214 protein-coding genes, 2 pseudogenes and 2 riboswitches (1 of these 218 only partly in view) are annotated in these 203477 nt (G+C 54.8%); of the genes and pseudogenes, 54 read left to right on the top strand and 162 right to left on the bottom strand.

All coding sequences use genetic code 11. From position 1 onward, the window contains the following. Positions 1-494 precede the first annotated feature (494 nt). Complete coding sequence (locus tag MJA45_RS03445) at positions 495-1157, bottom strand: bifunctional 2-keto-4-hydroxyglutarate aldolase/2-keto-3-deoxy-6-phosphogluconate aldolase (protein WP_315605905.1); 663 nt, start codon at positions 1155-1157, stop codon at positions 495-497. A gap of 33 nt (positions 1158-1190) precedes the next feature. Next, positions 1191-2171: a sugar kinase gene (locus tag MJA45_RS03440; RefSeq protein ID WP_407083102.1), complete on the bottom strand. Its 981-nt coding sequence runs from the start codon at positions 2169-2171 to the stop codon at positions 1191-1193. Between the two features lie 198 nt (positions 2172-2369). Between MJA45_RS03440 and MJA45_RS03435 the strand changes: the two genes are divergently transcribed. Both MJA45_RS03435 and cdaS read left to right on the top strand, forming a co-directional pair. Further along, positions 2370-4757: a type IA DNA topoisomerase gene (locus MJA45_RS03435; protein ID WP_315605904.1), complete on the top strand. Its 2388-nt coding sequence runs from the start codon at positions 2370-2372 to the stop codon at positions 4755-4757. Positions 4758-4968: 211 nt separating this feature from the next. Next, entirely contained in the window at positions 4969-5604 is a 636-nt protein-coding gene (gene cdaS / locus MJA45_RS03430) for a sporulation-specific diadenylate cyclase CdaS (protein WP_315605903.1), read from the top strand. A 127-nt stretch (positions 5605-5731) separates the two neighbouring features. Here cdaS and MJA45_RS03425 read toward each other — a convergent pair whose 3' ends face one another. Both MJA45_RS03425 and MJA45_RS03420 read right to left on the bottom strand, forming a co-directional pair. Then, positions 5732-6178: a chemotaxis protein CheX gene (locus MJA45_RS03425; RefSeq protein WP_315605902.1), complete on the bottom strand. Its 447-nt coding sequence runs from the start codon at positions 6176-6178 to the stop codon at positions 5732-5734. A 75-nt stretch (positions 6179-6253) separates the two neighbouring features. Next, positions 6254-6341: riboswitch (cyclic di-GMP riboswitch) on the bottom strand. A gap of 102 nt (positions 6342-6443) precedes the next feature. Beyond that, positions 6444-7310 carry an inositol monophosphatase family protein gene (locus MJA45_RS03420; RefSeq protein WP_407083136.1) on the bottom strand — a complete coding sequence of 289 codons (867 nt, stop codon included), beginning with the start codon at positions 7308-7310 and terminating at the stop codon, positions 6444-6446. A gap of 285 nt (positions 7311-7595) precedes the next feature. Here MJA45_RS03420 and MJA45_RS03415 point away from each other — a divergent pair, with 285 nt between their 5' ends. Continuing rightward, the gene (locus tag MJA45_RS03415; RefSeq protein WP_315605900.1) at positions 7596-8906 is read left to right on the top strand and encodes a PASTA domain-containing protein; all 1311 of its coding nucleotides are present in this window, start codon (positions 7596-7598) and stop codon (positions 8904-8906) included. A 199-nt stretch (positions 8907-9105) separates the two neighbouring features. Here MJA45_RS03415 and MJA45_RS03410 read toward each other — a convergent pair whose 3' ends face one another. From MJA45_RS03410 to MJA45_RS03385, 6 genes are all read right to left on the bottom strand, one after another. Beyond that, positions 9106-9393, bottom strand: a complete 288-nt coding sequence (locus MJA45_RS03410) for a hypothetical protein (RefSeq protein ID WP_315605899.1) — start codon at positions 9391-9393, stop codon at positions 9106-9108. Positions 9394-9615: 222 nt separating this feature from the next. Further along, the gene (fabI, locus tag MJA45_RS03405) at positions 9616-10386 is read right to left on the bottom strand and encodes an enoyl-ACP reductase FabI (RefSeq protein WP_315605898.1); all 771 of its coding nucleotides are present in this window, start codon (positions 10384-10386) and stop codon (positions 9616-9618) included. 45 nt (positions 10387-10431) lie between these two features. Then, positions 10432-11424, bottom strand: coding sequence for a UV DNA damage repair endonuclease UvsE (gene uvsE / locus MJA45_RS03400; RefSeq protein ID WP_315605897.1), 993 nt, complete (start codon positions 11422-11424; stop codon positions 10432-10434). Between the two features lie 80 nt (positions 11425-11504). After that, a complete protein-coding gene (locus MJA45_RS03395) occupies positions 11505-11825 on the bottom strand; it encodes a hypothetical protein (RefSeq protein WP_315605896.1) in 321 nt (106 codons plus the stop codon). Between the two features lie 56 nt (positions 11826-11881). After that, positions 11882-12985 carry a D-alanine--D-alanine ligase gene (locus MJA45_RS03390; RefSeq protein WP_315605895.1) on the bottom strand — a complete coding sequence of 368 codons (1104 nt, stop codon included), beginning with the start codon at positions 12983-12985 and terminating at the stop codon, positions 11882-11884. A 116-nt stretch (positions 12986-13101) separates the two neighbouring features. Next, the gene (locus tag MJA45_RS03385) at positions 13102-14433 is read right to left on the bottom strand and encodes an amidase domain-containing protein (RefSeq protein WP_315605894.1); all 1332 of its coding nucleotides are present in this window, start codon (positions 14431-14433) and stop codon (positions 13102-13104) included. Between the two features lie 284 nt (positions 14434-14717). Between MJA45_RS03385 and acnA the strand changes: the two genes are divergently transcribed. Beyond that, positions 14718-17432, top strand: coding sequence for an aconitate hydratase AcnA (gene acnA / locus MJA45_RS03380; RefSeq protein ID WP_315605893.1), 2715 nt, complete (start codon positions 14718-14720; stop codon positions 17430-17432). 117 nt (positions 17433-17549) lie between these two features. On the opposite strand, the gene MJA45_RS03375 is transcribed toward acnA, so the two are convergent. Then, entirely contained in the window at positions 17550-18296 is a 747-nt protein-coding gene (locus MJA45_RS03375) for an IclR family transcriptional regulator (RefSeq protein WP_315605892.1), read from the bottom strand. A 277-nt stretch (positions 18297-18573) separates the two neighbouring features. On the opposite strand from MJA45_RS03375, the gene MJA45_RS03370 reads away from it, so the two are divergent. Continuing rightward, positions 18574-19791, top strand: coding sequence for a Fe-Mn family superoxide dismutase (locus tag MJA45_RS03370; protein WP_315607926.1), 1218 nt, complete (start codon positions 18574-18576; stop codon positions 19789-19791). Positions 19792-19815: 24 nt separating this feature from the next. Here MJA45_RS03370 and MJA45_RS03365 read toward each other — a convergent pair whose 3' ends face one another. The 12 genes from MJA45_RS03365 to MJA45_RS03310 all read right to left on the bottom strand — a co-directional run bounded on the left by MJA45_RS03365 (position 19816) and on the right by MJA45_RS03310 (position 27701). Beyond that, positions 19816-20586 carry an alpha/beta fold hydrolase gene (locus MJA45_RS03365; protein WP_315605891.1) on the bottom strand — a complete coding sequence of 257 codons (771 nt, stop codon included), beginning with the start codon at positions 20584-20586 and terminating at the stop codon, positions 19816-19818. Between the two features lie 33 nt (positions 20587-20619). Continuing rightward, a complete protein-coding gene (locus tag MJA45_RS03360) occupies positions 20620-21369 on the bottom strand; it encodes an alpha/beta fold hydrolase (protein WP_315605890.1) in 750 nt (249 codons plus the stop codon). Further along, on the bottom strand, positions 21347-21814 hold the full coding sequence (locus tag MJA45_RS03355; protein WP_315605889.1) for a pyridoxamine 5'-phosphate oxidase family protein: 468 nt from the start codon (positions 21812-21814) through the stop codon (positions 21347-21349). The genes MJA45_RS03360 and MJA45_RS03355 overlap by 23 nt, the downstream gene beginning before the upstream one ends. Further along, the gene (locus MJA45_RS03350; protein WP_315605888.1) at positions 21815-22255 is read right to left on the bottom strand and encodes a MarR family transcriptional regulator; all 441 of its coding nucleotides are present in this window, start codon (positions 22253-22255) and stop codon (positions 21815-21817) included. It abuts the gene before it with no gap. Positions 22256-22423: 168 nt separating this feature from the next. Further along, the gene (folE, locus tag MJA45_RS03345; RefSeq protein ID WP_315605887.1) at positions 22424-23014 is read right to left on the bottom strand and encodes a GTP cyclohydrolase I FolE; all 591 of its coding nucleotides are present in this window, start codon (positions 23012-23014) and stop codon (positions 22424-22426) included. 30 nt (positions 23015-23044) lie between these two features. Next, on the bottom strand, positions 23045-23251 hold the full coding sequence (locus tag MJA45_RS03340) for a YneF family protein (RefSeq protein WP_315605886.1): 207 nt from the start codon (positions 23249-23251) through the stop codon (positions 23045-23047). Positions 23252-23336: 85 nt separating this feature from the next. Continuing rightward, positions 23337-24371, bottom strand: a complete 1035-nt coding sequence (locus tag MJA45_RS03335; RefSeq protein ID WP_315605885.1) for an HD-GYP domain-containing protein — start codon at positions 24369-24371, stop codon at positions 23337-23339. Beyond that, positions 24368-24880 carry a methylated-DNA--[protein]-cysteine S-methyltransferase gene (locus tag MJA45_RS03330; protein WP_315607925.1) on the bottom strand — a complete coding sequence of 171 codons (513 nt, stop codon included), beginning with the start codon at positions 24878-24880 and terminating at the stop codon, positions 24368-24370. Before MJA45_RS03330 ends, MJA45_RS03335 begins: the two co-directional genes overlap by 4 nt. Positions 24881-24885: 5 nt before the next feature. After that, on the bottom strand, positions 24886-26118 hold the full coding sequence (queG, locus tag MJA45_RS03325; RefSeq protein WP_315605884.1) for a tRNA epoxyqueuosine(34) reductase QueG: 1233 nt from the start codon (positions 26116-26118) through the stop codon (positions 24886-24888). A 10-nt stretch (positions 26119-26128) separates the two neighbouring features. Next, the gene (gene rnhA / locus MJA45_RS03320; protein ID WP_315605883.1) at positions 26129-26566 is read right to left on the bottom strand and encodes a ribonuclease HI; all 438 of its coding nucleotides are present in this window, start codon (positions 26564-26566) and stop codon (positions 26129-26131) included. Between the two features lie 25 nt (positions 26567-26591). Beyond that, positions 26592-27140 carry a DUF402 domain-containing protein gene (locus MJA45_RS03315; protein WP_315605882.1) on the bottom strand — a complete coding sequence of 183 codons (549 nt, stop codon included), beginning with the start codon at positions 27138-27140 and terminating at the stop codon, positions 26592-26594. Between the two features lie 138 nt (positions 27141-27278). After that, complete coding sequence (locus MJA45_RS03310; protein WP_315605881.1) at positions 27279-27701, bottom strand: GNAT family N-acetyltransferase; 423 nt, start codon at positions 27699-27701, stop codon at positions 27279-27281. Between the two features lie 334 nt (positions 27702-28035). Here MJA45_RS03310 and MJA45_RS03305 point away from each other — a divergent pair, with 334 nt between their 5' ends. The 5 genes from MJA45_RS03305 to MJA45_RS03285 all read left to right on the top strand — a co-directional run bounded on the left by MJA45_RS03305 (position 28036) and on the right by MJA45_RS03285 (position 32093). Then, positions 28036-28215, top strand: a complete 180-nt coding sequence (locus MJA45_RS03305; RefSeq protein WP_315605880.1) for a hypothetical protein — start codon at positions 28036-28038, stop codon at positions 28213-28215. An 86-nt stretch (positions 28216-28301) separates the two neighbouring features. After that, positions 28302-28916 (top strand): superoxide dismutase, encoded by a 615-nt coding sequence (locus tag MJA45_RS03300; RefSeq protein WP_315605879.1) that lies wholly within the window; start codon positions 28302-28304, stop codon positions 28914-28916. A gap of 174 nt (positions 28917-29090) precedes the next feature. After that, entirely contained in the window at positions 29091-29759 is a 669-nt protein-coding gene (locus MJA45_RS03295; RefSeq protein ID WP_315605878.1) for a response regulator transcription factor, read from the top strand. Next, positions 29756-31168 carry a sensor histidine kinase gene (locus MJA45_RS03290; protein ID WP_315605877.1) on the top strand — a complete coding sequence of 471 codons (1413 nt, stop codon included), beginning with the start codon at positions 29756-29758 and terminating at the stop codon, positions 31166-31168. Before MJA45_RS03295 ends, MJA45_RS03290 begins: the two co-directional genes overlap by 4 nt. A gap of 121 nt (positions 31169-31289) precedes the next feature. Further along, entirely contained in the window at positions 31290-32093 is an 804-nt protein-coding gene (locus tag MJA45_RS03285; protein ID WP_315605876.1) for a hypothetical protein, read from the top strand. Between the two features lie 357 nt (positions 32094-32450). On the opposite strand, the gene MJA45_RS03280 is transcribed toward MJA45_RS03285, so the two are convergent. Both MJA45_RS03280 and mutY read right to left on the bottom strand, forming a co-directional pair. Then, entirely contained in the window at positions 32451-33161 is a 711-nt protein-coding gene (locus MJA45_RS03280) for a hypothetical protein (RefSeq protein ID WP_315605875.1), read from the bottom strand. An 840-nt stretch (positions 33162-34001) separates the two neighbouring features. Beyond that, complete coding sequence (mutY, locus tag MJA45_RS03275) at positions 34002-35129, bottom strand: A/G-specific adenine glycosylase (RefSeq protein ID WP_315605874.1); 1128 nt, start codon at positions 35127-35129, stop codon at positions 34002-34004. Between the two features lie 131 nt (positions 35130-35260). Here mutY and MJA45_RS03270 point away from each other — a divergent pair, with 131 nt between their 5' ends. Next, complete coding sequence (locus MJA45_RS03270) at positions 35261-36133, top strand: AraC family transcriptional regulator (RefSeq protein ID WP_315605873.1); 873 nt, start codon at positions 35261-35263, stop codon at positions 36131-36133. Between the two features lie 142 nt (positions 36134-36275). Then, entirely contained in the window at positions 36276-36812 is a 537-nt protein-coding gene (locus tag MJA45_RS03265) for a hypothetical protein (protein ID WP_315605872.1), read from the top strand. A gap of 244 nt (positions 36813-37056) precedes the next feature. Here MJA45_RS03265 and MJA45_RS03260 read toward each other — a convergent pair whose 3' ends face one another. The 4 genes from MJA45_RS03260 to MJA45_RS03245 are packed head-to-tail and all read right to left on the bottom strand — an operon-like array spanning position 37057 to position 41230. Next, the gene (locus MJA45_RS03260; protein ID WP_407083101.1) at positions 37057-38169 is read right to left on the bottom strand and encodes a GerAB/ArcD/ProY family transporter; all 1113 of its coding nucleotides are present in this window, start codon (positions 38167-38169) and stop codon (positions 37057-37059) included. Between the two features lie 5 nt (positions 38170-38174). Beyond that, positions 38175-38411 carry a hypothetical protein gene (locus MJA45_RS03255; RefSeq protein ID WP_315605870.1) on the bottom strand — a complete coding sequence of 79 codons (237 nt, stop codon included), beginning with the start codon at positions 38409-38411 and terminating at the stop codon, positions 38175-38177. A gap of 3 nt (positions 38412-38414) precedes the next feature. After that, positions 38415-39599, bottom strand: coding sequence for a Ger(x)C family spore germination protein (locus MJA45_RS03250; protein WP_315605869.1), 1185 nt, complete (start codon positions 39597-39599; stop codon positions 38415-38417). Beyond that, a complete protein-coding gene (locus MJA45_RS03245) occupies positions 39599-41230 on the bottom strand; it encodes a spore germination protein (protein ID WP_315605868.1) in 1632 nt (543 codons plus the stop codon). Before MJA45_RS03245 ends, MJA45_RS03250 begins: the two co-directional genes overlap by 1 nt. A 200-nt stretch (positions 41231-41430) precedes the next feature. Between MJA45_RS03245 and MJA45_RS03240 the strand changes: the two genes are divergently transcribed. Together MJA45_RS03240 and MJA45_RS03235 are read left to right on the top strand one after the other, a co-directional pair. Further along, positions 41431-42108, top strand: a complete 678-nt coding sequence (locus MJA45_RS03240) for a DUF421 domain-containing protein (protein WP_315605867.1) — start codon at positions 41431-41433, stop codon at positions 42106-42108. 107 nt (positions 42109-42215) lie between these two features. Further along, the gene (locus tag MJA45_RS03235) at positions 42216-42599 is read left to right on the top strand and encodes a c-type cytochrome (RefSeq protein WP_315605866.1); all 384 of its coding nucleotides are present in this window, start codon (positions 42216-42218) and stop codon (positions 42597-42599) included. A gap of 22 nt (positions 42600-42621) precedes the next feature. Here MJA45_RS03235 and MJA45_RS03230 read toward each other — a convergent pair whose 3' ends face one another. From MJA45_RS03230 to nadE, 4 genes are all read right to left on the bottom strand, one after another. Continuing rightward, on the bottom strand, positions 42622-43785 hold the full coding sequence (locus tag MJA45_RS03230) for a sensor histidine kinase (protein ID WP_315605865.1): 1164 nt from the start codon (positions 43783-43785) through the stop codon (positions 42622-42624). 284 nt (positions 43786-44069) lie between these two features. Next, positions 44070-44477 carry a holo-ACP synthase gene (acpS, locus tag MJA45_RS03225; protein WP_315605864.1) on the bottom strand — a complete coding sequence of 136 codons (408 nt, stop codon included), beginning with the start codon at positions 44475-44477 and terminating at the stop codon, positions 44070-44072. A gap of 28 nt (positions 44478-44505) precedes the next feature. After that, positions 44506-44757, bottom strand: a complete 252-nt coding sequence (locus tag MJA45_RS03220) for a hypothetical protein (RefSeq protein WP_315605863.1) — start codon at positions 44755-44757, stop codon at positions 44506-44508. Positions 44758-44772: 15 nt separating this feature from the next. Beyond that, positions 44773-45582, bottom strand: coding sequence for an ammonia-dependent NAD(+) synthetase (nadE, locus tag MJA45_RS03215; protein WP_315607924.1), 810 nt, complete (start codon positions 45580-45582; stop codon positions 44773-44775). Positions 45583-45786: 204 nt separating this feature from the next. Here nadE and MJA45_RS03210 point away from each other — a divergent pair, with 204 nt between their 5' ends. Then, a complete protein-coding gene (locus MJA45_RS03210; RefSeq protein WP_315605862.1) occupies positions 45787-46533 on the top strand; it encodes a tyrosine-protein phosphatase in 747 nt (248 codons plus the stop codon). A gap of 61 nt (positions 46534-46594) precedes the next feature. Here MJA45_RS03210 and MJA45_RS03205 read toward each other — a convergent pair whose 3' ends face one another. Beyond that, the gene (locus MJA45_RS03205; protein ID WP_315605861.1) at positions 46595-47338 is read right to left on the bottom strand and encodes a MerR family transcriptional regulator; all 744 of its coding nucleotides are present in this window, start codon (positions 47336-47338) and stop codon (positions 46595-46597) included. A 118-nt stretch (positions 47339-47456) separates the two neighbouring features. Here MJA45_RS03205 and MJA45_RS03200 point away from each other — a divergent pair, with 118 nt between their 5' ends. Continuing rightward, positions 47457-48314 (top strand): Hsp33 family molecular chaperone HslO, encoded by an 858-nt coding sequence (locus MJA45_RS03200; protein ID WP_315605860.1) that lies wholly within the window; start codon positions 47457-47459, stop codon positions 48312-48314. 101 nt (positions 48315-48415) lie between these two features. Here the strand turns inward: MJA45_RS03200 and MJA45_RS03195 are convergent, their stop codons facing one another. The 3 genes from MJA45_RS03195 to MJA45_RS03185 all read right to left on the bottom strand — a co-directional run bounded on the left by MJA45_RS03195 (position 48416) and on the right by MJA45_RS03185 (position 49511). Next, positions 48416-48853 (bottom strand): BrxA/BrxB family bacilliredoxin, encoded by a 438-nt coding sequence (locus MJA45_RS03195; protein WP_315605859.1) that lies wholly within the window; start codon positions 48851-48853, stop codon positions 48416-48418. A gap of 81 nt (positions 48854-48934) precedes the next feature. Beyond that, entirely contained in the window at positions 48935-49378 is a 444-nt protein-coding gene (locus MJA45_RS03190; RefSeq protein ID WP_315605858.1) for a DUF3905 domain-containing protein, read from the bottom strand. 10 nt (positions 49379-49388) lie between these two features. Beyond that, entirely contained in the window at positions 49389-49511 is a 123-nt protein-coding gene (locus tag MJA45_RS03185) for a hypothetical protein (protein WP_315605857.1), read from the bottom strand. A 280-nt stretch (positions 49512-49791) separates the two neighbouring features. On the opposite strand from MJA45_RS03185, the gene MJA45_RS03180 reads away from it, so the two are divergent. The 4 genes and pseudogenes from MJA45_RS03180 to MJA45_RS03165 all read left to right on the top strand — a co-directional run bounded on the left by MJA45_RS03180 (position 49792) and on the right by MJA45_RS03165 (position 54406). Beyond that, positions 49792-50511 (top strand): ABC transporter ATP-binding protein, encoded by a 720-nt coding sequence (locus MJA45_RS03180; protein WP_315605856.1) that lies wholly within the window; start codon positions 49792-49794, stop codon positions 50509-50511. After that, positions 50508-52169 (top strand): putative ABC transporter permease subunit, encoded by a 1662-nt coding sequence (locus MJA45_RS03175; RefSeq protein ID WP_315605855.1) that lies wholly within the window; start codon positions 50508-50510, stop codon positions 52167-52169. The genes MJA45_RS03180 and MJA45_RS03175 overlap by 4 nt, the downstream gene beginning before the upstream one ends. A gap of 307 nt (positions 52170-52476) precedes the next feature. Continuing rightward, positions 52477-53043, top strand: a pseudogene (locus tag MJA45_RS03170) (aminoacetone oxidase family FAD-binding enzyme); the annotation flags it as partial. 97 nt (positions 53044-53140) lie between these two features. Continuing rightward, on the top strand, positions 53141-54406 hold the full coding sequence (locus MJA45_RS03165) for a BaiN/RdsA family NAD(P)/FAD-dependent oxidoreductase (RefSeq protein WP_315605854.1): 1266 nt from the start codon (positions 53141-53143) through the stop codon (positions 54404-54406). 79 nt (positions 54407-54485) lie between these two features. On the opposite strand, the gene MJA45_RS03160 is transcribed toward MJA45_RS03165, so the two are convergent. After that, complete coding sequence (locus MJA45_RS03160; protein WP_315605853.1) at positions 54486-55217, bottom strand: hypothetical protein; 732 nt, start codon at positions 55215-55217, stop codon at positions 54486-54488. 143 nt (positions 55218-55360) lie between these two features. On the opposite strand from MJA45_RS03160, the gene MJA45_RS03155 reads away from it, so the two are divergent. Beyond that, positions 55361-55618, top strand: a complete 258-nt coding sequence (locus MJA45_RS03155; RefSeq protein WP_315605852.1) for a helix-turn-helix domain-containing protein — start codon at positions 55361-55363, stop codon at positions 55616-55618. Positions 55619-55790: 172 nt separating this feature from the next. Here MJA45_RS03155 and MJA45_RS03150 read toward each other — a convergent pair whose 3' ends face one another. Together MJA45_RS03150 and MJA45_RS03145 are read right to left on the bottom strand one after the other, a co-directional pair. Then, positions 55791-56486: a hypothetical protein gene (locus MJA45_RS03150; RefSeq protein WP_315605851.1), complete on the bottom strand. Its 696-nt coding sequence runs from the start codon at positions 56484-56486 to the stop codon at positions 55791-55793. A 74-nt stretch (positions 56487-56560) separates the two neighbouring features. Then, positions 56561-56752, bottom strand: coding sequence for a hypothetical protein (locus tag MJA45_RS03145; protein WP_315605850.1), 192 nt, complete (start codon positions 56750-56752; stop codon positions 56561-56563). Positions 56753-56985: 233 nt separating this feature from the next. Between MJA45_RS03145 and MJA45_RS03140 the strand changes: the two genes are divergently transcribed. Both MJA45_RS03140 and MJA45_RS03135 read left to right on the top strand, forming a co-directional pair. Next, positions 56986-57372, top strand: coding sequence for a hypothetical protein (locus MJA45_RS03140; RefSeq protein WP_315605849.1), 387 nt, complete (start codon positions 56986-56988; stop codon positions 57370-57372). A gap of 942 nt (positions 57373-58314) precedes the next feature. Next, the gene (locus tag MJA45_RS03135; RefSeq protein ID WP_315605848.1) at positions 58315-58950 is read left to right on the top strand and encodes a HEPN domain-containing protein; all 636 of its coding nucleotides are present in this window, start codon (positions 58315-58317) and stop codon (positions 58948-58950) included. Positions 58951-59133: 183 nt separating this feature from the next. Here MJA45_RS03135 and MJA45_RS03130 read toward each other — a convergent pair whose 3' ends face one another. From MJA45_RS03130 to MJA45_RS03110, 5 genes are all read right to left on the bottom strand, one after another. Then, positions 59134-59688, bottom strand: a complete 555-nt coding sequence (locus MJA45_RS03130; protein WP_315605847.1) for a recombinase family protein — start codon at positions 59686-59688, stop codon at positions 59134-59136. A 268-nt stretch (positions 59689-59956) separates the two neighbouring features. Then, positions 59957-60397, bottom strand: coding sequence for a hypothetical protein (locus MJA45_RS03125; protein WP_315605846.1), 441 nt, complete (start codon positions 60395-60397; stop codon positions 59957-59959). Continuing rightward, positions 60390-60788 carry a hypothetical protein gene (locus tag MJA45_RS03120; RefSeq protein WP_315605845.1) on the bottom strand — a complete coding sequence of 133 codons (399 nt, stop codon included), beginning with the start codon at positions 60786-60788 and terminating at the stop codon, positions 60390-60392. The genes MJA45_RS03125 and MJA45_RS03120 overlap by 8 nt, the downstream gene beginning before the upstream one ends. A gap of 1 nt (position 60789) precedes the next feature. After that, positions 60790-61434: a nucleotidyltransferase domain-containing protein gene (locus tag MJA45_RS03115; RefSeq protein WP_315605844.1), complete on the bottom strand. Its 645-nt coding sequence runs from the start codon at positions 61432-61434 to the stop codon at positions 60790-60792. A 430-nt stretch (positions 61435-61864) separates the two neighbouring features. Further along, positions 61865-63031, bottom strand: coding sequence for a Shedu immune nuclease family protein (locus MJA45_RS03110; protein WP_315605843.1), 1167 nt, complete (start codon positions 63029-63031; stop codon positions 61865-61867). A gap of 491 nt (positions 63032-63522) precedes the next feature. Here MJA45_RS03110 and MJA45_RS03105 point away from each other — a divergent pair, with 491 nt between their 5' ends. Beyond that, complete coding sequence (locus MJA45_RS03105; RefSeq protein WP_315605842.1) at positions 63523-64380, top strand: DUF4145 domain-containing protein; 858 nt, start codon at positions 63523-63525, stop codon at positions 64378-64380. A gap of 29 nt (positions 64381-64409) precedes the next feature. On the opposite strand, the gene MJA45_RS03100 is transcribed toward MJA45_RS03105, so the two are convergent. From MJA45_RS03100 to MJA45_RS03090, 3 genes are read right to left on the bottom strand one after another with little or no spacing between them, the layout of a single operon-like run. Then, positions 64410-65978, bottom strand: coding sequence for an EVE domain-containing protein (locus tag MJA45_RS03100; RefSeq protein WP_315605841.1), 1569 nt, complete (start codon positions 65976-65978; stop codon positions 64410-64412). A 31-nt stretch (positions 65979-66009) separates the two neighbouring features. Next, the gene (locus MJA45_RS03095; RefSeq protein WP_315605840.1) at positions 66010-66678 is read right to left on the bottom strand and encodes a hypothetical protein; all 669 of its coding nucleotides are present in this window, start codon (positions 66676-66678) and stop codon (positions 66010-66012) included. 31 nt (positions 66679-66709) lie between these two features. Next, positions 66710-67795 (bottom strand): hypothetical protein, encoded by a 1086-nt coding sequence (locus MJA45_RS03090; RefSeq protein WP_315605839.1) that lies wholly within the window; start codon positions 67793-67795, stop codon positions 66710-66712. Between the two features lie 740 nt (positions 67796-68535). Between MJA45_RS03090 and MJA45_RS03085 the strand changes: the two genes are divergently transcribed. Continuing rightward, entirely contained in the window at positions 68536-69303 is a 768-nt protein-coding gene (locus MJA45_RS03085) for a stalk domain-containing protein (RefSeq protein WP_315605838.1), read from the top strand. Positions 69304-69594: 291 nt separating this feature from the next. On the opposite strand, the gene MJA45_RS03080 is transcribed toward MJA45_RS03085, so the two are convergent. From MJA45_RS03080 to MJA45_RS03070, 3 genes are all read right to left on the bottom strand, one after another. Then, positions 69595-71658: a hypothetical protein gene (locus tag MJA45_RS03080; RefSeq protein ID WP_315605837.1), complete on the bottom strand. Its 2064-nt coding sequence runs from the start codon at positions 71656-71658 to the stop codon at positions 69595-69597. 722 nt (positions 71659-72380) lie between these two features. Then, the gene (locus tag MJA45_RS03075; protein ID WP_315605836.1) at positions 72381-72596 is read right to left on the bottom strand and encodes an XRE family transcriptional regulator; all 216 of its coding nucleotides are present in this window, start codon (positions 72594-72596) and stop codon (positions 72381-72383) included. A 225-nt stretch (positions 72597-72821) separates the two neighbouring features. Then, positions 72822-74408 (bottom strand): recombinase family protein, encoded by a 1587-nt coding sequence (locus MJA45_RS03070; protein WP_315605835.1) that lies wholly within the window; start codon positions 74406-74408, stop codon positions 72822-72824. Positions 74409-74494: 86 nt separating this feature from the next. On the opposite strand from MJA45_RS03070, the pseudogene MJA45_RS03065 reads away from it, so the two are divergent. Next, positions 74495-75211: pseudogene (locus MJA45_RS03065) on the top strand (aminoacetone oxidase family FAD-binding enzyme); the annotation flags it as partial. Between the two features lie 156 nt (positions 75212-75367). Here the strand turns inward: MJA45_RS03065 and MJA45_RS03060 are convergent. Beyond that, the gene (locus tag MJA45_RS03060; protein ID WP_315605834.1) at positions 75368-76165 is read right to left on the bottom strand and encodes a hypothetical protein; all 798 of its coding nucleotides are present in this window, start codon (positions 76163-76165) and stop codon (positions 75368-75370) included. 426 nt (positions 76166-76591) lie between these two features. Between MJA45_RS03060 and MJA45_RS03055 the strand changes: the two genes are divergently transcribed. Continuing rightward, the gene (locus MJA45_RS03055) at positions 76592-78049 is read left to right on the top strand and encodes a DHA2 family efflux MFS transporter permease subunit (protein ID WP_315605833.1); all 1458 of its coding nucleotides are present in this window, start codon (positions 76592-76594) and stop codon (positions 78047-78049) included. A gap of 161 nt (positions 78050-78210) precedes the next feature. Here MJA45_RS03055 and MJA45_RS03050 read toward each other — a convergent pair whose 3' ends face one another. The 5 genes from MJA45_RS03050 to MJA45_RS03030 all read right to left on the bottom strand — a co-directional run bounded on the left by MJA45_RS03050 (position 78211) and on the right by MJA45_RS03030 (position 85280). Continuing rightward, entirely contained in the window at positions 78211-79263 is a 1053-nt protein-coding gene (locus MJA45_RS03050) for a sialidase family protein (RefSeq protein WP_315605832.1), read from the bottom strand. Between the two features lie 11 nt (positions 79264-79274). Continuing rightward, a complete protein-coding gene (locus MJA45_RS03045) occupies positions 79275-80165 on the bottom strand; it encodes a carbohydrate ABC transporter permease (protein WP_315605831.1) in 891 nt (296 codons plus the stop codon). A 12-nt stretch (positions 80166-80177) separates the two neighbouring features. Continuing rightward, positions 80178-81095 (bottom strand): ABC transporter permease, encoded by a 918-nt coding sequence (locus MJA45_RS03040; RefSeq protein ID WP_315605830.1) that lies wholly within the window; start codon positions 81093-81095, stop codon positions 80178-80180. A gap of 91 nt (positions 81096-81186) precedes the next feature. Next, complete coding sequence (locus tag MJA45_RS03035) at positions 81187-82731, bottom strand: extracellular solute-binding protein (protein WP_315605829.1); 1545 nt, start codon at positions 82729-82731, stop codon at positions 81187-81189. A gap of 182 nt (positions 82732-82913) precedes the next feature. Then, positions 82914-85280, bottom strand: a complete 2367-nt coding sequence (locus tag MJA45_RS03030) for a helix-turn-helix domain-containing protein (protein ID WP_315605828.1) — start codon at positions 85278-85280, stop codon at positions 82914-82916. Positions 85281-85424: 144 nt separating this feature from the next. On the opposite strand from MJA45_RS03030, the gene MJA45_RS03025 reads away from it, so the two are divergent. Beyond that, positions 85425-86087: a FadR/GntR family transcriptional regulator gene (locus MJA45_RS03025; RefSeq protein WP_315605827.1), complete on the top strand. Its 663-nt coding sequence runs from the start codon at positions 85425-85427 to the stop codon at positions 86085-86087. 26 nt (positions 86088-86113) lie between these two features. Here the strand turns inward: MJA45_RS03025 and MJA45_RS03020 are convergent, their stop codons facing one another. Next, positions 86114-86794, bottom strand: coding sequence for a FadR/GntR family transcriptional regulator (locus MJA45_RS03020; protein ID WP_315605826.1), 681 nt, complete (start codon positions 86792-86794; stop codon positions 86114-86116). A gap of 282 nt (positions 86795-87076) precedes the next feature. Between MJA45_RS03020 and MJA45_RS03015 the strand changes: the two genes are divergently transcribed. The 3 genes from MJA45_RS03015 (at position 87077) to MJA45_RS03005 (ending at position 88060) form a co-directional block, all read left to right on the top strand. Beyond that, a complete protein-coding gene (locus tag MJA45_RS03015) occupies positions 87077-87457 on the top strand; it encodes a MarR family transcriptional regulator (protein WP_315605825.1) in 381 nt (126 codons plus the stop codon). Between the two features lie 32 nt (positions 87458-87489). Further along, positions 87490-87624 carry a hypothetical protein gene (locus tag MJA45_RS03010; RefSeq protein WP_315605824.1) on the top strand — a complete coding sequence of 45 codons (135 nt, stop codon included), beginning with the start codon at positions 87490-87492 and terminating at the stop codon, positions 87622-87624. An 88-nt stretch (positions 87625-87712) separates the two neighbouring features. Then, positions 87713-88060 carry a hypothetical protein gene (locus MJA45_RS03005; protein ID WP_315605823.1) on the top strand — a complete coding sequence of 116 codons (348 nt, stop codon included), beginning with the start codon at positions 87713-87715 and terminating at the stop codon, positions 88058-88060. Between the two features lie 133 nt (positions 88061-88193). Here MJA45_RS03005 and MJA45_RS03000 read toward each other — a convergent pair whose 3' ends face one another. Further along, positions 88194-88421, bottom strand: coding sequence for a hypothetical protein (locus tag MJA45_RS03000; RefSeq protein ID WP_315605822.1), 228 nt, complete (start codon positions 88419-88421; stop codon positions 88194-88196). A 146-nt stretch (positions 88422-88567) separates the two neighbouring features. Here MJA45_RS03000 and MJA45_RS02995 point away from each other — a divergent pair, with 146 nt between their 5' ends. Both MJA45_RS02995 and MJA45_RS02990 read left to right on the top strand, forming a co-directional pair. Beyond that, positions 88568-88936, top strand: coding sequence for a hypothetical protein (locus MJA45_RS02995; protein WP_315605821.1), 369 nt, complete (start codon positions 88568-88570; stop codon positions 88934-88936). A gap of 27 nt (positions 88937-88963) precedes the next feature. Further along, positions 88964-89104 carry a hypothetical protein gene (locus tag MJA45_RS02990; protein ID WP_315605820.1) on the top strand — a complete coding sequence of 47 codons (141 nt, stop codon included), beginning with the start codon at positions 88964-88966 and terminating at the stop codon, positions 89102-89104. Between the two features lie 174 nt (positions 89105-89278). Here MJA45_RS02990 and MJA45_RS02985 read toward each other — a convergent pair whose 3' ends face one another. The 6 genes from MJA45_RS02985 to MJA45_RS02960 form a co-directional block, all read right to left on the bottom strand. Next, the gene (locus tag MJA45_RS02985) at positions 89279-89458 is read right to left on the bottom strand and encodes a hypothetical protein (protein WP_315605819.1); all 180 of its coding nucleotides are present in this window, start codon (positions 89456-89458) and stop codon (positions 89279-89281) included. Between the two features lie 138 nt (positions 89459-89596). Beyond that, positions 89597-89769, bottom strand: a riboswitch (cyclic di-AMP (ydaO/yuaA leader). A 260-nt stretch (positions 89770-90029) separates the two neighbouring features. Further along, entirely contained in the window at positions 90030-91223 is a 1194-nt protein-coding gene (locus MJA45_RS02980) for an MFS transporter (protein ID WP_315605818.1), read from the bottom strand. Positions 91224-91334: 111 nt separating this feature from the next. Next, positions 91335-91790, bottom strand: coding sequence for a hypothetical protein (locus tag MJA45_RS02975; protein WP_315605817.1), 456 nt, complete (start codon positions 91788-91790; stop codon positions 91335-91337). Between the two features lie 127 nt (positions 91791-91917). Further along, positions 91918-92337: an HIT family protein gene (locus MJA45_RS02970; protein WP_315605816.1), complete on the bottom strand. Its 420-nt coding sequence runs from the start codon at positions 92335-92337 to the stop codon at positions 91918-91920. A gap of 193 nt (positions 92338-92530) precedes the next feature. Then, positions 92531-93769, bottom strand: coding sequence for an ABC transporter permease (locus MJA45_RS02965; RefSeq protein ID WP_315605815.1), 1239 nt, complete (start codon positions 93767-93769; stop codon positions 92531-92533). A 10-nt stretch (positions 93770-93779) separates the two neighbouring features. Then, on the bottom strand, positions 93780-94475 hold the full coding sequence (locus MJA45_RS02960; RefSeq protein WP_315605814.1) for an ABC transporter ATP-binding protein: 696 nt from the start codon (positions 94473-94475) through the stop codon (positions 93780-93782). Between the two features lie 240 nt (positions 94476-94715). On the opposite strand from MJA45_RS02960, the gene MJA45_RS02955 reads away from it, so the two are divergent. Beyond that, the gene (locus tag MJA45_RS02955) at positions 94716-95045 is read left to right on the top strand and encodes a DUF4870 domain-containing protein (RefSeq protein ID WP_315605813.1); all 330 of its coding nucleotides are present in this window, start codon (positions 94716-94718) and stop codon (positions 95043-95045) included. 296 nt (positions 95046-95341) lie between these two features. On the opposite strand, the gene MJA45_RS02950 is transcribed toward MJA45_RS02955, so the two are convergent. The 12 genes from MJA45_RS02950 to MJA45_RS02895 form a co-directional block, all read right to left on the bottom strand. Next, positions 95342-95737 (bottom strand): ArsR/SmtB family transcription factor, encoded by a 396-nt coding sequence (locus MJA45_RS02950; protein ID WP_315605812.1) that lies wholly within the window; start codon positions 95735-95737, stop codon positions 95342-95344. Position 95738: 1 nt separating this feature from the next. Further along, complete coding sequence (locus MJA45_RS02945; RefSeq protein WP_315605811.1) at positions 95739-96158, bottom strand: SRPBCC family protein; 420 nt, start codon at positions 96156-96158, stop codon at positions 95739-95741. A 78-nt stretch (positions 96159-96236) separates the two neighbouring features. Then, entirely contained in the window at positions 96237-96617 is a 381-nt protein-coding gene (locus tag MJA45_RS02940) for a hypothetical protein (protein WP_315605810.1), read from the bottom strand. A gap of 144 nt (positions 96618-96761) precedes the next feature. Next, positions 96762-97580: an inositol monophosphatase family protein gene (locus MJA45_RS02935; RefSeq protein ID WP_315605809.1), complete on the bottom strand. Its 819-nt coding sequence runs from the start codon at positions 97578-97580 to the stop codon at positions 96762-96764. Positions 97581-97823: 243 nt separating this feature from the next. Next, positions 97824-98831, bottom strand: coding sequence for a CehA/McbA family metallohydrolase (locus tag MJA45_RS02930; RefSeq protein WP_315605808.1), 1008 nt, complete (start codon positions 98829-98831; stop codon positions 97824-97826). After that, complete coding sequence (locus MJA45_RS02925; RefSeq protein WP_315605807.1) at positions 98828-99295, bottom strand: hypothetical protein; 468 nt, start codon at positions 99293-99295, stop codon at positions 98828-98830. The genes MJA45_RS02930 and MJA45_RS02925 overlap by 4 nt, the downstream gene beginning before the upstream one ends. Further along, positions 99292-100608, bottom strand: coding sequence for a hypothetical protein (locus tag MJA45_RS02920; RefSeq protein ID WP_315605806.1), 1317 nt, complete (start codon positions 100606-100608; stop codon positions 99292-99294). The genes MJA45_RS02925 and MJA45_RS02920 overlap by 4 nt, the downstream gene beginning before the upstream one ends. Before the next feature lie 97 nt (positions 100609-100705). Continuing rightward, positions 100706-101551, bottom strand: coding sequence for an ABC transporter permease (locus tag MJA45_RS02915; RefSeq protein WP_315605805.1), 846 nt, complete (start codon positions 101549-101551; stop codon positions 100706-100708). Continuing rightward, a complete protein-coding gene (locus MJA45_RS02910) occupies positions 101548-102699 on the bottom strand; it encodes an extracellular solute-binding protein (RefSeq protein ID WP_315605804.1) in 1152 nt (383 codons plus the stop codon). Before MJA45_RS02910 ends, MJA45_RS02915 begins: the two co-directional genes overlap by 4 nt. 26 nt (positions 102700-102725) lie before the next feature. Further along, complete coding sequence (locus MJA45_RS02905) at positions 102726-103748, bottom strand: ABC transporter ATP-binding protein (RefSeq protein WP_315605803.1); 1023 nt, start codon at positions 103746-103748, stop codon at positions 102726-102728. Between the two features lie 28 nt (positions 103749-103776). Then, positions 103777-104601 carry an ABC transporter permease gene (locus MJA45_RS02900; protein ID WP_315605802.1) on the bottom strand — a complete coding sequence of 275 codons (825 nt, stop codon included), beginning with the start codon at positions 104599-104601 and terminating at the stop codon, positions 103777-103779. Positions 104602-104629: 28 nt separating this feature from the next. Further along, a complete protein-coding gene (locus MJA45_RS02895) occupies positions 104630-105643 on the bottom strand; it encodes a LacI family DNA-binding transcriptional regulator (RefSeq protein WP_315605801.1) in 1014 nt (337 codons plus the stop codon). A gap of 240 nt (positions 105644-105883) precedes the next feature. On the opposite strand from MJA45_RS02895, the gene MJA45_RS02890 reads away from it, so the two are divergent. Together MJA45_RS02890 and MJA45_RS02885 are read left to right on the top strand one after the other, a co-directional pair. After that, entirely contained in the window at positions 105884-106201 is a 318-nt protein-coding gene (locus tag MJA45_RS02890; protein ID WP_315607923.1) for an ArsR/SmtB family transcription factor, read from the top strand. Continuing rightward, positions 106201-106686, top strand: a complete 486-nt coding sequence (locus MJA45_RS02885; RefSeq protein WP_315605800.1) for an SRPBCC family protein — start codon at positions 106201-106203, stop codon at positions 106684-106686. The genes MJA45_RS02890 and MJA45_RS02885 overlap by 1 nt, the downstream gene beginning before the upstream one ends. 589 nt (positions 106687-107275) lie before the next feature. Here the strand turns inward: MJA45_RS02885 and MJA45_RS02880 are convergent. From MJA45_RS02880 to MJA45_RS02860, 5 genes are all read right to left on the bottom strand, one after another. Continuing rightward, a complete protein-coding gene (locus tag MJA45_RS02880) occupies positions 107276-107935 on the bottom strand; it encodes an HD-GYP domain-containing protein (protein WP_315605799.1) in 660 nt (219 codons plus the stop codon). Positions 107936-108270: 335 nt separating this feature from the next. Next, a complete protein-coding gene (locus MJA45_RS02875) occupies positions 108271-110418 on the bottom strand; it encodes a LuxR C-terminal-related transcriptional regulator (RefSeq protein ID WP_315605798.1) in 2148 nt (715 codons plus the stop codon). Further along, positions 110403-110654, bottom strand: coding sequence for a hypothetical protein (locus MJA45_RS02870; protein WP_315605797.1), 252 nt, complete (start codon positions 110652-110654; stop codon positions 110403-110405). Before MJA45_RS02870 ends, MJA45_RS02875 begins: the two co-directional genes overlap by 16 nt. An 8-nt stretch (positions 110655-110662) precedes the next feature. Further along, the gene (locus MJA45_RS02865) at positions 110663-112084 is read right to left on the bottom strand and encodes a DUF7125 family protein (RefSeq protein WP_407083100.1); all 1422 of its coding nucleotides are present in this window, start codon (positions 112082-112084) and stop codon (positions 110663-110665) included. Between the two features lie 206 nt (positions 112085-112290). After that, a complete protein-coding gene (locus MJA45_RS02860) occupies positions 112291-113289 on the bottom strand; it encodes an inorganic phosphate transporter (RefSeq protein WP_315605795.1) in 999 nt (332 codons plus the stop codon). Between the two features lie 220 nt (positions 113290-113509). Here MJA45_RS02860 and MJA45_RS02855 point away from each other — a divergent pair, with 220 nt between their 5' ends. Then, positions 113510-114589, top strand: coding sequence for an NAD(P)H-dependent flavin oxidoreductase (locus tag MJA45_RS02855; protein WP_315605794.1), 1080 nt, complete (start codon positions 113510-113512; stop codon positions 114587-114589). Between the two features lie 73 nt (positions 114590-114662). Then, the gene (locus MJA45_RS02850; RefSeq protein ID WP_315605793.1) at positions 114663-114917 is read left to right on the top strand and encodes a hypothetical protein; all 255 of its coding nucleotides are present in this window, start codon (positions 114663-114665) and stop codon (positions 114915-114917) included. Between the two features lie 177 nt (positions 114918-115094). On the opposite strand, the gene MJA45_RS02845 is transcribed toward MJA45_RS02850, so the two are convergent. After that, positions 115095-116018 carry a LysR family transcriptional regulator gene (locus MJA45_RS02845; RefSeq protein WP_315605792.1) on the bottom strand — a complete coding sequence of 308 codons (924 nt, stop codon included), beginning with the start codon at positions 116016-116018 and terminating at the stop codon, positions 115095-115097. A gap of 117 nt (positions 116019-116135) precedes the next feature. Between MJA45_RS02845 and MJA45_RS02840 the strand changes: the two genes are divergently transcribed. Then, the gene (locus MJA45_RS02840; protein ID WP_315605791.1) at positions 116136-116804 is read left to right on the top strand and encodes an HAD family hydrolase; all 669 of its coding nucleotides are present in this window, start codon (positions 116136-116138) and stop codon (positions 116802-116804) included. Between the two features lie 34 nt (positions 116805-116838). On the opposite strand, the gene MJA45_RS02835 is transcribed toward MJA45_RS02840, so the two are convergent. The 10 genes from MJA45_RS02835 to MJA45_RS02790 form a co-directional block, all read right to left on the bottom strand. Continuing rightward, positions 116839-117699, bottom strand: coding sequence for a sugar phosphate isomerase/epimerase family protein (locus MJA45_RS02835; protein ID WP_315605790.1), 861 nt, complete (start codon positions 117697-117699; stop codon positions 116839-116841). After that, on the bottom strand, positions 117692-118636 hold the full coding sequence (locus tag MJA45_RS02830; RefSeq protein ID WP_315605789.1) for a DUF6528 family protein: 945 nt from the start codon (positions 118634-118636) through the stop codon (positions 117692-117694). Before MJA45_RS02830 ends, MJA45_RS02835 begins: the two co-directional genes overlap by 8 nt. Before the next feature lie 27 nt (positions 118637-118663). Then, entirely contained in the window at positions 118664-119680 is a 1017-nt protein-coding gene (locus MJA45_RS02825) for a DUF6528 family protein (RefSeq protein WP_315605788.1), read from the bottom strand. A 57-nt stretch (positions 119681-119737) separates the two neighbouring features. Further along, the gene (locus tag MJA45_RS02820; protein ID WP_315605787.1) at positions 119738-121384 is read right to left on the bottom strand and encodes a type 2 periplasmic-binding domain-containing protein; all 1647 of its coding nucleotides are present in this window, start codon (positions 121382-121384) and stop codon (positions 119738-119740) included. A gap of 64 nt (positions 121385-121448) precedes the next feature. Then, the gene (locus MJA45_RS02815) at positions 121449-122330 is read right to left on the bottom strand and encodes a carbohydrate ABC transporter permease (RefSeq protein ID WP_315605786.1); all 882 of its coding nucleotides are present in this window, start codon (positions 122328-122330) and stop codon (positions 121449-121451) included. After that, the gene (locus tag MJA45_RS02810; protein WP_315605785.1) at positions 122330-123253 is read right to left on the bottom strand and encodes an ABC transporter permease; all 924 of its coding nucleotides are present in this window, start codon (positions 123251-123253) and stop codon (positions 122330-122332) included. The genes MJA45_RS02815 and MJA45_RS02810 overlap by 1 nt, the downstream gene beginning before the upstream one ends. Positions 123254-123418: 165 nt before the next feature. Further along, positions 123419-124885: a response regulator transcription factor gene (locus MJA45_RS02805; RefSeq protein ID WP_315605784.1), complete on the bottom strand. Its 1467-nt coding sequence runs from the start codon at positions 124883-124885 to the stop codon at positions 123419-123421. Then, a complete protein-coding gene (locus MJA45_RS02800) occupies positions 124863-126668 on the bottom strand; it encodes a cache domain-containing sensor histidine kinase (RefSeq protein ID WP_315605783.1) in 1806 nt (601 codons plus the stop codon). The genes MJA45_RS02805 and MJA45_RS02800 overlap by 23 nt, the downstream gene beginning before the upstream one ends. 222 nt (positions 126669-126890) lie before the next feature. Beyond that, the gene (locus MJA45_RS02795; protein ID WP_315607922.1) at positions 126891-127208 is read right to left on the bottom strand and encodes an ArsR/SmtB family transcription factor; all 318 of its coding nucleotides are present in this window, start codon (positions 127206-127208) and stop codon (positions 126891-126893) included. 225 nt (positions 127209-127433) lie between these two features. Next, positions 127434-129626, bottom strand: a complete 2193-nt coding sequence (locus MJA45_RS02790) for an alkaline phosphatase PhoX (protein WP_315605782.1) — start codon at positions 129624-129626, stop codon at positions 127434-127436. Between the two features lie 243 nt (positions 129627-129869). On the opposite strand from MJA45_RS02790, the gene MJA45_RS02785 reads away from it, so the two are divergent. The 4 genes from MJA45_RS02785 to MJA45_RS02770 all read left to right on the top strand — a co-directional run bounded on the left by MJA45_RS02785 (position 129870) and on the right by MJA45_RS02770 (position 132955). Then, complete coding sequence (locus MJA45_RS02785; protein ID WP_315605781.1) at positions 129870-130307, top strand: MarR family winged helix-turn-helix transcriptional regulator; 438 nt, start codon at positions 129870-129872, stop codon at positions 130305-130307. 134 nt (positions 130308-130441) lie between these two features. Beyond that, positions 130442-130927: an anthrone oxygenase family protein gene (locus tag MJA45_RS02780; RefSeq protein WP_315605780.1), complete on the top strand. Its 486-nt coding sequence runs from the start codon at positions 130442-130444 to the stop codon at positions 130925-130927. A 169-nt stretch (positions 130928-131096) separates the two neighbouring features. Further along, positions 131097-132074, top strand: a complete 978-nt coding sequence (locus MJA45_RS02775; RefSeq protein WP_315605779.1) for an aldo/keto reductase — start codon at positions 131097-131099, stop codon at positions 132072-132074. 473 nt (positions 132075-132547) lie between these two features. Further along, entirely contained in the window at positions 132548-132955 is a 408-nt protein-coding gene (locus MJA45_RS02770; RefSeq protein ID WP_315605778.1) for a VOC family protein, read from the top strand. 186 nt (positions 132956-133141) lie between these two features. Here MJA45_RS02770 and MJA45_RS02765 read toward each other — a convergent pair whose 3' ends face one another. From MJA45_RS02765 to MJA45_RS02745, 5 genes are all read right to left on the bottom strand, one after another. Next, positions 133142-133945, bottom strand: a complete 804-nt coding sequence (locus MJA45_RS02765; RefSeq protein ID WP_315605777.1) for a metallophosphoesterase — start codon at positions 133943-133945, stop codon at positions 133142-133144. A gap of 98 nt (positions 133946-134043) precedes the next feature. Further along, positions 134044-135231, bottom strand: coding sequence for an anhydro-N-acetylmuramic acid kinase (locus MJA45_RS02760; protein ID WP_315605776.1), 1188 nt, complete (start codon positions 135229-135231; stop codon positions 134044-134046). Further along, positions 135224-136846: a beta-N-acetylhexosaminidase gene (nagZ, locus tag MJA45_RS02755; protein WP_315605775.1), complete on the bottom strand. Its 1623-nt coding sequence runs from the start codon at positions 136844-136846 to the stop codon at positions 135224-135226. Before nagZ ends, MJA45_RS02760 begins: the two co-directional genes overlap by 8 nt. 25 nt (positions 136847-136871) lie before the next feature. Then, the gene (locus MJA45_RS02750; RefSeq protein ID WP_315605774.1) at positions 136872-138044 is read right to left on the bottom strand and encodes an exo-beta-N-acetylmuramidase NamZ family protein; all 1173 of its coding nucleotides are present in this window, start codon (positions 138042-138044) and stop codon (positions 136872-136874) included. Positions 138045-138076: 32 nt separating this feature from the next. Further along, positions 138077-138931: a MurR/RpiR family transcriptional regulator gene (locus tag MJA45_RS02745; protein ID WP_315605773.1), complete on the bottom strand. Its 855-nt coding sequence runs from the start codon at positions 138929-138931 to the stop codon at positions 138077-138079. Between the two features lie 206 nt (positions 138932-139137). Between MJA45_RS02745 and MJA45_RS02740 the strand changes: the two genes are divergently transcribed. Further along, a complete protein-coding gene (locus MJA45_RS02740) occupies positions 139138-140082 on the top strand; it encodes an N-acetylglucosamine kinase (RefSeq protein ID WP_315605772.1) in 945 nt (314 codons plus the stop codon). Between the two features lie 67 nt (positions 140083-140149). Here MJA45_RS02740 and MJA45_RS02735 read toward each other — a convergent pair whose 3' ends face one another. The 13 genes from MJA45_RS02735 to MJA45_RS02675 form a co-directional block, all read right to left on the bottom strand. Further along, on the bottom strand, positions 140150-140857 hold the full coding sequence (locus tag MJA45_RS02735; protein WP_315605771.1) for a PIG-L deacetylase family protein: 708 nt from the start codon (positions 140855-140857) through the stop codon (positions 140150-140152). 23 nt (positions 140858-140880) lie between these two features. Next, positions 140881-141834 (bottom strand): GNAT family N-acetyltransferase, encoded by a 954-nt coding sequence (locus MJA45_RS02730; protein WP_315605770.1) that lies wholly within the window; start codon positions 141832-141834, stop codon positions 140881-140883. A 5-nt stretch (positions 141835-141839) separates the two neighbouring features. Next, the gene (locus tag MJA45_RS02725; protein ID WP_315605769.1) at positions 141840-142328 is read right to left on the bottom strand and encodes a GNAT family N-acetyltransferase; all 489 of its coding nucleotides are present in this window, start codon (positions 142326-142328) and stop codon (positions 141840-141842) included. Between the two features lie 45 nt (positions 142329-142373). Beyond that, on the bottom strand, positions 142374-143234 hold the full coding sequence (locus tag MJA45_RS02720) for a carbohydrate ABC transporter permease (protein WP_315605768.1): 861 nt from the start codon (positions 143232-143234) through the stop codon (positions 142374-142376). A 17-nt stretch (positions 143235-143251) separates the two neighbouring features. Then, on the bottom strand, positions 143252-144154 hold the full coding sequence (locus MJA45_RS02715; protein WP_315605767.1) for a carbohydrate ABC transporter permease: 903 nt from the start codon (positions 144152-144154) through the stop codon (positions 143252-143254). Positions 144155-144270: 116 nt separating this feature from the next. Continuing rightward, positions 144271-145716: an ABC transporter substrate-binding protein gene (locus tag MJA45_RS02710; protein WP_315605766.1), complete on the bottom strand. Its 1446-nt coding sequence runs from the start codon at positions 145714-145716 to the stop codon at positions 144271-144273. Positions 145717-145757: 41 nt separating this feature from the next. Beyond that, on the bottom strand, positions 145758-146672 hold the full coding sequence (gene murQ / locus MJA45_RS02705; protein WP_315605765.1) for an N-acetylmuramic acid 6-phosphate etherase: 915 nt from the start codon (positions 146670-146672) through the stop codon (positions 145758-145760). 231 nt (positions 146673-146903) lie between these two features. Beyond that, the gene (locus tag MJA45_RS02700) at positions 146904-147356 is read right to left on the bottom strand and encodes a hypothetical protein (protein WP_315605764.1); all 453 of its coding nucleotides are present in this window, start codon (positions 147354-147356) and stop codon (positions 146904-146906) included. Positions 147357-147375: 19 nt separating this feature from the next. Beyond that, on the bottom strand, positions 147376-148002 hold the full coding sequence (locus tag MJA45_RS02695) for an iron-containing redox enzyme family protein (protein WP_315605763.1): 627 nt from the start codon (positions 148000-148002) through the stop codon (positions 147376-147378). Between the two features lie 233 nt (positions 148003-148235). Beyond that, complete coding sequence (locus tag MJA45_RS02690) at positions 148236-150623, bottom strand: endonuclease/exonuclease/phosphatase family protein (protein ID WP_315605762.1); 2388 nt, start codon at positions 150621-150623, stop codon at positions 148236-148238. 200 nt (positions 150624-150823) lie between these two features. Beyond that, on the bottom strand, positions 150824-152455 hold the full coding sequence (locus MJA45_RS02685) for an extracellular solute-binding protein (RefSeq protein WP_315605761.1): 1632 nt from the start codon (positions 152453-152455) through the stop codon (positions 150824-150826). 100 nt (positions 152456-152555) lie between these two features. Then, positions 152556-153440 carry a carbohydrate ABC transporter permease gene (locus MJA45_RS02680; protein WP_315605760.1) on the bottom strand — a complete coding sequence of 295 codons (885 nt, stop codon included), beginning with the start codon at positions 153438-153440 and terminating at the stop codon, positions 152556-152558. Positions 153441-153450: 10 nt separating this feature from the next. Beyond that, positions 153451-154389 carry an ABC transporter permease gene (locus tag MJA45_RS02675; protein WP_407083135.1) on the bottom strand — a complete coding sequence of 313 codons (939 nt, stop codon included), beginning with the start codon at positions 154387-154389 and terminating at the stop codon, positions 153451-153453. 526 nt (positions 154390-154915) lie between these two features. Here MJA45_RS02675 and MJA45_RS02670 point away from each other — a divergent pair. Beyond that, positions 154916-157198, top strand: a complete 2283-nt coding sequence (locus MJA45_RS02670; protein ID WP_315605759.1) for a helix-turn-helix domain-containing protein — start codon at positions 154916-154918, stop codon at positions 157196-157198. 132 nt (positions 157199-157330) lie between these two features. Here MJA45_RS02670 and MJA45_RS02665 read toward each other — a convergent pair whose 3' ends face one another. The 32 genes from MJA45_RS02665 to MJA45_RS02510 all read right to left on the bottom strand — a co-directional run bounded on the left by MJA45_RS02665 (position 157331) and on the right by MJA45_RS02510 (position 182109). After that, entirely contained in the window at positions 157331-157936 is a 606-nt protein-coding gene (locus MJA45_RS02665) for a histidine phosphatase family protein (RefSeq protein ID WP_315605758.1), read from the bottom strand. 21 nt (positions 157937-157957) lie between these two features. Beyond that, positions 157958-158383: an NUDIX hydrolase gene (locus MJA45_RS02660; RefSeq protein ID WP_315605757.1), complete on the bottom strand. Its 426-nt coding sequence runs from the start codon at positions 158381-158383 to the stop codon at positions 157958-157960. 367 nt (positions 158384-158750) lie between these two features. Further along, on the bottom strand, positions 158751-159488 hold the full coding sequence (locus tag MJA45_RS02655) for a nucleoside phosphorylase (protein ID WP_315605756.1): 738 nt from the start codon (positions 159486-159488) through the stop codon (positions 158751-158753). A 1-nt stretch (position 159489) separates the two neighbouring features. After that, positions 159490-160161 (bottom strand): sulfite oxidase-like oxidoreductase, encoded by a 672-nt coding sequence (locus MJA45_RS02650; RefSeq protein WP_315605755.1) that lies wholly within the window; start codon positions 160159-160161, stop codon positions 159490-159492. A 24-nt stretch (positions 160162-160185) separates the two neighbouring features. Then, entirely contained in the window at positions 160186-161103 is a 918-nt protein-coding gene (locus MJA45_RS02645) for an ABC transporter permease (RefSeq protein WP_315605754.1), read from the bottom strand. Continuing rightward, positions 161087-162160, bottom strand: a complete 1074-nt coding sequence (locus MJA45_RS02640; RefSeq protein WP_315605753.1) for an ABC transporter permease — start codon at positions 162158-162160, stop codon at positions 161087-161089. Before MJA45_RS02640 ends, MJA45_RS02645 begins: the two co-directional genes overlap by 17 nt. Next, the gene (locus MJA45_RS02635; protein ID WP_315605752.1) at positions 162147-163655 is read right to left on the bottom strand and encodes an ABC transporter ATP-binding protein; all 1509 of its coding nucleotides are present in this window, start codon (positions 163653-163655) and stop codon (positions 162147-162149) included. Before MJA45_RS02635 ends, MJA45_RS02640 begins: the two co-directional genes overlap by 14 nt. Before the next feature lie 113 nt (positions 163656-163768). After that, positions 163769-164797 carry a BMP family lipoprotein gene (locus tag MJA45_RS02630; protein WP_315605751.1) on the bottom strand — a complete coding sequence of 343 codons (1029 nt, stop codon included), beginning with the start codon at positions 164795-164797 and terminating at the stop codon, positions 163769-163771. 236 nt (positions 164798-165033) lie between these two features. After that, complete coding sequence (locus MJA45_RS02625) at positions 165034-165324, bottom strand: hypothetical protein (protein WP_315605750.1); 291 nt, start codon at positions 165322-165324, stop codon at positions 165034-165036. Beyond that, a complete protein-coding gene (locus tag MJA45_RS02620; RefSeq protein WP_315605749.1) occupies positions 165321-165917 on the bottom strand; it encodes a nucleoside/nucleotide kinase family protein in 597 nt (198 codons plus the stop codon). The genes MJA45_RS02625 and MJA45_RS02620 overlap by 4 nt, the downstream gene beginning before the upstream one ends. 12 nt (positions 165918-165929) lie before the next feature. Beyond that, positions 165930-166460, bottom strand: a complete 531-nt coding sequence (locus tag MJA45_RS02615; protein ID WP_315605748.1) for a GrpB family protein — start codon at positions 166458-166460, stop codon at positions 165930-165932. Positions 166461-166509: 49 nt separating this feature from the next. Continuing rightward, complete coding sequence (locus MJA45_RS02610; protein ID WP_315605747.1) at positions 166510-167394, bottom strand: serine/threonine-protein kinase; 885 nt, start codon at positions 167392-167394, stop codon at positions 166510-166512. An 11-nt stretch (positions 167395-167405) separates the two neighbouring features. Continuing rightward, positions 167406-168137 (bottom strand): class I SAM-dependent methyltransferase, encoded by a 732-nt coding sequence (locus MJA45_RS02605; protein WP_315605746.1) that lies wholly within the window; start codon positions 168135-168137, stop codon positions 167406-167408. A gap of 34 nt (positions 168138-168171) precedes the next feature. Then, positions 168172-168744 carry a hypothetical protein gene (locus tag MJA45_RS02600; RefSeq protein WP_315605745.1) on the bottom strand — a complete coding sequence of 191 codons (573 nt, stop codon included), beginning with the start codon at positions 168742-168744 and terminating at the stop codon, positions 168172-168174. 29 nt (positions 168745-168773) lie between these two features. After that, positions 168774-169292: a GNAT family N-acetyltransferase gene (locus tag MJA45_RS02595; protein ID WP_315605744.1), complete on the bottom strand. Its 519-nt coding sequence runs from the start codon at positions 169290-169292 to the stop codon at positions 168774-168776. Between the two features lie 238 nt (positions 169293-169530). Then, positions 169531-170640 carry an NADH:flavin oxidoreductase gene (locus MJA45_RS02590; protein WP_315605743.1) on the bottom strand — a complete coding sequence of 370 codons (1110 nt, stop codon included), beginning with the start codon at positions 170638-170640 and terminating at the stop codon, positions 169531-169533. A gap of 205 nt (positions 170641-170845) precedes the next feature. Next, positions 170846-171658 (bottom strand): hypothetical protein, encoded by an 813-nt coding sequence (locus MJA45_RS02585; RefSeq protein ID WP_315605742.1) that lies wholly within the window; start codon positions 171656-171658, stop codon positions 170846-170848. Between the two features lies 1 nt (position 171659). Further along, a complete protein-coding gene (locus tag MJA45_RS02580) occupies positions 171660-172826 on the bottom strand; it encodes a hypothetical protein (RefSeq protein WP_315605741.1) in 1167 nt (388 codons plus the stop codon). Between the two features lie 3 nt (positions 172827-172829). After that, a complete protein-coding gene (locus MJA45_RS02575; protein WP_315605740.1) occupies positions 172830-173708 on the bottom strand; it encodes an ABC transporter ATP-binding protein in 879 nt (292 codons plus the stop codon). Continuing rightward, positions 173692-174522, bottom strand: coding sequence for a hypothetical protein (locus MJA45_RS02570; RefSeq protein WP_315605739.1), 831 nt, complete (start codon positions 174520-174522; stop codon positions 173692-173694). Before MJA45_RS02570 ends, MJA45_RS02575 begins: the two co-directional genes overlap by 17 nt. After that, the gene (locus tag MJA45_RS02565) at positions 174497-175075 is read right to left on the bottom strand and encodes an RNA polymerase sigma factor (RefSeq protein WP_315605738.1); all 579 of its coding nucleotides are present in this window, start codon (positions 175073-175075) and stop codon (positions 174497-174499) included. Before MJA45_RS02565 ends, MJA45_RS02570 begins: the two co-directional genes overlap by 26 nt. A gap of 102 nt (positions 175076-175177) precedes the next feature. Beyond that, positions 175178-175750, bottom strand: a complete 573-nt coding sequence (locus tag MJA45_RS02560; RefSeq protein WP_315605737.1) for a class I SAM-dependent methyltransferase — start codon at positions 175748-175750, stop codon at positions 175178-175180. A 41-nt stretch (positions 175751-175791) separates the two neighbouring features. Beyond that, the gene (yedF, locus tag MJA45_RS02555) at positions 175792-176019 is read right to left on the bottom strand and encodes a sulfurtransferase-like selenium metabolism protein YedF (RefSeq protein WP_315605736.1); all 228 of its coding nucleotides are present in this window, start codon (positions 176017-176019) and stop codon (positions 175792-175794) included. Continuing rightward, positions 176009-177238: a selenium metabolism membrane protein YedE/FdhT gene (yedE, locus tag MJA45_RS02550; RefSeq protein WP_315605735.1), complete on the bottom strand. Its 1230-nt coding sequence runs from the start codon at positions 177236-177238 to the stop codon at positions 176009-176011. The genes yedF and yedE overlap by 11 nt, the downstream gene beginning before the upstream one ends. Before the next feature lie 138 nt (positions 177239-177376). Next, a complete protein-coding gene (locus tag MJA45_RS02545; RefSeq protein ID WP_315605734.1) occupies positions 177377-177922 on the bottom strand; it encodes a histidine phosphatase family protein in 546 nt (181 codons plus the stop codon). A gap of 45 nt (positions 177923-177967) precedes the next feature. After that, complete coding sequence (locus tag MJA45_RS02540; protein WP_315605733.1) at positions 177968-178516, bottom strand: GrpB family protein; 549 nt, start codon at positions 178514-178516, stop codon at positions 177968-177970. A 21-nt stretch (positions 178517-178537) separates the two neighbouring features. Next, positions 178538-179233 (bottom strand): HAD family hydrolase, encoded by a 696-nt coding sequence (locus MJA45_RS02535; protein ID WP_315605732.1) that lies wholly within the window; start codon positions 179231-179233, stop codon positions 178538-178540. Between the two features lie 189 nt (positions 179234-179422). After that, positions 179423-180049 carry a stalk domain-containing protein gene (locus MJA45_RS02530; RefSeq protein ID WP_315605731.1) on the bottom strand — a complete coding sequence of 209 codons (627 nt, stop codon included), beginning with the start codon at positions 180047-180049 and terminating at the stop codon, positions 179423-179425. Between the two features lie 54 nt (positions 180050-180103). Next, positions 180104-180445 carry a hypothetical protein gene (locus tag MJA45_RS02525; protein ID WP_315605730.1) on the bottom strand — a complete coding sequence of 114 codons (342 nt, stop codon included), beginning with the start codon at positions 180443-180445 and terminating at the stop codon, positions 180104-180106. Between the two features lie 26 nt (positions 180446-180471). Then, positions 180472-180990, bottom strand: a complete 519-nt coding sequence (locus MJA45_RS02520) for a DUF6886 family protein (protein ID WP_315605729.1) — start codon at positions 180988-180990, stop codon at positions 180472-180474. 6 nt (positions 180991-180996) lie between these two features. Then, entirely contained in the window at positions 180997-181173 is a 177-nt protein-coding gene (locus MJA45_RS02515) for a hypothetical protein (protein ID WP_315605728.1), read from the bottom strand. A 441-nt stretch (positions 181174-181614) separates the two neighbouring features. Beyond that, positions 181615-182109 carry a GNAT family N-acetyltransferase gene (locus tag MJA45_RS02510; protein ID WP_315605727.1) on the bottom strand — a complete coding sequence of 165 codons (495 nt, stop codon included), beginning with the start codon at positions 182107-182109 and terminating at the stop codon, positions 181615-181617. Positions 182110-182265: 156 nt separating this feature from the next. On the opposite strand from MJA45_RS02510, the gene MJA45_RS02505 reads away from it, so the two are divergent. Continuing rightward, complete coding sequence (locus MJA45_RS02505; RefSeq protein ID WP_315605726.1) at positions 182266-182892, top strand: hypothetical protein; 627 nt, start codon at positions 182266-182268, stop codon at positions 182890-182892. A gap of 65 nt (positions 182893-182957) precedes the next feature. After that, entirely contained in the window at positions 182958-183311 is a 354-nt protein-coding gene (locus MJA45_RS02500) for a hypothetical protein (protein WP_315605725.1), read from the top strand. A gap of 105 nt (positions 183312-183416) precedes the next feature. Here the strand turns inward: MJA45_RS02500 and MJA45_RS02495 are convergent, their stop codons facing one another. From MJA45_RS02495 to MJA45_RS02480, 4 genes are read right to left on the bottom strand one after another with little or no spacing between them, the layout of a single operon-like run. Further along, positions 183417-183935, bottom strand: coding sequence for a YfiT family bacillithiol transferase (locus MJA45_RS02495; protein WP_315605724.1), 519 nt, complete (start codon positions 183933-183935; stop codon positions 183417-183419). A gap of 14 nt (positions 183936-183949) precedes the next feature. Further along, complete coding sequence (locus MJA45_RS02490; protein ID WP_315605723.1) at positions 183950-184288, bottom strand: hypothetical protein; 339 nt, start codon at positions 184286-184288, stop codon at positions 183950-183952. Between the two features lie 16 nt (positions 184289-184304). After that, entirely contained in the window at positions 184305-184814 is a 510-nt protein-coding gene (locus tag MJA45_RS02485) for a GNAT family N-acetyltransferase (RefSeq protein WP_315605722.1), read from the bottom strand. Between the two features lie 32 nt (positions 184815-184846). Next, positions 184847-185212 (bottom strand): DUF4180 domain-containing protein, encoded by a 366-nt coding sequence (locus MJA45_RS02480; RefSeq protein ID WP_315605721.1) that lies wholly within the window; start codon positions 185210-185212, stop codon positions 184847-184849. A gap of 143 nt (positions 185213-185355) precedes the next feature. Here MJA45_RS02480 and MJA45_RS02475 point away from each other — a divergent pair, with 143 nt between their 5' ends. Then, positions 185356-185592: a hypothetical protein gene (locus MJA45_RS02475; RefSeq protein WP_315605720.1), complete on the top strand. Its 237-nt coding sequence runs from the start codon at positions 185356-185358 to the stop codon at positions 185590-185592. Continuing rightward, entirely contained in the window at positions 185576-185842 is a 267-nt protein-coding gene (locus MJA45_RS02470; RefSeq protein WP_315605719.1) for a type II toxin-antitoxin system RelE family toxin, read from the top strand. Before MJA45_RS02475 ends, MJA45_RS02470 begins: the two co-directional genes overlap by 17 nt. Before the next feature lie 77 nt (positions 185843-185919). On the opposite strand, the gene MJA45_RS02465 is transcribed toward MJA45_RS02470, so the two are convergent. Further along, positions 185920-186186, bottom strand: a complete 267-nt coding sequence (locus MJA45_RS02465) for a hypothetical protein (protein ID WP_315605718.1) — start codon at positions 186184-186186, stop codon at positions 185920-185922. Between the two features lie 207 nt (positions 186187-186393). Here MJA45_RS02465 and MJA45_RS02460 point away from each other — a divergent pair, with 207 nt between their 5' ends. Together MJA45_RS02460 and MJA45_RS02455 are read left to right on the top strand one after the other, a co-directional pair. Then, complete coding sequence (locus tag MJA45_RS02460; RefSeq protein WP_315605717.1) at positions 186394-187191, top strand: hypothetical protein; 798 nt, start codon at positions 186394-186396, stop codon at positions 187189-187191. Positions 187192-187227: 36 nt separating this feature from the next. Continuing rightward, the gene (locus tag MJA45_RS02455) at positions 187228-188049 is read left to right on the top strand and encodes an alpha/beta fold hydrolase (protein WP_315605716.1); all 822 of its coding nucleotides are present in this window, start codon (positions 187228-187230) and stop codon (positions 188047-188049) included. A gap of 102 nt (positions 188050-188151) precedes the next feature. Here MJA45_RS02455 and MJA45_RS02450 read toward each other — a convergent pair whose 3' ends face one another. The 3 genes from MJA45_RS02450 to MJA45_RS02440 all read right to left on the bottom strand — a co-directional run bounded on the left by MJA45_RS02450 (position 188152) and on the right by MJA45_RS02440 (position 190590). Then, entirely contained in the window at positions 188152-188589 is a 438-nt protein-coding gene (locus MJA45_RS02450; RefSeq protein WP_315605715.1) for a GNAT family N-acetyltransferase, read from the bottom strand. 286 nt (positions 188590-188875) lie between these two features. Continuing rightward, entirely contained in the window at positions 188876-190150 is a 1275-nt protein-coding gene (locus MJA45_RS02445) for a S1 family peptidase (RefSeq protein ID WP_315605714.1), read from the bottom strand. Positions 190151-190296: 146 nt separating this feature from the next. Continuing rightward, a complete protein-coding gene (locus MJA45_RS02440; protein WP_315605713.1) occupies positions 190297-190590 on the bottom strand; it encodes a hypothetical protein in 294 nt (97 codons plus the stop codon). 409 nt (positions 190591-190999) lie between these two features. Between MJA45_RS02440 and MJA45_RS02435 the strand changes: the two genes are divergently transcribed. Then, a complete protein-coding gene (locus MJA45_RS02435) occupies positions 191000-191755 on the top strand; it encodes a class I SAM-dependent methyltransferase (protein ID WP_315605712.1) in 756 nt (251 codons plus the stop codon). A gap of 26 nt (positions 191756-191781) precedes the next feature. On the opposite strand, the gene MJA45_RS02430 is transcribed toward MJA45_RS02435, so the two are convergent. The 3 genes from MJA45_RS02430 to MJA45_RS02420 all read right to left on the bottom strand — a co-directional run bounded on the left by MJA45_RS02430 (position 191782) and on the right by MJA45_RS02420 (position 194962). Further along, positions 191782-192252 carry a DUF3574 domain-containing protein gene (locus MJA45_RS02430; protein WP_315605711.1) on the bottom strand — a complete coding sequence of 157 codons (471 nt, stop codon included), beginning with the start codon at positions 192250-192252 and terminating at the stop codon, positions 191782-191784. Between the two features lie 213 nt (positions 192253-192465). Further along, entirely contained in the window at positions 192466-193080 is a 615-nt protein-coding gene (locus MJA45_RS02425; protein WP_315605710.1) for a YdcF family protein, read from the bottom strand. 58 nt (positions 193081-193138) lie between these two features. Further along, positions 193139-194962 carry an adenine deaminase gene (locus tag MJA45_RS02420; RefSeq protein WP_315605709.1) on the bottom strand — a complete coding sequence of 608 codons (1824 nt, stop codon included), beginning with the start codon at positions 194960-194962 and terminating at the stop codon, positions 193139-193141. 369 nt (positions 194963-195331) lie between these two features. Here MJA45_RS02420 and MJA45_RS02415 point away from each other — a divergent pair, with 369 nt between their 5' ends. Beyond that, on the top strand, positions 195332-196339 hold the full coding sequence (locus MJA45_RS02415) for an SDR family oxidoreductase (RefSeq protein WP_315605708.1): 1008 nt from the start codon (positions 195332-195334) through the stop codon (positions 196337-196339). Positions 196340-196595: 256 nt separating this feature from the next. Here MJA45_RS02415 and MJA45_RS02410 read toward each other — a convergent pair whose 3' ends face one another. The 4 genes from MJA45_RS02410 to MJA45_RS02395 form a co-directional block, all read right to left on the bottom strand. After that, complete coding sequence (locus MJA45_RS02410) at positions 196596-197513, bottom strand: aldo/keto reductase (RefSeq protein WP_315605707.1); 918 nt, start codon at positions 197511-197513, stop codon at positions 196596-196598. 79 nt (positions 197514-197592) lie between these two features. Then, positions 197593-198093: a rhodanese-like domain-containing protein gene (locus tag MJA45_RS02405; RefSeq protein ID WP_315605706.1), complete on the bottom strand. Its 501-nt coding sequence runs from the start codon at positions 198091-198093 to the stop codon at positions 197593-197595. Between the two features lie 23 nt (positions 198094-198116). Further along, positions 198117-198284 carry a hypothetical protein gene (locus MJA45_RS02400; protein ID WP_315605705.1) on the bottom strand — a complete coding sequence of 56 codons (168 nt, stop codon included), beginning with the start codon at positions 198282-198284 and terminating at the stop codon, positions 198117-198119. Between the two features lie 87 nt (positions 198285-198371). After that, positions 198372-198965 (bottom strand): TetR/AcrR family transcriptional regulator, encoded by a 594-nt coding sequence (locus tag MJA45_RS02395; RefSeq protein WP_315605704.1) that lies wholly within the window; start codon positions 198963-198965, stop codon positions 198372-198374. 136 nt (positions 198966-199101) lie between these two features. On the opposite strand from MJA45_RS02395, the gene MJA45_RS02390 reads away from it, so the two are divergent. Beyond that, positions 199102-199944 (top strand): alpha/beta fold hydrolase, encoded by an 843-nt coding sequence (locus tag MJA45_RS02390; RefSeq protein WP_315605703.1) that lies wholly within the window; start codon positions 199102-199104, stop codon positions 199942-199944. A gap of 46 nt (positions 199945-199990) precedes the next feature. Here the strand turns inward: MJA45_RS02390 and MJA45_RS02385 are convergent, their stop codons facing one another. From MJA45_RS02385 to MJA45_RS02370, 4 genes are all read right to left on the bottom strand, one after another. After that, complete coding sequence (locus MJA45_RS02385; protein WP_315605702.1) at positions 199991-200740, bottom strand: alpha/beta fold hydrolase; 750 nt, start codon at positions 200738-200740, stop codon at positions 199991-199993. A gap of 145 nt (positions 200741-200885) precedes the next feature. Beyond that, entirely contained in the window at positions 200886-201308 is a 423-nt protein-coding gene (locus tag MJA45_RS02380) for a GNAT family N-acetyltransferase (RefSeq protein WP_315605701.1), read from the bottom strand. Between the two features lie 158 nt (positions 201309-201466). Beyond that, a complete protein-coding gene (locus tag MJA45_RS02375) occupies positions 201467-202708 on the bottom strand; it encodes a DNA polymerase IV (protein ID WP_315605700.1) in 1242 nt (413 codons plus the stop codon). 149 nt (positions 202709-202857) lie between these two features. After that, on the bottom strand, positions 202858-203477 hold the 3' end of the coding sequence (locus MJA45_RS02370) for a phosphodiester glycosidase family protein (RefSeq protein WP_315605699.1). 5734 nt of this gene lie beyond the right edge of the window; the window shows 620 of its 6354 coding nt (coding positions 5735-6354); the start codon falls outside the window, past its right edge; the stop codon is at positions 202858-202860.

The following is a 203477-nucleotide window of genomic DNA, read 5'->3' as shown; positions in this document are numbered from 1 at the left end:
TGACTTGCTCATTGTGCTGACTAATTCGTGACGGGCACGAATTAGCAGCGAACAACTAACGTTTGCGGATAAATCCGCTATTGCTTAACTCACTCGTTGTTCAGTTTTCAAAGGGCAATTCCTTGCTTGGTCACTTTCGCGACCAGAGTTAGAATATATCATATTCTGTTTCATGATTGCAACTACTTCTTTTTACCAATCATCAATCGGCTAATCATCCGCAATCGCCATCTTTTCCGATCGGAATTATCAAGTAATTTCGCCGGACTTAGAATATATCATGTTTCCTATGCGCTTGGCAACTGGTTTTAACTGTCAGCCGCCCGCATCCTAACTCTTTGGCCGTTCAGCGGCTTACCTGCTTTCGGGCCGAGAAGTAATGTACCATATTCCCTTCACCTATTGCAACAACAAAATATGGAATTCACCTAGCTACAAAAAAAACCGGCGGATCGCCGGTTTCCTTCTCCGCTAAGCCTTAGACAGCGGGCCGTTTAAGCTTTGGCCGCTTTGTAGGCTTCGATGTATTGGGAAGCTTTGCGGGCGACCAGGCTGTAATCGCCGCTCTTGACGGCGTCGGCTGTCAGGTCGGAGCCGATGCCGACGGCGATGGCGCCCGCTTTTATCCATTCGCCTAAATTGGATAGAGAGACTCCCCCTGTAGGCATAATATTAGCCTGGGGCAGCGGACCTTTAATGGCCTTAATCATGGAAGGGGAGAACAGATTCCCTGGGAACAGCTTCACAATGTCCACGCCAAGCTCGAGAGCCGTCTGGATTTCTTGGATGGTCATGCAGCCCGGCATAATGGGAATCCGGTACCGGTTGCACAGGGTGACGGTAGCCGGGTTCAACGAAGGCCCGACCACAAATTCCGCTCCGCTCAGAATGGCCGCTCTCGCCGTTTCCGGATCCAGGGCCGTGCCTACGCCGATAATGGCGAATTGGGAAGGATCGGACGAGGTGCTCGAGTACCGCTTCGCCAAATCCTCAATAGCCCGCAGGGCAAAAGGAACCGTCATGGTTACTTCTATTACTTTAATCCCGCCTTCAATGGCCTGTTCGGCCATCTCCACCACTTCTTCCGGGGTTTCCCCGCGGAGAACGGCTACGACCCCCTGCTCGGTGATTTGCTGAAGGAGCTTAATTTTTTTCATTGTAAACTACCTGCCTTCCTGAGGAGTAATGGATTAGCGTTCGATATGGGCTTTGTTGCCGAGGGCAGCCTCCACCTGCTCCGCTGTGGGAAGCCCCTCCCAATCCCCTTCGAATTGAATGACGAGCGATCCCAGCAGATTGCCGAGCCGGACGGCTTCTTCCACCGGCAGCTCCCGAAGAACTCCGGACAGGAAGCCCGCACAGAAAGCATCGCCCGCCCCCACCGTATCCACCACGTTATCCACTTGGAAGAAAGGCACCGAAATGGTCCTGTCCTTCCCAACGATGTGGGTTTCTCGGTCTCCCTTGACGATACACGTTCCCGTAAGCTTGCGGAGCCGGCTCTCTATTTCGCTAAAATCCTGCGTTCCGTAAAGCAGCTTAAGCTCATCAAGCCCGGGCAGAAAATAATCCGCTTGTTCCGCCAGAGGAAGTAGCGCTTCTTTTGCTTGGTCGGCGCTCCATAGTTTAAGCCGCAGATTCGGGTCGAAGCATACCTTCGTCCCGTGCTTACGGGCAAGGCGGATGGCCTCCAGCAGGGTCTCCCGGCAGGACTCGCTTAGAGCCGGCGTAATTCCGGTCACATGAAGAATGCGGGCCTGGGCTATGTAGGACTCATCCAAATGCTCCGGCTTCATTCCGCTCGCGGCGGAGTTTCGCCGGTAATAATAGACGGAGCTCTTACCGGATACCGTTTCGCGGAGCATCAGTCCCGTAGCAGCATCATTGGTCAGAACCGAGCGGGACACGTCCACGCCCTCCCCGCGGATTCTTTTATAAATCATGCGGCCGAGCGGATCGCTCCCGAGCCTTCCGAACCAGCCGACTTTATGGCCGAGACGCGCCAGTCCGATTGCGACATTGCTCTCCGCCCCTCCGAAAAGCTTGTCCAGCAAAGGAGAATATTCGATCCCCTTCGGTCCGGTCGGCATAAACAAAGCCATCGTCTCTCCGAACGTCACCACCTCCGGCCCTTCCCGGTTCAGGCCCGATTCCGTCGCTTCCTTGTTCACGTGTGCACCTACCTATTCTATTAACTAGTTATGACGTGAAACCTTTTTCCTTCTCCATTATAGTGTAAGGGGCCGGAAGTGAAAAGAACCGGGCTGCCCCATTCCCTTTCCCCGCTGGGAGGAAGGAGTCCTTCTTCTTGCTTCTTCCCCTATCATCTACTACTCTAGTAGTACCAATAATGGAAAAGAGGGTTGCCTGTGAAAACGCTGGTGATTGCCGAGAAGCCCGACATGGGCCGGAACATCGCGGCAGCGATCGAACCGAAGGCGGCCAACAAGCGAACGCATCTCGAAGGCGAAACGTATATCATCACCTGGGCCATCGGCCATCTGATCGGACTTGCCGAACCGGACCACTATGATGACAAATATAAAAAATGGAACTTAGGGGACCTGCCGATCATCCCCGACCACTTCAAGCTGATCCCGAACCCCCGAACGAAGGATCAACTGAAGGTCATCGCCGACCTGGCCAAGCAGTGCGACCGGCTGATTAACGCCTGCGATGCCGGACGGGAGGGGCAGCATATCTTCTCCCTCATTCAGCGGCATCTGCGCTTGAAGCAGCCTGTCCAGCGGCTCTGGATTTCGGACCTTACTCCGGAGACGATCCGCCGGGGCTTCGCCGAGCTTAGGGACGGCTCCGAATTCGAGAACCTGACGCTGGCCGCCCGGGCCCGGAGCGAAGCGGACTGGCTGGTCGGGATGAACGGATCGAGGGCTTTTACCACCCGGCACAATGTCCTGCTGTCCGTCGGCCGGGTCCAAACCCCGGTGCTGGCTCTCCTGTACGACCGTCAAATCCAGATTGAGGCGTTCTCCTCTCAGAAGTTCTATGAGGTGGAGGCTTTTTTTGCCCAGGAAGGGTCGACGTACCGGGGTCTATGGCAGGGAGACCGGCTGACGGATCCCAAAAAAGCCGAGGAGCTTGCCGCAAAGGTTCAAGGGAAGCCCGGTACCATTGCGAGCTACGACGTTAAGGAGACTAAAGAGTATCCATTCAAGCTTTACGACCTAACGCTGCTGCAGCGCGAGGCCAATGCCAAGCTCGGGTTCTCCGCCAAAAAAACGCTCGATCTCGCCCAGGCGCTGTATGAAAAGCACAAGGTCATCTCCTACCCGCGGACGAACTCCAACTATGTCACCGAGCAGAACATTCCCGAGATGCACCGGGCGCTCGACATGCTGAAGGGAACGTCGTACGAAACGTTCGCTCAAGGGGCGAACAAAAGCTTCGTCCACCGCAACAACAAGAGTGTTTGCAACCCGGCCCGGGTGGAGGATCACCATGCCATTCTGCCTACCCACAAGAAGGCATCCGGGCTTAGTCCCGATGAGCAGAAGATATATGATCTCGTCGTACGGCGTTTTCTCTCCCACTTCTACCCCGCCGCCCAGTACAAGGTCCATACCGTAATGACCGAGGTGGAAAAGGAATCGTTCAAAACGTCGATCAAACAGCTGCTGGACCTGGGCTGGAAGATCATCTATGCCGATCAGGGGAAGGATAAGGCCAAATCCAAAAGCAAAGACAAAGAAAAAGAGGAAGATGACGGCGAGGAGGAAACCACCGGCCCTTTCTCCCTTAATGCCGCGGAGCCGGTAACCTGCACGGAAGCCAACGCCAAGGAAAAGGAAACACAGCCTCCTAAAGCCTATACGGAGGGAACGCTGCTTAAAGCGATGGAAAGCGCCGGCAAGCAGGTGGAGGACGAGGAGCTGCGCGACGCGATGAAAGAATCGGGGCTCGGCACGCCGGCCACGCGGGCGGCGACGATCGAGAGGCTCAAGCAGGTCGGATATATCGAGATGCAGGGCAAGAAGATCACCGTGACGCAAAAAGGCCGCACCGCCATTGAGCTCATCCGCGGGGCGGGCGTCGAGCTGCTTACCTCGCCGGAAATGACCGGCCACTGGGAGCGCCGCCTGAACGAGATCTCCAAAGGCCTGGCGTCGGACGAGGCCTTCATGGAGAAGGTGAAGCAGTTCGCCACGCTCATCGTGGAGAAGGTGCGCGGCCAGGCCCGGGCGGAGAAGTCTGCGTTCGGCGACCCGGACGCGCCGAAGAGCGGCGGCCGGCGCGGCTCGCGGGCTCGCGGAGCAGGGGCCGCTAAGGCGGGCGCCGACGGCGCAACCGGCGCGCGGCAGCGGCGAACGCGGAGCGCGGCCGGGGCCGCGGAGCCGGCCGTGGCGGCCGCTGCACGCCCCGGCCCCGCCGGCGAAGGCGCAGCCGAGGCCGGCGGGGCGGGCAGCCGCACGCGGGCGGCCTCCAGCGGCGGGGCCGCGGGTGCCGAAGCCGGAGGCACGATCGCCGCGTGCCCAAGGCCGGGCTGCGGCGGCCGGATCTTCATGGGCCGCAAAGGCTACGGCTGCAGCCACTACAAAGCGGGCTGCAAGTTCGTCATCTGGAAGAGCTCCTTCGGCAAGACCCTCACGGACAGCATGGTCCGGACCCTTATCGAGAAAGGAAAAACTTCCGTGCTCAAGCTCCGCAACAAGGAAGGAACCCCGTACGAAGCCCGGATCGTTCTAAAAGATCCCGAAACGGGAGGGCTTGGTCTGGAATTTAGCAACAGCCGCGGATGACCCGGCTAGGTAGGCTGTAATGCAGGATTAGGATAAAGGTATCTCTATAAGCCGCGTTCCCCCAGGTCGTTTCCGAGAGGAAGCGGCCTTTTTAATGATAAGGCAGGGGAGCCTGTCCCGGGGTAGGAAGTTACAGGGGAAGAGGACCTTGGCGGTTATTTTGAAACGAAGCAGGCCACTCTATAAAGAAACGACCGGACGGAGGTGCCCCATGACGGAAACGTCACCTTGCGATTTTTCCCCCTTGAAGGAAGCTTTGCGTTCGAGCCTTCAGGAAATTCTTCAGGACCTGAAAACACATGCCGCTTCCCTGGATAACGAACACTGCTGCATGCTGAGCGAGCTGGCCGATATCCGCGAAAGGTTTATCCGGCTGCAATCCCAGGCCTCTTCCTTCTATCTCAACTGTTACCTGGCTCCTTATACGGAAAAATACGAAGAGCTATCCTTCTGCATCCGCCATCTCATGGAACGCCGGCACGGCGCCCTGATCATTATCGAACGCAAAGATTCCGTCAATTCCTTGATCCATCAGGGGGTTCCTCTCGGTGCCCGGTTTACCTTCTCGCTTCTCGAATCCATTTTCTATGTCGGCAACCCGCTGCACGACGGGGCCGTGCTGGTCAGGGGCAGCGAAATTGTCTCGGCGGCCAACATTCTTCCCCTGTCCAACTACGAAGCCGGTCCTAAAAAGCTGGGTACCCGCCACCGGGCGGCTATCGGCTTAACGGAGCTATGCGATGCTCTGGTCATCGTCGTATCCGAAGAGACCGGATCCTCCTCTTTCGCTATGGGCGGCCGGCTCTATCCGTTCATGCCCTTATCGGAGAACGAGCCTGTTCATTAGCTGTTCTTTCTTACCACCGATGTCCTCCCTTCCCCTGCTTTTGACTCCCAAACAACAAAAGAGACCGGGGACTCCTCGTCCCGGTCTCTTCTTCTATGTTTCAGTACCGCCCCTTGCCGGGCCTCTTCTAAGCAATCACGTAAATATCGAATTCTCCGATGTTCTCCAGCCGAAGCGGTACGCTGAAGGCTTTCTTCTGGTCCGCGCTGCTCTTCTCGAGGAAAGAGGGCGGGGTGATATCAATGGAAATGCCTTGGTTGGACAGCTGGGTGCTGGCGTTGCCGCTGATCATGTTGCCGAGCTCGGAAATAGCGCTCCGGCTCATTTCATCGAATTCCGTCAGGACGTACCCGCCCATCATGCCGGAAGCAATCCGCAGCGCCACCTTCTCGGGAAACCCGAAGACGATATCGCCTTTCATCTCACCGACAATGCCGATCCGGAGCCAGACATAATCATCCCAGAAGTCGATATACTTGATGTTCAATTCCCCCAGGGAAGGGCGGATCTGAATCAACGATTCGATCACATGGACCGAAGAGGACAGAAACGGATTAATGTAAGCAGCTTTCAAAGGAAATCGCCTCTCTAACTTGTTGGGATTTGGCATCCACCCGAAAAGTGGGCAGTCCCAGGAGGTCCTTCCCAATTCGGCAGCCCAGCTGCCATGGGGATAAACTCCCTTTAGGCCTGAAGCTTTGCGTCGCCGCCTTTCGACGGGTTTGCCGTTATCGATGTTCGTAAGCCATGGCACGGGAAATCCGCTGCCATTGATCCCATTATACAAGTCCTAGGCATTAAGAATCAATACCAAGATCGGAAAGCGGTTAAATATAGGACTAACTTCCTATTGTCGCTGCCGCTTTCAGTTCTTGCAGCAGGTCCTGCTGGATGGTTCCGTTGGAGGCTGCGATGTCTCTTATGGAAAGCGAATAGGGATTCCCTTCCATATCCGTCACCTGACCGCCCGATTCTTGGACCAGTAGCGCACCGGCCGCCGTATCCCAGCTGTTCAGGCCGATCTCCCAAAATCCGCTCAGGCGTCCGGCTGCCACATAAGCCAGATGAAGCGCCGCCGACCCGGCAATCCGGACATTGCGGACTTTCGGAGCGAGATGCTGGAGCCCCGCCATGTTCAAAGGCAGCGCCCCCTCCCGGTCGGCCGGGAACCCGGTGGCGAGAAGGCTGTCGGTCAGCTTGGCTTCTCCCGAGACCTTCATGGGCTTGCCCCGCAAATAAGCTCCCTTGCCTTTCTCGGCCACGAACAATTCGTCGCGGGACGGGTCGTACACCACCCCCACAATCACTTCGCCCTTATAGGCAAGGGCAATGGAGACCGTGTAGAATGGAAAGCCGTGGACAAAATTGGTGGTTCCGTCGATCGGATCGACGATCCAGAGGTATTCGGCGCCGCTCATTTCCGTGAGGGCTTTTGCGGAAGCTTCCGGTCCGGGCTCCACCCCTTCTTCGCCAAGAATCGAATGCGTCGGAAAATGGGTAAGAATGAGCTTGCGGATCATCGTTTCGGACCCCTTGTCCACTTCGGTGACAAGGTCCTGAGGAGAATATTTCAACGATAAGGTCGTATGGCTGCCTAGCTTGCTTTTGATCCATTCCCCCGCCTTCGCGGCGGTATTGATGGCGACGGCTGTGAAGCTTTTCCCGCTTGGGGTAAAAGGTATGTTTTCCTGGTGGGCCAAAGCTATCAACTCTCTTCTATTAATCGGTTTCTTGCAGTTAGTATAGTAAACATACGAGGGAATTACTACGTAGTTTCACCCAAAATTCATCGTCACTTCTGACAATGGGGCTAAATCCTTGCCGGGCCGGGGATCCCGCCGTTCCCTGATAAGGCTTGACAGCGCTTCCCTCCCTCAAAATGTCTCAGAAAGAGCCTTTCGGGAAGAAATGGGATTGGAAATCGCCCCCCCTTTTCGAATAATATAGAGAGGGGATACAGGCCATACCGAAATAGAAAAGGGGGATCTTACATGAACCAAGCGATGGGAAAGCGCTATGTGGCTCATTCTCAAATACTCCCTTTATCCAAAGGACATTTGTATTACGGAGAAGACCTCTCCCTGCAGCGGGACGTTATTCTCTATGCTTCCGAGTACCGGGAAGGCAGCGCCTCCCACGACTATATGACCCGGCTGGGCAAAGCCTCTGCCCTTACCCACGAAAGCTTCCAGCATATTCTCGATACCTCCCTCGAGGGAGAGACTCTGCTGGTGGTGCTGAACCGCGGGAACGGTTCCCCGCTCTTCGAGAAGGTGGGGGAAACCGGCTGGACGTTCCATAAGATTATCACCCTCGTGTCGGAGCTCGGCAAAGGAATGCTGGACGCGATGGAAGCCGGATTGACCGGGTACTCCGTTGCCTGCGAGAACCTGTGGCTGAAGGATGACGGCCGCGCCGCGGTCATCAATTATTGGGAGACCGGGGTGACCGAAACCCAGGGGGCCTCCGGCTTGTGTGTGCTTCTTGGGCAGCTCGCGGCCGGTTCCGCTTATGCCCTTGACCCGATTCGGGCGCTGGAAAAGCACCTGGGAGGGCCCCGCATGCAGGCGTCGCCCGAGCAGAAGGCGGCTTTAATGAAGCTTGTGCGGAATGTATGGCTGGACCAGGCCTCGCTGTCCTCCCTAGTATTTGGGCTTCAGGGACTGCTTACCTCCGGCTCACCGGCCAAGGAAAGCCCATCCGCAGCTGCTCGGACCGGAAGGGAAGAACCGCCGGTCCGCAAGCCGCAGGTTCCGGCCGATACGGCTCCATGGGCGCCGGCCAAGGAACGGCCTCCCGCTCGGGCGGCCGCTCCCGCTGCGGCTTCCAATGATGCCGGTCAGGAGGAGGCCGCGGGACTTCCCGCCCCAAAAAAGTGGCTCGTCGGCCTCTCGGCCTTGATTGTAGCCGGCTTTCTTATCTGGCTGCTGCTTCCTTCAGACAAGCCGGACAAACGGACGGCGGAGCCTCCGGAAGCGAGCTCCAGCCCCGGCCCAACCGCTTCCGGAGGAAATGCCGGAGGGTCCAAAGGGGGACCATCGACAAAGCCGTCGCCCTCCCTTTCTCCCACTCCTTCTCCATCTGCTGAGGGCGCCAAAGCCGAGACAGGGATTGTCCCCGCTCTGGTCGGGCTAACCAAGGAGGATGCAGAGAAGCAGGCGGTCGCCGCCGGTCTTCATTATAATTTCTTCTTGGAAAACGATTCGCTGCCCGCCGGCGCCGTCTTCAAGCAGGATCCCCCGGCAGGAACCCCTGCCGCCAAAGGCGACAACGTGACTTTTTGGGTCAGCAAAGGACCTTGACCGCTAGAGGGATTTAAGCTAGAGCCTTATCCGGTAACTTTGTTGGCGAGAAAACCTCCGTATGCGCACGAAAATCAATAAGAAATCAGAATGGAGCATCCCGGCCGCGAGGGGAAGACCCGCTTCAAAGGGCTCCCTTCGGATCCACAACCCAAAGCCCCGCTGTCCTTAGACGGCGGGGCTTTGCTTTGTTCATGGATCATTGTCCGTCTTCTTCGTCGTCCGCCTGGACCGTCTGGGCTTCCTCCTGGTCCATCTGATCCGGGTACAGGGAGTGGATATAGTCCACCGTGCCCGACTGCCGCTGCATCCACTGCTGAAGCGGCCCCAGGGCGGGTTCGTCCCCTTCCAGAGCCTCGTCGGCCACTACGTTCTGCCCATAGGGATCCTCGTCGCCCACTTGCTCTATCTCGTCCGGGACAGAGTTCCTGTGACTCTCTTCTCCATAGGGCTGCCCGGCTTGTCCGGGCTTTGGTTCTTCTCTCACGGTTTTTCGTCTCCTTTCGCTGCCGGCGTTCCTTCGCACTGCTGCTTAGTATGGACGAAGGAAAAGAAAGTTATGAAGCCTCCTGGTAAGGCTCCAGCAAGCAGGCGGTAGGCGGTGGCGGTAGGCGAGGTGTTCCCGGCACGGCCCACAAAAAAAACCGGGAGCCGCGGATGTCTTATCCGCCGGCTTCCGGTCTTTGTTCAATTGGTCCGTATGGGGTGTTTAGACGCCAACGATGTGGTAACCGTTATCCACGTAAATGACTTCTCCGGTAATGCCGCGGGACCAGGGGCTCATGAGGAACATGGCGGTGTCTCCCACTTCCGAGGTTTCCGTCGTCCGGCGAAGCGGGGCTTTCTCTTCCACGGTTCTCAGGATGGAGTTGAAGTCCTTAATGCCCTTCGCGGCCAGCGTCCGGATCGGACCGGCCGAAATGGCGTTGACCCGAATGTTCGACGGGCCCAGGTCATTCGCCAGATAGCGCACACTTGCTTCCAGGGCGGCCTTGGCCACTCCCATAACGTTGTAATTCTTCATGGCGCGCTCCGCCCCCAGGTAGGTCATCGTCATGATGCTGCCACCTTCGGTCATCAACGGATGCAGTCTTTGGGCAACGGCCACAAGGGAATAGGCGCTGATGTCATGAGCCAGGGCGAAGCCGGCACGGGACGTATCCACGTACAGCCCTTCCAGCTCCTCCGTCTTGGCAAAAGCAATGCTGTGCACGAGACCGTGCAGCACGCCGAACTCCTCCTTCAAGGCGCCCGCCAGCGTCTCGATTTCTTCATCGACGGTCACGTTGCAGGGAAGCACCACGGAGTTCGGAATCGTGTCCGCGAGCTTGCGGACGCGCTCTTCCACCCTCTCGCTTTCGTAGGTAAACGCGAGCCTTGCCCCTTGAGCCGCCAGAGACTGGGCAATCGCCCAGGCGATGCTCCGGTCGTTCGCAACCCCCATGACAACAATATTTTTACCGGCCAATACTTCACTCATCTTCTTTTCCCCTCTCCCCTAATCGTATCCTGCCTTCTCCTCTGTCTACCCTTCGAGTTCAATGGTCGCCTGATCGACCCGCCGGATGCCCGGCTCCCCCGGGAGCTCTTCCATCAGCCGGAACAGCGACGCATCCTTCTGCTTGGCCTCCAGCATGACGTCCAGCCGCGGGGTATCCTTCGCGATTTCACGCAGAAAGCCGAGCAGAGCCCCCGCCTCCACGAAATCGGCATGTGCCCGGATGTCTTTGTCGCTCTTCGGGCTGGAGGCATGGATTTTCGGCGGGATGGGGGACTTGTCCCCGCTTATGGACTCCTGCGCCCTCTCCCAGGTCCGGCGGATGCGGGGCCAAAGCCCGGAGGCCGGCTCCCCGCCGTTGTTAACCTGGTGATGATGAATATCGAGCACCATCGGGATGCCGAGCTCCTCGCAGACTGCCAGGGTTTCGGCCGCCGTGAAGGTTTTGTCGTCGTTCTCCAGGGTCAGCCGGCTGCGGATCTTCTCGTCGAGCTGCGGAAAACGCTGCACGAAACGGGCGGAGGCCGCCTCCTTGTTCCCGTAGGTGCCGCCCATGTGGATGTTGCACTTCGCCCGCTCATCCAGGCCCATCGCCTCCAGCATGGCGGAATGCCGCCCCAGGTCCGCGATGGAGCTCTTCAGCACTTCCTCCCGGGGGGTCGTGAGCACCGTAAAATGATCCGGGTGAAAGCTTGTCCGCATCCCATGGGTCCGGACATACTCCCCCAGCTCCGCAAACTCTCCGGCCAAGGCGTCAAGAGGGTTCCAGCCTTCCAGAAGCTCATGGCCCCACAGGGGGACCAGCTTGGAAGAAAAGCGGAACACATGGATGTCATAGGCCCGGTTATGCCGGAGCAGACGAAGCGTGTTGTGAAGGTTCTCCGCCGCAATCCGTTCAAGCTTGCGAACCGCCGCCTCCCGGTCCGCCAGCTTGGCGAAATGAGTGGCGGTCATCGTTTTGGACGGGGAAGCGTTGGAAACGGAAACCGACATGGCGACATAGCCGAAACGAACGATCACAGGGAATCCTCCAGTCAGGAACGTTTTTCCTTAGGTTCCCCCCCGGACTCCCGGTTTATGTTTCGGTTCGACGCTCCGGCTTACTTCTCCTGCTCCCCGAAGAACATCTCATGGGCAAGAGCGGTCTGAATGCGCGATTCTTCTTCCGTCAGCTCCCGCACGAGCTCCATCTCCACCTGGGTCACTTCCTGCCCCTGAAAATTGATTTCGGCGATGGAAGCCGATATGCGGACAATCGCAGCGGCCCGGTTATCCGGCGTATAGGCGATGACCTTCTGGCCGGTCGGGAAGACCCGGAAGCCCGATTTGACCATTTTGCCCTTGCCGTATTCGAGGAGATCGTTAAACTCCCTTGCCGTCTTGAACTTGCACACCGAATTAAATTCGGTCGGAAATCCCATTCCCGGCACCTCCTTTCGTGGTTGGCTCCTTATGTTCCCTAAGGGTCCTGCCCTTACTAGGCCTCAAAGCTGTACTGCAGCTTCTGTTTATCGGCATGGCGGTCGAACGCCAGCTCGATCAGCTCATCGAGCAGCTGCGCGTAGGGCTTGCCCGATTCCTTCCAAAGCAGCGGGTACATACTGAACGGGGTAAAGCCCGGCATGGTGTTGATCTCGTTCAGGTAGATGCTGCCGTCCTGGCGGTCCAGGAAGAAATCCACCCGCGACAAACCGGTTCCGTCAATGGCCTGAAAAGCCTGAACAGCCAGCTCGCGGATGCGCTCCGCCGTCTCCTCGGGAAGTTCCGCCGGAATGACCATAACGGACTTTCCGTCGATGTACTTGGCCTTGTAATCGTAGAACGATCCCGACGAGACGATCTCACCCGGCACGGAAGCTTGGGGCTCGTCGTTGCCGAGCACGCTGACTTCGATCTCCCTCGCATCTACGCTTTCTTCCACAATGACCTTGCGGTCGTATTGGAAAGCGATCCGGACCGCCTCTAGAAGCTCATCCCGGTTGGAGGCCTTCGAGATTCCTACACTCGACCCGAGATTCGCCGGCTTGACGAAGCACGGATAGCCGAGTGCGATTTCGATTTCCATAAGAAAGAAAGCTTGGTCCTTCTCCCATTGGGACCGGGTAAAATGGCGGAACAGGCATTGCGGAAGCCCTTCCTGCGCAAAAAGCTTCTTCATCATGACTTTGTCCATGCCTACGGCGGAAGCCAGAACCCCGGCGCCCACATAAGGAATGTTGGCCATCTCCAGCAGGCCCTGAACGGTTCCATCCTCTCCGAAGGTCCCGTGCAGCAGCGGGAAAATCACATCCAGCGCTTCTCCTTCGCCCGTTTCGGATGCTGCGAAGATAGGGGCGAGCGGAGAAGAACCCGGCTCCTCCCCGGCAGGCAGGGCCGTAAACGTCAGCTCCTTGCTGTCTGCGACCGGCCCGTTCAGAGCAGGACCCGAAAGCCATTCCCCTTGTTTGGTTATGTAAAACGGTTTGATCTCGTATTTGCTGTGGTCGAATGCCTTGATAACGGCCAGTGCCGTCTGCAGGGAAACATCATGCTCTCCCGACTTTCCCCCGTAGATCAGGCCAACCCGAACTTTTCTGCTCATTGTAACCTCCTGAGACGGTGACTTGGTGATAACCTTATGAAAGTATAGAGAACGGAAGGAATGCCGGTAGATGCCAGTGTCTTATCCGGTACCTTTGTTGGCGGGAAAACCTGGCACTAGAAAGAATCGGCAATATGAAAAAAACGGTACTCTGTGCGCTCCGTCCAAGCGTAAGAATCCCGGTAATCCCAGTAGCGGTGCTTGCTGTTCACGGTATGGGCATTGACGAGCGGCATGCCGTTCGCATCGAGCCCCGCCACAATCGTGCTGTGGCCGAAACGCCCGTCCCCGTTCCATGAATAGCTGATCACATCCCCCACCTTAAGCCGGCGGGGATCGGTGACGGTCTCGGCGCGAAGCCCGGTGCGGCTTCCCCCAAGATACAGCCGGAGGCTGTTGGCCACGGCCCAGCTGAAGCTCCACAGCTCCTGCTTGCCGCTGCGGCCCTGGAACCACCAGCCGGCTTCCCTTTTCCCAGTATAGTTCATTGGCGCACCCCCTGCAAAGAGGCACTGGGACACATAGTTGGAGCAGTCCACTTCAAAATGCAGGAAGCGGGGATTGTAGGAGTTCCACCACGTATCGGCATAGCGGCCGGCCGCCTCCCGGTCGTAGACGGCGACCCTTTCGGAAGCCTCCGGTTCCTCCGGCAGATCGGGATAGCCGGGAGAAGGACGCCGGCCGGAGCCGGGCCCGTCAGACAGGAGGACCGGTCCATTAAGGCCGGCGGATTGGCCCGGGTAGTAAGGACGGCTGATAGCGGGGACGGGGCTCGGAAGCCCATTGCCGGGCAAGCCGGCATCCGTTCTGCTGGAGAGAGGAGATGAGGATGGCAGATGAAGCGGCCCGCCTGGAACGGCCGGACGCCAGGGCGATGGCGGGAATCCGTCCCCCCGGCCGGCGGACAGGCCCACAGGCTGTTCAGGATAAGCCGGCATTCCGGGGGGATCCGGGAGCCAGCCGGGAACCGGGGGCGGATACGCGGGAGAAGGAGATTCCTCCCGTGCCCCCGGGAAAACCGGCACGAAGGAATCCGGAGCCGCGACGAGGAGCTGGGCCCTTGCCGGCTGAAGCTCCGGTATGTCCGGCTGAATGCGCGCGATTGTCCAGCCCGCCGGGGAGCGCTCCAAGCAGACGGTCTCCCTTTCCACGCGGCATTCTGTCCGGATCGTCCCGTTCTGCTCGTAGTCCAGCCGCTGCGTAAGCAGGATCACGGCCTGAACCTCTCCGTTCTCCTCGGTCACGTTTACAATCCGAAGACGGGTCTCCTTCTTCTTCGGGAGGATTCCCCGCTCCCGGTGGGAGGCGGCAAGGCGCCGCAGCCTTCCCTCCAGAAGCTGCAAATAAGCCGCGTCTCGGGTGCAGGCCGCCACTTGCGCCGTTTCGTATTCCGTATCGAGGCGGTTGCGGTTCTGAACGTAGTCATAGAGAACGGATTTCCATGTCATTTCCATCCCTCCTGCCTTCGTTCCAAGAATATGATAGGACCTCCCGAAAGATGAATATTTTCACAGTCCGGGGCAGACCGTATTAGAGGCTGAAGAGAAGGGAAAAGTCCGGCCGGTCCTCCTTTGAAATTTTCACAAAAAAGATCGGAATGGGGCGAAAAAACAGTTTACGCAGACCACTAAAAAAAGTATACTGAAAGAAGAGCATTTTTTGAAATCGGGTTTCATGCAGTGAAACTTTTCGGCGATTTCAATTTCACATTTCACCTAAGGAGGCCAGGCTAATGGCTAGAAAAGACCATTTTTCCGTTAAGAGCACGCTCTCGGTCAACAACCAAGAGTATGTTTATTACAACCTGAAGGGCCTGGAGGAAAAAGGCTTCGGACAAATTTCCAAGCTGCCTTTCTCCATTAAGGTCCTGCTTGAGGCTGCCGTCCGCCAATTTGACGGAAGAGCCATCACGAACGATCACGTGAAGCAGATTGCGGGCTGGGCGGATAACCGCGATGCCAACAAAGAAATTCCTTTCATCCCGGCACGGATCGTGCTTCAGGACTTCACCGGGGTTCCCGTTGTGGTTGACTTGGCCGCTATGCGTGCCACCATGAAGCGTATGGGCGGGGATCCTAAGCGGATCAATCCACTCGTACCGGTTGACCTCGTAATTGACCACTCCGTTATGGTCGATGCCTTCGGTACTCCCGAAGCCCTCGCCTACAACGAAGCCCTTGAATTCGAAAGAAACGAAGAGCGTTACCGCTTCCTGCGCTGGGCGCAAACGGCCTTCGATAACTTCCGTGCCGTTCCGCCGGATACGGGGATCGTTCACCAGGTTAACCTGGAGTACCTCGCGTCCGTTGCCGCCACGAAGAACCTGGACGGTGAAGTGGAAGTTTACCCGGATTCCCTCGTAGGAACCGACTCCCATACCACCATGATCAACGGTCTCGGGATCGTTGGCTGGGGCGTCGGCGGGATCGAGGCGGAAGCCGGTATGCTCGGCCAGCCGCTGTATTTCGTAACGCCTGATGTTGTCGGCTTCAAGCTGACCGGCAGCCTGGCCGAAGGCGCTACGGCAACCGACCTGGCGCTCACCATCACCCAAATTCTGCGTAAGCGCGGCGTAGTCGGCAAGTTCGTCGAGTACTTCGGACCGGGCCTTGACAACATCAGCGTTTCCGACCGGACGACGGTTGCGAACATGGCACCGGAATACGGCGCCACGATCGGATTCTTCCCGGTTGACGACGACACGCTGAAATACCTCCGCACCACCGGCCGCAGCGAAGAGCAGATCGCTCTCGTCGAAGCCTACTATAAAGCACAAGGCATGTTCCGTACGTCGGATACGCCCGAACCGGCATTCTCCGAAGTTATCGAGCTTGACTTGTCCACCGTCGTTCCGAGCCTTGCAGGACCTAAGCGTCCTCAAGACCGCGTTGAGCTTACCGCCATGAAAGAAGCCTTCAATTCCATCATCCGCACGCCGATCGACAAAGGCGGATACGGTCTGACGGAAGAGAAGATTCAGGAAACGGTGGATGTCACCCATCCGAACGGCCAAGTGAGCCAAATGAAAGCCGGCGCCGTCGTCATCGCCGCCATCACTTCCTGTACGAATACCTCCAACCCTAGTGTTATGCTGGGTGCCGGTCTCGTTGCGAAGAAAGCGGTCGAGCGCGGTCTCGTTAAGCCGGGCTATGTGAAGTCCTCCCTGACCCCGGGTTCTCTCGTCGTAACGGAGTACCTGACCAAGGCAGGCCTCCTCGAGCCTCTCGAGAAGCTCGGCTTCCATGTCGCCGGCTACGGCTGCGCGACCTGTATCGGTAACAGCGGTCCGCTGCCGGATGAAGTCACGAACGCCATTGTCGACAACGACATGACCGTCGCGGCCGTCCTGAGCGGTAACCGTAACTTCGAGGGCCGGATTCACGCTAACGTGAAAGCCAACTACCTGGCCTCGCCTCCTCTTGTTGTGGCCTACGCTCTGGCCGGAACGGTAGATATCGACCTGCACAACGATCCGATCGGCTACGACCAGAACGAACAGCCGGTCTACCTGAAGGACATTTGGCCTTCCAACCAGGAGATCCAGGAAGCCATCCGCACGGCGGTAAGCCCGGCGATGTTCCACGAGAAGTACAAGAACGTGTTCACCGCCAACAAGCGCTGGAACGAGCTTCAGGTTCCGACGGGCGACCTGTACGAGTGGGACGACAACTCCACTTACATCCAGGAGCCTCCATTCTTCAAAGAGCTCGGCATGGAGCTTGACGACATCAAAGGCTTCCACGGCGCCAAAGTGATGGCCCAGCTCGGAGATTCGGTTACGACCGACCACATCTCTCCTGCGGGCAACATCTCGCCTAAGAGCCCGGCAGGTCTGTACCTGACCGAGCACGGTGTAGAAAGAAAAGACTTCAACTCCTACGGCTCCCGCCGCGGTAACCACGAGGTCATGATGCGCGGAACGTTCGCGAATATCCGGATTCGTAACCAAGTGGCGCCAGGGACCGAAGGCGGCGTGACGACTTACCTGCCGACAGGCGAAGTCATGTCGATCTACGACGCTTCGATGAAATACCAGGATCAAGGCACTCCGCTTGTCGTTCTGGCCGGTAAAGAATACGGAACCGGAAGCTCCCGTGACTGGGCGGCCAAAGGAACCTTCCTGCTCGGCGTCAAGGCCGTTATCGCCGAAAGCTACGAGCGCATTCACCGCAGCAACCTGGTGGGCATGGGCGTTCTTCCGCTCCAGTTCCCGGAAGGCTTCGGCTGGAAGACCCTTGGCATTACCGGAACGGAAACGTTCGAGATCTCCGGTCTCGACAACTCGGTTCAGCCGGGCCAGAAGGTCCGCGTTACGGCTACCCGCGATGACGGAACGAACTTCGAATTCGACGCCCTCGTTCGCCTGGACAGCATGGTGGACGTGGATTACTACCGGAACGGCGGAATCCTTCAAACCGTTCTGCGCCAAATGATTCAGCAAGGCTAATCGCCTCACCTGACCAACGAACCCTTGAAGACCGCTCGTGCGGATTCAAGGGTTCTTTTTTGCGGCAGGGGGTGCATGCCCGACCGCTTGTACCAAAAAAGGCCGAGGAACGCCTCCTCAGCCTCTGAACATCTTGCCCATTCGTTCCGCCGCCTGCATGATAAGCGCCGCGTCTTCCTTCATCTTCTCCATCGTCAGCCGGTTCGACGGGCCCGAAACGGCAAGGGCAGCCACAAGCTGCTGGTCCCGGTCAAAGATCGGAGCCGAAACGGCCGCCGCGCCCGCTTCCCGCTCCTCCATGCTCGTGGCATAGCCGAGCTCGCGGACGGCCTCCAGCTGAGCGGCATAGGCCTCCCTCTGCAACGCTGCGGTCCAGCCCGCTCCGGCCATCACCTGCTCGCCTACTTCGGGGCCCGCAAAGGCCACCAGCACCTTCCCGGAGGCTCCGACGTACAGGGGCAGCCTCACGCCAACCGGAGCTACCCGGCGGACAGCCTGGTTGCTCTGCACCGCCTGAATGCGGATGCGTTCCACCCCGTCACGCACGTACAGGCTCACCGTTTCGTCCAGCTGATCGCGAAGCCATTCCATTTCGGGGAGCAGGACCACAGCCGGATCATCGCTCTGCGACAGGTTCGCCGACAGCTCCCAGATCCGGTAGCCGAGCCGGTAGCGCTCGCTGACCGGATTGCGCAGCACGAAGCCTTTCCCCTCCAAAGAAGCCAGCAGCCGGTGGACCGTGCTCTTGTGAAGCCCCACCCGGGCTGCGATCTCCGTTAAGCTCAAATCGGTAGCCCCCGTAAAGCAAAGCATAATGTCAAGGGCACGCTCCACGGCGCGTACCGTCAGTTTGGAATCCTCCAAGATGATCACCGCTTCCTGTTTCATCGTATGAAACCCAGTTACACCTAGTATACCCGATTGCCTTATTAAGCGTAAAGACCTCGAGCCCGACCTTTATAAGGAAGGTCGGCTTTTGGCTGGCCATTTGTCCCCTTTCGGGTACGAATCAAGGAAAACCACCGTTCCCCTGGCTGGATTCGCATAGCAGGAATAGAGAAGGAATAGGATGAGAGTGGAACAGGCGGCCGATTTCTGGAGAAAGAAGCCGCTGAATCGGAATGGGAATGGAGGGAACGCCTTGCTGTCCATATATGGAGGGCTGATGCCCCTGAGGGTACTCGAGGAAATCCGTTTCTGGAAAAATCAGGAGAAGGAACACACCCAGGTTATCCGGGCTTTGGTCCCTAATCTGGAGCCCGAGTACGTCCGGCTGCTGCAGGAGTGGGAGCCGGTGTTTGCCGCGACGGAATTTGCCGCCCAGCAGTGGATCGAGGCGGTGCTCCGGTCGCCTTATGGAATCTCTCCCTATGTCCAGGCGCAGGTGGACGGTCTTCTTCAAGTTTCCCTGCTGCAGTCGCGCCGGTTCGTTGCCCAATTGGAGTTTATGCTGAGCCACAGTGCCGCTATTCGGGCCAACCCGACGGCTCAGGTGGTTGTGCAGCACATTATCCGGGAATCGGAGTATTTTCTGGGCGTGCTTCACGCTTATGCGTACCGTCACTCCCCGGATCCCCCCGCTCCCTCTGCTCCGGTGGCTTTTGACCGGTCAACAAACGACAGCCCTTATTCATTGAGTCCAGCGTACACCGTAAACCGGGACGAACCGATAGACGCCGAACTCGGGGCGACCGGGGAAGGCTCCTGGTCCCGGCCTCCCGGGCCTCCGGCTCCCGTCCCGATCGGAGAGCATGTCCTTCCTCCCCTTCCCTATGCCTATAACGCCTTGGAGCCGCATATCGATGCCGAGACGATGAAGCTGCATCATGACATCCATCACCAATCCTATGTCGACGGCCTTAACAAGGCGGAGAAAGAGCTGCAGAAGGCCAGGCAAACCGGGAACTATGACCTCATCAAGCATTGGGAGCGGGAGGCGGCCTTTCATGGAGCGGGCCATTACCTGCACACCCTCTTCTGGAGCGTCATGACGCCGCGCGGCGGCGGGCGGGCGACGGGTCCCCTTGCCCAGCAGCTCGAGCGTGACTACGGCAGCTTCGATGCTTTCCGCAAGCACTTCTCGGCCGCCGCGGAGAAGGTGGAAGGCAGCGGCTGGGCTATTCTCGTCTGGAGTCCGCGAAGCCAGCGTACCCAGATTCTGCAGGCGGAGAAGCACCAGAACCTGTCCCAATGGGATGTCGTCCCGCTGCTGCCCCTCGATGTCTGGGAGCACGCTTATTACTTGAAGTACCGGACCAAACGGGCGGCCTATGTTGAGGCCTGGTGGAACACCGTGAACTGGGCTTATGTCAACGACCGCTTCACCGCCGCCCGCATGCTCAAATGGCCTCCCTCTTAACCGGGAGGCTTTTTTATGTACGCATTACTTATTAACTTCTTTAGGAGCCTCTTGTTTTTCTAAAAAATCCATAATGGTATCGTTCACCAACAGGGGACTTTCCCTTGTCATATGGGGTCTGTGGCTTCCGCCGGGAACAACTAGATAGCTCGATCCTTTTACAAGAGCGCTCAATTGCTTGATCCTTTGATCTCCCACAAACGGGTCATGCTCGCCTGTGATGAACAAAGCGGGACAAGCAATCCGGCTTAGTTGCTCTTTAGTTAGTTGAGGGTACTTACGCCAATCTTCAGCAGACTGCCGCATATATTCCTGCCAATTCCCTTTATGGGCTTCCTCATGGCGTTCCATCATTTGATTAATCATTTCCTGCTTGCCCTGCTGGATAAGCCAATCCGGCTCAAACTCCTCCACCCCGGTTTGATCACAAAATCCGCTGGTCCCGATTGTCGTAAGGGTAGAAACTCGCTCAGGATGATGGAAGGCCATATACAATCCAACATTCGCCCCTAGGCTGTAACCAATTAAATGAACCTTCTCTAAATGCATGCGATTCATCCATTCAACCATATCATCGGCAAGCTGGGGTGTGTTCCATTCCAGGCTGTTGCATCTTGTCCGGCCGTGCCCCCGAAAGTCAGGGGAATAGCAAGTGTATCTTCTTTGAAAATCAAGCATCTGGCTGGCAAATGCTAATATTCCCCGAGAATACCCGCTATGTAAGAAGAGGATAGGCTCCCCGAAACCCATTTGCTCATAAAACATCTCCATATCCTTCACCCGAACATAGGGCATGCTATAGCCTCCCTTAAGGTATTAAGCTTTAGACTAAGGATTGGTCTTCAGAAAGTTAAGAATGGTATCGTTAACAAAAACCGGGTTATCTCTTATCATGTGAGGCCTATGGCCGCACCCTTGGACAAGGACATAACCGGAATTCGGAATAAGAGCTGTCGCCCGTTTAAGATCTTCCTCTGGGGTTAGATCATCATGCTCACCGGCAATGAAGAGAGCAGGGCAGGTGATCCCTCTCAATTGGTCGTCACTTAGCCGCGGATAGGAGCGCCAGTCCTTAATTTTCTGCTTCAGAAACTCTTGCCAATTTCCTTGATGGGCTTCCGCGTGCCGTTCCATCATGGATTGAATAAAATCGGTACGACCGTTTTGCTCGAGCCATTCCGGTTCATATTCCTCCGATCCTTTGGAAGAGACAAAGCCGCATTGACCAATAGAAGTAAGCGATGCTACTCTTTCAGGATGATGAACCGCTAAATGAAGGGCCACTCCCCCTCCCATCCCGTATCCAATCAAATGAACTCGGGAAAGCCCGAGATGATCCATAAAGGAAAGGACATCCTCCGCATGTTGAGGAGTGCTCCATTCCAAGCTGTTGCTTCTTGTCCTGCCATGTCCCCTGAAGTCAGGGAAGTAACACATATACTCCCTCTGAAAATCAAGCATTTGGCTGGCAAAGGCTAAAATTCCCCGGGAATACCCGCTATGTAAAAAAATAACCGGATCACCGGATCCCATCTGCTCATAGTACATATCCAAGTCACCGAAGGATTGATAAGGCATACGGCTTCCACTCCTTTATATCAAAAATATATTTTTGCAGGCTGCCATAATAGTTTGCTGTCTTCGCAACAAATTCCAATACACAATAGTCCGGATCCTCTACTCCAAGCGGATAATACTTCTCGGAACCCTCGACCCATAACCATTCTTTACTATCCCGGTCTTGACGTACCTTCATGTCCCCAACAAGCATCAGGCCATTTGATTTCCCAACAAAATACAGACTTGCGTGTGGATTTCTCTGAAATTGCTTTACTCGCATGGATGATGTATTGGTGGAGAACCAAAAAGTCTCCAGCCCGTCATGTTTCATTTTGAACATTTGCTTGGTGTTGGGGTACCCGTGCTCGTCAACGGAACTAACCATTATGGTCGTTGCTTCGTTTACCAAAGCGGAGATTCCATTCCCGACCTCTTCCTTCCAAAGCATCTCCATCGCCGCCATTCACTCCTCGTATGCCTTTAAATTTTTTAAAATGCGTTCAAGCATATGATCAAACTGAATGATCTCCTGATCGGTAAATCCTGCATAAAAGAGCTCGTTCATTTGTTCGGAAACGGACTGGTAGATCTTATCCAGGGCCTTTGCTTTTTCGGTAAGGGTGATTCTGATTTGTCTTCTGTCATTTAAATCGAAATTGCGCTGGATATTCCCCTTCTCCTCCATGCGGTCAAGCATGCTGGTTAGGGTCGTTTTGGCTAGGGAGGTCCTCTCTCCAAGCTGGCTTATTGTTAAATTATCCTCCTGCCAAAGGACGAACAAAATTCTTCCATGAGCTCCATTAAACTCTTCAATCCCATTTTCCTTAAGCAGCCTTTCAAAGAGCCTGCCTTGGATATGCTTAATGCGGGAGATATAAAATCCCCCTCTTGTCTTTCCAATCATTACTAACACCTCATCATATAGTATAGTCCTATATAGGACTATTTATCAAGATTTATTTAACGGTTCATCCTCATATAAAAACATCCCGAAATAAAAAACGACCCCGTATCCTATCCTACGAGATCGTTTATTAAAAAATAAATCGGCTAATCCTGCTGAAACCGGGATTTAGCGGTTGATAAGCGACAGGAACTCCGAGCGCAGAGCCGCGTCCTTCCGGAAGCTCCCCCGTACTCCGGAGGTAATGGTCTTGCTGCCGTACTTCTTCACGCCGCGGGCGCACATGCACAGGTGCTCCCCTTCCACGACCACCATGACGCCGTGAGGCTGGAGCACTTCCTCCATAATATTGGCAATCTCCGAGGTGATCCGCTCCTGCACCTGAAGGCGGCGGGTGACGACGTCTACCAGCCGGGCGAACTTGCTCAGGCCGGCGATTTTGCCGCTCGGGATATACCCGATGTGAATTTTGCCGAAGAATGGGGCCATGTGATGCTCACATTGGCTGTAATAAACAATATCTTTAACAATGACAAGCTCCTCATGCTGCTCGTCAAACGTAACCCCGAGAATCTCCGCGTAGTCCTTGTCGTACCCGCCGAAGATCTCCTCGTACATCCGCGTCACCCGGGCCGGCGTATCCCTCAGGCCTTCTCTTGCGGGATCCTCTCCGATTAGCCGGAGAATCTCCCGGACATGGCCTTCAATCTCCTCCCGGTTCTCCGCTACCCGGTCGTTCCTCACTTCCCTGGACAGCATGTATGACACCCCCTATTGGCATCCGGCCCGCTATTTGAATTTCCGGTTCTTCATCATCTGTTGGGCTTTGGCCATCTGCTGCTTGTTCATGTTATAGCCCATCTGCTTCGCCATCTTCGCCAGCATTTCGGGATCACTCTGCATTTTCTCCATCTGTCTCTTCAAATAAAACACGCCACCGGCAAAGCCGCCTACGGCTCCCACCAGCAGAGTAATAATTGGAATCGCGATATCCATCGTTCGTTCACCTCAGCAAAAATGTAAATTCAACCCTTATCATAGCATGTCCCCAAGGCAGGCACAAATGTTCCGTAAATCCCCATCACCGCTGGACCGATTCAATAAAAACGGTCGTGTGGCGCGCCAGGTCGATCTCTTTCACTTCCAGATCGTTCTTCTCGTGACCGGAACGGACCACCCGGACGACCGGCCTTCCCGGAAGCCCCCGGTGCTGGCCGACCACCACCCCGGTTTCCTTCGTCGACAAGCGAACCGAGCTGCCCGTCGGGTAAATCGAAACCGTCCTCAGAAAATGAATCAGCACCTCGCGGTCCAGCTTCGTCCCGGCCAGCGCCATCATGTATTCGCAGGCTTCATGGGGCATCATGCCCTGGCCGGTCGCGGCGTTATTAAGAAGGTTGTCATACGTATTGGCGACGGCCGTGATGAGGGCATAGAGATGGATGCCTTCCCGGTCCAGTCCCCGCGGGAGACCGGAGCCGTCCGGCGCTTCGTGATGCTGCAGGGCGACGTGGGCGATCAGCAGGGAGAACTCTCTCTTGTTCTTGAGAAGCTCGAAGCCCCGCCACGTATGGTGCCTCTTCCGGTCCTCCGACGTATCGTCCGTAATGCTTTCGGTCTTCCCGATATCGTGAAGAAGGGCTCCGATCACCAGCTCCTTCAGCTGAAGCTGATTCAGCCCCGCGTTGATCCCGATCAGGGCGGCCATCGTGCTAACATTCAGCGCATGCAGGTACATCGCATTGTCCTTCGTGCGGATATCGGATAGCTGGAAGAGAACCTCCCGGTTCTGCACCACATCCTCCAGCAGCCGGTCTACGGCCACGCTGATCGAGCGGGTGTTGAAATCTTTTCCGGAGCGGACCGCCTCCATCATGTCGCCCATCCGGGTAATGAGCGCCCGCTTGCTCTCTTCGGAAACGACCTCTTCGATCTCCACATCGGAAAAAGCCGGGTCCTGGATGTACAGCATCGTGACTCCGATTCTTCTCAGCGTGCTGATCATGTAAACCGTGAGCTGAACGCCTTCGGCCAGGAGAACCGCCCCATTGCCGGAGAACACCGTCCGGCCGAGAAATTGCCCCGGCTCCACCGCATCCATCGAGACGACCCTCATGCCGTCACCTGAGCATATCCTTCAAGACCGAGCAGCTGCTCTTTGATAGCCAAGCCGCCTCCATACCCTACCATCGCTCCGTTGGAGCCGATCACCCGGTGACAAGGAACGACGATGGGAAGCGGATTGCGGTTGTTCGCCCCGCCCACGGCCCGGACCGCTTTGGGGGCGCCGATGACCTCGCCGATTTCTTTGTAGGACCGGGTCTCCCCGTAAGGAATGCCCGTCAGGGCCCTCCATACTTTGACTTGGAAGTCGCTTCCATACAGCTGGATAGGCAGGTCGAACGCCGTCCTCTCTCCGGCAAAATACTGCTGCAGCTGGTCCACCGCAGGCTGCAGAAACCGGTCGTCCCGGACAAGCCGGTCCGCCCCGGTGTATTTGCGGCTCCACGCTTCCAGGAACGGTTCTCCTCTGCGGAAGGAGCCGAATTCGATGCGGCACAGCCCCTCTTCACCTGCGCAAAGGACCAGCGGGCCAATGGGCGTTTCGATCTCGTCATAATACATGGTTGTCACGGTTTCACGCTCCCCTGTTCATCGTGCTGCTTCTCCTCGCCTGGCGAAAGGCTCTGGGGTGGTCTCCCGGCTGCCTCAACGGCTTGTATGGCCTTGGCCAGCTCTCCCCGGACCGAGTCTTCGCGTTCGTGCTCCCCTGCTTCCCGCAGGGCTTCGGCCGCCTCGGGTCCTCCGATCCGGCCGAGCGCCCAAGCCGCCGTTGCCCGGATCTCCGGACGGGGGTCCCGCCGGAGCAGATCCGCCAGCACGGGAACCGAGGACTTGTCCCGGAAATTGCCGAGCGCGATAATCGCGTTGCGCTGGATCGGCTTCTTCCCTCTCCAGGAAGCCGCACTGGTCCCGTAGCGCTCCTTGAACTCCTTGTTGCCCATCGTCAGAAGCGGAACGAGCAGCGGCTTCACCTGCTCGGGATCCGGCTGCAGCTCCGGCTGGTGGGTCCAGTTCATCCCCTTGTTCTTCGGGCAGACGACCTGGCACGTGTCGCAGCCGTACAGCCGGTTGCCGATCTTCCTCTTCATCTCGTCGTCGACTAGGCCCTTCGTCTGCGTGACGAACGACACGCAGCGGCTTGCGTTCAGCTGCCCCGGGCCGACGAGGGCTCCGGTCGGGCAGGCGTCGATACAGAGCGTGCATTCGCCGCAGTCCTCCGTCACGGGCGTGTCCGGGGGAAAGGGGAGATTCGTAATCATCTCCCCGAGGTATACCCAGGACCCCCATTCCGGCGTAATGACGGCGCAGTTCTTCCCGCTCCAGCCGAGGCCCGCCCGCTCCGCGACGGCCCGGTCGACGAGCGCGCCGGTGTCGACCATGCTCTCCATCCGTGCGTCGGGGACCCGCTCGCGGATGAACGCCTCAAGCCGCTCGAGGCGGCTCCGGAGCACGCGGTGGTAGTCCTCGCCCCAGGCGGAGCGCGAGATCATCCCGCGGTAGGCTCCCGGCTCGGAGCGCGGCGGGTTCGGCGGAAGCTTCGACGGATACGCCACCGCGATCGCAAGGATCGACCGGGGCTCCTCGAAGCTGCGCTCCGGGTGCACGCGCTTCTCGAGATCCGGCTCCTCGAAGCCGGACTCGTAGCCCTTCTCCCGGTGCCGGACGAGAATCTCCTTCAGCTCCGTGAACGGGTCCGCGGAGGCGAAGCCGATTTTATCAATACCTAGCCCCGGGGCCGCCTCCCGGATTTCCTGCTTGAGCCGGAGCCAAAAAGCGGGTCCTCGTTCTGCTGTCTTCATGATGTTCACCTCAAGATAACCGCTTGATCGCTCCTCTCGCGAGCTCGTCGCAGCGGTTGTTCCACTCGTTGTCGCTGTGGCCTTTGACCTTAACATACTCCACTTGGTGCTTCTGCATTTCGGCAATGAGCTGCTTCCACAGATCCTGGTTCTCCACCGGCTGCTTCTTGCTGTTGACCCAGCCGTTCTTCTGCCAGCCGCGGATCCAGTTCTGCTGGAAGCAGTTCACCACGTAAGCCGAATCGCTGTAGACGCTCACCCGGCACGGCTCCTTCAGAACCCGGAGCGCTTCGATGACCGCGAGAATTTCCATGCGGTTGTTGGTCGTGTGCTTCTCTCCTCCGGACATCTCCTTATGGTGCTCTCCGTAGAACAGCACCGCTCCCCAGCCTCCCGGTCCGGGATTGCCGGAGCACGCGCCGTCGGTATAGATGGTTACATCCTTCATCATTAACCTCCATAATAAGTATCCGTTAAACGTCCGTCTGGTTCTTCCACCATTCGTAATACCGGTGAACCTCGCGGTCCTGAAAAGGGGTTCCCTGGCGGTCCATCCGCTCCGTCAGGGCCATCAGCCCCTCCTTCACCTTCTCCTCGACGGCCGTGGAATAATGATAATTGATCCGGTGACGCTCGTATTCTTCCTGATCCACCAGATACTTCTCTCCCGAAGGGGTCCGGATAAGATCAAGGTCGTAATCGATATAGGTCAGCACATGGCCGTACACATAAGGCGGGGAAGCGATATTGCAGTAATACCGGATTCCCGCCGATTCAATAAGCGCAACGATATTATACCATTGACCGGGGATAAAAAAAGAAACGCCCGGGTTCTTGCTGTACCATTCGCTCCCGTCCGCTTCCACAATCCGGCTGTGGCAGTTAACCGTTACAATCATCTTCTCATCCGCCAGCCCAGGTCCGAGCAGCTCGTCGGGCACGCGCAGGTTGTTCAGCCACATGCGGTGAAGGCGGCCGTTATGCTTGAAGCTCTTGATTATATAATTAGGGGGAGTCGTCATAGTCGTTCCGGCCTTTCCAATGGTCTTCTGCCCGATCTTGGGTTAAGGATATATTAAAAGAAAAGCATATCCGGCCGGGAATTGCAACGGCGCGGATATGCTTCTATAGGAGGTATGTACGTTTTTATCCGTCAGGAATCAAGCCATGATGCTTAGGCGGCGTTCCGCCATCCGGGCGAAATCCCGCTCGAACCAGCCGGCCGATTCATAAACCGGAAGGATCGGTTCGTTGTGCTCGTCCACCGTGATGAGGATGCGGCTGACCTTGCGCTGTTCGAAGCGCTGTTTAAGCGAATGAATCAACGCTTTGCCGATTCCTTTGCGACGGTGTTCGGCATGGACGGCGATCCGGTAATAGTAGCCTTTGTTGTTGTCGATGGTACCGATAATCACCCCGACCACCTGTTCTTCTTCCACGGCGATGAGAACCAGGTCACTGTCCCAGGACAGCTGTTTGGCAAGAGCATCCTTCGTTTCCTGGTAGCAGACTTCCGACAAAACCTGCTCCAGCAATCCGTTTACCGCAACGTAATCCGACAAGCGAAAAGATCGAACGTTCATGAAGGGCCTCTCCTATGTCATTCTTATTTGGGGAAATTCCTGTTGCCTACCCGCTTGGAAACACGTCTGAAGCCTTGTTCCGGAAGCATGGCTCGTCCCGGAAAAGACGGTCTGTATAGTAATTACGACAAAAAGCGATGATTTCCTGCAAGAATTAACGAAAAAATCATGAAAAGGCAGAAAAAATCTAAAATTCGCTTGAAAACGCTTTAATTTAAGCGTTTTCAATTTCTTTTGGAAGTCCCTTCCCTCCCCGTCTGGCGGATTGGTATAAATCGGTCTTTTTTAAACCATCCTTAGGAAGGTACATTCCCGCAGGAAAGGAGGGATAGCTATGGCGGATTTCCGCCGGCTTGTGGACCTTAGCGAGCTAAAACCCGACGACTGGACGAGCGAGGAGCTCGCTTTCTATCATGAGGTGCTGAGCGACGTGTCTCCCTGGCTCAATGAGCAGGGCAACCATATTCATCACCAAATTGTCGATGAGCTGGTCAGCCGCAAGCAAGGGACTTAGTCAACATACATGTTGATTTATTATAGAAATTAGAGGATAATAGGGGCGTGTCCAAAACCTTACATATTACAGGAGGGATTTACGAAATGGCTCATCAACTACCGGCTCTACCTTACCCTAACAATGCCCTGGAACCGCACATCGACGCTCAAACGATGGAAATCCACCATGACCGTCATCATAACACTTACGTAACGAACCTGAACGCCGCTTTGGAAAGCGCTCCTGAGCTGCAAGACAAAAGCATCGAAGACCTGATCAGCGACCTGAACAGCGTACCGGAAAGCATTCGCACGGCCGTCCGCAACAACGGCGGCGGACATGCGAACCACTCCCTGTTCTGGGAAGTTATCGGACCTAACGGCGGCGGACAGCCTACGGGCGCTATCGCTCAAGCGATCGACAGCGAGCTGGGCGGCTTTGATGCCTTCAAGGAAGCTTTCGCTAAAGCAGCAACCACGCGCTTCGGAAGCGGCTGGGCTTGGCTCACCGTCGACAAGAGCGGCAAGCTGGGCGTATCCAGCACGCCTAACCAGGACAGCCCGCTGATGGAAGGCTTGACTCCTATCCTCGGTCTGGACGTATGGGAGCATGCTTACTACCTGAAATACCAGAACAAGCGCCCGGATTACATCGGTGCTTTCTGGAACGTGGTTAACTGGGATGCCGTTAACCAGCGTTATGAAGCTGCGAAGAAGTAATACGGGGTCATACCCGGTATGACTTGAGAAGACCCGCCTCTTGGAGGCGGGTCTTTTTTCATGGCCAGGTGTTCTTTACGACTTGTTGACAACTTTCGCCCGTCCTTTTTTATATAATGAAGATGTTCGCTTAGAGAGATAAGTACCATTACAAGGAAGAGGAGATTCCAGCCTATGGAAAGGGTAAAGATTCTGATTGTGGAGGACGATCCGGCCATATCGGATCTGATCGCCCTGAATCTTGAGGTGGCGGGATATGACCGGGCTCAGGCTTTCGACAGCCGTACGGCCCTTCTCGCTCTGGAGGAGACGCGGTTCGATCTGGTCCTACTCGATATTCGGATTCCGGGGATAGACGGCCTGGAGCTGGTCCGCCTCATCCGTCCTTCGGGCATTCCCGTCATCTTCCTGACGGCCCGAAACGGACTGATGGACCGCGTGAACGGACTGAAGGCCGGAGCCGACGATTACATCGTCAAGCCGTTCGAAGCCGTGGAACTGCTGGCCCGGATCGAAGCGGTGCTCCGGCGCTCGTCCGGCGGCCGGGAGGAAGCGTACCGGCTGGATGACGTTGAAATCCAGTTGACGGAACGGGTGGTGCTTAAGGCAAACAAGCCCGTGGAGCTGACACCAAAGGAATACGAGCTGCTTCTGCTGCTGATCCGGAACAAGAACCGGGCCCTTACCCGGGAGAAGATCCTGGAGGTAGTCTGGAACTTCGATTACATGGGGGAATCCCGCACCGTGGACATGCACATCCAGAAGCTTCGCAAGAAGCTCGAGTGGACGGATAAAATCAAAACGGTCTACAAATACGGCTACCGGCTGGAGGAGGACGGATGAAGCTCTGGCACAAAATTTTTCTCTGCACCTTCCTGCTATTCGAACTCGCCTTCAATGCCAGCATGGTCTTCCTGATCCAGCGCAGCTTTCGGACAACTCTCGAGAAAGAAGTGGAGCGCGGGTTGAACGAGCAGCTCGTTGTCCAGTCGGTGCTTGCGGCCAACAGCAGCTACACCATGGACAAGTTCGGCTACTCGGAGCAGCAGGCGCGGGAATTTCTTCAATTTCTTTTTCGGGATTATACCCGTTATTTCGATCAGAAAGGGGTCTACCTGGAGCTGCTCGACAACCAGAACAAGACCGTCTACAGCACTTTCCCCTTTTCTTACGATGGCCCCCGGGAGGAGCTTGCCAATCCGCTGCCCGATAAACGGCAGTACATTATCCGGGATATTGGAAATAGCAGTTATCTGTTCGTCACGAGCCTGATCACCGACCGGAAATGGAAACTAACCTATATCCGGGACATCTCCAACGTCTATGCAGACCGGACCTCGCTGTACGGCTTCTATATCCGGCTCAACTTATTCCTGGCCATTCTCCTCGCCGCCGCCCTCTTCGTCTTGACCTGGTTCCTGACCCGTCCAATCCGCGACTTGACCCAATCGGTTCAGGCCATTGCGAAGGGCGGCTATTCGAGCCGTGTCGAGGCCGGCTCCCGGGATGAAATCGGGGTGCTGGCCCAATCCGTGAACACCATGGCCGCCGCGGTGGAGACGACCTTTGAGGAGCTCAATCGGAGCGCCCGGGCCAAGCAGCATTTTATCGAATGCCTGACACACGAGCTGAAGACTCCCCTAACCTCGATCATCGGGTATGCCGAGTTCCTCCGCACGACGAAGCACAGCCCCGATCATTCCCGGCGGGCGGTCGACTATATTTACAAGGAAGGGAAGCGTCTGGAGTCGCTCTCCTTCCGGCTGATGGACCTGATCCTGCTAGACAACCGGAGCCTGCCGCTCGACCGGCATGACCTCTCTCTTCTGTGTCGGGAAGCGGAGGAAACGTTCCGTCCCCTGCTCCTCGGGAACAACCTGGAGCTCGAGGTAACGGCGGAACCGGCGGTGGCGGCCATCGATCAAGATTTGATGAAGGTCGTGCTCACCAATCTGCTCGATAACGCTGTAAAGGCCTCCGAGCCCGGCGGCCGGATTTACCTGAGCTGCGGGCCCGCGGAATCGGGCGGCTGTGAGGTGGAAGTCCGGGATGAAGGCCAAGGCATTGCGGCGAAGGACCTCCCCCGGGTATTCGAGCCGTTCTATACCGCCGAGGAGACCCGGACCTCTCCGCAGTCCGGAGCAGGGCTCGGGCTGTCGATCTGCGCCCGGATCGTTAAGCTGCATCACGGAGCTATCCATATCCAAAGCGAGGAAGGGCACGGGACGGCCGTCCGCGTGGTGCTGCCTTGATGCTTTTTACAACCTGTTGACAAGTTGGCGGTCATTCCTCCATATCCGCCCTTTAGGATGGAAGAACAGGAAGGAGATGCGCACTCTTTTCTGAATCCCGCCAAGACAAAGGAGCCATCCCATGAAATCCATTCTCGCTTCCAAAAAGAAAGCCGCCTTGACGGCCGCCGCCTCCCTGCTCGTTCTTACCGGTCTCAGTGTATCCGCCTATGCTGCAAGCGGCATGAAAGCCATCCCGAAGAACCAGCTGATGACCGAAACCGGTTCGGCCTACTCCGCTGCTGTTACCTCCCCTGCCGGCCTTTCAGCCGGAGCGAGCTCTGACCCCGCTTCCCTGGATGGAGCCGTGACGGAAGCAAGGGCGGTCGAGATTGCCTCGAACGCGTTGTCTGCCATGATCGGCGTCGACCTGTCGGGGACCCGTCTCAAGCATGAGGCGGTTTACGTGGATCCCGCCGAGGCCCGGGAGACTAACTACTACAAGAGCCCCGTATGGCAGATCAACTGGATGTCAGCGGATCCCGCCGTCGAAAAAAGCAGCAGCGCCTTCGAATCGCACTCCGTGACCGTGAATGCCGAAACGGGAGAAATCATAGCCATCCGAAGCGATGGGACGAAAGCTCCCTCCACCTCCATCCGGACCATTACGGAGGAACAAGGAATAGCCAGGGTCCGGGAGTTTATCGAGAAGAACGGCCTCGCGAAAGGAACGTCGATTGAGGAGATCCGTCTGTCCGGCTTCTTCGGCAAAGCCCTTCTGGCGAAGGTTCAGCTGGAGAACGGAAAGCAGGCTTCCGTCGTGATCAGCAGGCTCACGGAAGACATCATCGGCTACGAAGGCGACGTGAAGAAGTCCGTTTACGAGGAGCAGACGCTCCCCGATGACCCGAACGGCGCTCCGTCCGCTCAAATCAAACAACCTTAACGGCAAAGAGGGAATGCGCTTTAAGCAGATTGGGGTTAGGTTGAGCCTACCTTTTAGGCCCGGAAAGTGCTTCGAGAAAGAGGGCCGCCCCCGGCAGGACCGACAGGCGGTCGAACCAAATTTGTCGAGCCCACCCCCGGTCTGGTCAGGGCTTCCTCGGGAAAAAGGGGACGTTTTCTCAAGCCGATTGGGGATTGGTTGACCCTCCCTCCGGCTTAGGTAGAGGCTTCCTCGAGAAAAAGGACCTCATCTACCACGTTTATCGTGGCGATGAGGTCCTTTCGTGCTTGCAACGGGGATATTCTTTTTTCAGGTGAATCGTTGCGAAACTCGGGTAGGGCAGCGGACGAGGATGAGTTACTTGGCTTTCTTCTCTTCCCGGATGTGCGGCTTACGCTCCACGAGTTTTTTTAAAGCCGGAGTCAGCTCTTCCTTCAGCTTCCCGATCAGCTGCTCCTCGGACATGCCTTTGGCTTTGGCGATGTCGGCAAGGGATTTGCCGGCCTTCAGGTCCTTGGTCAAGTCCGCCTTCGAAATCCCGAGTGCTTTAGCCAGCTGCTCGTGACTCAAGAACGTCCCCCGTTTGCCATGATGCTTCCGCGGAGGCTCGGGAAGGCCTTTATGCTCGACGGCCTGCCGGATGCGTTCCCCTCTCTTCTGCTTCAGCTCAGCCGCCTTCTCGGCCGTCAGCCTTCCGGCTTGAACGGCTTCATCAATGCGGGCATCGGCTTTGGCGATGAAATGGGCGATCAGCGTCTCTTTGCTGATGCCCTTGGCCTCAGCCAAATCGACTAGGCTCTTGCCGCTCGCGAGTCCCGCCTTGACCTCCTCCGGCTTCATGCCGAGAATCTCCCCGGCGTTCTGGAAGAGGTAATGGCCGGGCACCTTTTTCTCGCCGCGGTTAGCCTTGTCCGGCTCTGCCGCCTTGCTCATCGGTTCAGCCGGGTTGGCCGATACGGAGGACGGCTCGGTTTTCTCAGCGGCCACTGCGGACAGGACTCCCCCGCCGAGCAGGAGGGACAGGGCGATGCTTCCGGCCACCAGGTTATGCTTGGTCCATTGCTTCATGGGTAATCATCTCCTTTCTATACAGTTTGGCCCTTCTTCTCCCCCTTCATGCCCGTTTGTGGAATCGGACAAGGGCTTTGCCGGGAGCACGGGTTAGGAAAAGGTTGCCCTCCAAGCTTAAAGCAAGCTTAAGAAATCCTTAGGATAGGATAAAAATAACAGCGGGAAGCGGGGCAACGGGCCAGAGTAACTGAGGGACTGAGAAACAAAAGGACAAGCGACCGGGACATAGAAGCAAAAGACAAAGTGACAGAGATACAGTGAGGCAACAAGGCAATCCAATGCTATTCTGGCAGCAAAGGCAATGCTTTATCGACGCGCATGGATCCATGGCGGACGACGGAGAGCCAATAAAGGAACTCTGGTTCGCTATCGGTCCCTTTTGGAAAGCCGTCTGGATCTTTGCGGAACTCTGTTCCGCTATTACGCATGAGAAGGGGGCCCAAAGCCCTCTTCTAGGCCAAATAGCGAATCCGAGTTCCTCTATGGATCGCCCCTGCGCCAAAAAATAGCTGATAAGGTGCGTAGAGTTCCTCTATCGGAGCCTCACGACGCTTGATCTGCGCCCCCAGGCGTGGTGCAGGCCGGCCATGTAGAGACGAGGCGGCCGCTCAACGGGCGGGTCGATCCCAAGGCCGAGCGAGCGGGCCTAAGCGAGCGCCGCCAGGCGTCGTGCAGGCCAGCCATGTAGAGACGAGGCGGCCGCTCAACGGGCGGGTCGATCCCAAGGCCGAGCGAGCGGGCCTAAGCGAGCGCCGCCAGGCGTCGTGCAGGCCAGCCATGTAGAGATGAGGCGGCCAGCCCAACGGGTGGGTCGACCCCAAGGCCGAGTGGGCGGGCCTAAGCCCGCGCCTCCCGGCCGGCGGCCGCCTCGGCCTCCCCTTGGATGATGCGCAGGAAGAGATTGGGGAACGCGTAGCTCCCCATCTCGTCCCGCCCCATCCAGCGGTAGGCCGGCGGCAGCGCCTCCGGCTCGCCGGGCTCGTGCGCCAGGCGGCCGCGGTACACCCGCATGTCCCAGCGCAGGTGGCTGAACGTATGCTCCGCATCCGTCAGCCACTCGCCAGGGACCACGCGGAGGCCGTCCTCCGCCGCCAGGCGCTCCCGCAGGGCGCGCTTGTCCGCCTCGCGGGACGCTTCCTCCCGTCCTCCCTCGGAGAGGGGGACGTGAGGAAGCTCCCAGAGGCGGGCGAGCAGCCCGTCCTGCGGGCGCTGGCGCACGAGGAGCCGGCCGGCGGCATCGGTGATGAAGGCCGCCGCCCGCGACTCGGGACGCGGAGGCTTGGCCTTCGTCTTCACCGGCAGCTCGTCCGTGCGGCCCTCGAGCCGGGCCCCGCAGCGCTCCATGACGGGGCATACCAGGCAGTGCGGGGAGCGGGGCGTGCAGACGGTCGCCCCGAGCTCCATGAGCGCCTGGTTGAAGTCCCCCGCGGAACCGGCCGGAATGAGGGCCCGGGCCAGCTTCTCGATTTTCCCCCTCGTGGAGGGCTTCGCGATGTCATCCTCGAGCAGGAAGAAGCGGGACAGCACCCTCATGACGTTGCCGTCCACCGCCGGCTCCGGCTTGTTGTAGGCAATGCTCAGGATGGCCCCCGCTGTATAGGGACCCACTCCCTTCAGGGAAGAGATGGCCTCGGGCGTATCCGGCACCTTTCCTTCGTAGGACTCTTTTACCTCTTGGGCGGCTGCCTGAAGGTTACGGGCCCTCGAGTAATACCCGAGTCCCTCCCACGCCTTCAGCACGTCCTCCTCCGGAGCATCGGCCAAAGCGTCGATCGTCGGGAATTTCTCCATGAACCGGTTGAAATACGGGATAACCGTCTCCACCCGCGTTTGCTGCAGCATGATTTCGGAAACCCAGATATGATAGGGGTTGCGGCTTCTTCTCCAGGGCAGGTCGCGGTTTCCTCTCTGGTACCAGGCCGTGAGCTCCCGTGTATAGTAAGCCTTGTTCTCGTTGTCGTTCATGCGGTCTCCTTCTCTATCCCGATAAGAATCGTTATAATAAGGGTAACGGACCCGCGGGACGGGAAGACCCCGGCAGGTCCGGATTAGGAATGCCATAAGATGCCAACACTAAACGGCAGGAGGCTCTTCGTATGCTGACTCCCGGGGAACTGGCCGCCCGCTTGAACCGGCTTGTCCTGTCCATCCTGCTGACCGGGCACCGCAAATGCGGACCGGATTGGCAGCAGCCCCCCCACACCATCCGCCATCATTCCTTCTGGCTGATCGTTAAAGGCAAAGGGGATTTCCGGATCAACGGGACGCACTATCCGGCGGAGCCGGGCAAGATCTTTTTCTTCGCTCCCGGCATGACGGTCGAACGGGCATCCGATCCGGAGCATCCCCTTGAGTATTATTTCCTCCGGTTTTATTATACGGAAATGTATGAAGAGAAGGAACAATGGATTTCCCGCAGCGCCGCCGAATCGCCGTTCCCGCTTCAGGGGATGTATACGCTGCACAATCCTCCCCCGCTCATTAATTTAATGGAGCAGATGACCGTGCTGTGGAAACGGCGGGGGCACCTGACGGCCATGCGCCGCCGGATGATCCTGCAGGAGATCTGGTACGACCTCATCCAGGATTTCCGAGCCCAGAAAATCGCCGGAGATACCACGGCGGCCATCGAGTTTACCCAGGATTACATGAGCACCCATTACCGGGAGCCGCTCACGCTCGAAGGGCTTGCCCAAATGGCCGGCCTCAGCGTCAGCCACTATTCCCGCCTGTTCCGCAAGTACATAGGCTACAGCCCGATTGATTACCTGACCCACCTTCGGGTGGACCGCGCCAAGGAGATGCTGGTCCTCTCCGATTACCGGCTGAAGGCAATTGCCGGCAGCGTCGGGTATTCCGATGAATTCTATTTCAGCCGGATTTTCAAGAAGATTGAGGGGATGTCGCCCCGCGACTATGCCAAACGGCACCGGACCACGCCGACCGGCTACGGCAAGGATCCGGACTAAAGCTTGCTTGTGCCTTATCCATTCCGCTTCCCTGTTGATTGGCGTGTCCCTACGAAGGCTCTCTTGCCAACGGAGTGCCGGATAAGGCTCTAAACCAAACGAGGTGATTCTGTTGTCCCTGCCCTCCTCCCCAACTGCAGCCGTGCGGGAACAGCTACAATCCGCTTCGGACTATCTTCTCTTGTTCTACCTGTGGGGGGCCGAATGGATGCTGTCCGCCCTGCTGGAGCTCTCTCCCTACTGGAGCGCTCCGGCCTGGCTTCGGTTCGTTCCTCCAACGGCCGCCCTTGCGGCCAGTTTATTCGTCATTTGGCGGGGTGCCGGACGAAAGCGGCCGAAACCGGCCCCATTCTCCGAGCCTCTTCCGGCCCATCGGGGCTGGTGGATCCTCCCCCTTCTCCTGCTCTTCGGAGGGATGCTTCTGATGCTGCGGGTCCGGACCGGGGATGTATACAGCGCCGAGCTGCTGCGGAGCTTGGCCTTGGCCGTCCTATACAGCCTTCTTGGCGGATGGACCGGCTGGCCGCTCACGGCGCTCGGGATTTGGCTCTTCGCCCTCTGCCTCGTGATCGGGCTCGGCTATCTCGGCTTCGCCCCTATCGTCCTCGGGTTGTTGGGGGGGCTTAGCCTGCTGGCCTCCGGCTGGATGCTGCGGAGATGGTCCCGTCCCTCCCGCTGACCATCCACCGGAACGTCCACTAGGGGAAGAAAGACAAAGAGTGCTACTTCCCTTTCACCCCGTCTCCCCCTGTAACCGTCCGTCCGCCGGGAGGCGGGTCTATCATACGAGAAGGTTCTTCCGCGTTTCCTAAGCTCCCTGTTTGCGCATGGTTCCGTTAATCCTAGACTCCCTATAGGCATACGTTGCTTTACTCGCCAACCATATGGCCAAGAAAGCGCGCCAAAAAGCCTCCGCCTGCCTCTTACTCTGAGGACAGGCCGGAGGCTTTCTTCGCGTTCCCCTTTCTACGCCGGACCAGCCATACGGCCAGGTACAGGAGGGGGAGGCTCCCCATCAGGAGAGAGAACGTGGAAAAGGCGTGCTCCATGTAATTCTCCACCTCAGTGAAATTGCGTCCGAGGTGAAACGACAAGACGACGGCGAACGCCGTAAGCGAGAAAGAGAGAGGCCGGTGATCCTTCAGCTTGACCAGCTGGGAAAAGATCAGGGTGGCAGCGTACACAAGAAGGGACAGCTTGATGAACAAGCTGAAGATCCAGATGGAGGTAAGCAGCGGGTCCAGATTTTCGAGGAAATCGGCTACCCGGATGAAACGTACCGCCTCCAGGACGGGATAAGTCATGTTGCCGGCAAGCTTCGTATCGAACAGCATGAGTGTTGGAATCAGGTTCGACAGCACCGCCACCAGGCTGCTAAGCGTCGCCCAGAACATCGTTCTTCCCGTCCGCCGGCCGTTCGCAAGCTGGGGATAAAGGAGCAGGATGAGGAATAGCTCCGCATAGTTACCTGCCGACAAATAAGCCCCTCCCCACAACTGAGCCGGATCAAAGTGGTTAAGCAGCGCATGGGCGCGGAACGTCGGAATGCCTTTGCCGAGGAGACTCGTTCCCACCAATCCCGAGAGCAGCACAAACCAGAAGAACAGCTGGCTGAACCGGAAAATGGACTCAAGCCCGGTTCTCACCCCGATGGCGACGCATACCCCGAAGACAGCGGTTAACGCCCAATCCGGCGTTTCCGGCAGATAGGTTTGGATGAGGAAGTCGGTAAACAGGCGGAAAATTTGGCCCGCCGTGTTAAGCAGAAAGAAGATCATAACCGCGCATAAAGGGTAATGCAGCCATTTCCCCACAATCTCTCCGCCAAACCGCACAAACGATTCCTCCGGCCTCGTCCGCGCCAGGAGCAGGGCTCCTCCCCCCAGAAACAGGCCCATAAAAGCCCCAAGGACAAGGGCAAGCGCCGATTCATAGCCCGCCTTGCGAATCAGCGGACTGATCAGAAATCCCGCCATGGTGGTATACAGAAACAGCGTAAACATCATAAAAAGCTGGAGCTGGGTTATCCTCTGCACCGCCCTCACCTCTCCACAACGGTTTTCGGAACCAGGACATTCTGCAAAGGCCCGAACAGCCGAAGCAGCAGCGTTCCGGCACCTGGCGACTCCCGGGTGTAGTACACGAGCAGGGAATAGAGGAAAGCGGACGTGAGACAGCCGAAGACGAGATAATAGGTTCTTCTTTTGCGGGCATGGCGCTTCAAGTACCTCCATTCGTACAGGTACAAAAGCGCGAATGCTATCATTCCTTTTAGCATAGATTACCCCACATCCTTAGGTTCCGATTTCAGGGAGCGTTTCGTTTCCCCCGGTCTCTTGATCCGGCTTTCCACTTGAATGTCCAGGCGGACCTTGGTCCGGTAGGTTTCATGCCAGTTCCCTTTTACGGCGTTCCACGTCTTCGGCTCGTACACCTTCATGTATTCGGCAAACCGGAAAATATCCGAGTTAAGCCGCCGGGATTTCTCAAACGCCCGCATAATGCGCGTCTTGACTTCTTCGGACATCCGGGTCTGCAAACGCTCAATGTTGGCGGGCTCCATGACGGGGATGTCCGAATCCGAAGACATCAATTCATCTTGAACATAAATATGCACCTGGAAGACAATCCCGTCTTTCTCGATACGTGGACGCACCCGGGTCTTGCTGTTAAGCACGACTACGCTGATTGGCTTCTCGTCCGTCGGGGAGGGGAAGGTAATAACGGCGTTGTTGACCTTGTCGGCCATCCACTGCACCCCTCTTGCTTCCTTCGTGGATAAGGTCCCGATCATACGGTTGTTATGAAAAACCGCCGCCCCATCGGTGCCTGCCCATAAGCCCGGTTTGTTCTTCTCGCTGACCAACCTCTTCATTTCCGTTTTGAGAATGCCGACCACCATATCGCCTCCATTGTAATAGCCGATGGAGAAGTCCCGGAAGGTGGTATCCATCGTGATGCGGCGGTTCCCGAACTCCCTCATCACTTCGGACGGAAAGCGTTCGAAAACAGGGGGCATCTTCGCCAGCTGTTTCGTATCGCCTTCCACCATGAACATGTAGGTTTTGAACTGAAACCCGGGGAGCCGGCTGAGAAATTCAAGCAGGGGGACGATTCCCTCCTTCGCATAGGCATCGGACATGACCACCACCCGGGTCAAGCCCCAGACCAGATCTCTTGACAGGTCGGCTTGAATAAGGCGCACCGCTTCCGCCAGGTTGGGGGCTTCCTTGCTTACAGTCGCATACGGATTGCCGCCCTGGCTGGACCCGACCTGACCCGGCACAAGACGGGACGGCAGGGGCATGCCCAGCGTGAGCCGGACCTTGCCCCCTTGTCCCTTGTCCACAAAAATAGAGGAAACGAAAGCCCGGTCGTTGATTTCCACCCGGGACCAGCAGCCGGTCAGAAGCACCAACGGAACCAGAATGGCCAGAATGGCGGCGCAAAGGCGTGCGGGCTTCATCAATCTCCCTCCTCCTCCGGGATAACCGGCCGCTTGTGGTAAACCATCCGGTTGGACGGATTGTTCTTGTAGAAGTCGGGACGTTTCTTCATGAACCATACGGGAGCCCGCAGTACAAAGTCCTTTAACCATCCGTCCCCAATGGGGGCCAAGGGATACATGTAAGGCGTTCCCAGGCTTCTCAAGGAAACCAGGTGAAGCACGATCAGAATTACGCTGACCGAAATCCCGAACAGCCCGAAGCTGCCTGCGGCAAACATAACCGGGAACCGGAGAAACCGGAAGGCCAGACCCAGATCCACATGCGGAATCACGAAGGAGGCGATCCCCGACATGGAGACGATGATGACCATGGGGGCCGACACGATTCCCGCCTGAACGGCCGCCTGCCCGATGACGATAGCACCGAGAATGGAGACCGTCTGCCCGATGGGCTTCGGGGTCCGGATCCCCGCTTCCCTCAGCACTTCAAAGGTAATTTCCATAATCAACGCCTCGATGAGGGCGGGGAAAGGCACCGTCTCCCGGGCCCCCGCTACCGTCATCAGCAGGTTGGAGGGCAGCAGCTCCGGATGAAAGGTCGTCACCGCAATGTAAATGGAAGGCAAGAGCAGGGAAATGACGACGAAGAAATATCGGATCCATCGGATCCAGGTGCCCGTTAGCCAGCGCTGGTAATAATCTTCGCTGAACAGAAGCAGCATCGGCAGGGTAACCGGCGCCATCAGCTGGATGGGCGAGCCGTCGCACATGATGAGAACCCGGCCTTCCAGCAGGCCGGCCGCCGCGGTATCCGGCCGTTCCGTATACTGAATTTGGGGAAACGGTGAGAAAGGATTGTCCTCCAGGTATTCCTCCAGGTAGCTGCCCTCCAGCACACCGTCCATCTCGATCCGGGAGAGCCTTAGCTTGACCTCGTCCAAAAGAGCCGGCTTGCAGAGCCCTTCAATATAAGCGATGACCACCTTGGTTTGGGTATAGGTGCCGATCAGCTGCTCCTCTGTTTTGAAATCCGGACTCTTCACCTTCCGGCGGATCAGCGTAAGATTCGTGGCGATGTCCTCGACGAAGGCTTCCCTCGGACCACGGATGACGACCTCGTTGGAGGGCTCGCTGATGGACCTTTTGTTGAAGTTGGTCAGCGGCAGGCAGGCCCAGCCCTTCTCCCCATTGGCGGCAAGCAGGATTTGGCCGTCGAGCAGCTTGTTCAGCCCCTCTTCCCCGTCAACATGTTGGGCTCCCGTAACGGGAACCCGGCTACGGCGGAACAGACGGTCCATCACCGGCAGCCCGGAATCCACCTCGTCCGCGGCCATCAAGGGCTGCACCACCTGCTGCAGGAACAAGGTCTGGTCCGACATGTTCATGATGTAGACGGCCATGCAGCGCCTTCCGTCGGCCGTGAGGAACGGATAATATTGAACATCGGAGCATTTGTCCAGCCGCTTGCGAAGCCAGGCCACTTTCTCCTCCAGGCGGTCGTCCTTCGGCTCCTGGAGAATTCGTTCCGGATTCTGGTCGGAAGGGGGGATCCGGGAATCGGCCCCCTTTCCGCCCGGCCGTGTATTATTCCCCGGATGGCCGGAAGGCTGGCGAAGAATGCCGAACAGAAGCCTTTTCCAACGTATCATGCGATCCCCTCCCTTGCCGTAAACTTCCTAGACATCGTTACTTTGTGCAGGCCCTTTGATTTTTAACCAAGGCGGGTTCCCTATTCGGGAAGAAAGGGGATATTTTTACAGATTCAGCGTCCTCGGAGGGGGGGTAAAGAGGAAGAAAGGGCTTCCTGCTGCCCAATGGCTGACTCCAGAAGAGAGGAGCGGATTATCCCATGGATTACGGACTGATCGCGGTTAAGCTGGTAACCGGATTCGCCGGCTTGTGGCTTATAACGAGAATCTTAGGAAAGAAAGAGATCTCCCAGCTGACGCCCTTTGATTTTGTTTCTTCGCTGATGCTGAGTGAATTGGTGGGCAACACGGTTTATGATAAGGATGCCAATTACCGGAAGCTGCTTTTTGCCCTGGCGTTATGGATGGTTCTGTCCTATCTGTTCGAGGTGCTCACGCAAAAATTCCGGGGCTTGCGGCGTCCTCTGGACGGCTCGCCTTCCCTGGTCATTCATAATGGAGAGGTCAATCTTAAGGAAATGAAGAAAAACAAGCTGGACTTCGACCAGCTGAGGATGATGTTAAGGCAGAAGGATATTTTCGCCATAGAGGAAGTGGCGTTCGCCATGCTGGAAACGAACGGGCAGCTCAGTGTGCTGAAGAAGCCGGACTTTGAGGCGGTTACGGTACAGGACCTTAAGCTGGAGCCGGAAGAGAAGGCCCATCTTCCGCGGGGGCTGGTGGAGTTCGGAGAAATTCAGTTGGAGGAACTGAGGAAAATCGGACGTGACGAAGGCTGGCTCCGGCAGAAGCTGCGGGAATGCGGCTTCGGTGATGTCCGGCAGGTGGCCTATGCCGAATGGCGGCCGGGACAGGGGCTGCATGTGCTGAGGAAGTAGCTTTGGGGAATGCCGTATATGGTGAGGGGGAAGTCATTGGTGCGCCTCTTGCCGAACCGCGTGAAACCTGTCATCCTGTAGAAAAGTGACGAAAGAAGGACCGCTTCATGCACATAACGCGAATTCTTGGGACGGCTGTGCTTGGCATAGCCGTCCTTGTGCCGGTTCTTACCGGCTGCCAGGCATCCGGCCGTTCGGGTCAGGTCTCTCCCCACCCGTCCGCTGCCGCCTCCGATCCTCTGGAGTCGGGGAACGCCCGCCACCCGGAGGCGGTCGCCTTGTTCAAGGCCAACTGCACGGGCTGCCACGGAGCCGACCTTCAGGGCCGAATGGGGCCCTCCTCCAGCCTGGTGAAGGCAGGCGCCCGCCGAAGCGCGGAGCAGATTGCGAAGCAGATCGCTAACGGAGGGGGCGGCATGCTCCCGTTCCAGGACAAGCTTACGGAGGCCGAGATCCGCTCCCTGGCGGAATGGCTTTCGGAGCTTCGGTGAACGAAAAGGGCGTCGATTTGGTTCATTCCCCGGGTACGGCAGGCTGCCCGTATGAGCCGCAAGGCAGAGGAAGCTCCCGAAAGATGAGATGAAAGACCGTCTCCTCCGCATCGGAGCTGTAGCTGATCTCCCCGTTGTTCTTCTTCATCATCTGCCGGCTTACGGCCAGACCGAAGCCCGTCTCCCTGTCCTTTACCGTCTCGAACGGCTCGAAAAGTCCCTCCCGCAGCTCAGAGGAGATCTCGGGTCCGTTGTTCGCAATCGAAATCCGGTAACGGCCGCCCTCCTGCCTGGCGGATACGGCAATCCGCTTGCCGCCTTCCTTGCGGGCAAGGGCATCCATGCTGTTGGTGAAGATGTGGGAGATCACCAGCCGGATCGCCGTCTTCTGAATAAACAAGAACCGGTCCTCCATGGCCGTTACGGTAAGCTGGATATGCTCGTCCGCCATCCGGGAGGCGGTGTAAGCGAGAACCGATTCCAGCAGGGCTTTCGAAGAAATACGGGTGAAGGCTTCTTCTATGATTTCCTTCTCGGAGAAGCTCAGAAAGCCCGTCACCTGCATATGAATCTGGGAAAGCTCCTCTTCCATAATGTCGAGATAGCCGGGCAGGCGGCCGTAAGACTCCGCCGCCAGCTGCTCCCTCATCATTTTGGTAAAGCCGAACAGTGCCGTAAGCGGATTACGGATTTCGTGAGCCATCCCGGCGGCCAGCTTGCCCACCGCATTCCTCCTCGCCTCATGAAGCTCGGTGATCGCCCGGTCCTTGTCGTCCAGCAGATCCTGCGTCATCCGGGTGTAATACCGGAAAATATGGGATTCGAACGTGTCCACCCGGTTGATGATCTGCCTAAGCAGACCAAGCGGAAACGTCTGCCCTTCGGGCTCCTCTTCGAGCAGCTTCAGAAGGGAATCTCTCCACAGCTGGTTGCTGTAAAGTATGTGCTCGCTTGGAATGCTCCTCGCATATAACGATTCACATAACGAAGGAACCAGGCGAAAGTGCTCATGCCGCTCGAGCGGAATGGCCAGATCGAGCATAAAATCAAAAAACACCTCGGCCCCTTGGTTACCGGTTATTCGGTCATAGCTTTCCGGATATAATTCGGTCAGTTTCTTCAGCCATCGGGTGATGACGACCCCTTTGCGGCCTCGAAGCCAGTTCAAATACTCCCTTTCGCTCATTTTCCTCAACCTTTGCCCATGAATTGGATGGGAAACGGGACTGGCTCTACCCGCCTATCCTATTTTCTTTTATTCTACTGGAAGGGATAAGCTGTTTCCTATACCTTAGGACCTAATCCCCCCTTTCTTTTTATTAAATTTGTGTCGAAAGTCCTTGGCATAAGGGTTTTCAGAATGGAAAGGGGGCCATAAGAGATCCAAATAGAAACCACAAAAGGATAAAATAACCATAAATAGAACAAAGTTCCGGAGACGGCAAGGCCCCTCCGGAACTTTGTTCTTCCTTATTCTATGCCGCTCTCCCCCGCGGACTGCTCCGCCACGGCAAAGGCCGCCGCCGTCGTCCCGGTGTGCGTGATGCTCAGGTGCAGCCGTAGGCCGGGCCCCAGGCCAAGCCGCTCCCGGGCGGCCGGCGACAGGGTGCACTGCGGCCGGCCCGAAGCGTCGGGCAGCACCTCGACGTCGCGCCACGCCACTTGCCGGCCGATGCCGCAGCCGAGCGCCTTGACGACGGCCTCCTTCGCGGCAAACCGGCCCGCGGCAAATTCAGCCAGCCGCCCGCGGCGCTCCTCCGCCAGCGCCAGTTCGGCGTCCGTGAGCACGCGCTCGAGGAAGCGGCGGCCCGACGGCTGGCCGAGGAGCCCGGCAATCCGGGCGATGTCCGTCAAATCCGTGCCGACTCCAACAATCATGCGGTTCCTACCTTTTCCTTTCCCCCGTTTACTTCCGGTACAGGTCCAGGAAGCAGGATAGCCCACCGGTCGTCTCATCCACCCCGATGCTCCGCACCGAAGTAAGCGGGATGAAATGAAGGGTACCGGAAGAGGAATCCCGGTAGGTCAGTACCTTCGGCTCAGGATCGAAGGCGAGGATCGTCCCGTTCAGCTCGCTTTCCCCCGCGCCGATCGTGACGTTAACCTGATTCGTAATTAACGACTCCAACAGCTCGGAGAACGTAATGGTTTGCTCCATATAAGGTTATCCTCCTTAAATACCGGGAATGTCGTTGCGTTTATGCGAGGTCCGCTTGTAGATGCTTTCGAGCTTCTCCTTGACGGCCGGATCGATCTCCTTGCCCTCCAGGTAGCTGCTGTTGTCCTCATAGGTAATGCCAAGCTCGCCCTCATCCGTCTGGTCCGCCCAAAGGCCCGCCGACGGAGCCTTGTCCAGAATGCTCTTCGGAACCCCCAGCTTCGCCGCCAGCTGGCGCACTTGACGTTTGTTCAAGGTGCTAAGCGGGGTCAGGTCGACCGCGCCGTCTCCCCATTTCGTGAAGAAGCCCGTGACCGCCTCCGAGGCATGGTCCGTTCCCACGACGAGCAGGTTCAGCTCAAAGGCCAGCGCATACTGCATCACCATCCGCGTACGCGCCATGACGTTGCCCTTGCCGCCCTTGCTGAGGTGCTGGGACCGCCCGATGCTCTTCAAACCGTGCTCGGCTTCCAGGGCGATTTCGTTCACCGCCTCTTCAATGTTCGTCTCGATTTTGTATTTCAGCTGGAAGGCTTCCGCCGTCGCGTAGCTGTCCGAAATGTCCTTCTGCTTCCCGTACGGCTGGAAGACCCCGAGCGTTATGTACTCCTTGCCCTTCTCCTCGGTCAGCTCGTCCGTCGCTTGCTTGCACAGGCCGGCCGCTACCGCACTGTCGATCCCGCCGCTGATCGCAATCAGGAGGCCGTTCACCCCTGCGTTGACCATATACGATTTCAGAAAGTCGACCCGCTTGCGGATCTCCTCCTCCACGTCAATCTGAGGCTTGACGCCAAGCGTCGCAATAATTTCCTCCTGCAGGCTCATTCCACTCATCCTCTCTTTGGATTGGTTTCCCTTCCCTTTATTATACCAAAAATCTTAAAGTGAAGCGCCTGTACGCTCCCCTCCCCGCCTGCGGGACCCGGATAGAAAGGTCGGAAGCGCTCTTCCCCGTTCGCTAGATTTTCAAGTTCGTGTTTGGTAAGCTATATAAAAATTCAGACTATTCGAACAAAGGGGAATCCGTCCATGATCGATATCCACTGCCACATTCTTCCCGGCCTTGACGACGGGGCCGCCGACATGCAGGAGGCCGTCGCCATGGCCCGTCTTGCTTACGAGGACGGAATCCGGCACATTGTCGCGACGCCCCATTTCACGAGCGCCTATCCGAATGGGCGTGCGGTCGTGGAGTCCGGAGTTCGAGCCCTTCAGGCGGAGCTCGACCGGGAGGGTCTTGCCGTGACGATTCATCCGGGCAATGAAGTCCGGCTCGAGGACGCCGCCCGCTTCCGCCGCGAGGCCGAAAGCGGCGCCTTCTGCTTTCTCGACCGGCAGGAGTCGTTCGTCCTGCTGGAGCAGCCCTGGAGCGGGTACAACCCGGAGACCGCCGGTGTGGTCGCCTGGCTGCGGGAGCGGGGGGTGACGCCGGTGATTCCTCACCCGGAGAGACACTACTTCTTCCGCGACAACCTCCCGCTGCTGGAATCACTTATAGCGACCGGCGCGTGGACGCAGGTGTCCGTCGACAGCCTGCTCGGCCGCAACAACGCGGAGGCCCGGCAGACCGCGGAGACGCTCATCCGCCGGGATCTGGCCCATACGCTCGCCACCGACGCCCATAACGTCAACCGGAAGCCGAACCTGTCCCACGGCTTCCGGATTGCGGCGGAGCTCTCGGGAGCCGAGCGGGCGGAACAGATTCACCGGCGGATGGAGCAGATCATCCCGGCGGACCGGGATGGCAGCCGGCCGGCCGGAACGGAAGCGGGCTAGGCGGGCCCGAAAGCCCGACTCCCAGCAGGCGAATAAGCAGCGCTTCGCACAGAAGCGCTGCTTATTCGTTGAGGCAGGCCACCGCTTCCCGGATATAGGCATAGAGCTCCTTATCCATTCCGAAGACCAGAGCGGCATCGGGCGCTTCGCGGTAGTAGGACTCGACCGACCGGAGAAACTTCTTATCTCCCAGTCCGTGGGAATCGATTACGGCTTTCCATTCCTTCGCCGCGGCGGCAACCTCCGGGTCATGGGGCGTCCTTCCGGATTCTCGGTACCGGCGGAAAAGGCCGACAAGATCCTGCTCCTCCTCCCTCCCGGGTTCCTGCCGGACAGGCCCCGCGGTCTTTAGCCGGGTCTTCATCTCCTCTGCCTGCTCCGGAAGAAAATGGGGGCTTCTCATCATTCTGGACAGCTGAATGGCCATCATCACGGCATCGCTTGAAACAGGCCGTTTGATGCCTTGGGCTTCAACGGTTTCTGCGATATCCCGCAGCCTGTCCCGTACCTCGGTCATGCCGGCAATCCGCTCTTCCAGACGTTGAATCTGCAGCTTGACTATCTCGGTCCATGGGAGCTCGGTTTGGCTCGTCATGTCCTTTATCTCCTCCAGGCTGAATCCCAGCTCCTTCAAGGAAAGGGCCTGATGGAGCCGGATAAGATCCTCCCCGGTATAGAGACGATGCCCGGAGTCCGTATGAGCGGCAGGGGAGAGCAAGCCGATTCGGTCATAATGATGCAGGGTCCGGATCGTCAAGCCTGTTCGTTTGGCCACTTCTCCGACTTTCCACGTCCGGTTCTCCATCTTTTCTTGTTCCTCCTTCCGGCTTATAGCTCTTGAACCTGACGTTACGTCAGGACTTATCCTTTTCCTAATGCCCGCCGCGAATTATACCGGTCAAGGCATGAAAGGAAGGGTACCTATGGAAGCATTACTTATCAAAACACTGGTCGGCGACAAACAAGCTCGTGTGCTGTATATGGACGGAACCCGGCTGCTTCAGGCACTCGGCCGGCTGCAGCCGGCCGAGCGCCTCCTTCGAAGCGCCGCCGCCGAAGCCGCGTCCCTCGCCGGACTTCTGACCGGCACCCTCAAAGAAGGGCAGCGTGTCACGATGAAGATCCGGATGAGCGATTCCCGGCGGCGGATTCAAGCGGATGCCGATGCAGAAGGAACGGTCCGGTGTTTCCTCAGCGGGGAATGGGCGCAGACGGGCCCGAAGGACACCCCCTCTACAATGAAGGAGATGATCGGCCCTAGAGGCCGTATTCAAGTGATCCGCGATCTTGGCCTGTCCTCCGTCTGCACCGGAATAACCGACATGCCCCACGGCCATCTCGCGGACGACTTGGCCCATTATTTTCGCCAGAGCGAGCAAATCCCAACGTGGTTCATGGTCCATACCCTCTTCGGAGAGGATAACGATATCCGGTGCGGTTTCGCCGTAATGGCCCAGCTGCTTCCCGGGGCTCCGGACGGTCTTCTATCCGAAATCGCCGGCCGCATCACCGGTTACCAGGACGCATGGAAAGGGCCGATGACGGTGGATGCCCTTGCCGGGCTGCCCCGGCTGCTGTTCCCGGATACCGTGCCTCTCGGCCGTCAATCCGTCAGGCTGTTCTGCGGATGCTCCAAGGAAGCCCTCTTCCCCATGCTTTATAGCTTAGACAAGAAAGAGGTCGTCGCGGCCTGCGCGGCAAACCAAGCCATGGAGGCGGTTTGCCACCGGTGCGGGGCCCGCTATTGCTACGAGCCCGACGAGCTTGCGCGCCTTAGGTAAAAGGCGGTTCCTCTAGACGAAGAAGATAGAAAAACAGCCGGGCAAGTCTCCTGCCCGGCTGTTACTATGTGAGGAAACGCGGATTCGTTTCCGAAGGAATTTTACTTCGCGCAAAATTCCTGGAATGCGCCTTTCAGGTCGTTCGCGATCATTTCAGCCGAACGGTCCTCGATCTGATGCCGCTGGATGAAGTGAACGAGCTCCCCATCCTTGAACAGAGCGATCGAAGGGGAGGAAGGCGGATAACCGCTAATGTATTCCCGTGCCTTGGCGGTCGCTTCCTTGTCCTGGCCGGCGAACACGGTGAACAGATGATCCGGCTTGATCTCTCCTTCGAGTGCGCGGGCTACACCCGGGCGGCATTGGCCGGCGGCACAGCCGCAGACGGAATTGACAACGAGCAGCGCCGTTCCCTTGGCGTTCTCGAGGTTCTCGACTACTTCCTCGGGAGTGCGGAGTTCCTTCACCCCGATGCGGGTCAGGTCGTCGCGCATGGGCTGGACCATATCCTTCATATAAGATTCAAACGACATTGACATGTCAATTCACTCCTTCTTAACCGGCCGAAAAGGTCGGCTTCTCCCCTATATTATACATCGGGGAGAAAGGTTTGCAAAGGATTAAGGGCGTTCGCGCCCGCGGTCCCCCGCCCCGGCATCGGCTCCCGCTTCCCTTTCCCCGGACGCATTCGGGCTCCCGTCCATCCCGGTGCTTCGCTCCTCGTGGCCTTCGTCACCAGCCTGGCCGAGAGCGTAGTCGTACGCGGTGTCGATGGTCGGATGCATGGTGATGCCCCCTCTCGGCGGGATGCCGCGTTCGAAGTAATCCCGGTTCTCGGCGGTATGAAAGCCGATATCCTTGAAGGGATGAACCCACTCGTCTCCCGCCATGACCGACGGATCCGTTCCCGCGGTCCAGTTCTCGAGGGGGGAGTTCTCCGAACGGTAGTCGTGATCCCCGATGGTCACCCCGTATTCATTAACGAAAGGCTCCTCCGGGCCCCGGCCCTTGCGGAATTCGGGCAGGAATTCGATCTCGAACGGATCCAGGTCCTTGTCGCTCATGGCCGGGTCCTCACTCGGAAGGACGGTTCGGGCCGTCCAGACGCTTGTCCACTTTTTCACCCGGGGCGCTCTGTTTAGCGTTCTGGTGCTCCTGCTTCTGCTGCTCCTTGGAATCATTGGAACGGTTCGCCATCTTGCTTCCTCCTTAGATAGATTCTGCCTTAGTATGGCTGGGAAGGGCATTTTTAACCAAAATTTAAACGGGAGGATTCCCGCCTTTTAACCGGGGCCCCTTAAGCTGGAGGAGGGTAGGAATCCTGCGGCATTGCCAGGTTCCCGAAATACCCTCTATAATGGGTGATGCCTTGTGAAACCTAATCTCTTTGCTTTCGTTTATATCTATAGGAAGGCTTGTTGACCAGCAGTGGTAATCAGCAAGCCCGGATATCCATTTTTGTACGCCGGAGGTAACTATGATTGAACTGAATCACGTCACGAAGAGCTACAACGGAACCGTTAAAGCGGTGGACGACCTGCAGCTGACCGTCCGCCAAGGGGAAATCTTCGGATTCCTCGGCCCGAACGGCGCCGGCAAAACCACCACGATCAAAATGATCACCGGCATCATCCGCCCCGACGGCGGGACGATCACCATTAACGGCCGGAACATTTCCACCGACACCCTGGAGGCCAAGAAGCAGTTCGGGTATGTGCCGGACAGCCCGGATCTTTTTCTCCGCCTGAAAGGCCTGGAATACCTTACTTTCATGGCGGACATGTACGATGTGCCGAAGGAAGTCCGCAAGGAACGGATCGAATCGCTTGCGGAACGGTTCGACATGACTACCGCGCTCGGAGACTCCATCCAGAGCTATTCCCACGGGATGCGGCAGAAGATCGTGCTCATGGGCGTGCTCGTTCACCGGCCGGAGGTCTGGATCCTTGACGAGCCCTTGACCGGACTGGATCCGAAATCCTCCTTCACCTTGAAAGAGATGATGCGCGAGCATACGGACAGCGGCAAGACCGTCTTCTTCTCCACGCACGTGCTGGAGGTGGCTGAGAGGCTGTGCGACCGGGTGGCCATCATCGTCAAGGGCAGGATCCGGTTCTGCGGCACGTTCAAGGAGCTTCAGGAGCACTTCCAGGCCAATGAATCGCTCGAGAAAATATTCCTGGAGATGACGCTATGAGCCGCTCCCTGGTGCTGGCCCGGATTCTGCTCAAGAACGGCAGCGGGATGGCCGCGTTTAAGAAGAAGTCCGCGGTGAAGACCTGGCTGCTCGCCATTCTTCTGCTCGTGGCCTGTCTTCCCATCGGATTCGCGGTCATTCTCTTTCTCTCGCAAATCTATGATGCGTTCGCGCCTCTCGGCCAGGAGGGGATCCTGCTTGGCATGGGGCTTGCCGCGAGCTGCGCGGTCATTTTCGTCTTCGGCATTTTCTATGTGATCAACGTTTACTACTTCTCACAGGACGTGGAGCATTTGCTGCCCCTCCCCTTAAAGCCGTATCAGATTCTGGCGGCCAAGTTCGGGGTTACCCTGGCGTATGAGTACCTGACTGTCTTCGTCGTGCTGGCGCCTGTGCTCGGTACGTATGGGGTCAAAAGCGGGGCGGGCCCCCTCTATTATCTCTACGGGGTGCTTGTCTTCCTGGCGCTTCCCGTCATCCCGCTCATCATCGCCTCCTTCTTCTCCATGGTGATCATGCGGTTCACGAACATCGGGAAGCGGAAGGACCTGTTCCGGATGATAGGAGGAGTGGCGGCTGTCTTCTCCGGCATTGCTTTTAATGTCATTTTCCAGTCCTTCTCCCGCCAGATGAACGACCAGGCGAAGCTGGAATCCCTGCTTCAGCAAGGGAACAACTCGCTCTTGAACACCTTCACCGGCATCTTTCCGAGCTCCCGGTTTGCGGCAGGGGCCCTCGTCGACCCCGCGTCTCTCAGCGGGCTGGCCAATCTCGGACTTTTCCTCGGGGCCACGGCTCTCTTGTTCCTGCTGTTCCTGCTGCTCGGAGAATGGCTGTACTTCCGCGGCGTCATGGGTCTCTCGGAGTCCTCCTCGACCCGCAAGCAGGTTACCGGGGAGCGGTTGGACCGGATGACGGCAAGCTCCTCCGCGCTGAAGGCTCTGACCTTCAAGGAGCTCCGGGTGCTGTTCCGCACGCCGGCCTTCTTCATTAACTGCGTGCTGATGAATTTCCTGTTTCCGATCATCTTTCTGATCCCGCTTCTGACCCAGCCCGATCTGATAGGCAAGGTCCGAAACTCCGGGCGCTATCTGGAGAACGGCAGCACGGCCGCCCTTGTTCTGGCCGTCGGCTTCACCTTCCTTCTCTTTACCGCGGCGAGCAGCGCGTCGTCGACAACGTCGTTCTCCCGGGAGGGGCAGGGCTTCTACATTCTGAAGCACCTCCCGGTCTCCTACGGCAAAATGATTGCCGCCAAGGTCATTACCTCCCTGCTTCTGTCGGCGGTCGGTCTTGTGCTCCTGCTCGGGACGCTGTTCGTCCTCGTCAAGCCTCCGGTCGGGTTCGCCCTTGCCCTTACGGCTGCCGCCGCGGCCGGGATGCTTCTCGTCACCTTAACGGGCATGCTGTTCGATCTGAGGTCTCCCAAGCTCAACTGGGACAACGAGCAGAAAGCGGTCAAGCAGAACGTCCATATTTTCTTCAACGTCCTGGTTGCCGTCGCCACGGGCGGCGTGTGTATCGTCTCGGCCGCTTTCCTCCGGCCGCCCCTTGCCGTCTACGCCTTGGCGCTGATCGTGCTGCTGCTTGGCGCCAACTTCCTGCTCTACCAGGCGATTAAGAAGGCGGGACCGGCCTGGCTGGAGCGGGTCGAGTAGCGGCGGCCGGTTCGCTGGCAGCGGCTGGCGGAGAGTTAAAAACCGCCAGCCGGTGGAACGCCCCGGCTGGACAAGGTCGCTGACATAAGAAGAACCATGGTCCCCAGCCTGCCGGGGACCATGGTTTTTTTAATAGCGCGGGAACGGCCGGTGTCGGGGGGTCCACGAAAGATAACGGCCGTTTGGTGGAAGCGGGTCTGTCGACTATAATAAAAAGAAACGGCCTTCCTTATCCCGGTTTGGCATAAGGAAGACCTTCTCTGGTGCCTTATCTGGATAAGGCACGGATAGTCAAGGAGCTGCAGTCATGACCTACGATGTAATTGTTATCGGCGGAGGGCCTTCGGGGCTGATGGCGGCCATTGCCGCCAGCTCGCAGGGAGCCCGGGTGCTTCTGGTCGATAAAGGCGATAAGCTCGGACGCAAGCTCGGCATCTCGGGCGGCGGCCGCTGCAATGTCACGAATGCGAAGGAGATCGACGAGATCATCCGCCATATTCCGGGCAACGGGCGGTTTCTGTTCAGCGCCTTTACCCGCTTCAGCAATAAGGATATCATCGCGTTCTTCGAAGGGCTCGGCATCCCGCTGAAGGAGGAGGACCGGGGAAGGATGTTCCCGGTCTCGGACAAGGCGAAGACGGTCGTCGACGCCCTCATCGGGCAGGTCCGCTCGCAGGGCGTGGCCATCCGGGTGAACACCCCGGTCCGCCGCGTCCTGTACGAAAACGGACGTGCCGCCGGCATCCTTCTCGCGAACGGCGAGAAGGTGCCGGCCCGCGCGGTGATTCTGGCCGTCGGCGGCAAGTCGGTGCCGCGCACGGGCTCGACTGGCGACGGCTACGCCTGGGCCGAGGAGGCCGGCCACACGATCACGACTGTATAACTAATTTAACAGACCGTCAATACATATTTTTATAAATAACTTGCTTAATGGTATTATGTAATAAAATTTGGACTTAGGAGCACTTTTAATGGCTTATGATGTAATTGTAATTGGTGGTGGTTCTGCAGGACTAATGGCAAGCATCGCCGCTAGTGAAAGCGGTGCAAAAGTTCTTCTTATTGATAAAGGAGATAAACTTGGAAGAAAACTTGGCATATCTGGTGGTGGAAGATGTAACGTCACGAATGCCAAGGAAATTGACGAACTAATAAAGAATATACCCGGCAACGGTCGTTTCTTACATAGCGCATTAGCAACCTTCAGCAATAAAGATATAATGTCTTTCTTTGAAGGTCTTGGCATTCGCCTTAAAGAAGAAGATCGTGGTCGCATGTTCCCTATTTCCGATAAAGCCAAAACTGTAGTAGATGCCCTTGTCAATAAAGTTAGAAATCAGGGTGTTATTATAAAAACAAATAGTCCTGTCAGCAAAGTTCTCTACAAAGAAGGGAAAACAATTGGTGTTAAACTACAAAACGGGGAAATAATCAACGGTTTAACTGTCATAATCGCTAGTGGTGGTAAGTCTGTACCCCACACAGGTTCAACAGGGGACGGCTATGCATGGGCAGAGATGGCTGGGCATTCAATAACTGAACTTTTCCCTACTGAAGTCCCTCTTACTTCAAGAGAAGCTTTTATCCAAAGCAGGGAGCTTCAAGGTCTTTCTCTTAGAGATATTTCTCTATCTGTGTGGAATCCGAAGGGTAAAAAGATAATCGAACATGACGGTGATATGATCTTTACTCATTTCGGAATCTCAGGACCAACTGTTTTACGTTGTAGTCAGTTTGTAGTGAAGATAATGAAACAATTCAGCGTAAAAACGGTGGACCTTTCTATCGATTTGTTTCCGGAAAGAAGCGTAGACAACATCTACACAGATACATATGAACTCGCTAAGAACGATAAAAAAAAGATCGTTAGAAATGTGCTGAAAGGATATTTACCTGAAAAATTGATTCCTTTGCTCCTTCAAAAAGCAAGTTTAAGCGGTGAAATAACTTTTGACAATATCCCGAAGCAAGCATGGTTAGAATTATCAAAGTTAGTTAAATCATTTCCTATCGCCGTTAATGGCACTTTGTCCATTGAAGAAGCGTTTGTAACAGGTGGAGGGATTAATTTAAAAGAAGTTGATCCTAAAACGATGCAATCAAAGCTTACGAATGGTTTATTCTTTTGCGGTGAAATATTGGACATTCATGGCTATACTGGCGGATATAATATCACTGCCGCCTTCTCTACTGGATATACTGCTGGAAAAAACGCCGCTAAATATTCAAAAAGCTAAAGGCTGTCCATTTGGACAGCCTTTATCACACCTAATGATGAAAAACAGGCAATTTTCACATACTTCAATATAGCTAATATCATCCAGCCCTCTTTATTATTACACTAATCAGACTGTACCAATGATTTGCGTCGTTTATTGCCTTCATAGCTTTTTTGTCCTTCTTAAGTATTTCCTTTTTCTCGTTCAGAAAATTAATAGTTACAAATGGTCTTTGCATGTCATTAACAATCATTTTAATGTAGATTCTTCTTACCTTGTCGTTTGAAGTTGACTTTGAACCTGTCACTCCCCCAATAACTGCACCGATTCCACCTGCTAAAACGCCACCGACAATCGCTCCGCCAAGTTGACTCCCCCTTGACGTTTTTGTTATTTGTATTTCATCCTCTACTATCTCTACTTCCAAAATATCACTGAATGAGAACTCTCTTATTTCATAATCTACAAGGCACAGTCGATTTTCATGTCCATCCAATACAATTGCAAAGTCAAACTTCTCGGTAATGTATTTTTGAGAGCAGTTTATTCCTCTTAAAGTTAGAAGTTCGTTTAATTTTTCGTATTTTTTATTATTTGCAATCTCTTTGGCTCTTTTTGCTGGTTCGTCACCGATTCCCATAATAACGATTGACCCGAAAAAGGCTAATACTCCCCACCAAATTTGCCAGTTGTACCAAAGAACAAATGTGGACAGAAATACTACCCACCAGGTATTACGCGCGATTTTCTGAATGATTGAAGCCTTTTTTACCTCTACTTTCTCTATTGATCTTTCATCCACGTTAAGTAAACCCATTTTATCTAACATCTATTCGAGCCCCTTTTTACCATCTTATTGTCACATTAGAATCTATCACATTTTTATGTAAATTTAAACCAATTTGAATTATTTATTATGCATACTGATTTGAAAGTGTAGAATGATAATGGTTTCTAAAAGGAGTTATTCCTTTGCATTTAGAAGCCATTTTCGGGAAAATACTTAAGTCCCTTAGGATAAAGCAAGAATTAACACAAGATAAACTTGCTGAAATATCAACACTTGAACGAACCTTTATTTCAATGATGGAACGTGGAAAGAGCCAACCTTCATTAACAACAATCTTTGAACTTGCAAAGGCACTTAAAATTAAGCCCTCAGAACTCGTTAGGCTTATAGAGCTAGAATTTGAAAACCAAACGACTACAAGATACAAGAAAAAGCCGTAGTTTAAATTCTACGGCTTTTTCTTGTATGACATTTGTATGAAAGTATGTACGACATTTGTCATACATACTTTCAATATAATATCGTTGAATGAATCCTATGGCTTTTTTTGTATGACATTTGTATGACAGTATGTACAACAGTAGGTATGTCATACAAATGTCATACAAACTGTCAATTTTTTGTTTTTCGCTTTTTTGGAAAAAATAGAACCATCAATTCATCTTGTTTGTCCTTTAATTGTGTGCAATCCAATATTGCTCGAACATCCCTTAATATATAAGATATTTGGCCATCTAAGCATAAGACTTCAATTTCTTCGTCAGTCAAAAGGGGATCTTTCCGCAATAACTCAATTATCTTTCTAGCTAATCTAATCTTCCTATCTTCCTGATATTCAATAATGGGATAGTATTTCTCCAAAATCTCCTGACAAGACACTTCCCAGCTTATCTTACTTCTTTCTATGAATTGCTTACAAACAGCTTCATAGTGTTCATGGAATATTTCAGGTGTTGTATTATTCACTTTACAAAAATGTTCAACACCAATTTTTTCAAAACCAATAATATTCCCCATGCTTCTTCCAAAATGCTTAACAGCATGGCAGTTTTTACAGATGCATTGTAGTTTCACTAGTTTCTGAACTTTGCTATCAATATTAAATTCCCAAACTTCATGACAGTCATACCCCGTATTCTTTTCATTAGTAGAACATATTTCGCAAGTATTATTTGATTCTTCTCTAATATATTTAGATAATTTGTTCCACTGATACCCAGTTATTAAACCATCTCCATGATGACCATGTAAGTTGTACCCATGTGTAAATTCTGGAATCAATTCAACCATTAATTTCAGTTGCTCCAAACTTTCCCTCTCCTATTGATGCTAATCATTTCTTCCCGCTTCCCAAAAATAGACGTTCAATAAATCCTCCACGTTTAACAATTTTTCACTTTGAAGTAGCAATTCCCCCTCAGATAAAGTCCGTCTTTCATTTTTACTGTATTTTCTGTATATCCTATCACTTCCCCAACCCCATCTAATTCTCCAGCAATCCACACCTCAACTTCCTGTTTAAAATCAATAAAGTTTTGCAAATCAGCATCAGTGCAGTTATGATTCTTCTTCATGATTTCACTCCTTAACAAAGAAGCACTACTAAGGTAGAGTCAACTTTCTTACCTTTGCAGTGCTTCTGACATATTAAGATTTCAATAACGTTTCTAAGTTTTAATTTATATATCGCTTGTGGTGGACCTCAAAATAATATAAGAATAGTACCATAAATAACAAGAATTGACAATAATCAATTGTCTGCTAGATTTGATTTAAGAAAGACACTAGGCAAGAGAGGATGTTATTTATGGGAGATGATAACGAAAGCAAGCCATCATTTATTTTAGGGGAAGATTTGTTAAAGTTGATTACCGACATTACCACCAAAAACGACACAAAAGAAAGCAGGTCAAAACGTCAGAAAGCTAAACAATTATTAATGGAATCCTTATCAAGAGAGAAAGCTTTATTAAAAAATAGGGATTATACTCTTACCTCTGATATTATTCATGCCACTCATTGGAGGGCAGGTCAAGAGGCTATGTTCAATGGAATAGAACCTGGAATTACTGGAGGAAAAGTATATAGGCTATACATCGATAAGTATGAAAAGAAGGAAATTATTTTTGATGACAACGGGAATCTGTCGATGATCTATGCGGAATATTCCGGTGATTTTTTAATTATTGAATGATGGTCTTGAAATTCCTTGGGAATATCTTAGGTGGTGATCATTAATGTATGATTTTATTCTTCCGATAAAAAATACCCATCCAGGCCATTCATGGTTTTTCCTTCTTGGTTGTGGTGTTGGGCTCTTAATCTATATTAAATATTTTTACAAAAAATGAGTTAATAGATAATTTGGAGAATAAGAAGTTTACCCAATACTATGTAAATTCGTTTTTTTTGAAAAAGGATGCAGATATATCTTATATACAGCCGATTGGAAAGAAATAAGAATTATTTCAAGAAAGGATAAGCTACCTACCAATAACGTTTTAGTTTTGATGTTTCTTACTCCGTAGCTTGGTTTTCAAAAGGACACTCTTGGTTAACTTTTGACATTTATACGCTTTCGGTAATCTCAAAAGAATAAGATGTTAGATAAGTGATACATAATATATACGTCAAGAGTATATAGGATGATCGAATCAAGCTTTATATTAACTTTTTGTTCTGTGACATTAAGTGAAGTATATTATTCCCATTCACTTTTGTTAAAGATGTTATTTTCAAGATATTTAGTGAGTAAGCTTACTCAGTCTTCTATCTCCCAACAACTATTCTAAGTATGAATGGAGAGTTATCTTTGGAATTATTCACGTACGAAACTACTGTTAAAGCTGAAATAACCTTTCCGCAATCTTTGGAAAGCTGGAATTTAGGATCAATAATTCTTACAGTACCATTAGACCAACGAAGTGATATAGCTTATTTTTAAAAAAACCATGAAGGTGACGAATCAATCAAAGTTGAGCTGAGTTCGAAAAATGACAATAAAGCCGATTTTATTTTATTACAAGTAACGACCACTATAAAAGCAAACAGCCTTGAGACTGCTTACTATAGTGCTCGAGAAAAGGTCAATCGATATTTAGATATTTTATCAGCGGTTTCACAGTCAAGGATCACTATGGCAGAACATGGAACTTGCACTGACCGGTATGGAACTAAGGCACGCAGTGGGCAAATAAACGTTATCAAAATAAATAATACTGATGATAATTTGAGAAACCAGACACATCAATACCTCGAATCAATGACATGGATTGATGATGTCACTAGAAATTGTATCCTAAAGTGCCTTAGGTATTACAGAAAAGCTATATTACAGAAAGGAAATGAAATTGATTCAGCTTATTTATTTTTATGGATTGCATTAGAAAGCATTGGCGGAAGCATACTTGGGGAAAAGTCTTATCCGAAGTGTAGAAAATGTAAAAAAACTATAGAAGGATGTATTCATTGCGGAGAAGATACTTCATATAATCCCTCGGAAAAATCATTAATAAAAGAGCTTTTAACAGAAAAACTAAAAATTACAACCAAAACAAAATTTGATAAGTGGTACGGTTCCCGTTCCGCGTTAGTTCACAGTGGAAAAGCGATTGAAGTTGTTGATTATAATAGAATAGTTATACATTATAATGAAATTGAAAAAATAATACCGATAGTTATTAATAAGATTCTAAATAAGAAACGATTACCTAGTCAAATTACTAATGAAGAAACGCTTAGCTATTGGGGATTTACAAGACCAAAAGAGTAATATTGCAGTAAACTATATACCTATGACACAACATTATCTTAGTCGAACGACTGTACTGCTCCCCATTATATAACTACTTCTCAAAGGGGTTAAAAGTTAAAACCAGCCCCCCTCCCGACTCAAACATTAAAGGGTCTTTCAAATTGAAAGACCTATTTAGCATTTGATATAACAAGCCTACGCCTACTTCCTCTTAGCAACTTCACGATACAAAGTAGCTTTTGAAACACCTGTTAACTCGGTTATTTCCTTAATGACATGTTTTTTACTTTCGTAAAGTTTAATAGCTTGCTCTAGTTTCTTTGCAGAAGTCGAAGGTCTTCCACCTTTACGTCCTCTTGCTCTAGCCGCTACAAGTCCAGCCGTTGTGCGCTCACGTATAATATCACGTTCCAATTCAGCAATGACAGCAAGCATCCTAAACATTGCTTTACCAACCGCTGTCGTGGTGTCGACGTTATCACGAATGCTGATTAACTCAATCTTTTTCTGTTCTAAAACTTCGCTCAATTCAATCAACTTCTTTGTCGACCTTGCCAACCTGTCCAGTTTATAAACTACAAGTGCGTCCCCCTCGCGCAAATACTCTAATGCCTTCTCTAGTTCTTTACGATCATCCTTCTTACCAGAGGCCTTCTCTTGAAATACTTTGATGCAATCTGCGGCTTTTAAAGCGTCTAATTGTAAATCTAATGATTGGTCAGTTGTACTTACTCTTGCATAACCGATCTTTGCCATTCGAGTTGCTCCTTCAGTAAATGTATGTATATACCAATTTTATGTCTTAAAAACGGTAAAGTAAAGTATTATTGAAACTTTGTTTATGGAACGATTTTTGATACTATAAATTATATAACTAAGATATGATTAACTCGGCATTATGAGCAGTCTCAAAAACATTCGTTTTTGATACCAATTGAATGGAACATATGTTCGTTCACTCGCAATAAATAAAAAAACGCCACCCCTTTAATAAAGAGAGGTCACGTTATAGCCAATCTAAGTGTTATCTTATTTCCATTAGTATAAATGTCGAAATTACTAATAACAAATAAGGTAACCAAAATTGCCATCTTTTCAGTCTTAATAACTTAAAGTAGTCCCTAAGTGATGGAGTAGATATGTTAGTTGATATACCATCACTAGGTAATTGGATAACATCACCCACCAGATAATCATTAATTGTTTTCTCTAACTCTATTGATTTCTGGATATATGTTTGTTGGAGTTGACGCATTCCTGCTTCTAAAATAAAAAACATTAGCAAAGTTAAAAAAGATATATAATACACGGTAAAATCATTATTTTTGTACCAATATGCAATGATAGCTCCCCAAAAACCAATCCCTGCAGTCCTAACTTTCCAGGCATTTTCCCCAAAACCTTTAGATAAGTTTTGATAGGTTTCCCATGCCTTAATTATTAATGGTATTCTATCCTCATTCATGAGGCCACAACTCCCTTATTTTTTTTGCATTAACGTCATCCTTAAATAAGGTATGTTCTGTTAGAGCTTTAGAAAATGCCTTTAGCTCATTTTTTAAAAACTCTTCATAATCTGTGTCATGGTCTGAATAACTCTTTGAAAAAACGGAGCCATACACTCGTAAAATGGCATTTAGTGAACGTAATACATTTTTATCTTCTTTTTCGTTAAAAGATTCTAAATTAGAATTAATAGTCGCTCTGATATTGGCATGCCCATTTGGTTTTGTTTTAAAATAATGTGCATGAATTTGCTCAATAATTGAATCAACAATAATTTTCATTGTTTTTCTTGAAACTGGAGTTTTCCCTCTAACTTTACCCATAAATATTTCATGAAGTTGTAACAGCATCTCAGTATGTAACATTTGAAAGCTCCTCCATTTTTGATTGATAATATTCAATTATTTCTTCTGCTTTTTTTCTTCTGTCGTAGTTCCAGTGATTGCTTATTATCCCTCTCTCAAACTGGTTATATGAGTCAAACAGAAGGTCTAGATAATAATCACCAAAGACATATTTAATTGCTTGTTTTTTATTAAAAACAAAGCGACCATTACTTGCTAAATAGAATATCGAAAAATTCTTTATATTAATAAATAAATTTGAAAATAATGACATATAGTGATTACCAAAAATGTCCACTTTGTTGAATATGCACATTATCTCTTTTATTTTGTTAATCTCTTCAGAGAAATCACATTTAAGCACAAATTGAGATTTAAAGTAATTCCATCGTTTAATATCTCCTTCAAGTAAAACACCTTCAAACAGTAAATGATAGATAAATAAACTGCCAGCGTTAAATAAATGTTTGAAAACATCTAATTCATAATCAATGTAACTAATTGGCCCATTTGGCCATTCAGAACGTCTATCCACTTCTGAATAACAATTAATTCTACAAACATCAATATCACTTTCTTTAAAAAAATCACTTCTTGCCACTGAACCAACTAGGACAATAAACTCATCCAAACTTATCTTCCCTTCAATCATCTATTAATTTTTCTAAACAAATTCATCCCCTAAATGAAACCACAATTTCATTTAACCCATGCTCAAGGATCAGAATCCTTCCACGATAACAGATAACGCAAAGTACCAACCTTTTACTGGTATAACTCTTGCTGAATCTAGTTTTGGGGTCGTGATAAATAATAGAATCCCATCAGGAGTAGACATACTGCATCAAACAAAATAAACAAGCTTCCACTGTCGGTAGCTTGTTTATTTTGTACAATAATTAAATTAGATTATTATAAAATATCGAATCCATGTCAGTCTTAAGAAATGAATTATTAAAGATTTCAATAGCAATCTGTTCACTAGACATTGTGGGAAATTTTTCTAAAAACATATAAATTGCTAGATTTTCTGCTTTTGTCCATCTCTGAGCACCAGCCATGTAATCATCCCTCCGTGGCAATTACGTCTCACTTTGTAAAAATTCCAGTATAGCTTCTATTTTTCCAAATAATTCATCAAACGTAATGATCTCTACATTTTTCATTTCTCTTCTAAAAAGTTCGAAAGAGTGTAATTTTTCTCCACTTAGGTTTTCAAGACAACCGGCAACTACAATACACTTAGGATTTAATACTTTAAATGTATCTTCAGTTTGTAACCGAAGTGAATTATAATCTCGTTGAATTTGTTCTTTGTAAGCAAGTACTTGTGTAATAGCCCCTGTAAGATCGCTATGTATTGAATAAACCTTATTCCTGTATTCACTTGCCATTATTTTTGTTTCTGGAGTTTTAATTTCAATCATAGCAACACTTTCGGTTAACTCATTTTTATACAAGAAATCAACAACTTTACCTCCTGAATTATCCAGTCCCTTACCTCCGAGGTAAACTTTGTCTTTAAAAAGCACAAGTGGTTGGGCAAATACTTGACTTAAAATCCAACTATGATTTGTTAATAATTGTTGCCAGTATTCCTCATCCGCGTTTGTTTTATTTTTTCTCCATACATCAAGGATTTTTACGAAATTTGCTATTCCAACGACAGAGTTAATTTTTGATAAGTCATCAATATTAATTTGTCTTAACTTTCCAATGATTTGACCACTATCTTTATGATCGGAAATCCATTTAACACTTTCAATAAATAGTTCTGTTTTACCCTGTTCAACGAGTTGATCCAACAAAGAACTGTCTTGCATAAACTGTTGAATTACACTAGTAACGTTTTTATCAGTTACAGTAAATTCATTTGTTCCTGTAGGGACTCCATATTGCAAATGTAGTTCATAAAGTTGCTTTACACTTGTAACCAGGGAATGTAATTCTCCAGTATCAAGCTTTAGAGATACTCCTTCTCCTGCTTTCAGGCTCGTTAAAGGAATATCTTTGGTGTCCTCCCAAATGTTCTTCATAGATTTTTTTTGAAAAATAAAAGTACCTTTTACCGATTTACTTTGATCATGCTGATTATCAACGATAGTGGCTCTAAATACTAAACGAGTGGTTGTAGTTTCCCTCAATATAATATCTTCAACTTCGGCAGAACGCAGAGATGTACTAGTAACTCTAAAATTATTTATCATCTTATCATCCCTCGCACGGACATTATTAGATAATTTTACCATACCTTTGTAATTTTTAGAAATTGGTAAACCAAGTATTTCATATTTTATTAAAAAAACTACACCTACGCTTCGCTACGGTGTGGCTCCCGCACCCTTTGCTTCGCAAAGCGTTTGGGGAAAACTCAAATCAATCTTCGCTTCGCTCGTGTTTCTTATTCCCATTTAATCGTCGCCGGCGGCTTAGACGTAATGTCGTACACCTGACATTGTTCACTTCGTTTACGATCCGCACCGAGATTTCTCCAGCACGTCCCACGGAATGCGGGCCAGTCGGCGATTGACGCACATTTTAGGAAACCGTCACTCTAAGATGAGCGGGAAAACCTTGTTATATCAACGATTAATCAGTCTGCCCAAGACCAACAGACTGTGTTTCAACTGACAAACTCTAGTAATATAAGTACCGTAATAGGTAAAAAAATTATTTTGAAAAATGCTACTATTACTGTAAACTTATGTACTAGACAGAAAGAGTAGGGAGTGATTTTTGAATGAAAAACTACTGTGTTAAATGTCATAGTGAAACTAACCATGACATATTAGAGAAGCACGAAATAAACTTTAGAGATGAGTACTTATGTGATGAGTATTACTACATTGTCAAATGTAAGGGTTGTGAAAATATAACCTTTAGATATGAGTTTCACGATATAGATGGTGGTCATCCCCTTGTTGATGATGAATGGTATATTCCAATAACTGTATCAACTTATCCTAATGTAATAAGAAATCATAGACCGATACAAGAAATGTACTATGTACCCGAAACAATAAAAGAGTTGTATCAACAGTCGATTTCCGCTTATAAAGAAGGTGCAAAAATTCTAGCTGGACTTGGATTTAGAGGTATAATTGAAGCCATCTGCAATGATCAAGCAATAAGCGGAGATAACTTACAAGAGCGTATTGGAAAATTAGCCGATAATGGGATTATTTCAAAAATGAATGCCGACTTACTACATGCTATTAGATTCTTAGGGAACGATGCCGCACATGAAATTAAAAACCCCTCAGATCAACAGCTAAGTGTTGCACTTAGAATTATTGAACATATGATAAATAGTCTGTACATACTGGAAAGAGAAGCCGCGGGTGTTTTTGAAACTGTAGTGGCGAATTACTGTGAACTTGAGCCAATCCTCAAAACATGTATAAAATCCAAGAGTTCTGGAGATGAGTTGACTCTTAAGGAAATCCTCGGAAGGCAGTTTAGAAGGTTATTTCAGCATTTAGGAACTATTGAGTCTGAACTTATCGATGCAATAACGTCGGGAAAGCAACCCTTATTGACACTTGGAAAAACAGTTACAGGCCCCAAGAAGACTCAACAGTATTATGTTGTCGTTTAAGATGAAAATGAGCCACAAGGAAACTAACCTTATGGCTCATTTTCTCTTTTTATTAACCTTCCTAAATCTTCAATATTTATTATAGGCTTTTTGTGGACCATTCTGTGACAGTTACTACACAGCATTGCAATGTCTTCAACCTTCGTCTTTTCTCCTTCTTTCATTTCCGACACCAGTTTATTGTGATGCCCTTCAATAAAATCATTTCCTCTATCGCCATATACTTGTTGAAAATCAAATTTACAGGCTTCACAATATAATCGTCCATGTTTACTGATAAACAATTTTTTGGCTTCCTTAATTAGCTTAGGATTTCGCTCGCGTTTCTTATGAAGTACGAATGCAATTTTCCCCTCGGGATACTCTTTCCCCTCGTCACTATGAACATCACCAATAGAATCATCATCTTGACGCTCATTAATTTTGATTCCACTCAATGATGAAATAATTGGCGCATATAAATTACGATCAGCTGGATGGTCATAACATTCCTGTTTTATCAAATCAATAGCCTCAACTACTGAAAGTCCCTTAAACAGACCCTTAAAAGCATTTTTCAAGCCTAAATGATGAAGGATACCCATGGCTTGATAACCCCGACTCCATACTGGATCAAGTTCTAAGGTATGCTCATCAATCCATCGGTGAGTATTACTATTGAAAAGGTACTCATATACCACTTCATTTCTCTTATCTTCACTGTACGACGAATACTCTCTGTTACGGGACACTGGGTTAGGGAGTGGGATTTCTCTAAAGACATTGAAACTTTTAGACACATTATTGTTCCATTGCTTTAATAGTTCCTCTGCTTGTATGGCTGAAAGCAAGTAGTTAGTATTATTGCTCATTTTGAGGATTAACAGATTAGATAATACGGGATTACTCTTCAAAAATTCCCTACTAAGATGGTCACCTTCAAGTGCCAATTCCTGTACGTGCATTGGGACTCTTGGTAGAACTTCATTGGCATCACTTGGAGTTACCCAATATTCAGATGTTACATCTTTTCTGGATACCGGCAAGCCTGTAACTGTCGCTCTAGCAACGATACCACCGTTGCCTTTTTTGCCAGCTTCAGAACGCCATATATAAACCGTATCTCCGACTTGTACATCTTTCACGTAATGCTCCTGCCTGATCGACCAAACAATATCTTGATTTTCTCGTAAGTAATCATCTACTTTGAAACGACTAGGGTTACCCTGAAAAATCCATGTATTTATGCGGGTTCGTTCCTGTTTTTCTAATTGACCTTGTATTGCTAAAAATTTTTCTAAGTTCTTATGTAACTCTATATTTGTATCCTTTACCCAAGGGTCTCCACTTTTTCTATCATCTTTATAATGAACCATTGTAACAACGTTTCTCTTAAATATCGAAGGGTCATAGCAAAGAAGCCACTCAAACGCACCATATTTCGCTTTTGTTAGACCCTCGTAACTTCCCTCGAAGATAACTTTATTTTTTCTTAGCAATGTGAGTTTATAGTTATCAACCCCGTACTTTGCAGTAATAATATAGTATTCAGTCTCTTCCCCCCTCCCCTTCACATACCCCTTGCTTGCAAGACTTTCTTTATAATTACGTTCATCCATGATTCTCCCCCTCTTTTTGTGCTTTTCCAGGTCACTTTCTATTTACTCCCTCATCGTTCAGCAATGTATCTGAGTAGATTTCACTTGCTACCCCGATTAAGAGATATTCTAGAAAGGTCAATGAGGTTTTCCCATAATCCTTCCATATTCCCGTCCAATCCTTAGACCAAGGTGAAATCCAGAAATAAGTCTGTTGTCTGAGAACAGGACTATCAGTTTGTATAGTTTCGAATAACTTTTCTGCCCACTTTTTATATTTCCTTGTTCTCTTTTCTGGTAAATGATCTGGGCAAACAACTGCACTTAAATCACCGATATGGTATGCATAGTTGTATCCCCAGCGACAAAACTTCCCGCTATCTCCCTTCATGTTCTCAGATAGGTTTCCACCTTTTTTTCCATACTTCTCAGCTTTACCTATGTATAAGGGGATTATCTCTCCTTCCAACTTCCATAACATCATATATATCAAGCCATCATATTGATCTGTTCTATTGTGATAATCGTCAATCACAGTTGTGGACTGTTGTCTGACCAAGGATTCCATTACATCACTACGCTTTAGCAATAAACGCCTATTTGCACCATAAGGAAAAACATCAACATTGTTAGTAAATGATGTTTGAAACAATGGCACAGACCGTTCAAATACTTGATGTTCATAACAAAAGCTTCTCCATAACAAACGTTTGTTTTCCAAGAATGTCTTCCTTTCTCCTTTTCACAATTATTTACTTGGTAGGCTTATATAGGGTTACATACGGCTTTTTCCATGACTCCCCATACACCTTTGTTACAAGTTCGATATGTTCTTGGGAAGCACTTTGTTCAATTCCATCTAAAAATTGCATAAATTCTTCCCTTCTCGCCTGAGAGAATATTTTTGTAGAAAAACCAATGTTATCAACTAAAGGCTTTTCGTTTAAGTAACTTGCACACTCGTTATCAATGAACATTGCGTCACAATAAGGAAGGAATGTTGAAATCATTTCAATATCATTCATCGTCCCCCTATTAGGCGGTTTCTTTCTACCTGCCGCGGCTTTACGTGCAATCGATGCAAACAATGAAGCTGACAAATGTAAAAAAGGCAAGTTATCAAAATTGGCTGTTTTGAAATACTCTTCAATTTTTAACAATTTCATTAGATCATCTTCCACGCCATGTTTACCCAATACCTTCAACATCATGTTGACATGCCTAACGGATGAAGAAGAAAGCAGTGCTTCAAAGTCCTCAAACTCTGGATTATTCCATAGTTCGTACAATTTTTGCTGATGCCTAAAATACATATTCAGCGTACCTTTACCAAACGATTCAACTTCATTCTTGTACCAATGATTGAAGTCTGTATTCTTCGACTCACTCCATACCCGAAATATGCCTTCAATTTCAGAATAGGACTGATTTCTAAGATCTAGCAAGGCTTCAATCGCTTCCAGATTTATCTCACGATTAACTGAAACAATAAACCTACCTGTCCAGGAATTTATGTTCCCGCGGCGTACAATCGAATCTATATCAAGTTCAAGACCAACAGAGTTTTTACCGACCAGCCAGTTGGTAAAGTGTTCGAATAATTGAAAATTCTTAATTGTTTCTTTATCGTAAAATGTTTTTCCATGGCTTAATAACTCATACATTCTCTTGAGTTCCGAATAGAAAGCCGTTACTTGAGATTCATTATCGTGGTATTCAGAATCAGGACAGACTATCAACTGTAGCTTGCATAATCTATCTAGTCTTTCAAATAGGCGTAGCCAATATTCATCTATTCCTTTCTTATTTGCCTTGGTTTTTGGATTCAAGACTTTCATCATGTTACTTATTGCGAATTGGTCTAAATAAATGACCTTTTTGTTAATTCTCGGAATCACAAATGACTCATGGGGTTCATCCCCTTTTGGGTACAGACAATTCTTACATCTTCTACTGTAGGAGTTGTTATAGACTAACAATATGCCATATGATTCTTTTCCACACTTTGGACAAATTATATACGGACCTTTAATCACATCTCGCGGGTCAAAATGAAAGTTCAAAGTATTCCTCCATCCCATCAAGAGATATTCCCTTACCATGATAGCAATAGTTTAGCATTGCAGATTGGTAATTCGCCATAATTTGTATTTTTCGTCATTAGACAAACAAAGCATCCTTATCTAATGGATGCTTTTCATTCTCATATTCACTAACCCTTCGATAATAAATATAAGGCTTCATTCCAACCTTTTGCACTGCTTAAACCGCTGTAAAATCCCCATTCTTCCATTAAAGAGCACTGCTACAGACTCTTTGGTGATCCTCTTAGGTAGATCGAATTTAACACCTTTCTTCTGCACGATTTCAATCCCTCTGATTGACGTACTTTGTCTTTTTACTTTCTTACTCTCTATATAAGAAAGCATACTAAGGAATTGGCCTTCAGAAAGCTTCCATGATGTTTGAAAGCAAAGTATTGAGAAAACAAATAATTAAAAACATATCGTTGTAAGCTGAAACAATGCACATGTATAATATTGGAATAATCCACCACATCTAAAAAGGGGTCATATCATTGAAAAAAGAATTAAAGGGATTTGTAACCGGAGTAATATCCACTTCTTTGCTTCTAGGAGGAACAGTCTTTGCAGATGGCGTAAAACAAACAATTGAGGTTGTTTTCAACGGTGTCAATTTAAAAGTAAATGGGCAAACAGTTCAGGCCGATAACATCCTTTACGATGGAACAACCTATGTACCCTTGAGAAGAGTAGCTGAAATGTTTTCTAAGGAGGTAAGTTGGGAAGGTTCTACTAACACTGCAAGCATTAATGATAAAGGTTTCCTTAATAAGGGTAGTCAAAAGTCATATAAAATTATGAACGGTTATAAAGCAGTCGTGAAAATTAATGGGGATATTTTTGACGTTTCTACCCCACAGTGGATTCGTATAGATAATGAGAATAATCCTTACTCATTATTTGGTTCAGAACCAGTTAGCTTACTCTGCATTGCTTTTAAAGATTATTCAGTTAGTCAATCCATGAATCCGTTTATTAAAGGTGTCCTTGTGTCTGATTCTAACGTAGCATCTAATTATATGACTTTTGAACATAAGGTTAGTGGAGCAAATGAGCAGTATACATTAATGAAATACTTTAATAAAGACAGATCAAAATCATATGATATAAGTACGAAGCTAAATGAAACTAAGGGTATAGTAATGGATAAACAAGATCAATCATCTTTAATACCACTTAAAGATTTATTCAGTACGCTAGGGATAAAGTTATCAACTGAATTGGACGATACAAACAAGCTAGTTATTTTTAGTTTTGAATAATACGTATAAAGCATGAGTGCCTTTTGGCACTCTTCTTTAGATCTTAAGGTTTTGACCTTACAACTCACATCAATTGATTAATATTAACTCGATGTCGCAAGCCGCTGGCTTGGACGTTGCCCACTCGCTTGCAAGCAAGCACGTGGGGAAAACTCAAATCAATCTTCGCTTCGCTCGATTTCTTTGAGATTTTCTCACCCTAACACCCAATTTTCTTCTTATACATGAGAAAAAATAGTTGTCAGGTCACTACAGAATATTTATTAATAGGAACCTGACAACTATTTCAACTTATGAAATAGCCTGTTTTCTGACATATATCTTCTGTCGTTTATCTATCGGATTATTTTGAATTTCAAACCCACTTTCAGAAATTAAAGCTTGAATTGTTGGAGCCTTTAGTTTTTTGGAGAGCACAACTTTAGACAATCCAGTTGCGAGCATTATATCAGCCATATAAATAACATTACTTTCAACTGATTTCCAATAATCGTATAATCGCGGCTCGTTGATAACCTGTGAATGCTTCCTCTTCTGTTTCATCTTAATTTCATAGATTTTCATAGGGTTCCACTTTTTAACTTTACTAGCTGGATATTTAGTTGGTAATAAGGAGAGTAATAAGTAATTATCAGTGAATACATACACTTTTCCAACCTTTTTTTCCGAATTATTACGCTGGCTACTACGTGCAATTTCCTGTGAGCAGTCAACAAGCATGTCTAATACTTTTATTTTTTCTATTTCTTTATTATTAAAGCATCGTCTACCACCCTGCATTTCACAGTATATGTTTGATTCCACCTTGCCATTTTTAGCGTTGTGAAGCCCAATGTAATAATTCTCTGTTTTATGAACTATCCCACCTAACAACACAATATCACAATCCATAAATTCGTTTGAGCCTTTGGTAGAACCGAAATGTGCTACTTTAATTCTACCACGTTCAATGTAATCACTTAAAAGATCCCTCACTGTATCCTTATACACTTGGTAAACTGGTAGATAAATTTTACTGTTTGGGTTTTCATCAGCTATTTTTATTGCTTCCAAACATAGTGCTTCTAACATTTCATCATCAGATAGTGCCTTTTTTGATGATTTCACACTATCGCACAAATAAAAGGTTAAATTTTCATAAGTACGGATAGTTTCAAAATCAAACATCCGGTACTTATCATGTCTGTAGCTAAAATCAATATCAGCTGTTCCATCAAAAATCACAGTGTGTAGTTCTGAAGGGTATTCAGTTTTTTTATTATAAGTGGTATGAACTATGATTTGTTTGACACAATTATCTTTATTTCCCTTAACCCTTTTAGGCTTAATAACCTCACTATGTCCACCATTATTAATTATCGACTGGATCACATTTGGAATTTTAAAACATTCTTGGGAATAATCGTATACTGTTCGGAAAGTATCCCAAAAATTATTAGAAAATATAAACTCCTTATTAATTGCTTGAATTGGAGTACGTTTCCCAACGTTGTCATTGGGCGTGACAAATAGATTTTCGAGCATTTCGATAGCTTTCTTAAACTCTTTAGATACTTCAGTTTCATTCCATTCACCCAAATCATCTACAATACCAAGACCCTCCTGAATTACTTTAAACTGTCTGTTCACCTGATCAGTGGTCAAAGTTAAGCTGTCTATAAGCGTAGGCTTTTCATCTATAAATAAGTCCTTTCGTTGATGTAATTTTCCGTTCTTATCAACGAAGGAATTATACTTTTCGTATAACTTTTCTTTTTCATTATCATTGCTCAACCTTGCATGAGTAATCGCTAAAATAGGATAGTTCATTGATTCCTTTGATTGGTTAAAATACCTACATTGATCTTTGTAATGACAATCGGTATAGATACATATACTTACATTCGCCTTGCATTCAAAAAAATCAAAGCCATGCATTGTATAGACTACTTGGTCATTGAATTTCTGATTAATGCTATTCGCAAAATCCATAAGACTTTCATTACGTTCTTTAGTTACAATGGCACCATAATTTGAGAACTCCTTCAACATGTAGATAAGAAATTCTTCGATAATTGTTGATTTCCCGCCACCAGTTACAAGTGGTATAAGGTCAGGTTTGCTAGATGCTTGTCCTTTGAGCAATATTATTACGATTTCAGTAATGTATTTCTTATGTTTCTCATTTACATTCTGATTGTTATTAACAAACCTGTTAACGATGGCAGATGCTATCTTTTCGCTCAATTCTTTTTCCTTCGAATCAAGATTGAACTCTTGGCAGTCGTAGATGTTTACCTTACACTTCTTTATTTTGTTAATAGTGCAGAACAAATCCTCCTTAATACTTAAAACTTGTTGTTTATCATGGTCCATATTCTTATCTCCTTTATAATCCTTGTTAATTTATTTGTTTATCGATCCACTTATTTACTCTGAATAAACCCCAACTCAATACCAATCCGTTTATACTCTTTCAATGCATCCCATAGTTCCTCTGAGTGTTCAAACTGCCAAAATTTCTTTTTTGTGTTGCTGTGTATGCCACGACAAATATATGGAATCTTCTTTTCAATCTTTAAAAACTCAAATAACTTAGGACTATAACAATAGAAGTATTCTTGATTTTTATACATAAATATCTTTTCCCCTCTAATTAAAACAAGCTACTGCGTAAATAGTCTGTTGTTGAAATTTAATAGTAATCGTTTTCAAAAATCTAGATGTCAAAAAAGCTTTAACTAAGCTTAGTTACTAATCCCGCTACATTGCTTCGCAAAATTCCCTCTCTTGGCTCAAGAAACAAGGTTCCGCGATCTTGTATCGCAACAAAATTTATCCACCTAATTGCCACTTACGTTCTTCTGAACCTGAAGCCATCTGTAGCGTTCAAAATGGTGCTTAGAGCGTTATCTGACTTCATAATGGCCAGACCCTGGCAGGGTCAATCACAACGCCATTATAGGCCGTAGAGAGGTCACAAGACCATTCTTAAATGACGGGTCTTGCTGGCTAGCTGGAAGCCCTCCTGTGATGGTTACGCCATTAGCACCCTCCCCAAAATTTTGCTATTATCTGTTGTAGGTTCTTAATTTTTCTTATTGGCAACACAGGGTTTCGACCTTCATTACTTCGTTATAATTGTCAATAAACAGCATGTAGCGGTTTACCTTTTCTTTAGACATATATCCCCTATCGTTCTCCCAGTTGCTGATGAGCCCCTTTGTACAGCCTAAGAACTCAGATATTTCTCTAATCCTTATCCGTTTTTTAAGCCTTCTGGCTCTGTACTCTTCTTTGATGTTAAAATCCATTAAATATTCCCCCCTTTAAATTTAGCAAGCACAAAAAAGAGAAGGTCCAATTGACTCTTCTCTCAAATGTGTGGTTGGCAGTTTACTATTTTAGTATACCATAATAATATGCTAATGTCAAAAATTGGTTATTCCTAATATTTTATTGACTTTTCCCTTCACAGTTATTATTTATGAACCTGAGTAAAAATAAATATTAGAACCGGTAGGCTAAGGGCTAACTAATTATTGGGGAAGTTTAGTAAAGTCCCAAGAGCAACGAATCTGAGGCCTTTGTAGATTTTTTCTATTCCTAGATACAGTTAGAGACGAAATTGCACCAACTACTTCTTCCCTAGTATATTTCCCTTTTATGCTTACGTTGTTGATTTCTTTTATTTTTTTCTGATTCTCTCTGATTTCATTCCTTAATTGCTCATTTGTTTTCGAGTTTTCGGCTATTCGTTCTTTCAATTTATTAATATTTCCTGTTATTTCAGCGTCATGTTCTTTAATAAAATCATCATCAAAAGTCCCCAGGATAATAAGTTTACCAAAATTAGCTTTTCGTCCTTCCCATTCAGTTAATTCTTCTTTCAATGATGCTACATAAGAATCTTTATCCGAATCAATTTGATCTTGAATAGCAATTATTTCATTTGCAAGTTGAATCACTTCTTGACTTTGAATCCCTACTAAAATGTTATTAAGTTCATTGCTCATTAGCTCTTGAATGTAGTTCTCTAAATACGATTTCCTAAGACTTATACTATTACAAGCCTTAACCCCTTTTGTACGTTTTCTTGAACAAGCATAATATTGGTTTTTATCTACGCACATCACATAATAACTGCCACAGATAGAACAGACAATCCTACTAGAAAATTCAGTTTTTCCGTAATTACGCCCTCTTTGTGATACATGATGTATTTTGCCAGCACGTAACTCCTGAGCCTTATCAAATTCTTCCTTGGTTATAATTGCGGGTATACGATCAGGTGTAATAATCCATTCACTTTCAGGTCTTATTTTATGAGTTTTGTATTTATTGAATACACCACCCTGATCTATTCGATTCCTAATAAGAGTTCCATAATACTTCTCATTAGTAAGCATTTTGCGGATCGTTACCCTCTTGAATGGCTGACCTTTACGGGTCAAAATATTTTTTTCTTCTAAGTAATTTGCAATCCTTTGTTCTCCTATTCCTTCGAGATAAAGTTCAAAAATCAATCTTACATTACTAGCTTCTTTATCATTTATGGAAAGGGTTTTTGTTAATGGGGTGTAATCATAACCATAAAGACCTGAAACGCCAAATAAATTACCACGCTCAGCACTACGCTTGTGACCCTTTTTTACATTTTTACTTTTAATTACTGAATCGTTCTGATTTAGGGTTATGTCTAATATATTTCTAAAATCATTTGGGTCATCCCTAGTGTTAAAGACCCCATCAACTGCAACAATGTACACCCCTTTATTCCATAAAACACGAATCAACTTTATTATTCCCAAGTCCCTCGTGAATCTCGCTGAATTGGTAATATGAATCTCCTCAAATAGAGGACTTCTTTCAGTTTCAAAGAATACAATATCGCCATGAATAGTAGTATAGTCAACTCCAGCATCCGCTATCATACGAAGGAAACCATCTCTTCGTATAACGTCAGTGGCAGTCTCACCCCTGTCAGAATACATTTCAACTAATTCATAAGTCTCATCACTTGCGTACTTCGTCTTAAAATAATGCTGTTGGTTATCAAAACTATTCTTTTGTTCAGTAGAACCTGTACTTACACGACTATAAACTGCAACCTTAATCTTGCTCATACTCTATAAACTCCTTCTGTGGGATATAGCAATACGTAGTATAACTATTATAGCAAACTTAGTAATATTTGGTCTGTTAAATTAGTTATACTACTACCGAGCTCTACCCGACGGAGGTTCCCCTGACGTCGGACGAGCCCTTCATCCGCAGCCGGGAGCTGCAGGGGCTGGCGCTGCGCGGCATTACCCTTTCGGTGTGGAACCCGAAAGGCAAGAAGGTCATCGAGCACGAAGGGGACATGCTGTTCACCCACTTCGGGCTCTCGGGACCGGCCGTGCTGCGCTGCAGCCAATTCGTCGTCAAGCTGCGGAAGCAGTTCAAGGTGCGGACCGTCACCGTTACGGTCGACTTCTTCCCGGGGCGTTCCACGGACGAAGTCCAGGCGATGATAGGGAAGCTAGCGGAGGAGGAGCCCCGCAAGGCGATCAAGAACGTGCTGCGTACCGCCGTTCCCGAGCGGATCCTTCCCCTCCTGCTCAGCCGGGCCGGGCTGAAGGAGGAGACGACGTTCGCCAATATTCCGAAGCAGCCCTGGGCCGAGCTTGCCAAGCTGCTGAAGGCTTTCCCGATCGAGGTGAACGGAACGCTCTCCCTGGAGGAAGCGTTCGTCACGGGTGGAGGCGTTCACTTGAAGGAAGTCGACCCGAAGACGATGCAGTCGAAGCGGATGCCCGGGCTCTTCTTCTGCGGAGAAATCCTCGACATCCACGGATACACCGGCGGGTATAACATCACCGCCGCCTTCGTGACCGGCCATACCGCCGGCGCTAGTGCCGCCCAAGAGGCGGCTGGCTCGGAATGAGCTTCGCCGTGCCGGGGCTCGGGACACTCCCGGCTAAACAGACAAGGGTGGCGTCAGGGAGATAATCCCGGCGCCACCCTTTTTTGGCTGGAGGTGCGTATGTCCGCCTTCCTGAGCCAAGGAGGGGCAAGCGACGGCCCTCCGGCTTTCTCCGCTTCAACGGGACATTAGGGATGAGTCTTCGTACTGGACGATTCCCGCATCCTCCAGCTCCCAGTAGAGATTGGGCACCTGAATGTCGAGCCGGCCTCCCTGGTCGAGCAGCTCCCGGATGCGGGGATTCTTTCCGAGCTCCTCCTTCAAACGGGCGGAAGAAAGGTCCGCCGAGAACACATGGGTATCCCGGCTGAGCCGGAGCCAGTCATCCTTGTCCGCACTTCCGATTAGGGAAATCACTCCCACGTAATGGGGAGCTTCCTCCAATTCCCGAAGCTCGTCCGATACCAGGACCCCGTTACGCGGAGAAGCCATGTAGGTCAGCCGTTCATAGGACCCCTCCTTCGTCTTCTCAAACCGGCGCAGCTGAAAGCTTTCCACCTGAAGCCCATACCCGGATAGGAACGCCTCCAGCTCGGATAAGGAGAGGGCTTTCTTGAGCGTGAGGGTCCCCGAAAGCGACTTGGTCTGAGGGAGCTGCTCCAGCATGCGGTTCATGCCGCCGGGCATGGCGAGCAGTTGCTCCCGGGTCCACCGGTCCTTTTTCGTCTGGGGGGATACTTTAATGACCTTCTCCGAAGCCGCCAAAGCCACATACTCTTCCCCCAGCACGGTAAGAGTGGCCAATACCTCGGCCGGCTGTTCCTCCCGGGCCGCTCTCTTGTCCGTCAGCCCTCCGTCCGCTCCTAACGCCTGTGCCTGCAAGCCCGGCCCCGGCGGCAGCTTGTTCCCGGCCATCGGGCTTCCGCAGCCGGCCAGCACCGCCAAGAGACACACGCTCCAAACCACCCTCCTCATCCGTTATCGCCTCCTCTATCGTCTTATTTGGTTACTCCCTATTTCCAGGGCACCTTGCCCAATTAGTTCGTTCTATAGGAAATCATGTTAGGTCCGTAACAGGTTTCCTCCTTTATAAGGAATGAAAATAGACGGGTCTGAGCCCGGCTCTCAACAGATTCGTTCCCTCCTCTCTAGTTCGTCAGGATGATAGCGCTTTCTTCTGGGAGAGGGAAGGAGGTTCCCGGTAAAGAAGGAACTCTTTACCATTAACCGTTCCGAAAGACCGTTAAACATTCCGCCGGTCCTCGGCCATGGCCCGCCCTTGTTCTTCTCATGAAATTATTGACAGCCTTTATAAACGGTAGTAAGATGGGGTCTATCCATTTTATTGATAAACCATTTATTAATGAATGATTAACCCCATTTACTATTAGGAGGCGCCACTTGAAACACGACGAAGTACCCCATCTGCGTTACTGGCCGGTGATGATCGCCATCTTCTTCGGCTCGTTCCTCACCATCCTCAGCATGAGCACCATCAACATCGCCATTCCCGTGTTGATGCAGGAGTTCCACACCGATCTGACCACCATCCAATGGACCATTACCGGCTTCATGCTCGCCATGGGGACCATTGCTCCCGTGACAGGCTTTCTCGGCGACCGGTTCAGCTACAAGCGTCTTTATCTCGCTTCCCTGATCGGATTTACCGTCTGTTCCATGCTCTGCGCACTGGCCTGGGACACGTCGTCCCTGATCGTATTCCGCGTTCTGCAAGGTGTCTTCAGCGGATTGGTCATGCCCGCCACGATGACGATCATCTACCAGATCATCCCGCGTGAGAAGCAGCCGGTCTCGATCGCCCTCTGGTCGCTCTCCGCTATGCTCGGTCCGGCTATCGGGCCCACGTTGAGCGGATGGTTAATCGAGAGCTTGAGCTGGAAATGGCTGTTCTACATGAATGTGCCGATCGGGCTCGTGTCCATCGCCCTGGTTGCCCGGCTCATTCCCTATTACCGGCTCAATGTGCCGAAATCGTTCGACCTGCTCGGCTTTCTCGGCGCCGTACTCGGAAGCCTGTCCCTGCTCATCGCCTTCAGCGAAGGCCATTCGTGGGGCTGGGGCTCCGGTCGGATCGTGTCGCTGATCGTCTTCGGCGTGGTCGTGCTCGGGCTGTTCTTCTGGCGCGAGCTGAAGGCCGAGGTCCCGCTTCTGAATGTGCGGGTACTTGCGAACGCCCGCTACACCATTACGCTCGCCATCTCGAGCATTGTCACCGTCAGCCTGTACTCGGGCACGTTCCTGACACCGCTGTTCCTCCAGAACATCCAGCGCGTCACCCCGCTCGAAACGGGACTGATTCTGCTGCCCGCCTCTCTCGCCATGGCGATCTGCATGCCGATCGTCGGCAAACTGTACAGCCGGGTCGGGCCGCTTATCCTCATGGTCATCGGCATCGCCCTGATGTCCATCGGGACGCTCGCCCTCGGCTGGCTGAACGTCAATATCTCTCACGGCTATATCGTGTGGTGGATGCTCGTGCGCAACGTGGGCATTGCCTTCACGACGATGCCGGCGAGCAACGCGGGAATGGAGCAGATTCCCGTTCAGCAATCCGGGCACGCTTCGTCGATCAGCAACTGGGTGCGGAACGTCATGGGTTCCTTCTCCATCGCCATCTTCACCTCGATGCTGGCTTCCCGGACCTCCGTCCATTCAACGGAGCTCGCTCAGCAGGCCGGCGGCATGAACCCGGTCGTGACCATGCAGGCCTTCACCATGAGCGTCAACGACGTGTACCTGCTGGCGACCGGTCTCGTTCTGCTCGCCCTGCCGATCTCCCTGTTCGTCCGCAAAAGAAAAGAAGACCCTGCCTCTATCGGCCAAGAACAGGCGGCCTGATCGGGTAAGCCGTCCCTTCTTCGGGTTGGTTGGCTTACCGCAAATGGCCTGTAAAAAACCCCCAACGAGCATCCTCGTTGGGGGCTTTTTTGCTGTGCAGCTGCCGTCTGGTATCTTTGATCGATGCCTTTACAGCGCCGAAAGCGGAATCTTGCGAATCTTCAACCGCGCCAGGCAGATCCCATCCTCCGGTTCGCCAGCGCAATAAGCAAGCAGAACGGCTTCCCGGGTAAAATGAATCGCCGTATAACAATACCCCCGCGGTCCTCCACCCGCTCCACGGCAAAAGGGGTTCCCCAGCTTCTGCCTTCATCCCGGCTTATGGCTGCAACAAGGGGAGTCCGGCCCCAGGAATGCTTCTCCAGCTCCCTCGTTTCGTAATTCGGAATGGGATTCCAGACCGCCAACAGCTGCCCGCCGTTCGGATCCCTCTTCATGGACAGAGGAGAATTCGGGGAGGTAAAACGTGACGGGGTTGGCTGGCTCCATGTCTCCCCTTCATCTATGGAGAACATCTCGTACTGGTACCCCATGTCCGTCCGGGCCCAAGCCCAGAGCACCCCACTCTCCAACTCCACGACCCCCGGCTCCTGCAGTCCGCTTTTGGAGTGAGGGACCGTCATGGCGCAGAAGGTCTTGGCCTCCCTCCACGTCCGGCCGTCATCGTCGGAGAGGAAGAAACAAGCGAACGCTCTGCCGTCGAACGAAGCCCAGTCCGTCGTGCTGTTCGTCTTCATCTTGTGAAACCCGGCGGGGATGACCAGCCTTCCCGTAGAGAGCCTCATCACCCGGTCATTGTTCGTCACGTAATAACCGGGTCCGGGAATGCAGCATACCGGCTCGCTCCAGCTTCTCCCCTCATCCGAAGAACGCCGCAGGTGCAGCCGCGTATCGTTCCAGCCGAACCGCAGCAAATAAAAGAGGCCCATCTCCCCGTTCTGCATCCGGAGCAGGGAAACGCTCATCAAATTGTGAGCGCCATGATCCTCGGGCGTCGCGATTATTTCATCCCCGTTCCATGTTTCCCCGCCGTCCTCCGACCGTCTTGCGGCCACGCAGGCCTTTCCCGTGTCATCCGGCGAATCCCCGTTAAAGCGGCTGTATACAAACAGCAGCCCTCCGTCGTTCCCTTCCAGAAAGGCCCCTTCGCTGTTGCGCGGATTGCCGGGCCCCGGCCGCAGATCCAGAACGATCTTCCCTTTTTGCTCCAACATCTTCCTCTCTCCTATCCTTTAAGGGAACCGGTCAAGGCCCCTTTGATAAAATGCTTTTGCAGAAACGGATACACGAACAGAATTGGGACGGTCGTCAGAACTATCATCGCCCCCCGTAAGCTTTGCGGGGTCGGTTTGTTGGTGAGGGCCCCCATAATATCCGCATTCAAATCCTGGCTGGACATGGTCAGGACGACCCGTCTAAGCAGAACCTGCACCGGCAGAAGCTCCGGATTGTTGATATAAATCGTGGCATCGAACCAGGCGTTCCAATGGCCCACCGCATAGAAAAGACCGATGGTGGCAAAGGTCGGCAAGCTGAGAGGGAACACAATGCGCGCCAGAATGGTAAAGGGCGTCGCTCCGTCGATGGTGGCCGATTCGATCAGGCTCTCCGGAATCTGCGAGAAGAAATTCCGCATGATCAGCAGATTCCAGGCGCTAATCAGGCCAGGCACGATCATCACCCAGAAGGTGTCGGTCAAATGCAGGTACTTCAGCAGCAAATAAGTGGGAATCAGGCCGCCTCCGAACAGCATGGTAAGGAAAATAAGGGTGATCATCCATTCGCGCCCCGGCATCCCCTTGCGGGACAGCCCGTAAGCGAGCATGGAGGTAAACAGCAGGTTAAGCGCCGTTCCCACGACCACCCTTGCTACGGTGATCCCGTAAGCGCGGTACAACGAGGAGCCGTCCGCCAGAAGGACCCGGTAAGCGGAGAAGTCCAGCTTGTCGGGAACCAGAATGAAGCTCCCCCTTCGCATGAGCTCGGTCTCCCCGACGAGCGAGGTGGAGACGATGGCCAGCAGCGGAACAAGAAACAGGAGCGACAGCAGGGCCAGCAGCGAATAGTTAGCTGCCTGAAAGGCGAGTTCTCCTTTATTCCAATGTCTTCTTCGCATGACTTCTCCCTTCTACCAGATTCCTTCCTGATCCAGCCTCTTGGCTATATAATTGGCACCCAGAATGAGGATGACCCCGGCAACGGACTTGAACAGGCTGACGGCCGCAGCATAAGAATAATTCACTTCGACCAGCCCCTTGCGGTAAACAAAGGTATCGATAATGTCCGACACCTGATAGACCGGGGGCGAATACAGCAAATAGATCTGCTCAAAGCCGGCATCGAGAATATGCCCGACCGACAAGATAAATAGGATGACCATAATATGCCGGATGCCCGGAAGCGTAATGTGCCAGATTTGCCGGAAACGGCCGGCCCCGTCAACGGTTGCCGCTTCGTAAAGCTGCTGGTCGATCCCTGCAATGGCAGCCAAATAAAGAATGGTTCCCCAGCCGGCTTCCTTCCAAATCCCGGAACCGATCAGGACAGACCTGAAATATTGGTTATCCGTCAGAAAAGGAATGGGCTCGAAGCCGAGCCACCCCATAAACCCGTTCACGAAGCCTCCGTCCAGGCTGAGCATGGCGGTGACCAGTCCGGCCAGCAGAACCATGGACAGAAAATGCGGCAGGTAAGCGATGGTCTGCACGACCCTTTTGAATCCGCTGTGCCGGACCTCATTCATCAGGAGAGCCAGCACAATCGGCGCTGGGAATCCGAAGACGATCCGATAAAAGCTGATGATCAGGGTATTGCCGAGAATATCCCAGAAATAGTACGAGTTCATAAAGTCCCGAAAATGCTTAAGTCCCACCCACTCGGAGGAGAAGATTCCGCTTAGGCCTTCGAAAGGGGCAATGTCCTTAAAGGCGATAATAATGCCGTATATGGGAACATAGTGGAAGATAAGAAAATACAGCATTCCCGGCACAACCAGGGCATATTCCAGCTTATACTTCCGCATGGAGGTCCATAGGCTCGCATTCATTCCATCATCTCCGTTCCCTTGGGAGGTAAGAACGGCCTGCGCCGGGAATTTTCCTCCTGCCGGACCGACAGGCCGTTTTACGTAAGAAGGCTTACTTGCCCTTCACGCGGTTGTATTCGGCGGTGTAGGTCTCGATCCACTTGTCGAGTCCCGCCTTGTTAAGCTCCTCCACAAACTTGTCATAGTCGCTGAGCGGTCTGGCCCCGGTAATGAATTTAATGATCTCCTGGTCCATCATCCGGCTGATGTCCCCTGACGTGGGAATGTTCTGCTGAAGGGTCTTGGCGTCGAAGCGGTAATCCACCTCTGCCGTGCCTGCCGGCTTGACCCGCTTCAAGTTCGTAATGTAGTTCTGAATATAGTCGAACTGCGGCCCGAAAGAGGGATCGTTCTTCTGGAATTGCACGGTGTAGGCGAAGCTCAGCCCCGGGACCAGCTCTCCCATATAATCCGTATTGATGGCTTCTATAATATGTTTCTCTTTGTTCACATACTTCCAATGCTTTCCTTGTATGCCGAAGAACACGGTGAGGTAATTTTCCAGATCGGATTGCACCCAGTTGATGTATTTCATCGCGGCTTCGGCATTTTGGGCGTTTTTGTTGATCATGATGCCGCCCGTTCCGACTCCCCCGATGGTCGTCACATGGCCAAGCGGCCCCTGCAGGTCGGCGGCGACCGTATACTTGGCTTCGGGAATGTTTTGCCTGAGCAGGTATTCATTTGCGGTTATCGTCGTATTCCAAAGGGCTCCTACCGCCACGCGATTCTGCTTAACCAGCTCGATCTGACGGGTCCGGTCCGTCGAGAAAGCCTCCTTGTAGAGGTATCCTTTCTTGTACCAATCCGCCATCTTCGCGAGGAAATCCTTAAACCCCGGATTCAGCTGCGGCGGCTTAACCTTCCCGTCCTTATCCACCCAGTTGCCGTAGCCCACGTTCATGTAGCCCGCGGCCAAGGAGCCGTACAAGCCCGGAAGGTCCGTCAGCAGCGGAATGGTTTGTCCGTTGCCCGCCGGATCCTTGTCTTTAAGCTCCTTAAGTACGTTCTCCATCTCGTCGATCGTTTTCGGCATGGGGAGATTAAGCTTCTTCAGCCAATCCTCCCGGACCAATACCGTATTGCCCGCCACGGGAGGGACGGCCGGAATCGCCCAGATCTTGCCGTCCTGGGTAGTCAGGGCGTCCCAGGAGGCTTTCCAGTCCATCGGCCAAAGCTTCTTGACATTCGCCCCGTACTTATCCAGCAGGTCGTTAAGGGGCCGGGCCGCCCCCTTGAGCTGATGCGTCGCCATCGTTCCGCTGAAAATATCCAGCGGTTCATTGGAGCCGAGCAGGATGTTCAGCTTGTCGGCCTCCGACCCTTTGGGCGGTATGATGGGGATGACTTCGATGCCGGTTTTCTCCTTGATATAAGCCTGCACTTCCTGCAGCGCTTCGGGCTTCGTCGTCACGCTCGTATTGCCCAAATTTCCAAAGTTGGCGTAAACGTAAACCTTCTCCGCCTTCTTTCCCGCCTGCGGACCGGCAGACTCGCCACCGGTAGCGCTTTCATTCTCTTTGGCGGGGGTGCAGCCCACAATCGTTGAGAAGGCTAACCCCAGAACGAGAGTGGACCGAACAATCTTGTGGGACATCCTTTTCCCTCCCTTAATGATCAACATGAATAAGTAAATCGGCCGGCCGGGCCACCAAGTGCACTTGTGGGTTATTATACAAGCCGGCTCCCGTCCGGAGAACACCGGATCTTTTACTTCATCCCCCCAGTCATGACATGAGATTGCCCGGGAGAAGGAAAGGTCATGATTGGGGTATGTTGTCAGGATTGGGGCAGGCTGCGGTTCTGCCGGTATTCACCCGGCGTCATTCCGGTGAACTCTTTAAACAAACGAATAAAGTAGTCGGTTTTCTGGTAGCCGACCTGTTCCCCGATCTCCTTGATTTTGAGGTCCGTTTCGAGCAGCAGCTGCTTGCCTTTATCCATTCGAATCCGGGTGATGAAGTCGGAGAACGATTCTCCCTTCTGTTCTTTAAAAATGCGGCTAAGGTAGGATGGGTTCAGCTTCAACCGTTCCGCAACGGCAGCCAGGGTAACCGGCCGGGCCAACTCCTCCGTGACCATCCGGACCGCCTGGTCGACATGACGGTTGTTTTTATTCCGAAAAGCATTGCCGATCTCGGCACACAACCGGACGATGATCCCATCCAGCCAGGCGACCGTCGCCTGCCTGTCGTTTTGGTCAAGCAGAACGCTGTACAGGTTGTTCTTCTCCCCGGTGACCTGATTCAAGTCCAGCTTCATATGATGGGCCGCCGCTACGAGACTTCCCAGCACCTGGGTGTATGCCTGTTGAATCTGATGGTAATGAAGCTTGCTCCCCTGTGCTCCGATTTCTTGCGTCATGGCCGCAAACACCCGTCTCGCCTGTTCCGTTTCCCCATTAATTATATAGCTGGTTAACGATTCCTCCTTCTCCTTCGGATAAGCAAGCAAAGGAGTGCCCTCGAGACTGACATCCTCGATGTAGATCACTTCCCGGCCGCCGGCAAGCCTCCGGTAACGCAGAGCTTCCGCTGCTTCGTCATAAGCACGATGAATATGTTCGATAGCGGGACAGGGCCTTCCGATGCCGATGGAAGCCTTCCGGCTCAGGCCCGTTTGCAGCTGGCGGATGACCTTCTCCGCGGAAGCAAACCAGGCGGCAGTATCGGACGCTCCTCCGTTCGCAATGGCCACATATAACCCTTCCGCCACTTCCGACACGATGTGCGGCCGATCCGCCGGCAGGGACTGGCCAATCCAATCGCCGATTCGCAGCTTGTTTATGCTTTCCTCGATCATGTCCTGTCCTTTGCCGGCCTCTTCCACCGAAACAGCCATAAGCAGGAGAGAGCCGGACGGAAGTCCGATTCCCAAATACTCTATCCTTTCCCGTATATAATCGGGAGTATAGGCGTTCTTACGGAGCAAAGACCGGACGAAGGCTTCTTTATAGGCCGGGAGGCTTTCCTTCAAGCGTGCGGCCAGGCTTTCCCTGTCCTCGTACGCCTGCTCCAGGCTGTTTCGGATGAGCTGCCACTCTCCGGAGGCCCCCCCGTTCCTGTCCATGGGACGGTACCCATTGTCCTTATGCTTGATAAACTGCAGCAGCCGGAAAAGAGGTGCGTAAAGGTTGCGCGCGGTAAAAAAAGCCAAGAGGCCGGTGGCCACGGCAAGCAAGAAGGAGATGAGGATGATCAGCCCCTTTAGGTTCGCCACGCTCTTGTACAATTGATCAACCGGGGCGGCCATCCCGAAGGTCCAGCCCAAGAGGTCCGACTTCAGATACGTAACAAGTAGGCGTTTGCCTTCCAGCTCCTCTTCGATATAAGCTTCCTCTCCGGCTCCAAGCGGCTTATGAGAAGCCTGATTTGAGCTGATCCCTTCCATTCCATCGTTCGTCTGATCGTGCAGCATGAGGCGCCCGTTCGAAGAGAGCACGAAAAAAGGGTTATCCGTCTTTCCTTTTTTGCTTAGAAAGCTTCTGTACAGGGCATCGGCATCCAAATTAATAGAGAGGAAGTTTCCGTCTATGGAAGTTTTATAAATGAGGGGAATAACTTTTTTGATCCGGCCGTTCGGCTGACTGGAGTTTCGGATATCGAGAATAACGGGGAAGGATACATCTTTTCTCGGGTAGCGGTCCCATTCCTGGTCATAAAATTGGTCGGGGGTATACTGCAGCATATCGGACGTGAGGATGATGCCCTTGGCGTTGTCATAGTAGTAGACGGAGTGAATGAACTCGCCCGACAGCTTTAAGGTCCTCAAGTTCTGAAAGACTTGCTTCTTCTCTCGCAGGTAGCTTTGCAAGCTGGGCAAATCCTCGTCTTTAAGCTCACCTGAAAGAGCTTCGTAATACAAGCCGCGCGGGAACTGCTCGAACTGCTGCATAGTAGTGCCTTCCATGGTGAGCTGGCTAAAGCTGTGGCTGATCTGATTGATCACCGTTTCCACCGCGTTGGCGGATTGCTTCAAATATTGGGCATTCGCCTTCAGCAGCTCCTGCTGCATGGCCGTTTTGGCATTATGGTAGAAGACGATGCTGACCGTAACGAGGGGCAGGAAGGACAGCAGCAGAACAAAAGTAACCAGCTTGTAATAAACCTGTTGATTCCGGCCGCCGGACAAAGGGTTGACTCGCATTCGGGACCTCCCCAATCCGCCACAAGGCGTTTAAGTTTCGCTGCAGACTTCCCCGACCTATCATTTGACAAAGGAAAAAGAATGCATTACACTACCAGTGGTCTGACCACTACATTATAGGATCCTTAGGAGCTGTCCGCCGTCATGAAGCCTTTAGATAAAACCGAACGCTACACCTTAAGCCAGATCGTTGGGCAGAACCTCAAGCAGATGATCCTCCAGAACGGGATGGCCCCCGGAGAGAAGCTGCCTGCCGAGCGCGACCTGTCCCTTTCCCTCGGCGTCAGCCGGGCTATTCTCCGGGAAGCCCTGCGCTCTCTCGAGAGCTTCGGCATTGTGGAGATCAAGCACGGGGAAGGGACCTTTGTCGCCGCGAATTTCCTCAATCCGCTTCTGGAACAGCTGCCCTTCGTTATGCGGATGAAGGACCGGTCCGCTATGGAAATGCATGAGCTTCGGTACGTGCTGGAAGCCGGAGCCCTCTCCCTGAATCTGCAGCCAAGCCCGGATACGTGGGCCAAGCTGGAGGCCATGGCCGAGCGGCTGTCCGACCCGGCGCTTGAGCCCGAGAAACGGGCGGCTCTTGATGCGGAATTTCATAGGACCTTGATCGGTTCCTTGGGGAACCGGACCTTGCTCTACTTGGCTGAGCCCTTCCTCAAGCTGCAAGAGGAGGCCCTCCTGTCCGAAGAGGAGGTTCGGCGAAGCTCCGAGGAGCATAGGCAGTACCTGGATGCAATCCGCGAAGGGGAAACGGACAGGGCCGCTGCGATTCTCCGCCGCCATTTGCAGGCCGGGCGCCCTTGATCGGTTGCGGCTGACTTACAGCGGGATCACTTGCTTATATACCGTCGCAGCGGAAGCAGATGGCGCTCCATCTCCTTTTTGGCGTGGACCGGGTCTTTCTCCCGGATGAAATGAACAATGCGGCGGTGCTCCTCCAAGGAGAGCTTCGTATCTTCGACGTTGCCGAAATGCCGCTGCCGGATGCTGCTGAAGAAGTCCGTCAGGATCTCGGAGAATTCGAGATAGGTGTTGTTGCCAGTCGCCTTGAACAGCGTCCGGTGGAATTGGAGGTCCTCCTCGTACGGCATCTGCCGAAGCTCGATTTTACGGGCGAACGCCTCATTCCATTGATCCATTTCTTCGATTCGCTCCACGTCGTACCGTTCAATGGCCATTTCCACGGCACCGAGCTCCAGAATGCGCCGCGTCTCCCAGAGCTCCTTCATCCTTGTCTCGCTCTGCCGCCAATGAAAGGACATCTGGTCGATGACCGGCTTCATGGACAAGGCATCCACATAGATGCCGTCCCCGGTCTTGATCCGGAGGATTCCGAGCAGCTCCAACGATTTAAGGGCTTCCCGCACAACCGTACGGCTTACCCCAAGCGATTCCACCAGCTGCTTCTCGGAGGGCAGCTTATCCCCCTCCTTCAGCTCCCTTTCCAGTATATAGGCTTTGATACGCTCGGATACGATATGGGAAAGGTTTACTTTTTCCGCTTTTTCCACCGGATATCCCTTCTTTCTCTAAAGGTCTGACCATTATATAGTTGGATTTCTTTTACTATAGAAAATGTGGTTCTCCTTGTCAATCTGCCCTGCCGCCCCCCTCTCCCACAGGGATGGGCTGATTTTGCATCTTATTTTGGCGAAAACGGGACAGGAGGTTTTACCTGCATGCCGGAATATGATAGCATTTCACTATAGAACGGGGATGCAGAAGGGGGGATGACCGTGCCGCGTTCAGAAATTCTGGAATTGGAAAAGGTTTTCCGGCAAGTCATCAAAAAAATGCAAAGCGAATGGCAAAGGGGACTGGCCGACATAAACCGCTCCCAGGCCGTGATCCTGGAGAAGCTGGAAGCCGAAGGGCCGCAGAAGGCGTCTTCCTTGGCGGAAGCGCTGTACATGACGTCCGGGGCGATAACCGGACTTTCGGATAAACTCATTGAAGACGGTTTCGCCGAGCGGTACCGCGATGAGAAGGACCGGCGGGTGGTGTACCTCGCCATTACGGAGAAGGGGCGCAGCAAGCTCGAATCCATCCGGGATTACCGGCATAAGCTTTACCATTCGTTGTTCTCCGGCCTGTCCACGGAGGAGATCCAGGGCATGACGAATAGCTTCCAACGGATTCTGAGCAACATAGAGGAGAACCGGAGGGAAGAATAGCCGGTACCCTGATTCACCCGGGAGGACCTCACATGGGCAAAAGCAAATCCGTCAAACAGAAAAACCAAAGCATGGCCGCTCACAGCAGCAATGCCACGGACAGCAAAGCCAACCAGAAGTCGCCGAGCGAGGCGGGGTTCCACGAGCCGAGCCGTCCTTCTAATTAGGTTTCCTTGCAGAAGAAGCGGCGGGCTCCCCGCGGCTTCTTTTGGCATTCTGGAAATAATCGAACGGATATGGGAAGGAGGAATGGACATGGCGTTTGGGGTAACCCGGGATGAGCTCGCCCGCTGGAAGGCGGATGTCCTGGAGGGCAGGCTCGCCTTCCTGACCCACTATTGGTACGACGAGCGGTTCCCGGGCATCCGAACCGTCACCAAGGTCGGATGTGCGGACAAGGGGCGTCTTGCGGAATGGTGCCGGGCAAACGAGCTTAATCCGATCTACATCCACCAGCGTCCTCCCTTCCCTCATTATGACCTTATGGGGCCCCGCCAGAAGGAGATTCTTCTCCGTGAAGGGTTGCTGGACCACCTGGAACGCTTCGGGATGGAAGCAGAAAACAAGGCGGGTTCGGCCGTAAGGCGTCCGCCCGCCCGCTAAGCATCCAAAAAGAGCACCCCGAAAGAAAGACGAGCCGGTAAGGCCGGGCGTCTTCCTTCGGTGGTGCTCTTGCCGTTTACAGCGGTTACCCGCCGCTTGGTTCGCTCTACCTGCTCTCAATCGGCGTACCCGCTCAGGTAACCGTCTTCCCCGGAGGAGTCGTCGGGCTGACCTCCGGCGGGCTGACCGGCTTGATCTCCGGCGGCTGTGCCGGCTTCACATCCGGCGGAGCGGGCGGCTGAATCTCCGGCTTCGGCACCGGGTTCGGGCTCGTTTCCGGCGGAGTCTGCGGCTTTATTTCAGGTGTCACCTTAGGCGTTACCTCAGGTGGGATGGAAGGATTCATGGGTTGATCTTGCATGGGAAACACCTCCTGTCCTAATCCTTACCCAATTCCGCGAAGAATAATCGGCTGGGGAATCGGTTCTTGAAGGATCCTCCCGGACCTGCTACCCTAGTAAGTAGCGGAAACTACCCGCTATCCAAATTGAACCCTATGGTGATGGAATGCCCAACCTTAAGCTGCGGAAACACCCTATCCTTCAATGGCTGGTTATCCTATGTGTGTTAGCCTCCGCTTTCTTCTGTGCGTTCTCCATGACGGATCCCTTGCTTAAGGAGCCGAAGGAGATACGGCACGATCCCGCCAAACGGCTGGACGGTGTTACCCGGCAGTCTTCTTCCCCTCTGCTTCTCCTGAAGAAAGAACCGGCTGCTTTGTTCTTTCCGGTGGTGATGCTCCTTCTTCGCCAGATTCTGACGAAGACCCGGTACCTCTTCTTGTCCACCATTCCCATCCGGTTAAAGAAGCTGTTCCTCGATATCAACAAGTACCGGTGTCATTACATCCGGCCCTTCCGCTTAGCGTGTTCCTAACGTTAAGTAGAAGGAGGCGAAAGTTAAGTGGAGAATCCTAATCATCAACCGGAACCGAACCGGAACCCGGAGAAGCCCGATGTCGTCCTGAAGGAAATGAAGAAGACGCTTCTCTTCCTGGCGTTCACCGGCGTGGTGCTGGCCGTCGTTTACTGGCTGATTAAATAGACGATAATCAAGAGGAGTCCCTGGCCGCAGGGGCTCCCTGTTCTTTTTTGCTTTGCGGCCACGCCAAAAAAGCCGTCCCCGCCTGGGCCGGCTTACTTTAAAGCTTAGGTTATAACAAGGGACGAGGCGTGACAAACTAGGAAAAGAGACTGCCGCCTTGCGGCCAGCAAGCCCCTACAGCGGATGAACCAGCGCAAGCAGCAGACTGAGCACGGCCGCCTGGGCGAACGCCACCAGAACCCGGTTGCGTAGACGGTTCGGATTGAACGGGCCGCTCCCTCCCGTAAACCCGATGAGGGTAAGGCCGAGCCACCCCACCAGAAACAGGCCGGCAAAGAGAACGAGATAAATCATGATGCACCTTCCTTTAAAATGGTTAGGCAGTCCGCTCCCGGCCCATGGTAGCAAAAAGAAGCCTGCACAAAGAGGAACTCTTCCCGCGGCTTCTGGTCAGGCCATGCTCTAAATGGCCTTTCTGCGCACGACAATGGTTGCCTCTCCCGGTAACGCCTGCGAGGTTAGCTGACGGATTCGGACGTGAGAGTCGCCCTACCTTCCGGAAGCATCCGGAACGATTCACCCCATGAAGAAGCGGCGCGAGGCCGCCTGCCTTCGATTGGTTCCCCCGTTTCCAAGCCTGGCTTGGAATTCAGCGATCTAGACGATTTATTTCAAGACCAACAATTCGTTTGACGATTAACCGGACCGGATAATTCCGGCCACGAAACGTATCATACGCCACCCCTTTGCCCTCTGTAAAGAGGCGTTTCGGGACACGGGGAAGCCTATGGACCGATATAAGGCCATTACAAGCGCTTTCCGGAAGCGAAATCATGAATTTCCTGGCCCTTGCTCTCTTCTGCTGCTCTTTTGTCGGAAGTGCATAAAGAAAAACCGGCTGGCGAGGCCGGTTATTCAGACCGCGTCAGCCGGTTCTTTCGGTTCTTACGGTTCTTCCGGCTCTTTCCATAACAAGCGCCGCCCCCACCATAAGAATCAGCAGGAGCGATACGGCCGCCAGCAGCGACTGCGTGCCGAACACTTTCCAATGATCCATGCTCCAGCCCGTCAGCAGCGGAAGCACCGCTCCTCCCAGTCCGCCGGCTCCGATCAGCAGGCTCGTGGTCCGCTCCTCCCGGCCGGGGAGGAGATGGCTCGCATAAACGAGCGCGATAGAGAACAGTCCCGCCATGGCAAGACCCGCCAGCATAAGAAACCCGAAGGTCAGCCCGTAGTAAGGCGCGAGACGCAGCCCCGCCAGGCACAGCAGCGTGCCCGCGCAGCCCCAGACGAGGTATTTGCCGTATCCTACCCGCATCGACAGCGTCCCGGCAAAAATACGGCCGACCGCCATGGCGAGCCAGAACAGCGTGACGCTGACGGAGGCACCGGCGCTTTCCATACTGAATTTTTCCAAGAGAATAGAAGGAAAGAAATTCACCAGACTCATTTCAAGCCCCACGTATAGGAAGAAGAAGGCGACGAACAGGGAAAAATAAACCAGCGCCTTTCCCCGGTAGCCGGTTTCCTGCCCGGGCTCGGGCACGGTTTTCGGCTTGCGGGCAAGCGCGGCGTCGAGTTCGCCGAACGACAGGCGGGCCCACAGGATGGCCAGCAGGAGAGATAACCCGCCAACCGTGAGGAAAGAGGTATTCCAGAAGCCCAGCCATATGCAGATTCCCGCCAGAATCGGGATGACGAGCGCCCCGATCCCGAAGAATACCTCCAGCCGGCTCATATAGACGGCCCGCTTCTCCCCCGTGGAACTGATCACGAGCGCTCCGATGACCGCCTCGATGGTCCCGAAGCCGACACCGGCAACCGGGGCGGCGGCCAGCATCACTCCCCAGGGAGGCAGCACCGTATAGGTGATCTCCGCCGCGGTCAGCAGCCCGGCCGCCAGCACCAGCGTTTTTCTCGGGCCGGCTACGGTTAAGACAGCGGGCGTCACCAGGACCCCGAGCAGAAAACCGGCAAATTGGCTAAAGATAAGGGCGCCGCCCGCCTCATACGGCAGGCCGTAGTGCCGCAGCAGCTCCGGCATCACCGAGCCGGCCACCACGTGGGCGAGCCCGATCAGCAGATAGGACAGGCTGCCCATGGTCAAAAACTTTTTCATCTTCCTTCCCCTTTCCTTCCATCCCCATCCCGCGCAGAGCAAAGCCGCAGGAATGAACTCCTGCGGCGCGCTTCCAAACGGCTTATTCCCTTGTTCCACCGAAGGACCGGCTTAGACGTGAATGCCCGGAGGGAACCGGTCGTAATCGTCACCGGACGGATCGAAGCCGGCCCCCTCGGTCTCTTCATAGCTCCCCTCCGAACGGGGGGACGCGTGCATATAGGCCTCGGGGAGATCCTCCGCCACCACGTGAGCCGGAATACGGATCCCTTCCTCCGTCCCATAGGCGGAAAGCCGGAGCCCGTCCCCCGCCTCGCGTGCGGTTACGCGGAAGCCATCGCCGAGCCCATAGGCGGACGCGAACGCCTCCGTCTCGCCGACCGCTTCCCGCGGATCAAACGGGGACCCTCCGTAGGCCTGGGCAATTTCCAGCGCCGAGGTCAGGTCCCCTCTGGCCAGGTCCAGCCGGAGAACCGGACGGGCCTTGTAGCCCAGCTCGAGCAGCATGTCCATCGCCTGAGAGGCGGAAGGGGCGTCCGGAAAAGTAAAATAAATCGGTGCAGGCATTTTGAAGTCTCCTTTTGCGTTAATGCCGGCCAGCACCCCGGCGGGACATTCCCCGAGAGGCACTGGATCAGGTTACTTCTTAGCCTTTCCCCTGCAGCCGGTTCCCATTCCGGTTCCCCTATTCGGATCACGCCAAGTATTTGATTAATTTCTCGATCATGCCCTGGTACTGCTCGTCGGTAAAATAGACGCGGTTCGGATTGATCTCGAACGGCTGGCCCCACATCTCCATGTCTTTGTATTTCGGAACGATATGAAAATGCACGTGCGGCATCGTATCGCCGTAAGAGCCGTAATTGATTTTGTCCGGCAGAAAGGCTTTCTCGATCGCCCCGGCCACCTTGGCCATATCCGCCATCAGCAGGCTGCGGGTCGCCTCGGATAGATGAAAGATTTCCCTTTGGTGCTCGTTCAAGGCGATGAGGCAGCGACCGAAATAAGTCTGCTCCTTGAACAAATAAAGCGTAGATACGCTCAGCTCCATGATCTCGATCATGAGCTTCTCGAGCCGCTCATCCCGGCTGCAGTATATGCATTCCTGATGCATCGAAGAAAGCCTCCTTGACCTGCCAGCGGCCTTATCCGCAAAAGGGAGACCTTGTCATCCTTGTAATTCCCATGAGGAAAGGGAATAAGAACGGCGGATTACAAAGCCGTGCCCTAAGAGCTGCCGGATAAGCCGCTAGTTGCCTGTTCCCTTAAAACACTCTTTTAATACTAGCGAATTTTGTCGTTGCTGTCTATGCGCCCGGGGGCCGCCCGGCTCCCGTCAGAAGAAGGCTCACGGTCAGGTAAGCCGCTCCCGCGGAGCCCGCCAGCAGGCCGAGGGCCCCCCACCAGGGCAGGGTGGTGAACCCGATGACCGCCGAAACGGCCAGAAAGCCCGGCAGCATGATGCCGAGAGTCGTCCGGTGCATGGCCGTAAAGCGGACCCCTTCCTTCCAGCGGAAAAGGCCGATGAACGGGTGCTCGTTCACCCCGTTGACGTACAGCTTCGCGTAATAGGTGAAAAGCAGAGCCGCCGCCGGCCAAATGGCCCAATTCACCGGATGCGGCACGAAGCGGGCTCCCGCGAGGCAGACGCCCGTCAGCTGCAGATAGGTCACCAGCGCGCTGCGGCTGCGGAAGAAGGCTTTGATCTGGGCCTCCGCCAACCCGTTCTCGGCTGTCCGCTTGCGGAACAGCCGGTTCGAGGACCGGAAAAGAAGCGGTCTTCTCCGTCGGATAAGAGGTTTGCGCGCCGCCATCTCCCCAAGCAGCAGCTTGGTCAGGGCAAGCTTGGCCTCCAGCTCCCGGTCGGCATCGTGCAGGAAGGTTCCCTTCTGCTCCAGCCGCTTCCCTGCGGCATAAGGCAGGGACGCCAGAAGGAGCGCCGCCGCGAGCCAGAAGGGAACCCCGCCGGCGGAAGCGGCTTGAACGGCGGCTGAGAAGACAACGCCTCCGGCCATTAGCAGAAGAAGGCCCAGGCCCCATTTTTTGAGCCCCGCCCAGCGGAAATCCCCCCACTGCCCGGCCAGGGCGAGCAGGAAAGTGACGGGAACCAGCACCGTAAGCAGCCGGGGCAGGACCAGGGCGTCCAACCCGTAGCCCTTTATAAGCAAAGGTGCAAGCAGCGCCAACGCCGCCCCATTCCGGAGCACGAATGCGCCAAGCGAATAGAGCATGCCCCGGGCCATCAGCTTCCGGACCCAGTTGGTTCCCTGCCGCAGGAACAATTGGTCCCCGGCCTCTACGTAATAACGAACCTTGCCGGTCAGGACCAATAGAAACAGCCCCGCGTACCACAGCGGAAGCGGCACCCAGGCAAGCCAGCCGGGAGCCTCCATCCACCAGCGGCTGTATTGGTAACCGGCGAAGAGAAGCGCCGGCACCACGATATACAGCGCGACGGTCCAATCCATGACGGTAGCCAGCGCCTTGGCCTGGTATACCCAATAGCTGCGCACCCGGCGGGCAAACAAGCGGTTGATGGTTACCATGGGAGCCCTCCTACAGCAGAGAATGGAAGCAGTCGAACAGGCTGCCGCCCGGCAGGCCGCACCTTTGCCGGACCGCTTCCAAGTCCCCGCGGGCCACAAGACGCCCTTCCGACAGGAGCACGAACGAATCGCAGATCCGCTCCGCCGTATCGAGCACGTGGGTCGACATGAGCACGCCGGCTCCCCGCCCTCTCTCTTCCTTCAAGCCCTCCAGAAAGTCCTTGGTCGCCTTTGGATCGAGCCCGATGAACGGCTCGTCCACGATGTACACCTCCGGCTTCTGCAGAAAGCCCAGAATGAGCATGATCTTCTGCTGCATCCCCTTCGAGAAGCTCGCGGGCAGATGATGGCGCACCTCCGTCAGCCGGAACCGCGCGAGAAGCTCCTCCGCCCGGGCTTGGAAATCCGGGAGCGGATGCTCCATGGACGCCGCGGCGAGCTCCAGGTGCTCCCACAGGGTCAGCTCATCGAAGAGGATGGGATGCTCCGGAATATACCCATAGGTCCCCTTTCCGGCCATCACCACGTTCCCCTTCATCTCGCCGAGCAGACCGAGCAGGGCTTTGATCGTCGTGCTTTTGCCGGCTCCGTTCGGCCCGATCAGCCCCACCAGCTCTCCGGCCCGAACGGAGAACTTGATCTCTTGGATGACGTCCGGCCGGTCCTTATAGCCCGCCTTCTCAATCTCTACTTCCAGCACGTTCATTCGCTTTCCCTGCTTTCCTTGATGAATCTTCCCCCCGGGCGTTATCCTTCGGATTCCCCTCTGCTTTCCTTGTGATTTTCGTGCGCATACGGAGGTTTTCTCGCCAACCGAGTTACCGGATAAGGCACTCTAGGTATGTACGAAACTCGCGGCAAAATGTTTCCCCCTCCGGCATAGGCCGTGTCCCCCCCTCATAGGATAAGGAAAAACCTATCCATCGACCAAAGGAGGTGCATCTTCATGCCGCAAGACCCTTCGCCGCAGAGGCAGTCCCCCGACGTGGAGGAGAACAAAGTGTATGCCATTCTGGCCTACATCCTTTTCTTTATCCCTTTAATCGCCGCCAAGGATTCCCGCTTCGCCGCCTACCACGCCAACCAGGGGCTGACTCTCTTCCTGACCGCCGTGATCGCCAATGTGGTGCTCACCATCATCCCCATTGTAGGGTGGATTCTGCTGCCCTTGGCCAACCTGTTCTGCGTCGTGCTGGCGGTTCTCGGCATCGTGAATGCCGCGAACGGAGTCGAGAAGCCCCTGCCGGTTATCGGAGGCTATACCCTGCTCAAGTAGGCCCCAGCACCATAAGGCCCCTGCCCAAAAAGGGACAGGCCGCCTTACGGCAGCAACCGCCTTCCCAAAGCCGGACCGTTTCCCCCAAGTCCAAAAAGGCGCAGCTCCCTCCACCGCATAACGCGGAGGAAGGAGCTGCGCCTAGGAGGGAAGGAACCGGAGTCAGCCTGCGGAAGGATAGGGACCGCGGCCGGTGTTGGCCGAACGGGAGGGCTTTGCAGGCTTCCGCCGGCTCTCCTCCGGGGGAGGCACCGCTGTTGGTCCGGTGGAGCCCGACGGGACGGCAGGGCCCGGGTCTATCGGTTCGGAGGTTCCTTCTCTTGTCCTCCCGCAAGGGGGGTTAGGGAAGGCGGCGAGCCGGATTCTTCCTCCCCGTCCTCCTCCACATAGCGCTTAAGCGCCGACAGCCGGTTTTCCCAGAACCGTTCGTAGTAAGCGAGCCACCTCTTCAGCTCCAGCAGGGGCTCAGGATCGAACCGGTACCTCGTCTCCCGGCCGACCTTCCTCTCCTTGACCAGTCCGGCGTCCGCGAGAATGCGAAGATGCTTGGAGACGGCTGTACGGGACATCGGGTAATGTCCCGAGATGGCGTTAACGGGCAGCTCCCTTTCGTCCAGCAGCTTCAGCAGGCTTCGGCGCGTCGGGTCCGCAATGGCCTGGAACACATCGGGCTTGGACGAGGCCCTGGCCATTCTAGGCCTCGACGTAAGCGGAAAGCTTCTTGACGAGCCCCGCCCAGCCTTGAGCCATCGTCTCCCGGACTTCCCGGTGGGATTGGCCGAATTCGGTTACGCCCTCCGCGTTCCAGCCCGAGTGGGTCAGGGTGAATTCAGTCGCGTCTCCCGCTTCCTTCAGCTCGAAGGTCAAGGTCCAGTCCTTTCCCCACGAGAAGGACAAGCGGTTGGGAGGATCCAGCTCGGTTACCTTGCACGGCGACTTGCCGAAAGGACCGGCCTCCAGATGGAATTCATAGCCTTCCTCCGCCTTGAAATTATTGGGCATGAACCAGGCGGCGATGCCTTCGGAGGTGGCGACCGCCTCCCATACCTTGCGGATGGGGGCATTCAGGGTCAGGGTCTGGCGGATGGGGGGCAGCGTATTGGTTGAGCTCATGATTCGATAAACCTCCTGTTAATGGGTTGATGGTGAAGTCGGGAGAAGCCGCCTTCCAGCGGAACGGACAGGCAGCGGTTACTTCTTAGGCTTGACTTTGTCCACGTGACGGAACCGGAGGGCCGACCAAGTGTCGTCGACCGCAACATTGCTGACGGGCCGGTAGGGAGCCTTTCCCTCTACAAGTGACCAGAGCCGGTCCCGGTTGACATCCGTCTTGATCTTAGAGCTCTGCTTCGGATAGGTAATCCAGAAAACGGCATCCTCGGCCAGAAAGGGAACCGTTTCGGGAACCCATTTCTCCACCTCGGAGGAATCGTTAACGAACAGCTGAACGAAGGGGTAGGTTCCTTCCGGAGAACCTTCTTCCTCCACCCCAAGGCGGTACCCTTCCGGTGCGTTCAAGACAAGGGCCCTTCCTTCCTTGTATTTCAGCTTCTTCAAAAGCTCTTCCTGCATCTTCGCTCGTCCTTCCCCGACAAAATCAAACGGCAGCGGCCGCCTGTCATTTGGAAACCTTTCGGTTTCCTTTCACACCTCTGATTATAGGAAACCTTTTGGTTTCCTGTCAACCCTTTTTGTCCAAGTCTGCCCCGTTCCCCATTAGTCTTCCCCTAAACAATCCTGAACCATCTTAAGGAGGGAAGGATGCAGCCTTGGATGGGCCGCCACCAGATAAGGCTCCCGCTCCAGCTGCTCCAGCGTCTCCACCGGGTTGCCCCTGTAATCCGTGATGACGGCTCCCGCTTCCCGGGCCAGCACCATCCCCGCGTACAGGTCCTCCCCTTCGGACTGGTAGAGAACGATCCCCTGCAGGTCTCCGCGGGCAAGCATCGCCCAGGTAAGGGAGGGCGCCCATACGCGCAGCACCCTTTTGACCCGGTCTTCCAATCCATGGCGGAGCCTTTTGCAGGCATTGTCCGCTTTGGCCACCTTATGTCCCTGTATCCAGGACAAGGTAGCCCGGGTCATTTCCCCCGGCGGTTTCATGTGAATAGGCCTACCTTCCATCCGGGCCCCTTCCCCGTCCGCTGCCGAATAAAGCATCTCCAGATGGGAATCATACACCACTCCTACCACCGGCCGGTTCCGGAAGGTGAGGGAAACGGACACGCCGTACAAGGGCAGCCCCATCGCATAATTGTTGGTCCCGTCCAACGGATCGACGTGCCATACGTACACGTGCTCTTCTCCGTCCGTTCCTCCTTCCTCGCTGATGATCCGGTGATCCGGATAGCGCTCCCTCAGGATGGCGACTGCCCTCTGATCCGCCAGCCGGTCCACCTCCGTCACCAAATCTCCGTGCTCGTCCTTTTCCTCGGTATGAAACTCCCCGCTGAACCGTTCCTTGGCCAGTCTGCCGGCTTCCTGCGCCGCTTTCTCCGCTGCTTCCCGCGCCTCTTCCCACCGCTTCTCTCTCATGGACACATCCCTCTCCTCTTATCTTCCAGGAAAAGTATATCACCATAGAGCTTCCCCTGCGGCTAAAAAACCGGTTTCCGTTCCAAGGATGGAAACGGCCCGCTCCGCTGCAGGGACATACGAAAGGCCCGGGCTTGATTCAGCCCGGGCCGGCAGCCACTTTTGCTAAGGCTCTTGCGGAAGCTAGTGCCTTATTCCGTAACTTTATTGGCGAGTTAACCTCCGTATGTGGCGGATAAGGCACTAGTCAACATAAACAGGGTTCGTAAACCCGATCATCGTATGCGCCCCGCAAAAGACGCCCGTCAGCTCGCCCCGCAGCCAAGCGACTCCGCTCATATCGAGCGTCAGCTCCGCTTGGGGCCGCACCCGGGTAAGTGCGACGGAGGCCAGCTCGCCCCGGTTGCTCATCAGCCTCATCTGCAGTGTCCCACCAGGGAGCTCCCAATGGCCCGCCCGCGCCGTGAAATCAACGCCGGCCGTCACCGTGGCCTCCGGCCTCCCGCCGGCGGGCAGGGACACCTCATCCCCGAGACCGCAGCGGTGCCCCTCCGCTGTCGTGAGGAAGAGCTCCGGCCGCGGTCCCATGGACACGGCGACTCTTCCCCGGCGAAGCGCTTCGAGTGCCGCACCGGCCAAGCCGGCCGAAGCCTGCGTCTCGGCCGAGAGGCCCAGGTACGTCGCCGAGACCGGCTCCGGCACCGGGTCGGACACGTGCCAATCCCGCCCCGAGGTGGCGGCGATGCGGTGTCCCCGGTTGAGCAGGTCCGTCCACAGGGCGAAGGCCCGGGCGTTATTGCGGCGGATGGACGGGAACAGGCCCGACCAGACCTCGACGTAATCGACCTCGTTCCAGTCGGACACCTCGAATTCCCAGAAGCAGCCCGTACACATCGGGCTTCCGACGCGGAAGGGATGGGCCACGCCCACGAGGCCGCCCTGGCGGTGCACGCCTTCGATGCCGCGATGGATGTGGAACGGACTGAGGTTGCGCCAGTCGACGTATTCCGTGATGCCCAATGTCAGCATATGGCCGAAGAAAGTCGTCCACTCCAGACCCGGGATGACTTCCACCCCGGTGGCGGCCGTCACCTCCTCCCGGCCGGTGAGACCCGTCATCGTATTGTGATCGGTCAGGGCCACCGCCTCCAGCCCAAGCGACCGGGCCGCCTCGGCCAGCTCCAGAAGCGACTGCTTGCCGTCGCTGTGGAACGTATGGCAGTGCAGCTCCGCCGGCAGCCACCGGATCATAAGCCATCCCCTCCTTCCCAGACGTGCAGGCGGTACCGGCATTCCTCCGTGACGACGCAGTGCAGATTGATCATGACCGTAACCTGCCCCCTCGGGAACACGCCGGGCACGAGACCGGGCGAAGCTTCCGTCCCGGTGATGATCAGGTGCTGGTCGGGGTCATGCCGGTGTCCGGCGCCCCGGAACCCGTCTTCGTCGTCGAACGACAAGGTCAGCAGGTTGTTAAGGGGGCTGTACTCCTTCCACCCGTCGCCGATGGCTCCCTGTCGTTCGGCAGGAAGGTACCGGCCCAGTCCTTCCCGGATCAGCTCTTCCGTCAGCTGCTCATCGGCCAGCGTCTTCGGCTCGTAAGCAAAAGCCACGTGAAGCTCACGGCATTCCCGGTGCAGGTGGAACGTATAGGCGATGTGGCTCTTCGAGCAGCTTGGCGTAACCATGCCTTCCGCCTTCAGCAGCGTGTTCATGGCGTTCCCCTCCTCCACATCGTCTGCCTCGGCTCCGCCTTCGTCACCACCACCGCCCTTGCCGCACGGATCGGCGGCAGCGGGGCATAGTCCTCATCGAGGAACAGGGCCTTAAGCTCCGGCACGGTGACCGACTCTTCTCCGCCGGGAAGCCAGACGGCGCAGATCTCCTCGATATCCTCATAGTCCGTCCCTTCCGGAAGCCGGACCGTCGTCGAGAATTGGGCGTAAGGACCGTCGTACGCGCAGCGGAAATTGCCCTGCCGCAGGTCGCCGAAGCTGCTCGAATACCAGCCGCCGTCCTTCAGCTTCACCTGCACATCGATCGAGGTCTTCTGCTGCGGATCCTGCGTGATTTTGGCCGTCTGAACATACAGGTAGTTCCGCAGATCGCCAAGCCGGTACGTATTGAGGATGGTCGGCTTCTCCGCCGGATACTGCCGCTCCATTTCCCAGGCGGTAACCTGATACGTGAACGGGAAGGCGTCCATCACCCGCTCGCGCGGTTCTTTCATCTGGTCCCAGGCATAGACCGGCGGAAACAGAAACCGGTACGCGGATGTGACGGTATGATCGACCATGCCGTTCGTCGTCGCCGCCTGCAGCACGGGATGCCCGCCCAGCGCGGTTCCCCCGGCGAATTCGGTCCTCATGTGGTGAGGACCCTGGAAAGTCGCCTTTCGGACCTCTCCCGCCTCATTCAGCTCCACCCGGTACACCCATTCGATATCGGTCGTCCTCCCCCATTTGCTCATGAGCAGCGGCGTCGGCGTCCCCTCGTCCTCATGGGAGAACATGATTTGGTACTCGATCGCCCTGCCGTCCGCGAGCGGCTCTGTGAAGTAGAACATCAGCAGCGGCGTATCGGTATAGCGGCTCTCGTACGGGTGGTACACGTTCCGGCCGTACAGCACCGGCGCATGCCGGTAAATCTCGTGCATCGGGGACTCCCCCGGCACCAGTGCGATCCGGACCGAATCGATCCACGCACGCGTCACCTGCGGCGACGACAGCTCCCGCTGAAACTCGAAGCGCAGCGTGTAACGGCCGGGCTCCAGCCTGCCGAGCAGACGCCGGTACTCGAGCGGTCGGCTGCCGTAGAACAGCACGCAGTCCTGGTTGTATTCCTCCTGCAGCCAAATCCGCACCACAACGGACTCGTAATCGGTGACCCGCCAATCGCTTTCCGACCTGGCGTTCAGCTCCAGCTCGGCAAACCCTCCTTGCGTCAGCTCGAAGGGTATCGTCCAATCCTGGCCTTCCTTGAGTTCCACTCCGCCGGGTGACTGCGCCTCAGCTATATCCTGCTTCATAACCGTTTCCCTCCGTGTCGGTGGTCTCTCTGTATGCTTTTGAGAAGGGCAGGCTCCTCCCTCTATCCGGTGGGAATCGCCTGCCCCCAAGCCTTCCTTAATGCATCGAAGCTTTATCGTCCTTAATCATCGTCCGAATGTAGAAATAGCCCATGACCGAGCACAGCACGAACATGAAAACGGCCGTCGCGCTGGCCAGCTGCGTCTCCTGGTACACCGAGAATACCTGCCGCATCGCCACACCGAGCACCTGCGGCGAGTTCGGCCCGATCAAGAACGGTGCCGTGAACCCGCCGATAATGCCCATGAAGCTGAATGTGACCGCCACAAGCATCGTCCGGTAGGAAAGCGGAACAATCAACTTAAAGAATATGTTCAGCCGGCCCGCCCCCACATCCTTGGCGCTCTCGATGACCGAATTCGGGATACCCGCCAAGGCGGAGGTGAGCAGCATCGTGGTAAATGGGATGTTGAACCACAAATTGGCGAGAATGATCCCTTTGTAATCGAAAATGATGCGTGGAATCGTCTCGATTCCGAAGGGCAGCAGGAGCCGCGACAGCCAGCCGTGATTGCCGTACATGTTAATGATCCCGTAGGACGCAATGACCGATGGAATAAAGATCGGGATCATGTACATCTTGCGGATGCCGGCGACGATCGGACCGCCGCTGAAGCGCATGTAGACGGCGAGCGCATACGAGATGAGCAGCACGAGCACGACCGAGATGACCGTCAGCTTCAGCGTGAACCAAATGTTGCCGGCCATCACCTTATCGGTGAACAAAGTTTGATAGCTCTGCAGGGAATAATTCCCCTGGTCGTCCTTCAGGCTCTCGTTGATGGCCAGAAGGATCGGAACGATGACGACGAGGCACAGCAGCAGGAATGCGGGAAAAACCAGCGCCAGCCCCAGAATGCCTTGCTTGACCGCCTTACTCATTGCCCACCCGCCACGTCCTGCTGCCAGCGCTTCTGGATTTCCTTGCCCAGATCGCCGAGGTTAAAGGTCCGGTAGCCTCCCGCCACATCCTTGAATTTATCCTGCAGCTCCTTCGGCATTTCGGACCACTTGATGCCCGGATACCCGTACATCTTGTTCACGATGACCGTCTGCGCCTCTGGGGTGAGGACGAAGTTCAGGAAAGCGGCAACCGAATCGAGATGCTCGGACAGCTTAGGCGCCATCAGATACGTCGGACCCCCGGTAAAAGACGGATTGATCTGAGTCAGCTTCGTCGTGTCAGGCAGCACCTTCTTGCTGATCTGCTCCAGCGCCATATCGGACCAGGCCGGGATGATGTCAACCTCGCCGTTGGCCATAAGATCGAGCGTCCCCTGGTTTTTCTTCGGGTAAACGCCCTTCTGATACATGTAGGGGTGAAGCTCTTTCAGCAGGGCGAACCCTTTGTCCCACTGCTTCATGATTGCCGGGTCCTGACTCGTGCTTGCCTCCGGCGGCAGGAAGTTGTAGATAGCCGTCTGCACGAAGGAGTCGCCCGAGCCGCCCGTCGCCGGATCGTTATAAGCGAAGCGTCCCGGATGCTTGCGGATCCAGTCGTACAGCTCGTCGGCCGTCTTCGGCGGTGTCGCCACCTTCGCGCTGTTATAAGCCAGAATGACGGCGGACGCGCGGTACGGAATGCCGGCGCCGTTCAAATTCTTCAGATTGTTCGGATCGATCTTGCTCAGGTTCGGAATTTTGGAATTGTCAAAGGAGGCCCACAAATCGGATTTCATGCCCTTGGTCAGGTCGCTCAGACTGCTTTCGTACAGATCGATATTGCCCGACTTCTGTCCCGCCTGCTTGGCGGCCATGATCCGGTCGAAGGTGGATTGCCCGCCGGAGCCGGAATCGATATACACCAGCTTGACCTTCACATTCGGATTGGCCTTCTCGAACATCGGCACCAGCGTTTCCCACAGCTCCTTCACATTCAGCGAACCGGTAAAATAGAACTGCATCTCGTCCGGCTTGCCCTTGCCGTCCCCTCCCGTCCCGGACACTGCCTTATCCCCGCATCCGGCAAGCGCCGACAAGACGAGTACCGAAGCCAGCGCCATTCCCAACCGTTTCTTCCTGGTGACCATCCTCATTCCTCCTCAGCATATTTTTCTTAGGCCGGCCGGTAAGCCAGTACCTTGGAAAACGTCAAACCGACAAGCTGACCGGGACGAAGCTCAGGCACTTTATCCCGCGGTATAAAGGCTTTCAGCACACCCGCCGGCGTCTCCAGCGACACCTCGGCGTAATGCCCGAGCACCATGATCTGATGAATGCCGGCGGAAAGGCCCTCCTCCGGCTTCGTCAGGACGATATCCTCCGGACGGACGGCGATAACCGCCTCGCCGGAGAGGCCCTCCGGGTTATCGTAAGAAAGCGGGCCCACCTGGAGCCGGCCGCCCTCGGCCGTGCCCTTGATGAAGTTCATCTTGCCGATGAACTGGGCGGCGAACAACGTCCGCGGGTGGTCGTAAATTTCCTGCGGCGTGGCCATCTGCTCGATCCGGCCCGCATTCATGACGACGATTTTGTCGGAGATCGAGAGCGCCTCCTCCTGGTCGTGCGTCACGAACACCATCGTGAGCCCCGTGCTTGCCTGAATGTCGCGAAGCTCCTCGCGCATCTCGTGACGCAGCTTGGCGTCGAGCGCTGAGAACGGCTCGTCGAGCAGCAGCACCGCCGGCTCCAGCAGGAACGCTCTCGCCACGGCAACGCGCTGCTGCTGGCCGCCCGACAGCTCCGCCGGATACTTCTTCTCGCTGCCCGGGAGCCGGACCAGCTCCAACACCCGCTTCACGGCCGCCTCGATTTCTTTTCCGCTTTTCTTGCGGATTTTGAGTCCGAAGGCCAGGTTGTTGAACACATTCATATGCGGCCACAGGTTGTAGCCCTGGAACACCATCGCGGTCGGCCGCTTCTCCGGAGGCAGCTTCCGAACGCTCCGCCCTTCGATCTGAATGTCGCCCGAGTCCGGATCGATGAAGCCGCCTATGCTGCGGAGCACGGTCGTTTTGCCGCAGCCCGACGGGCCGAGCAGCGTAACCAGCTCGCCCTTCTGCACATCGAGGGAAATGTCCGTGACGCCCTCTCCCGTTTTGTAGCGTTTCGTCAGATTTTGAATGGATAGCTGAATCATGGAAACCTCCCTCTCGTCATCGCTCACGCTATTTCACTTGGAAGCCGCTGGACATCACGTCGGCCGATACGAACCGCTGCGCCGCCAGCAGCAAGACGATCGTCGGAAGCGTCAAAATAATCGAGAAGACCGCTCCCGCCGTGCTTGGATAATCGGAAATGATCGAATACATGACGACCGGCATCGTACGGAAATCCGGAATACCGACGAGATAGGTCCCCTGAGCTTCGTCCAGCGAGTTCAGGAACGTAAAGATCGAAGCGACTGTGATGCCCGGCAGCGCCATCGGGAAGGTGATGCTCCAGAACACGCGAAACGGGCTCGCCCCGACGTCCCGGGCCGATTCCTCCTGGGACTGGTGCACATTGCGGAAGGCCGACGACGGGATCCACGTCATGAACATGAGCGTGTTGACGATATGGATGAGCACGACGCCCATGAACGTGTTCATCAGACCGAGCTTGTAGAACAGCACGGCGATCGAGACATACAGCCCCATCTTGGGGAAGGCGTGGGTCAGCAGAAACGAGAACAGAAACAGACGGCTCAGCGGAAACCGGATACGCGCAAAAGCATAAGCCGCCGGAATGCACAGCACAATCGAGAGAGCGGTTACGACGGTGGCGATGAGGAAGGACAGGCCGATCGACTTCACGACCTCGTCCTTGGAGAGCACGAATTTCCACCAGTCGAGCGACCACGACTGCGGAATCGGGGCCGGATACTGCCATTTGCCGGTAAAGGCCAGAAGCAGCAGATTGAGCAGCGGTCCCATGAAGAAGACGGCGAAGACGACAAGCAGAAGGAATTCGATCCATTTTCGTTTCCCGGCATTCTTGAAATACCAAAGCATGCTTACCGATTCTCCCCTCGATAGCGGATTAGGCGTTCCCGCTTGCTGACGCGCAGGAGCCGCGGATAATGAGCTTCGTATCGAACAGCTCCGGTTCAGGATTAAGCGCTTTATCTTCCATCATGCGTAAAAGCAGTTCTGCTGCCCGGCTGCCCATCCGCGGGCGCGGCTGCTCCATCGTCGTCAGCTGGATCCAGTGAAGCTCCGCCAGATTCAAATTGTCGAAGCCGATCACCGACACCCGCTGCGGTACCGGAATCTGCCGCCTCGCTAACCATTCCAGCGCACCGATGCCGAGCAGATCGTTTGCGGCGAAAACCGCCGTCAACTCAGAATGGCGGGCGTACAGCCGCTCCATCGCTTCCCTCCCGTCGCGGATGGAGCGGCCGCCGGTCTCCACGTGCGTCGGATCGCAGGGCAGCCTGCTGAGCTCCATGCGCTCCCGGTAGCCGCGGAGGCGCTCGTTACCGATGAAGGAATTGTCCGGCATGCCGATGAAGCCGATGTGCCGGTGGCCGAGTCCGATTAAATGGTCCATCGCATCGAGCGCCGCCCGGTGATGATCGACGTCGATAAAAGGCATGGACAAACCCGGCGGGGTTCGTCTGCGCAAGAACACGGCCGGCATGGGCAGGTTCGTCAGCAGGTCGACGAACTCTTCATCCAAGTGATCCGGAGTAAGGATGAGGCCGTCGTACTGACGCTCCATCGCGGTCATCAGGAACTGCTTCTCCTTGGCCGGGTTGCGCTTGGTGTTACCGTAAATGACCTGGTAGCCGTGCTCGAACAGCTTGCTCTCGACGGCGTCGCCGAGCTCTGAGAAGAACGGGTCGGCTATGTCGGGGATCATCAGGCCGATCGTGAACGTCTTCTTCTGGATGAGCCCCTTGGCCAGCGCATTCGGCCGGTAATTGAGCGCGCGGACCGCCTGCATCACATTGCTCTTCGTTTCCTCGCTGACGTCCGGATGATCGTTCATCGCCCGGGAAACGGTCGAGACGGAAATGCCCAGATGCTTCGCGATGTCCTTGATATTGGCCACTTTGTCACCTCGCTTTCGTTTCCGGTATCGTTACCGGAAACGTTCCCGGTAACGTTTGTTATCATATTACTACGCTTTGGTAGCGGTTTCAAGAACATTTTTCCTGTCACGATCCCTAACCGCAGCCTTCTCTTTTGGAGCATGCATCGAGGCCTGCAATACCCGAACGGCTTGATTCTGATTGTCGCACCCTTAAAATATTGCTTTCAAGTTATATAACCATGTGGTAATATAGTGAGCATGAAGCCTGTTAATCTCTTTGAAGTGCTCGCGGAACCGAACCGCCGAACAATTCTCGACTACCTGAGGATGAAAGAGCGGTCGGTCGGCGAGCTGGTCGCCCTGTCGTCGCTCAGCCAGCCCGGCATCTCCAAGCATCTAAGGATCCTTCGTGAGGCTGGCCTCGTCTCGGTCCGAAAAGAAGCACAGAAGCACCTTTACGGGCTGCGTGCGGAGCCGCTCGAAGCCATCGACCACTGGCTCGAACCGTACCGCTCGTTCTGGTCCGGCAAACTGGATGCCCTGGAACGGCATCTCGATGAAGAGGAGGATGTTTGATGTTAGCTGTTGTGAAGAAAACCGGGGAGGGGTACACCGCCCGTTTTGAACGCCGCCTGAAGCACTCCGTCGAGAAGGTCTGGGCCTCCCTGACGAAGAACGAGAAGCTCGCCCAATGGTTCGGGCAGCTTCAGATTCAGGAGCTTCGTCCGGGTGGAATCATCCGCTTCGACATGAAGAACGGCACGTTCGAGGAACTCGAAATTCTGGAGGTTAAGGAGAAGGAAGTGCTGGAATACACCTGGGGCAAGGACCGCGTCCGCTTCGAGCTGTATCCGGAAGGCGATGGCTGCCGTCTCGTGCTGATCGAGACCATCGTCCAAATGACCGGCCATACCCCGAAGGACCTGGCCGGCTGGCAGGTGTGCCTCGGCCTTCTGGAGGCGGCGGTTGACGGACAGCCGAAAGAGCTCGACAAGAGCGAGTGGGAGGTCTATTACGCCCAATATGAGGCCGAGCTGAAGCCTTGGCTCGAGGAGAAGTAGGCGAAACGGCCAAAAGGCGCTCTCCAAGTCATCCGGAATGACTTGGAGAGCGCCTTTTTGTTTTGTTGTTTCAGCTATCGGTTTCGCGTCCGGCCTGGTAACCAAGCGACTGGTCGGAAATTCTAATGAATCGTACACTGCTTATTCGCTTCAAAAAGACCCTTCGTAAATTCTAACGAATCCTCCACACCCTATTCGGCCCGACCCCCGGTAAAAAGGAGCGTTAGAGAGCCAATAACACGACCAGGATTCGTTAGAAGTTTGGCAAGGCCGTTTTCGGCTAAATAAGGTTCCCCCGATTCGTTAGAGAGCGAGTGAACCAAAGGCTGGTCCTCTCTTCCTTCCGCTTTAGCAAAGCGCGCCGACCGGCCCCCCCCTGCGAGGACTCGGCGGCAGGCAAGACGGTCCCTTTCCTCGCGGATGGACGCAGCAGGGCAAGCCGCGTGCCGACCGGCCTAATCTGCCCCCCCGTACGCGAACGCAGGGCAGCCCCCCCGCCTCTTCTGCTCTCAAGAGGAGTGGGGCCCTCCTCTCCTTCTTGAAGCAGCAGCCGGTTGCTTCTGCCCCGAAGCCGTGCCCGGCTCCTTGATTAATGATTGATCAGACGAAGCGTCGAGGTTTTCTCCGGCTTGTCCTTCTTGATCTCCGCGCCGTAATAATGACACAGCATGTTGACCAGGTCCGCGTCATACATCATGTCGCTCCAGCGGTAGAGCTCATCCAAGGCGGCCTCGATGCCGAGGACCGTTCCTTTTCTTTTGTCGTAGGAGGTCGCTGCCGCAAAGCTGTCCGCCACCCGGAGAATCCGGGCGTTCAGCGTAATGTCCTCCCACGTGCGGTAGTACGGGTACCCGGTGCCGTCCAGGTTCTCGTGATGCTGCAGAACGGCTTCCCCGTCTACCAGCCCCCGGTCGATGAAGGGCTTCAGGATGTCCGCGCTGTATTGGGGATGCATGAGGATCGAAGGGGTGCCCGACTCGTCCAGATTGGCCTCCACTTTGTAAGTCACCCGCAGCTTGCCAATGTCCATCAGGAGGGCCGAACGGTACAGCACCTCCTGCTCCTTGCCGCTCAACCCGAGCCCTTGGGCGAGAAGCAGGCTGTAGTACGCTTCGCGAAGGGAATGTTCGTATATGAATATATCGTGGGCTTTCATTCGTTTTAGCAGGAAAGATGTCTGTTTATTGTCCCGGGCGAACTGCCCGGCCAGCTGAACCCACTCGGTGGCGGGGGATGCTTGGTTTTTCATGGGAACCACTCCTTTGCCTATCCCTGTATGGTGCGCGTTCGTTGATGTGGTTTCTCTATAGTCTATTTTCTTATTATTTAGACAAAAAAAGTATCACCGAAGCTTCTTATCTTTACTTTTTCAGGAAATGACGTGAGATGCCACTAACTTCCTACCTGAAGAGACATAAATCGACAATTCCCTTCCCGAACGGCCGATGGATAGGAAGCTCCCGTCCTCACCGCCTCCTTCCCGGCCCGCCGGCATGACAAAAACCCCCTCCCGGTAAGGAAGGGGGTTCCTGCGGTAAGACATAAGTCCTACCGGATAGGAAACGGCGGGATATGAAAACAGGACTAGTCCGGGGGCTGGGTATAGCCCATTTGGTACACGAGCGCGATGAGCTGGGAACGGTCCGACACGCCAAGCTTGTGAAAGATGTTCGTCATGTGGTTCTTGACCGTATGCTCGCTTATAAAAAGCTTCTCGGCAATGTCCCGGTTGCTCCGGCCCACCGCCACGAGCCCGAGCACCTCCTGCTCCCGCGAGGAGAGCGACGTCAGTTCCTTGATCGCCTGGATCGGATCGTGGCGGGTTTCCTCGCGCGCAGCCGCCGACTGCGTCACGGACACCTCCAGATCCACGATCTCCTGGCGTCCGAGGAAGGAGACGAACGCCTCGCGCAGCTCGGGGTGAACCCGCTCGCCTGTCCGGGCCAGCGCGCCCTTGCGGCCGCTTACGCTGTCGAGCGCAAGCGCGGCCACCTGGGCGGCGCGGCTTGCGCCGGACGCGTCCGCTTCCCCCGCCCGCTTGCCGCGCAGAAGCTGCAGCTCCTCGAGCGTCTGCTGAAGCGACGGCCGGAGCGACAGCCCGCGCAGCAGGCTGACGTCGTAGCCGGCCAGCAGGCAGGCATCGCCCGCATCCTTGATCTCACGCTCGGCGAGCTGCTGCTCACGGGCAAACGCAATCCCCGTTTCCTTGGCGGCGCGGGACAGCTCGTAGCCGTCCGGGTCCCACTGCTTCAGGCTCAGGTGAAGCACCTCCACCGTGTTCGGCTCCTTGTCGCTTTCTGTCTCCTTGATGCGGTGGATCGCCCCGCTCGCCACAATGGCCAAGCTTGTTATAAATTCCTTATATTCCTCAAAGTCGGAAGCGCGGCGCAGCGCTATGCACAGAACCCCGAGGAATTCGTCCTGGTACATCAAGGGGCATTCCAGCACCGGGCTGCCCTGGAATTCCCCAATCCCGGCAGGAGGCCGGGACAATCCTTGCGCAGCGCCGCTTCCGTGGCGTTTCATTAAATCCTTTATGTATGGTTCGACCTGATTCTGCTGGAGGCCCCGCGAGACCATCTGGGCTTTGCCCTCCGGCCGGCACAGCATAATGGCGGAGAACGCTCCTTGGGCCAGATTAAGCCCCATGTCGATCAGAATGAAGAGCACGCGCTTTATATCCGAGACCACCGTCATCGTGCGGCACAGCTCCATCAGCATGGTGAGCCGCAAATAATTCATGTTGCGGTCTTCCCTCAGCGCCTGGAACGTCTGCCTCGAGCTGAGCAGCGAGGTTATCATTTGGGCCAGGTCGATAATCTCCTCCGGAATTTCGGCGGTCCGCCGGGTCCCCCCGAACAGGATCCCCGTCACGGAGTAGTCCTTCGTCACGGGGAAGGCGAACAGGGCCTCCGGGTGAACGTTGTTCTGGGTAAAAAATAGCGTGCGGGGGTCGCGCGACAGGTTGGACCACCGTCCCCATTGACGGGTCGACGCGACATGGCCGAGCAGACCCTCCCCCATGGAGTAGGTGGAGCCGGTCAAGCCCAGCCCCGCTTCCCCCATGACCTCGGTGATCTGGAACCGGGTTTCGTCAAGCTTCGTGGCGAAGCCGAGGAAATCCAGCCCCCGCTGAGCCTGGTAGTACAGCTGGAGCAGGTCGCGGATCTTCGTATCGGTTCGGTCGACTACCGTAGCCAGCTCACGGACAACCGCCATCTGCTGGCGGTTCCACCGGCGCTCGGCGGAAACGGTCGTCAGTGAAGAGGCGATTTCCGCAAGCGCTCCTACCTTCTCGCCGAGCAGGCGCTTCTGCTCCCCGTTAAGCTCGGGGACGGCTTCCTGCAGCACCCGCACCGGCAGGCCCTGGTTCTCCTCCGCGGCATAGTACTCCTGGAGGATCCGGCGGGTTCTCGTCTCTGTGAAGAATCCCGCCCACAGGTACATCGGGCCGAGGCCGTCCACCTGAACCGGAGCCACGAGCAGCTTAATCCCCGGCTTGTACTCGTATTCGACCGCCTTGCGCATCGGCTGAAACATACCCATGACCTTCCGGCATTCGTCGCACAGGCTGTTCTTGCCGTTGTCTTCCGCCATCCATGTCAGCCAGTCTACCCTGCCCGAGGGCCGCGTTTGGTACTTTCCCTGGGCATCGGTGACCACCATGCACATCCCCGTCTGGGAAGCGTAGGTATCCTGCAGATTCTGCAGAAGGGCTAGGAACTTGTCCATCCCACAACCGTTTCCGTTGTAATTTTGGGGGGCACGTACCGGTAAATGGAACGCGGGCCATTACCGAACCTTTCCAGGATGGTTAAAGAAACCAGACGCTGCAGGGTGGCTTCGAGATGCTCCGGCTTGCGCCCGAGCCTCATGGCAAGCCCGTCCCGGGACTCCATTGCGTAGGGATTCTCCTGAAAAAAAATCGTGCATTCCATTTGCAGCTGCAGCTGATTTTCTTCGTTCATAGGTCCTCCTAAACCATTCGGATGAATGGCCTTTCCTCCATGTTTTCCACCAGCATAGGCTCGGAAATTTTGCCGTTCGGGGCTTTGGTAACCTGGATATGCTGGTAGCATCCGTCCACCCAGGTCCGGAGAACCCCGTTGCAGGTCCGCTCCAGATAGGAGGCGATCTCGTCCCCGATCTCCGCAAAATTGCAAAGGGCAAGCACCGTAACCCCCATGGATCGGGCCCAAGCCGTCTCTTCGGCAAAATAATTCCTTATGAATTCCTTACCCCGTTCCGCTACTATGGTATTCAAATCGTAATAAACGAAAAATTTGCGCCCCTCCGAGAAGCCCTTCTTGAACACCGGCTCAAGTACTTGAGCCAGCCACTCCCGGTACTCTTGATTGGAATGCCGGGACACATCGAGAATGTAATCCGAAAGGCCCTTCGGATGCGGACGCCGGTAATGCTCGACGAGGTACAGTCTTTCCTTCTCGATGATCTCCTCCAGCGAGATGCCGTGTGCGGCCAGCATATTCGTCATCTCCATAGGGGAGTTGAAGCTCGAAAGCAGGGCGATGACCGTCTCTCCCTGCTCGAACCGCTTGGCTACGATGGAGCCCATGATGTATTTGTAATTCGCCTTGCTGTTCGTATCCAGCAGATAAACGGTTCCCTCCGCGAGTCCTCCGTCCAGCACCTGATCGAGCCTGTCCAATCCGGTGGATACGCACTTCTGATTCTTCAGCACGGCCACGTCCTCCACCATGGAACGCGCCGGCACCACATGAATTCCCTCCCCTGTGATGCGGTAGACATGCTCTCCCTCGAGAAGCGGCCTCCCCCTCATCTTGGTTACTTCAACCGTACGCATGCGGTATTTCTCCATGTAAACTTTCAGCCGCAGGCGGATCACCCCATCGAAAACATAGTTCTCGAATGCGGGCTTGTCCTCCTCGGACAGGCTCTCCTCCCGGATGAGCAGAGCGGTAAGGCCGTGTCTCTTCAGAACACTTCTCAGCCGGTAAAACGTTTCCCGCTGCTCCCGGACGGATAGATTGCCGTACCGGTACAGGCTGATGCTGTCCAGGACGATTCGCTTGGCAGCCGTCTCCGCGACCAGCTGCTCGAACAACCCCCCCGGCTCCAGCATCTGCTCCATGAGCAGATCGGGCGAGATGGAAACAACGCGAAGCTTCCCTTCTCGTTCGAGTTCTTTTAAATCCCAGCCATAGGCGTCCATTTCCCGGTAAAGCTGCTCCGGCAGTTCCTCAAAGGTTATGTATAAGCCGGCTTCTCCAACGGCCGCCCCCTGGTGCAGAAACTGCATGGCGAGCGTCGTTTTCCCCGTGCCGGGCGCCCCCTCCACAACAACGGATGCCCCGGCCGGAACCCCCCCGTTCAGAACGGTGTCCAAGCCTTTTATTCCTGACGTGACGGTATTCACTTCATTCACCCTCGATCTGATTAGTGGAATTGGTTAGATATGACAGGAATACCTAACATTTTATCACATTAAAGACCCGCAAGAAATGTAAGCCCCTTCCAGTTCGGGCGGATTCCCGCAAATTTTTGATGAAGGCGGACAGACGGTATCCGCGCACCAAAAAACCGGGCCCAAAGGCCCGGTTCCTCAGATGGAATCCGTTCTATTTAGAAGAACAGGAAGACGACCTGGAAGATGAGATAAGCGATCACCATGGAAATCGGGATGGTGATGACCCAGGTGGCGACCATCGTTCCCACCACGCCCCAGTTGATCGATTTCGGCCGCATCGCCACCCCGGTGCCGATAATCGCCGACGTGATGACGTGCGTCGTGGAGAGCGGGAAGCCGAGCGCCGAAGCCGTGCTCAGGACCGAAGAGGCCGTGACGTCGGAAGCGAAGCCGTTCATCGGCTCGACCTTGACGATTTTGCGGCCGACCGTCTTGATGATCTTCCAGCCGCCGACCGAGGTTCCGAGGCCCATCGCCGTGGCCGCCCCCAGCTTGACCCACAGGGGAACGTGGAGCGTATCCTGGAATCCCCCCGCTACCAAGGCGAAAACGATAATCCCCATCGCCTTCTGGGCATCGTTCGTCCCGTGCGAGAAGGCCTGCCAGCCCGCCGTGAAGATCTGCATGATCCGGAACGTGCGGTTGACCTTGCCCGGAGAGCGGTTCCCGACGAGGCGGACGATCAGCCTGACGATATTCAGCACGATGAATCCGATAATGAAAGCAATAAAGGGAGACGCGATCAGCACGAGGATAATCTTGTTGAAGCCGGACCATTTCAGGTCGGTTCCGCTTGCCAGAACAGCGCCGGCGAGCGAGCCGATCAGCGTGTGCGACGAGGAGGAAGGAATCCCGAAATACCACGTCAGCAGGTTCCAGAAAATCATTGCGATCAGGGCCGCAATGACGACCGGGATGCCGTTCTCGATTTTGGCCGGGTCCGCTATGCTTCCCCCGATGCTCTTCGCCACCCCTTCAAAGGTAATGGCGCCGACAAAGTTCAGGACAGCCGCATAAAAGACGGCGAACCGGGGAGTGAGCGCTTTGGTCGAGACGGAGGTCGCAATGGCGTTTGCCGTATCATGGAAGCCGTTGATAAAATCAAACACAAGGGCCAAAATAACGATGGTTACAATTGCTGTTATCACTTGCATCCCCCTAAGAAGGTACATGATTGTATGTCGAGCCGCGCACGGATTGTTTTTGAGATCGTTGGGGCCGTCCCAAGCCACAGAACATAATACCATACTTCCCGCTAAATGTTGAGGAATTTTGATGCCGGCCGGGGATATGGAATAATAGTGTTAGTCTTCATACATTTGCAAATATTATTCGCAGCCTTATGATATCGGCTGCGTGAGGAGGATACGGCTGATGTGGAACCAAACGGCGGTAAGCGAACTTCTGAAGATTGACTATCCCATCCTACAGGCGGGAATGGCGGGGGGGCCGGCGGGAGCCCGGCTAGCCGCCTCTGTCTCGGAAGCGGGTGGACTCGGGACGCTGGGGGCGGGCTATATGAAGCCCGGGGAGATCCGGGAAGCGGTAAGGGAAATCCGCCGGCTGACGGACAAGCCCTTTGCCGTGAACCTGTTCATTCCCGAGCCTTACGAGGAGGAGGACGGGACGATGGAACGGGCCCGTAGGCTTCTGCAGCCTTATTGCCGCGAGCTCGGGCTCGCGGGAGAAGGCCCGGCGGCCCCTAAGCCATATGCGGAGCCGTTCGAAGAGCAGGCCCAGGTGCTGCTCGAGGAGAAGGTGCCGGTCTTCAGCTTCACCTTCGGGGTGCCCTCGGCCGACTGGATCGATGCCTTCAAGAAGGAGGGGATTCTCCTGATCGGGACGGCGACGACCGTGGCGGAAGGGGCTCACCTCGAAAGCGAAGGCATCGATCTTGTCGTCGGCCAGGGCAGCGAGGCGGGAGGCCACCGCGGCACCTTCCTCGGCGGCCACGAGCAGGCGCTCGTCGGCACGATGGCCCTCATCCCGCAGCTTGCGGATACGCTGCACGTGCCCGTCATCGCCGCCGGCGGGATCATGGACGGCCGGGGCATCGCGGCCTCCCTCCTCCTCGGGGCGTCCGGCGTCCAGCTCGGCACTGCCTTCCTGGCCTCCCCCGAAAGCGGGGCGCATCCCCGCTACAAGGAAGCGGTGCTGCAAAGCATGGAGGAGAGCACGGTGGTGACCCGCGCCTTCTCGGGCAAAGCGGCCCGGGGAATCCGCAACCGGTTCGTCGTGGAGATGGAGCAGGCCGAGGCCACCCTCCCACCTTATCCGGTCCAGAACGCCCTCACCCGGGAGCTGCGCCGGGAAGCCGCCCGGCAGGAGCGGATCGAGTTCATGTCCCTGTGGGCCGGACAGGGCTCCCGTCTCGCTACGGACGTCCCGGCCGGCGTCCGGGTTCGGGAGCTTGCGGCCCAAACGGAAGAGGCTTTCCGCCGGATGCATTTCTGAAACTGTGTTTCATTCCCAATCCCCCGGGTAAGTAATAAGGGCAAAGACTATAGACAACAGGAGGAGATTGGAGATGAAGAAGATGAAGAAAACAACGGCGGTTGCAATGTCAGCTTTCATGGCCATGTCCCTGATGTTTGCAGGATGCGGAGATAACGGAAACTCGGACAATGGGGGCACGAACAGCGATTCCGGTACGGTTTCACCAAGCTCGGCACCTAGCACAGGCGGCAGCGGTTCCACCGGCGGAAGCACCGGCAGCGGCAGCATGGGCGGCGGCAGCACGGGCAGTGGCAGCACGGGTGGAAGCACCACGACTACTCCTTAACGGATGACTCTCGATATTCAGGTACGGTTCATAGATCACAGAAGGTAAAGAAGCGGCTGTCCCCGGGACAACCGCTTTTTTTTGCTTTCTCCTATTCGGTTTGTTTCGTCCGATGGATTGCATCCTCACAAACCGCCGATTTGGCTGCAGCTAGTATCCTGAGTATCGCTCCGCCGACTATTCCATGGGCTGCGCCCCGTGCCCCACTCCTGTTCTCCCCGGCTCTTCCATGAACTCCTCCAGGAACCTTTGCGCCGCCAAAGGAAGGGGCATGCCGCTTCTCATAGCCAGCCCGATGGAACGGGGCGGAATGGGGACCGCGGTGCTCACCTCGAACAGCCGCCCTTCCTTCAGCTCCTCTTCCGCGAAAGACCGCGTCACAAAAGCAAGTCCGAAGCCCAGGCGGGCGCATTCAAGCAGGAGGTCCACACTGCCCAGCTCCATGCTGGCCCGTACGGGACACCCCTGCTCCGCAAACCACTTCTCCACAAAGGAGCGGGTGCTGCTCCCGGGGGACATGAAGAGCAGCGGATAGCCGCTTATTTCCTCCGCCGTTAGAGGATGACGAAGGGCTTCCCGGTACTTGTCTCCGGCAACAAAGCCATCCCGGGTGGTCCGGAAGGGCCGGATGTCAAGGCCTGCTTCCTTCACCGGAAGATGCACAAACCCGCAGTCGATTTCATTCTCCTTAAGCCTCCGCACGATATCCGCCGTTCTTCCGTGGGACAGGCGGATGCCCACCCCGGGATACCGGGTCTGGTAGGCGTGCAGCGGCTCCAGCAGCAGGTGCTTGATGACGGAGTCCCCCGCCCCGATCCGCAGTTCCCCGTCATGCAGCCGCTTCAAGGCCTGAAGCTTCTTCTCCCCTGCCTGAAGCTCCGAGAAGGAACGCTCCACATAATCGAGCAGCGCCTCCCCCTCCGCCGTCAGCCGGACGCCCTTGGACATCCGGTAATAAAGCTTGATGCCAAGCGACTCTTCGAGCTGCTTGACCGCATAGCTGACCGACGGCTGGGTCATGTGCAGATCCTCGGCCGCCTGCGTGAAGTTCCCCCGGTGGGCCGCAGCCCGGAATATCCGGTACCATTCCAAATGAATCATGACATAAGCTCCCTCTATGACGAAATCATAATATCCCTATTTCTCCTATACCAATGCTTCCATTATAATGAACCCTAGCCTCCCCCACAAGAAGAGGGGCACGAAGGGAGACCGAGCATGAAAGCGATCAAAGGAGTGCTTTTTGACCTGGACAACACTCTGCTGGACCGGACGGAAACGTTCCGCCGGTTTACCGAAGAATTGGCGGGAGCGTACTGGGGGCATATCGGTGCGGAAGAACGCGAGGAGCTCGTTAAGAAAGTTATCCTCCTCGATGAGGACGGTTACCGGAACAAGGAGGAGTTGTTCTCGGAGCTTACGGAGACAATGCCGTGGCAAAAGGTTCCCTCCTTAGAAGAGCTTATGGCCTTCTATCGGAGAGAGTATGTCCGGAAGGCGGTCCTCATGAAGGATGCCCTTTCCGTGCTGGACGGCTTCCGGACCCGGTACAAGGTCGGACTGGTCACCAACGGCCGCACGGACATCCAGTACGGCAAGCTGGATCAGACGGGACTCCGGCACCGGTTCGACGCCATTCTGGTTTCCGAAGAAGCGGGACTGCGCAAGCCGGACCCGGCAATTTTCCTGAGGGCCGCCTCCCTGCTTCGGCTCACTCCAGAAGAGTGCGTCTTCGTTGGAGACCACCCGGTCAACGATATAGCAGGAGCGGCGGAAGCCGGCATGCAGACGGCTTGGCTGCGGGTAAACCAGCCGTGGCGGGACGAGATCCGGACGGCTCCGGGAGCTGTCCTGACAGAATTAAAGGAGCTCTGCCGGCTTTTGTGAGGGAGGAGCTCCTTCCTATAGCAGGGTTCCTTTTCTAATTCCCCTGTGCTTCGGAATAAGCGGTAAGCAGCCTTTCCCAGCATGCGGTCAGCTCCGATGGCACGGGCTGGCGGATTTCGAATAGAAACGGTCCATCGTAGCCCTGCTCCGCCAGCGCATGGAGGACCTCCTTCCAATCGATGATGCCTCTGCCGGGCATCCAGTGCCTTTCGTCCGCCCCGTCGTTATCTGAAATGTGCACCGTATAAATTCGGCTGCCCAGCTTCCGGATAAACGACTGCGGGGTTTCCTGCAGCAGATGGTTCACGTCGCAGCAAATCCCGAGCTTGGCGCTCGAAGACAGCAGCTCGGCCATCTCCGCCGAGGTATTACCAAGGCAGGTGCGCGGCAGGCACTCGACGGCAAGCCGGACACCGTGCTTAGCGGCTTCCTCCGCGAGCTGCGCAAGCGATCCCTTACAGGAAGTAAGCCGTTCTCTACGTTCCGAATCGGGGATAGGCTCCCAGCTGGGATGGAGCACAGCTGTGCGGATCCCCCACCGTTCTGACAAAGAAAGCAGCCGAAGATGCCGCTTCATCGCCTGCCCCCTCTGTGCCGGATCGAGAGCGGACACATCCCAGTCGGTGCCGTACGGCAGATGAAGCGTCCAGATCTCGAGCCCGCGGCTGCGGGCTTTTTGAATAATGGCTTCGCATTCCCGCTCCCTAACGGGGTCGAACATATCGAATGCTTTGGCGATCCAGGCCAATTCGAGATAACGGACACCCGCTTGGGCCAACGCCGCCAGATCCTCCTCCACCTGAACGGCCGTTTCCAGCCGGTAAGACGAACCGACCGGCCATGCATGAGGATCCGACCGCTTCCCGGTTGCCGCTCCTTCTCTGTCCTTATTCATCCTGATCATCTCCCTTTTCCCAATGCTTCTGCAGGAGGATACGCGCCTTGTAAAAGGCAGCCCCCTCCCGCAGCCTCTTCCCGTCCGGTTGAAAAAAATCAACGGTATCCGTCGTCCACTCGTAAAGGCTTCCCGCTGCTTGAGGAACCGTCTGCACGATCTGGCCGGAAGGCTGGTTGCCAACTGTCTTCACGTCTTGTCGGCTGGCCGACTCCGAGCCGGGGAAGTCGGTTAAGAACATGCCTGTCGAGAGGACGAATTGATAAACGCGGCTGCCCGAGCTGACCCAGAGACGGTCGTCATCCCCGCAGACAGGCTGCAGGTCATGACCGTACGGGGTAGGCAACGGAACTTTTGCGATTTCCCGGATAGACGGGTCGGAATCAGACCCTTCGATACTCAGGGAAACCAGATGATGGTCCCCAACGGCCCAGAGCAGGCGGCTCCTCGAATCCCAGACCAGGCCGTGGGCGCCCGGAAAAGCATACTCCGCGAAGGTCTCCGCATCCGGCCCTTGGGACGATGCATACACCCTCACCCATCCGCCTGTGCTCGCGGCGACCGCCAGGTTCCCGTTCGGCAGAAGCTCCGCCGAATGCGGGTTGCCACCTACCGAAAGCCCCCATTTACACGAGTCTCCGTCCGGGTAAGGAACAATGGCGGCGAGGCCCAGCGAGTCGGTCACGACCATCCAATCCCCGCCCCAGCGTTCGCTGCGGTACACCTTGGCATCCGTCGGAAGCCCCCAGGCGGACAATAAGCGGCCGAAGCCGTTCGTCCCGGATGGAGCCCATGACCAGATTTCCGCCTGCCCTTCGTTCCAATCGTCTACCGCCGGATCCATGACAAGAATGCGCCGGGAAGCTTGATCCGTCGCCGCTATGTAATAACGGTCTGCAGCTCCATGGCTCCCGGCGGGTTGCCTATCCTCCTTCACGCCTGCTCTCCCCTTTCCGCTAACCCCTTATTGATAATTCGGATTCAGGATCCGTGCCTTATACAGCTCGGCCCCCGTCATCGTATGCGACGAATCGGGCAGGAACAAATCAACGGTATCGGTACACCAGTTGTTGGCCTTGCATGAACCGGGCGGCTTCTTCGCCGTGTCCGTCACCGTCTCCACCACGGTACCCGACCCTTGGCTGCTGATCGATTTCACACCGACACGGTTGATTCTTTCATTCCCATTATAATCCAACTTGAACTCTCTGTTCGATTTCGAATATTGATACACCTTCGAACCCGTAACCACCCACAGCTTATCGGGATCCCCGTAAACCGGCTCGACGGCATGGGCGTTCTTGGTCGGCAGCTCGATCTTGAGCTTCTCCTTGATAACCGGCTCAGCGTCCGTCCCCTCTACCTGCAGGGCGACCAGGTAGTCCTTCCCTGCCGTCCAAAGCCCCTCCATCCCCGGATCCCATAGGACCGCATGGGCGGAGGAAAGGCCATATTCCGTATACTGCTTGGCTGCCGGTCCTTGGGAAGACGCGTACACACGCACCCAGCCCCCGGTGCTGGCCGCGACCGCGATGTTGCCGTTCGGGAGAAGCTCCGCCGAGTGAGGATTGCCTCCTACGTCCAGCGCCCATTTCATGCGGTCCGATTTAGGATACGGAATGACGGCGGCCAATCCTTTGGAATCGGTCACCACCATCCATTCCCCGCCCCATTTGTCGTTCTTCCTCACCTTTGCATCCGTCGGCAGGCCCCATGCGGATAGAAGTCCGTCGAATCCGTTGGCGGCTGTCGGAGCCCAGGACCACTGGAGGGCATTCTTGGCGTTCCAATCCGCCTTCTTAGGGTCAAAAACCTTGATCTGATCCGATCCCTGATCGGTAACGGCAATCGCATACTCCTTCATGCCCGATTTTCCGGTCGCGATGGGTCCTCCGCATCCCGACGCGCCCAGCAAGATAGCCGTGACCATCGGTATGCTCCATTTGTTCCATTTCCGGTACACGAGAATCTCCCCTTTCACACAAGAACCTCTCCCGGATTTCCATCCAAGAGAGGCACCTGTTTCCTTGTCGCGCGGTTACTTATCGAGTCCTTGCTTCTGCACCTCTTCATTGACTTCTTTAATCGCCTGCTGCAGGCCTTTCCCGTTGTAGCCTTTGACGATAGTGTCCCACATGGACACCGGATCTTCTTTGCCGAGAATGACTTTAATGATGTCTTCCGTCGGATTGACGGCACTCAATTTGGCCTTGGCCGGCGTATAGAGCAGCTCGACTTTGAAATTGGATGGAACCGGCTTCAGGCTGGCGACACTGCTTTTGTACATGTTGTTGGAAAGGGACCACAGCTGCTCCCCGTAGTTCACCTTGTTGACCGGGTTATCCTCCATTTCCAGCCACTGGCCCCAAGCCGCCAGAGCGCCGAACAAGCCGCCAAAGGATGGGTAGAGCGAGCCGAGCGACTTGTACTTCCCGCTGGAATCCTGATCGCGGGTAATGACGAATTTGTCTCCTTCCTTCTTGTAATCCTTGCCTTCGAAGCCGTACCGTTTAAAGGTCATGAATTCGTCCGACAGCAGCCAGTTATAGATTTGGAGAATGCGGTCCATTTTCTCATCGTCGACCTTGGAGCTGAAGTAGCTTTCCGACCAGAACGTGACGGCCGAATACCGGTAACGGTTCCCGTCGGCGGCAGCCCAGGAAATCGGAATGATTTTGATGACATCCTCCAGCTTCGTGTCCTTGTTGTACTTGTTCCATGAGTTTTTCAAGCTGTTCAGAGCATTCGCCGTCCCTTGAACGCCGAGCGCCCCCACCTTGCCTTGCCCGAACTTATCGAAGCCGTCGTTCGGCTTCATGATCGCGAAGTCCTGGTCGATCGCCTTCTCGGTATACAGCTGGCGAAGCTGCTTGACGACGTCCTTCATTTTGTCTGATGCGTAATAAGGAAGGTAACGGCCGTTTTCTTTCACCCAGGAGCCATTGATGACATTCGGGAACGTCCCGCCGGCAAGCGGCAGCAGGAAAGTGCTTGTTCGGAACGTCAAGCCTACCGTGTCGTCCTTGCCGTTTCCGTCCGGATCCTTTAACGCAAACGCTTTAAACAGGTTCAAGTAATCGTCATAGGTGACGGGGTCTTTAAGGCCCAGCTTCTCCATCCAGTCCTTGCGGACCACGACCGCGCGCTCAATGGCCCACTGGTCGGTATTCTGATACGTCAGACGGGGGATCATGTAAAATTTTCCGTCCACCGTCAATCCCTTCGTATCGTCCTGCTGAAGCACCTTCTGGACATTCGGATATTTGCTGAGGTCGGACGGAAGCGGCCGAATGATCCCCTGTTTGATTCTCGAATAGTACTGGTCGGTGTTGACGACATCATCGCTGAAAATGTCCGGGAGATCGCCCGAGGCGGCCCAAAGCTGGTATTTCTCCTTATAATCGGCGTAGCTGATCACCTTGTCGACGATGTTGACATTGAATTTGTCCTGAAGGAACTTCAGGAAAGGGTCCGAATTGCGGTCGGGAAAGGCGGAGCCGATGTTGAAGAAGGAGACGGAGATGTCAAGCTTCTTGCTGTTATCCGAAGCCTTCCCTTCGCTGCCTTTGGCCGTCCCGGCGGGCGAAGGCGTACCGGTAGATTCTGTACCCCCGCAGCCTGCGACCGCCGTAGCGGCCAGAGCGATCGAAACGATCGCAGCGCCCAATCGTTTGGAGCTGAACATGATTAATGCTTCCTCCCTTTTTCTGCCTATTTATTTCAAGGCACCTTCACCTTAAAAACGATGGTCATTCCTTAACGGCACCGAGCGTTACGCCGGCTGAAAAATACTTTTGCAGGTAAGGGTAGACAAGCATGATCGGGAGCATCGTCACGATGACGCTGGCCATCTTGAGCCCGTCGGGATAAATCTGGCTGAGCTGCGCCACCATATCGGCGCCCATGTCGTCTCTTCTTGATTTGGTTACGTCGATCAGCATGTTGCGCAAGAACAGCTGCATGGGATACTTCTTCGAATCGTTTACGAAAAGCATGGCCAAGTACCACTCGTTCCAGCGGGCCACCGCATAGAACAGCGTAATCGCGGCAAGCGTCGGCTTGGAGATGGGCAGCACGACCCGGAACAAAATGAAAATGTCATTGGCTCCGTCGATTTTGGCCGACTCCTCAAGCTCCGGGGGGATGGAGCGGAAATGATTGATCATGATGATCAGGAAGAACGTATGGACCGCCACCGGCAGGATCATGACGCTGTAGGTATTGACCATATGCAAGCTTTTGATCAAGAGATAGTACGGGATCAGTCCTCCGCCGAACAGCATCGTGAACACGATCGCCGTCATCATCACCCCCCGGCCGGGCATTCCTTTCTTCGAGAGCGCATAGGCCCCGCATGAAGTAACCAGCATATTGACCAATGTACCAAGGACGGTAATCAGAACCGAGTTGGCCAATGCCTTTCCGACGTAGCTGCCGTTAAGAAGCATTTGGTAGGAACTCACGCTGAAGCTGGTGGGAAGCAAATAAAATTGCTGCTTGGCTACCGATGCCGGATCGGCAAAGGAGGTGATCAGCACGTTGTAGAACGGAAGCACCGTCACGACGGCAAGAAACAAGAGCAGCAGATGGATGAGCGCGTTCGACAGACTCCATGTTCTCCTGGTTACCATCAATAGATCCCTTCCTGTCCCCAGCGTTTCGCGAGCCGGTTCGTCATCACAAGCAGGACGCAGTTGATGACGGACTTGAACAATCCGACGGCCGTCGAGGTTCCGTAGCTGGAGCCAAGCGCGAAGGTGCGCCGGTAAATGTACGTATCCAGAATGTCCGCCTTCTCATACACCGCCGGATTGTAGAGGTTAAAAATCTGATCGAAGCCGCCCCCGCCCGAGCTCATGGTGCGGCCGACCTGAAGAATGAGCAGGATGACGACGGTCCCCTTGAGGGCAGGCCACGTGATGTGCTGCATTTGCTGGAACCGGCCCGCTCCGTCGATGGCGGCGGCTTCATACAGAGACGGGTTGATTCCCGCAATTGCCGCCAAATAAATGATGGTCCCCCACCCCATATCCTTCCATAGACTGCTGGTATAGATCAGGCTGCGGAAATGCGACGGATCGACCAGCAGGTTGATTTTTTGAAGGCCGACCAGCTCCAGCAGCTGGTTGAGCACGCCGAATGTCCCGAGGAAGTTGACCATGATTCCGCTTACGATGACCCAGGAGAGAAAGTGCGGGAAGGTATAAACGACCTGATAGAACTTTTTCACCCCGGCACGTCTCACTTCATTGATCAACAGAGCGACAACGATGGGAACGGGAAATTCGAAGATAAGCCTGCCGAAGGAGATGATGATCGTATTGCGGAAAGCCAGCCAAAATTCATCCAGCTCGAAGACTTCCTTGAAGTTCGCCAGTCCGATCCAAGGACTCCCCATAATCCCTTTGGAAAAGTTGAACTCCTTAAAGGCAAGGATGATGCCGTACATCGGACCGTAATCAAACACGACATAATAAGCTGCGAGAGGCAGGACAAGGAGATACATATACTTGTACTCGACCATCCGCTTAATCAAACCCGTCTTGGTTCTCACCGATTTCCCTTCCTCCTTGAAGCGCTCTCATATAAGTGATTACTTCGAGTATAAGGGAAACCGCCGGACCCCCATATGAACAAAACCAAGGTGTTCTATGGAAATATCCCAGATGGACGGCAAAAGAAAAAAGAGACCGTCCCGGCGCTGACCGGCTGGCCCCTCTTACGGCAGATTTGGATCGGTGGATCGCCCTACGCGATACTCACTCGGCGTTTTGCCCGTATGCTTCTTAAACAGCTTCGCGAAGTAAAAATAATCGTCATATCCCGACTGCTCGGCCACCTCGCCGACCGGCAGGCTCGTCTGAACCAGCACCCGGGCCGCATGCTCCATGCGGATGTCGGTTAAATATTTGGTGAAATTGACCTGCATTTCTTTTTTGAACAGATGGCTTAAATAATTCGGATGGATGCCAAACTGCTTGGAGATTTCCTGAACCGACAGACGTTCGCGGAAATGCCCCTCGACATACCGGATGATTCGCCGAAGCAGCTTCTCCCCTTGGGTTTCATCCTCTATATCTGGAAAAGCGGCGTGGCCGGCTGCCACTATCGAACGCAAGGACTTGAGCATTCGTCCGACTGTTCCATACACCGACACCAGCTCGTTGTAATCCTGCAAATACGGCTCTCCGCCGTCCCCCTGTTTGCCGGTACTGTAAACGAACGACAACACAAGATTGTACAGGTAGAAGGCTTGACGTATCGTGCCAAGGCCTGCCTGAAAGCGTGTGGAAATCCGCTCCAAGGCTAGCTCCGCTCTTCCCCCATCCCGCCGCACCAGCGACTCGGTCAAGTCGTGTACACCTTCCCTGTCTAAGGCGTCTTCCGTGGGCGCATCCGCCTCGTCCGCCAGCTTCGCTCCTGTCAGGAAAAACTGGTAGGAGGCAAGGTCGGCGGCTTCCACCCGGGCCCGGATCTGCCTGACCTCGACGAAAGGGCGGCTGATGCCAACCCCCGTAGGATGCGGCAGGGCCGGCGCGGCAAACCGCTCCTTCACCAAGGACAAATGCCGAAGGTTGACGAAGTAAACCGTCTTTCCTCGCCCAATGGGAAGCGATGCCCCCATGCCCTCTTCGGCAATCCATTCTCCTCCTCCGCCCTGGACGGCAACAGCCGCCATTCCCCCCTCCTCTTCCCAGCCCGGGCCCGCCAGCCGGGTGAAAGCCTGGTCGACAGACGGATGGGAGAGGGACGAATCTCCCTCCTCCCCATTCATGGCATTCAGCAGCTCCGCCTGAAGCAGAAGGGTTGCTTGAGCCATTTTCGGTTTGACGTTATCCAGTACCCTCTCGATCTCTTCCCGGTCGAACGGCTTCAAGCAGTAATCGACCGCGCCGTGCTGCATGGCCTGCCTGGCATAATCAAACTCCGCATACCCGCTTGCGATGATGCAGAGCACCGGATAGCCAAGGGCACTCACCTGCCGGATCAGCTCGATTCCGTTCATCCCGGGCATGCGGATATCGATAAAGGCGACATCAGGGTGCATCCGCGCCATTTTATCCAAGGCATCCCTTCCGTTATACGCCTCGCCGACGACTTCATAACCAAGCGCACGCCAATCGACCGTGCCTTTCAGGCTTTCCACGATCCACTTCTCATCGTCAACCAGCAAAACTTTGTACACGGCTATCCCCCTTTGCCGGAACTTTGACCGTCACCTTCGTCCCGCGCCCGGGAGCGCTGTCGATCGAAGCAATCCCGTACTCGGGTCCGTAAGCGTACTTGATCCGGTTATTCACATTGCGAAGGCCGATATGGGGCTGGGAAGCCGCTCTTGGTATCTCGCCGTTCGCTGCCTCCAGGCCCGCGGTGAGGGCTTCCCGTTCGGCAGGCTCCATTCCCACACCGTCGTCCGTCACCCAAAGCAGCAAATCGCGTTTGTTTTCCATTCGGCAGCCTACCGTCAGGACCGACCGTTCTAAACTTGGTTCGATGCCGTGAAAAACCGCATTCTCCACAAGCGGCTGCATAATCATCTTAAGGATCATCACGTCAAGACAAGGCTCGGGGAACTCGTAGCGAACGTCAAACCGGTCCCCGAATCTAACCTGCTGAATGCTTATGTAGGCTTTAATGATATGGAGCTCATCCCGTACCTGAACCTCCTCCTCACCCTTGATGCTGTAGCGGAAAACCCGGCTGAGGGCGTCCGTCATGTCGCGAATTTCCGGCACTTTCTTTACATAGGCGATGCCTTTGATTGTCTCCAGCGTATTATACAGAAAATGGGGATTGATCTGATTCTTCAAATACTGAAGCTCGGCTTGCTTCTTGTGAAGCTGGAGCTCATAAATATGCGTCTTGGAATCCACCAGCTTGGCGGTTAAATCGTCGATCTCGTCGAGCAGGGAATTGAACTGGCGGGCCAAAATATTGATTTCCGCATAGCCCTCTATCGGGACCCGCTTATGGAAATGATCCAGGCCCGCGGAACGTAGCTTGTGAATGAAGGCGATAAACGTTTGGATGGGCACCAGCATATTGCGGGTGATGGTGATGTACAGCACATACATAACGGCGATCAGCAAGACGAACATGCCGAGCAGAAGCCGTTGCACCTCCTCCAGTCCCTGGAACAGTTCACTTTCCGGCAGCACGCTGACGATGCGGCCTCCGATTCCGGGAATCGGTTCCGAGTGGACGATGAGCTCTTCTCCATCCCGGCGGAACGAGTCGGATCTCGCCCCTTGGAGAAGGATGGTTTCCAGCTCAGGCCCCGGCTTCTCGCCTAGCTTCTTCGGATCGTTGCTGGAGGCAATGACGAGATTTCGGTCCAGCACGTAGAAGCTGCCCGAAATTTTACTGGAGACCGAATCTACAGACGGAACGATGGCATTAAGACTGAGCGCCATAACCGCATATCCGATTTTTTGCTCGACCGTGGCCGTTTGCCGGTTGTCGTAAACCGGAACGCCCACGTATAGGACGTAATTCTTGTAATAGGGGGAATACTGCACGCCGGTATAATAGGAGCTTGTTCGTTCGGGGATCTCGGGGAAGGGAATATAGTCACGGCAGCCGACGCAGTTGTAGGAACTCGTGCCCCGCCCCACCAGCACGACGCCGAGAATCCCCTGCTTCATCGATTGCAGGTTGACCAGCAGCTTCTCAATCTTGTTATACATCTCGTATTGGCGCAACCTGTCGTCTTCCAGCAAATATTCCTGCACCTGCTCGTTGTAAGCGATGTTGGGCAGAATCCGGTTGATAGAGTCGGCGTTCGAAGAAATATTTTGCCGGATCGTCGCCAAAATTTCTGTCGTGTACTCGCTGTTACGTTTAAAGGTGATGTTCAGAATCTCGTTATACCCCCACACGCCCGCCGCGAACATAAACAGCAAAATGGCCGTTCCGACCGCAATCAGCTGCCATCGAATGGAATGATTCCGGAAAAACGCAGCCCGCATTGGACATCCCCCATAAATATTCTACTGGATTGGATTACTGCCCTAATTGTAGAGGCGATTGGTACTAACGTCCAGATTTCTTAACAAAATGAAAATAGAGCGGTCCCGGAAGGGACCGCTCGCTCTCTAGACTAGGAACATTCATCGGGTTAACGGATTAAGGGGTAAGGAAGAAGTGACGCTGGGGACGGAAGAAGGAACGCCTGGCGCGGAAGGACGATCCTACTTCTCCCCCAAAAGACCGCGCAGGTACTCATCCAGGTAGCCGAAGCGTTCATCCCACACGGAGCGGAACGACTCCAGCCAGTCTCCCAGCTCGATAAGCGACTGGGAGCGCAGCTTGTAAATACGCCGGTTGGCGGAGGGCTGCACCTCCACGAGCCCCGCCTCACTCAGCACCCGAAGATGCTTGGAAGCCTGGGGCTGCTGCAGCCCGAGCTGCTCGGCGATTTCCCCCACGGTGAGGGGACCCTCCCGGAGAAGCTCCACGATGCTGAACCGGTTCGGCTCGGCCAAAGCGCCGAAAATTTTCTCCTTCATCATTAGACTCCACTCCAGACGCTGAACGAAGGGGAGGCCGGATTAGCCGTTCTGACCATGGAGGACAAAAGCACACCTGGCACCCCTTCTCCTTTTGCTTACAATATACCAATAAAGGAATATTCCAGTCAAGGAATTATTGTCAAATAAAAAATCCCCGGTCGAAGCAGCCCGTGCTTCTTCCGAGGATGGACGGTTGACCCGGCTCGGGTCGAACCGTTTCTCTTATTTCAAAAAGCTTTCCAGCTCGCCGGCCGGAAGAACGGTCCGCTCGTTCTCGAGCTCGACCTTGGAGTCCAGTTCGACCCGCTTCCCGTCAACCCAGGCACTCGCTTCTCCGATCTTCACGACGAAGCTCCGGCCCTTCCACGTTACGCTCACGCTGCGGTCGGTGTTGTTCCACTCCACCTTGGCACCCACGGCCTCCGCGATGTCGCGGAGAAGAACACGGCCTTGGTGTTGGCCGTTATCGCCGTTGCCATTGTTTCCGTTGTTGCCGTTGTTGCCGTTATTCCCGTTCTCCCGCTTGATGTCCTTCAAGGCTGGAAGTCCGCTCAGGTAGCCGACGGAGCCGGATTTCTTGTTGTCCCACAGTTCGTTGATGTAGCCTTCCACCTGCTTCTTCAGCTCGTCCGGGAGAATCATTTCGTCGCCGGGATGCTGGAGGTTGCTCATGATGTAGCCGAATCCGTTCAGGTCGTCCACCACTTGAAGCCCGGTAGCTTCGGCGCCGGCTGGTACGGACAGGATACGGGACAGCTTGCCGGTATCAACGTTATACGCCCACAGGAAGTTGTTCGCATGCATGCCGCTGTCTTCCCCGATAAAGAGCGTCCTCAAGCTTTCGGAATAAGAGAGGTTGTCGGGGTTGGCCACTTTGTCGACAGCCGCCGTATTGCCCTTTTCATCCGCTTTCGCCAGGTCCTCACCAATCACCAGTCCTTTCATCGAAGACGGTACATAATCGCTGTCGATCGCCTTCTGGCCGGCATCCGTCTGCCCGCCCTTCAGCGCCAGCTCATAGGTCGCCCCGGCCTTCAGCTTCTTCACCTGAATGTGGTCCGCGGGATCTTGGCCTTTGGCATCCTTCTCCATGCTCTTCTCAACATAGGACATGGCGACATAAAGCTTGTTGTCCTTCTGGTTAACGGTTACCCCTTCCATCTTGTTGAATTCTGAGGTCGCGCCGAGGATCGCGCCGTAGCGGCGGGATTCCAGGAAGGCTGCCGCTTTCTCCATGCCCGGCTTCACCTTGAGCCATTCCATTTTGCCGCTTGGGTAGGTCTTGATCTTTGTGAAGCCCTCCGTATCCTGGTCCGCCGTTTCAAAAATATCGCTGAACTTCAGGTTTTGGTCGATGTACGTTTTGATCTCGCTGTCGCTGGCATGGCCGAGCGGGATCCACTGCAGGTCAGCCGCTCCTCCGTTCTCGCCGCTGGTTTGCTGCCATTTGGCCGCATAGAGCGTTCCGGCCGAGAGGTCTTCCGCCTGGTCGGCGACATAGAGAAACATCATCGTGTTGCCGCCGTCATCGCCGAAGAACACCGTGCGGCGGTCGGGCGCGACCTTGCCGAGCTCATGGGAGAAGCGGCCCAGGCTGTAGTGCTTGACGACGCTCGAGGAGCCGTCCTTGTTCACCGTTACCTCCGGAATGAAGCCTACGGAATACGGGTTCACCACGGCGTTGTCATCCTGGTAGAAAGTCTTCGTATAAGCGCCGAGGTACGTCTGGGTCGGATCCTTCTCAAAAGCGCGGGCATCCGGCTCGTACTCTTCACTGCTCAGGTGGGTGTTCCAAGGGGTCAGGGATCCGTTGCACGGAATCCACAGGCCGCCTGCTTGGGAGAAGTCGACCTTCTTCAGATCGGTCGCTTTCAGCTCGCCCGTTTTCTTGTCCTGGTCAAGCGTGGTCAGGGAGATAGAGGCCGGAACGATCCCGTAGGCGGATTTACCGGCGTTGTCGCTCGTGATGTACTCATAGTGCGTCAGCAGAGACAGCGGGTTGCCGCCGAGTCCGGTCGGCTTGGCTCCTTTTACCTCGAGGAGGCTGTTGGAGTCCGGGGCATCGGAGACGAAAGGAACCGGGCTGCCGGGCACGCTGTTGTCCATAATCGGCTTGCCGTTCACGTCGACGGCCATTCCGGCGGGGGTTCCGTTGATTTTATCCGTGGATTTGAAAAGCGTTTTATACGTCAGGGGGTAGGACTGCACGCCTCCGTCCTCAAATGTCACCTTAAGCGATGCTTGGGAATACGCTTTGGCCATGTCCTCCGGAGTGGCAGGCGCCGCCATCCCTTCAAATTCCACCGATTTGATCTTGTTCGGGGAAGCCGCCTGGGCGGTTAAAGGGAACACCGAAGGAACCAGGAGGGACAAACCCAGTACCGGAGCCAGAAGTTTTGCCGTTTTCTTATTCATACACCCTCTACCTTTCGCTTGGAGAATACCTTGCCTCTTAACGATAGACCTGCTTTGTTAAAAGAGGATAAGGGTAGTGTGTAGGTTTTGTTAAGAGGGGCGGCAGCGGCGGGGAGTTCTCCTTCCTGAGCCTAATCCGGCGGCTTGCTTAGGTAGAATTGTTTGGCTATTTACAATTTCCGGTAAATGGTTTACGTTTGTATGAGCAAACAAATTTCTTTTTTCCGAAACGAGGTCTTCCGCATGCTCGAAGTTTACTTCAAAGAATGTCTCTATTTTTCTGCCAACCGTCTCGGACGGATCATTACGAAAATGGCGGAGGACGCATTCGCCTCCAGCGGCGTTTCCCCCACAGGTGCCTTCCTGCTCATGGCTCTTTATGAGAAAGAGGGCATCTCGCAAAAGGAACTGGGCCAGCTTCTTCACCTGCAGCCATCCACCGTGACCAGGCTGATCGAGAAGCTAGCGGCCAAGCAGCTCCTTTACAGCCGAATGGACGGCCGGTTGTCGCTGATCTATGCTACGGACCAAGGCAAATCGCTTGAGGCGGTTCTTCACCAGTGCTGGAATAAGCTCCGCGGACAATACAAGCTGATCCTGGGCGAGCAAGGAGACGACCTGTCGCTCCAACTGTATGAAGTCTGCAACCGGCTGGAACATCCAACAAGCGGGAGCGAATAGAGCCCGGGGAAATTCCCTTACCTTGGGAAGGCGAAGGGACGCAAAAGGAAGAAAACGGAAGTGAGGGAGGAACTCAACCAAACTCCCTTCCCTTTATATTTGCTTGTACAAACAAGTAAAGGAGATGAAGTTCCTTGGCTAAATGGCTCATCGGACTTACCTATCTATCCTCACTCGGTTCGGGGGTAATCGCTGGCATATTCTTCGCTTTCTCTACCTTCGTCATGACCGCGCTTGCCAGGCTGCCGGCCTCGCAAGGGATTGCTGCGATGCAGTGGATCAACATGACCATCCTGCAAACCCTTTTCAGCTTCGTTTTCATGGGAACGGCCTTGACTTCCGTCGTTCTGGGGGGCGTATCGTTTATGCGGCTGGGGACGCCAGGCGCGCTGTATCTCCTCATGGGAAGTCTGTTCTATTTGGCGGGCGCGTTTCTTGTCACCATCGTTTTTAACGTACCGCTTAACGACGCACTCGCCGCCGTTGACCCCGGCAGTTCCCTAGGTTCGAAGGTGTGGCAGCATTATTTAACCCACTGGGTCGCTTGGAACCATGTGCGGACGATCGCCTCCTTGGCTTCTTTGGCTTCCTTCATCCTCGCGCTGCGCCGCTTCCCCTGAGGCAAGGCAGTTACCCCTAGTAAAGCAGCTATCAATAGGATAGCAATAGAAAAGGTTTTCACTACTTTCTTCTTTATAGAAACTTCTATACAATGGAAGTGTTCATCGGAGCCAAATCTTCACAGAGAATGGGTTTTACCAAAATCATGAGGAAAGAGGGAGATGAAACATGAAGTACAGCTATTTGGGAAGGTCTGGCCTGAAGGTAAGCCAGCTTTGTCTGGGAACGATGAACTTCGGACCGGAGACGGAAGAGAAGGATGCGTTCCGGATTATGGATGCCGCCCTGGATGCGGGCATCAATTTCTTTGATACGGCCAACGTCTATGGCGGTTCGGAAAAAAGAGGCTGGACCGAGGAGATCATCGGCCGCTGGTTCGCCCAGGGCGGCGGACGGCGCGAGAAGGTCGTGCTCGCCACGAAGGTGTACGGCGAGATGGGCGACCCTCATGACGGGCCGAACTCGGAGCGCGGCTTATCCGCGTACAAAATCCGGCGCCATGTCGAGGCTTCACTAAAGCGGTTGCAAACCGATCATATTGAATTGTACCAAATGCATCATATCGATAGAAATGTCAGCTGGGACGAGCTATGGGGCGTGTTCGAGTCGCTCGTGAACAATGGCAAGGTCGGCTACATCGGCTCAAGCAACTTTGCCGGGTGGCACATCGCCTTCGCCCAGGCCGAGGCCAAAGCCCGCCATTTCCTCGGGCTCGTCTCCGAGCAGCACAAGTACAACCTGCTCGCGCGACTGCCGGAGCTTGAGGTGCTGCCGGCGTCCGAGAAGCTCGGGCTCGGCGTGATCCCGTGGAGCCCGCTGGCCGGCGGCCTGCTCGGCCGCAATGCGCTTAGCGGTAAAGGCTCCCGCAGCGCCCGCTCGACCGAGCAGGTGGAGAAGCACCGCAGCCAGCTCGAGCGGTTCTCTGCCCTCTGCCGCGAGCTCGGCGAGAGCGAGGACGTCATCGCGCTGGCGTGGGTGCTGAACCACTCGGCCGTCACGGCGCCGATCATCGGGCCGCGGACGATCGAGCAGCTCGAGGATTCGCTGCGCGTGCCCGAGGTTACGCTGGACGCCGACACGCTGAAGAAGCTCGACGAGATCTTCCCGGGACCGGGCAAGCCGGCCCCGGAAGCGTACGCCTGGTAAAAGTCTCCTGGCGCTGGGCGGAAGCGTGGGTGCTGGGATCCTCGGACCCTTTGGCGGCAAGCCGGCAGGATGCGTAAGCCGCTAGGGTCCTACCGTACACGACGGCTTCCGGGCAGCCACGGCGGGAAGAAGAACGAAGCTGTCTCCAGGCCGATCATTCTGCCGGGGGACAGCTTCTTTTGGTTTTTAGTCTTTGGGCATCAAACGGCTAACGAACCGTCATCCCCTTATGAGCCGAAAAATCGACCTGCGGCATCTCTGGCGAATCCTCATAACGCTATTCGTGCCAGCTGGCACCTTTTTAGCCTCAAAAGGAGCACTTAGCGTGTTGTCGATTCGTTAGATATGACAACGGGGCATTTTGACGCGAATAAGCCTTGTACGATTCATTAGCGTGCCGGTGTAATCCGGTTTATCGTTAGCCAGTAATCGGCCTAGCAAGCAACAAACCCCAAGACAAGGAGGCGCCCACGATGATCAAACAAATCGGACACATCGCGTTAAAGGTGCAGGATATGGAGCGCTCGCTGGCGTTTTACTGCGGGGTGCTCGGCTTCCAGAAGGCGTTTGACCTGAAGGATGATGCGGGAAACCCGTGGATCGAGTACATCAAGATCGGGAACGGGCAGTTCATCGAGCTCTTCTATGGCGGGGAAAACAAACCGGATCCGGTCGAGCGCCGCATCGGGTACGACCATCTGTGCCTCGAGGTGGAGGACATTCAGGCAGTGGCGGACCACCTCCGCTCCAAGGGGGTTACGCTTGACGTAGAGCCCAAGCAGGGAAAGGACCGCAACTACCAATGCTGGGCGAAGGACCCGGACGGGAACCGGATTGAGTTCATGGAGCTCCACCCCGATTCTCCCCAGCGGAACAGCTAGCGCCTGCCATTTAGCTCTCCTGGCTCATCTTACAAAACGAAAGGACACCCTTCTCCCTAAACAAGGAAGAAGGGTGTCCTTTTACTCGAAGTGTTATTTAGCGGGATAAAGGTTATAGGACCGGCACGATTAACCCCGTTAAAAGAATGGCTCGCTTTCCTAAGCTGTCTGGCGCTCGTCCCCGGGTCAGGTCTTCGTCCCATTCATGCCCGGCCATTCGTGCACCGTCACCTCGCTGCGGAGCAGAAACCGCGCATTCGGCCCGGCCTGGCCAATCCCCTTGGAGATATAGAACGCCCCGTTCTCGCCTTCGTGGAGTCCTTTGTAGATGCCGCGCTTCGGAAGCGTCCCTTTGCGGATGTAGCGGAACAGGAACGGAACATGAAACTGCATCCCGTGAAAATGCCCGCCCATCAGGAAGTTGTATTTCTGTCGGATGCCGAGGAGGACATTCGGGTTGTGCGTCAGCACGAGCACGGGCTCCCCCGGCTTCACGTCTCGAAACGCCTTGCCGACCTTGCTTTTGCCGCTGCCGTAGTCGTCGATGCCGACAATCCGGAAGCCGTCCGCTTCCACGGAGCGGTTGCTCAGCACCTGTACCCCCGCGTCCTCCAGGATGGAGACCAGCCTCCGAAGGGCCGGCGGGTCCAAATGGTGGTCGTGGTTGCCGAGCACGGCAAACGCCGGAACCCCCAGGCACGTCGCGGCCTTCACATACCGCTCCACCTTCGGGAGCATGCGGGCTTTCTCCGTGAAATCCCCGGTCAGCAGCACATAGTCCGGCTTCTCCCTACGGACGATATCCTCCAGCCTCCGCGGGCTTACCCTCAGCTTCTCCACGTGCAGATCGCTGATCTGAAGCGCCTTGATGCCGAGGGGCCACGGATACGCCACCCTCTCCACCTTGACCCACTGGGTCGGGAAAATAAACAGCATATAGAGAAGAACCGCCGCCAGGCCAACGGCCGCGGCGATCCAGACAAGCTCCATGAGGCCTCCTCCTTCGCCAAAGAGATGTTACTCACGATAAAGCAGGCGGAGGCAAACGTCAATCAACGAAAGGAAAAACCACGGATCGCCGCGCCCCCCTAAGGCAGCGCCAGCTTGCCCATGACGGTCGGGCGGGAGGCGCCGGTGGCGGACGGAATATTATTCGGCTCGCCATGCAGAAAATGGCTGCCGAGCAGAGCAAAGGCAATCGCCTCCTTGGCATCGGCATTCAGGCCGAACTCATCGGAGGTCACCACCCGCTGCTCCGGCAGCAGCTCCGCCAGCATCTGCAGCAGCGTGCGGTTACGGGCGCCGCCGCCGGAGACGATGACGTCGTGCACCGTCATGTGCGGAAAGACGAAATCGCGGTAACCGCGTGCGATCGAATGCGCGGTGAACGCCGTCGCGGTAGCGACGATGTCGGCAGCGGAAGCACCGGACTCCCGCATGCTGGAGATCCAGGCGGAGGCGTAAGGCTTGCCGAACATCTCGCGGCCGGTCGTCTTAACCGGCGGCATCCGGAAGTACGGATGGCGAAGCAGCTCCTCCAACGCTTCTTCCCGTACGGTTCCCTCCGCCGCCCAAGCTCCCTCGGCATCGTACGTTCTGGCTCCTCCGCTCAGCTCATACACCGCCTGGTCGATGATCATGTTGCCGGGGCCTGTATCAAAGGCAATGACCTGCTCCGCCTGCCCGCCGGCCGGGATGGCCGTACAGTTGCCGATCCCGCCGACGTTCTGGGCAATACGCCCTCTCGTCTCGTCCCGCAGCAGCAGGAAGTCGGCGTAAGGGACGAGCGGCGCGCCCTGTCCGCCGACGGCCATATCGGCGGTGCGGAAATCACCGACCGTCACGATGCCGGTTTCCTTCGCGATCACGCTGATATCGCCGATCTGCAGCGTCGAACGCACCAAGTACGGGTCGTTTGCGGAAGCTTCGGGAATGTGCCAAACCGTCTGTCCGTGCGAGGCGATCAGATCGATATCGCTTATTTCCAGCCCCGCCGCCGCGACCGCTTCGCGGACTGCGTCAGCAAACCGGCTCCCGAGATAGAAATTCATGCCGCAGACGTCCGGGGTGCCCGACCGGTCCTCGGAGCAGACGAGCTTCAGCCGCTCCCTCAGCGCGTCGTCGAACGGCAAGGACGTGAAGGAGACAAGCTCCGCCCTGCTGTCCCTTCCCGTACCGACAATCCGCACGATGGCGGCATCGATCCCGTCCAGCGACGTGCCCGACATAAGGCCGACGACCAGCTTCTCGCGTTTCTCCAGCAAGTGCTTAAGCATCTCCCTGCACCCCCCATCCCGCCGGGAATTCACCGGATAGGCTGACCGGCAGCCTTCCTCTGGCGGGAAGCTGTCCGGCGAGCACCTTGGCTGCGCTTTGCAGAGCGAGCGGACGCGACTCATACAGGCAGACGTACACCGGCACAGCCGGGAACGCCAGCAGGTCGTACGGCATGCGCGTCGCCACGACGATCGGCCGCTTGCCTCGGGCTAGAAGCTCCCGTACGAGCAACGCCTGCGCGTCGTCGAAGCAAGCGTTATACGTGGCCACGACGATTCGCTCATAGGAGGCTGCCATCTCTAATGCTTCGCCTGACATTCTTGCCACATCCGCAAGAGGGATCGCCTGTTCTCTCACTTGCACGCCGCACGCCTCAAGCGCCTTACCCAGCGTCAGAGGAACCGCAAGGGCATCGTCAACCAGGGTAACAACCGCCGGCTGCACCGACAGCACCAGCGTCTCCTCCCCCGCGGCAAGCGGCAGCAGATCCGCTTCCTGCTTCACGACCGTAACACTCGCCTCGCTCCATCGCTTCGCTGCCTCAAGGTGAGCCGCTGTTCCCACACCGGCGAGGCGCTCTTCCAGCGATCGCGTTTCCGCCCCGATGCCCCGCTTCTTCTTCAGCGCCAGCAATCGGCTCACCGACGCGTCTAACCGCTCTTCCGTCAAACGCCCGCTGCGTACCGCTTCGACAATCGCATCGATCGCACCCGTCTGAAGCTCGAACGAGTGGCTGACCAGCACCGCGTCGGCTCCCGCTTCGATCGCCATAACGCACGCTTCCACCGTGCCGTAATGCTTGGAGATCGCGTGCATCTCCATGCAGTCCGTGAAGATAACCCCTTCGTAGCCGAGCTCTTCGCGCAGCAGCCCAGTCAATACATGGTGCGAGAGCGTAACCGGCAGCCGCTGCGGCTCGAAAGCCGGGAACACCACATGCGACGACATAATGCTGTCCACTTCTGCGCCAATCGCTCGGATGAACGGCTGCAGCTCCACCTCGAATATGCGCTCCCGGCCGTGCGGTACGGTGGGCAGGTCAAGATGCGAATCGACCTCCGTATCCCCGTGGCCGGGGAAATGCTTGGCCGTCGCGACGACGCCGGCCGCCTGCAAGCCCCGCAGCGCCGCTTCGCCGTAGGAAGCGACGCGCTCAGGCGATTCGCCGAACGAACGCACGCCGATGACGGGATTGCGCGGATTGTTGTTCACATCCAGGACAGGGGCGAAATTCAGGTTGACGCCAAGCGCCCGAAGTTCCTCGCCGCAGATGCGCGCCGACTCGTACGCCTCCTCCGGCGTACTGCCCGCCCCCAGTGCCATAGCGCCAGGCATCAACGCAACCCCTTCGGTTATGCGGGCCACCATGCCGCCTTCCTGATCGATCATCACGAACAGCGGCGGCAGCCCCGCCTGCCGCGCCGCCTCCTGCAGGTTGTCGCTTAGCTCCGCAATCTGACGAACATCGCGAACGTTGCGGGCAAAATAAATCACTCCGCCGATATGCCGCTCCCCGATCAGCCGCAGCACCTCTTCCGACGGTTCCGTTCCCGCGAAGCCGCACATCACGAGCTGGCCGGCCTTTTCTTCCAGCGTCAGCTTGCTTATATCCATATCAGCACCTCCTCGTCCATCCTAATTATGTGTACAGCTCGTGAGGAGCCCTTAGCTCCCGCCACAAGGCTTCTTGCTCCTCCCAGACATCCAGGATCCGTTCCAGCCCCTCTTCCTTGGCAAGCGTCGTTCGCAGCAGGTCGCTGCCTGTCAGCAGATCGATGAACGGACGTCCCCCTTCCCGGTAAGGCGGCAGCCATTCGAAGCGGTCGGGATGCTGCCGCTGAATAACGTCAAGCAGATGAAGTCCGGCCCGTACCGGGCGGAATACGGATGCATCCGTCACGAACACCCGCACCCCGCCGCACAGCTCGCCTTGATGCTTGGAGAAGGACGGCGTGAAGGAATGAAGATGCGCGTGCACGCCCGGCAGGCCGCGGCGATTAAACTCCTGCGCGGCCCGCTCGCCATCGAGCCAAGGCGCGCCGACGATCTCGAACGGACGCGTCGTGCCGCGGCCCTCGGACAGATTCGTCCCTTCGAACAGACAGACGCCCGCATACGTCAGTACGGTGTCCAGCGTCGGCATGTTGGGGGAAGGCATGGTCCACGGCAGCCCGGTGTCCGCGTAAGACATGCTTCGGCTCCAGCCCTCCATTGGTACGACCTGCAGCTCGCACGGCTCAGCAAGCAAAGAGTTGAAATACCTTGCGGTTTCCCCGATCGTAAGTCCGGTTCGGATCGGAATCCGGGCTGCGCCGACGAACGATTCGAAGCCGCTCTCCAGCAGGCCGCCCTCGCCGTCTCCCTTGCCCAGCGGATTCGGCCGGTCGAGCACAATGACCGGCTTGCCGGCCTCCGCACAGCTCTCTAGAATCATCTTGAGTGTGGACAGATAGGTATAGAACCGCACGCCGACGTCCTGAATGTCGAACAGCACCGCATCCACCGCTTCGAGCATGTGCGGCTGGGGCTTTTTGCCCGAGGGGCTGTACAGACTGAAGACGGGAATGCCGAGACGCTCGTCTATCTCGTCCTCGAACAGGACGCCCGCCTGCCGCTCGCCGCGCAGGCCATGCTCACACGCAAAAAGCGCGCTCAGACGTACGCGCGTCAGCCTGGTGCACAGCTCGATCGTCGATTCGAACGCTCCATTAAGCGATGAGGCGTTGGTCAATAAACCGAGGCGCCAGCCCTCCGGCCACTGCTGCTGCACTTCGACCAGACGATCGGCGCCGATCCTCACAGATGAACCCATAGTTTACGATCCCTTCCCTTCCAGAATAATGGTTACCGTTCAATCTCCTTAATCGCTTTGCGGCTCAGCTCCAGCTGTTGAACCGCATAGTTGTAATTGCGGCTGGCCACACCCAGGTACAGGATGTCGATCACATTCAGCTGAGCGATCCGCGAGGCCATCGCGCCGCTGCGAATTTCATGCTCTGTCGAGGAGATGAACAGCGGATAGTCGGCGTACCCGCTCAAGGTGGTGTTGCCGAACTTGGTGATCGAGACCGTCTCCGCTCCCTGCTCGCGGGCGCTGCGAAGGGCGGCGATGACCGCCTTGGTCTCGCCGGAATAGGAAATGCCGACGGCCACGTCCCTTTTGCCCAGAGAAACGGAAGCGGTCAGCTGCACATGCGGATCGGCGAAAGCGAGAGCCGTCTTCGATATCCGCATAAATTTCTGCTGCGCGTCCATCGCGATCAGATTGGAGGCGCCGATGCCGTAGAAGAAAATGCGCTGCGCCCGGTCCAAAGCCTCGATGGCCTGCCGCACAACAGCCGGATCCAGCACCTTAACCGAATCCTGTATGGACTGCATATTGTTGCCGGCGACGGACGCGATGATGTTCTCCACCGATTCTCCCGGACGTATTTCCTGGTACCCGGAACCGTTAAGGCTGGTCTGTCCCTGCTGCAGATCGCCGGCTACCATGAGCTTCAGATTCTGATACCCGGTTACGCCCATCGATTTGCACAGGCGAACGATAGCCGCTTGACTGGAACCGCTTTCGTCGGCCAGTTGGGCGATGGAAAGCTGCAGCATCCTCTCGGGATGCTGGAGGATATAGGAAGCGGCGATTTGCTCCGAGGGCTTTAAATCCTGATATAATTCTTTTAATCTCACAAGTCCGCCATTCATAAGCTGATTACCTCACTTCCAAAGAGCACGGATAGGATGATTTCGCTTCCAGGTGAGTTCATTATAGCGATTGTAAAATAAAATTTCAACGTTTTACTATAATAACGAAATTTCATTTTACAAACCGAAACCTCTCTGTCTATACTAATAGATAGGGATGTTGATGAATAGAAGGAAATTACATAAAAGAGCAGGTGAATCCATTCATGAGGTATACGATCGGTATTGACGGAGGCGGAACGAAGACAGAGCTCGCCGCGGTCACCCTGGAGGGCGAACCCATCGCCTCCTTATTCGGCGGCGCCAGCAACGCGTTCTCGGTCGGATTCGACCGTGCCTTTGCGGAGGTCGCCCGGCTGCTGGAGAGGAGCTGGAGTGAAACGGGTTTGAAGCCCGAGGGCTGCGTCGGACTCGGGGTCGGGCTCGCGGGCGCGGGCCGGGACGAAGACCGCCTCCGGTGGACTCAGGCGCTGCAGGCCAAGTTGGCCGAACACGGGCTGGTGAAAGCGGTATACGTCGGAAACGATGCGGAAACCGCCTTGTTCGGTACGGCAGGCAAGAGGGAAGGCATGGTGGCGATCAGCGGCACCGGCTCCCTCGTCTACGGCATAACGCCGGACGGACACCAGCTGCGCGTCGGGGGCTGGGGCCATCTCCTCGGGGACGCCGGCAGCGGCTTCACCATCGGACTGCGTACGCTGCAGGCCATCGTGCAGAGCTATGACGGGATGGCGGCACCGACCCTGATGAGCGGCAGCGTGCTCGCTTCCGTTGGGTTGACGGACCCCGTGCAGCTCAAGGACTACGCGTATGCACCGGAGCGGACGAAACAGGACTTCGCCGCTTTCGCCCGGTTCTGCATCGAGGCGGCCGCACGGGGAGATGCCGCTGCCATCGGGGTGCTGGCGGCCGAGGCGTCGGCCCTCGCCGAGCAGACGTCGGCGCTGATCGCGAAGGATTCCTCTTTTGAGGAAGCCGATCTCGTGCTCGCCGGAGCCATTTTCGCGAATTCGGAGTTATTCCGCGCCGCTTATGCCGACCAGCTTCGCAAGCAATGGCCTAAGGTGCGGCCGACGCTGATGCAGCGCACCGCCGCCTATGGCGCGGCGCGCATTGCCGCCGAGGAGTACCGACGCAACCCCGCCAAGTAACGAAGACCTTGGCAGCAAATAAGGCGCCGCCGACAGCACAAATGCTGCGGCAGCGCCTTCTCTTTTTTTAGCCGAACCATTGCAGCCGTTGATTCAATCCGCCCTTCGGCACCATGAAGCCTTGCGCGCGTTTGAAATAAACGGGCGCTCCCCGCACGACTGATAAGGACTTGTAATAATCGATATAAGGAAATCCGTACGTCTCGCCGCGGGCGAAGGCGTACACGCTGAGCGCCTGGATCCACTTCTCGAAGGCGTCCTCCGGAATATCGACGAACACCTCCGGCACGAACTCGTCCATGTCTTCCCAATTCTCGGAGTAATACAGCTTCGGGGCGTAATGGGACGGAAGCTCGCGCTCGATCGTTTTCAGCGCCGCGTAGAAATGGGCGTCCTGCACGATCTGGTGCGTATTCGCATGGTCCTTGTGGATGGAATTTTTCCAATGGGTAATGATGATATCGGGCTTCACCTCTCGGATGACGTCCGCGACCTGATATTTGATCTCCTCGTTCACCGGAAGCTCCGCATCCTTATAGTCGAAGAACCGCACGTCCGCGCCCAGGATGTCTGCCGCCTTGTAGGCTTCCTCGACTTTCTGCTTCTTGTATTCCTCGGGCGTCAGCCGCGGATGCCCCTTCTCCCCTGGCGTCAAGTGCAGAAAGGTGGCCTTGTGGCCCTCCATCGTATACTTGGCGATAACCCCTCCGGCGGTCAGCTCCTGGTCGCCGGCATGGGCACTAATGGCGAGGATGTGCTTCTTTTCCGTCGTCATGGCACTCGTTCCCCTCTATAACGTTATAAGTCCTGGCAGACCACATCAAAACGCCGGGTAATCGTAAAGCCCATCTTCAGGTACAGCTGTCCAGCGGCCGTCTGTTCGCCGGTCCACAGGAACCAGGCGCCGTGCATGCCTTGCGCGCGCATCAGGTGCAGGCAATCGTGAAGCAGAATCTTGCCGATTCCCTTGCCGCGCTGATTCGGATCCACCCCAAATGGGCCGAACCGCTCCCGCACGCCTTCGTATCCTCCGTGCATACAGAAGCCAATCATCTCCCCGCGGTAGCGGGCCACGAGGATTTGCGACAGCTGAAGACCTTGCAGCAGCCCTTCGCGGATCGCTCTTCCCCAATCCGGATTAAAAGCGTGCGTGGCGAATTGGATGAGCTCGTACAGATCACTGTCCGCCGCAAGCGCAAAGGTATAGCCTTCGCTCTCCCTCTGCTCCTTCAGCTCCAGAACATCTTGAGGAGTTTCATAATCGACAAGCGAATAATCCATCGCCACCGCCGTATACAACCGCCGGAAGCCGCTTCCCTCCAGGAAGTCCGCCCCCGCCGAGTAGGCTTGCCGGTCGATGCCGGGCACCACATAGTTCGGGGCATAGGCGGAGAAGAACATCTTCTCGCGTCCCTCGCCTTGCAGAAACTGCCGGGCTTCCTCCAGCAATCGGGAGGCAACCCCTTGCCTGCGGTAGTCCGGGTCAACGAAGAAGAAAGGCACCCACCCGCGGTCGGTCTCCAGCTCGACGCCGAGCATCGGCAGCTGTCTCCGGACGGCATAGAAGCAGCCGATCAGCCTGCCGCCGTCCTCTGCGATTCTCATCCCCCTCGGATCAAAATTGGGGTCGAGCAGCACCAGGTTGCGGAAGCGTTTCGGCGTGACCGGGTCGCGCGGCAGGCACCGGTTCCAAAGCGTAACGATCCCCGCCTCATCGCCGGGCACGTAAGAGCGGTATGTGAGTGTGTTCATGGTTTTCACCTCAGCATTCCCCGGTAGATACCCGGAGAAGATCCTTCGATCGGAACGGCGCCTACGGCCTTCGCATAGAAATCGGCTGGCCCTGCGCTGCCTATGATGGCATAGCCATAGCCTTCCGCTCGCATCGCATCCAAACAAGCGAACAGAAGCGCTTTGCCGATTCCTCGGCCCTGGAATTCGGGATCGACTCCGGTCGGACCGAAGAACCCCTTAGCCGTCGCGTCATAACAGCCGAACCCAACCATTCGCGTGGCGCCTCCCTCATCGGCAGATGTCGCGATATAACAGGTAACGGGCTGACGGGAAAGGGCCGTCTCGCATTCACTGCGCCAATGCGGGTTGAAGGTGTCTTCCACCCAGCGGGTGATGACGTGTCTTTCCGGAGGCAAGGCTCGGCGAATTGTGATGGGGGTTCCTTCATACGGCTTGGCATACCGGGCCACTTCCTCCGGCAATTCGTATAGCTTTACGAGCATATCAGGCATAGGTCTGTCTCCTTCGGTATGGATGAATTACGCCAATCTTTGCCATTATCCCTTTACAGCGCCGACCGTTACCCCTTCGAGGAAGTATTTCTGCAGACTGAAGAAGAGAATGAACATCGGCAGAGCGGAAATCGCGGCACCCGCCATCATCGGGGAAATGTAGGTTGTGTTGGCGAAGCGGAAATTTTTCAAGCCGACCTGGATCGTCTGCATCTCCATCGAATTGGTCACGAGCAGCGGCCAGAAGAAGGTATTCCAGCTGTCCATGAAGGTCAGGATCGCCATGACCGCGAGAACGGTTTTCGAAAGCGGCAGGATGATCTTCATATAAATTTGCGGCTGGCTGCAGCCTTCGATTTTGGCACACTCCAGAATTTCCGTCGGAATGCCGCTCATAAACTGCTTGGCGAGGAAGATGTTATACACCGTTACGATGCTGGGCATAATGAGCGCACTGTATGTGTTCTGCAGTTCAAAGGTATTGACGATCAGAATGTACAACGGCACCTGCGTGACTTGATAAGGAATCATCATGGAAACGAGCAGGATGCCGAACAGGATGCCTCTGCCCTTGAACCGAAGCTTGGAGAACGCGAAGCCGGCCATCGAAGCAAAGATAACATTGGACACGGTGACCGCGGTGGCTACAATCAGGGAGTTCAGAATCCAGCGATACGAATATTTGCTGTAATCGAAAAAGAACTTGTAAGATTCCAAGGAAAATTGTTTAGGCCAAATGCTGTAGTCCACCGCTCCCGCCTCGACCGGATCTCCGAGTGACGTGATGAACATAAAATATATAGGGAATATCGTCGCCAGGGCAAACAGCATGAGGACGATAAAAATGATCGTATTTCGGATATGTCTTTTATGCGGCTTGCCAGTATGGTTGCTGTATAACGCCATTTGTTATCTCCCCTCCCTCAATACTCGACGTCTTTGCCCACGAATTTGAACTGAATCAGCGCAATGACGGCAATGATAACGGCCAGAATCAGAGATTGGGCTGCGGCTCTGCCGAAATTGAAATAAGTAAACGCGTTATTGAAGATGAGCAAGCCCACCATGGTCGTCGCGTTGTCCGGACCGCCTCCCGTCATTAAGTAAGCGTTCTGGAAGACCTGAAACGAACCGATGACCCCGGTAACGAGCAGAAACAGCGTCGCCGGCTTCAGGCAGGGTACCACAATATGCCAAAGCTTCTGCAAAAAGCTGGCCCCGTCGATCTCCGCCGCCTCGTAATACGTGGAATCGATCCCGAGAAGACCGGCCAAATAGATGATGATACTGGTACCGTGGCTGGACAACCAGGACATGAGGACGAGCGAGAACATCGCGGTCGCGCTTCTCCCGAGCCAGTTCTGGCTCGAACCGCCGAATGCCTGTACGACCTGATTCAGAATGCCGTGCTCCATCGGATCGAAAATCCAGAGCCAAACCACCGACAAAGCGACACCGGATGCGACAACCGGCAAATAGTAAATGCCCTTAAAGAACGATTGCGTCTTCTTGCGGAACGGTAAAATCAAAATGGCAATGACCATGGATAAAAAGAGATTGACCGGCACCGTCAATACCGTGTACACGACCGTATTGCGAAGCGCCTTCCAGAAGAGGCTGTCATGAAGGGTATCGACATAATTATCCGCGCCGATATAAGTAGAGCCCAGGGGCTTATATTCTTGGAGACTGATGATAAAGGCGCTTACGACCGGATATGCGGTAAACATTGCGAACGCCACCAAGGCGACGGCAATGAAGGCGTACCCCCAGGTCTGTTCCTCTTTGCTTCTTCTTCTCTTGATCGGCTTGGTGATAGACGCCATCGTTTCCAACCCCCTTATGCAAACACTCGGGTTAAAAGAACCCCAAACTATCTGTTGAAATAATTTCGGATAGTCATGGCGTGAAGCTCATGACTATCCGAATGTACAGCTTTGTCTTAGTCTTTTACGATGCCTTCCGCGCCAAACGCTTGCGTAGCCGCGGCCTTAACCGCCTCGTACATCGCATCAGGCGTAATCTCGCCGGCGAGCAGGGCCTGGAACTTTGGCACAATCGTTTCCGTTTCCAGCTTGAGCGCTTTCGCCGCCAGTTCCGCCGGAATATCGGAGCGGGCCGGTGTGGCGTTCTTCAGCATGTAATCAACAGCGGCGATGTTCTCAGGCATTCTGTCGATTTTCATGCCTTCTGCCTCTTTTTTAGCGCTCTTCGTAATGTGAGCGGAGAACAGGTCGTTGTTCGTCGTTGCCGCCACTTTGCCGCTTGCCAAGAAGTACGCCGCTTTCGCTACGTTAGCTTTATGCTCGGCAGTCGGCTCCTTCTTGCCGCGGAACGTGAGGTAACCGTCTACGACCGCTGCGTACGAAGCCTTTGCTCCTTGGAACGTTGGAGGCGGCAGCACGATGTAATCGACCGGGACGCTTCCCTTGACCGCGCTCGCGTCATTCGACTCCAGCTTCTTGTTGTTCGTCTTCGCGGAATTCTCGAATACGGCAAGGCCTTTGCCTGTGATCATCGTTTGACCGGTCAGGAACATGTTCCAGCGCATACCGGCGTCAACCGAGCTAAGTTCCTTCGGCATCGAGCCGTCATCGATCAGGGCGCGAAGATCCTTGAGCAAGCCAAGGTATTTCTTACTCGTGTAGGCGTATTTCATGTTGCTGTCGAAGGCATAAGGCATGCCGGCGTTCTTCGCCATGATGCCCAGGTAGTCCACAGACGCGACGCCCTTCGTGGCGAACACGAAGCCGTACCGGGTTTTGCCGTTCTCCTGAACGACGCCCTTCTTGATGGCTTGACGGAATTCGTCATACGTCCAGCCGTTCTGCTGCACTTTCTTCCAGTCTATGCCCGCCTGCTCCAGGAACTTCTTGTTGCCCCCGATGGCGTGGATCTCCATATAGGCCGGGAAGCCGTACAGCCCTTTGCCGTTGCGCATATAATCGAGAGGCGCTTTGTCATAGTCGGATACCCACTCGGGTTTGGCCACATCCGTAATATCCATGAGCAAGCCTTGCTGCAAGTATTTCGGAATACCGTCGGATCCGCCGAAGGCGATATCAGGCGGGCTGCCGGCATTTACTTGCGTATCCAGCTTCTGCTTCATGTCTTCCCAGCTGGCCGGTTCGATCTTTAAAGTAAGATTCGGATAAAGGGTGTTAAAATCCTTCGAAATCTGGTCAAACGTCTTCTGGAAATTTGGGGAAACCGGCGGGAGCAGGGCGGTAATGGTGTCCTTAGCTTCCGAAGCCGCAGGGCTGGCGCTGCCGCCGGGCGAAGAGGAAGCCGCGCCTTTGCTGTCGGAGCCGCCTCCACAGGCCGATAATACGGACATCGCCATGGTTGCGGTCAAGACGGAAGTGATAACGGTTTTTTGTCTTTTCATGTACGAACCTCCCAATTGTGTTTTACATTGTATAAAAACTGTTATACAACCTTATGGTAGGTGCGGATGGCCGTCTTCAGCCTGCCTCCGCTTTGGTCCAGCCATCTTTGCGCTTCTGACGCATCGAGACCGGTCTTGATCATCATGATGGCCAATTTGCAGTTCATCGAAGCTTTGTTCAGATAGGCGTATGCCGTATCATCGCTTACTCCGGTAACCTCTTTAATAATGCGGACCGACCGGTCAACGAGCTTGATATTGCTGGCCTTGAGGTCGACCATCAGATTGTCGTAAGTCTTTCCGAGCTTGACCATCGTACAGGTTGTCAGCATATTCAGCACTAGCTTCTGCGCCGTACCCGCTTTTAATCTCGTGGAGCCCATGATTACTTCCGGACCGACAACCGGAGCGATACATACATGACAGTACGCTTCCAGCTTGGAATTGGCGTTATTGACCACGCCGATCGTAGCGGCGCCGATCTCCTGCGCCTTCTTGAGGGCCGCAATGACGAACCGGGCGCTTCCGCTGGCGGTAATGCCGATGACCGCATCCTTATCCGTCACTCCGATCCGTTCCATGAGGGCGATTCCTTCCGCCGCGTCATCCTCGCACCCTTCGACGGCCTCTCTCAGCGCCACATCGCCTCCTGCGATATGACCCTGCACCAGCTGGGGGTCGGTGCCGAAGGTCGGGGGACATTCGGACGCGTCCAGTACGCCGATTCGGCCGGAAGAACCCGCTCCCACGTAAAACATTCTGCCGCCGTTCCGAAGCTTCTCGTGCAGAAGATCAACCGCTTTCACAATTTGCGGAATTTGAGCGGCCACCGCAATGGGAACCAGGGCATCCTGCTCATTCATCAAGCGGAGCATCTGCTCTGTCGAGCACTCATCGATCAGCTTCGTTCTCTCATTTATAGTCTCTGTAGTTAACCCCGACAGATATTCATCCATCGCTATCCTCCTATCCACTTGCTTGGGACCTGAATTCATCATAATAATAAATTTCATATTAGTCAATAATCCTTGAAAAAAAATTTTACAAGCTTGATCACACGTCCTATGCTCAAGTCCGAACGGGGCCTGGCCCCTCCCCTTCCCCTCCTTCCTACAATAAAAAAAGCCTCCGTCCGGCCGTGCAGCTAATCTGCATGGGCCGGCGAAGGCATTTTTCGTTCGGGAAGCTTAGGATGGTACGCTCATCGAGTGAGCATCGACCAGCTCGTTGGAGGCGATGCCGAGGAACTGGTACGCCTCTTTCTTCATCGTGTCGTTGTCATCGTTCCAGAAGCTCTTCAGCACTTCGATCATGCCGGAAGCGCGGGCGATGCGGTCCATCTGCATTTTCATGATGGCGCCGCTGCACAGCACGGAGCATTTGGTGACCTTGGGCAGGACCTCTCCCTGCACGCCTTCCCAAATCGTGTTCACCTCAGGCGTGAATACCAACGGGCGTCCGTTCTTATGCATAAACCGATTGTCCACCAGCAGCTTGGCCTGATCCAGCGTAGCCAGGTTGAGCTTGATCAGCTCGCCTGCTTTCAGAGCATCCTCCACCGTCAGCATCTCTCTAACCTGCCAGGACAGCACTCCGTTCTCACGGTCAACATGGTAAATAAACTTGTCCTCGAAATTCATCTGCTCTTCTGCTCCTCTCTTAGGCGAACCACGAATTCAGCATTTTGTCCAGTGTATCGCACGTATATCTTACGAGATGCTCGGCTTCCTGCAGTTCGGCATCGCTCATGTCCTTGATCAGGTGGTACACGTTGCTGTGCTCTTCATCGGCTTCGCAGTGCACTTCCCAGTATTCGAGGTTCTCGAATCCGGATTTCTTCAGGATTTCCGTAGCGTGCAGGTAAACCGCATGGGCGAAGCCTTCCGATGTGCTGTTCACGATGAGCAGCGACAGGTTCTCACTCATGGAAGCGACCGCCCGGTATTGCAGGGAGATGAAGTGCTCGGTTTCATAGTTCGGCTGGGAGAGCTCCGGATCCTCAAGGCCCAGGTCCATCATCCACTTGCGGAGCATTTGGGCGTGGTCCTTCTCTTCCTCATAATGGGTGGAGAACACGTCGTGATCGACGTCGGGGAATCTTTCCCAGCGAAGCTTAAGGAGTTCTCCGAAATGCTTGGATAGGTGATAAAGGTGCACGCACCACTTAAAATCCTCCGGCTTGGCGGTTTGCGGGAACTCCGCGAAGAACCGGTTGGTTTGTTTAACTCTTGCCAGCTCGCCGGCAATAATACCCGAAATTTTCTCAACGACTACGGTCTGCGTCAATGATCTCTCTCCTTCTGTTCGCCGTACCCAAGAGACGGCATAATTTGGGTTACTTTTCCAACCCTTTATTAATATCGGCTAAGGGTCCCATAACCTTTAGGTGAAATTTAAATACTCCTTTTGAAACAGCAAAAACGGCCATCTGAACTTCCAGATGACCGTTTCTTTTGTCATTTACCCCCAACTCCAGGGAGATTCGGCATGACGAAGCCTTACTTACTAGCCGAAGCGGGTTACTTCCGCTCCCCTGTCACGTTGACCTTCAACTCCGCCCTGAGCCCTTCGTACACCGCCGTGATGGCGGCGGTTCCCGGCCGGTGGGCCTTAACGATTCCGTGCACATTAACCGAAGCGACGGATCCCTGGGTATGGGCGAACTTCACCGAGCCGGTCACCTCGCGGGTCGTTCCGTCCTCGTAGGTCAGGATAGCCTTAATCGGAACCGTTTCTCCCGGTTGGGCCTGCCACTCCTGCGGATCCAGGGCTAGCGAGACGGGCTTCTGAGGCGCGCGTTTGACATACAGGGTGCTGATAATCGGACGGTGATCGGACGCTTGGGTGTCGATGACCTGAGCCTCCGAGCGGTCTCCGACAAGCACCTGCTCGTTCGCCCAGATGTAGTCGATTTTGGAGCTTGGGGCTTCGGCATCAAAAGTATACGCATCCGGCCGGTCCACGAAAGGCTCCTGGAAGGCCTGAGCCATCATCCTCATGTCCGGGGTCTCAGGCTTCGCGTTGAAGTCCCCTACCACAATCTGCGCTCCGGATCGGCTCCCCGTAATAGCAAGCAGCTCCTCGGTTTGAACTTTCTGCTGGGCGGCATCCAGTCCGAGGTGGGTGGAATAGAAGGTGACGGGAGTGCCTTCGATCTCCACCCTCGTTTCCAATAGGCCCCGCTGCTCCTGGCCGTAGCTCGTCAAGAGGTGATTCTCCGCGTAGAGGATCGGGTATTTGCTCAGCACCGCCGTCCCGTATTGGCTGCGGGGCTGGCCCGGCGCGGCCGGCTCCCTGTCCAGATTGGCGCCGTACGCGTAGTGCATGCCTAGCATGCCGGCCAGCCTGGCGATCGTGTCCTCATTATTGCTTCGGCTTGAGTAGTACCGGTCCACTTCCTGAAGCCCGATGAGGTCCGCTCCGGATTCCCGGATGACGGCGGCGATCCTCTCCAGGTCATAGACATTGCCGGCGTCCGCGCCATGATGAATATTGAACGACATTACCTTAAAAGGAACATGCTCCTCGCCCTTCTGCTTCGTGAAGGAGAGCCGGTATTCCTTGGTCGTGGTCCCGTCGTCCGCCGTCACCACCACATAGGCATTCCCGGGAACGGCATTCGGGGCATAGACGGTCACCCGGGCATTGGGATCCGCCGCCTCAGCCGTAACCTTAGGGACACGGACCGCGCCGTCCGGAAGAATCCGCTCGTAGAACAGCCGGTCGGCTGTAAATTCCTGAATTGGCTTCCCGTCTACGAGAAGCGTCTCCAGATCCGCATTGCGGGTGAGATACACCGTGAGCGGAAGCTCCGCCGTCTGCCCTCCGTAGACCGCCTTAATGACGGAAACCCCGGCGGCCTTCGTCTGGATGACACCCGGCGCGGTAATGTCCGCCACCTCCGGGCGGCTGCTGTGGTAAGCGGCCCATTCCGTTACGTCCCGGACCGTTCCGTTCGTATAATATCCGTTAAGCTTTACCTTCAAAGCATTCCCCGCCATTTCCGTTATGGTTTGATCGGCATACGCGAGCGATTTCAGATCGGGATGAAGCCGGGCGTCCGGATTCAGGGTCAGCTCACTCACGATCGGAAGATGGGTGGAGGCCAGGGATGAGATCACCCGGGCCTCGCCCAGCTCCCATTCCGGCGTAGACAAAAGATAGCTGACCCTCTTGGTAGGCAGATACGAGGGCGTGGTTCCGGCCGTGCTTTGATCGAAGAAGGAGTCGGCCAAGGTGCCGAGCAGCCTCTGCACCTCCGGGCTTCCCGGAAGGGCGTTGGCGTAAACGGCCGCGATCCCCGGCTCCGTTCTCGACCCGATAAGGGAAGCGATCTCGCCGGCTTCGGTTAACCGGACGGAAGCCGAGGTGTCCATATGGGTCGTATAGAACCGGACCTTCGTTCCATCAACATCAAGCAAAGCCTCGAACAGTGCCCTTTTCTCCGTTCCAGAGTGGGACAGCAGATTCAAATTCGAAGACAGGATCGGGTACTTGCTCAGGATGGCGGTGCCGAACTGCCTCCGCTCGGTCCTTCCAGGTTCCGGATCCAGGTCCACTGTAGCTCCAAAGGCATAATGCATCCCAAGCAGCTCCGCCAGTTTCTTGGCCTGGTCCTCATACCCGCTTCGACTGGAATAGAACCGGTCCACCGCCTGAAGCCCGACAACCTCGGCACCGGAGCCGCGGATCACGTCCGCTATGCGGGCCAGGTCGTTAACTCCATCCGTTCCCCGTCCGTTGTTGATGTTATAGGACATGACCTTCAGCTTAAGCCCCTTCCCCGAAGAGGACGGGGAGTCTGAGGCTGCAGTGGCCGAAGATAGGGGAAGTCCGGCCGATAACAGGGTCAGAAGAATAAGAAACCGGATGAGGGTCATCCGTCGTGTCCCAGTGGGCAAAGCCATACCTCATTTCAACTCCTTTGGTGGATGTCATGAAGGGGCCCCTGTCCTCACTTTAGAATACGGCTCGTCCGGTGTCCATAGGCAGGTTCTTCGGCCGTATGCATTTTTTTACATTCCGGCCCTTCGGTTCGCTTCTTCCCACAAAAAAGAGAGCGTCCCCTACAGTCGATCCGACTGTACCGGTCCGCTCCCCTTCTTCGTTACTTGCTGTTCTTGTAACGGTCGTAGGCCTGCTTGTAGATCTTCATGTACTGGTCGACTCCCATCTTCTGAACGGCCGCCGTGTATTTATCCCAATCCGACATGGGAGCGGCGCCTGTCACGAACTTGGCCTCCATCTCCCCGATGTAATTCTGAATATCCGTGCCGACGGTCGAGCGGAACTCGTTCTCCTCTTCCGTGAAGTTGAAATTGTTCCACAGCTCCTTCAGCTTGTTCGGCTCGGCCTTCTGGCCGACCTCGATGTTGCCCGGCAAGGTTTCGGAGCCTTTGAAATATTTCTCCTGCACATAGCCGGGATAGCTTCCGCCGAGCCACGTAATGGACTTGGCCAGCGCCTGGTCCATCGTCAGCCCCTCCGGATTCTTCGTGATGCTCTCCACGAACTCTAGCTTGCCGTCCGCTGTTTTGCGGTACGTCTGCCCTTCGAGGCCCATAAAATAGAAGGTAGCCCCCTCATCTCCGAAGAAGTAGTCCATCCAGCGCACGGTCGCCTCGGGATATTTGTTCTTGTCGGTGATGACGAACGCCCCCGGCCAGACAGCCGGCACCTTCACATGGGTGTACAGCTGGTCGCCGTGCGGCCCTTTCAGAGCGCCCAGCCCGATGTAGCCCGGCTGGTTGATCTGGGTAACCGGGCTCGGGTTGATCGTCGATCCGAAAATCCCGGTCTGTCCCTTGGCGTACAGAGCCGCCGTCTTGGTCGTGAAAATCTCCTTGTCGATCAGCCCTTCGGTGTAGAGCTTCCTTACATACTCGATAACCTCTTTATACTTCGGATCGGTCCGGAAGAAGCGCAGGTTATTCGTGGCCGGATCCACATCGACGAATTTGTGCCCCAGCCCGCGGTTTCCGAAGCCCCAAGCGCCCTTGATCTGATCGAACAGCGGGTTGATGCCCTCTCCGGCATACGGAATTTCGTCCGCCTGGCCGTTACCATTAAGATCCGTCTCTTTGACTTTCTTCAGATACGTGTAGAATTCGTCTGTCGTTGTCGGCTCCTTCAGGTTCAACTTATCGAGCCAGTCCTTCTTGACCCAAAGCGGCGTCCCGATCAGCATCGGCAGGAAATCCGGGCTGTAGAAGGACGGGAAGGAGTAGATGTTGCCGTCGGGCATGGTGAGCCCCTTCTTCAGATCGGGGTATTTCTCCAGCAGCTTCTTGAAATTCGGCGCGTACTGGTCGATCAGGTCGTTCAGCTTGATGAACGTTCCCTGCGCCCCGTATTTCATCAGGTCGGTGGCGGGAACCCGAGCCGAATAGAACGCATCGGGATAGTCACCCCCGGCCAGGGCAAGATTGCGTTTCTCCGTCAAATTCTCGAACGGCACGAGTTGAAAGGTCACGTTAATGCCGGATTTCTTCGCATATTCCTTCCAGACGAGCGTTTCCTCGAAGTTGTTGCCGTTCGTGGCCGCCTTGCCTGTGAAGAACGTCAGGTTGATCGGCTCCTTCGCGATCGGAAAGCCCGACGGGTTCAGATTGGCCACTTCCTTGGCTCCCTCCGCCGGCTTGCCTCCCGCTCCGTCTCCTCCTTTGCCGCAGCCTGCCAGCAGACCGCCTGTCAACGCTACCGTTAACGCGGCCGCCCCCCATTTTCTCGCTCGTTCCATTTGTTTGGCCTCCCTATTGTGATTGTGAATCTATGGCTTCCCCATGAACAGCCGGCGGAGCTTACCGCCTGCCTTCAGGAGAGGATTCGCTTGCCAGTAACTACCCTTTGACGGCCCCTATCATGACGCCCTTCACGAAATACTTCTGAAGGAACGGGTACAGCACAAGAACCGGCAGATTCGCCACGATGACGAGGGCATACTTGATCGCTTCGCCTTCCATCACATTGCGGGCATTGGAGTTGTCCCCTACCCCCACCATCTCCTGCATCTGCCCCTGGATCAGGATTTCCCGGAGAAACAGCTGAAGCGGGTATTTCGCCCGGTCATTCAGGTACATCAGAGCGTTAAAATAAGCGTTCCAGTGGCCCACGCTGTAGAACAGAATCATGACAGCGAGGATGGGCATGGACAGCGGCAGCACGATGCGGACAAGCGTCCCCAGGTTGGAGCAGCCGTCAATGGAGGCCGCCTCCTGCATTTCGTAGGGGATGCCTTCCTGGAAGAACGTCCGCATGATCAGAATGTTATAGACGGAGACGGCTCCCGGAATGATGAGCGCCCACATCGTATTTAGCATGCCGAGCTGCTTGACGAGCAGATAAGCCGGAACCATTCCGCCGCTGAAGAACATCGTGAAGACGACGAGGACGGAAATGATCCCGCGTCCGTAGAAATCCTTGCGCGAAAGCGGATAAGCGGCCGCTACCGACAGGATAAGGTTGATGGACGTTCCGACGACCGTGTAGAGAATGGTGTTCAAGTAGCCGGACAGAATCTCGTTATTGTTAAAAATTTTGGTATACCCGATCCAGCTGATGTTCTTAGGCCAGAGCCATACCTCTCCGCGCATAACCGTATCCGGGCTGCTGAAGGAAGCGATCAGGACGAAGAACAGCGGGTACAGCACGATGACGCAGATGACGGCTAGGGCCGTATGAACGGCCGCATCAAAGATTTTATCCCCCGTGGTCTGATTGTTCATGGTCTGCCTCCTACCATAGACTCGTTCCGTTCATTTTCCGGGCGATCCGGTTGACGGAGATAAGAAGAATGAAATTGATGACCGAGTTAAAAAGCCCGACGGCCGCCGAATAGCTGTACTGCCCGTCGATGATCCCCTTGTGATACACATGGGTGGCGATGACATCCGAAGCCGTCATGTTAAGCGAGTTCTGAAGGAGATAGACCTTCTCGAACCCGACGCTGAGCAGCGTGCCCATATGCAGAATGAGCAGGATGGTGATCGTCGGCAGAATGCCCGGCAGATTGACGTGCCAGATCCGCTGCCAGCGGGTCGCCCCGTCCACCCGTGCCGCTTCATGCAGCTGCGGGTCGATGCCGGTCAGCGCCGCCAGGTAGATGATGGAGCTCCATCCCATCTGCTGCCACACGCCCGAGAGGACATAGACGCTTTTGAACCAGGCGGGTTCTGTCAGAAAATCGATCCGGCTGCCGCCGAGCCAGGAAAGCATCAGGTTCACGAGCCCCGTCTGGGGTGACAGGAAGATGTACAGCATGCCGACCAGAACCACCGTGGATAGAAAATGCGGCGCATACGTAACCGTTTGGACCAAACGGCTGAACTTCTTCGATCGAACCTCGTTGATCATCAGGGCGAGAAGGATCGGAACGGGAAAGCCAACCACCAGCTGGTACAGCCCGATGCCAAGAGTGTTCGTGATAAGCCTCCAGAAATAATAGCTTTCGAAGAACCGCTCGAAGTGCCGGAAGCCGACCCACGGACTTCCCCAAATGCCCTTGGTGGCAATGAAGTTCTTGAAAGCGATCTGGACCCCGTACATGGGCACGTACTCGAATATGACGAAGAAGACCAGGACCGGCAGAATCAGCAGATACAGGTCCCAGTTGCGGCGAAGCCGTTTGACGATGACCGAGCTTCCCGTGCGGGACCCGGGACCCGCCTGCACCACCGGCAAGGAGGCATGCTTCCTCAAAGTGAACTCACCTGCTTTCGTCTATATATAAGGAATGGAAGAAGCTTGTAACCAAACAAGCAAGCGGTCAATGATGTCGAGCAGCGATGGATTCACGCGTTAAAACGACCGGCAAGATTCATCGTACGGAACTAATGTACGAGCCGCGTTAGCACCAGGTTAAGAAATGATTAAGCCGGCCCGCGCTTTCCGGAGTCCGTTCTAGTGCCTTCTCCGGTAACTTTGTTGGTAAGAAACCCCTCCCTATACGCACGAAAATCAAAAGCAGAACTTCATTTGCCGAAAATGCACCAGTTCTTAACGGAGCATAGCAGACGGGCACGGGGATGGGAATTGACACTTGTTCCGAAAATTAGCCCTGCCTTTGCCCACCCAAAATAAAGATAACATTCGGAAAAATAGCATATTTCCGTTCTTTTCCTCCTTCGGGTACAATACAGGGAGCCTAGCGAGCTTTAATTAATAAGAAAGGCTTATTCTAACCGATAAGGGAGTCATCCTTGTGAGGAACTGGGCCATTTGGAACCGCCAGACCCTGGTGTTCAAGCTATTCATAAGCTTTCTCGGCATCATCCTGCTGTTCTCCCTATTCAACTCGCTGTCCCTCCATCTCTTCAACCGGGGCGTTCAGAAGGAAGTGATTCAATACAACCGCCTTATGCTCCACAATACGGCCGAGCGGTACCGGACCCACCTGGAACGGGTAAAAACCCTGTTGTTCGACATCTATAACAGCGAATATACGGTGGCGTTCAACCGTCAGCTGCATGCGCAGGATCCGGCCGACCCGGAAATTTGGAAAGCCGCGGACGTGCTCAAGGTGCTCCGTCCCCAAGCCTTTAACCCCATGTTCTACCTGAACAACCTGCTCGTTTACTACCAAACGGGGGATATCGTGGTGGAGAAGGAAGGGACGGTCGGAGCGGAGATGATGTTCTCACGCTTCTATTCAAGCAAAGCCTATCCGTACTCCTACTGGAAGGGGGAGCTCGGGAGAAGCGGCAGCTACAAGCTTCATCCCGAAGCCGAATTCACGGTGAGCGGGCTCAATTCCACGGCTGCCGTTCCCCTGATTCCTTTTTCCTTCCGTATGCCTTCCTCGGATTACCTGGTCGTCGCGCTGCTCGATGCGAAGCAGCTGCAGGAGGCGTTCTACGGAACGGAGGATGACCGGCAGTTCTTCATCCGCCGGGAGGACGGCACCCTGCTGTACCGTTCCTCTGATGCGCTTTCCGACGCCGATATTCCCTCGTTCGCCAGCGGCCCGGACTACCTGCTCGCCAACAGCTATTATTTCTTTGCGGAGAAGGACTCCGCTTCGGACCTGACTTATATCGTCGCCGTCCCGACCGCGAGCATCACCTCCCGGGTCCGCAACGCCAGCCTGACCCTGTTCGTGATCTTCGCGGTCTCCGTCGTCATCGGCATTCTGGCCTCGATCCTCTTCAGCCGGCAGATCCACCGGCCCGTGAAGCAGATGGTCTCCTCCATCCTCCGGCGCGACCCGGTCCAGCTGCGCAGCTCCATTCAAGAATTCGATCTCATTCACCGGAATCTCCGGGAGCTCATGAGGGAGAAGGAAACCATTCACCGAGAAATGCTCGGCCAGCGCTCACTCTTGACGAGCTTCCGCTACATCAATAAATTAAAGGCGATCACCTCGGATATTAACGAATGGAAGGATATCGCCACCATGGAGGAGCCTTTCGTTCTGGTGCTCTATCAGCTTCACTTCCGGACGCAGCCCGTTTCCGAGAACGGACTGAAGACGGACCGGATGGCCTACTACATCCAGGAATACATCAACCTCGTCATTTCGGAACGGATGCCGGCCGCCCATACGTTCCAGATCGAGAACAACCAGATTCTCTCGCTCATTCCGGGAGAACGGGTGCCGGAGGCGCTCGAGGAAGTGCTCGGCATGCTGATCACGATTCTCGACCGGGACAAGGCTTATCTTCTCGTCACGGTCGCTGTCAGCCCCGTCTTCCCTGCTTCGTCCCCCTTCAGCAAGGCCTATCAGGAGGTCGTGGAGCTGGCCCGCCAGGCACGTCCGCTCGAGGAGAACCAGATTATCCGCGAACGCCGGGACGTTCCGGAGCTGCTTCTGCTGACCGTCGCCCAGGAGCAGGAGCTGTACGCCAACCTGCAGGCGGGCAATGACGGCTTCTGCGTCTCCTTCATGGAACGAATCCTCGACTCCATGGACCGGAAGGGGGCGAGCATCCGCCAGCTCCGGGAATTGGCGGCTGGGGTTACCGCGAGGGTGGCCAAAATTCTCGAGCCCTACGGGGCGGACGCGGAGGCCGCACCCGGGCAGCGGGAGCAGGAGGCCCTCCAAGACTGCTTCACCCTGGAGCAGTTCAAGCGGTTTTACCGGGAGCTGTTTCATAAGGCGGCTTCCCTCATCCAGTCCCGTAAGGAGGAGCAGGACGCCACGGTCGCTTTCGTCCTGGAGTACATCGAGAGCCGTTACGCGGATGATCTGTCTTTAGACCAGCTGGCCGACAAGCTCAACCTCTCCATGGCCTATCTCTCGGTCTACATCAAGGAGAAGACCGGTGCCAACTTCAGCGAGCATGTGAACGCCGTGCGCATCCGCCAGGCGAAGGAGATGCTGGCGGCCACCGACCTGAGCGTGCAGGAGATCAGCGCCCGGATCGGCTACCGCAATGTCACCTCCTTCATCCGCATGTTCAAGAAGATAACCGGCCTTCCGCCCGGCGAATACCGCAAGCAGGAGCGGCTCCGGTCCGCTTCCGGTCCGGCCGGCTCCTCCCTCTGACGGGGCGGGGAGGGCCGGACCGAAAGAAAGCCCCATGACCCGGTTCTCTTGAGAAGAGAGCCGGGTCATGGGGCTTTTGAGGATGGAGTAAAGTGGACTGGGATAGAGACCTTTTCTTAAACACGTTAGTTATTAAACGGATGAATGCTTCTCGGGGTGAACCGCCTCGGGGCTCCACAGCCTTTCGATCGATTCCAGGTGGCGGCCGTCGAAGGTCATCCGGTAAACATCCGGGCGGGACGTTTCCTGCCAGAAGGCATAATCGCACCCGGGCTCGTAATGGTTCATCAGGATGGTCATGATGTTCCCGTGGGTGCCGATGGCCACCGCCCGCCCCTCATACTCCTCGAGAAGCTCTTCGAGTATCGGCAGCGCCCTTAAGCGGGCTTCCTTTGTCGTTTCGCCGCCCTCGAGGGCGTAATCGTGGTCCGTAAAGGACCGCTCAATCGCGTTCCGGATCTCCTCCCACGGGGCCTCGCTCTCCTCGCCGCCAATCAGCCGCTCCCGGAGGCCTTCATACTCCCGGATCGGCAGCCCCCGGCTCTCGGCCAGCGGCTGTACCGTCTGGACCGCCCGGGCGTACGAGCTCGACACCACGCCGTCCACCGGGAGGTCCTTCAGCCGTTCGGCGATCTGCCGGGAAGCGGCCGCTCCGGCCGCCGACAATCCCCGGGTGCGTTCCTGCCCCGGCACATAAGGCGAATCGGCGTGCCTGACCATGTAAAGGATCGTTTTCATAGGTATACCCCCCGTCCTTCCTTATATCGCCTTCTGGTTGGAGAACTCGACGTAGAATGGCTGCCCTTCCGGGTTCAGGCAGGCTTCGATCCGTTCCCGAAACGTCGGCCATGTGACCATCTGCAGGGCTTCCTCTATCGGATAGTAGCCGGCTTCAAGCGCCTCCGTTGTAGGAACCGGTTCCCCTCCGACGGGCTTCGCCAGAAAGAGCGAGTTGCAGATCCCGCCGGACACGTTCTGGTAAATGCCGCAGAAGCGGACAATTTCGATATCGACGCCCGCCTCCTCCTTCGTTTCCCGGATGGCGGCTTGAGCAAGGGATTCCCCGACCTCCACCTGGCCTCCGGGCATTTCCCAGCCTCTTCGGGGCCCCTTGATCAATAAAATCTTGTTATCCGCATTAACGACGATAGCCGCGGCGGAAATAATGTGCTTGGGTGGCTGCATGGGCAGGGCCTCCTTGGTTTTTGGTCATCTGGTCGAGATTCCTCGTCATCACGGAAAGTCGCTTAAATTGTAAGTCGTTTCCAGCCTAAAAACAACACGTATATTACCACTGTAGCGAGTGCCTTATCCGGTAACTTTGCTGGCGAGAAAACCTCTTAATGCGCACGAAAAAATAGTAAAAAAGCAGAATATCATTTGCGGATAAGGCACTAAACAACACCTTTCCCACACCCCCTCCCTTATCAAGGGCACGAAAAAAAGCACGGCCAAGCGTATCCACGCCCAGCCATGCTTCCTGATTCTCGGTAACGGTATGCCTCGGGATGGGAGCCGACGAAGGACGGCCCCCATGTCCGGGTGCTCCGCTTTACTCTGCGTTCTTCTTGGCCAGCTTAACCACCGCACGGAGCGCCGCGGCAATCTCGGCTTCTACCGCCTTCGTTACGACATCGCGATGCGGATTATACCCCTCATCCACGGCGGTGGAATCGCCATCCAGGGCCAGAATGGCCCCGGCCCGGACCCCGCGCAGCATCGCTACCACATACAAGGCCGCAATTTCCATCTCTACGGCGAGAACACCGGCTTTGCGGTACGTCTCATGGGGCAGCTCGACTACGCCGCTGAAGAAAGCGTCCATCGTCAGCGTGACGCCCTTCCCGACCTCGCCTGGAGCATCCACTTCCAGCGCCGCTTCATACAGGGCTTCGGTCACCCGGCTGTCCGCCACCGCAGGAAAAGCGAGCGGCACCAGCTGCCGGGTCAGCCCTTCCTCCCGGACGGCGGCCGTACTCACGATCAGGCTCCCCGTCCTATACGACGACAGGGATCCGGCCGTACCGATCCGAATGATCGTCTTGACCCCGGCCTTGGCCAGCTCCTCGAAGCAGACGGCCGCACCCGGCGATCCGACACCGTGGCTGACCACGGCGAGCTTCACCCCTTCGTACGTCCCCGTGAAGGTTCGGTACTCGCGTGCATGGGCCAGCTCTTTGGCGTCCGTCAATTTCTTCGCAATCTCTTCGGCCCGGAACGGATCGCCGCACACGAGGGCATAGTCGGGCATATCGGCAGGATCGACCCGCAATATAGGCAGCAGTGCCATCTCAATCAAACTCCTTCTTGGTCCATTCGTCTTCCGGAATCGGCAGCGCTTCGCCGGAGAAGCGTTCCTCCCGAAACGGATCGGCCACATTGTGAAACCCGTTGCGCTCCCAGAAGCCCGGCCGGTCTTCCTTCATAAATTCCATCCTGCGCACCCACTTGGCGCTCTTCCAGAAATACAGATGCGGAACGACCATGCGGAGCGGAAAGCCGTGCTTATCCGTAAGCGGCTTGCCGTCGTACCGGAAGGCCAGCAGCACATCGTCCCGAAGGAGATCCTCCAGCGGAACGTTCGTCTCGTACTCCTCGTCCGCATGAAACATGACATACTTGGCTTCCGGCTTAACGTCCAGCAGGGCTAGAAAATCTTTGAACCGGACTCCCTCCCAGGCCGTATCGAACTTGGACCAGCGGGTCACACAATGAATATCGCAGGTTACGGTTGTTTGTGGCAGCGCCTGGAGCTCTTCCAGGGTAAAGGAGCGCTCCGTGCCGACCTCTCCGAATACGTCGAGACGCCATTCACTCAGATCGTAGACAGGCACTTCCCCTTCATGGAGAATCGGAAACCGTTCCGTCAGCATTTGGCCCGGGGGCAGCCGATGCTTGAACTCCTCCCTGACCGTCACTTGGGGAACCTTTGCTTTCTTCAGCTTGTCCGCTTTGTCATGCATCGCTATTCACCCTTTCGCTTCTGCTTATTGACCGCCGATGCGGCCGGATTGCCGCAGGTAGCCTTTATCCTTCACCACAAACATGACGACAATGGTCATAACATAAGGAAGCATCATCGTAAAATGCGTCGGCAGCGCGAGCCCCTGCAGCCGGATGCTGACCGCATCCATAAAGCCGAACAGGAGGCTGGCGGCCGTGACGCCGAGCGGGCTGCTCTGGCCGAGCATCGTGGCGACGAGGGCAATAAAGCCGCGGCCGGACGTCATGTTCTCGGCGAACAGCGTGACCTGACCGAGCGACAGCTGCGCGCCGGCCAGGGCACACAGGACCCCGCTGGCCAGGACAGCCGCATACTGGTAGCGCTTGACGCGGAGGCCGAGGCTTTGCGCAGCCTGCGGATTTTGCCCGGACGCCATCAGACGGAACCCGAATACCGTGCGGAACAAGACGAACTGCAGGACGAAGGCCAGTACGAACGCGAGGTAGACGAGCGGGGAATGCCCCGATAGGATGTCCCCGAGAACGGGAATATCCTTTATAAGCGGAATGTGCCACTCGGGCAGCCCCACCATGGTTTTATCATAATATTGCCCTTTTACGCCAAAGACGCTGAAGAGCAAAAACGCCGTAAGGCCGCTGGCCAAGAAATTGATGGCCACCCCGACAATGATCACATTCGCCTGCAGCTGAATGCTCAAGTAGGCGAACAAGAGCGCGACGAGCCCTACGCAGACGCAGGCGAACAGAATGGCGAGCAGGACGCTGCCGAACAAATAGTTGCCGAGAATCGCCGTGAACGCGCCGGTGAGCATCATGCCCTCCAGCGCCACGTTGAACAGACCGACGCGGGCGCATAGCGCTCCACCGAGTGCGGCCAGAAGCAATGGGGCTACGACGCGTATCGTCGAATTCAGCAGTGACCAATCAAGCAGCGTTTCCATCCGCACCCCTCCTTGCTTTCCTGCGGCTGATGAAGGCAAACGTAAGTCTGGCCGATACAAACAGGATCAACGCCGCCTGAATAATGTTGGAGATCTCAAGCGGAACCTCCGTATTGCGCTCAACGCCCATGCCGCCTGTCTGGAGAGCTGCAAGCAGAATGGCCGCAAAAACGGTGCCGATCGGATTCGATCCGGCGATCAGCGTCGCCATGATGCCCGACCAGGCAAAGCCGGGAGCGCTCAGCATGTTATCGATATAGCGGTATTGCGTGCCCAGCACCTCGAATGTCCCGGCGAGTCCGGCAAGGGCCCCGCTCGCGAGCATGCTCAGCAGCATGACGCGGCCGCGGCGGACGCCGCCGTACCCGGCAAAGAGCGGGTTGCTGCCCAGCATGCGGATCTCGTAGCCTTTTACCGTATAGCGCAAGTACCAAGCCATTCCGATGGCGGCCAAGACGGCAACCAGGAAGCCGATATGCAGCGTCGTGCCGGACATGATTTTGGGCAGCCATAGGCTTTTGTCCAGCATCGCCGTCTGGGAAGCTCCGGTGCTCGCCTTGTCCTTCAACGGGAAGGAAACGAGATAGCCGGCGAACAGAGCCGCGATATAGTTGAACAAGAGGGTCGTGATGAGGAGATTCATCCGGAAACGGGTGTCCAGCCAGCCGGCCAGCGCCGACCACAATCCCCCGGCGAGCATCCCGGCAACAAGCGCGCAAACCAGCTTCAAGGCCGCGGGTCCCGGGACATACAGGGCAGCCAGCGCGGCGGACAGAGCGCCCAGAATCATTTGGCCTTCAGCGCCAAGGTTGAAGAATCCGGCCCGGAACGCGAGCGAGGCTCCGAGACCGACCAGAATGATGGGAGTCGCCCGGGCCAGCGTACTGGCCGTAAAGTAACTGCTTCCGAAGGCCCCCTTCGCCATCTCCGCATACGTCTCGAGGACCGAGCCGCCGACGGCTATAATCATCACGGCCCCGACGATGAGACCGAGCACTATAGCCAACAGCGGTTGGAGTAGTCCGCGAAGGTAAGTCATCATCTTATCCTGCTTCATGGATCGTCCCTCCCGCCATCAGAATGCTGATTCGTTCCTCGGTCGCTTCTTGCGCTGTCAGCTCACCGGCGATCCGTCCCTCGAACATCACGAGGATGCGGTCGGACAGCTGCAAAATCTCCGTCAGCTCAGACGAGACGAGCAGGACGGCTCCCATCTCCCGGCGGCGCTGCAGCAACGCTTCATGGATGATCTCCATGGCCCCAATATCCACACCCCGGGTCGGCTCGGCCGCGATGACGAACGGGGTGCCGTGCGCCATCTCGCGGGCCACGATCAGCTTCTGCATGTTCCCGCCGGAGAGGTGCTTGGCCTTCGTCTCCAGTGAGCCGGTCTTTACCTTGAAGGTGTCAATGAAACGGCTGACCGTCTCGCGGATTTTCCCTTCCCGAAGCAGGCCGCTGCGGCTGTGCGTCGGAAGGTGGCCCATAATGCCGTTGTCCGCCACGCTCTCCTCCTTGGAGGAGCCCCAGCTGTACCGGTCTTCCGGAATATGAGCCAGGCCGGCGTTTCGCACCTGGAGCGGGAGCGCGTTCGTGACATCCGTCCCATTCACCATAATCCGTCCTTGGTCGATGCGGCGCAGCCCGGCGATGGCTTGAATCAATTCCGATTGGCCGTTGCCCGATACGCCGGCAATCCCGACAATCTCGCCAGCATGCACTTGGAAATGGACGCGGTCCAGAAGCGGCTTTGCCCCTTTTCCGCCTTGAATCGTCACGTTCTGCACATCCAGAATTCCCTCGCCGGGCTCTACCGCCTGCTTGTTCCGCCGCTGAAGCTCCCGGCCTACCATTAAGCGGGAAAGCTCCTCTTCGTTCGTATCCTTGGCCTCCATAACGCCCGTCACGCGGCCGTCCCGGAGGACCGTGATGCGGTCCGCGGCGTGAATGACTTCCTGCAGCTTGTGGCTGATCAGAATAAAGCTGATGCCCTGCTGGGCCAGCCCTTTGATCGCCTTCAGCAGCCATTCGACCTCAAGCGGAGTCAAGGCACCGGTCGGCTCGTCCAGAATGACGATCTTGGCGCCTTGGCCCAGCACCTTCAGAATCTCCACCCGCTGCTGGATCCCGACCGGGCAATCCCCCATCGTCTGCCAAGGGTCAACGGGCATGCCATACTTGTCCGACAAGGCCTTCACTTCCGCGGCGGCCGCCTTGCGGTCAAAGACGAGGCCGGCTTTCGGCTCCCGGCCGATCACGATATTCTCGGCGACCGTAAACTCCGGGAAGAGCATGAAATGCTGGTGCACCATCCCGATCCCGGCGGCGATGGCGTCTTTGGGCGAGTCCAGCTTCAGCTCCCGGCCGTTCAGCAGGATCCTCCCGGAGGTCGGCGTCTCCTCGCCGTACAGAATCCGCATCAGCGTAGACTTCCCCGCCCCGTTCTCGCCGATCAGCGCGTGCACCTCGCCCTCGGCAAGCGTGAAGTCCAGCTGATCGTTGGCGGTCAGGTTGCCGAACCGCTTCGTAATTTTTTCCAGCTGCAGCAGCATGTCCCTACTCCCTTCTGACTCAGATTGCGGCTTTCTTCTGTCTTTAACGATACGTCAGGAAACAAGACAAACCGGCTGCGTGGTGGGCAACCGGTTCGGAGGAGGGAGATCCCTTAAGGAGCTAGCGGGTTCTTCACCTTGATCGCGCCCGATACGATATCGTCGCGAATTTTTTTGAGCTTGTCCACGTTCGCTTGTCCGATGAACGGACTCAGCTTGGACTTGGAGTCGGCCGTAACAAAGGTTACGCCTACGCCGTTTTCTTTCAGACCGTAGCTGATGGAGCCGTACGTGAATTTCCCTTGGGCAAAATCCTTCGCTGTCTCGTATGTCACGGTATCCGTTTCCTTCAGCTGGGACAGGACGATGTGCTCGGGATCTTCCCCGGTACGGTCCGTATCCTGACCGGCTGTGTAGAAGTTCTTCTCTTTGGCGGCCTGGAACACGCCCGAATCGCCTACCGCGGCCATCCCGGCAACGAAGTCCGCGCCTTGCGAGTATTGAAGCAGCGCAAGCTCCTTCGCTTTGGCCGGATCCGTAAATCCGCCTACGTAGTTAACCAGGAATTTCGCGTTCGGGTTGGTCGATTTCAGGCCTTGCTCAAAGCCGGACGTATACTTCTTGAGCAGCGGCGCATCCATGGCGACGATCGCGCCGACCGTATTCTTCTTCGTCGAAAGACCGGCCGCCGCTCCGAGGAGGTAGGCCGCTTCATGCTCGCGGAACTCGATGCTGCGTACGTTCGGCGCATCGACGACCGTGTCGATAATCGCGAACGCCTGCTTCGGGTTCTCGGCTGCGACTTTGGTTAAGGCATCGGCTGCGGAGAACGCGGCCGTAATGATCAGATCATACTTCTCGGCAACCGCCGCGCGGAGGTTCTGCTCCACTTGGGTCGGGTCCGCCGATTCAATCACTTTCGTCTGGAGGTTGAATTCCTTGGCTGCTTTATCGAGACCTTCCTGCATCTGCGTAAAGAATTGGTTCACGCCGATCTTCTCGGGCGTTACCAGGACGACACGCTTCTTGGCGTTATCGGAAGAACCGCCGCCGCTCGTGCCCTCTTCCTTTTTAGCGCCGCATCCGGCGAGCACCGCGACCATCATGACTAAGACGAGCGCTGCGAGTGACCACTTTTTCATTTTTCTCTCCCCTGCCTGCTTTCAATAAAATACTCTCTCTACTAATTTAGTTGGATAAAGCGACAATGTCAATCGGATTTCTTTTTCCTTCGACATCTTTCGATAAGGTTTACCATCAAAATAAAGCCGCATTTCTGCGACTTTCGGACTCTGCGTCCATTACGTTACTCCAATATTTTTCAGCTGTATTAGCAAGGATGGATTCATGGAAAAGGAAGCCCCGTCCCCATTGCTTCTCATTCATCTAATTCGTCTGCTAGTGGGTTATCGTTGATAAAGGTCCGGTAGAGCTTACGGTCCAGGTATTCCAGCACGACGATAAGGATCAGCCAGGTGATCCATCTTCCTTTGAAGCTGAACGGTTGGAACGGACGGGTCCATTGGGCAAGGATGATTCCTACCAAGCATCCTACGTAACCCGGAAGGGAAAATCCCCTTCCTATTAAAGCCTGCAGCCCTGCAAGGGCAGCCATGGCCGCCGCTATCAGCATCAGTCGCAGGAAATGGTATAGATTCAGGGAGCTCACCTTGATCCCCTCCTTTTTATTAGATCTGTGGCTAGAAGGAGGCCGGCCATTTCTTCCACCGACAGCGTACCGTCGATCGGCAGGTCGGAGCGGGGCCGTGTGTTCTCCAGCATATGAAGGTACGCCGGTCTTCCCCGTTTTAAGTAACCGGTTAGATCGGCTAGAATTTCCTCTGCTGACGCTTGAGGACAGTCCCGCAAAATCCTTCTGGCGAGCGCGATATCCAAGGGGGTGTCCACAAAAACAGTCAGGTCGATAAGACCCGCTAACGCCGGATAGTCGCGGCCAAAAGGATAATCCAGCCAAACATACTCCACCCAATCTTGTTCTATAAAATGAAGGAGGTCGGCAAGAAGCGGCTCCAGCTTCCACTCGGCAGGGTCGCCTCCCCGCTCTATCCATTCGCAAATATCTTCGGGACCCTCGAGTTCATAGTCGTCAAAATGCAATGCCGCGGAACCCGGAACACTCTTGCTCATGTGCTTCGTAAACGTTGTTTTCCCGCCTCCCGACACCCCGGATATGCTGATGATGAGCGGCCTTTTCCCAGGTGAAACCGAGTCTTGGGTGAGCGCTGTTCCAGGTACCTTCATTCCGCCAACTCCTCATTCCGCAAGGGGAGGCCCTCCTTCCATCCTCGCCCGCTTCAGAATTTCTTCAATAAAAGGCCCCTTCGCTTCCGTATACTGGACTCTGTCGTGCTGATACCTCTCTGCCAGTCTCCCCTTCAGGGACTGGTACTCCGCGGCAGCCTCCGGATGCCTGATCAAGTACTGCTTAAAAAGCAGCTGGTCCACCCAGTGCTTTCCCTGGTAGCGATACACATGCAGATGATGGGTTCCGGCCCTCCACTCTCCTCTGCGGAAAAAAAGCCGTTCCGGGAAATGAGGATGAGGCACGAAAAGGTAGCCAATCCGCTCCAGGAGATGAAGATGCCGGTCGTTCACCTTCTCCAAGTCCTCCACGCCCGCCATGATGTCGATCACCGGCTTGGCCGCCAGCCCAGGGACCGATGTGCTTCCGATGTGCTCTATCCCTTGGACAATATCCGCCAGAGCTTCGGCTATGGCTGTCCGCTCCTGTTCATACTGCCGGACCCATTGTGGGTTATGGTCCGTGATCACGACCTGCTCCATGATGTCCCCTCCCGTCGTTACACTTCTACCATTCCTGCGCTTTAAGCCCTTACAGAAATCGGTCTCCCGCCCCTCCGGCCTGCCTCCAAGAGGCCTGAAGCTCCGCCAGTGACCCGTAACGGCTCGCCCGGTCAGGCTCTACCGCTTTGGCGGCCACCCGGTACAGGTTCTCTCCGGCCTCCCATTTTTCCAGAGACCGGTCCTGCTCCCCTCCAAGCAGCACAAAGGCCGTCGCTCCCATGTTGTACACATTGGTGATCTCGTCGATATCCGCCCCGAGTTCGAATTCCTCCGGAGCCATGAACCGGGAGGAGCCCCACATCCTTCCCATCTCGTTCACGAAGGGCCGCGTTGTGTAAAAGTCAATATCGCAAATCTTGGTGGTATCGGTCTTGAAATCATAAAGCAGGCTGCCATCATAAAAGTCGATCGCCACATACCCTTGCCGGGCGGCATGCACATGAAATGTGAGGATATTGTTTATCGAGGCGAGCCGTCTCTCAAGCGGAAGCTGGCGGTACCGGTAAAAGGGAGAGTCCGGGTGCGTGTATTTGGCAGGAGGCGGGTAGCTCCAATGGGGGTGCAGGTTCTCTCCCTCCGCCCAGTCGAATACCGCTGCATATCCCTCCGGCGTTTGAAAATGGTCCACCAAGCGAATCAGATGCTCATGCTCCAAAGCTTCATAAACCGGGACCGCCTGCGTAAGACGCCGGATGGCGTCGGTGGGATTCCCCTCGTAAGCCACCGGGCGGGCCCCGGCGTATTTGACGAAGCTTCGCTTGCCGTCCTTCATGAGGCCGAACGAAAGATTGCCGGAATCCTGCTGATCGAATACGGCGAAGACCTCTCCCCTTTCCAGCAGCCATCCAAAATCATGGGAGGCCTGCAGGGGAAAGGAAACAGACGATAAGGTTACGGTTACAGGGTTGGTCAACGGCTCACTCCTCAGCTAGGTATAGATTTATTTACTTCCGGTTTACGGAACACATAAGTCAAACAGTCGCCTTTCAAATAAATGGCTCGGCCGTCCCGCTCAATCTCATACTGCAGGCTTCGGACCGTGGTGTACCGGATGTCCCAGCCTGCGTAGCTGGACAACAGCAGCTCCCGGGTGTACCCGGTCGTGAGGTTCAGCTCATAGTAAGGATCCAGCGCTTCTCCGGTCACCTTGTCGACCTCCTCCACCTGGGTGCTCATGATCAGGCAGTTGATGCCGCCCTCCCTCGTCCCCCGGGCCATGCGGTCCAGCACCTGGATAAGCTTCACTTCCGACTCCACGTGCTCCAATGCTGACACGGCGATGATATAGTCGAAGCCCTTCTCCTCAATTGCATAATCCCCGATATCCGAATGCTCGGTGGTTATGTACTCCTTCACGCCGAACTCCCGACTGTAGCCCTCCAGCTTCTGCAGGGCTCTATCGAGCAGGTCGACACAGACGACTTGGCCGGTCCGCCCTTTTAGCGCCTGGGCCATAGGAATGCTGTTGCGGCCTACTCCGCAGCCGAGATCGAGAATGTTCAGGACCGGGCGATTTTGAAACTCCTTCAGCGTGTCCATCACCGTCTTCACCGGCTTAGCCAGCCAGGAGCCCGCCTCGAACAAACGGTAATTGTCATAGCAGGCCTCGTGGTAGTTTTTTTCCGCCTCGCGGATTTTGGCGAGTCTTGGGTTCATGGCTTCCTCCTGTTTTTCGTAGGGATGACTTCATCTAGCTCTTAGCTCGCCGGCTCATACGCAGAATGACCAGCAAAGCAATCGCAAGCAAAGCGACACCGGCTCCCGCGTAGAGCAGCATCCGGGGCATCGGCCAACCTCTCGCCTCGGGTTCCGGAGTCCCGTTGTCCACGATGGGCGTCCCGGCTCCCAGCATAGCCAGATCCCCTGCGGCCGCCGTCACCAGCCCGTTTCCGCTGCACAAGTTGGTCTGCAGCCTGCTGTCGTTTCCATAATAGGAATAGACCAAATACCTCTCACCGGGAACAAAAGAATACCCGCAGGATGCCCCACCCCCGTCGTAGCTGTACACCGTCCGGTATTTCTCGCTGACGCCCTTCCATGCCTGGTCCACCTCAAACGTATATTTTCTTAAAAGGCCGTGTTCGAACTTGCTGGTGCCTCCTTTCTCCACGACCCGGCCCGTGAAGACCGCATCCATCGTCTGCAGCCTGCTAGTGGCATCGGACTTTGCACAGCTGCACGCATGAACCGGGTTCGCAGGATAAAAGGGTAACCCGGCGAATAAAAGGGCCAAGCCAAGAAGCAGCGCATATCTCTTAGGCATGATGTCCCTCCTTTGGTTTCGATCTGTTATTACAAAAAAGCCTCGGGATACTTCAGCTCGCCGCGAACCCGGCTCCAGCCCCCCTCTTTCAACTCGAGCCCCATGAAAACCTCATCCGGGACAGGAAACTGCTTCAGCTCTAGCCCTAAGGGGCGGGCGGGACGGAAACCGAACCTGGGGTAATACTCGGGATGCCCGATCAGCAGAAGGACGTCATAGTCGAGCTGACGGCACCGGCTCAGGCCTTCCTCGATCAGCCGGCCGCCGATGCCCTGTTTCTGACGGCTCGGTTCCACCGCAATCGGGGCCAGTACCAGCACTTCATGGACGCTCCCTTCCCCCACGACCTCCGCTTTGCTGATTAGCAAATGACCGATGATCGTTCCCTCTTCTTCGGCAACCAGGGAGAGGGAGGGCAGGAACCCTTTGCTTTTCCGGATTCGGTCGACCAGATTGGCTTCGTCCTCCCGGTTTCCAAAGGCGCGGATGTTAACCTCCCTGATACCTCCATAATCTTTTTCGGTTTCGGTTCGTATGATGATGGTCATAAAAAACGGCCTCCTCTGCCTCAGCTTTGGCGCACAAGGCTTACTGGATTCCTAGCGGACTCCTCTCTCTAACCGACGAGTTAACCTTTCGTAAAGTTACACCCCGAGACACATAATTCCAACTTTATCCAAATTCTTTCGGGAGTGTCAAGCACAAAAAGGCCTCCCCGGAGGGAAGCCTCTTCTCATGCGTCTTATTCAACGTACAGCTTTTCGTCTAAAACAGCCACTCCAAAACTTACACCAACCGGCCAAGATCCTCTGCCCTGTAAGGAAGCAGCCGGTCCGTTTCTCCCCGGCGGATCTTCTCCGGCCACTCCGGATCGGAGATCAGGACCCGGCCGATCGCGACCAGATCGAATTCCCCTGCTTCCAACCGATCCACGAGCCCCCCGATCCCGGAGGTATCGGCTGTCCTCGCCCCGGTGAATTCCGCATCCAGCCCCACCGATCCGACGGTAATGACCGGCTTGCCGGTGATTTTCTTCGTCCAGCCGGCGAGGTTCAGGGACGAGCCTTCGAATTCAGGCTCCCAGTACCGCCGCGTGGAAGCGTGGAAGAGATCCACGCCCGCCTCGGTGAGCGGCGTGAGGAAGGCCTCAAGTTCCGCCGGCGTATTCACCAGCTTGGCTTCGTAGTCGCTCATCTTCCACTGCGAGAACCGGAACCCGATCGGGAAATCCGGCCCAACGGCACGTCTTGCGGCTTTGATCGCCTCTACCGCGAACCGGGTGCGTTTCACGAGGTCTCCGCCGTACTCATCCGTCCGCCGATTCGTCTTCTCCCAGAAAAACTGATCGATAAGGTAACCGTGAGCGCCGTGCAGCTCGATGCCGTCAAAGCCGGCCGCCTTGGCATCCGCCGCGGCTTGCCCGTAAGCCTCGATCAGGGCTTCGATCCGGGCGGTACTCAGCGGCTCGGTGACTTGCTCGCCGTCAAGGGACAGACCGGACGGGCCGACGGGAGGCTCCTCGGGATTCGGCGAATCCCCGGCTTTGCGGGCCATCCCCACATGCCACAGCTGCGGCATAATCCGTCCGCCCGCCTCGTGAACAGCGCGGGCTACGTTCCTCCATCCGGCCAGTGCCGCTTCCCCATAGAAGCTCGGCAAAGTGGCCCCGGAACCGGCGGCCGGGTCGTTGATCAGCGTGCCTTCCGTAATGATGAGCCCGGTGCCGTGGCGGGCCCGGCGCGCATAATAGGCGGCGACGTCTTCGCCCGGCACTCCCTGCGGCGAGAAGCCGCGCGTCATCGGCGCCATCACGAGCCGATTGGCAAGCTGAAGCGGGCCTATCGAGAACGGCTGGAACAAGGCCTCGGCTTGGTTGGTTTTCGGTTGATTGGACATGGTAACACCTCCATGAATGATCGGGCGGCCCCATGAAGGAGCCTTTCCCCTGTAACTAGCAGGTAACCCATGCTGTTAGTTTCCGCTGACGTTCCCCTCTTTATCTATAACAAATATAGTCACAGTTAGGGCATTTGTCAAATGCCGGCCTTGCCCAGGCTGTTACATGGAGGGCCTTTGTTCTATTTTTTGCAACTTCCAGCCCTCATCGGATCTCCCTTCCGCGGTAAGCCCGACAGGCCGCCGAACCAAAGAGCCCCGCCAGGAGCAGCATATACAGATAAAAAGAGGCAAGCGGCAGGGGCATCCGCCCCCCTTTCCACTCCACATAACGGGGACGGCTGTAAAGATTCTCGACCCGCATGACTTCGGTCATCGGGAGATTTTGAAGGAGCCAATAGATGTCCAGGCTAGAGTGGTTCCGGATAAAGAAGGGAAGAACGAGCATCATCCCCCCGATGAAAAAGACCGTCAACGAGTGCCGGCTCCAGGCGGACAAGCTCAGCAGGAAAATGGCGAATACGGCACACCCCAGCCAGTTAGTCACGATCTGCACGACAACATACTCCCAAGCGGATAGCTTATAAGGCGAAAGCGAATAACGCGGCCATTCCCTCAGCGGCTCCTGCCACCCATCCCAGCCTGCGTGCCACACTTGAGTTCCGATGCAGACGATCCAGCAGCCCAAGACAAGAACCGTTGTGAAGAGAAGGGCAGCCGCCAGCTTGGCCAAGGGTAACCGGGCCCTCCCGTACCGGGAGCTCAGTATAAGAGCAGTCGTCCCTCCCTTATCTTCCTCTGTATAAACGGATGATAAGGCAAGCAGAAGCAGCAGTCCTTCCGTAACCGCGCCTGCGGAATAAGGAAAGTAGGCCATCGCTTCCCAAGCGGACGTGGGGTTCCATCGGTAATGTGTGTGAGTCAGATAGGCGTACGCAAGAAAGTACAAAACGGATAGGGCGAGTAAGCCTTTTCCCTTGGTGATCTTAACCCATTCACTGTGAATCAGCCGGCCCATGCTAACTCACCTGCCGTCTTTGGATGCTGGTATAAAGCAGGAGACCCAGGACCAGGGCATAGGCCAGCATACGGAGCAGAAGAACATCCCCATCCAGGACGGGACGGCCCAGTATCGAAACGAAGGCAATCCGGTCCAGCCCCTCCAGCTTAAGGAATCCCAGATACGGAAACAGAACCGATACCACGCCATTAAGCCTGCTGATCGGGAGAGAAAGGACTTGCCACACCGCCGGAAGGAGGAAAACGAGTCCTCCCAGAAAAGCCGGAAGGAGAAGGAACCGAGTCCGCGAGGAAATCAGCAGAACGAACATGCCGAGCACCGTGTACCCGAGCCAGACATAGACCAGCTGCTTGAGAAAGTACAGCCAGATCGGCCCCCCAAAAGCGGTACCGTGAAAAAGGTCCTGCACATTGACGAGACGAGTATTCCAGCCGGTTAACCCGTATAACCAGCCGTTCATAGCCAGGACAACCCCTCCAAGAGCCCCAACGATCATTCCGCAATAAATAGCGGCTGCCGATAATTTGGCCCCCAGCGCCCTCGTTCTCCCATAGCGGCTGCTGAAGAGCAAGCTGTCCATGCGGGACGTATATTCCCTGCTGAAGGTCCCGGATAAGCCCAGTATGGTAAGCGCGCCGGCAAAATAATACCCGATCTCCTGCCCGTACATAAGAATATTTCTCCAGCCCTCCTGGTAAAAAATATAGTCAGGGCTGCCTGCCGATCGCCTCACAGCCAGCTCCTTCTCCGCCAGCTTCCTTTCGTAACCCGGTGCTCCCTCGGTTTCGCCAACCGCCATCGCTTCCAGCTGCTGGGTTACCCTCTCCTGCTCTTCTCCCCATTGGACCGCTTTCTTTATGTCATTCCCCACCCATCCCCGGGCCCAGAGGGGCGAGTCGAGATCGTACAGAGACTGCTCTTTCGCCCGAGCCGCCTTCTCCGCCTGTTCATATTCGGCCCAGGCTTTATCCGCCCAGGCTTCTTTCTCTTTCGTAAGCTCCCCGCCATACTGTTCGAAAGTGTCTCGTAAGGCTTGGATTCTCTCTCCCCTGCTCTCCCCCTGTCCATATAGGAACAATCCATAGAGCATAACCATAACGACAAAGGCGAGATAAACCACCTTCTGGGCCAAAATCTTATACAGCTCCAACTGGATTAGGCGCATGGCTCAATCCTCCGACTCCGGGGAATCCCCAAAATAGTACAGGTAAATGTCCTCGAGCTGGGGAGTCTCCCGTGAAGCAGAGCCAATCGGAGCTTCCTTCGAAATCACCCGAGCCTTCAGTCCATCGCCCTTTCGCTGCACGCGGCCAACTAAATAGCGGCGTGTTAACTCCGGCAGCTCATCCGCCTTGGCGGATAACTGCCACACCTTGCCGTCCAGCTCCTTCAAAATCTCCTCCGGCTCCTCCTTCTTCACGAGCCTTCCTTCCTTGAGCAGGAGTACTTCCTTCGCCATCGATTCCATATCCGAGATAATATGAGTGGAGACGATAACAATCCGGTCCCCGGCTAGATCCGAGAGCAGGTTCCGGAAACGGATCCGCTCCTTGGGATCCAAACCGGCAGTGGGCTCGTCCAGGATGAGAATTTTCGGATCGTTAAGCAATGCCTGAGCAATGCCCAGCCTCTGCTTCATGCCTCCCGAGAATTTGCCAATCCTCTGATGCTTCTGCTCCCTTAGATTCATCAGGTCCAGAAGCTCATCTATTCTGCGGTCTGCCTCCCGCCTGCCCATTCCTTTGAGAGCAGCCATATACCTAAGAAACTTGGAAGCGGTAAAATAGCTGTAGAACCCGCAATCCTGGGGAAGATAGCCAATGAGGTCCCGGTAACGATCATCGAGCACCCGAATCGATTCCCCATTCAAGGTGATCTCCCCCTCCGTAGGCTTTAAGACATCGGCAAGCATGCGCATCAGCGTGGTCTTGCCCGCACCGTTCGGGCCGATCAAGCCGTAAACCCCTGGCGTCAGCTCGCAGGTCACGTCGTCGACGGCCTTTTTCCCTTTATAGCTTCGGGTTACCTGATTAATGGTCAGCTTCAAAGCCGTATCCTCCTTCCCATTCGCTTGCCTGGCGGATCAGCCCGCGTACCTGTCCCGCTGCCAGGAGAATACCGGCTATCATCAGCAGCAGGGAAGAAACGGCCGACACGCTCAGCAAGCTCCGCATGAGCGGGGGGCTCATGACAGCCACCAAACAGAAGCCGACCCATACCGTCATCGTCACGAGGACGGCGGTACTCCCTCTCCAACGGGAAGCTGCCAGGAGAGCCAAGCCGCTTAGCAGCGTAAAGGGAGTCAGCCAAAGCACCGTAATGCCCATGAGACGGGAGAAGTTGCTCGAATCGGCTAACCATAGGACGGCCAGGGAGTTTAACAGAATGGTATACACCCCCACTATAGACAGCCGGGCCAGGAGTACGCTGGCTCCGTTAAACGGCGTCGACATCTCCAGCTCGAGCATGCCTTCATCCCGGCTGCGGAAAACCTCCGCCATTCCCAGAAGAAACGGCATCGGGGAAAGAATAAACAACGTTTGGGCCGGGGATGCCGGAAGACCGCCTTCTCCGACTAGAAATCCGATCAAATAGAGAGCCAGGCTTACCATCCAATAGGAAGGATGAACAATGGATACCTCCGAAACCGCCAGCCGCAGCAGTCTTAAGAGACGCCGCCCCGCTCCCCGCTCCCGGGAGACGTCCAATCGCATATGAAGCTTCACGGCCTCTACCGTGCGGTCAACCTCCCGGGCATCCGGGTATTTCACCTCATACTTCTGCAGAAACCGGCGAATGTCCAGATCGTCCTCGTCCAGCCTGTCTTCCGGTCCTTCATCGGGATGTCTTCTTTCGGTCATCCGGGCTCCTCCTTTCCAGCAGCATCTTAAGCTTTGCCAGCCCTTGTTTAATACGAGACTTAACGGTGGATTCACCGGCCGACGTCAGGTCGGCAATGTCCTTGATCTTCAAATCGTGGTAATAGCGCAAAATAATCGTCTCCCGCTGATACGGGGGCAGGTCCATGACGGCCGAGCGGACCACCGCGTTCTCGAGCTTGCGCTCGATAAGGTCCACCAGCAGGGCATTCGGGTCGGCGATCCCCTCCTCCCACTCCTGGGAGACTTGTCCCGCCTTAAAGGCTCCGCTGCGGTAATGGTCCCGGCATGTATTAAGGGCAATCTTGAGCAGCCAGGAAGGAAAGCTTTTGTCCTTATCCCTTGAACCCAAAGCCCGTACCATCTTGCAAAAGGTTTCCTGCGTCAGGTCATACGAAGTATGGTAATCCCCGGTATACCGGTAAATATAGGCGAACACCATCCGGTAATGGCGTTTGATGAGCAGCTCCATCGAGCTTTCGATGCCCTGCTTCCCTTCCTGGATTAACTGTTCATCGCTTTGCAGCGGTCTCACCTCATTTCCCTTAAAGAAAGACGGGTTTAAGGCTTCAAAAGGTTTTACGTTTTTTCGTCTTCTACAAAAAAAAGCTGCCGAGACTTTCTCGACAGCCTGACCCTATTCCTTCACCGCATCCACAATCAGCGAGACGAACCCCAGCTCCCCGTCCTTGTTGCGGTGGTCAAACCGGAACGAGCGGTAGATAAATCCATCCTGCGGATCCCACTCCTCCCGGTGAAAGACTCCGGAATCGTCGCAGTATTCAAGCAGCTTTACCTTGCAGCCGGCCTCCTCAAACATTCGGGTCAGCGTCCGGTAGGTATGAACGATCTTGTGACTGGCGGCGGGATGATCGGCCGGCCCCGGCCCTCCCACCTTGACCATATTCTGATACCACTCATTCGGAAAATTCCCGTCCGGGACAGCACATCGGATATACCCGCCCGGCTTCAAATAATCGAAGCAGATGCGGGCGGCCTCCATGCCTTCGTCATAGGTCAAATGCTCCCATACATGCTCAGACAGAATGACGTCGATTCGCCTGCTGCCGAAGCTCTCTTCCCAATCCGAGCGGTTCAGCAGATTCAAGTCTTCCTCCTGGGTGGGGATCCAGCCGGGATAATCTTGCGAGGAGGCCCCTACAATGATTTTCACCGGATCGGCTGGCCCCAGATGGCTCAGGTTGATCATGGAATCCTCCTTTTGAATAAACCGGCCCGGCGGTCCGGGCTCTACACCGTAATGTAGAAAATAAGCTCCCGTCCGTTCCGGACCGGATCCTGAGCAAGCGTATAGCCGTGCTTGACCACTTCCTCCGGCACGTTGCGGAAGGAGGCCGGACAATCGGCGATCACCTGCAGGAGCTGGCCTTTGTGCATGTCCCGCAAGGTTTCCAGCGTGTAGATCACCGGGTAGGGGCAGGACTCTCCCCGGACATCGAGCGTGTAATCAATGGACATTTTTGAACTCATGGGTAACATCCCCTTTCTTTAAGCCGGTACCAAACCGATAATTTCTTTCCCAATACACGGCTGCCGCGAAGGCCAGGCCGAGAAGAAGAAGAGTGGCCGTCAGAGCGCCCGCCGGTCCCATGGAGACGAACCAGTTGATTTTGGAGCCGCTTTTAACCAGCGTGTTGTAGACTCCAAGATGATCCCAGGCATAAGCCAGCACCGAAGCTCCGAGGATATTGCCGACGAACACCGGCAGAAAAACGATCTGGCCTTCCATCAGCCGGTACATCATTCCCGTCTCGCAGCCGCCGGCCATCACGATGCCGAGTCCGAACAGAATCCCGCCGACCAGCGTGCTGGGGGCCGCAATTTTGGTGATGGGATCCATTCCATAAGCGACCAGAATGAGCAGAGTAGCGACGGAGCTGACGGCTATACCTGCAATGATCGCCTTGGTCATAGTCGCCCGTCCGCTGATCCAAAGATCCCGAAACGCCGAGGTGAAGCAGATTTGGCCTCTTTCAATCAGAATGCCGAAGAAGGCCCCGAACAAGGCGGCTACCCCGAGCATGGTCCGGCCGGTCAGGAAGAAAACGGCAATCAGGACGGCATACCCGAGCGCCAGAAGCAGACCGATATAGGGCTGGACCGTTCCCGCAGGCTTGGCCGGAGCGAGCGTATTTCCTTTATGCAGCCGGGCCCGGCCTTTCCACCAGGAGGTATTCACCAGCTTCACCCCGAAATAGGTACCGAGGGCGGTGGAAACCATGAACAACCAGGCGTGGAAAGAGAATTGCGGAACGCCGGTAAAAAAAGCCGCCAGGTTGCAGCCAAGAGCCAAGCGCGCCCCAAAGCCGGCAATGATTCCTCCGGCCAGGCCTTGAACATAGCGTCTTTTCTGCCGGGGGGCCCGGATCTTAAAATTGTTGCTGAGCAGAATCATGATCAAGGCCCCGATAAACATGCCCCAGACGATCCAGCCATCCGTTCGGCTGAAGGTGGTCCCTTTCATGCCGATCAGACCGAAATAGCTCCAGTTCTGGATATCGGCACCAAAAGACTGCATGATGTGACCGCCGAGGCGGGTAAACTCACCGGTGACGGCCCACACCGTTCCCGTTATTCCAAAATATAAGGCGCTTAGAACGCCTGCCGCACCCATGGCCAGATACGGATTCCAATACTGTTGAAACCATCGAGCTGCCAAGCTTTTCACTTCGTTCATCCTTTCCTCACTATCCCAATAAGTGGATTTTCCTCTATAACATTCTACTACAAAACGATGGGGAGGAAAGGACGAATTCTGAAGCCGAGCGGGACACGGCCGGAGAACATAAAAAAGCAGCTGACCGTCATCCCCGGATCAGCCGCTCTCCCAAATTCTTTTGACGGTACCCTCGGTCCCCTCAAGCGTAAGCTCATACACATCCGGATTAGTCAGACGCCTCCAGTTCTCGAAGCCGAAGCGGCCGTCGTAATGCCGGAGGATCAAGGAAAGCAGTGCTCCATGGGTCACCGCCACCAGGGAACTCTCCGGCCTCTGCCGCAGCTCCCCGATTACCTGCAGCCCCCGTTCGGCCGCCTCCTTCGCCGATTCTCCCCCTTCGTATTTCAGAAGATCGTCTTGGTAGGTGGCCTCAAGCTTCTCCATCCAATCCGCGAGCGGCACGGCGCTGAGGACGCGCTCCTGCAGCCGGCCGTCCGTGCGGACCTCCACTTGAATCCGATCGCTTAACGGCTTGATGGTCTCCATCGCCCTGACAAAAGGACTGGATACGATATATCCCACCTGGCGGTCCTGTAGAAATTCGGCCAGCTCCAAAGCATGCTGAGCGCCCGTTTCCGTTAACGGGGCTTCCGGCTCCTGGCCTGCGGCCTGGCTGTGACGGACAAGATAAATTCGCTTCATACTTCCCCCCTGATGATTAAGGCGTGCCCGGTTACGACTGATAGATTAGGCATCCGAGCCTCCCGGCCTCCAGCCCGTCCGCTGGCTCCATTGATGGGCCTCTTGAAGGATCTGCCATACGACCGGCCCCTTGCCCTCCACGTAAAGCTCCCGCTCCTGCGGTTGTTTGTATTTTCTCGCCAACGCATGTTTCTCCGCAGCGTACAGGACGCGGGCGCTTTCCTGCTCCCGCAGGTAGTCCCGGAAGAGCAGGCTGAGCTGCTCCGGCCAGCTTCCGGCTTCCCTCACATGCAGGTGGGTTCGCTTCCTGCCCGGGCTCTCCCGGAAGTAGCGCTTGGTCCGGTCCGGGTTATCCGCCTGATGGAGATAACCGGCCGCTTCCAGCAGGGGCTTATAGACCATGGGCTCCAGGGCCGCCACCGAGATCTGGATGTCCACGATGGGCTTGGCGTCAAGCCCGGCGACCGACGTAGACCCGATGTGGTCGATCCGGAGAGCCCGCTCCCCTAGGGCCTGTCGGAGCAGGCTTCCGGTCCTTTGGAATTCCTCTTTCCAGCTTTCGTCATAGGGGACGACAACAATAGGCTCTGGCATGGGCTCCTCCTTGGATGGTTGTTACATCAAAGCGTCCACCTGTTCCAGCAGCTCGGAAGGCTTGTTAAGCTTCGGGTATCCCGAGATTCCGCCGCTGATGGAATCCGGCACGAACCAGCACGCCTGGTAGGCTTTCATTCCGCTTTGGACGGCCCCGTCCAGCTCGTTCGACCCGCCGTCTCCCACGAACAGGCACTCCTCTGCCCGGACCTGCAGCCGGGAGCACACCCTTTCGTAGATTCTCCGATCCGGCTTGGCACAGCCCTCTTCATAGGAGAAGAGGATCACGTCGAAATAGGAAGCGATCCGGCTGGCAGGCCAAGCGCGTACCTCTTCCTCCGTGCAGTTGCTGATCAGGGCGAGCCGAAGCCCCTTCGCCTTCAGTCCTTCCAGCATATCTACGATTTCCTCCGGAATATCCTCGAAGGGAACCGCCTTCTCTTGAAGTCTTTCCTGATACAGGGAAGCCAGCACCTCGTCCTCCCCCTTTAGTCCCCGCTCGCTTAGGATGTCTTGAACCACCAGCGGGAAGGTCGCCAGGGCTCCCGTCATTCTCGGCTCATGGCGCCGGCCCCATTCCCGCTTGAACTCCTCATTGGAGAGGCCGAGAAGGCTTGCGTAATCCCGGCCTTCCCGGCTCACCTTGCGGGAGCCGCCGGCGTATTCGGTAATCAAGGTTTCGTAGAGGTCGAACAGAACCGCTTGTACGGAGGACATTCCAGCACTCTTCCCTTCTCTTGGGAGATCGATTTCCCCCTTCTCTTAAACGAATCCTTCAACGCATCCTGCTCTTTCATTATCCAAGTTATGGCAGATGCTGTCTACTTTTTATGCTGGCTCTCAACCAATTACACACGCCATTTTTTATAAAAAAAGCACCATCTGAGGATGATGCTTTCTTTCGCTTTATTCGTATAAAGCTTCTGTGGTGGAACCGTCTTCGTACAAATAATACACGTGAATCCATTTATCTTCACTGGTTTTGTACCACAAGGTGGTTCTATCCACTTGGCCTTCGTCGGACCAATGCATGATAAGCTGGGCTTTTATCTTCCCTTGCTCCAGCCCAGTGACGTCGATTTTATCTAAATCCTCGTAAGTATATCCTTCGACCGGAGATAAGTCGTATCGCCAAACCGCTTGTTGGGAATCATCGTTAGTTCGTTCAACGCTTGGCTCGCCCAAAAGCCTCTTTACCTCGCTTCCGTCCATTCCATTGGTGACACGGTACTTAACCAACCAAATCGTTTTGGCCACTTCATCCACGTTAGTTGGCTCATTCCTAATGGAAATGACATTGGTATTGTCTATGTACCTGATTCCAAGCCCCAGGCTTTCGGCTGCAAAGCGTATAGGCACATAGGCATGACCGTTATAGTTCAACACGGAATATTCGCTGCCGATTTCTTTGATCTGTCCATTCACTTCGAATGTTGCGGGAAACCAATAGGCTGGAATGGTGTCTGCGGCCAACACAGCCGTCGCAGCGGTCAATGCCATTCCACAGCCTAACCCAAGGATAAACTTTTTCAAAACCCGGCCACCTCCATTGGCTTCGGTCCCTAGGATAAAGGGTTAAGGGCACGCTCAATCAATCAATCCGGTCACAAACCGCAAAAGCAGCATTCCCAGCACGGTTGCCACCAGCACGAGGAAGAAAGCCTTGAGAAACCCCAAAACCAGGGATAGCAGCGAGGTCTGGTTGCCCGTTATGGTGAAGGTTCCCTGTACCCACACGAAAACCATTGTGAACAAGGAAAGGACGGAGGCGAACCGGAGCAGCTTGAACAGATAGACCCGGAGGGGGTCATAGATCACCTGATGGTCCGCCCCCGCGTTTACCGTATGCTTGTCCGGGAAAATAAGAATCCCTATCAGCAGCCCAAGCAGGAAGGCGTAGCTTCCGTTTTTGATAAGACGTCGTTCCATTCGTATCGCTCCTTCGGTTAGTTAGGTTAGAGAGTCCCCTCCTGCCGGGCATTCCGCATCCGAATCATGGAGAAGTTAAGGGTAGACCGGAGGACGGCCTCTTTCAAGGGCGTGAGAGATGGCGTGATCCTCAGCTCGATTCCTTCCTTAAGCAGAGCGTCCGGCAAATCCTCGATCCGGTCCACCCGTAACGGCTTAACTGCACGGACGGAGGTGTAGTAGCCCGCATTCGGTTCCTCTACCCCGAATCCCTCCCCGTCGAAAACATACCGATAAAGGTGCCCTTTTCGGATTCGGTCATACCATCCGCTCTCGACCGCGATCATCCGGCGGACAGCCGACATTCCGAAGAACCGGGACTCATCCTTCTCGGTTGTCTCGTCCTTGGGCCACAGGCAGATCCTCGGGCAATCCCGCGGGAAATAATAGTGCGGAGCGTGAAAGGCGTCGATCGCCCAAACCTTGGCCTCCGTCTGGTCATAAATTGTGCGAGGTTCAAAGAGGACAATCTCCCCTTCCTCGCTAAAATGGTACAGGTGCCTCATAACCGCTTACTTCCGTTTAAGCGGATATAAATCTCCAAAGCCTTGATGGCCCGGCGGAGAAACTGAATCACCAGGACCAACACGTAAATCCCCACACCGGTAAAAATCAAATAAACCAGCATAATCAACAATGGAAAATGGACCGCTGCCGTGGCTGTCGCAGTCGTATTCACGTAATTTCATCCCCATTCCCCGCATAGCCCGGAAACAAAAATCCACCTTAAGCCGGAAAGCTCACAGGTGGATTCTTCTTGATGCCAGGACTACCGTAAATTCCAAACTCCTTACACTTTACCTTATTATTCCAACCCCTACAAGGGGGTTCTTTTCTTACGGTCGCTTTAGCTTCTTTTCGATCACGAAGAAATGCCCCAGCAGGCCTGCTACTCGAATGTAGTTAGTCCCTTCATCGAATATGGTGGTCTTGGCCACCATGAACAGACCAAAATCCTTTATCCCTTGCGAATAAGCATCCTTTGTATGATGAAAACAACTATCGTTAGGCAAAGGACACAGGATGCCATGAGCTTCATTCAAATACTCGTGATAATCAGAAGAGGAAGGATTGGTCTTGATTAGACCATAGGCTTTTCTGATTTTCCTTCCTCCTTAACCCGGTCCCTCTTACAAAAGGACTTCCAGCTTAATGCCGACAATCGGCGTTCCTTCCGGATCCGTCTGAAAGTTGAACCCGTACGGCGTAAAGCCGAGCTTCGCATAGAACATTAGGGCTCCCGTATTCGTGTTATGGCAAATTAGCTGGAATTTCTTCAGCTTAAGCTCCGACCTTGCGCATTCCTGCATCGCTTCGATTAAAGATCTCCCCGCCCCCTTTCCCCGATAGGCCGGGTGAATGATAAAATTCCCCAGCGAACACGAGTCCTCCGTGACCGTTATGAAGTTGCAGTAGCCCACGACCTGCCCGTTGTGCTCTACCACCGTGGGCTTGAACCGGGTGGAGGCGGCTTCCTCCAGCTGCTCCGCGGTTAGCGGAAAGGTTCCCTTTGGGTACATGAAGAACAGCTCCCGGGCATCCTGCGGAAATCGGGCGATTTCCTGGTAATCTTCTGTCGTTGCCGGTCTGTGCGTAAACCCGCTTATGATTTGGTCGTATTTCATTGTCCCTCTCCTTCCGGACTGGCAATTGGCCCGTCACTAAGGCTGCCTTAAAATATTGTTTCGTTGCAACATTATTTAACTGTTTACGTTGATAAAAGTAAGTAAGCCAATAACTTTATTGTGTCTAACGCTAAAAACATAGAGGAGCGAGTTAGAATGAACAAAAAAACCTTACTTGCATTGGGAATCGTTGCTGCTCTAGGAATGGCTTATGCAACCAACTTAATGGCAAAAGGTGACACTACAGGGTCTGCACCATCCCATAAGATAACAGTAACCCAGACTAATGCCAAAGTTAAGAGTTTCGATGATCTGGCTGCCTTGGAAGGATCCGCTGATTTAATTGTTCTGGCTGAATGGGACGGTGAGCCTAAAGAAAAGGAATTTACTCAAAACGGAGTCGTGATAGATAAGGCAGGTATAACACCTCTTAAGATAACGAAGGTTTATAAAGGCGATAGTAATCTCACCCATATTTCGGTTTACGAAAATGGTTACTACAAAGACGATACCTTATTCACAGTAGCAGGGTATACACCAATAGCCAAGGATGCTAAAGTATTGCTCTTCTTAGATACAACTCCGGAAGGAATCTACAGAGTAAAGGGAGTCTATCAAGGAAAATTTACAATAAACCTCATCCAAAAAGGGGATAACCTTTCATTAGCTCCCTTAACAAAAGAGGAAGTGGAAGCTTTAGACTATATCGGAGAGGATACCGCTCATTTTAACAAGTTAAAGGATGCCGCCATTAACAAATATATAACTTCACCTTCACGATAGATGCCAGCTGAAAGTTGAATTATCATTTCTGAGGGGGAATGGCCTTGCGAAGGAAAGGAATCTGGATGGCGGCTGGCCTGGTATTCCTTGGAGCAGCCTATATCACCATCTCTACGTTGTTAATCAACAAACCGCCTTATTTAAAACACGCTTGGGACGAAGTTAGGCATAGCCCTCATATTGAGAATTGGCAGGAAGGTGAAGTAACCGCAGCTTCCCTCCAGGAGGAGCGATTCAAGCAGCTGTTCCTAGCCAAGCCCACCGCTTGGGCCACAATCAATCGGCATCTGCTTCGGCTTAACGGAAACCACGCCATCCGGGTGATGTTTCATACTGATAACGAAGGAATTCTAGGGCCGATTACCGTCTATTTTAATCCGTTCACCAAGCAGGTGATTGGTTTTGATGTACTGGAGTAAGGATGACAACAAACCCTGGTATAGGACGGTACTTGTAAAAGCGTAGGCTGAACACGGTAGAAATTGTTTTAATCCAAAGGAGTAGCTTGGTGAGGTTGTTCCGCTCTAATCCTTTTTTATCTTTGTGGATTTGATTTGCCCCACATGGTGCCGATCGTGCCAAAGAAACCGTTGAACCGCCGTTTCCAGAGATAGAGTTCCCAGCATAACGCTGTTCATCGTTCGTTTAAAGTCGGAGGGCTCCAGGCTCCTTAGCAGCACGATAAACCGATGATAAATGCCTTCCACAATCTTTAAGGAAGGCTCTATCGGCGCTTTAGAACCCTCCAATTCCGCCCATTGCTCTTGTCTATAGGACAGGACCAGCGGATTATTCTCAGTCAGGGCTCGTTTGAAACGGAAATACGCATTCATGTTATTGTCCGCCATATGATGAACCACCTGCCGGATGGTCCAGCCCCCGGGCCGATACGGGGTATCCAACTGATCTTCCCTAAGGCCTTCAACTGCCTCTCGCAGCAGCCTCGGCGTCCTTTCGAGTTCCCCGATCCATGACTGGATTTGCTCCATACTCGGATTCTCTATCGGCTCAAACGGGCCGATGGGGTAACGGATAGAATCCATCTGTTTCACCTCCATTATCTCAACGTGTCGTTATCCTGCCTAAGCCCTACTTGTTCGATGTGGTAATCGCCCTCCCCCTTCTTCAGATAAGAGGCTATGTATTCACGGTCCTTTTCAAGCAAATTCCAAACCATCGGATTGTCGATGACAATCTTGAAAGGCACGGGGGTCGGGCTGTTGGGATCGTAGGCCATCACCCAGCTTTCCCTGCCGTCCGTCGAGTGGGCCTTGTCAATGATCTTTATGAAGGAACCTACACTCGTATAAGGTCGGTCGTTTTTAAAGACCATCCAAAGGCCTAACGCTGCAAGGATCGCCGCAAGAAGCAGACCCTTCCTGGGCCTGGTGAGCATCCCTTTTTCCTCCTCCCTACTCCTTCACCTCAAAAACCTGGATAGGCCCGCGCCAGCTTTCGTTATCCAGCCGAACCTCCGTATAGGCTCCGCCCGTAATGTCCCCGATCACCCGGTTCCAGAACCGATTGGCCGGCTGGTTCCCCTTGGTCTGCCTGACTTCCCAGGCTCCGGGATGGGTCCGAAAAATAGTGTGGGCCGCCTGTTTCCCATATCCCTTGCCCCTGAACTTCCGCATGACGAAAAACTCGCTTATGACATTCGTTTCCTCCGCTTGGCTTACCTTAACAAACTCTCTCGGCACACCCTTCATCACAAGCACAAACCCGGCGATTTCCCCATCCACCTTCAGTAAGTAAGGATAGCGGTGCGATTCCGTCCATTGATGATCAAAATATTTATAGAGGTAAACCCCATGCGGGTTTAAGCTATGACCGTCGAATTCACTGGAATCGTAGCGGTACAACTGGATCAGGCTGCTCAAGATGGTCTTCTCTTCGTAAGGGATTCTCGTAATTTCCAGCATAAAGGTTCTCCTATGTAGGGTAAGATGTTGTACTATAGCGCCGCTAATTTAGCAATGGCCTCTTCTTCCTCGGCCACGAAAAAGAGATCCTTGCCATGGTTGCTTTCATAAATAAAGTCCCGCAAACTTTTGCTGGTGTAACCTGAGAAATCTCCGACAACCGCCGCTTTTACCCGGTAGTTGACGAACTTCTGCAGGATCTCTCCGGCCAGCCGCGTTTTCAAATCAAAAAACTCCTCGCTCAAGGAAGCCTTCGGAAGGACGATCCGGTCGCATCCCGTTTCATACGATACCGTCGCTATCAAATCCAAAGCCGATTGAACATCCGTAATCAGCGTTTCGCTGCTGCGGATGACCGCTATCTCTACGTCGTTATGCTTAATGGTTATCAGGTTCATGGTTACGCTCCTTTGCTTTGTTATCGGAACATTGTACGGCCCATTTTCGTTTTATGCAGCCCGTTCCTTCCTTTCCCCCGCTTCAGATCAGGTTCGGAGGGTGTTATAATGGTTATACTTGATCCCGAAGGGAGCTGTTAATCTTGGCCGTTAACAAAGAACGGATTAACGATCTCATAAACCGCCTATCCGAAAAAGACCTTGAACTCGTTACGGACTTAATGGAAAGATTGGCCCAAAATCGTTCTTATGATGATATCCCAGTGGATGATGAACCTACCACTCAAGAAGACTTGGATGCCATCAAAAATGCCCACGAGGCGCTGAAAAGAGGTGACCTAATCAGCCTAAAGGATATTGAACATGAATTACGAAGTTAAGTTCTATAAAGATGCCATAAAAACTCTGCAAAAACTTGATAGAGTAACTAGAAATCGTATCCTAGATCCTATCAATATCCTATCAGAAAACCCTAACCACCCTGAGCTTGACATTAAAAAGATGCAAGGAGTACCTGATCAATTCCGTCTTCGAATTGGCAGCTATCGTGTTGTTTTTTCTGTTTTTAACGACCAGTTGATTGTAGTTGTAATTAGAATCGGCTCTCGCGGAGATGTCTACAAACCTTAAGACGCTTGTGACAACAGGCGTCTTAATTTCGGTTACTGAGTGCTCACCCGACACTCGTATCTTCCTTCAGGCCGCCACTACGGGCGAATCTTATGAAATTCATACTCATGAGCCCGCTTGCTCTCGTCCGCGGCTTCCCGGCTTCTCAAGCCCAAAGCACAGAGAGACCCCAGCACCCAGAAGACCCATAACGGAGACCAGACGCTCGCCATAACACCGCCGCCCGAGCTAACGATCCCAATCAAGTAAACAAGAGCCGCCAGGCCTTGGATCAGCTCGAGCATTCTCCTAACCAGCAGCGGCACCGCAAAGGCAAGCACCGCCAACACCACCAAGGTGACCATTGTCCCTTCCCTCCCCCTGCTACCCGCTATCTACACCCTATTGAGGCTGCGGCTCCTCTATTCCATTCTTTAGCACCCGCAAGACTAAACCTTCTACACCCTTCCATTAAATTCCTCTTCTTCCTTGGGTTCTATAAAAGTTAGGCCTCCCGGCCTTCCCCTTCCTTCGGTAAAGTAACCCTTATAAGAATACAGGAGGGACGGGATATGGGGAAAAGCGTGGGATGGCGGCAGCTAGGAAGCAGAGCTCTGGTCTATGGGGCCCTTAAATACGCCGCGGCAGGTGTCATCGGGTGGGCGGTGACCGTGTATGGGCTGTTTGCTTCGGACTTTAATCTGTATGAGTTCTCCCAAGTTACGCGCAGCCTCATATTCTGGGGGATTTTACTCGGATACGCCCCGCTTTACACGATGGCGGTTGACGGGCTTCTGTTCCTCCTGCCGAAAAAGCCGGCCCTCCTCAAAAGCTGCCTGTATGCGCTTGGAGGCTATCTCTACTTCCTTCGTCCTTTCGGATGGGGGCCGGGCTGGCTGGATACGGGCTTCTGGATCGCCGGAACCGTCGGGGCTATCATCGCCTTGGCGTATGGGGCTGCCGAAGCCTGGCTTCGGAGCCGGCGGCTCCAAACAAAGGTAATCGCGTGGGCTGCCCCTTTGCTTCTGTGGGGGCTCAGCAGCCTGGATTATACTTACACGAGGGAATGGCAGGAGAAGAGCACGGAGTCCGGCTATGAAGCGTCATTCGGGTATTTTAACGGGGAGAAACGAATTTCGGTCGAGGTCCCGCCAGGGGAAACGGTGAAACTCGAGTTAACAGTAGCCCGGCCAACGGAAGGGGGCTGGGGCTTTCGGGTGGAGGACGAGAAAGGACGGCTGGTACCCACCAAGATGCTCAGAGAGCAGCAGTATCTGCTTACGACGCCGGGGCGGTTCGATCTTGTCCTGACAGGGGACCGTTGGAGAGAAGGGGAAGTGAAGATCCGCTGGAAAAAGGAGACACCGTGACCGCACCGGCCGGCGTGAATTCCTCTTCTTCACCCTATGCACGAATCCATCCTTAGACGCAATAACGTAAAACTATCCGGGCACGGGGCCACGCCCATTCTGTTTGCCCCCGGCTTCGGATGCGACCAGAACATGTGGCGGTTCGTCGCCCCCGCCTTCGAGCAGGACTACCGCGTAATCCTTTTCGATTATGTAGGCTCCGGCCAGTCGGACCGGCAGGCTTACGACCCCGACCGCTACAGCACCCTGGAGGGATATGTTCATGATGTGCTCGACATCGTCGAAACGTTGAACCTGAAGGAAGCCATTTTCGTCGGCCACTCCGTCGGCGCCATGATTGGGCTTCTCGCGTCCATTCGGGAGCCCGAGCGGTTCCGCCGGCTGATTCTGGTCGGCCCTTCCCCGCGGTACCTCAATGACCTGCCGGACTATTTCGGAGGCTTCAAACGGAAATACCTGGAGGAGCTTTTTGACCTGATGGACCAGAGTTTCCTGGGGTGGGCTCATTTTCTTGCTCCCACCATCATGAGGAACCCGGAGCGGCCCGAGCTGGCTCAGGAGCTCGAGGAAAGCTTCTGTGCTACGGATCCCGCCATCGCCCGCCGGTTTGCGGAGGCGACCTTCTATGCGGACAACCGGGAGGATCTGCCGAAGGTGACCGTCCCCTCCCTTATTCTCCAATGCAACCGGGACCAGATCGCCCCGGTGGAGGTAGGCCGCTACATGCACCGCCACCTTCCGGGCAGCACGCTGAAGCAGATGGAGGCCACCGGGCACTACCCGCACGTTAGCCATCCCGACGAAATCATCCGGCTGATCAAGAAGGATTTGACCCTTCAAGCTCTGCTCCAACCGTAAAAAAAACGGCCGCTCCCGTGATCATTCCGGATGACGAGGGCGGCCTTATTTGGGCTGCCGTGCTCTGCCATGGCTTTGGAGAGCGGTCTGGACTGTGCTGACTTACCCAAGGTCCTTTTTAAGGAAATATCTCTTAAACCCTTCCGGAAAGCCTTCCAGAACCCCAAAAATCTCAAAGCCCTGCTTTTTGTAGAACTCGGGAGCCTGGAAGCTCCACGTGTCCAAATGGATCATTTTACCGCCTTTGGCCCGCACGATCCCTTCGACTTCCTCCAGTAATTTCGAGCCGTAGCCTTGGCCCCTCAGCTCCTCGCTCACCCACAGGAAGCTAACGTACAAAGCAAACCGGTTCATGCTTCCCAGAAGGCCGCCCACGATCCGCCCTTCCAGGTCTTTGACCATCAGGTTGATGGTTTCCGTAGACGGAACCTGCGCGGACGGTGCCTTGACCAGATTGAATTGATCGATCTGGCTGCTGATGAACTTGGCATCGGATTCCTGGTGGTCCTGGGTAATGGTATAGACGGTATCGTTTGTCATGTGGGTTGTGCTCTCCTTTAAGTAATGTTTACTTGTGATGGCAAGGCTGCTGTCATTCTTGATTTTGGAGTCCCTTTCTGAAATATCGGCTTTAAGATTGCGAACCTTTCAGCAAGCGTACTTTATAGATGATTCTGTTATGGTTTATCTTACTTAAGTAGACTTACATGAATTCCTCCCGCATTGAAACGAAAAAACCGCAGAGTTCCACAAAACGAGAACACCTCTGCGGTACTTCCGCACATTATATTTTAAATTGGTTATTGGATCTTTCAATTGATTATAATCAATTAGCAAGTCTGGCTGTATCTGATAAATAAATGCTGAATGGACTTGTAGCTTCATTATAGGTATTAATAATTGTTTGAATTTTTTGATAATAACCAACATTCCCCGGTGCTCCAGTTTCTGGGTTGTGATTTCCAGCTATATGAATCCCATATAACTTGTCGTTGTAGTATCCTCCAAACACAATTCCACCGCTGTCTCCGCCATTTTCATATATTTCACCTGATGCTTTTTCGATTCTAACGGTATCATAAACAGTAACATTATACGGTGATGCATAAGTTATATTCTGGCTAGTATTTTTAATTACTCCACAAGTTGTACCAGTTTTCACTCCTGACTTACAAACTAATTCATTAAGTAACCCAACACTTGTACTAGTTATTTTCTTATCGTAATTACTCTTTGCTTCAGCACCATAAAAATAAGCATTGCTAACATAACGTGAAGTTGTAATATTAATTAATCCAACGTCCGTTCCTGAGTTCAATGCCGAGTGATGGTCAGTTCCCACAACAGATGTATTCTGATACTCCGTCCCACCATCACCATTTACGCAATGACCAGCTGTAATAATAAACTCCCTAGTGTCCTTAATTCCGATTGCCCCAGTAGAACATGAACTAGAATTAAGGGCTATCCCACCACCAAGTGTCCCATAATTATCGGTTCTTTGAATGCTAGGATGAATTTCTTGTCCTATATTTACGTTATCTGATCCAAATCTATTTAATATTTTATTTTTTGTTTCAGCAGTAATACCGTTTACTTCCAATACAACCTTTTGCTTTTGAATGTCAGGATAACTGGAGTAAATCAAAGTATCGTCTTTTTTCAACTCTTCTCTAATAGACTCTATATTTCTTTGAATGTTCTTCAGATCATTCAAAGACATATTGGTCTTCTTAAATTCTAATAAGTCAGCCGGTATAAACTTTTTTAGATTTTGTGCTAAACTATTGGTCTTTAAATCTTCTTTAGCTAAAAGAACTACAAACTTTATTTGATCAGTATTATCGATGTAAATCTCACCATATTCTTCAAATGCTGAGAAATTGCCGAACGTAAATCCAACTTCGTCTTTGATTTTATCTAAATATTGAGCCTGGTACTGGAGTTGAAGTTTCTGCTTTGAATCAAGTGGCAGATCTTCTGATTTTAATTCAACTTGTTGTGGTGTTGTTGCAACAAAATTTTCCGAAGCATAAGCTGCTACAACTCCGCTTAAAAGTAAACTCGCCATTACTATAGATATAGCCATTTTCTTCTTCAAAAATTAATTCCCCTCTTCCCCTAATTATTTTTTTCACATAAAATATACTTATTTTACCATTACAATATATTACATATTTTTTCGCGAAGCAATAACAACAAATAAAAAATGCTGCTTGACATATTTGCCAAGCAGCATTTTTTTAACTAACTCGGATTTATTTTTTCTCCCTTAACAAAGTCAACCTTATTGGGGCCATATTCTTTAATCAGGTTTTGTCTTCTTTCTTCTGTTATTTCTTTTACCTCTACAATAACTTTGTTCTTTTCTTGATCTACATAAACGGAATATACAACTAATCCTTCTTTTTTAAAATCGGTTATTCGACTCGTTATATCCTCTTTAACTTCGTTTAACTCTGTAGTATTTACTTTAGAATTTGAACAACCTAAAAGTGAAATAATAATAAGAACACTTAATGACCATATTAGACTTCTCATCTAAATCCTCCTATATTTTACGTTTTCGTCTGCTTGATAATTAGACGTTTAATAATCAAGGATTTGTTGCACTTTTATAAAAAATTGATTTTACCATTATTAAAAGCAATATTAAGAATGCCAAGTGGCATTATTGTATTTTCTTATTTTTATAGAGATTGAACTTTCGAATTATATGCGGTGGTTCTACAGATAGTACTTCAAGACCGATTACATTAACCGACTTCACACGGAAGGTCGGTGTATCCCTATTTGGATCATCAAAAAAGAGAGGTACACCCCGCGAAAAACAGTGGCGAGGAAGGGCTTTTTGCCGTAAGATGGTATTACACTTAACGAAACTAGATTTCACCTAGCGAAACTTAACACGACGAAAGTTTTACATCCCGAACCAAAAGGAGAGGATCACATGGACAGCAAGGAAAGGTTCTCGAACCGGGTGGATACTTACGTGTTGTACCGCCCGAGCTATCCGAAGGAAGCGCTGGATTACCTATATGGGCCGGTCGGGTTTACGCCGGAGTCAGAGATCGCGGACATTGGGGCGGGAACGGGGATTTTCTCGCGTCTGCTGCTGGAGCGGGGAAGCCGCGTGCTCGCGGTGGAGCCGAACGGGGCCATGAGGGAAGCGGCGGAGAAAACGCTTGGGGACGAGCCGCGTTACCAATCGGTGGCAGCGACGGCGGAAGAGACGGGACTTCCCGACGGGGCTGTCGATCATATCACATGCGCTCAATCGTTTCACTGGTTTGACCGGACCGCGGCGCGGAAGGAATTTCACCGCATCTTGAAACCGGGCGGCAAGGTCGCCCTTATCTGGAATTCCCGGCTGACGGGCGGGACGCCTTTTCTGGAGGGCTATGAGTCGCTGCTTCACCGGTACGGAACGGACTATGAGAAGGTCGGGCACAAAAACCTTTCCGAAGCCACGCTCGCTTCCTTCTTCAAGGAACATTCCATGCAGAGGGTGGTTTTTCCTTACCGCCAGCTCTTTGACCTGGAAGGGCTTAGGGGACGGCTGGCGTCCTCCTCCTACACCCCCGCGCCGGGGCAGCCGAATCATGAGCCGATGATGATGGCCCTCGATGACCTGTTCAACCGGACGCAGCAGGATGGCACCGTTTCGTTCGACTACGAGACGGAAATTTATTGGGGAGAGGTTTAAGCCTCTCCCTTTTTGGGTGTGCAGAGCTATTCGATGAAATACATCCGGCCGTCCACTTCGAGGGAAATTGCGGACTGGGAGAGCTCCTTCTTCATAGCTTCGGCATAGTCGACTACCTGGTTGATGGCGGTCTTGTCCAGCTTCTCGGCAAAAGCATAGACGATCGTCACGTTCTCCTTGATCAGCTTCTGGCTGTCATCCACCCACGCCCCCTGTCCGTCCACGGCCGTCGCTCCGCCAAACCAGCCCGAGAATTTCTCCAGCGCTTGATCAACGTACTGATCGTGGACTTCCTTGGGGATGGGGGTGGAGCCGTTCACCGTGGATGGGACGTAGATCTTCACTTGATGGTCCAAGTGGAACTGGCCGCTCAGCGCGCTCGCCCCAATTCCGTTGGATTCCCCCTCGCCCGCGCTGAGGGATGGCTGCACCGGTGCAGTCAGGAAGACCAGGATAACCAGAAGCGCCAGGCCGATGAGTCCGTTTTTCTTCTTCATTCTTCTACTCTCCTTTAATAGATTTTTTGCAAACCTCACTCTATATCCCTCCCGGTTGGTCGGGATTGATTGGGAACCAGTATACGAGAGTAGAGACGACTCTACAATGGGAGCGCCGCCTTATTTTGGGATGGGCCTTAAGGCCAAGCTAAAAAAAGAATCCATGCGAAAAAGCCACTCCCGGCCATCGGGAATGGCTTCTTTTGCGTTCCTTCACGTCCCCAACCATTTACGCCGCAAAGCATCCACCTCGAAAAAAGCAATCCCCGCGCACTCCCGAAGCACATAGTACTTCAGGTTGATCGGCCGGATCTGCACCGGCTCCACCGACGTCCGGATGCCGAGGCTCCGGGCCATCAAGGAGGCGCGCAGGGCATGGAAGCCGTGAGTGACGAGCACCGCACTCCGGTACCCTTCGCGGTCCATGATCGCTTTGCTGTTCTCGAGGTTCTCCATCGTGCTGTACGACCGGTCCTCCACAAGGAGGGCCGCTGCCGGCACGCCCTGGGACACCAGGTAATTCTTCATCACCTGCGCCTCGGACAGCTTTTCTCCCGCTGCCCGGCCGCCGGAAAGAATGAGGTGGCTGGCCAGCTTCCGCCGGTACACCTCTACGGCAATGTCGAGCCGCTCCCGGAGCGCGGGGCTCGGCTTGCCGTTCCAGGCGGCGGCTCCGAGGACGATGGCGCAGTCGCTCGGCACCCCGTGCGACGTCCGCCAGACGGACAGAACCTTCCCGCTCATGAGCCCGAAGTAGGCCCCGGCCAGCAGCACGAGAGCGGCTAAGGCGGTCAGCAGGCGGCGAATTCTTCTTCCCCATGCGCGCATGCTTCTCTCCTCATTCCCTTCTCTATTCGGTTGCAGCCCAACCAACCCTCTCAGCCGGTTACCCCTCTACAAAAAGCGAAACCTTCGCAAAGCCGTCGGCCGATATGCGCACCAGCCCTTTATCCGAGATGCGCAGCTCCGGAATGACGACCAGAGCAAGCAGCGACAGCGTCATGAACGCATAGTTCATGGTGCAGCCCGCCTGCTGGAGGGCCCGTGAAATGCCGCGGGACTGCTCCGCCACCGTGTCGAACGGAGCGTCCGACATGAGCCCGGCCACCGGCAGCGGGAACTCGTCCGCCCCATCCTCCGTCACGACGGCCACTCCGCCGTTCAGAGCCGCCACCCGGTTGGCGGCTTCCGCCATCAGCCCGTCGTCGTTGCCGATGACGAGCAGGTTGTGGCTGTCGTGCGCGACGGTCATCGCGATCGCCGCGGGCCGGTGGAAGCCGATCTTCGACACAAGCCCGACGCTCTGCGAGCCGGTGCCGCGGTGGCGCTCGATAACGGCGATCTTGCACAGGCCGCCGGCCGGATCGAGCTTCACGAAGCCGCCCGCCACGGCCACGGACTCCTGCCGCTCCCGCGTCTCGACGTGGTTCTCGCGCACCTCGATCACGCGGGCCCGGAGCGTGCCCGCCCCGATCGGCGCCGCGATGCGGAAGTCGTCCGGCCGCACCTCATGGGCGAGGTGCACGGAGCGGACCGCCGCTTCCGGGTAGGCGTACGGGGTCAGCTCGGCGGTGAGCCTGCCGTCACGGGCGACGACCTGCCCGGCGGCCACCGTCAGCGCGACCCGCACGTCGGCCAGCGGGCCGTCGAGCAGCACCATGTCGGCGAACGCGCCCGGGATGACCGCGCCGACGTCTCGCGCCACGCCGAAGCGCTCCGCGGTATTGATCGTCGCCATTTGGATGGCCGTCACGGGGTTGACCCCCTGCTGAATCGCGTGCCGGAGCACGAAGTCCATGTGGCCTTCGTCCTTCAGCGATTCCGAGCTGCGGTCGTCCGTGACGAGCATCATCCGCCGCGTATCGATCCGCCGCTCGGTGTGCGCCTTGATCGTCTCGGCGACATCGTGCCACGCGGAGCCGCGGCGCATCTTCGCGTACATGCCGAGGCGCACCCGCTCGATCACGTCATCCGCCGTCGTGCACTCGTGGTCGCCGGTGACGCCCGCCGCGGCATAAGCCGCGAGCCGCGGATCATCGGACGGCCACGTGAAATGGCCGTCGACCGACCGGCCCGCGCGCAGCGTCGCCTGAATCTCTCCCAGCATCTTCGGGTCGCCGTACACGACGCCTGGGAAATTCATGACCTCGCCGAGCGCGATCATATCCGGCCCCCAGGTGAACGCCTCGGTCACCTCGTCAGGGCCGATGAAGGCACCGCTCGTCTCCAGCTCGGGGCCGGTCGACGGCACGCAGGACGGTACCTGCATATACGCCGCGAGCGGCGTCCCCCGCGCTTCGTCGAGCATCAGCCGGAGACCGGGCAGCCCGAGCACGTTCGTAATCTCGTGCGGATCGAAGAACCCTCCCGTCGTGCCGAGCGGCAGTACCGCTTCCGCGAAGCCGGTCACCGTGAGCTGCGTGCTCTCGATGTGGCAGTGCCCGTCGAGAAACCCGGGTGCCAAGTAACGGCCTTCCGCTTCGATAACCTCCGTATCGGGGCCGATCAGGGCGTCGGCGTTCTTCCCGACGTAGGCAATTCGGGCCCCTTGAACGGCAACGGAGATTCTTTCTTGAAGCTCGCCCGAGCACACGTTTACCAGGGTGGCGTTGCGGATGACGAGAGTAGCCGCCTTATCCCCGCGCGCCGTCGCGACAAGATCGGGCACACCGTCCGCAAGCGGCGGCCTGGCATATCGGTTGGTTGTCATGGATGGTCCCCCTCTTTAGGTAACTTTCCTTCTAACAGCTTCTGCCCTTTCCGTCCCTTTCAACCCTCTCCTCCAGAAAAAGGCCTACGCCAAACGGCGGGTCCGTCTTCACGCGGGCTCCCTTCTCTTTGTTGTTTGGGAGAACCCGGGGGAGATGGGGTAAAGAGATCATAGGCATGTATCCTTCTATTTTAGCATCAAGTGCCTTATCCGGTAACTTTGTTGGCGATAAGCCCTCGTATTCGTACGAAAACCATTAGCGAACCAGACCCACACTCGCGGATAAGGCACCAGGCTGCCGGATAAGCCACTAGAATATAACGATACGAAGGCTCTGTCCATCCAACTTATAGACAAGGGGGTACCCGCATGAAGCTTCTCATTCTCGGAGGAACCAAATTTCTCGGAAGGCACCTGGCCGAAGCCGCTCTGAAGGCCGGTCATGAGGTTACGCTGTTTAACCGCGGGCTGGAGAACCCCGGACTCTTCCCGGAGGCGGAGCACCTGACCGGCGACCGCGACGGGCGGCTGGATGCGCTGAAGGGACGCCGGTGGGACGCTGTTATCGATACGTCCGGCTTTGTGCCGCGGCAGGTACGGGCGACCGCCGGGCTTTTGGCCGATTTTACCGACCACTATACCTTTATCTCCAGCCTTTCCGCTTACGCCGATCTCGAACGGGAGAACATCCGGGAGGAGGACCCACCGGCGCTGCTCACGGAGCCCGGCTCCGAGGACGTCTCCGCCCATTACGGGGCGCTGAAGGCCTTGTGTGAGATGGCCGCGGAGGAGGCGATGCCGGGAAGGGTGCTCCACATCCGCCCGGGTCTCATCGTCGGCCCGTTCGATCCGTCCGACCGGTTCACGTATTGGCCGCACCGCATCGCCCAGGGAGGGGAGGTGGTGGTGCCCGCCCCTCCCGAACGGCAGGTGCAGGTCATCGACGTGCGGGACCTCGCGGATTGGATCCTCCGCATGATCGCCGAGGGGGAAACCGGCCTCTACAACGCGAGCGGCGGAACGTACACGATGGAACGGGTGGTGGAGGAATGCCGCCGGGTGAGCGGCTCGGATGCCCGTTTTATCTGGGTGAGCGAGGAATTCCTTCTGGATCGCGAGGTAGGCGTCTGGATCGAGCTCCCGCTCTGGATCCCCTCCGACAGCCAGATCGGGCTGTTCGCCGCCGACAGCTCCAAGGCCTTCCACGCAGGGCTCTCCATCCGGAGACTCCCGTCGACCATCCGGGACACGCTGGCTTGGTCGGCCTCCCGCCAGGCAGATACGGAGTGGAAGGCCGGATTGGAGGCCGGACGGGAGCGCGAGCTGCTGGCCGACTGGAAGGCTTCCCATGGGGAAGAAGCCCATGGCTCCGGCTGAACCTCCCGGCTTACACAGGTCGGTTGGACACGGGGCGGACGTTTCCGCGGCTCCTCTTTCCCCATGGGAGATAAGCTGGGCAGGCGTCCTCGCCTCGGGGAAGACACGCCTGTTCCATCCCGCCAAGGAGGTTCCTCCCCTGCCCCTATCCCGCCTGCGAAGGCTTAACCGCCGGCCCCGTTACCGGCTAAAGCACCGGCACAGCAAAAGGCACCTCCCGCGAGGTGCCTTTCTTTTTTCTTATCCAGCCGATCCCTTAAGGAAGTACGTTGCCGGCCGCGCGGTAGATTTCATACCACTCTTGGCGGGTCAAGCGGATCTCGCTTGCTTTGAGGCAATCCTTCAGCCGTCCGAGGTCCGTCGTTCCCGTAACCGGCTGCATGTTGGCCGGATGCCGGAGCAGCCAGGCCATGGCAATCGTCGTGTTGGTCACGTCATACTTGGCGGCGATTTCGTCAATCTTCTGATTCAGCTCCGGGAATTTCTCGCTGCCGAGGAATACCCCTTCGAAGAACCCGAATTGGAACGGCGACCAAGGCTGGATGGTAATGTCATGAAGCCGGCAGAAATCCAGGACGCTTCCATCGCGGTTCACAGCAGACTCGTTGCCCATGTTGACGTTGATGCCGCTAGAGATCATAGTCGCGTTCGTAATGCTCAGCTGCAGCTGGTTGGCGACGATCGGCTGCTTCACGAATTTCTTCAGCAGCTGAATCTGCATCGGGTTCTGGTTGGAGACCCCGAAATGCCGCACCTTGCCCGAGCTTTCCAGACGGTCGAATGCTTCCGCCACCTCTTCCGGTTCGACCAGGGCGTCCGGACGGTGCAGCAGCAGCACGTCCAGGTAATCGGTTTTCAGCCGCTTCAGAATGCCGTCCACCGACTCGAGGATGTAGTCTTTGGAGAAATCGAACATCCCTTTGCGGATGCCGCACTTGGATTGAAGAATCATCTTCTCCCGAATCTCGGTATTCATGTTGATAGCGTCCGCAAACAGTTCCTCGCAAGTGCCGCCACCATAAATATCCGCGTGATCAAAGAAGTCGGCCCCTTCCTCCATGGCCGTCCGGATAAAACGCTCCGTTTCCTTCTTCTCCAGTGACTTGATCCGCATGCAGCCGACTGCTACAACCGGCACTTCCAGCCCGCTCGTTCCCAGGTTGATCTTTCTCATGTCCCTGTTCCGCCTCCTTATGTATTCGCTTTCTATTAGTTTCTCATAGAAACGTACCGTTAATCAAATGGAAAGGGGATCACCCTTCACTCTCCCCCGCCTTCCAGGCCGTCAGGCCCCCCTCCAGCGAAACGGCGTCGAAGCCCTTGCTGCGAAGAAGAGCGGCGGCCTTTCCCGCTTTTCCTCCCGTGGTGCAGACCGTGACGATCCGGCCCTTCCGGGGAAGCTTGTCCTCCCAGCTTTCCGCGCCCGTTCTAGCAGCCGCCTCCTCCTGCATAACGGCATAGGGAAAGTTGACCGCCCTCCCGCTCTCGTGGGTAAAGCTGCCCGCGGCGTACTTGTCAGGATCCCGTACGTCGAGGAAGAACAGCTCCTCGCCTTGGGCGAGCCGCTCCCGAAGCGCGTGAGGCGTGACCGTAACGCTTTCAGCCGCTTGAGCTTGTTCTCCTATCGACGTCCGCTGCTCTTGTGCCTCAGAGGCCTCTACGGACGAGCCCTCTTTATTCGCCTTCGACTCCTTCGATTCTTTCGACTCCTCCGGCCGTCCTTCCGATGCGGTGCGGTAGTCCTGATCGCTCATAGTGGAACTCCTCCTTATGGCTTCTATTCCCTCAAGGCGTCCTTAAGCCGGCTTGACATGCTTCCTTGGGAAGCGGATTTCCGCTGCTCCCGCAGCCGGGCCAGCTCTCTTTTCAGCCGGGCGTTCTCGGCCTCCAGTTCCAGAATCCTGGCTTCCAGGAGGGCTTCTCTATTCTTCCGCTCCTCTTCCACCTTCCATCCCTCCTGCCTGCTCCGTTTTCTATTAACCGTATCACAAAAGCTTCCCCGTTTGAAAGCGGCCCGCTTGGAGGCAGCCGGTCATTTCGTTAAGATGCGCAGGAGAATGCTCTTGTCCGGCAGTCCGAATCCCTCTCCGAACATCAGTCGGAAGGAAGCAATCCCTTGGGTGGCGGAGATAAGGGCAGCGGCCAGCTGGAAGGGATCGCCCTCCACGCACTCGCCGTCTTTTTGCCCCTGTTCCACGAGCCGGGCCAAATTCTCAATCGCCTGCCGCTTCTTATCCAGCAGCTGGCGGTCGGCTTCCGGGTTTCCCGTTTCAAAAAGCTGCGAAATGATGATGAAGTAGTAGATTCCATCCTCTTTTTGAACCCCGTTAAGGAAAGCCTCCACGAATAGAGAAAGCTTGTCCCCCACGCTTCCCTCCAGCTGATTCATTTGCTCCGCCAACAGCCGGGATTTCTCCATTGCTTCGTTGGCAAGGGACAGATACAGCTCTTCTTTGGAGGAATAGTAATGGTAGAGGAGCCCCAGGCTGACCTGCGCTTCCTTGGCAATCTCTTTAATATTCGTGGCCGCCAGGCCTTTTTGGGCGAACAGCTTCAGCCCGGCCTTTTGGAGCTTCTGGATCGTCTGCAGGCGCATTTCCTCGAACTGTTCCTTCTGTTTCGGCATAATCAGGCTCCTAGCATTGAATATAATTTCAATTGTAAAGGATGCTCGCCTCGAATGCCAATTTCCGGTTGACCGAATTCGTCGGCACGTTTATTATTGAATTAAATTTCAATCAATAATGGAAAGAGGGATACGCATGAAGAACCCGGCTGTTTTATTCAAGCCAGAAACGGCTGTTTCCAAGGACGGAACGACGATCGGGTATCAGAGCCTGGGGGAGGGGCCGGGTGTGCTCGTTATTCATGGGGCGCTCAGCACATCGGAGCATTTTTCCCGGTTTGGCGCTGAATTGGCGGGGGCGTATCGGGTCCATCTTATCGACCGGCGAGGGAGGGGAAGAAGCGGCCCGCAGGGAGAAGCTTACGGCATGGCCAAAGAAATCGAAGATACCGCCGCGGTACAGCAGGCCACCGGGGCGGAGTATGTGTTCGGGCACAGCTACGGCGGGCTGGTGGCGCTCGAAACCGCGCGTACGCTCGGCCTGTTCCGCAAAATCGCGGTATACGAACCTGGCGTGTCCCTTACGTCCGAGCCTGGTGCCTGGGACTGGCTGGCCAGCTACGAAAAGGCCCTCCGGAACCAGGATGACCGGGGAGCCTTTGCGAGCTTTGTCCAAGGGACGGGACACTCTCCTCTATCCCGTCTGCCCCTTTGGTACGCTAATCTTATGCTGCGTCTGTTTGTCCGCGGTGCGCGCTGGGACGAAATGAAGAAGCTGCTTCCGCAAAATTTACGGGAGCACCGGGAAGTGCAGCGCTTGGAAGGAGCCTATGCGGGCTACCAAACAGTTGATGCCCATACCCTGCTCGCCTACGGGGGCAAAAGCCCGTCGTTCGTCGCCGATACGATCCGCACCCTGCATACCACCCTGCCGCATGCCGAAATGCTTGAGCTCCCCGATTTGGAGCATTTGTCGCCGGAAAATCAACAGGAGCCGGTTGCCGTGGCCCGGCAGGTCCAGCGGTTTTTGCTCAACTGATTCGGTCAAAAGGCGGTTAAACTTGGCACTTCCCTTGCCCTATGCCTTACCCCAGATGCTCCAGCATATGGTCCGTTACCCGGTCTGCATGCGTCAAGGTCAGCATATGATCCGCTCCTTCGATCTCCCGGAAGCTCACGGACGGCACCCTCCGGAACTGCTCGGCTACCCGGTTCATGTCCGCCCATTCCACGGTTCCGTGAATAAACAGCGTATCCGCCTTCAACGCCTCAAGCCTCTCCATGGCAGGCGGTTCCGGCCAGATCACCTCGAAGCTCTTCCATTCGGTAAAAACCTTGGTCAGGTAGTCCCGGTGCATATGGACCAGGAGCTCCCGGTAAGGACTCTCCATGACCACCCGATAAATAGGACCGCTTAAGGACAGCTCCAGCATCCGGGAAACATCCGGAGCAAGCGAATTGATCCGCTCCATCCAGCCGGTGAATTCCTCGGAATACGGAAACCCGGTTAACGAAGGGGCCAGCAGGATCAGCTTATCCACCTTGTCGGGGTACGTGAGCGCAAATTCCGTCGCCAGCTGACCGCCCATCGAATGGCCGGCAAGGGAGCAGCTCTTCAAGTTCAGATGCTCCAGCAGGTCATGCAGGTCCTTCACCGGATTCACCGGAGCTTGGGGTGACGGGGAGCCTCCCATGCCCCTTAAATCATAGCTGATTACCCGGCAGCGGGACGCGAGCTTCGGCATCATCCCCTGCCATTCCCGCGAATCCACTCCCGGGCTGTGAATAAGCACAAGCGGGCTGCCCTCTCCTCTTGTTTCGTAATGCAAGTCCATCCTTTTTCGCCTCCTGACCTTATCGTATGCCTTCATTGTAGTGTGGGATGGAAGGTAAAGTCCATATCAAAAAAACGACTTTTCTCAGAATCCCATAAAAAAAGCGGGCTGTCAGGCAGCCCGCTCTTCTTCATACGTAACCTCTCTACTCCTCCGCCCGGTAAATGCAGCGGAACCTCTCCGCCCCCGGGTAGTTCTCTCCCAGGCTGACGACGATGAATCCGGTGCTCCGGTAGAAATCGACCGCATCCTCGTCCGTTTCCGCCACCATCTCCCGCGGTTCCTTAAGCTCCAGCGTTTCCAGCAGGAGCCCGCGTCCGAAGCCCGCTCCCCGGCAGTCGGGACGGACCGCCAGGTGGTCGATCGTCAGCGTCCCGCCATTCTCCAGCCGGAACCCGATCAGGCCGATAATCTCTCCTTCGGACTCGTGCCCGTACAGCTCCCGCTCCGGCTCTCTCCGGTACGTCTCGATGGTCTCCATCACCCGGTCCGGGTCGGGAAAAACGCTGCACGCCAGCAGCTCCTGTATGGCCGGCTCGTCCAGCCGGTCCTTGATGTTGATGAGCATTCAGCCTCCCCCTCCTTTATTCCTTTCCCTTAAGCGTACCACATTTCCGGGCCTGGAATAAACGGGAAAGCCCCATCCTCTATGGTCACTCCCATACCGCCTGGATCTAGCCCGGAGCAAACGATTCGCCCCGACTTTCTTCTATCCTCTTATGGTCGTCACTTGTAATGGCCGCCGATCTTCGCCGCCCGGTCCTTCGCTTGGCCGGCCGCCGTCAAGGAGCTCGCCCGCAGAACGGCCATGTCGCCGAACCGGTCCTTGATCCGGTCCATCGTCTGCTCGATCCTCAGCTGCTTCTCGTTGTCCTGGAAGAAGGAGAGCTGCACGATCGAATCGTCGGACAGCTGGGACAGGTTGACGGACACCCGGCGTACGGGCAGGCCGTCCCAATGCCGGTGAAACAGCTCCTTCACCGCCTTGAACATCTCCGACGACAGATTCGTCGGGTCCTCGATCTTCTTCTGGCGGGAAAATCCCGTCGGGTTGTCCCAGTCCGCCCCCTGAACCCCGACGGAGACGACCTGCCCCATCACCCTCTTCTGCCGCGCCCGCCGGCAGACTTGGCTGCACAGCTCATACAGCACCACCTCGATCTCTCCCGCCTCCCGGTAATCCCGGGGCAGCACCATCCCGTTGCCGATGGCGGATTGGCCGTTCGTATGGGTGTCCGGGCTGACCGGCGAGTCGTCCAGGCCGTTCGCGATGCGGTAGATGACCTCCCCGTTCACGCCCCACCGCTTCGTAAGCCGCGGCAGGGGGGAGCGGGCGAGATCGCCGATCGTGTAGATGCCCATCCGGTTCAAATGCTTGTTCATCCGCGAGCCGATCATCCACATGTCCCGGACGGGAACGGGGTAAATCCGCTTCACCCAATCCTCCCGGGTCATGTGAAAGAGTCCGCCGGGCTCCTTCTTCGCGATGATGTCGAGGCCCACCTTGCTCATCACCTTGTTCTCGGCGAGGCAGACCCGGGCATAGATGCCCGTGCTGCTGTTGATGTCCCGCTGAATCGCCGCCGCAATCTCGAGAGGCGGCCCGAACCGCTTCAAGCTCCCCGTCACGTCAAAAAAAATCTCATCGCAGCTGTAAGGCTCCACCTGATCGGTGTACCGCTCGATGATTTCGGTAATTTCCAGGGAAACATCGATGTACAGCTGCATATGAGGCCGCAAAATAACCAGATCGGGGCATTTCTGCAAAGCCGCCCACAGCGGCTCGGCCGTGGTCACCCCGAACCGCTTGGCGATGGGGCAGGCGGCCAGGATGATGCCCGAGCGCCGCTCCGGGTCTCCCGCCACCACCGCCGGCTTATTCCGGTACTCCGGATGCTTCGCTTTCTCCACACTCACATAGAAGGACTGCATATCGGCAATCCCGATGATCCGGTTCTTCACGTCCATCCCTCCTCCCTATATTATAAACCGAATGTATGTTCGGTATAACAGGAAAATTTTATCCGCCAAGAAGAGCCATTACGAGAATCCTTCCGGAGATACCAAAAAACCCCCTGCCGCCTTGACGCGGCAGGGGGGAGACCAGGGACTATTGATTAAGATTTATTGCGTATGTTCCACAGACCGTGGATCAGCTTGGCGCTTTCCGCGCGGGTGCCCGTGCCCGCCGGTTCGAACAAGGAATCCGTTCTTCCGCTGATGAGGGCCAGGCTTTTGGCGGCGCCTATCGCTTCTTTTGCCCATGCATCCAACGTATCCGTATCCGCAAAAGGATGCGCGGCAGGCTCAGGAGCCTGGCGTCCGGTTGCATATTCATAAGCCCTCACGATCATCGCAGCCATTTCCTGCCGCCGGATGGGCGCATCCGGCGCAAAGGACGACTCGCTGACGCCTTGGACAAGACCCGCATGGGCGGCAAGGCCCACACCCTCGTAATACCATTGACCCGCTGTCACATCGGCAAATCGCTGAATGGCCGGGCCCTTCAGGCCGAGCAGACGGACCAGCATGGCGGTAAACTCGGCACGCGTGACGTCACGTTCCGGCTCAAAGTCACGAGGGCCGGTGCCTTCCACCAGCTGCTTGGCGGAAAGCTCCTTGATCACAGGACTGGCCCAATGGGATGCCTCTACGTCGGCATACGTCCGGTCATACTGGAGAACGGAATATTTGCTGAAGTGGGTAACCTCCGCGGAGATCCACTCCCCGTTCCAAG

Source organism: Paenibacillus aurantius (assembly GCF_032268605.1).
Lineage (GTDB): Bacteria > Bacillota > Bacilli > Paenibacillales > NBRC-103111 > Paenibacillus_AO > Paenibacillus_AO aurantius.
This window is presented reverse-complemented; position numbering and strand designations above follow the sequence as displayed.

What these genes read in the sequence shown, in the direction of transcription:
- MJA45_RS02905 (WP_315605803.1), bottom strand. Translation starts at nt 103,748, where the DNA reads ATGATTCAGCTATCCATTCAAAATCTGACGAAACGCTACAAAACGGGA.
- MJA45_RS02915 (WP_315605805.1), bottom strand. Translation starts at nt 101,551, where the DNA reads ATGAGTAAGGCGGTCAAGCAAGGCATTCTGGGGCTGGCGCTGGTTTTT.
- MJA45_RS03190 (WP_315605858.1), bottom strand. Translation starts at nt 49,378, where the DNA reads ATGAGCGACAAGGACCTGGATCCGTTCGAGATCGAATTCCTGCCCGAA.
- MJA45_RS03415 (WP_315605900.1), top strand. Translation starts at nt 7,596, where the DNA reads ATGAACCAAGCGATGGGAAAGCGCTATGTGGCTCATTCTCAAATACTC.
- MJA45_RS02950 (WP_315605812.1), bottom strand. Translation starts at nt 95,737, where the DNA reads ATGGCCAGGGCCTCGTCCAAGCCCGATGTGTTCCAGGCCATTGCGGAC.
- MJA45_RS02595 (WP_315605744.1), bottom strand. Translation starts at nt 169,292, where the DNA reads ATGACCATCATCATACGAACCGAAACCGAAAAAGATTATGGAGGTATC.
- MJA45_RS03160 (WP_315605853.1), bottom strand. Translation starts at nt 55,217, where the DNA reads ATGTTAGATAAAATGGGTTTACTTAACGTGGATGAAAGATCAATAGAG.
- acnA (WP_315605893.1), top strand. Translation starts at nt 14,718, where the DNA reads ATGGCTAGAAAAGACCATTTTTCCGTTAAGAGCACGCTCTCGGTCAAC.
- MJA45_RS02650 (WP_315605755.1), bottom strand. Translation starts at nt 160,161, where the DNA reads ATGCATGACAAAGCGGACAAGCTGAAGAAAGCAAAGGTTCCCCAAGTG.
- MJA45_RS02740 (WP_315605772.1), top strand. Translation starts at nt 139,138, where the DNA reads ATGAGGTATACGATCGGTATTGACGGAGGCGGAACGAAGACAGAGCTC.
- MJA45_RS02390 (WP_315605703.1), top strand. Translation starts at nt 199,102, where the DNA reads ATGAAGAACCCGGCTGTTTTATTCAAGCCAGAAACGGCTGTTTCCAAG.
- MJA45_RS02525 (WP_315605730.1), bottom strand. Translation starts at nt 180,445, where the DNA reads ATGGAACGACGTCTTATCAAAAACGGAAGCTACGCCTTCCTGCTTGGG.
- MJA45_RS02795 (WP_315607922.1), bottom strand. Translation starts at nt 127,208, where the DNA reads ATGAAGGAGAAAATTTTCGGCGCTTTGGCCGAGCCGAACCGGTTCAGC.
- MJA45_RS03355 (WP_315605889.1), bottom strand. Translation starts at nt 21,814, where the DNA reads ATGGCGGCGATGGAGATGCTTTGGAAGGAAGAGGTCGGGAATGGAATC.
- MJA45_RS02385 (WP_315605702.1), bottom strand. Translation starts at nt 200,740, where the DNA reads ATGGACTTGCATTACGAAACAAGAGGAGAGGGCAGCCCGCTTGTGCTT.
- MJA45_RS02760 (WP_315605776.1), bottom strand. Translation starts at nt 135,231, where the DNA reads ATGCTTAAGCACTTGCTGGAGAAACGCGAGAAGCTGGTCGTCGGCCTT.
- MJA45_RS03180 (WP_315605856.1), top strand. Translation starts at nt 49,792, where the DNA reads ATGATTGAACTGAATCACGTCACGAAGAGCTACAACGGAACCGTTAAA.
- MJA45_RS02580 (WP_315605741.1), bottom strand. Translation starts at nt 172,826, where the DNA reads ATGCGCCTAATCCAGTTGGAGCTGTATAAGATTTTGGCCCAGAAGGTG.
- MJA45_RS02885 (WP_315605800.1), top strand. Translation starts at nt 106,201, where the DNA reads ATGTTAGCTGTTGTGAAGAAAACCGGGGAGGGGTACACCGCCCGTTTT.
- MJA45_RS02960 (WP_315605814.1), bottom strand. Translation starts at nt 94,475, where the DNA reads ATGAACGTGCTGGAAGTAGAGATTGAGAAGGCGGGCTATAAGGACCGG.
- MJA45_RS02900 (WP_315605802.1), bottom strand. Translation starts at nt 104,601, where the DNA reads ATGCTTTGGTATTTCAAGAATGCCGGGAAACGAAAATGGATCGAATTC.
- MJA45_RS03185 (WP_315605857.1), bottom strand. Translation starts at nt 49,511, where the DNA reads ATGGCGAACCGTTCCAATGATTCCAAGGAGCAGCAGAAGCAGGAGCAC.
- MJA45_RS02410 (WP_315605707.1), bottom strand. Translation starts at nt 197,513, where the DNA reads ATGAGAAAGATCAACCTGGGAACGAGCGGGCTGGAAGTGCCGGTTGTA.
- MJA45_RS02430 (WP_315605711.1), bottom strand. Translation starts at nt 192,252, where the DNA reads ATGAAGAAGAAAAACGGACTCATCGGCCTGGCGCTTCTGGTTATCCTG.
- MJA45_RS03075 (WP_315605836.1), bottom strand. Translation starts at nt 72,596, where the DNA reads ATGGATTTTAACATCAAAGAAGAGTACAGAGCCAGAAGGCTTAAAAAA.
- MJA45_RS02835 (WP_315605790.1), bottom strand. Translation starts at nt 117,699, where the DNA reads ATGAATAAGGACAGAGAAGGAGCGGCAACCGGGAAGCGGTCGGATCCT.
- MJA45_RS02515 (WP_315605728.1), bottom strand. Translation starts at nt 181,173, where the DNA reads ATGAAATTACGTGAATACGACTGCGACAGCCACGGCAGCGGTCCATTT.
- MJA45_RS02730 (WP_315605770.1), bottom strand. Translation starts at nt 141,834, where the DNA reads ATGAACACACTCACATACCGCTCTTACGTGCCCGGCGATGAGGCGGGG.
- MJA45_RS03315 (WP_315605882.1), bottom strand. Translation starts at nt 27,140, where the DNA reads ATGACGACTCCCCCTAATTATATAATCAAGAGCTTCAAGCATAACGGC.
- MJA45_RS02500 (WP_315605725.1), top strand. Translation starts at nt 182,958, where the DNA reads ATGGCGGCTGGCCTGGTATTCCTTGGAGCAGCCTATATCACCATCTCT.
- MJA45_RS03165 (WP_315605854.1), top strand. Translation starts at nt 53,141, where the DNA reads ATGGCTTATGATGTAATTGTAATTGGTGGTGGTTCTGCAGGACTAATG.
- MJA45_RS03210 (WP_315605862.1), top strand. Translation starts at nt 45,787, where the DNA reads ATGATCGATATCCACTGCCACATTCTTCCCGGCCTTGACGACGGGGCC.
- MJA45_RS02860 (WP_315605795.1), bottom strand. Translation starts at nt 113,289, where the DNA reads ATGCAAGTGATAACAGCAATTGTAACCATCGTTATTTTGGCCCTTGTG.
- MJA45_RS03255 (WP_315605870.1), bottom strand. Translation starts at nt 38,411, where the DNA reads ATGCTAAAAGGAATGATAGCATTCGCGCTTTTGTACCTGTACGAATGG.
- MJA45_RS03025 (WP_315605827.1), top strand. Translation starts at nt 85,425, where the DNA reads ATGAAGCCTTTAGATAAAACCGAACGCTACACCTTAAGCCAGATCGTT.
- MJA45_RS02605 (WP_315605746.1), bottom strand. Translation starts at nt 168,137, where the DNA reads ATGAACCCAAGACTCGCCAAAATCCGCGAGGCGGAAAAAAACTACCAC.
- MJA45_RS02590 (WP_315605743.1), bottom strand. Translation starts at nt 170,640, where the DNA reads ATGTCCAATCAACCGAAAACCAACCAAGCCGAGGCCTTGTTCCAGCCG.
- MJA45_RS02820 (WP_315605787.1), bottom strand. Translation starts at nt 121,384, where the DNA reads ATGTTCAGCTCCAAACGATTGGGCGCTGCGATCGTTTCGATCGCTCTG.
- MJA45_RS02720 (WP_315605768.1), bottom strand. Translation starts at nt 143,234, where the DNA reads ATGGCGTTATACAGCAACCATACTGGCAAGCCGCATAAAAGACATATC.
- MJA45_RS02935 (WP_315605809.1), bottom strand. Translation starts at nt 97,580, where the DNA reads ATGAGAGAGAAGCGGTGGGAAGAGGCGCGGGAAGCAGCGGAGAAAGCG.
- MJA45_RS02495 (WP_315605724.1), bottom strand. Translation starts at nt 183,935, where the DNA reads ATGGATTCTATCCGTTACCCCATCGGCCCGTTTGAGCCGATAGAGAAT.
- MJA45_RS03195 (WP_315605859.1), bottom strand. Translation starts at nt 48,853, where the DNA reads ATGTCAATGTCGTTTGAATCTTATATGAAGGATATGGTCCAGCCCATG.
- MJA45_RS02930 (WP_315605808.1), bottom strand. Translation starts at nt 98,831, where the DNA reads ATGATCCGGTGGCTGCCGGCGGAGCTGCACTGCCATACGTTCCACAGC.
- MJA45_RS03125 (WP_315605846.1), bottom strand. Translation starts at nt 60,397, where the DNA reads ATGAATGAGGATAGAATACCATTAATAATTAAGGCATGGGAAACCTAT.
- MJA45_RS03000 (WP_315605822.1), bottom strand. Translation starts at nt 88,421, where the DNA reads ATGCAAGATCAACCCATGAATCCTTCCATCCCACCTGAGGTAACGCCT.
- MJA45_RS03175 (WP_315605855.1), top strand. Translation starts at nt 50,508, where the DNA reads ATGAGCCGCTCCCTGGTGCTGGCCCGGATTCTGCTCAAGAACGGCAGC.
- MJA45_RS03115 (WP_315605844.1), bottom strand. Translation starts at nt 61,434, where the DNA reads ATGATTGAAGGGAAGATAAGTTTGGATGAGTTTATTGTCCTAGTTGGT.
- yedF (WP_315605736.1), bottom strand. Translation starts at nt 176,019, where the DNA reads ATGTCCATTGATTACACGCTCGATGTCCGGGGAGAGTCCTGCCCCTAC.
- MJA45_RS02480 (WP_315605721.1), bottom strand. Translation starts at nt 185,212, where the DNA reads ATGAACCTGATAACCATTAAGCATAACGACGTAGAGATAGCGGTCATC.
- MJA45_RS03230 (WP_315605865.1), bottom strand. Translation starts at nt 43,785, where the DNA reads ATGAGCGAAAGGGAGTATTTGAACTGGCTTCGAGGCCGCAAAGGGGTC.
- MJA45_RS02840 (WP_315605791.1), top strand. Translation starts at nt 116,136, where the DNA reads ATGAAAGCGATCAAAGGAGTGCTTTTTGACCTGGACAACACTCTGCTG.
- MJA45_RS02970 (WP_315605816.1), bottom strand. Translation starts at nt 92,337, where the DNA reads ATGCATCAGGAATGCATATACTGCAGCCGGGATGAGCGGCTCGAGAAG.
- MJA45_RS03220 (WP_315605863.1), bottom strand. Translation starts at nt 44,757, where the DNA reads ATGGAGCAAACCATTACGTTCTCCGAGCTGTTGGAGTCGTTAATTACG.
- MJA45_RS02510 (WP_315605727.1), bottom strand. Translation starts at nt 182,109, where the DNA reads ATGAAATACGACCAAATCATAAGCGGGTTTACGCACAGACCGGCAACG.
- MJA45_RS02425 (WP_315605710.1), bottom strand. Translation starts at nt 193,080, where the DNA reads ATGCGCGCATGGGGAAGAAGAATTCGCCGCCTGCTGACCGCCTTAGCC.
- MJA45_RS02815 (WP_315605786.1), bottom strand. Translation starts at nt 122,330, where the DNA reads ATGGTAACCAGGAGAACATGGAGTCTGTCGAACGCGCTCATCCATCTG.
- MJA45_RS02630 (WP_315605751.1), bottom strand. Translation starts at nt 164,797, where the DNA reads ATGAAAAAGTGGTCACTCGCAGCGCTCGTCTTAGTCATGATGGTCGCG.
- MJA45_RS03200 (WP_315605860.1), top strand. Translation starts at nt 47,457, where the DNA reads ATGGAAGCATTACTTATCAAAACACTGGTCGGCGACAAACAAGCTCGT.
- MJA45_RS03140 (WP_315605849.1), top strand. Translation starts at nt 56,986, where the DNA reads ATGGGAGATGATAACGAAAGCAAGCCATCATTTATTTTAGGGGAAGAT.
- MJA45_RS03205 (WP_315605861.1), bottom strand. Translation starts at nt 47,338, where the DNA reads ATGGAGAACCGGACGTGGAAAGTCGGAGAAGTGGCCAAACGAACAGGC.
- MJA45_RS02560 (WP_315605737.1), bottom strand. Translation starts at nt 175,750, where the DNA reads ATGATCAACCTGAGCCATCTGGGGCCAGCCGATCCGGTGAAAATCATT.
- MJA45_RS02635 (WP_315605752.1), bottom strand. Translation starts at nt 163,655, where the DNA reads ATGCTGCTGCAGCTGGAAAAAATTACGAAGCGGTTCGGCAACCTGACC.
- MJA45_RS03015 (WP_315605825.1), top strand. Translation starts at nt 87,077, where the DNA reads ATGCAAAGCGAATGGCAAAGGGGACTGGCCGACATAAACCGCTCCCAG.
- MJA45_RS02965 (WP_315605815.1), bottom strand. Translation starts at nt 93,769, where the DNA reads ATGGTAACCATCAACCGCTTGTTTGCCCGCCGGGTGCGCAGCTATTGG.
- MJA45_RS02790 (WP_315605782.1), bottom strand. Translation starts at nt 129,626, where the DNA reads ATGAATAAGAAAACGGCAAAACTTCTGGCTCCGGTACTGGGTTTGTCC.
- MJA45_RS02975 (WP_315605817.1), bottom strand. Translation starts at nt 91,790, where the DNA reads ATGCCTGCACCGATTTATTTTACTTTTCCGGACGCCCCTTCCGCCTCT.
- MJA45_RS02955 (WP_315605813.1), top strand. Translation starts at nt 94,716, where the DNA reads ATGCCGCAAGACCCTTCGCCGCAGAGGCAGTCCCCCGACGTGGAGGAG.
- MJA45_RS02395 (WP_315605704.1), bottom strand. Translation starts at nt 198,965, where the DNA reads ATGCCGAAACAGAAGGAACAGTTCGAGGAAATGCGCCTGCAGACGATC.
- MJA45_RS03250 (WP_315605869.1), bottom strand. Translation starts at nt 39,599, where the DNA reads ATGAAGCCCGCACGCCTTTGCGCCGCCATTCTGGCCATTCTGGTTCCG.
- MJA45_RS02490 (WP_315605723.1), bottom strand. Translation starts at nt 184,288, where the DNA reads ATGCTCACCAGGCCCAGGAAGGGTCTGCTTCTTGCGGCGATCCTTGCA.
- MJA45_RS02615 (WP_315605748.1), bottom strand. Translation starts at nt 166,460, where the DNA reads ATGGAGCAGGTCGTGATCACGGACCATAACCCACAATGGGTCCGGCAG.
- MJA45_RS03285 (WP_315605876.1), top strand. Translation starts at nt 31,290, where the DNA reads ATGAAATCCATTCTCGCTTCCAAAAAGAAAGCCGCCTTGACGGCCGCC.
- rnhA (WP_315605883.1), bottom strand. Translation starts at nt 26,566, where the DNA reads ATGAAGGATGTAACCATCTATACCGACGGCGCGTGCTCCGGCAATCCC.
- MJA45_RS03295 (WP_315605878.1), top strand. Translation starts at nt 29,091, where the DNA reads ATGGAAAGGGTAAAGATTCTGATTGTGGAGGACGATCCGGCCATATCG.
- MJA45_RS02725 (WP_315605769.1), bottom strand. Translation starts at nt 142,328, where the DNA reads ATGCCTGATATGCTCGTAAAGCTATACGAATTGCCGGAGGAAGTGGCC.
- MJA45_RS02540 (WP_315605733.1), bottom strand. Translation starts at nt 178,516, where the DNA reads ATGCCAGAGCCTATTGTTGTCGTCCCCTATGACGAAAGCTGGAAAGAG.
- MJA45_RS02460 (WP_315605717.1), top strand. Translation starts at nt 186,394, where the DNA reads ATGGGGAAAAGCGTGGGATGGCGGCAGCTAGGAAGCAGAGCTCTGGTC.
- MJA45_RS03385 (WP_315605894.1), bottom strand. Translation starts at nt 14,433, where the DNA reads ATGACATGGAAATCCGTTCTCTATGACTACGTTCAGAACCGCAACCGC.
- MJA45_RS02700 (WP_315605764.1), bottom strand. Translation starts at nt 147,356, where the DNA reads ATGAATTTCGAGGACAAGTTTATTTACCATGTTGACCGTGAGAACGGA.
- MJA45_RS03300 (WP_315605879.1), top strand. Translation starts at nt 28,302, where the DNA reads ATGGCTCATCAACTACCGGCTCTACCTTACCCTAACAATGCCCTGGAA.
- MJA45_RS03090 (WP_315605839.1), bottom strand. Translation starts at nt 67,795, where the DNA reads ATGAAAGTCTTGAATCCAAAAACCAAGGCAAATAAGAAAGGAATAGAT.
- MJA45_RS03240 (WP_315605867.1), top strand. Translation starts at nt 41,431, where the DNA reads ATGGATTACGGACTGATCGCGGTTAAGCTGGTAACCGGATTCGCCGGC.
- MJA45_RS02470 (WP_315605719.1), top strand. Translation starts at nt 185,576, where the DNA reads ATGAATTACGAAGTTAAGTTCTATAAAGATGCCATAAAAACTCTGCAA.
- MJA45_RS02455 (WP_315605716.1), top strand. Translation starts at nt 187,228, where the DNA reads ATGCACGAATCCATCCTTAGACGCAATAACGTAAAACTATCCGGGCAC.
- MJA45_RS02440 (WP_315605713.1), bottom strand. Translation starts at nt 190,590, where the DNA reads ATGAGAAGTCTAATATGGTCATTAAGTGTTCTTATTATTATTTCACTT.
- MJA45_RS03045 (WP_315605831.1), bottom strand. Translation starts at nt 80,165, where the DNA reads ATGCGAAGAAGACATTGGAATAAAGGAGAACTCGCCTTTCAGGCAGCT.
- MJA45_RS02640 (WP_315605753.1), bottom strand. Translation starts at nt 162,160, where the DNA reads ATGAAGCAGGATAAGATGATGACTTACCTTCGCGGACTACTCCAACCG.
- MJA45_RS03100 (WP_315605841.1), bottom strand. Translation starts at nt 65,978, where the DNA reads ATGGATGAACGTAATTATAAAGAAAGTCTTGCAAGCAAGGGGTATGTG.
- MJA45_RS02735 (WP_315605771.1), bottom strand. Translation starts at nt 140,857, where the DNA reads ATGACGACGGAAAAGAAGCACATCCTCGCCATTAGTGCCCATGCCGGC.
- MJA45_RS02870 (WP_315605797.1), bottom strand. Translation starts at nt 110,654, where the DNA reads ATGAACGAAGAAAATCAGCTGCAGCTGCAAATGGAATGCACGATTTTT.
- MJA45_RS03360 (WP_315605890.1), bottom strand. Translation starts at nt 21,369, where the DNA reads ATGCCTTATCAATCCTTCGGTGACTTGGATATGTACTATGAGCAGATG.
- MJA45_RS03005 (WP_315605823.1), top strand. Translation starts at nt 87,713, where the DNA reads ATGGCGTTTGGGGTAACCCGGGATGAGCTCGCCCGCTGGAAGGCGGAT.
- MJA45_RS02945 (WP_315605811.1), bottom strand. Translation starts at nt 96,158, where the DNA reads ATGAGCTCAACCAATACGCTGCCCCCCATCCGCCAGACCCTGACCCTG.
- mutY (WP_315605874.1), bottom strand. Translation starts at nt 35,129, where the DNA reads ATGAACGACAACGAGAACAAGGCTTACTATACACGGGAGCTCACGGCC.
- MJA45_RS03335 (WP_315605885.1), bottom strand. Translation starts at nt 24,371, where the DNA reads ATGAGGGTCGTCTCGATGGATGCGGTGGAGCCGGGGCAATTTCTCGGC.
- MJA45_RS02715 (WP_315605767.1), bottom strand. Translation starts at nt 144,154, where the DNA reads ATGGCGTCTATCACCAAGCCGATCAAGAGAAGAAGAAGCAAAGAGGAA.
- MJA45_RS02620 (WP_315605749.1), bottom strand. Translation starts at nt 165,917, where the DNA reads ATGAAGGTACCTGGAACAGCGCTCACCCAAGACTCGGTTTCACCTGGG.
- nagZ (WP_315605775.1), bottom strand. Translation starts at nt 136,846, where the DNA reads ATGGATATAAGCAAGCTGACGCTGGAAGAAAAGGCCGGCCAGCTCGTG.
- MJA45_RS02985 (WP_315605819.1), bottom strand. Translation starts at nt 89,458, where the DNA reads ATGATTTATCTCGTTCTCTTTGCCGGCCTGTTTCTGGTGGGGTGGCTC.
- MJA45_RS03245 (WP_315605868.1), bottom strand. Translation starts at nt 41,230, where the DNA reads ATGATACGTTGGAAAAGGCTTCTGTTCGGCATTCTTCGCCAGCCTTCC.
- MJA45_RS02765 (WP_315605777.1), bottom strand. Translation starts at nt 133,945, where the DNA reads ATGGAGCTTGTCTGGATCGCCGCGGCCGTTGGCCTGGCGGCGGTTCTT.
- MJA45_RS02420 (WP_315605709.1), bottom strand. Translation starts at nt 194,962, where the DNA reads ATGACAACCAACCGATATGCCAGGCCGCCGCTTGCGGACGGTGTGCCC.
- MJA45_RS02855 (WP_315605794.1), top strand. Translation starts at nt 113,510, where the DNA reads ATGTGGAACCAAACGGCGGTAAGCGAACTTCTGAAGATTGACTATCCC.
- MJA45_RS03235 (WP_315605866.1), top strand. Translation starts at nt 42,216, where the DNA reads ATGCACATAACGCGAATTCTTGGGACGGCTGTGCTTGGCATAGCCGTC.
- MJA45_RS02380 (WP_315605701.1), bottom strand. Translation starts at nt 201,308, where the DNA reads ATGCTCATCAACATCAAGGACCGGCTGGACGAGCCGGCCATACAGGAG.
- MJA45_RS03060 (WP_315605834.1), bottom strand. Translation starts at nt 76,165, where the DNA reads ATGAGGAGGGTGGTTTGGAGCGTGTGTCTCTTGGCGGTGCTGGCCGGC.
- MJA45_RS03110 (WP_315605843.1), bottom strand. Translation starts at nt 63,031, where the DNA reads ATGGTAAAATTATCTAATAATGTCCGTGCGAGGGATGATAAGATGATA.
- MJA45_RS02750 (WP_315605774.1), bottom strand. Translation starts at nt 138,044, where the DNA reads ATGGGTTCATCTGTGAGGATCGGCGCCGATCGTCTGGTCGAAGTGCAG.
- MJA45_RS02745 (WP_315605773.1), bottom strand. Translation starts at nt 138,931, where the DNA reads ATGAATGGCGGACTTGTGAGATTAAAAGAATTATATCAGGATTTAAAG.
- MJA45_RS02405 (WP_315605706.1), bottom strand. Translation starts at nt 198,093, where the DNA reads ATGAGCGATCAGGACTACCGCACCGCATCGGAAGGACGGCCGGAGGAG.
- MJA45_RS02850 (WP_315605793.1), top strand. Translation starts at nt 114,663, where the DNA reads ATGAAGAAGATGAAGAAAACAACGGCGGTTGCAATGTCAGCTTTCATG.
- MJA45_RS02450 (WP_315605715.1), bottom strand. Translation starts at nt 188,589, where the DNA reads ATGACAAACGATACCGTCTATACCATTACCCAGGACCACCAGGAATCC.
- MJA45_RS02585 (WP_315605742.1), bottom strand. Translation starts at nt 171,658, where the DNA reads ATGGGCCGGCTGATTCACAGTGAATGGGTTAAGATCACCAAGGGAAAA.
- MJA45_RS02545 (WP_315605734.1), bottom strand. Translation starts at nt 177,922, where the DNA reads ATGAAGCGAATTTATCTTGTCCGTCACAGCCAGGCCGCAGGCCAGGAG.
- MJA45_RS02775 (WP_315605779.1), top strand. Translation starts at nt 131,097, where the DNA reads ATGAAGTACAGCTATTTGGGAAGGTCTGGCCTGAAGGTAAGCCAGCTT.
- MJA45_RS03340 (WP_315605886.1), bottom strand. Translation starts at nt 23,251, where the DNA reads ATGGATATCGCGATTCCAATTATTACTCTGCTGGTGGGAGCCGTAGGC.
- MJA45_RS02660 (WP_315605757.1), bottom strand. Translation starts at nt 158,383, where the DNA reads ATGCAGCCACCCAAGCACATTATTTCCGCCGCGGCTATCGTCGTTAAT.
- MJA45_RS02665 (WP_315605758.1), bottom strand. Translation starts at nt 157,936, where the DNA reads ATGAAAACGATCCTTTACATGGTCAGGCACGCCGATTCGCCTTATGTG.
- MJA45_RS02920 (WP_315605806.1), bottom strand. Translation starts at nt 100,608, where the DNA reads ATGAAGCAGGATATAGCTGAGGCGCAGTCACCCGGCGGAGTGGAACTC.
- MJA45_RS03120 (WP_315605845.1), bottom strand. Translation starts at nt 60,788, where the DNA reads ATGCTGTTACAACTTCATGAAATATTTATGGGTAAAGTTAGAGGGAAA.
- MJA45_RS02520 (WP_315605729.1), bottom strand. Translation starts at nt 180,990, where the DNA reads ATGAGGCACCTGTACCATTTTAGCGAGGAAGGGGAGATTGTCCTCTTT.
- MJA45_RS02600 (WP_315605745.1), bottom strand. Translation starts at nt 168,744, where the DNA reads ATGCCTAAGAGATATGCGCTGCTTCTTGGCTTGGCCCTTTTATTCGCC.
- MJA45_RS02890 (WP_315607923.1), top strand. Translation starts at nt 105,884, where the DNA reads ATGAAGCCTGTTAATCTCTTTGAAGTGCTCGCGGAACCGAACCGCCGA.
- MJA45_RS03050 (WP_315605832.1), bottom strand. Translation starts at nt 79,263, where the DNA reads ATGTTGGAGCAAAAAGGGAAGATCGTTCTGGATCTGCGGCCGGGGCCC.
- MJA45_RS03145 (WP_315605850.1), bottom strand. Translation starts at nt 56,752, where the DNA reads ATGAAGAAGAATCATAACTGCACTGATGCTGATTTGCAAAACTTTATT.
- acpS (WP_315605864.1), bottom strand. Translation starts at nt 44,477, where the DNA reads ATGATTGTTGGAGTCGGCACGGATTTGACGGACATCGCCCGGATTGCC.
- MJA45_RS02415 (WP_315605708.1), top strand. Translation starts at nt 195,332, where the DNA reads ATGAAGCTTCTCATTCTCGGAGGAACCAAATTTCTCGGAAGGCACCTG.
- MJA45_RS03135 (WP_315605848.1), top strand. Translation starts at nt 58,315, where the DNA reads ATGGCAGAACATGGAACTTGCACTGACCGGTATGGAACTAAGGCACGC.
- MJA45_RS02980 (WP_315605818.1), bottom strand. Translation starts at nt 91,223, where the DNA reads ATGAAAAAGTTTTTGACCATGGGCAGCCTGTCCTATCTGCTGATCGGG.
- MJA45_RS03105 (WP_315605842.1), top strand. Translation starts at nt 63,523, where the DNA reads ATGAAAAACTACTGTGTTAAATGTCATAGTGAAACTAACCATGACATA.
- MJA45_RS02845 (WP_315605792.1), bottom strand. Translation starts at nt 116,018, where the DNA reads ATGATTCATTTGGAATGGTACCGGATATTCCGGGCTGCGGCCCACCGG.
- MJA45_RS02645 (WP_315605754.1), bottom strand. Translation starts at nt 161,103, where the DNA reads ATGGAAACGCTGCTTGATTGGTCACTGCTGAATTCGACGATACGCGTC.
- MJA45_RS03270 (WP_315605873.1), top strand. Translation starts at nt 35,261, where the DNA reads ATGCTGACTCCCGGGGAACTGGCCGCCCGCTTGAACCGGCTTGTCCTG.
- yedE (WP_315605735.1), bottom strand. Translation starts at nt 177,238, where the DNA reads ATGAACGAAGTGAAAAGCTTGGCAGCTCGATGGTTTCAACAGTATTGG.
- MJA45_RS03310 (WP_315605881.1), bottom strand. Translation starts at nt 27,701, where the DNA reads ATGAACGTTCGATCTTTTCGCTTGTCGGATTACGTTGCGGTAAACGGA.
- MJA45_RS02910 (WP_315605804.1), bottom strand. Translation starts at nt 102,699, where the DNA reads ATGGTCACCAGGAAGAAACGGTTGGGAATGGCGCTGGCTTCGGTACTC.
- MJA45_RS03290 (WP_315605877.1), top strand. Translation starts at nt 29,756, where the DNA reads ATGAAGCTCTGGCACAAAATTTTTCTCTGCACCTTCCTGCTATTCGAA.
- MJA45_RS03280 (WP_315605875.1), bottom strand. Translation starts at nt 33,161, where the DNA reads ATGAAGCAATGGACCAAGCATAACCTGGTGGCCGGAAGCATCGCCCTG.
- MJA45_RS02940 (WP_315605810.1), bottom strand. Translation starts at nt 96,617, where the DNA reads ATGCAGGAAGAGCTTTTGAAGAAGCTGAAATACAAGGAAGGAAGGGCC.
- folE (WP_315605887.1), bottom strand. Translation starts at nt 23,014, where the DNA reads ATGCTGTCCAGGGAAGTGAGGAACGACCGGGTAGCGGAGAACCGGGAG.
- MJA45_RS02375 (WP_315605700.1), bottom strand. Translation starts at nt 202,708, where the DNA reads ATGGACGTGAAGAACCGGATCATCGGGATTGCCGATATGCAGTCCTTC.
- MJA45_RS02535 (WP_315605732.1), bottom strand. Translation starts at nt 179,233, where the DNA reads ATGTCCTCCGTACAAGCGGTTCTGTTCGACCTCTACGAAACCTTGATT.
- MJA45_RS02570 (WP_315605739.1), bottom strand. Translation starts at nt 174,522, where the DNA reads ATGACCGAAAGAAGACATCCCGATGAAGGACCGGAAGACAGGCTGGAC.
- MJA45_RS03130 (WP_315605847.1), bottom strand. Translation starts at nt 59,688, where the DNA reads ATGGCAAAGATCGGTTATGCAAGAGTAAGTACAACTGACCAATCATTA.
- MJA45_RS02505 (WP_315605726.1), top strand. Translation starts at nt 182,266, where the DNA reads ATGAACAAAAAAACCTTACTTGCATTGGGAATCGTTGCTGCTCTAGGA.
- MJA45_RS02770 (WP_315605778.1), top strand. Translation starts at nt 132,548, where the DNA reads ATGATCAAACAAATCGGACACATCGCGTTAAAGGTGCAGGATATGGAG.
- MJA45_RS03390 (WP_315605895.1), bottom strand. Translation starts at nt 12,985, where the DNA reads ATGAGCAGAAAAGTTCGGGTTGGCCTGATCTACGGGGGAAAGTCGGGA.
- MJA45_RS02995 (WP_315605821.1), top strand. Translation starts at nt 88,568, where the DNA reads ATGCCCAACCTTAAGCTGCGGAAACACCCTATCCTTCAATGGCTGGTT.
- MJA45_RS03070 (WP_315605835.1), bottom strand. Translation starts at nt 74,408, where the DNA reads ATGAGCAAGATTAAGGTTGCAGTTTATAGTCGTGTAAGTACAGGTTCT.
- MJA45_RS03445 (WP_315605905.1), bottom strand. Translation starts at nt 1,157, where the DNA reads ATGAAAAAAATTAAGCTCCTTCAGCAAATCACCGAGCAGGGGGTCGTA.
- fabI (WP_315605898.1), bottom strand. Translation starts at nt 10,386, where the DNA reads ATGAGTGAAGTATTGGCCGGTAAAAATATTGTTGTCATGGGGGTTGCG.
- MJA45_RS03365 (WP_315605891.1), bottom strand. Translation starts at nt 20,586, where the DNA reads ATGCCCTATGTTCGGGTGAAGGATATGGAGATGTTTTATGAGCAAATG.
- MJA45_RS02925 (WP_315605807.1), bottom strand. Translation starts at nt 99,295, where the DNA reads ATGAACACGCTGCTGAAGGCGGAAGGCATGGTTACGCCAAGCTGCTCG.
- MJA45_RS02690 (WP_315605762.1), bottom strand. Translation starts at nt 150,623, where the DNA reads ATGGCTTTGCCCACTGGGACACGACGGATGACCCTCATCCGGTTTCTT.
- MJA45_RS03395 (WP_315605896.1), bottom strand. Translation starts at nt 11,825, where the DNA reads ATGGGATTTCCGACCGAATTTAATTCGGTGTGCAAGTTCAAGACGGCA.
- MJA45_RS02710 (WP_315605766.1), bottom strand. Translation starts at nt 145,716, where the DNA reads ATGAAAAGACAAAAAACCGTTATCACTTCCGTCTTGACCGCAACCATG.
- MJA45_RS03305 (WP_315605880.1), top strand. Translation starts at nt 28,036, where the DNA reads ATGGCGGATTTCCGCCGGCTTGTGGACCTTAGCGAGCTAAAACCCGAC.
- MJA45_RS03035 (WP_315605829.1), bottom strand. Translation starts at nt 82,731, where the DNA reads ATGTCCCACAAGATTGTTCGGTCCACTCTCGTTCTGGGGTTAGCCTTC.
- MJA45_RS02685 (WP_315605761.1), bottom strand. Translation starts at nt 152,455, where the DNA reads ATGGAACGAGCGAGAAAATGGGGGGCGGCCGCGTTAACGGTAGCGTTG.
- MJA45_RS03330 (WP_315607925.1), bottom strand. Translation starts at nt 24,880, where the DNA reads ATGTATTATGACGAGATCGAAACGCCCATTGGCCCGCTGGTCCTTTGC.
- MJA45_RS02880 (WP_315605799.1), bottom strand. Translation starts at nt 107,935, where the DNA reads ATGAAAAACCAAGCATCCCCCGCCACCGAGTGGGTTCAGCTGGCCGGG.
- MJA45_RS02655 (WP_315605756.1), bottom strand. Translation starts at nt 159,488, where the DNA reads ATGGCACTGCTGCCTATATTGCGGGTCGATCCTGCCGATATGCCCGAC.
- MJA45_RS02800 (WP_315605783.1), bottom strand. Translation starts at nt 126,668, where the DNA reads ATGCGGGCTGCGTTTTTCCGGAATCATTCCATTCGATGGCAGCTGATT.
- nadE (WP_315607924.1), bottom strand. Translation starts at nt 45,582, where the DNA reads ATGAGCCTGCAGGAGGAAATTATTGCGACGCTTGGCGTCAAGCCTCAG.
- MJA45_RS03080 (WP_315605837.1), bottom strand. Translation starts at nt 71,658, where the DNA reads ATGGACCATGATAAACAACAAGTTTTAAGTATTAAGGAGGATTTGTTC.
- MJA45_RS02875 (WP_315605798.1), bottom strand. Translation starts at nt 110,418, where the DNA reads ATGGACAAGTTCCTAGCCCTTCTGCAGAATCTGCAGGATACCTACGCT.
- MJA45_RS03030 (WP_315605828.1), bottom strand. Translation starts at nt 85,280, where the DNA reads ATGCGAGTCAACCCTTTGTCCGGCGGCCGGAATCAACAGGTTTATTAC.
- MJA45_RS02435 (WP_315605712.1), top strand. Translation starts at nt 191,000, where the DNA reads ATGGACAGCAAGGAAAGGTTCTCGAACCGGGTGGATACTTACGTGTTG.
- MJA45_RS03010 (WP_315605824.1), top strand. Translation starts at nt 87,490, where the DNA reads ATGGGCAAAAGCAAATCCGTCAAACAGAAAAACCAAAGCATGGCCGCT.
- MJA45_RS02485 (WP_315605722.1), bottom strand. Translation starts at nt 184,814, where the DNA reads ATGCTGGAAATTACGAGAATCCCTTACGAAGAGAAGACCATCTTGAGC.
- cdaS (WP_315605903.1), top strand. Translation starts at nt 4,969, where the DNA reads ATGACGGAAACGTCACCTTGCGATTTTTCCCCCTTGAAGGAAGCTTTG.
- MJA45_RS02785 (WP_315605781.1), top strand. Translation starts at nt 129,870, where the DNA reads ATGCTCGAAGTTTACTTCAAAGAATGTCTCTATTTTTCTGCCAACCGT.
- MJA45_RS02465 (WP_315605718.1), bottom strand. Translation starts at nt 186,186, where the DNA reads ATGGTCACCTTGGTGGTGTTGGCGGTGCTTGCCTTTGCGGTGCCGCTG.
- MJA45_RS02680 (WP_315605760.1), bottom strand. Translation starts at nt 153,440, where the DNA reads ATGAACAATCAGACCACGGGGGATAAAATCTTTGATGCGGCCGTTCAT.
- queG (WP_315605884.1), bottom strand. Translation starts at nt 26,118, where the DNA reads ATGAAGACAGCAGAACGAGGACCCGCTTTTTGGCTCCGGCTCAAGCAG.
- MJA45_RS03040 (WP_315605830.1), bottom strand. Translation starts at nt 81,095, where the DNA reads ATGAATGCGAGCCTATGGACCTCCATGCGGAAGTATAAGCTGGAATAT.
- murQ (WP_315605765.1), bottom strand. Translation starts at nt 146,672, where the DNA reads ATGGATGAATATCTGTCGGGGTTAACTACAGAGACTATAAATGAGAGA.
- MJA45_RS03350 (WP_315605888.1), bottom strand. Translation starts at nt 22,255, where the DNA reads ATGATTGGAAAGACAAGAGGGGGATTTTATATCTCCCGCATTAAGCAT.